The organism is Stenotrophomonas nitritireducens (assembly GCF_001431425.1).
GTDB classification, from domain to species: domain Bacteria; phylum Pseudomonadota; class Gammaproteobacteria; order Xanthomonadales; family Xanthomonadaceae; genus Stenotrophomonas; species Stenotrophomonas nitritireducens.
In genome coordinates this window covers 1-207976 of the sequence record NZ_LDJG01000006.1, presented here as the reverse complement: position 1 = coordinate 207976, position 207976 = coordinate 1, and the positions used below count along the sequence as shown (strand labels likewise).

186 protein-coding genes and 5 tRNA genes are annotated in these 207976 nt (G+C 68.6%); 63 read left to right on the top strand and 128 right to left on the bottom strand.

Going from position 1 to position 207976, the window contains the following annotated elements:
• The 3 genes from typA to ABB22_RS05845 all read left to right on the top strand — a co-directional run.
• Window positions 1-1788 (top strand): translational GTPase TypA (gene typA / locus ABB22_RS05855; protein WP_057505102.1); only part of this gene is annotated, 1788 nt, incomplete at its 5' end.
• A gap of 5 nt (window positions 1789-1793) precedes the next feature.
• The gene (locus ABB22_RS05850; RefSeq protein WP_055767532.1) at window positions 1794-2276 is read left to right on the top strand and encodes a DUF2127 domain-containing protein; all 483 of its coding nucleotides are present in this window, start codon (window positions 1794-1796) and stop codon (window positions 2274-2276) included.
• Window positions 2277-2450: 174 nt separating this feature from the next.
• On the top strand, window positions 2451-4040 hold the full coding sequence (locus ABB22_RS05845; RefSeq protein WP_055768480.1) for an amidase: 1590 nt from the start codon (window positions 2451-2453) through the stop codon (window positions 4038-4040).
• A 75-nt stretch (window positions 4041-4115) separates the two neighbouring features.
• Here ABB22_RS05845 and ABB22_RS05840 read toward each other — a convergent pair whose 3' ends face one another.
• The 49 genes from ABB22_RS05840 to ABB22_RS05600 all read right to left on the bottom strand — a co-directional run bounded on the left by ABB22_RS05840 (window position 4116) and on the right by ABB22_RS05600 (window position 45521).
• On the bottom strand, window positions 4116-5495 hold the full coding sequence (locus tag ABB22_RS05840) for a class II 3-deoxy-7-phosphoheptulonate synthase (RefSeq protein WP_055767528.1): 1380 nt from the start codon (window positions 5493-5495) through the stop codon (window positions 4116-4118).
• 45 nt (window positions 5496-5540) lie between these two features.
• Window positions 5541-6056 carry a disulfide bond formation protein B gene (locus ABB22_RS05835; RefSeq protein ID WP_055767525.1) on the bottom strand — a complete coding sequence of 172 codons (516 nt, stop codon included), beginning with the start codon at window positions 6054-6056 and terminating at the stop codon, window positions 5541-5543.
• Window positions 6057-6385: 329 nt separating this feature from the next.
• Window positions 6386-6772 carry a 50S ribosomal protein L17 gene (rplQ, locus tag ABB22_RS05830; protein ID WP_055767523.1) on the bottom strand — a complete coding sequence of 129 codons (387 nt, stop codon included), beginning with the start codon at window positions 6770-6772 and terminating at the stop codon, window positions 6386-6388.
• A gap of 263 nt (window positions 6773-7035) precedes the next feature.
• Window positions 7036-8034, bottom strand: coding sequence for a DNA-directed RNA polymerase subunit alpha (locus ABB22_RS05825; protein WP_054663357.1), 999 nt, complete (start codon window positions 8032-8034; stop codon window positions 7036-7038).
• A gap of 55 nt (window positions 8035-8089) precedes the next feature.
• Complete coding sequence (rpsD, locus tag ABB22_RS05820; protein WP_054663355.1) at window positions 8090-8719, bottom strand: 30S ribosomal protein S4; 630 nt, start codon at window positions 8717-8719, stop codon at window positions 8090-8092.
• A gap of 15 nt (window positions 8720-8734) precedes the next feature.
• On the bottom strand, window positions 8735-9127 hold the full coding sequence (gene rpsK / locus ABB22_RS05815) for a 30S ribosomal protein S11 (RefSeq protein WP_054663352.1): 393 nt from the start codon (window positions 9125-9127) through the stop codon (window positions 8735-8737).
• A gap of 13 nt (window positions 9128-9140) precedes the next feature.
• Window positions 9141-9497, bottom strand: coding sequence for a 30S ribosomal protein S13 (gene rpsM / locus ABB22_RS05810; protein WP_055767520.1), 357 nt, complete (start codon window positions 9495-9497; stop codon window positions 9141-9143).
• Between the two features lie 348 nt (window positions 9498-9845).
• Entirely contained in the window at window positions 9846-11201 is a 1356-nt protein-coding gene (secY, locus tag ABB22_RS05805) for a preprotein translocase subunit SecY (RefSeq protein WP_055767517.1), read from the bottom strand.
• A 7-nt stretch (window positions 11202-11208) separates the two neighbouring features.
• Window positions 11209-11652 (bottom strand): 50S ribosomal protein L15, encoded by a 444-nt coding sequence (rplO, locus tag ABB22_RS05800; RefSeq protein ID WP_055767516.1) that lies wholly within the window; start codon window positions 11650-11652, stop codon window positions 11209-11211.
• Window positions 11653-11658: 6 nt separating this feature from the next.
• On the bottom strand, window positions 11659-11850 hold the full coding sequence (gene rpmD / locus ABB22_RS05795) for a 50S ribosomal protein L30 (protein ID WP_004145412.1): 192 nt from the start codon (window positions 11848-11850) through the stop codon (window positions 11659-11661).
• Window positions 11843-12385 carry a 30S ribosomal protein S5 gene (gene rpsE, locus ABB22_RS05790; RefSeq protein WP_055767513.1) on the bottom strand — a complete coding sequence of 181 codons (543 nt, stop codon included), beginning with the start codon at window positions 12383-12385 and terminating at the stop codon, window positions 11843-11845. The genes rpmD and rpsE overlap by 8 nt, the downstream gene beginning before the upstream one ends.
• A 159-nt stretch (window positions 12386-12544) precedes the next feature.
• Complete coding sequence (gene rplR / locus ABB22_RS05785) at window positions 12545-12898, bottom strand: 50S ribosomal protein L18 (protein WP_055767510.1); 354 nt, start codon at window positions 12896-12898, stop codon at window positions 12545-12547.
• An 83-nt stretch (window positions 12899-12981) separates the two neighbouring features.
• The gene (rplF, locus tag ABB22_RS05780) at window positions 12982-13509 is read right to left on the bottom strand and encodes a 50S ribosomal protein L6 (RefSeq protein ID WP_055767507.1); all 528 of its coding nucleotides are present in this window, start codon (window positions 13507-13509) and stop codon (window positions 12982-12984) included.
• A gap of 17 nt (window positions 13510-13526) precedes the next feature.
• A complete protein-coding gene (gene rpsH / locus ABB22_RS05775; protein ID WP_055767504.1) occupies window positions 13527-13925 on the bottom strand; it encodes a 30S ribosomal protein S8 in 399 nt (132 codons plus the stop codon).
• Window positions 13926-14140: 215 nt separating this feature from the next.
• On the bottom strand, window positions 14141-14446 hold the full coding sequence (gene rpsN, locus ABB22_RS05770) for a 30S ribosomal protein S14 (protein ID WP_054663332.1): 306 nt from the start codon (window positions 14444-14446) through the stop codon (window positions 14141-14143).
• Between the two features lie 18 nt (window positions 14447-14464).
• Entirely contained in the window at window positions 14465-15007 is a 543-nt protein-coding gene (gene rplE, locus ABB22_RS05765; protein WP_054663329.1) for a 50S ribosomal protein L5, read from the bottom strand.
• A gap of 11 nt (window positions 15008-15018) precedes the next feature.
• A complete protein-coding gene (rplX, locus tag ABB22_RS05760; protein WP_055767501.1) occupies window positions 15019-15336 on the bottom strand; it encodes a 50S ribosomal protein L24 in 318 nt (105 codons plus the stop codon).
• Between the two features lie 16 nt (window positions 15337-15352).
• On the bottom strand, window positions 15353-15721 hold the full coding sequence (gene rplN, locus ABB22_RS05755; protein WP_003479595.1) for a 50S ribosomal protein L14: 369 nt from the start codon (window positions 15719-15721) through the stop codon (window positions 15353-15355).
• Between the two features lie 12 nt (window positions 15722-15733).
• Entirely contained in the window at window positions 15734-16003 is a 270-nt protein-coding gene (gene rpsQ / locus ABB22_RS05750; RefSeq protein WP_055767498.1) for a 30S ribosomal protein S17, read from the bottom strand.
• A gap of 11 nt (window positions 16004-16014) precedes the next feature.
• Window positions 16015-16200, bottom strand: a complete 186-nt coding sequence (rpmC, locus tag ABB22_RS05745; RefSeq protein ID WP_055767495.1) for a 50S ribosomal protein L29 — start codon at window positions 16198-16200, stop codon at window positions 16015-16017.
• A complete protein-coding gene (rplP, locus tag ABB22_RS05740) occupies window positions 16200-16613 on the bottom strand; it encodes a 50S ribosomal protein L16 (protein ID WP_055767492.1) in 414 nt (137 codons plus the stop codon). Before rplP ends, rpmC begins: the two co-directional genes overlap by 1 nt.
• A gap of 5 nt (window positions 16614-16618) precedes the next feature.
• On the bottom strand, window positions 16619-17353 hold the full coding sequence (gene rpsC, locus ABB22_RS05735; protein ID WP_054663315.1) for a 30S ribosomal protein S3: 735 nt from the start codon (window positions 17351-17353) through the stop codon (window positions 16619-16621).
• 2 nt (window positions 17354-17355) lie between these two features.
• Window positions 17356-17691, bottom strand: a complete 336-nt coding sequence (gene rplV / locus ABB22_RS05730; protein ID WP_054668596.1) for a 50S ribosomal protein L22 — start codon at window positions 17689-17691, stop codon at window positions 17356-17358.
• 12 nt (window positions 17692-17703) lie between these two features.
• Window positions 17704-17973: a 30S ribosomal protein S19 gene (rpsS, locus tag ABB22_RS05725; RefSeq protein ID WP_055767489.1), complete on the bottom strand. Its 270-nt coding sequence runs from the start codon at window positions 17971-17973 to the stop codon at window positions 17704-17706.
• Window positions 17974-17979: 6 nt separating this feature from the next.
• Entirely contained in the window at window positions 17980-18807 is an 828-nt protein-coding gene (gene rplB, locus ABB22_RS05720; RefSeq protein ID WP_055767486.1) for a 50S ribosomal protein L2, read from the bottom strand.
• Window positions 18808-18817: 10 nt separating this feature from the next.
• Window positions 18818-19117, bottom strand: a complete 300-nt coding sequence (rplW, locus tag ABB22_RS05715; protein ID WP_054663307.1) for a 50S ribosomal protein L23 — start codon at window positions 19115-19117, stop codon at window positions 18818-18820.
• A complete protein-coding gene (gene rplD, locus ABB22_RS05710; protein WP_055768477.1) occupies window positions 19114-19719 on the bottom strand; it encodes a 50S ribosomal protein L4 in 606 nt (201 codons plus the stop codon). The genes rplW and rplD overlap by 4 nt, the downstream gene beginning before the upstream one ends.
• Before the next feature lie 12 nt (window positions 19720-19731).
• Window positions 19732-20382 (bottom strand): 50S ribosomal protein L3, encoded by a 651-nt coding sequence (gene rplC, locus ABB22_RS05705; protein ID WP_055767485.1) that lies wholly within the window; start codon window positions 20380-20382, stop codon window positions 19732-19734.
• A gap of 11 nt (window positions 20383-20393) precedes the next feature.
• Entirely contained in the window at window positions 20394-20705 is a 312-nt protein-coding gene (rpsJ, locus tag ABB22_RS05700; protein ID WP_005408208.1) for a 30S ribosomal protein S10, read from the bottom strand.
• Between the two features lie 399 nt (window positions 20706-21104).
• A complete protein-coding gene (locus tag ABB22_RS05695) occupies window positions 21105-23840 on the bottom strand; it encodes a M14 family metallopeptidase (protein ID WP_055767483.1) in 2736 nt (911 codons plus the stop codon).
• 528 nt (window positions 23841-24368) lie between these two features.
• Complete coding sequence (gene tuf / locus ABB22_RS05690) at window positions 24369-25559, bottom strand: elongation factor Tu (RefSeq protein WP_057505101.1); 1191 nt, start codon at window positions 25557-25559, stop codon at window positions 24369-24371.
• A gap of 52 nt (window positions 25560-25611) precedes the next feature.
• Window positions 25612-27753, bottom strand: a complete 2142-nt coding sequence (gene fusA, locus ABB22_RS05685) for an elongation factor G (RefSeq protein ID WP_055767477.1) — start codon at window positions 27751-27753, stop codon at window positions 25612-25614.
• A 139-nt stretch (window positions 27754-27892) separates the two neighbouring features.
• Complete coding sequence (gene rpsG / locus ABB22_RS05680) at window positions 27893-28360, bottom strand: 30S ribosomal protein S7 (protein ID WP_055767474.1); 468 nt, start codon at window positions 28358-28360, stop codon at window positions 27893-27895.
• A 12-nt stretch (window positions 28361-28372) separates the two neighbouring features.
• Window positions 28373-28747 carry a 30S ribosomal protein S12 gene (rpsL, locus tag ABB22_RS05675; RefSeq protein ID WP_004145320.1) on the bottom strand — a complete coding sequence of 125 codons (375 nt, stop codon included), beginning with the start codon at window positions 28745-28747 and terminating at the stop codon, window positions 28373-28375.
• Between the two features lie 258 nt (window positions 28748-29005).
• Window positions 29006-33232, bottom strand: coding sequence for a DNA-directed RNA polymerase subunit beta' (gene rpoC / locus ABB22_RS05670; RefSeq protein WP_055767470.1), 4227 nt, complete (start codon window positions 33230-33232; stop codon window positions 29006-29008).
• 90 nt (window positions 33233-33322) lie between these two features.
• Window positions 33323-37516: a DNA-directed RNA polymerase subunit beta gene (gene rpoB / locus ABB22_RS05665; protein WP_057505106.1), complete on the bottom strand. Its 4194-nt coding sequence runs from the start codon at window positions 37514-37516 to the stop codon at window positions 33323-33325.
• A gap of 309 nt (window positions 37517-37825) precedes the next feature.
• Window positions 37826-38191 carry a 50S ribosomal protein L7/L12 gene (rplL, locus tag ABB22_RS05660; protein WP_055767464.1) on the bottom strand — a complete coding sequence of 122 codons (366 nt, stop codon included), beginning with the start codon at window positions 38189-38191 and terminating at the stop codon, window positions 37826-37828.
• A gap of 64 nt (window positions 38192-38255) precedes the next feature.
• Window positions 38256-38789 carry a 50S ribosomal protein L10 gene (gene rplJ, locus ABB22_RS05655; RefSeq protein ID WP_055767461.1) on the bottom strand — a complete coding sequence of 178 codons (534 nt, stop codon included), beginning with the start codon at window positions 38787-38789 and terminating at the stop codon, window positions 38256-38258.
• A 383-nt stretch (window positions 38790-39172) separates the two neighbouring features.
• The gene (gene rplA, locus ABB22_RS05650) at window positions 39173-39871 is read right to left on the bottom strand and encodes a 50S ribosomal protein L1 (RefSeq protein ID WP_055767459.1); all 699 of its coding nucleotides are present in this window, start codon (window positions 39869-39871) and stop codon (window positions 39173-39175) included.
• Window positions 39872-39875: 4 nt separating this feature from the next.
• On the bottom strand, window positions 39876-40304 hold the full coding sequence (gene rplK / locus ABB22_RS05645) for a 50S ribosomal protein L11 (RefSeq protein ID WP_055767456.1): 429 nt from the start codon (window positions 40302-40304) through the stop codon (window positions 39876-39878).
• 201 nt (window positions 40305-40505) lie between these two features.
• Window positions 40506-41066, bottom strand: coding sequence for a transcription termination/antitermination protein NusG (gene nusG, locus ABB22_RS05640; protein ID WP_055767453.1), 561 nt, complete (start codon window positions 41064-41066; stop codon window positions 40506-40508).
• Window positions 41067-41076: 10 nt separating this feature from the next.
• Window positions 41077-41484 (bottom strand): preprotein translocase subunit SecE, encoded by a 408-nt coding sequence (gene secE, locus ABB22_RS05635; protein ID WP_055767450.1) that lies wholly within the window; start codon window positions 41482-41484, stop codon window positions 41077-41079.
• A 47-nt stretch (window positions 41485-41531) separates the two neighbouring features.
• Window positions 41532-41607, bottom strand: a tRNA-Trp gene (locus ABB22_RS05630).
• 107 nt (window positions 41608-41714) lie between these two features.
• Window positions 41715-42905 carry an elongation factor Tu gene (tuf, locus tag ABB22_RS05625; protein WP_057505099.1) on the bottom strand — a complete coding sequence of 397 codons (1191 nt, stop codon included), beginning with the start codon at window positions 42903-42905 and terminating at the stop codon, window positions 41715-41717.
• A 47-nt stretch (window positions 42906-42952) separates the two neighbouring features.
• A tRNA-Thr gene (locus tag ABB22_RS05620) sits at window positions 42953-43028 on the bottom strand.
• 37 nt (window positions 43029-43065) lie between these two features.
• A tRNA-Gly gene (locus tag ABB22_RS05615) sits at window positions 43066-43139 on the bottom strand.
• A 27-nt stretch (window positions 43140-43166) separates the two neighbouring features.
• A tRNA-Tyr gene (locus tag ABB22_RS05610) sits at window positions 43167-43252 on the bottom strand.
• A 136-nt stretch (window positions 43253-43388) separates the two neighbouring features.
• The gene (locus tag ABB22_RS05605) at window positions 43389-44408 is read right to left on the bottom strand and encodes an isoaspartyl peptidase/L-asparaginase family protein (protein ID WP_055771961.1); all 1020 of its coding nucleotides are present in this window, start codon (window positions 44406-44408) and stop codon (window positions 43389-43391) included.
• 147 nt (window positions 44409-44555) lie between these two features.
• The gene (locus ABB22_RS05600; protein WP_235504347.1) at window positions 44556-45521 is read right to left on the bottom strand and encodes a cyanophycinase; all 966 of its coding nucleotides are present in this window, start codon (window positions 45519-45521) and stop codon (window positions 44556-44558) included.
• Between the two features lie 239 nt (window positions 45522-45760).
• Between ABB22_RS05600 and ABB22_RS05595 the strand changes: the two genes are divergently transcribed.
• Window positions 45761-48553, top strand: a complete 2793-nt coding sequence (locus tag ABB22_RS05595; RefSeq protein WP_055771964.1) for a TonB-dependent receptor plug domain-containing protein — start codon at window positions 45761-45763, stop codon at window positions 48551-48553.
• Between the two features lie 286 nt (window positions 48554-48839).
• Here ABB22_RS05595 and ychF read toward each other — a convergent pair whose 3' ends face one another.
• The 8 genes from ychF to ABB22_RS05555 form a co-directional block, all read right to left on the bottom strand.
• Window positions 48840-49931 (bottom strand): redox-regulated ATPase YchF, encoded by a 1092-nt coding sequence (gene ychF, locus ABB22_RS05590; protein WP_055771967.1) that lies wholly within the window; start codon window positions 49929-49931, stop codon window positions 48840-48842.
• A gap of 76 nt (window positions 49932-50007) precedes the next feature.
• Window positions 50008-50589, bottom strand: coding sequence for an aminoacyl-tRNA hydrolase (gene pth / locus ABB22_RS05585; RefSeq protein ID WP_055771968.1), 582 nt, complete (start codon window positions 50587-50589; stop codon window positions 50008-50010).
• A 51-nt stretch (window positions 50590-50640) separates the two neighbouring features.
• Window positions 50641-51243 carry a 50S ribosomal protein L25/general stress protein Ctc gene (locus tag ABB22_RS05580; RefSeq protein WP_055771971.1) on the bottom strand — a complete coding sequence of 201 codons (603 nt, stop codon included), beginning with the start codon at window positions 51241-51243 and terminating at the stop codon, window positions 50641-50643.
• Window positions 51244-51350: 107 nt separating this feature from the next.
• Entirely contained in the window at window positions 51351-52310 is a 960-nt protein-coding gene (locus ABB22_RS05575) for a ribose-phosphate diphosphokinase (RefSeq protein ID WP_055771974.1), read from the bottom strand.
• 124 nt (window positions 52311-52434) lie between these two features.
• Window positions 52435-52511: transfer RNA gene (locus ABB22_RS05570), tRNA-Gln, on the bottom strand.
• 11 nt (window positions 52512-52522) lie between these two features.
• On the bottom strand, window positions 52523-53395 hold the full coding sequence (ispE, locus tag ABB22_RS05565) for a 4-(cytidine 5'-diphospho)-2-C-methyl-D-erythritol kinase (RefSeq protein ID WP_055771980.1): 873 nt from the start codon (window positions 53393-53395) through the stop codon (window positions 52523-52525).
• Window positions 53392-54018, bottom strand: a complete 627-nt coding sequence (gene lolB, locus ABB22_RS05560; RefSeq protein ID WP_235504340.1) for a lipoprotein insertase outer membrane protein LolB — start codon at window positions 54016-54018, stop codon at window positions 53392-53394. The genes ispE and lolB overlap by 4 nt, the downstream gene beginning before the upstream one ends.
• A gap of 20 nt (window positions 54019-54038) precedes the next feature.
• Window positions 54039-55727, bottom strand: coding sequence for a tetratricopeptide repeat protein (locus ABB22_RS05555; protein ID WP_055771988.1), 1689 nt, complete (start codon window positions 55725-55727; stop codon window positions 54039-54041).
• A 68-nt stretch (window positions 55728-55795) separates the two neighbouring features.
• Between ABB22_RS05555 and hemA the strand changes: the two genes are divergently transcribed.
• The 3 genes from hemA to ABB22_RS05540 all read left to right on the top strand — a co-directional run bounded on the left by hemA (window position 55796) and on the right by ABB22_RS05540 (window position 59952).
• Entirely contained in the window at window positions 55796-57079 is a 1284-nt protein-coding gene (hemA, locus tag ABB22_RS05550) for a glutamyl-tRNA reductase (protein WP_055771991.1), read from the top strand.
• The gene (gene prfA, locus ABB22_RS05545) at window positions 57057-58142 is read left to right on the top strand and encodes a peptide chain release factor 1 (protein WP_055771994.1); all 1086 of its coding nucleotides are present in this window, start codon (window positions 57057-57059) and stop codon (window positions 58140-58142) included. The genes hemA and prfA overlap by 23 nt, the downstream gene beginning before the upstream one ends.
• 109 nt (window positions 58143-58251) lie before the next feature.
• Complete coding sequence (locus ABB22_RS05540) at window positions 58252-59952, top strand: O-linked N-acetylglucosamine transferase, SPINDLY family protein (RefSeq protein ID WP_055771997.1); 1701 nt, start codon at window positions 58252-58254, stop codon at window positions 59950-59952.
• A gap of 33 nt (window positions 59953-59985) precedes the next feature.
• On the opposite strand, the gene ABB22_RS05535 is transcribed toward ABB22_RS05540, so the two are convergent.
• From ABB22_RS05535 to ABB22_RS05525, 3 genes are read right to left on the bottom strand one after another with little or no spacing between them, the layout of a single operon-like run.
• Complete coding sequence (locus ABB22_RS05535; RefSeq protein WP_055772000.1) at window positions 59986-60234, bottom strand: hypothetical protein; 249 nt, start codon at window positions 60232-60234, stop codon at window positions 59986-59988.
• Window positions 60231-61580 (bottom strand): hypothetical protein, encoded by a 1350-nt coding sequence (locus tag ABB22_RS05530; protein WP_055772003.1) that lies wholly within the window; start codon window positions 61578-61580, stop codon window positions 60231-60233. The genes ABB22_RS05535 and ABB22_RS05530 overlap by 4 nt, the downstream gene beginning before the upstream one ends.
• Window positions 61581-61601: 21 nt before the next feature.
• Window positions 61602-62753 carry an SPFH domain-containing protein gene (locus tag ABB22_RS05525; protein ID WP_055772007.1) on the bottom strand — a complete coding sequence of 384 codons (1152 nt, stop codon included), beginning with the start codon at window positions 62751-62753 and terminating at the stop codon, window positions 61602-61604.
• 160 nt (window positions 62754-62913) lie between these two features.
• Here ABB22_RS05525 and ppk2 point away from each other — a divergent pair, with 160 nt between their 5' ends.
• Window positions 62914-63693 carry a polyphosphate kinase 2 gene (gene ppk2, locus ABB22_RS05520; RefSeq protein ID WP_055772010.1) on the top strand — a complete coding sequence of 260 codons (780 nt, stop codon included), beginning with the start codon at window positions 62914-62916 and terminating at the stop codon, window positions 63691-63693.
• A gap of 230 nt (window positions 63694-63923) precedes the next feature.
• Here ppk2 and ABB22_RS05515 read toward each other — a convergent pair whose 3' ends face one another.
• Both ABB22_RS05515 and ABB22_RS05510 read right to left on the bottom strand, forming a co-directional pair.
• The gene (locus tag ABB22_RS05515) at window positions 63924-64487 is read right to left on the bottom strand and encodes a TlpA family protein disulfide reductase (RefSeq protein ID WP_055772013.1); all 564 of its coding nucleotides are present in this window, start codon (window positions 64485-64487) and stop codon (window positions 63924-63926) included.
• A complete protein-coding gene (locus ABB22_RS05510) occupies window positions 64484-65758 on the bottom strand; it encodes a YihY family inner membrane protein (RefSeq protein ID WP_055772016.1) in 1275 nt (424 codons plus the stop codon). The genes ABB22_RS05515 and ABB22_RS05510 overlap by 4 nt, the downstream gene beginning before the upstream one ends.
• Before the next feature lie 77 nt (window positions 65759-65835).
• Between ABB22_RS05510 and wrbA the strand changes: the two genes are divergently transcribed.
• From wrbA to ybaK, 4 genes are all read left to right on the top strand, one after another.
• Window positions 65836-66429: an NAD(P)H:quinone oxidoreductase gene (wrbA, locus tag ABB22_RS05505; protein WP_055772018.1), complete on the top strand. Its 594-nt coding sequence runs from the start codon at window positions 65836-65838 to the stop codon at window positions 66427-66429.
• Entirely contained in the window at window positions 66426-66770 is a 345-nt protein-coding gene (locus tag ABB22_RS05500; protein ID WP_055772019.1) for a DUF2069 domain-containing protein, read from the top strand. Before wrbA ends, ABB22_RS05500 begins: the two co-directional genes overlap by 4 nt.
• A gap of 107 nt (window positions 66771-66877) precedes the next feature.
• Window positions 66878-67363: an asparaginase domain-containing protein gene (locus ABB22_RS05495; protein ID WP_055772617.1), complete on the top strand. Its 486-nt coding sequence runs from the start codon at window positions 66878-66880 to the stop codon at window positions 67361-67363.
• On the top strand, window positions 67364-67837 hold the full coding sequence (ybaK, locus tag ABB22_RS05490; RefSeq protein WP_055772021.1) for a Cys-tRNA(Pro) deacylase: 474 nt from the start codon (window positions 67364-67366) through the stop codon (window positions 67835-67837).
• A 96-nt stretch (window positions 67838-67933) separates the two neighbouring features.
• On the opposite strand, the gene ABB22_RS05485 is transcribed toward ybaK, so the two are convergent.
• A complete protein-coding gene (locus tag ABB22_RS05485) occupies window positions 67934-69031 on the bottom strand; it encodes a branched-chain amino acid aminotransferase (protein WP_055772023.1) in 1098 nt (365 codons plus the stop codon).
• 66 nt (window positions 69032-69097) lie between these two features.
• The gene (gene sufT, locus ABB22_RS05480) at window positions 69098-69649 is read right to left on the bottom strand and encodes a putative Fe-S cluster assembly protein SufT (RefSeq protein WP_055772025.1); all 552 of its coding nucleotides are present in this window, start codon (window positions 69647-69649) and stop codon (window positions 69098-69100) included.
• A 107-nt stretch (window positions 69650-69756) separates the two neighbouring features.
• Between sufT and ABB22_RS05475 the strand changes: the two genes are divergently transcribed.
• A complete protein-coding gene (locus ABB22_RS05475) occupies window positions 69757-70179 on the top strand; it encodes a hypothetical protein (RefSeq protein WP_055772029.1) in 423 nt (140 codons plus the stop codon).
• A 6-nt stretch (window positions 70180-70185) separates the two neighbouring features.
• On the opposite strand, the gene ABB22_RS05470 is transcribed toward ABB22_RS05475, so the two are convergent.
• Genes ABB22_RS05470 through ABB22_RS05455 form a run of 4 tightly spaced genes read right to left on the bottom strand, consistent with a single transcriptional unit; the run spans window position 70186 to window position 73152 of the window.
• Window positions 70186-70866, bottom strand: coding sequence for a DUF4410 domain-containing protein (locus ABB22_RS05470; RefSeq protein WP_161809349.1), 681 nt, complete (start codon window positions 70864-70866; stop codon window positions 70186-70188).
• A 56-nt stretch (window positions 70867-70922) separates the two neighbouring features.
• Window positions 70923-72362, bottom strand: coding sequence for an NAD(P)(+) transhydrogenase (Re/Si-specific) subunit beta (locus ABB22_RS05465; RefSeq protein WP_055772033.1), 1440 nt, complete (start codon window positions 72360-72362; stop codon window positions 70923-70925).
• A complete protein-coding gene (locus tag ABB22_RS05460) occupies window positions 72359-72853 on the bottom strand; it encodes a hypothetical protein (RefSeq protein ID WP_055772036.1) in 495 nt (164 codons plus the stop codon). Before ABB22_RS05460 ends, ABB22_RS05465 begins: the two co-directional genes overlap by 4 nt.
• Complete coding sequence (locus ABB22_RS05455) at window positions 72850-73152, bottom strand: NAD(P) transhydrogenase subunit alpha part 2 (protein ID WP_055772039.1); 303 nt, start codon at window positions 73150-73152, stop codon at window positions 72850-72852. The genes ABB22_RS05460 and ABB22_RS05455 overlap by 4 nt, the downstream gene beginning before the upstream one ends.
• A 134-nt stretch (window positions 73153-73286) precedes the next feature.
• On the opposite strand from ABB22_RS05455, the gene ABB22_RS05450 reads away from it, so the two are divergent.
• From ABB22_RS05450 to ABB22_RS05440, 3 genes are read left to right on the top strand one after another with little or no spacing between them, the layout of a single operon-like run.
• Window positions 73287-73829, top strand: coding sequence for an RNA polymerase sigma factor (locus tag ABB22_RS05450; RefSeq protein WP_055772620.1), 543 nt, complete (start codon window positions 73287-73289; stop codon window positions 73827-73829).
• A complete protein-coding gene (locus tag ABB22_RS05445) occupies window positions 73826-74182 on the top strand; it encodes a hypothetical protein (RefSeq protein ID WP_055772042.1) in 357 nt (118 codons plus the stop codon). Before ABB22_RS05450 ends, ABB22_RS05445 begins: the two co-directional genes overlap by 4 nt.
• A gap of 5 nt (window positions 74183-74187) precedes the next feature.
• Window positions 74188-74610: a DUF3106 domain-containing protein gene (locus tag ABB22_RS05440; RefSeq protein WP_055772047.1), complete on the top strand. Its 423-nt coding sequence runs from the start codon at window positions 74188-74190 to the stop codon at window positions 74608-74610.
• An 86-nt stretch (window positions 74611-74696) separates the two neighbouring features.
• Here the strand turns inward: ABB22_RS05440 and ABB22_RS05435 are convergent, their stop codons facing one another.
• From ABB22_RS05435 to ABB22_RS05420, 4 genes are read right to left on the bottom strand one after another with little or no spacing between them, the layout of a single operon-like run.
• Entirely contained in the window at window positions 74697-75023 is a 327-nt protein-coding gene (locus tag ABB22_RS05435) for a GRAM domain-containing protein (protein ID WP_082443780.1), read from the bottom strand.
• A gap of 41 nt (window positions 75024-75064) precedes the next feature.
• The gene (locus tag ABB22_RS05430) at window positions 75065-75490 is read right to left on the bottom strand and encodes a hypothetical protein (RefSeq protein ID WP_055772052.1); all 426 of its coding nucleotides are present in this window, start codon (window positions 75488-75490) and stop codon (window positions 75065-75067) included.
• Entirely contained in the window at window positions 75487-76590 is a 1104-nt protein-coding gene (locus tag ABB22_RS05425; protein WP_055772055.1) for an NAD(P) transhydrogenase subunit alpha, read from the bottom strand. Before ABB22_RS05425 ends, ABB22_RS05430 begins: the two co-directional genes overlap by 4 nt.
• A 57-nt stretch (window positions 76591-76647) precedes the next feature.
• Window positions 76648-78966 carry a DUF1631 domain-containing protein gene (locus ABB22_RS05420; RefSeq protein ID WP_057505097.1) on the bottom strand — a complete coding sequence of 773 codons (2319 nt, stop codon included), beginning with the start codon at window positions 78964-78966 and terminating at the stop codon, window positions 76648-76650.
• Window positions 78967-79278: 312 nt separating this feature from the next.
• Between ABB22_RS05420 and ABB22_RS18710 the strand changes: the two genes are divergently transcribed.
• Genes ABB22_RS18710 through ABB22_RS05400 form a run of 4 tightly spaced genes read left to right on the top strand, consistent with a single transcriptional unit; the run spans window position 79279 to window position 82152 of the window.
• A complete protein-coding gene (locus tag ABB22_RS18710; protein WP_055772061.1) occupies window positions 79279-79854 on the top strand; it encodes a nitroreductase family protein in 576 nt (191 codons plus the stop codon).
• Entirely contained in the window at window positions 79842-80789 is a 948-nt protein-coding gene (locus tag ABB22_RS05410) for a 5'-3' exonuclease (protein WP_235504348.1), read from the top strand. Before ABB22_RS18710 ends, ABB22_RS05410 begins: the two co-directional genes overlap by 13 nt.
• Window positions 80786-81337: an NUDIX hydrolase gene (locus ABB22_RS05405; RefSeq protein ID WP_055772066.1), complete on the top strand. Its 552-nt coding sequence runs from the start codon at window positions 80786-80788 to the stop codon at window positions 81335-81337. Before ABB22_RS05410 ends, ABB22_RS05405 begins: the two co-directional genes overlap by 4 nt.
• Window positions 81334-82152: an N-formylglutamate amidohydrolase gene (locus ABB22_RS05400; protein WP_055772069.1), complete on the top strand. Its 819-nt coding sequence runs from the start codon at window positions 81334-81336 to the stop codon at window positions 82150-82152. Before ABB22_RS05405 ends, ABB22_RS05400 begins: the two co-directional genes overlap by 4 nt.
• 228 nt (window positions 82153-82380) lie before the next feature.
• Here the strand turns inward: ABB22_RS05400 and pip are convergent, their stop codons facing one another.
• The 4 genes from pip to ABB22_RS05380 all read right to left on the bottom strand — a co-directional run bounded on the left by pip (window position 82381) and on the right by ABB22_RS05380 (window position 90764).
• Complete coding sequence (gene pip, locus ABB22_RS05395; RefSeq protein WP_055772073.1) at window positions 82381-83322, bottom strand: prolyl aminopeptidase; 942 nt, start codon at window positions 83320-83322, stop codon at window positions 82381-82383.
• Window positions 83323-83403: 81 nt separating this feature from the next.
• Window positions 83404-86367: a ligand-binding sensor domain-containing diguanylate cyclase gene (locus ABB22_RS05390; protein ID WP_235504342.1), complete on the bottom strand. Its 2964-nt coding sequence runs from the start codon at window positions 86365-86367 to the stop codon at window positions 83404-83406.
• Window positions 86368-86483: 116 nt separating this feature from the next.
• The gene (locus ABB22_RS05385) at window positions 86484-89645 is read right to left on the bottom strand and encodes an efflux RND transporter permease subunit (protein WP_055772077.1); all 3162 of its coding nucleotides are present in this window, start codon (window positions 89643-89645) and stop codon (window positions 86484-86486) included.
• Between the two features lie 3 nt (window positions 89646-89648).
• Window positions 89649-90764, bottom strand: a complete 1116-nt coding sequence (locus ABB22_RS05380) for an efflux RND transporter periplasmic adaptor subunit (protein WP_055772079.1) — start codon at window positions 90762-90764, stop codon at window positions 89649-89651.
• Window positions 90765-90869: 105 nt separating this feature from the next.
• Here ABB22_RS05380 and ABB22_RS05375 point away from each other — a divergent pair, with 105 nt between their 5' ends.
• The 3 genes from ABB22_RS05375 to ABB22_RS05365 all read left to right on the top strand — a co-directional run bounded on the left by ABB22_RS05375 (window position 90870) and on the right by ABB22_RS05365 (window position 93696).
• Window positions 90870-91535, top strand: a complete 666-nt coding sequence (locus ABB22_RS05375) for a TetR/AcrR family transcriptional regulator (RefSeq protein ID WP_055772082.1) — start codon at window positions 90870-90872, stop codon at window positions 91533-91535.
• A 130-nt stretch (window positions 91536-91665) separates the two neighbouring features.
• The gene (locus tag ABB22_RS05370; RefSeq protein WP_055772085.1) at window positions 91666-92313 is read left to right on the top strand and encodes a protein-L-isoaspartate O-methyltransferase family protein; all 648 of its coding nucleotides are present in this window, start codon (window positions 91666-91668) and stop codon (window positions 92311-92313) included.
• Between the two features lie 24 nt (window positions 92314-92337).
• Window positions 92338-93696, top strand: coding sequence for a TolC family outer membrane protein (locus ABB22_RS05365; protein WP_055772088.1), 1359 nt, complete (start codon window positions 92338-92340; stop codon window positions 93694-93696).
• 458 nt (window positions 93697-94154) lie between these two features.
• On the opposite strand, the gene waaA is transcribed toward ABB22_RS05365, so the two are convergent.
• On the bottom strand, window positions 94155-95450 hold the full coding sequence (gene waaA / locus ABB22_RS05360; RefSeq protein ID WP_055772095.1) for a lipid IV(A) 3-deoxy-D-manno-octulosonic acid transferase: 1296 nt from the start codon (window positions 95448-95450) through the stop codon (window positions 94155-94157).
• Between the two features lie 119 nt (window positions 95451-95569).
• On the opposite strand from waaA, the gene ABB22_RS05355 reads away from it, so the two are divergent.
• Window positions 95570-96496: an LpxL/LpxP family Kdo(2)-lipid IV(A) lauroyl/palmitoleoyl acyltransferase gene (locus tag ABB22_RS05355; protein WP_055772097.1), complete on the top strand. Its 927-nt coding sequence runs from the start codon at window positions 95570-95572 to the stop codon at window positions 96494-96496.
• Here the strand turns inward: ABB22_RS05355 and ABB22_RS05350 are convergent.
• Genes ABB22_RS05350 through ABB22_RS05340 form a run of 3 tightly spaced genes read right to left on the bottom strand, consistent with a single transcriptional unit; the run spans window position 96481 to window position 99123 of the window.
• On the bottom strand, window positions 96481-97824 hold the full coding sequence (locus tag ABB22_RS05350) for an O-antigen ligase family protein (protein ID WP_055772099.1): 1344 nt from the start codon (window positions 97822-97824) through the stop codon (window positions 96481-96483). The two genes, ABB22_RS05355 and ABB22_RS05350, sit on opposite strands and share 16 nt — an antisense overlap.
• Window positions 97805-98917 (bottom strand): glycosyltransferase family 4 protein, encoded by a 1113-nt coding sequence (locus ABB22_RS05345; protein WP_055772102.1) that lies wholly within the window; start codon window positions 98915-98917, stop codon window positions 97805-97807. The genes ABB22_RS05350 and ABB22_RS05345 overlap by 20 nt, the downstream gene beginning before the upstream one ends.
• A gap of 8 nt (window positions 98918-98925) precedes the next feature.
• Complete coding sequence (locus tag ABB22_RS05340) at window positions 98926-99123, bottom strand: zinc-finger domain-containing protein (protein ID WP_055772105.1); 198 nt, start codon at window positions 99121-99123, stop codon at window positions 98926-98928.
• Between the two features lie 173 nt (window positions 99124-99296).
• On the opposite strand from ABB22_RS05340, the gene ABB22_RS05335 reads away from it, so the two are divergent.
• On the top strand, window positions 99297-100904 hold the full coding sequence (locus ABB22_RS05335) for an N-acyl-D-amino-acid deacylase family protein (protein ID WP_200911404.1): 1608 nt from the start codon (window positions 99297-99299) through the stop codon (window positions 100902-100904).
• Between the two features lie 237 nt (window positions 100905-101141).
• A complete protein-coding gene (locus tag ABB22_RS05330; protein ID WP_055772109.1) occupies window positions 101142-104222 on the top strand; it encodes a TonB-dependent receptor domain-containing protein in 3081 nt (1026 codons plus the stop codon).
• A 166-nt stretch (window positions 104223-104388) separates the two neighbouring features.
• Here the strand turns inward: ABB22_RS05330 and ABB22_RS18890 are convergent, their stop codons facing one another.
• The 3 genes from ABB22_RS18890 to ABB22_RS05320 all read right to left on the bottom strand — a co-directional run bounded on the left by ABB22_RS18890 (window position 104389) and on the right by ABB22_RS05320 (window position 105929).
• Entirely contained in the window at window positions 104389-104523 is a 135-nt protein-coding gene (locus ABB22_RS18890; protein WP_268768318.1) for a hypothetical protein, read from the bottom strand.
• A gap of 298 nt (window positions 104524-104821) precedes the next feature.
• On the bottom strand, window positions 104822-105394 hold the full coding sequence (locus tag ABB22_RS05325) for an acyl-homoserine-lactone synthase (protein ID WP_055772111.1): 573 nt from the start codon (window positions 105392-105394) through the stop codon (window positions 104822-104824).
• Window positions 105395-105557: 163 nt separating this feature from the next.
• Entirely contained in the window at window positions 105558-105929 is a 372-nt protein-coding gene (locus ABB22_RS05320; protein ID WP_055772113.1) for a DUF4902 domain-containing protein, read from the bottom strand.
• A gap of 147 nt (window positions 105930-106076) precedes the next feature.
• Between ABB22_RS05320 and ABB22_RS05315 the strand changes: the two genes are divergently transcribed.
• Window positions 106077-106796 (top strand): LuxR family transcriptional regulator, encoded by a 720-nt coding sequence (locus ABB22_RS05315; RefSeq protein ID WP_055772116.1) that lies wholly within the window; start codon window positions 106077-106079, stop codon window positions 106794-106796.
• 97 nt (window positions 106797-106893) lie between these two features.
• On the opposite strand, the gene ABB22_RS05310 is transcribed toward ABB22_RS05315, so the two are convergent.
• The gene (locus ABB22_RS05310) at window positions 106894-109185 is read right to left on the bottom strand and encodes an NADP-dependent malic enzyme (RefSeq protein WP_055772119.1); all 2292 of its coding nucleotides are present in this window, start codon (window positions 109183-109185) and stop codon (window positions 106894-106896) included.
• A gap of 208 nt (window positions 109186-109393) precedes the next feature.
• Between ABB22_RS05310 and ABB22_RS05305 the strand changes: the two genes are divergently transcribed.
• From ABB22_RS05305 to gltS, 6 genes are all read left to right on the top strand, one after another.
• A complete protein-coding gene (locus ABB22_RS05305; RefSeq protein WP_057505095.1) occupies window positions 109394-110659 on the top strand; it encodes an amino acid deaminase in 1266 nt (421 codons plus the stop codon).
• Between the two features lie 24 nt (window positions 110660-110683).
• Entirely contained in the window at window positions 110684-112039 is a 1356-nt protein-coding gene (locus ABB22_RS05300; protein ID WP_057505094.1) for a GntT/GntP/DsdX family permease, read from the top strand.
• 16 nt (window positions 112040-112055) lie between these two features.
• Window positions 112056-112919, top strand: a complete 864-nt coding sequence (locus tag ABB22_RS05295; RefSeq protein WP_057505093.1) for a MurR/RpiR family transcriptional regulator — start codon at window positions 112056-112058, stop codon at window positions 112917-112919.
• A gap of 3 nt (window positions 112920-112922) precedes the next feature.
• Window positions 112923-114347, top strand: coding sequence for an N-acyl-D-amino-acid deacylase family protein (locus tag ABB22_RS05290; RefSeq protein ID WP_057505092.1), 1425 nt, complete (start codon window positions 112923-112925; stop codon window positions 114345-114347).
• 187 nt (window positions 114348-114534) lie between these two features.
• Window positions 114535-114930 (top strand): RidA family protein, encoded by a 396-nt coding sequence (locus ABB22_RS05285; RefSeq protein ID WP_055772130.1) that lies wholly within the window; start codon window positions 114535-114537, stop codon window positions 114928-114930.
• Window positions 114931-115384: 454 nt separating this feature from the next.
• On the top strand, window positions 115385-116596 hold the full coding sequence (gltS, locus tag ABB22_RS05280; protein ID WP_057505091.1) for a sodium/glutamate symporter: 1212 nt from the start codon (window positions 115385-115387) through the stop codon (window positions 116594-116596).
• A gap of 444 nt (window positions 116597-117040) precedes the next feature.
• On the opposite strand, the gene ggt is transcribed toward gltS, so the two are convergent.
• A complete protein-coding gene (ggt, locus tag ABB22_RS05275) occupies window positions 117041-118777 on the bottom strand; it encodes a gamma-glutamyltransferase (protein ID WP_055772135.1) in 1737 nt (578 codons plus the stop codon).
• 279 nt (window positions 118778-119056) lie between these two features.
• On the opposite strand from ggt, the gene ABB22_RS05270 reads away from it, so the two are divergent.
• The 3 genes from ABB22_RS05270 to ABB22_RS05260 are packed head-to-tail and all read left to right on the top strand — an operon-like array spanning window position 119057 to window position 123043.
• Window positions 119057-120862 (top strand): gamma-glutamyltransferase family protein, encoded by a 1806-nt coding sequence (locus tag ABB22_RS05270; RefSeq protein WP_082443755.1) that lies wholly within the window; start codon window positions 119057-119059, stop codon window positions 120860-120862.
• Window positions 120849-122087, top strand: a complete 1239-nt coding sequence (locus ABB22_RS05265) for an FAD-dependent oxidoreductase (RefSeq protein ID WP_055772138.1) — start codon at window positions 120849-120851, stop codon at window positions 122085-122087. Before ABB22_RS05270 ends, ABB22_RS05265 begins: the two co-directional genes overlap by 14 nt.
• Before the next feature lie 53 nt (window positions 122088-122140).
• Window positions 122141-123043, top strand: a complete 903-nt coding sequence (locus ABB22_RS05260) for a LysR family transcriptional regulator (protein WP_055772141.1) — start codon at window positions 122141-122143, stop codon at window positions 123041-123043.
• Window positions 123044-123174: 131 nt separating this feature from the next.
• Here ABB22_RS05260 and alr read toward each other — a convergent pair whose 3' ends face one another.
• The 5 genes from alr to rsgA all read right to left on the bottom strand — a co-directional run bounded on the left by alr (window position 123175) and on the right by rsgA (window position 131442).
• Window positions 123175-124419, bottom strand: a complete 1245-nt coding sequence (alr, locus tag ABB22_RS05255; RefSeq protein ID WP_055772143.1) for an alanine racemase — start codon at window positions 124417-124419, stop codon at window positions 123175-123177.
• Window positions 124420-124465: 46 nt separating this feature from the next.
• Window positions 124466-127336, bottom strand: a complete 2871-nt coding sequence (locus ABB22_RS05250) for a TonB-dependent receptor domain-containing protein (protein ID WP_055772146.1) — start codon at window positions 127334-127336, stop codon at window positions 124466-124468.
• Window positions 127337-127399: 63 nt separating this feature from the next.
• Window positions 127400-128422: a serine hydrolase domain-containing protein gene (locus ABB22_RS05245; RefSeq protein ID WP_152984050.1), complete on the bottom strand. Its 1023-nt coding sequence runs from the start codon at window positions 128420-128422 to the stop codon at window positions 127400-127402.
• 540 nt (window positions 128423-128962) lie between these two features.
• Window positions 128963-130210, bottom strand: a complete 1248-nt coding sequence (locus ABB22_RS05240; RefSeq protein WP_055772149.1) for a flavohemoglobin expression-modulating QEGLA motif protein — start codon at window positions 130208-130210, stop codon at window positions 128963-128965.
• Window positions 130211-130344: 134 nt separating this feature from the next.
• The gene (rsgA, locus tag ABB22_RS05235; RefSeq protein ID WP_055772151.1) at window positions 130345-131442 is read right to left on the bottom strand and encodes a ribosome small subunit-dependent GTPase A; all 1098 of its coding nucleotides are present in this window, start codon (window positions 131440-131442) and stop codon (window positions 130345-130347) included.
• Between the two features lie 129 nt (window positions 131443-131571).
• Between rsgA and ABB22_RS05230 the strand changes: the two genes are divergently transcribed.
• The 4 genes from ABB22_RS05230 (at window position 131572) to ABB22_RS05215 (ending at window position 134606) form a co-directional block, all read left to right on the top strand.
• Window positions 131572-132843, top strand: a complete 1272-nt coding sequence (locus tag ABB22_RS05230; protein ID WP_055772153.1) for a pyridoxal phosphate-dependent aminotransferase — start codon at window positions 131572-131574, stop codon at window positions 132841-132843.
• A 36-nt stretch (window positions 132844-132879) separates the two neighbouring features.
• Window positions 132880-133503, top strand: coding sequence for an SGNH/GDSL hydrolase family protein (locus ABB22_RS05225; protein WP_200911410.1), 624 nt, complete (start codon window positions 132880-132882; stop codon window positions 133501-133503).
• Between the two features lie 23 nt (window positions 133504-133526).
• Entirely contained in the window at window positions 133527-134198 is a 672-nt protein-coding gene (locus ABB22_RS05220) for a class I SAM-dependent methyltransferase (protein ID WP_055772159.1), read from the top strand.
• 78 nt (window positions 134199-134276) lie between these two features.
• A complete protein-coding gene (locus ABB22_RS05215) occupies window positions 134277-134606 on the top strand; it encodes a DUF6172 family protein (RefSeq protein ID WP_055772161.1) in 330 nt (109 codons plus the stop codon).
• A gap of 485 nt (window positions 134607-135091) precedes the next feature.
• On the opposite strand, the gene ABB22_RS05210 is transcribed toward ABB22_RS05215, so the two are convergent.
• On the bottom strand, window positions 135092-136345 hold the full coding sequence (locus ABB22_RS05210; RefSeq protein ID WP_055772164.1) for a DEAD/DEAH box helicase: 1254 nt from the start codon (window positions 136343-136345) through the stop codon (window positions 135092-135094).
• A 34-nt stretch (window positions 136346-136379) separates the two neighbouring features.
• A complete protein-coding gene (locus ABB22_RS05205; protein ID WP_200911405.1) occupies window positions 136380-137174 on the bottom strand; it encodes a polysaccharide deacetylase family protein in 795 nt (264 codons plus the stop codon).
• A 46-nt stretch (window positions 137175-137220) separates the two neighbouring features.
• On the opposite strand from ABB22_RS05205, the gene grxD reads away from it, so the two are divergent.
• The gene (gene grxD / locus ABB22_RS05200; RefSeq protein WP_057505090.1) at window positions 137221-138147 is read left to right on the top strand and encodes a Grx4 family monothiol glutaredoxin; all 927 of its coding nucleotides are present in this window, start codon (window positions 137221-137223) and stop codon (window positions 138145-138147) included.
• Between the two features lie 167 nt (window positions 138148-138314).
• Here the strand turns inward: grxD and ABB22_RS05195 are convergent, their stop codons facing one another.
• Window positions 138315-138854 carry a DUF924 family protein gene (locus ABB22_RS05195; protein WP_055772174.1) on the bottom strand — a complete coding sequence of 180 codons (540 nt, stop codon included), beginning with the start codon at window positions 138852-138854 and terminating at the stop codon, window positions 138315-138317.
• A 232-nt stretch (window positions 138855-139086) separates the two neighbouring features.
• Between ABB22_RS05195 and ABB22_RS05190 the strand changes: the two genes are divergently transcribed.
• The 5 genes from ABB22_RS05190 to ABB22_RS05170 all read left to right on the top strand — a co-directional run bounded on the left by ABB22_RS05190 (window position 139087) and on the right by ABB22_RS05170 (window position 144063).
• Window positions 139087-140496 carry an amidohydrolase gene (locus ABB22_RS05190; RefSeq protein WP_055772176.1) on the top strand — a complete coding sequence of 470 codons (1410 nt, stop codon included), beginning with the start codon at window positions 139087-139089 and terminating at the stop codon, window positions 140494-140496.
• Window positions 140493-141764 (top strand): amidohydrolase family protein, encoded by a 1272-nt coding sequence (locus ABB22_RS05185; RefSeq protein ID WP_055772181.1) that lies wholly within the window; start codon window positions 140493-140495, stop codon window positions 141762-141764. Before ABB22_RS05190 ends, ABB22_RS05185 begins: the two co-directional genes overlap by 4 nt.
• Before the next feature lie 122 nt (window positions 141765-141886).
• Complete coding sequence (locus ABB22_RS05180) at window positions 141887-142831, top strand: DegV family protein (protein WP_055772184.1); 945 nt, start codon at window positions 141887-141889, stop codon at window positions 142829-142831.
• 69 nt (window positions 142832-142900) lie between these two features.
• Window positions 142901-143239: a hypothetical protein gene (locus tag ABB22_RS05175; RefSeq protein WP_055772187.1), complete on the top strand. Its 339-nt coding sequence runs from the start codon at window positions 142901-142903 to the stop codon at window positions 143237-143239.
• Window positions 143240-143385: 146 nt separating this feature from the next.
• Entirely contained in the window at window positions 143386-144063 is a 678-nt protein-coding gene (locus ABB22_RS05170) for a Dph6-related ATP pyrophosphatase (protein WP_057505089.1), read from the top strand.
• 78 nt (window positions 144064-144141) lie between these two features.
• Here ABB22_RS05170 and ABB22_RS05165 read toward each other — a convergent pair whose 3' ends face one another.
• The 8 genes from ABB22_RS05165 to ABB22_RS05130 form a co-directional block, all read right to left on the bottom strand.
• A complete protein-coding gene (locus ABB22_RS05165) occupies window positions 144142-145596 on the bottom strand; it encodes a GGDEF domain-containing protein (RefSeq protein WP_082592149.1) in 1455 nt (484 codons plus the stop codon).
• Between the two features lie 97 nt (window positions 145597-145693).
• Window positions 145694-146524, bottom strand: a complete 831-nt coding sequence (gene fghA / locus ABB22_RS05160; protein WP_057505105.1) for an S-formylglutathione hydrolase — start codon at window positions 146522-146524, stop codon at window positions 145694-145696.
• A gap of 7 nt (window positions 146525-146531) precedes the next feature.
• The gene (locus ABB22_RS05155) at window positions 146532-146870 is read right to left on the bottom strand and encodes a DUF3658 domain-containing protein (protein ID WP_057505088.1); all 339 of its coding nucleotides are present in this window, start codon (window positions 146868-146870) and stop codon (window positions 146532-146534) included.
• 1 nt (window position 146871) lies between these two features.
• Window positions 146872-147981: an S-(hydroxymethyl)glutathione dehydrogenase/class III alcohol dehydrogenase gene (locus ABB22_RS05150; RefSeq protein WP_055772198.1), complete on the bottom strand. Its 1110-nt coding sequence runs from the start codon at window positions 147979-147981 to the stop codon at window positions 146872-146874.
• Between the two features lie 141 nt (window positions 147982-148122).
• Window positions 148123-148398, bottom strand: coding sequence for a formaldehyde-responsive transcriptional repressor FrmR (frmR, locus tag ABB22_RS05145; protein ID WP_055772201.1), 276 nt, complete (start codon window positions 148396-148398; stop codon window positions 148123-148125).
• A 516-nt stretch (window positions 148399-148914) separates the two neighbouring features.
• Window positions 148915-149157 carry a hypothetical protein gene (locus ABB22_RS05140; protein ID WP_057505087.1) on the bottom strand — a complete coding sequence of 81 codons (243 nt, stop codon included), beginning with the start codon at window positions 149155-149157 and terminating at the stop codon, window positions 148915-148917.
• A gap of 152 nt (window positions 149158-149309) precedes the next feature.
• Window positions 149310-149945 (bottom strand): glutathione S-transferase family protein, encoded by a 636-nt coding sequence (locus ABB22_RS05135; RefSeq protein ID WP_057505086.1) that lies wholly within the window; start codon window positions 149943-149945, stop codon window positions 149310-149312.
• 53 nt (window positions 149946-149998) lie between these two features.
• Window positions 149999-151417, bottom strand: coding sequence for a glutamate--cysteine ligase (locus tag ABB22_RS05130; protein WP_333783565.1), 1419 nt, complete (start codon window positions 151415-151417; stop codon window positions 149999-150001).
• Window positions 151418-151705: 288 nt separating this feature from the next.
• Between ABB22_RS05130 and ABB22_RS05125 the strand changes: the two genes are divergently transcribed.
• Window positions 151706-152410: a VIT1/CCC1 transporter family protein gene (locus ABB22_RS05125; protein WP_057505084.1), complete on the top strand. Its 705-nt coding sequence runs from the start codon at window positions 151706-151708 to the stop codon at window positions 152408-152410.
• Between the two features lie 378 nt (window positions 152411-152788).
• On the opposite strand, the gene yihA is transcribed toward ABB22_RS05125, so the two are convergent.
• Complete coding sequence (yihA, locus tag ABB22_RS05120; RefSeq protein ID WP_057505083.1) at window positions 152789-153415, bottom strand: ribosome biogenesis GTP-binding protein YihA/YsxC; 627 nt, start codon at window positions 153413-153415, stop codon at window positions 152789-152791.
• A 125-nt stretch (window positions 153416-153540) separates the two neighbouring features.
• Here yihA and ABB22_RS05115 point away from each other — a divergent pair, with 125 nt between their 5' ends.
• The 4 genes from ABB22_RS05115 to ABB22_RS05100 all read left to right on the top strand — a co-directional run bounded on the left by ABB22_RS05115 (window position 153541) and on the right by ABB22_RS05100 (window position 156824).
• Window positions 153541-154326, top strand: coding sequence for a c-type cytochrome (locus ABB22_RS05115; RefSeq protein WP_055772216.1), 786 nt, complete (start codon window positions 153541-153543; stop codon window positions 154324-154326).
• An 89-nt stretch (window positions 154327-154415) separates the two neighbouring features.
• On the top strand, window positions 154416-155063 hold the full coding sequence (locus ABB22_RS05110) for a thiol:disulfide interchange protein DsbA/DsbL (RefSeq protein WP_057505082.1): 648 nt from the start codon (window positions 154416-154418) through the stop codon (window positions 155061-155063).
• Between the two features lie 119 nt (window positions 155064-155182).
• A complete protein-coding gene (locus ABB22_RS05105; RefSeq protein ID WP_057505081.1) occupies window positions 155183-156016 on the top strand; it encodes a thiol:disulfide interchange protein DsbA/DsbL in 834 nt (277 codons plus the stop codon).
• A 70-nt stretch (window positions 156017-156086) separates the two neighbouring features.
• Complete coding sequence (locus tag ABB22_RS05100) at window positions 156087-156824, top strand: endonuclease/exonuclease/phosphatase family protein (RefSeq protein ID WP_200911411.1); 738 nt, start codon at window positions 156087-156089, stop codon at window positions 156822-156824.
• Between the two features lie 94 nt (window positions 156825-156918).
• Here the strand turns inward: ABB22_RS05100 and ABB22_RS05095 are convergent, their stop codons facing one another.
• Together ABB22_RS05095 and ABB22_RS05090 are read right to left on the bottom strand one after the other, a co-directional pair.
• Window positions 156919-157797, bottom strand: coding sequence for an EamA family transporter (locus tag ABB22_RS05095; RefSeq protein WP_057505080.1), 879 nt, complete (start codon window positions 157795-157797; stop codon window positions 156919-156921).
• A gap of 132 nt (window positions 157798-157929) precedes the next feature.
• Entirely contained in the window at window positions 157930-158337 is a 408-nt protein-coding gene (locus ABB22_RS05090) for an ExbD/TolR family protein (protein WP_057505079.1), read from the bottom strand.
• A gap of 185 nt (window positions 158338-158522) precedes the next feature.
• Here ABB22_RS05090 and ABB22_RS05085 point away from each other — a divergent pair, with 185 nt between their 5' ends.
• Together ABB22_RS05085 and ABB22_RS05080 are read left to right on the top strand one after the other, a co-directional pair.
• Window positions 158523-160469, top strand: coding sequence for a transglycosylase SLT domain-containing protein (locus tag ABB22_RS05085; RefSeq protein ID WP_057505078.1), 1947 nt, complete (start codon window positions 158523-158525; stop codon window positions 160467-160469).
• A 109-nt stretch (window positions 160470-160578) separates the two neighbouring features.
• Window positions 160579-161805 (top strand): multifunctional CCA addition/repair protein, encoded by a 1227-nt coding sequence (locus tag ABB22_RS05080; protein ID WP_057505104.1) that lies wholly within the window; start codon window positions 160579-160581, stop codon window positions 161803-161805.
• A gap of 10 nt (window positions 161806-161815) precedes the next feature.
• On the opposite strand, the gene ABB22_RS05075 is transcribed toward ABB22_RS05080, so the two are convergent.
• The 6 genes from ABB22_RS05075 to ABB22_RS05050 form a co-directional block, all read right to left on the bottom strand.
• On the bottom strand, window positions 161816-162898 hold the full coding sequence (locus ABB22_RS05075) for a S41 family peptidase (protein ID WP_152984044.1): 1083 nt from the start codon (window positions 162896-162898) through the stop codon (window positions 161816-161818).
• A gap of 66 nt (window positions 162899-162964) precedes the next feature.
• Complete coding sequence (locus ABB22_RS05070; protein WP_057505076.1) at window positions 162965-164053, bottom strand: acyltransferase family protein; 1089 nt, start codon at window positions 164051-164053, stop codon at window positions 162965-162967.
• A 568-nt stretch (window positions 164054-164621) separates the two neighbouring features.
• Window positions 164622-165761, bottom strand: a complete 1140-nt coding sequence (nagA, locus tag ABB22_RS05065; RefSeq protein WP_057505075.1) for an N-acetylglucosamine-6-phosphate deacetylase — start codon at window positions 165759-165761, stop codon at window positions 164622-164624.
• Window positions 165762-166011: 250 nt separating this feature from the next.
• On the bottom strand, window positions 166012-167037 hold the full coding sequence (locus ABB22_RS05060) for an SIS domain-containing protein (protein WP_057505074.1): 1026 nt from the start codon (window positions 167035-167037) through the stop codon (window positions 166012-166014).
• A 4-nt stretch (window positions 167038-167041) separates the two neighbouring features.
• The gene (locus tag ABB22_RS05055) at window positions 167042-168118 is read right to left on the bottom strand and encodes a LacI family DNA-binding transcriptional regulator (protein WP_055772642.1); all 1077 of its coding nucleotides are present in this window, start codon (window positions 168116-168118) and stop codon (window positions 167042-167044) included.
• A 43-nt stretch (window positions 168119-168161) separates the two neighbouring features.
• On the bottom strand, window positions 168162-169445 hold the full coding sequence (locus ABB22_RS05050) for a sugar MFS transporter (RefSeq protein ID WP_057505073.1): 1284 nt from the start codon (window positions 169443-169445) through the stop codon (window positions 168162-168164).
• Window positions 169446-169813: 368 nt separating this feature from the next.
• On the opposite strand from ABB22_RS05050, the gene ABB22_RS05045 reads away from it, so the two are divergent.
• From ABB22_RS05045 to ABB22_RS05035, 3 genes are all read left to right on the top strand, one after another.
• Entirely contained in the window at window positions 169814-170836 is a 1023-nt protein-coding gene (locus tag ABB22_RS05045; protein ID WP_244481330.1) for a glucokinase family protein, read from the top strand.
• 91 nt (window positions 170837-170927) lie between these two features.
• Complete coding sequence (locus tag ABB22_RS05040; protein WP_055772252.1) at window positions 170928-173600, top strand: TonB-dependent receptor; 2673 nt, start codon at window positions 170928-170930, stop codon at window positions 173598-173600.
• 168 nt (window positions 173601-173768) lie between these two features.
• Window positions 173769-176078, top strand: a complete 2310-nt coding sequence (locus ABB22_RS05035) for a family 20 glycosylhydrolase (protein WP_055772255.1) — start codon at window positions 173769-173771, stop codon at window positions 176076-176078.
• Window positions 176079-176206: 128 nt separating this feature from the next.
• On the opposite strand, the gene ABB22_RS18385 is transcribed toward ABB22_RS05035, so the two are convergent.
• Window positions 176207-176362, bottom strand: coding sequence for a hypothetical protein (locus ABB22_RS18385; RefSeq protein ID WP_161809347.1), 156 nt, complete (start codon window positions 176360-176362; stop codon window positions 176207-176209).
• Window positions 176363-176425: 63 nt separating this feature from the next.
• Between ABB22_RS18385 and ABB22_RS05030 the strand changes: the two genes are divergently transcribed.
• The 4 genes from ABB22_RS05030 (at window position 176426) to ABB22_RS05015 (ending at window position 184769) form a co-directional block, all read left to right on the top strand.
• On the top strand, window positions 176426-177448 hold the full coding sequence (locus ABB22_RS05030; RefSeq protein ID WP_057505072.1) for a glucokinase family protein: 1023 nt from the start codon (window positions 176426-176428) through the stop codon (window positions 177446-177448).
• A 115-nt stretch (window positions 177449-177563) separates the two neighbouring features.
• Window positions 177564-180440 carry a TonB-dependent receptor gene (locus ABB22_RS05025; RefSeq protein ID WP_055772261.1) on the top strand — a complete coding sequence of 959 codons (2877 nt, stop codon included), beginning with the start codon at window positions 177564-177566 and terminating at the stop codon, window positions 180438-180440.
• A 466-nt stretch (window positions 180441-180906) separates the two neighbouring features.
• Window positions 180907-182340, top strand: coding sequence for an outer membrane protein assembly factor BamB family protein (locus ABB22_RS05020; RefSeq protein ID WP_055772265.1), 1434 nt, complete (start codon window positions 180907-180909; stop codon window positions 182338-182340).
• Window positions 182341-182414: 74 nt separating this feature from the next.
• Complete coding sequence (locus ABB22_RS05015) at window positions 182415-184769, top strand: beta-N-acetylhexosaminidase (RefSeq protein ID WP_055772268.1); 2355 nt, start codon at window positions 182415-182417, stop codon at window positions 184767-184769.
• A 219-nt stretch (window positions 184770-184988) separates the two neighbouring features.
• Here ABB22_RS05015 and ABB22_RS05010 read toward each other — a convergent pair whose 3' ends face one another.
• Window positions 184989-186224, bottom strand: coding sequence for an exo-beta-N-acetylmuramidase NamZ family protein (locus ABB22_RS05010; protein WP_055772270.1), 1236 nt, complete (start codon window positions 186222-186224; stop codon window positions 184989-184991).
• 101 nt (window positions 186225-186325) lie between these two features.
• Between ABB22_RS05010 and ABB22_RS05005 the strand changes: the two genes are divergently transcribed.
• On the top strand, window positions 186326-188626 hold the full coding sequence (locus ABB22_RS05005) for a beta-N-acetylhexosaminidase (protein WP_055772273.1): 2301 nt from the start codon (window positions 186326-186328) through the stop codon (window positions 188624-188626).
• 650 nt (window positions 188627-189276) lie between these two features.
• On the opposite strand, the gene ABB22_RS05000 is transcribed toward ABB22_RS05005, so the two are convergent.
• Both ABB22_RS05000 and ABB22_RS04995 read right to left on the bottom strand, forming a co-directional pair.
• The gene (locus ABB22_RS05000) at window positions 189277-189690 is read right to left on the bottom strand and encodes a VanZ family protein (RefSeq protein WP_152984043.1); all 414 of its coding nucleotides are present in this window, start codon (window positions 189688-189690) and stop codon (window positions 189277-189279) included.
• Window positions 189687-190871, bottom strand: coding sequence for a class I SAM-dependent methyltransferase (locus ABB22_RS04995; protein ID WP_055772279.1), 1185 nt, complete (start codon window positions 190869-190871; stop codon window positions 189687-189689). The genes ABB22_RS05000 and ABB22_RS04995 overlap by 4 nt, the downstream gene beginning before the upstream one ends.
• Window positions 190872-190925: 54 nt before the next feature.
• On the opposite strand from ABB22_RS04995, the gene ABB22_RS04990 reads away from it, so the two are divergent.
• On the top strand, window positions 190926-191663 hold the full coding sequence (locus tag ABB22_RS04990) for a pteridine reductase (protein WP_055772281.1): 738 nt from the start codon (window positions 190926-190928) through the stop codon (window positions 191661-191663).
• A gap of 202 nt (window positions 191664-191865) precedes the next feature.
• On the opposite strand, the gene folK is transcribed toward ABB22_RS04990, so the two are convergent.
• From folK to ABB22_RS04925, 13 genes are all read right to left on the bottom strand, one after another.
• Window positions 191866-192354 (bottom strand): 2-amino-4-hydroxy-6-hydroxymethyldihydropteridine diphosphokinase, encoded by a 489-nt coding sequence (folK, locus tag ABB22_RS04985; protein WP_055772284.1) that lies wholly within the window; start codon window positions 192352-192354, stop codon window positions 191866-191868.
• 178 nt (window positions 192355-192532) lie between these two features.
• Window positions 192533-194053, bottom strand: coding sequence for an ATP-binding response regulator (locus ABB22_RS04980; RefSeq protein WP_055772287.1), 1521 nt, complete (start codon window positions 194051-194053; stop codon window positions 192533-192535).
• 6 nt (window positions 194054-194059) lie between these two features.
• Window positions 194060-194500, bottom strand: coding sequence for a response regulator (locus ABB22_RS04975; protein WP_055772291.1), 441 nt, complete (start codon window positions 194498-194500; stop codon window positions 194060-194062).
• Between the two features lie 11 nt (window positions 194501-194511).
• Window positions 194512-196317 (bottom strand): sensor histidine kinase, encoded by a 1806-nt coding sequence (locus ABB22_RS04970; RefSeq protein ID WP_055772294.1) that lies wholly within the window; start codon window positions 196315-196317, stop codon window positions 194512-194514.
• 193 nt (window positions 196318-196510) lie between these two features.
• On the bottom strand, window positions 196511-196858 hold the full coding sequence (locus ABB22_RS04965; protein ID WP_055772299.1) for a BON domain-containing protein: 348 nt from the start codon (window positions 196856-196858) through the stop codon (window positions 196511-196513).
• Window positions 196859-196877: 19 nt separating this feature from the next.
• Window positions 196878-197792: a phosphogluconate dehydrogenase (NAD(+)-dependent, decarboxylating) gene (gene gnd, locus ABB22_RS04960; RefSeq protein ID WP_055772302.1), complete on the bottom strand. Its 915-nt coding sequence runs from the start codon at window positions 197790-197792 to the stop codon at window positions 196878-196880.
• Window positions 197777-198964, bottom strand: coding sequence for a hypothetical protein (locus tag ABB22_RS04955; protein WP_055772648.1), 1188 nt, complete (start codon window positions 198962-198964; stop codon window positions 197777-197779). Before ABB22_RS04955 ends, gnd begins: the two co-directional genes overlap by 16 nt.
• Before the next feature lie 95 nt (window positions 198965-199059).
• Complete coding sequence (locus ABB22_RS04950; protein ID WP_055772305.1) at window positions 199060-199608, bottom strand: DUF2242 domain-containing protein; 549 nt, start codon at window positions 199606-199608, stop codon at window positions 199060-199062.
• 110 nt (window positions 199609-199718) lie between these two features.
• On the bottom strand, window positions 199719-201893 hold the full coding sequence (locus tag ABB22_RS04945) for a carboxy terminal-processing peptidase (protein ID WP_055772308.1): 2175 nt from the start codon (window positions 201891-201893) through the stop codon (window positions 199719-199721).
• A 415-nt stretch (window positions 201894-202308) separates the two neighbouring features.
• Window positions 202309-203316 carry a lipoyl synthase gene (gene lipA / locus ABB22_RS04940; RefSeq protein ID WP_057505071.1) on the bottom strand — a complete coding sequence of 336 codons (1008 nt, stop codon included), beginning with the start codon at window positions 203314-203316 and terminating at the stop codon, window positions 202309-202311.
• Window positions 203317-203331: 15 nt separating this feature from the next.
• On the bottom strand, window positions 203332-204033 hold the full coding sequence (gene lipB / locus ABB22_RS04935) for a lipoyl(octanoyl) transferase LipB (protein WP_055772314.1): 702 nt from the start codon (window positions 204031-204033) through the stop codon (window positions 203332-203334).
• Window positions 204021-204299: a YbeD family protein gene (locus ABB22_RS04930; RefSeq protein WP_055772652.1), complete on the bottom strand. Its 279-nt coding sequence runs from the start codon at window positions 204297-204299 to the stop codon at window positions 204021-204023. The genes lipB and ABB22_RS04930 overlap by 13 nt, the downstream gene beginning before the upstream one ends.
• A 167-nt stretch (window positions 204300-204466) precedes the next feature.
• A complete protein-coding gene (locus ABB22_RS04925) occupies window positions 204467-205444 on the bottom strand; it encodes a CsgG/HfaB family protein (RefSeq protein WP_055772317.1) in 978 nt (325 codons plus the stop codon).
• Between the two features lie 279 nt (window positions 205445-205723).
• On the opposite strand from ABB22_RS04925, the gene ABB22_RS04920 reads away from it, so the two are divergent.
• Window positions 205724-206782, top strand: a complete 1059-nt coding sequence (locus tag ABB22_RS04920) for a lipid A deacylase LpxR family protein (RefSeq protein WP_057505070.1) — start codon at window positions 205724-205726, stop codon at window positions 206780-206782.
• 106 nt (window positions 206783-206888) lie between these two features.
• Here the strand turns inward: ABB22_RS04920 and ABB22_RS04915 are convergent.
• Window positions 206889-207976, bottom strand: a 1088-nt coding sequence (locus tag ABB22_RS04915; RefSeq protein ID WP_057505069.1) for a D-alanyl-D-alanine carboxypeptidase family protein, incomplete at its 5' end; no start/stop codon positions are given.

The following is a 207976-nucleotide window of genomic DNA, read 5'->3' as shown; positions in this document are numbered from 1 at the left end:
GTCGACCATGGCAAGACCACCCTGGTTGACTGCCTGCTCAAGAATTCCGACACGCTGGGCGAGCGCACGGTGCTCGCCGAGCGCGTCATGGACAGCAACGACCAGGAAAAGGAACGCGGCATCACCATCCTGGCCAAGAACACGGCCATCAAGTGGAATGGCAACCGCATCAACATCGTCGACACCCCCGGACACGCCGACTTCGGCGGCGAGGTGGAGCGCGTGCTGTCGATGGTCGACTCGGTGCTGATCCTCGTCGACGCGATGGACGGCCCGATGCCGCAGACCCGCTTCGTCACCCAGAAGGCCTTCGCGATGGGCTTCAAGCCGATCGTCGTGGTCAACAAGGTGGATCGCCCGGGCGCGCGTCCGGAGTGGGTGATCGACCAGGTGTTCGACCTGTTCGACAAGCTCGGCGCCACCAACGAGCAGCTGGATTTCCCGATCGTCTATGCCTCGGGCCTGAACGGCTACGCCGGCCTGGAAGACACCGTGCGCTCGGGCGACATGACCCCGCTGTTCGAAGCGATCATGAAGTACGTGCCGGTGCCGGACGTGGATCCGGAAGGCCCGTTCCAGATGCGCGTCAGCCAGCTGGACTACAACAATTTCGTCGGCGTGATCGGCATCGGCCGCGTGCAGCGCGGCAAGGTCAAGAAGAACCAGCCGGTCATCGTGATCGACCGCGAAGGCAAGAAGCGCCAGGGCAAGGTCCTGCAGGTGCTGGGCTTCATGGGCCTGGAACGCATCGAGGTCGAGGAAGCCCAGGCCGGCGACATCATCGCCATCTCCGGCATCCAGGAACTGACCATCTCCGACACCGTCTGCGCGCTGGACACCCCGGAGGCGCTGCCGGCCCTGACCGTGGACGAACCGACCATCTCGATGACCTTCCAGGTCAACAACTCGCCGTTCGCCGGCAACAAGGACCTGTCCGGCGGCAAGTTCCTGACCAGCCGCCAGCTGAAGGAACGCCTGGAGCGCGAGACCGTGCACAACGTGGCGCTGAAGGTCGAGCTGCTCGAAGACGCCGACAAGTTCCTGGTCTCCGGCCGTGGCGAGCTGCACCTGTCGGTGCTGATCGAAACCATGCGCCGTGAAGGCTACGAGCTGGCCGTGTCGCGCCCGGAAGTGATCATCAAGGAAATCGACGGCCAGCTGATGGAGCCGATCGAACAGCTGGTGGTGGACATCGAAGAGCAGCACCAGGGCGGCGTGATGGAAAAGCTGGGCACCCGCAAGGCGCTGCTGGAAGGCATGGAGCCGGACGGCAAGGGCCGCGTGCGCCTGGACTTCAAGATCCCGGCGCGTGGCCTGATCGGCTTCCAGAACGAGTTCAAGACCCTGACCCAGGGTTCGGGCCTGCTGTTCCACGTGTTCGACCACTACGGTCCGAAGGAACAGGGCGCCATCGCCAAGCGCCTGAACGGCGTGATGATCGCCAATGCCCCGGGCGCCACCCCGGCCTACTCGCTGGGCCCGCTGCAGGAACGCGGCAAGCTGTTCGCCGCCGAAGGCGACAACGTGTACGAAGGCCAGCTGATCGGCATCCACTCCAAGGACAACGACCTGACCGTCAACGCGATCAAGACCAAGCCGCTGACCAACATGCGCGCTTCGGGCAAGGACGATGCGATCCAGCTGACCCCGGCCATCAAGTTCTCGCTGGAACAGGCCCTGGACTTCATCGATGACGACGAGCTGGTGGAAATCACGCCGAAGGAAATCCGCCTGCGCAAGAAGTTCCTGACCGAAAGCGACCGCAAGCGCGCCTCCCGCGCCGGCTGATCGACTTGTCCGCGCGCAAGCCCTACAACCCGGATCCGCATGCGCATCCGGGACTTGCCGCCATCGCACTGCTGGAAGCGGTCAAGGCCGTGCTGGCCTTCCTCGCCGCCGCGGGCCTGGAGATCTCCGGGCCCGCTCCCCTGCGCAACATCGTCAATACGCTGATCCGCCGCGTCGGTGCCGATCCGGAGCACGGCTCGTTCTCCACGCTGCTGGACATGATCACGCCCGACACCGTGCACGTCGGCGCCATCGCCCTGGTCGCCTACGGCCTGCTGCGCTCGCTGGAAGCCTGGGGCCTGTGGCGCGCCAAGGCCTGGGCTTCGTGGCTGGGCTGCATTTCCGCGGCGTTGTACCTGCCGCTGGACATCTACGCCATCGTCCGCCATCCCGGCTGGGCCTCGTGGCTGCTGCTGGCCGTCAACATCCTCGTGGTCTGGGTGCTGGCCAGGGACATCGGCAAACGCCGGCCGCCGGCCGCGCGCTGAAGATCGATCCCCCGGGGAGCCTTGCGGCGGGGACAGGTTCGCGCGCGACCTCTCCTTGCCGGTCTGCGCCAGACATCGCACTGAACCGCACGCGGCGGCACTCCGGCCATGGATGCCGGCATGGCCCCGGGCGTGGGTTTGCCAAGGCTGGCCCGGCCCGATAGCCTGCGCGGCATGCGGCCCATCCCGAAGCATTCCCGACTGCTCCTGCCCATGCTGGCGGCAATGCTGTGCTGCGCCTGCCAGCGGACCTCCAGCGCCACCCCGGCAGGCGAACCGCCGTTCCCCTACCAGGAAGCCGGCATCGCCGAGCTGCAGGCGCGGATCACCGCTGGCGAGCTCGACAGCGTCACCCTCACCGACGCCTACCTGCGCCGCATCGCCCTGCTCGACCGCGCAGGCCCGGCGCTGCGCTCGGTGATCGAGATCAATCCCGCCGCGCGCCGTGAAGCCGCCCAGCGCGACGCCGAACGCCGCGCCGGCCGTATCCGCGGCCCGCTGCACGGCATGCCGATCCTGCTCAAGGACAACATCGGCGCCACGCCCATGCACAACACCGCCGGTTCGCTGGCGCTGAAAACGTTCCGCCCACGGCGCGACGCCTTCCTGGTGCAGCGCCTGCGCGAGGCCGGCGCGGTGATCCTGGGCAAGACCAACCTGAGCGAATGGGCCAATTTCCGCTCCACCGGCTCGACCTCGGGCTGGAGCGCGCTGGGCGGCCAGACCCGCAACCCGTATGCGCTGGACCGCAACCCCTGTGGTTCCAGTTCGGGCAGCGCCGTGGCCGTCGCCGCCAACCTGGCCGTGGCTGCCATCGGTACCGAAACCGACGGCAGCATCGTCTGCCCGGCAGCCGTCACCGGCATCGTCGGACTCAAGCCGACCGTGGGCCTGGTCAGTCGCGATGGCATCATCCCGATTTCCTTCAGCCAGGACACCGCCGGACCGATGGCGCGCAGCGTTGCCGATGCCGCGCTGCTGCTGGCAGCCATGGCCGGCCGCGACGAATCCGACCCGGCTACCGCGACGATGCCCGGGCGGGCCGTATACGACTACGGTGCACGCCTGCGCCCTGACGCCCTGCACGGCGCGCGCATCGGCGTGCTGCGCAACGCGCTTGCCGAGCGCGCGGAGATCAAACCGCTGCTGGACCAGGCAGTGGCGGCGATGCGTGCCGCCGGCGCCACGGTCATCGACACCGCCCTGCCCAGCGAGGACGGCTGGGAAAAGGACGAGCAGACGGTTCTGTTGTACGAATTCAAGAACGGGCTGAACCGCTATTTCCAGCAATGGCGCACCCCGGTGGCTTCGCTCGGCGCCCTGATCGCCTTCAACGATGCCCACGCATCGCAGGAGCTGCACCTCTTCGGCCAGGAACTGCTGCTGCAGGCCGAACAGGCCGGCTCGCTCAACGATCCGATCTATATCGCCGCACGCGGCAACGCCCGCCGCCTCGCCGGCGCCGAGGGCATCGACGCCACGCTGCGCGCGGACCGGCTCGATGCGTTGATCGCCCCCACCACCGGCGCGGCCTGGCGCACGACGCCGGGCAAGGGCGACGACTACCCTGGCGGCAGCTACGGCGCCGCCGCCGTGGCCGGCTACCCCAGCCTGAGCGTGCCCATGGGCCACGCCAATGGCCTGCCGCTTGGGTTGCTGTTCATGGGCCCCGCATGGAGCGAACCGCGCCTGCTGGAACTGGGGCACGCCTACGAACAACTGACCCGGGCACGCAGGCCGCCGGCGTTCGCACCCACGCCGTAGGGGCGGCTCCGCAGGGCCGCGCCATCGCCGCGACACCCTTCATCCGCAAGACCACGGTCGCGCGCAGAACGCCGCCTATGCGTCGACGCTACCCTGCTTGCGCACGATCGCCATGGCGATCTCCAGCGACTGCTCGTAGTTCAGGCGCGGATCCACGCTCGAGCGATAGGCCCGCTCCAGGTCCACCTCGGTGAGCTCGCGCGCGCCCCCGGTGCACTCGGTGACGTCCTCGCCGGTCAGTTCCAGGTGCACGCCGCCCAGGCGCGTGCCCGCCGCCGCATGCAGGTCGAAGGACAACTCCACCTCACGGCGGATATTGTCGAAGCGACGGGTCTTGTAGCCGTTGCTGGTGCTCTCGGTATTGCCGTGCATCGCGTCGCACACCCACAGCACGCGCCGGCCGTCGCGCCTCACCGCATCGAGCAGCGGCGGCAGCTTGTCCGCGATCTGCGCCGCGCCCATGCGATGGATGAAGCTCAACCGGCCCGGCTCGTCGTCGGGATTGAGCGTATCGATCAGGCGCAGCAGCTGATCCGGCTGCACCGATGGCCCCACCTTGATCGCGATCGGGTTGCGCACCCCGCGCAGGTACTCCACGTGCGCTCCATCCAGTGCCGCGGTGCGCATGCCGATCCACGGATAGTGCGTGCTCAGGTTGAACCAGCCATGCTGGCGCGGTACCTGCCGGGTCAGCGCCTGCTCGTAGGGCAGCAGCAGCGCCTCGTGGGAGGTGTAGAAATCGACCCGGTTGAGGTTGTGCACCTGCGCGCCGGACAGCGTCTCCATGAACCGCACCGCATCGCCGATGGCGCCGACCATCTTCTGGTATTCCGCCGCCAGCGGCGAACAGCCCATCCAGCTCAGGTTCCAGTACTCGGGGTGGTGCAGGTCGGCGAAGCCGCCATCGATCAGCGCGCGCACGAAATTCATCGTCAGCGCCGAACGCGAATGGGCGACGATCATGCGCTGCGGATCGGGCACGCGCGCGGCCTCGGTGAACTCCGGCGCATTGATCACGTCTCCGCGATAGCTGGGCAGGGTCACCCCGTCGCGGGTCTCGGTGTCGGCCGAGCGCGGCTTTGCATACTGCCCGGCGAAGCGCCCGACCCGTATCACCGGCCTGCGCAGTCCGTGCACCAGCACCAGGCTCATCTGCAGCAGCACCTTGAGCCGGTTGGAAATCGTGGCGGACTCGCAGTCGGCGAAATTCTCGGCGCAGTCGCCACCCTGCAGCAGGAAGCGCTTGCCCTCCTGCGCCTCGGCCAGCTGCTGCTTGAGCGCGAGGATCTCCCACGAGGTCACCAACGGGGGCAGCTGGCGCAGCTGCGCCAGCGCCGCTTCCAGCGCCTGCGGATCGGGATAGGTCGGCATCTGCAGCGCAGGCCGCCCACGCCAGCTGTCCGGCGCCCAGTTCGATGCGGAGGCGGCCGGGGACAAGGAGTGGGACAGGTTCATGCGCTTACCGTTGCGATGCGTGGGAGGAATCAGAGAATCGGGGAATCAGAACAGGCGCGTCCTGCGCGTGCGCAGCCCGGCATGCAGGGCCCAGGCGCCAAGCAGCGCGAACCACACCAAGCTCCACATCGGCATGCTCAGGCCGAGGAACGTCCAGTCGATGTTGCCGCAGTCGCCCGTGCCGGTAAGCACGGTACGGAACACCTCGAACGGCCCCATGGTCTCGCTGAGGAAGCTCAACGGCGGACCACAGCTGCTGCCCAGCTCCTTCGGCAGCAACTGCACGTAGACGTGACGCCCGGCGATGCCGGCGCCCACCGCCGCGGCGATGAACGCGAATACGCCATAGAGGCTGCGACCGCCGCGCGACGCGGGCCCGTGCAGCGCGCCCAGCAGGAACACCAGGCCCAGCGCGGCGAAGGCGATGCGCTGGAAAATACACAGCGGACAGGGCTCCAGCCCCATCTTCAACTGCATCCAGATGGCGAACGCCAGAAGGCCCGCGCAGGCCAGGAAGCCCAGCAGGCACTGCGCGCGGAAACTCCACCGCAAAGGATTCATCACGTCGTTCCGGATCAATGATCGGGCAAGCGTAACAGGCCGGCCGCCGCAGGACAGCATCGCCACGCATGATGATCCCGCATGAGCGCACGTCCGGCCTTGTCCAGCGCAAAGTTGCGGGGGAAGCGCCCTGGCCGGCGAAAAGCCATCCCACCGCCGGCCGCTGCCTGCTCGCATCCGGCCATCGACACAGCATGCGGCATCCTCTGTCGGCCAACCGCTCCAGCCATGCACGAGCGCATTCGACGGGATCCCGCATTCTCCAAAAGCAGAAAGCCCGGCCAGGGCCGGGCTTTCTGTTTCAGGCGTGATTGCAGCGGAAGGCGCGATTACTCGGCCACTTCCTCGGCAACGGCAGCCGGACGGTCCACCAGCTCGACGTAGGCCATCGGCGCATTGTCGCCGGCGCGGAAGCCGCACTTCAGCAGGCGCAGGTAGCCGCCCGGACGGGTAGCGTAGCGCGGGCCCAGGATGGTGAACAGGTTGCCGACGGCTTCCTTGTCACGCAGGCGGGCGAACGCCAGACGGCGGTTGGCGACGGAGTCGACCTTGGCCAGGGTGATCAGCGGCTCGGCGACGCGGCGCAGTTCCTTGGCCTTCGGCAGGGTGGTCTTGATCAGCTCGTGCTTGAACAGCGAGGCGGCCATGTTCTTGAACATCGCTTCGCGGTGGGCGCTGGTGCGGTTGAACTTGCGGCCCGACTTCTGGTGGCGCATGGGTCTATTCCTTGGTCAATGATGGGTCGTTGGACGTCGTTGTCGCCATCCTGGCGTTGCTGCTTGGACTGCGGATGGTCCTGGCCGCCCCTTCCGTGGACGACCGGCGCAGCGGCGTTGCAGCCGTCAGCGCGGGTGTTGCAGTTGCAAGGTAAAGCGGGAGCCACGGCTCGCGCCGCGTCTGCTCCCCGCCCGGCACAGCGCGCCGGGTTGTTCGCCAACGCCAGCCGTTGCCTGCAAGGCAACGGCTGGGCAGCTTTTACTTACCCCAGCATGCCGTGGGCGGAGACGCCGGCCGGCGGCCAGTTCTCCAGCTTCATGCCGAGCGACAGGCCACGCTGGGCCAGCACTTCCTTGATCTCGGTCAGCGACTTCTTGCCGAGGTTCGGGGTCTTGAGCAGCTCGACTTCGGTCTTCTGGATCAGATCGCCGATGTAGTAGATGCTCTCGGCCTTCAGGCAGTTCGCCGAACGCACGGTCAGCTCCAGATCGTCGATCGGGCGCAGCAGCACCGGATCCACGCCGTTGTTGGCCGGCTTGGCCGCACCGCGGTCGCGGTGGGTGAAGTCACCGAACACCGACAGCTGATCGCTGAGGATGTCGGCCGCAGTGCGGACGGCTTCCTCGGCATCGATCGTGCCATTGGTTTCGATATCGATGACCAGCTTGTCCAGGTCGGTGCGCTGCTCGACGCGGGCCGCTTCCACGGCATAGGCGACGCGGCGGACCGGCGAGAACGAGGCGTCCAGGACCAGACGGCCGATGGCGCGGGTTTCTTCGTCCGGACGACGACGCGACGCCGCCGGCTGGTAGCCGAAGCCACGCTCGACCTTCAGGCGCATGTTGATCGCCGTGTCCTTGGTCAGGTTGCAGATGATCTGCTCGCCGTTGAGGACTTCGACGTTGTGGTCGACCTTGATGTCTGCGGCAGTCACCACACCCGGACCCTGCTTGGACAGGGAGATGGTGGCGCTGTCGCCGGAATGCATGCGGATGGCCACGTCCTTCAGGTTGAGCAGGACTTCGAGCACGTCCTCCTGCAGCCCTTCGACCGTGGTGTACTCATGCAGCACGCCGTCGATCTCGACTTCCGTGATGGCGAAGCCCGGGATGGACGACAGCAGCACGCGACGCAGGGCATTGCCCAGCGTATGCCCGTAACCCCGCTCCAAGGGCTCGATGACGACCTTGGCGCGGGTGTCGGTAAGGCGTTCGATCTGCGGACCGCGAGGACGCAGAACCTGGTTGGCGGTAACCGTCATGTTGCGGGTTCTCCTAGTGAACCCCCGGCCGTCGCCGGGGGTTCTCCAATGTGAATTACTTCGAGTACAGCTCGACGATCAGCGCTTCGTTGATGTCCGCCGGCAGGTCGGCGCGATCCGGAACGGCCTTGAACACGCCGCTGAACTTCTTCGAATCGACTTCAACCCACGACGGGCTCAGGTCATGCTGTTCGGCGATGGTCAGGGCTTCCTGCACGCGCAGTTGCTTGGCAGCCTTTTCCGACAGGGCGATCGCGTCGCCGGCCTTGACCTGGTACGAAGCCAGGTTGACCGACTTGCCGTTCACGGTGACGCCGCGGTGCGAGACCAGCTGGCGGGCAGCCGGACGGGTCACGGCGAAGCCCATGCGGTAGACGACGTTGTCCAGGCGGGTTTCCAGCAGCTGCAGCAGGTTCTCGCCGGTGTTGCCCTTCTTGGTCGAGGCCTTCTTGTAGTAGTTGCGGAACTGGCGCTCCAGCAGGCCGTAGATGCGCTTGACCTTCTGCTTTTCACGCAGCTGGGTGGCGTAGTCGGACAGCTTGCCCTTGCGGGCGGTAGCGCCGTGCTGGCCGGGCTTCTGCTCCAGCTTGCACTTGGAGTCCAGCGCACGGGCCGGGCTCTTCAGCGACAGGTCGGCGCCTTCGCGACGGGCGAGCTTACAGGTAGGACCGATATAACGAGCCATTTCTTATCGCTCCCTTTAGACGCGACGCTTCTTCGGCGGACGGCACCCGTTGTGCGGGATAGGCGTCACGTCGATGATGTTGGTGATCTTGTAGCCGACGTTGTTCAGCGAACGCACGGCCGACTCACGGCCCGGACCCGGACCCTTGATGCGGACTTCCAGCGACTTCACGCCGTAGTCCAGCGCGGCCTTGCCGGCCTTTTCGGCGGCGACCTGCGCGGCGAACGGAGTCGACTTGCGCGAACCGCGGAAGCCGGCACCACCGGAGGTCGCCCAGGACAGTGCATTGCCCTGGCGGTCGGTGATGGTAACGATGGTGTTGTTGAAAGAAGCGTGGACGTGGGCGACGCCATCGGTGATGACGCGCTTGATCTTCTTCTTGGTCTTAGCAGCAGCGGGCTTAGCCATTTTCTAGGGTCCCTTACTTCTTAAGCGCCTTGCGCGGACCCTTGCGGGTGCGGGCGTTGGTCTTGGTGCGCTGACCACGCAGCGGCAGGCCGCGACGGTGACGCAGGCCGCGGTAGCAGCCCAGGTCCATCAGGCGCTTGATGGCGATGCCGACTTCACGACGCAGGTCGCCTTCGACGATGTACTTGCCCACTTCCAGGCGCAGACGGTCGATTTCCGGCTCCGACAGATCGCGGATCTTGGTGGTCGAAGCAACGGCTGCGGCTTCGCAGACCTTCTTCGAGCGGGTACGGCCGATGCCGTAAATGCTTTGCAACCCGACCCAGACGTGCTTCTGGGCTGGCAGGTTGACGCCTGCAATACGCGCCATGACGCGGTTCTCCAGCTGAGTGATGGCCGAATGCGCACCGCGTGGCGCGCCATTCCGGCAGGATGGATCAAAAAAGTGAACTAGCGATTCTAACAAGGCCTCGGTTTGCTTGGAAGTCCGTGGAACACAAAGTTCCATGGACCCGGCGTGGGGAGTGTGCCCATGCTCCGGCGCCGGATGTGCCTGGCAGGGAGATTTCTCTCCAAGCCGCCCGCGCTACTCCCGCGCGGAACAACCACATCACACCCCCACCCGAGACCGCTGCGGGGGCCGCCCTTCTGTCTTGAAGACCTGCCCCGGGAACCAGGGCAATCTTCGCGCTATGAAGCGGAAAGTATAGCGGGAGAATCAGCCGCGCGCAAAACCGCCGCGGTTGCCGCCCTTCAGGTTCGCCTTCTTCAGCAGGCTCTCGTACTGGTGCGACATCAGGTGCGCCTGCACCTGGGCGATGAAGTCCATCACCACCACCACCACGATCAGCAGCGAGGTGCCGCCGAAGTAGAACGAGGCATTCAGCTGCGTGCGCATCAGTTCCGGCAGCAGGCAGACGATCACCAGGTACAGCGAGCCGGCTGCCGTCAGGCGGGTCAGCACGGCGTCGATGTATTCGGCCGTGGCCTTGCCCGGACGGATGCCTGGGATCAGCGCGCCCGACTTCTTCAGGTTGTCTGCGGTTTCCTGCGAATTGAACACCAGCGCGGTATAGAAGAACGCGAAACCGGTGATCAGCGCGGCGAACACGATCATGTGCAGCGGCTCGCCCGGACCCAGTGCGTTGGCCACTTTCTGCAGCCAGGTCGCCGAGCTAGCCTGGCCGGACCACATCGCCAGCGTGGCCGGGAAGGCCAGGATGCTGGAGGCGAAGATGGCCGGGATCACGCCGGACATGTTCAGCTTCAGCGGCAGGAACGAGGTCTGGTTCATGTAGGCATTACGGCCACCCTGGCGGCGGGCGTAATTGACCGTGATGCGGCGCTGGCCGCGCTCGACGAACACCACGAAATAGGTGAACGCCAGCACCACGATGACGATCAGCAGCAGCGAGATGAAGCTCATGTTGCCGTCGCGGTAGGCCTCCAGCGTGTGGATGACCGCGGCCGGCAGGCCGGCGACAATGCCGGCGAAGATGATCAGCGAGACACCGTTGCCGATGCCGCGCTCGGTCACCTGCTCGCCGACCCACATCAGGAAGATGGTGCCGGCGGTCAGCGCGACCACGGCGGTGAGCACGAAGCCCATGCCCGGCGCGTAGACGACCGGCGCACCGCCCGGCGACAGCTGGTTCTGCAGCGCCAGGGCGATCGAACCGCCCTGCACGATGGCCAGCAGCACCGCGCCGATGCGCGAATACTGGGTGATCTTGCGGCGGCCCGACTCGCCTTCCTTCTGCATCGCCTTGAGCGCGGGGAAGATATGGACCGCCAGCTGCATCACGATCGATGCCGAGATGTACGGCATCACGTTCAGCGCGAAAATACTGAAACGGTGCAGGGCGCCGCCCGAGAACATGTTGAACATGTCCACGATACCGCCGCCCTGCGCCTGCATCAGCGCAAGCATGGCATCGGGATTGACGCCCGGCACCGGCACGTAGCAGCCGATGCGATAGACGAGCAATGCCCCGACTACGAACAGAAGACGCTGGCGAAGTTCAGTGAACTTGCCCATTCCGCCCGCGAGGTTACCGATGCCAGCTTGCGCCATGTTCCAGTTACTCCTGTACGCTGCCGCCGGCAGCTTCGATCGCAGCCTTGGCGCCGGCGGTAGCCGCCACACCCTTCAGGGTGAACGCCTTGGTCAGCTCGCCCTTGAGGACGATCTTGGCCTTCTTGGCGGTCGTCGGGACCAGCTTCGCGGCGCGCAGCGCAGCGAAATCGATCTCGCCGGCTTCCAGGCGGTCCAGGTGGTAGGACAACACTTCAGCGGTGTCCTTGGCCATCTTGGAACGGAAGCCGATCTTCGGCAGACGGCGCTGCATCGGGGTCTGGCCGCCTTCGAAGCCAGCCTTGATCTTGCCGCCACCCTTGCGGGCGAACGAACCCTTGTGGCCGCGACCGGCGGTCTTGCCCAGGCCCGAGCCGATACCGCGGCCGACGCGGGTGCGCTCGGTGCGGGCGCCCGGTGCCGGGCTCAGTTCATTGAGACGCAGAGTCATGATCGATTACTCCTCAACCTTGACGAGGTAGTGAACGGTATTGATCAGGCCGCGAACCTGCGGGCTGTCCTTCAGTTCACGCACATCGTTGAGCTTGTTCAGACCCAGCGCACGCACCGACAGGCGATGACGCGACTGGGCTCCACGCAGGCCGCGCACCAGGCGCACCTTCACGGTCTTGTTGGACTCATTAGCCATGGTTGAGTTCCTCCACCTTCTTGCCGCGCTTGGCCGCGATGCGCGCCGGCGACTGCATGCCAGCCAGGCCCTTCACGGTGGCACGCACCAGGTTGATCGGGTTGCGCGAGCCGGTGGCCTTGGCCAGCACGTTCTTCACGCCGACCGCTTCCAGCACGGCACGCATGGCGCCGCCGGCGATCACGCCGGTACCTTCCGAAGCCGGCTGCATGAACACGCGGGCCGCGCCGTGGCCGTCCTTGACGGTGTGCCACAAGGTGCCGTTGTGCAGGTCAACACTGACCAGGTTCTTGCGGGCCTGTTCCATCGACTTCTGGATGGCGACCGGCACTTCGCGCGCCTTGCCATAGCCGAAACCGACCTTGCCTTCGCCGTCGCCGACCACGGTCAGGGCGGTAAAGGTGAACTGGCGACCGCCCTTGACGGTCTTGCTGACGCGGTTGACCGCGACCAGCTTCTCGATCATGCCGTCGTCGATCTTCTCTTCGCGGTTACGGTCGCGATCGCGACCCCGCTGCTGACGCTCTTCTGCCATGTTGATTCCTTGGTTGTTGGGTATGTACGGCTCGAGGCCGCTTATGGTTGTGGAGTGATGCGTTGTTCCGGTGGACCGCTGCAGAAGAGCGGCGCCGTCCGGCCTCATTCAGGCCGGCGAGCAGGCGGGCAGGAGCGCGAACGCCCCTGCCCTTGTGCCTTAGAACTGCAGACCGGCCTCGCGCGCGGCATCCGCCAGGGCCTTGATGCGGCCGTGGTAGCGGTAGCCCGAACGATCGAAGGCGACCTTTTCGATGCCGGCGGCCTTGGCGCGCTCGGCAACGATGCGGCCAACCTTGGCGGCGGCGTCGGCGTTCTTGCCGTTCTTCAGGCCGTCCTTGACGTCGGCCTGGGTGGTGTTGGCGGCAGCCAGCACCTTCGAGCCGTCGGCGGTGAAGACCTGCGCGTACAGGTGCTGGCCGGTACGCAGCACCGACAGGCGCGGCACGCCCAGGGTACGGATGTGCGAACGGGTCGACTTGGCGCGACGCAGGCGAGCGATGTTCTTGTTCATGATCTTTATCCTCGAAAGCTGAAAGCTGTGCTTTTCCCGAAAAGTCCGCACACGGATGCGCAGACTTTTGCGAAGGATCCGCCTTAGGCCTTCTTGGCTTCCTTGCGAATGATGTTCTCACCGGCGTACTTCACACCCTTGCCCTTGTAGGGCTCCGGCGGACGATAGCCACGGATCTTGGCAGCGACTTCGCCGACCACCTGCTTGTCCGCCCCCTGCACGACGATTTCCGTCTGCGTCGGGGTGGCCAGGGTGATGCCTTCCGGCGCCACGAACACGACGGGGTGCGAGAAGCCCAGCGACAGGTTCAGGTCCTTGCCCTGCATGGCAGCGCGGTAACCCACGCCGACCAGCTCCAGCTTCTTCTCGAAGCCTTCGGACACGCCATGGACCATGTTGGCCAGGATCGAACGCACGGTGCCGGTCAGCGCGTCGAAGGAGATGTCCTTCGGATTCAGCGTGACGACGCCATTGTCGATGGTGATTTCAACGCCAGCGGACTTGTTCAGCGACAGGGTGCCCTTCGGGCCCTTCACGCTCACGGATTCCGACTGGATGTTCAGCTCAACGCCCTTGGGCAGGTTGATCGGCTTCTTGGCTACGCGGGACATGTTCTACTCCTTCTCGCTTAGGCCACGAAGCACAGGACTTCACCGCCGACGCCCTGCTGGCGCGCCTGCGCATCGGTCATGATGCCCTTGGAGGTGGAAATGATGGCGATGCCCAGGCCGTTGAGGACCTTCGGCAGCTCGCTCTTGCCGCGGTACTGGCGCAGGCCCGAACGCGAGAAGCGCTTCAGGGTCGCGATGACCGGCTTGCCTTCGAAATACTTCAGGACGATTTCCAGCTCGGCCTTGTTGTTTTCCAGCTGGTTGACGCGCAGGTCGGTGATGTAACCCTCGTCCTTCAGGACCTGGGCAATCGCCACCTTGATCTTGGACGACGGCGCTTTCACCGTCTGCTTGCCAACCGCGGCCGCATTCTTGATGCGGACCAGCAGGTCGGCGATGGGATCAGTCATGCTCATGTAGATACCTTTGAGTGCACCGATATCCGCTTTCGCGAAAATCTCGAGTTTTCCCGGGATGGGCCGGGGCCCCTACCAACGTCACCCACACTTTCGAGCGGGCAAGACGCGGGAGTATACGACAAAAAGTCCGACTTGCGTCGGACTCCCTGTATTGCCGGCGGGTTGCCCTTCCGGCCCGCCGGCCGGGCCTTGCGGCCCGGCACGGAGGTTTCTTACCAGCTGGCCTTGCGCAGGCCCGGCACGTCGCCACGCATGGTGGCTTCGCGCAGCTTGTTGCGGCCCAGGCCGAACTTGCGGTACACGCCACGCGGACGGCCCGACAGTTCGCAGCGGTTGCGCTGGCGGGACGGCGACGAATCGCGCGGCAGCTTGGACAGCTTGGCCGCGGCTTCGATCTTCTCTTCGTAGCTCGCGTCCACCGAGGACACGATCTTCTTCAGAGCCGCACGCTTGTCGGCGTACTTCTTGGCCAGCTTTTCCCGCTTGATGTCGCGGTTGACCATGGAGGTCTTTGCCATTTCGGTTTCCTCGACGGATCAGTTACGGAACGGGAACTTGAACGCTGCCAGCAGCGCCTTCGCTTCCGCATCGGTCTTGGCGGTGGTGGTGATGGCGATATCCATGCCGCGGATCGCATCGACGGCGTCGAAGTCGATTTCCGGGAAGATGATCTGTTCCTTCACGCCCATGTTGTAGTTGCCGCGACCGTCGAACGAACGACCCGACACGCCGCGGAAGTCACGCACGCGCGGCAGCGAGATGTTGATCAGGCGATCCAGGAATTCGAACATGGTGTTGCGGCGCAGGGTGACCTTGCAACCGATCGGCCAGCCATCGCGGATCTTGAACGAAGCCACCGAGACGCGCGACTTGGTGACCACCGGCTTCTGGCCGGTGATCTTGGTCATGTCGGCCACGGCGTTCTCGAGCACCTTCTTGTTGGTCGCGGCTTCGCCGACGCCCATGTTGACGGTGATCTTGACCAGCTTCGGCACTTCCATCGGATTGGTGTAGCCGAACTGCTTCATCAGCGCCGGCACCACTTCTTCCTTGTAGATTTTTTCGAGACGGGAAGTCATCAGCTCATTCCTCAGGCGTCAATCGCCTCACCGCTGGAGCGGAACACACGCAGTTTGCGTCCATCCTCCAGCACCTTGAAGCCAACGCGATCGCCCTTGCCCGAAGCCGGGTTGAGGACATTGACGTTGGAGATATGGATCGAAGCTTCACGCTCGACCACGCCGCCGGCAACACCTGCCTGCGGGTTCGGCTTGGTGTGGCGCTTGACGATGTTCACGTTGGCGACGACCACGCGGTCGCCGTCGACGCGGACGACTTCGCCCTGCTTGCCCTTGTCCTTGCCGGTGTTGACGACGACCTGGTCGCCCTTCTTGATACGGTTAGCCATGATTATCTCCTGTCGCTCACAGCACTTCGGGAGCGAGCGAGACGATCTTCATGAACTTCTCGGAACGAAGTTCACGGGTCACCGGCCCGAAGATGCGGGTGCCGATCGGCTCCTGCTTGTTGTTCAGCAGGACGGCGGCGTTGCCGTCGAAACGGATCAGCGAACCGTCGGCGCGACGCACACCCTTGCGGGTACGCACCACGACGGCGTCGTAGACTTCGCCCTTCTTGACCTTGCCGCGCGGGATCGCGTCCTTCACGGTGACCTTGATGATGTCGCCGATGTGGGCATAACGGCGCTTCGAGCCGCCCAACACCTTGATGCACATCACTTCCTTGGCACCGGAGTTGTCAGCGACGTCGAGGTAGCTCTGCATCTGGATCATGATTCAGGCTCCTTATTTCGCTGCGCGGGTGATGATTTCCACCACCCGCCAGTTCTTGGTCTTGGACAGCGGCGCAATCTCGGTCACACGCACGAAATCACCTTCGTTGCAGGTGTTCTCGGCGTCGTGAGCGTGCAGCTTGGTCGAGCGCTTGATGTACTTGCCGTACAGGGCGTGCTTGACCTGGCGCTCCACCAACACAGTGACCGTCTTGTCCATCTTGTTGCTGACGACACGGCCTTCGACCGTGCGCAGCGTCTTGCTTTCAGTATTTTCGCTCATCGCAGCCATCCTTACTTCGTGCTGCCGATCAGGTGCTTGACGCGAGCGATCTCGCGGCGCACCCGGCGGGTTTCGTGGGTCTTCGGCAGCTGGCCGGTGGCGGCCTGCATGCGGAGCGAGAACTGCTCCTTGCGCAGGTCGACCAGGTGGGCCTTCAGTTCGTCAGCCGACTTCTCGCGGAGTTGTTTGATGTCCATCAGCGCACCGTCCGGGTCACGAAAGTGGTGGTGACCGAGAGCTTGGCCGACGCCAGGCGGAACGCCTCGCGTGCGATTTCCTCGGAAACACCCTCGATTTCATAGATCATGCGGCCCGGCTGGATCTGGGCGACCCAGTACTCCACGCCGCCCTTACCGGCACCCATTCGGACTTCGATGGGCTTCTTGGTGATGGGCTTGTCCGGGAAAACGCGGATCCACATCTTGCCGCCACGCTTGACGTAACGGCTGATCGAACGACGGGCCGCTTCGATCTGGCGCGCGGTCAGCTGGCCGTGAGCGGTGGCCTTCAGGCCGTACTCACCGAAGCTGACGGCATTGGCGCTCCAGCTCAGGCCGTCGTTGCGGCCCTTGAACATCTTGCGGTATTTGGTTCGCTTGGGTTGCAACATTGCCGTTACCTCGCTTCACGAGCCGGGCGCGACGGACGGTCGGCACGGTCGCCACGATCGTTGCGATCGCTGCGCGGGCTGTCGTCCTGCTTTTCCTGGCCAACCTGGGAGAAATCGAAGACTTCGCCCTTGTAGATCCAGACCTTGATGCCGATGATGCCGTAGGTGGTGCTGGCCTCAGCGAAACCGTAGTCGATGTCGGCGCGCAGGGTGTGCAGCGGCACGCGGCCTTCGCGGTACCACTCGGAACGGGCGATTTCAGCGCCGTTCAAGCGGCCAGCCACGTTGACCTTGATGCCCAGGGCACCCAGGCGCATCGCGTTGCCGACCGCACGCTTCATCGCGCGGCGGAACATGATGCGACGCTCCAGCTGCTGCGCGATCGACTCGGCGACCAGCTGCGCGTCCAGCTCCGGCTTGCGCACTTCGGTGACGTTGATGTGCGCCGGGACGCCCATCACTTCGCTCACTTCCTTGCGCAGCTTCTCGATGTCCTCACCACGCTTGCCGATCACCACGCCCGGACGGGCGGTGTGGATCGTCACGCGCGCGGTCTTGGCCGGACGCTCGATCAGGATCTTGGAGATACCGGCCTGCGCCAGCTTCTTGCGAAGCATCTCGCGGACCTTCAGGTCGGCCGCCAGGTAGCTGGCGAACTCGGCCTTGTTGGCGTACCACTTGGAGTTCCAGTCCTTGGCGATGCCCAGGCGGATACCAATCGGATGTACTTTGTGACCCATCGTTATTTGCCCTCGCCCACGACCACGGTGATGTGGCTGGTGCGCTTGAGAATGCGCGTGCCGCGGCCCTTGGCGCGGGCCATGAAGCGCTTCAGGCTCGGACCTTCATCAACCATGATGGTCTTGACCTTCAGCTCATCGACGTCGGCGCCCTGGTTGTTCTCGGCGTTGGCGATAGCCGACTCCACCACCTTCTTGATGAGGGCGGCAGCCTTCTTGTCCGAGAACTTCAGCAGGTTGACCGCACGCTCGGCCGGAAGACCGCGCACCTGGTCAGCGACCAGACGGGCCTTCTGCGGGGAGATGCGCGCGGTGCGCAGGATTGCTTTCGCTTCCATCGTCATCTCTCCTTACTTGCCCGACTTCTTGTCAGCACCGTGACCCTTGAAGGTCCGGGTGATGGCGAATTCGCCGAGCTTGTGACCGACCATGTTCTCGTTGACGAGAACCGGAACGTGGTTCTTGCCGTTATGCACGGCGATGGTGACGCCTACCATTTCCGGCAGGATCATCGAACGGCGCGACCAGGTCTTGATCGGCTTCTTGCTGCCCGCGGCGGCCTCCACCTTCTTGACGAGGTGGTGATCGACGAACGGGCCCTTCTTGAGTGAACGTGCCATGGTCGATTAGCCCCTACGATCGCGGACGATGAACTGCTGGGTGCGCTTGTTATGGCGCGTCTTGTAGCCCTTGGTCGGGACACCCCACGGGGTGACCGGATGCGGGTTACCCTGGCCGGCCTTGGCCTCACCACCACCGTGCGGATGGTCCACCGGGTTCATGGCGGCGCCGCGGACGGTCGGCTTGACACCACGCCAGCGTGCAGCACCGGCCTTGCCGAGCTTCTGCAGGTTGTGCTCGTCGTTGCCGACTTCACCGATGGTGGCGCGGCACTCGACCGGCACCTTGCGCATTTCACCCGAGCGCAGGCGCAGGGTGGCGTAGATGCCTTCACGGGCGACCAGCTGCACGCCGGCGCCAGCGGCGCGGGCGATCTGCGCACCCTTGCCCGGCTTCAGCTCGATGCCGTGGATGGTGGTACCGACCGGGATGTTGCGCAGCGGCAGGGTGTTGCCGGTCTTGATCGGCGCATGCGCGCCGGAGATGACCTGGTCACCCGCCTTCAGGCCCTTCGGGGCGATGATGTAGCGGCGCTCACCGTCGACGTAGCACAGCAGGGCGATGTGGGCGGTGCGGTTCGGATCGTATTCGATGCGTTCCACGCGCGCCGGAATGCCTTCCTTGTTGCGCTTGAAGTCGATGATGCGGTAGTGCTGCTTGTGGCCGCCACCCATATGACGGGTGGTGATGCGGCCATGGTGGTTGCGACCACCGGACTTGCTCTGCGGCTCCAGCAACGCGGCGTGCGGCGCGCCCTTGTGCAGATCGGGCGTGACCACGCGCAGGGCCGAACGGCGGCCTGCGGAGGTGGGCTTGAATTTCATCAATGGCATGGGATGTACCTCAGGCCTTGGCCGTTACATCGATGGACTGGCCATCGGCCAGGCGCACGTACGCCTTGCGCCAATCGCCGCGACGGCCAGCGCGGTTACGGAAGGACTTGCTCTTGCCCTTGACGTTGACCACGTTGACGGCCTCGACCTTGACGTCGAACAGCTGCTCGACCGCGGCCTTCACATCGGCCTTGGTTGCTTCGTTCGAGACTTCGAAGACGTACTGGTTGGAGAGTTCCTGCAGGCGCGCGGTCTTTTCGGAGACTCGCGGAGCGCGCAGCACGCTGAAGATTTTTTCGTTGCTGCTCATGCCAGCCACTCCTCGACCTTCTTGACCGCATCGGCGGTGATGACGACCGTGTCGGCAGCGACCAGAGCGACCGGATCCAGACCCTGGACGTCACGCACCTGCACGTAGGGCAGATTGCGGGCCGACAGGTACAGGTGCTCGGAAGCCTCTTCGGTGACGATCAGCGGACGCTTGCCCACTTCCAGGCCAGCCAGCTTGCCGATCAGACCCTTGGTGCTGGTCGCTTCCACGTCGAAGGACTCGACGATGGTCAGGCGGCCCTGGCGGTTCAGCTCGGACAGGATGGCGCACATGGCGGCGCGATACTGCTTGCGGTTGACCTTCTGCTCGAAGCTGCGCGGCTTGGCCGCGAAGGTGACGCCACCGCCGACGAAGATCGGAGCGGTCAGGGCACCGTGACGAGCGCCACCACCCTTCTGCTTCTTCGACTTCTTGGTGGTGCCAGCCACTTCAGAGCGCGTCTTCTGTGCCTTGGTACCGGCGCGAGCGGCGTTGCGGTAGGCAACGACGACCTGGTGAACCAGATCTTCGCTGAAATCGCGGCCGAACACGGCTTCGGAGACCGAGACCTTGTTGTTGCTACCCGTGATAACGAGTTCCATCGTCATCTCTCCTTATGCCTTGCTCGCCGGACGCACGATCACGTCGCCACCGGCAGCACCCGGAACGGCACCACGGACGGCAATCAGACCACGCTCGACGTCGACCTTGACCACTTCCAGGTTCTGCGTGCTCTGCTGCACGGCACCCATGTGGCCGGCCATCTTCTTGCCCGGGAAAACGCGACCCGGGGTCTGGCGCTGGCCCAACGAACCCGGCGCGCGATGCGACAGCGAGTTACCGTGGGTGGCGTCGCCCATGGTGAAGTTGTAGCGCTTGATGGTGCCCTGGAAGCCCTTGCCCTTGGTGACACCCTGGACGTCGACGATCTGGCCGACTTCGAAGATGTCCGCCTTGACTTCGCCACCGACGGCGTAATCGCCGATCTGGGCGTCCTCGACGCGGAATTCCCACAGGCCACGACCGGCTTCGACCTTGGCCTTGGCGAAGTGGCCGGCTTCCGGCTTGTTCACCAGGGCGGCGCGACGGGCGCCGACGGTCACCTGCACGGCGCTGTAGCCGTCGGTTTCGACGGTCTTGATCTGCGCGATGCGGTTCGGGGTGGCTTCGATCAGGGTCACCGGGATGGACAGGCCATCTTCAGTGAAAACGCGGCTCATGCCGGCCTTGCGGCCCACGAAGCCCAACGAATACTTCTTCGTCATGGTCGTAGTCCTCAGGTCAGCTTGATCTGAACGTCGACGCCGGCAGCCAGTTCGAGCTTCATCAGCGCGTCCACGGTCTTGTCGTTGGGGTCGACGATGTCGAGCACGCGCTTGTGCGTGCGGGTTTCGTACTGGTCACGCGCGTCCTTGTCGACGTGCGGGGAAACCAGAACGGTGTAACGTTCGATCTTGGTCGGCAGCGGGATCGGGCCACGCACTTGCGCGCCGGTCCGCTTGGCCGTTTCAACGATCTCGCTGGCCGAGCGGTCGATCAAACGATGATCGAACGCCTTCAGCCGAATCCGGATCTTTTGGTCCGCCATGACGGTGTTCCTATAGGTCTAAAGAGCGACAGGCCCGGCCTCTTGTGTACCGGACCCCATGAATGCGCGGCCATGCCACCCGGCCGTCGCGCGAATCCCTTCAAAACAGCAAGGCGGCCCGGTTTCCCGGCCCGCCCAGACACAAACAAACGCGCAGAAAGCGCCCCGAACCTTCCGGAGCGACCCACGCGACCTGTCCTTAGTCTGGCGAATACGAAGCGCGTCCTGCCCTTCATTTCGCTGGTTGCGGAGCCCATGCAAGCATGAGTCCCGCGAGTGGTCGTGCATTCTGTCAGCATTCCCGGGGCTTTGCAAGCCCCCGGCACTCCGTCCCTCTTGCGCTTCAGCTGCCGGCCATGCTTGGACGGGCGGACGCTTCCGCGCGCCCGTCTAGACCCCTCATTCCGCGGTGGCGCCGGCCTGCAGCAGGCTGTTGAACAGCAGCTTGAACGAACCGTGGGTCTGCGAGCGGAAGGTGATGTCCGTCCCGAAGAAGGTCAGGCGCCCGGCACCGACGTCGGCCTCGGCGGCCAGCACCCCGCCCTGCAGGTGCTCCTGGCCCCAGGCCCAGCCGCTGCGCAGCGGCGTGGCCGAGTCGAAGCGCAGCAGCGGGCGGATGTCGCCGCGGCCAGCAGGAAGATCGAACACCGGGGCATTGTCCCAGCGACCGTCGGAGAAGTACACGTCCAGGCGCTGCGGCAACCCCCAGTTGAGCGGGCGCGACTTGTCCACCGCCACCTGCAGCACGCTGCCGGGAATGTAGTACTCGCGCTGGTTGAGCGCACGGGACTGGCCGTCCGCCCCCTTGCCCAGCAGATGGCTGCGCAGCGGCAGGCCGAGCTGCAGCGCCAGCCCGCTGGAGGAACCGGTGGCGACGACATGGCCGCCGGCCTGCAGGAAGCAGCGCAGCGCAGCGACCGCCGGCTCGCCGTCCAGCTCGCCCAGCATCGGGCGGAACTCGGCCGGAATGGTGGCCGGGTCTGGCGAGGCCGGTGCACGCCCGGCCTTGCCTTCGATCGCAAGCTCCCCGGGCAGCGGCAGCGCGCCACTGGGCAGGATCAGCACGTCGAACCGGCTGCGCAGGTCACCATCGAGGATCTGCTGCGGATAGACCACTTCATAGTCGAAGCCGAAGTTTTCCAGGACCAGCCGCGTCCAGCCGGAGACCATGGAGCCGCCATAGTGGTCCCACAGCGCGATACGCGGCGCCTTCATCGGCTCGCCACCCTTGACGCTACGGCCAGCGACGGTCGCCACCACACCGGTGCCACGCAAGGCCCCGGCCATGGTCGACGCCGATGCGGATGGCACGAAGAAGGCGCCATCGCGGTCATGCAGGCGCCGCACCGGCACGCCGGCCTTGAGCAACCGGTTGACCGCGATCACGCTGTTGTTGGCTCGCGCATCGAGCAGGTAGCCGGTGGCCGAGGCGGGCACCGGCACGTCAGCCGGCACCTGCAGTTGCCCTGCCGGCAGCGCCTCGAACGGGCCATCGAACCCTTCCAGCACGCGATCGAACGCCACGCCCATCTGGAAGGCCAGCGTCCAGCCGGCCGAGTCGTAGGGCGCGATCGGCGGGCCGCCGGCGTACTCGAAGTCATGCGGATGGTCCTGCGGCTCGAACATGTCCAGCACGTGCGGCCGGAACGCCTGGTCGGCCTTGACCACGAACGAGCCGGCCGGATACCTGCGGCCGGCCACGGCGAACGGCCGGGTCGCACGCTCCACCTCGACCCCCGCCAGCTGCAGCGCATTGACGAAGGCGGTCGCGGTCGGGAAATCCGCCTGGTCGGCCGGGATGATATAGCCGCGCGGATCGCGCTGCTCCGGGCGCCGCAGCAGGGCGCTCACCTGCCCCGCATCCAGCTCCGCCGCCGGCTTGCCGTCCTTGCCTGCGTCGGCGCGGGCCTTGGCCAGGACGCTCGGACTGGCCGTCCAGGTATCGCGGCTGCCGCGCTCGATGGAATTGCGGCCCATGCGGTAGATGTTCCACAGCAGCTGCTCGCGGTTGCGCGAGGCATAGTCCAGCAACGCCCAGTTGGCGGTCAGGCTGTAGTCGATGGACTGGCGGAAATGCCAGGTCTGCGCCGGCACCGGCGCCGGCAGGTTGCTGTCGGGCAGCTGCCGGTCCGGCAGGAACGGGATCTGCATCGGCGTCGGGTTGCCGGTGATTTCGGTCAGCACGCCGAGCATGTTGTGGAAGTACGGCATGGTGCGCAGGCCGCCGTTCCACCAGGTGGAATACACGCTGCCGCCCTTGGATACCGCACCCGGCTTGTTCTCCTGCAGGAAGCGCAGGTTCATCGTCGAGCCGAGCGATTCCAGCCCGACCGGGATCATCGCGTCGATGTTGTAGTTGTACGGATCGCGGTACGGCGGGATCACGATGACCGTGCCCTTGGGCGAGGTCTGGTGGTGGTTGTAGACGATCTGCGGGTACCAGCGCGTGTACATCGCCAGGTTGAGGTTGCGCGTTTCCTGCAGCGCGGCCATGTAGAAGTCGCGGTTGTTGTCGTGGCCGGCGTACTTCTGGTACAGGCGCGGCGGCTTGTCGAGCACGCGCCTGGCCGGCACCGGCTCGCGCATGTACCAGTCCGAATACAGCTCCTGCCCGTCCGGATTGGCATGGACCAGCAGCACGATCGTGTCGTTGAGGATGCGCCGGGTCTCCGCGTCGTCGCGGCTGGCCAGCTGCCACACGGTCTCGATCAGCTGGTGCGCGCCGACGGTCTCGTTGGCATGCAGGCCGCCGTCGATCCACACCACCGCCTTGCCCTGCTCCGCCAGCCCGCGCGCGACGGCCTCGTCATCGCGCGCCCGCGCCAGGCGCTCGGAGATGCCGCGGTACTCGTCCAGTTTTGCCAGGTTGGCTGGCGAGGAGGCGACCAGCATCAGCTGCGGGCGCCCTTCCGAGGTCCTGCCCAGCTCAACGAGCCGGAACCGGTCGGAGCCGGCGGCGACCTTGCGGAAATACGCCTCGGTCTGGGTATAGGTGGCGAGCATGTAATCCTCGCCGATGGTGAAGCCGAAGTGCTCCTTAGGCGCCGGTGCCGCCGCCTGCGCCACTGCGGCGATCGCCGCCAGCGCTACTGCCAGCGCCACCCTGCGCCGCCGTTGTCCCGAACCTCGCAACATCCCGTTTTCTCCTGGTCTCTATCTTGTTGGCGGCCGCAACCGCGGCACGCACCTTAAGCACCCCCGCCACCGGTTTCACGTAGCAAAGGTCACGACGGCAGCACAGCCCATTGATACAAGAGCGGAACAGCGGGCATTTTCCGCCACCTGCGGATGCGGGAAGCCATGGCGCATCGCGCCCGGTGACGCCAGGCCGCACTGGCTGGACCCGGCCGGAAAGGCCTCAGCGAGGCGCAGCCCTGCTTTACGGAAAGCGGATCACGGCGGCCTTGTAGCGCCGGGCAACACCCGGCGGGGCCTGGCCAGAAAGGCTCCAGCGGGGCGTTGCCCCGCTCTACAGAACGTGGATCACGGCGGCTTTGTAGCGCCGGGCAACGCCCGGCGGGCCTGGCCAGGAAGGCTTCAGCCGGGCGTTGTCCCGCTCCACGGGAACGCAGGGGATGCTTTCCCCTGGCTGGCGGAGTCACAAAAAAGGGCGGCCCGGAGGCCGCCCTTCTTTCACGCTCCCCGCGGACGGGGAAGACGCGCTTACTTGGTGATCTTGGCAACCACGCCGGCGCCGACGGTACGGCCGCCTTCGCGGATCGCAAAGCGCAGGCCTTCGTCCATCGCCACCGGGTTGATCAGCGTGACCGACATCTTCACGTTGTCGCCCGGCATCACCATCTCGACGCCCTCCGGCAGCTCGCAAGCGCCGGTGATGTCGGTGGTACGGAAGTAGAACTGCGGACGGTAGCCCTTGAAGAACGGGGTGTGACGGCCGCCCTCGTCCTTCGACAGCACGTACACTTCGGCGTCGAACTGGGTGTGCGGGGTGATCGAACCCGGCTTGGACAGAACCTGGCCGCGCTCCACGTCGTCACGCTTGGTGCCGCGCAGCAGCAGGCCCGCGTTGTCGCCCGCCTGGCCCTGGTCCAGCAGCTTGCGGAACATTTCCACGCCGGTCACGGTGGTCTTCTGGGTCGGGCGGATGCCGACGATTTCGATTTCGTCGCCCACCTTGATGATGCCGCGCTCGATACGACCGGTCACCACGGTGCCGCGGCCCGAGATCGAGAACACGTCTTCCACCGGCATCAGGAACGGCTTGTCGACGTCACGCTCCGGGGTCGGGATCCAGCTGTCCAGCGCATCGACCAGCTTCAGGATCGCCGGCACGCCGATGTCGCTCTGGTCGCCTTCCAGCGCCAAGCGGGCCGAACCCGAGATGATCGGGGTGTCGTCGCCCGGGAAGTCGTACTTGCTCAGCAGCTCGCGCACTTCCATTTCCACCAGCTCGAGCAGCTCGGCGTCGTCCACCATGTCGGCCTTGTTCAGGAACACGACGATGTACGGCACGCCGACCTGGCGCGACAGCAGGATGTGCTCGCGGGTCTGCGGCATCGGGCCGTCAGCGGCCGAGCACACCAGGATCGCGCCGTCCATCTGCGCGGCACCGGTGATCATGTTCTTGACGTAGTCGGCGTGGCCCGGGCAGTCGACGTGCGCGTAGTGGCGGCTCGGGGACTCGTACTCGACGTGCGAGGTGGAGATCGTGATGCCGCGCGCCTTCTCTTCCGGCGCCTTGTCGATGGCGTCGTAAGCGTGGAACTCGCCACCGAAACGCTCGGCGCCGACCTTGGTCAGTGCGGCGGTCAGCGTGGTCTTGCCATGGTCGACGTGGCCGATGGTGCCGACGTTGACGTGCGGCTTGGTGCGCTCAAACTTGCTCTTGGACATTTTGCGATTCCTTGATTAGCTCAAAATTTTTGGGAAGGACCCGAGCCGGGGCTCAGGCCTTCTTGATGACGGTGTCGGCGATGTTGTTCGGCGCCGGCTCGTAATGGTCGAACTCCATCGTGAAGGTCGCGCGACCCTGGGTCTGCGAACGCAACGCGGTGGCGTAGCCGAACATCTCGCCCAGCGGGATCATCGCATTGATGATGCTGGCCGAGCCATCACCGGTGGTGCCCGAGCCCTGCAGCACGCCGCGACGACGACTCACGTCGCCCATCACGTCGCCCTGGTAGTCCTCCGGGGTGACGATCTCGACCTTCATGATCGGCTCCAGCAGCACCGGCTTGGCCTTGGCGAAGCCCTGCTTGAAGGCCATCGACGAAGCCAGCTTGAACGCCATTTCCGACGAGTCGACGTCGTGGTACGAGCCGAACACCAGCTTGACCTTCACGTCCACCACCGGGAAGCCGGCCAGCGGGCCACTGGTGATGGTCTCGCGCAGGCCCTTTTCCACGGAAGGAATGAATTCCTTCGGGATCACGCCGCCGGTGATTTCGTTCAGGAACAGGAAATCGTCCTTGATCAGCGGAGCGATCTTCGGATCGGCGCGGTCTTCGGCGGTGATCGGCGACAGCTCGATCACGACGTGACCGTACTGGCCCTTACCACCGGACTGCTTGGCGTGCTTGTAGTCCGACTTCACGTCCGCGGCCTGGATGGTCTCGCGGTAGGCCACCTGCGGCTTGCCGACGTTCGCCTCGACGCTGAACTCGCGCTTCAGGCGGTCGACGATGATGTCCAGGTGCAGCTCGCCCATGCCCGAGATGATCGTCTGGCCCGACTCTTCGTCGGTCTTGACGCGGAACGACGGATCTTCCTGCGCCAGGCGGCCCAGGGCCATGCCCATCTTTTCCTGGTCGGACTTGGTCTTCGGCTCGACGGCCATCGAGATCACCGGCTCCGGGAACGCCATGCGCTCCAGGATGATCGGCGCTTCCGGCGCGCACAGGGTATCGCCGGTGGAGGTGTCCTTCAGGCCCACCGCCGCGGCGATGTCACCGGCCAGAACTTCCTTGATTTCCTCGCGGTTGTTCGAGTGCATCTGCAGGATGCGACCGATGCGCTCCTTCTTGCCCTTGACCGAGTTCAGCACGGTGTCGCCACCGCTCAGGGTGCCCGAGTAGACGCGGAAGAAGGTCAGCGCGCCGACGAACGGGTCGGTGATGATCTTGAACGCCAGCGACGAGAACGGGGCCTTGTCGTCGGAATGACGGCTCAGCTCCTTGGTTTCGTCGTCAACGTCCACGCCCTTCACGTCCGGCACGTCCACCGGCGACGGCAGCAGCTGGATCACGCCGTCGAGCATGGCCTGCACGCCCTTGTTCTTGAACGCCGAGCCGCAGTACATCGGCACGATCTCGGTCGCCAGCGTACGGACGCGCAGCGCTTCGATGATCTCGGCCTCGGCCAGCTCTTCGCCGCCCAGGTACTTTTCCATCAGCTCTTCGCTGGCTTCGGCAGCCGTCTCGATCATGAAGGTGCGCGCCTCTTCGGCTGCGTCCTTCATGTCGGCCGGCACTTCGCCGTACTCGAACTTCATGCCCTGCGAGGCTTCATCCCACTGGATGGCCTTCATCTTGAGCAGGTCGACAACGCCCTTGAAGTTCTCTTCGGCGCCGATCGGCAGCTGCATCGGCACGGCGACGGCGCCGAGCTTGGCGCGCAGCTGGTCACGGACCTTCAGGAAGTTCGCGCCGGTACGGTCCATCTTGTTGACGAACGCGATGCGCGGCACGTGGTACTTGTTGGCCTGGCGCCACACGGTTTCCGACTGCGGCTGCACGCCACCCACGGCGCACAGCACGAACACCGCACCGTCGAGCACGCGCAGCGAGCGCTCCACTTCGATGGTGAAGTCGACGTGCCCGGGGGTGTCGATGATGTTGAAGCGGTGCTCCGGCAGGGACTTGTCCATGCCCTTCCAGAACGCGGTGGTGGCAGCGGACTGGATCGTGATGCCACGCTCCTGTTCCTGCTCCATCCAGTCCATGGTGGCGGAGCCATCGTGCGTTTCGCCCAGCTTGTGGTTCTTGCCGGTGTAGAACAGGATGCGCTCGGACGTGGTGGTCTTGCCGGCATCGATGTGGGCCATGATGCCGAAGTTGCGGTAACGCTCGATGGGAGTGGAACGGGCCACGGGGAGCCTCTCAGATTTTTCGGATTTCGGAATGGCCGAATGCCGCCTTTCGGCGGCCTTCGGGTTGGCGCGGCGATTCTGTCACCGCGAGGTGACACCCAGATGGTGTCACCGGCCTGTATTCACAAGGCCTTCAAACTCACCAGCGGTAGTGCGCGAACGCCTTGTTCGCTTCCGCCATGCGGTGGGTTTCTTCACGCTTCTTGATGGCGCCGCCACGGTTTTCCGAGGCGTCCAGCAGTTCGGCGGCCAGCTTGCGCGGCATCGAGTTCTCGCCACGCTTGCGCGCCGATTCGATCAGCCAGCGCATCGCCAGGGCCATCTTGCGCGAGGCACGCACTTCGACCGGCACCTGGTAGGTGGCGCCGCCGACGCGGCGGGACTTCACTTCGACGGCCGGAGCCACGTTGTCCAGCGCCTTCTGCACCAGCTCGACGGCATTCGGATTCTTCTCGCCGATCACGTCCATGGCGCCATAGACGATCTTTTCAGCGATCGACTTCTTGCCGCTCAGCATCACCATGTTGATGAAGCGGGCGATGGTTTCGCTTCCGTGCTTCGGATCGGGCAGGACGGAACGCTGCGGGGTATTACCTTTACGCGACATAGTGCTCTCTCCTTAGGCCTTCGGACGCTTGGCGCCGTACTTGGAACGGGCCTGGCGACGCTTGGCGACGCCGGCGGCGTCGAGCGAGCCACGAACGGTGTGGTAACGCACACCCGGCAGGTCCTTGACGCGACCGCCGCGGATCAGGACCACGGAGTGCTCCTGCAGGTTGTGGCCTTCACCACCGATGTAGGAAATCACTTCTTCCTGGTTGGTCAGGCGGACCTTGGCAACCTTGCGCAGAGCCGAGTTCGGCTTCTTCGGAGTGGTGGTGTAGACACGGGTGCAGACGCCACGGCGCTGCGGGCACTTGTCGAGCGCCGGCGAGGCACTCTTGTAGGTGGTCGCTTGCCGCGGCTTGCGGACCAGCTGGTTGATCGTCGCCATCAGTAGGTTCTTCTGATTGGGGCCGTAAAAACGGCCAAGGATGCGGAAAATGTAAAGCAGGCCCAAAATTCAGGCCTGCCGAGACAGACGATTGTAGCAACCCCTCCAGAACGCGGTCAAATGCGTCCTGTCAAGGCCAGCCCTGATCCCGGGCCGTTACAGGGGGGCCTCCATGTACCCCGTTCAGGTTGAACCGCCGGCCCGCGGACGGACCGGCAATTCTTCAAAGCGCCCGGCCAGACGATGGCCGGACCTACCTCATTCCTCGCCGCCTGCAGCCTGTTCAGCTTCAGTCGACGCGACCTCCGACTCGACCACCGCGGCCGTACCGGCCAGGGTCTCGATCTCCGACTCGGTCAGGCCGGAGGCGCCGCGACGGCGCTTGGTATGGTACGCAAGGCCGGTACCCGCCGGAATCAGGCGGCCGACGATCACGTTTTCCTTCAGGCCGCGCAGGTTGTCGGCGGTGCCGCGCACGGCCGCCTCGGTCAGCACGCGGGTGGTTTCCTGGAACGACGCCGCCGAGATGAACGACTCGGTCGCCAGCGAAGCCTTGGTGATGCCCAGCAGCACCGGCTCGAAGCGGGCCGGCAGCTCGTTGCGGGACGCCAGCCTGGCGTTTTCCTCGATCACGCGCTGGCGCTCGGCCTGCTCACCATTGAGGAACTTGCTGCCGCCCTGGTCGATGATCTCGACCTTGCGCAGCATCTGGCGCGAGATCACTTCGATGTGCTTGTCGTTGATCTTCACGCCCTGCAGGCGGTACACGTCCTGGATTTCCTTGACCAGGTAGCGCGCCAGTTCCTCCACGCCCTTCAGGCGCAGGATGTCCTGCGGGCTCGGCTCGCCGTCCACCACGGTTTCACCGCGGGTCACGTGCTCGCCTTCGAACACGATGATCTGGCGGTACTTCGGGATCAGCTCTTCGTGCTCGGAACCATCGGTGTCCTTGATGATCAGGCGCTGCTTGCCCTTGGTGTCCTTGCCGAAGCTGATGATGCCCGAACGCTCGGCCAGGATCGCTGGATCCTTCGGCTTGCGCGCTTCGAACAGGTCGGCCACGCGCGGCAGACCACCGGTGATGTCGCGGGTCTTCGACGCTTCCTGCGGGATCTTGGCGACCACGTCGCCCACGCCCACCGGGGCGCCGTCCTGCAGGTTGACGATCGAGCGCGGCGGCAGCAGGTACTGCGCCGGCAGGTCGGTGCCCGGGATGGTCAGGTCGTTGCCCTTGCCATCGACGATGCGGACCAGCGGACGCAGATCCTTGGCCTGCGAGCCACGACGCTTCGGATCGGTGATTTCGCGCGACGCCAGGCCGGTCAGCTCATCGGTCTTCTCGATGACGGTGATGCCGTCGACGAAGTCGATGAAGCGGATGAAACCGGCCACTTCGGACACGATCGGGTGGTTATGCGGATCCCAGTTGGCCACGGTCTGGCCAGCCTTGATCTCGGCGCCGTCCTTGACGGTGATGGTGGCACCGTACGGCAGCTTGTAGCGCTCGCGCTCGCGGCCGTGGGCATCGAGCACCGACACTTCGCCCGAACGCGACACCGCCACCAGCGAACCGTTGGCGTGGTCGACGTGCTTGAGGTTGTTGAACTTGACCGAACCGGTGGTCTTGACGGTGATGTTGTCCACCGCCGCCGCACGCGATGCCGCACCACCGATGTGGAACGTACGCATGGTCAGCTGGGTACCCGGCTCGCCGATCGACTGCGCGGCGATGACGCCGACCGCTTCGCCGATGTTGACGATGTGGCCACGGGCCAGGTCGCGGCCGTAGCAGCGGCCGCAGACGCCGAAGGCCGATTCGCAGGTGATGGTCGAACGCACCTTGATCGACTGCACGCCGGCTTCTTCCAGCTTGTTCACCCACTGCTCGTCGAGCAGCGTGTTGCGGGTGACGATCGGATCCTCGTCGTTGCCCGGCAGGAACACGTCCTCGGCCACGACGCGGCCCAGCACGCGGTCCTTCAACGGCTCGACCACGTCGCCGCCTTCCACGATCGGGGTCATGGTCAGGCCTTCGACGGTGCCGCAGTCGACTTCGGTGATCACCACGTCCTGCGCCACGTCGACCAGGCGGCGGGTCAGGTAACCCGAGTTCGCCGTCTTCAGCGCGGTATCGGCCAGACCCTTACGGGCACCGTGGGTGGAGTTGAAGTACTCCTGCACGTTCAGGCCTTCGCGGAAGTTCGCCTTGATGGGCGTCTCGATGATCGAGCCGTCCGGGCGGGCCATCAGGCCGCGCATGCCGGCCAGCTGGCGGATCTGCGCCTGGCTACCACGGGCGCCGGAGTCGGCCATGATGTACAGCGAGTTCATCGACTTCTGGTCGACGGTCTTGCCTTCGGCGTCCTCGACCTTCTCGGTACCGATGGTTTCCATCATCGCCTTGGCGATGCGCTCGTTGGTGCGCGACCAGATGTCGACCACCTTGTTGTAGCGCTCGCCGGCGGTGACCAGGCCCGACTGGTACTGCTCCTGGATTTCCAGCACTTCCTGCTCGGCTTCGCCCAGGATGCCCTTCTTCTCGTCCGGGATCAGCATGTCGTCGATGCCGATCGACACGCCGGCGCGAGTCGCGTAAGCGTAGCCGGTGTACATCAGCTTGTCGGCGAACACCACGGTGTCCTTCAGGCCCAGCAGACGGTAGCTCTGGTTGATCAGGCGCGAGATGTTCTTCTTGGTCATCTCGGTGTTGCACAGCTCGAACGGCAGGCCCTCGGGCATGATCTCGCTCAGCAGCGCACGGCCGACGGTCGTGTCCTGGATCGAGGCCTTGCTGACCTTGTTGCCCTGTTCGTCGCGCTCGACCTGGGTGATGCGCACCTTGACCCGGGCGTGCAGCTCGACCACGCGGTTGTCGTAGGCGCGCTTCACTTCGTTGGTGTTGGCGAACACCATGCCCTCGCCCTTCTTGTTGATCAGGGCACGGCTGAGGTAGTACAGGCCCAACACCACGTCCTGCGACGGCACGATGATCGGCTCGCCGTTGGCCGGCGACAGGATGTTGTTGGTGGACATCATCAGCGCGCGCGCTTCCAGCTGGGCTTCCAGCGAGAGCGGCACGTGGACGGCCATCTGGTCACCGTCGAAGTCGGCGTTGAACGCGGTGCAGACCAGCGGGTGCAGCTGGATGGCCTTGCCCTCGATCAGCAGCGGCTCGAACGCCTGGATGCCGAGGCGGTGCAGGGTCGGCGCGCGGTTCAGCAGCACCGGATGCTCGCGGATGACTTCTTCCAGGATGTCCCAGACTTCGCCTTCCTCGCGCTCGACCAGCTTCTTGGCGGCCTTGATGGTGGTGGCCAGGCCACGACGCTGCAGCTTGGCGAAGACGAACGGCTTGAACAGCTCCAGCGCCATCTTCTTCGGCAGGCCGCACTGGTGCAGCTTCAGGTACGGACCGACGGTGATCACCGAACGGCCGGAGTAGTCGACGCGCTTGCCGAGCAGGTTCTGGCGGAAGCGACCCTGCTTGCCCTTGATCATGTCGGCCAGCGACTTGAGCGGGCGCTTGTTGGTGCCGGTGATGGCACGGCCGCGACGGCCGTTGTCCAGCAGGGCGTCAACCGATTCCTGCAGCATGCGCTTTTCGTTGCGCACGATGATGTCCGGAGCATTGAGCTCCAGCAGGCGGCGCAGGCGGTTGTTGCGGTTGATGACGCGGCGGTACAGATCGTTCAGGTCGGAGGTCGCGAAGCGGCCACCGTCCAGCGGCACCAGCGGGCGCAGGTCCGGCGGCAGCACCGGCAGCACGGTCATAACCATCCACTCCGGGCGGTTGCCCGACTCGAGGAAGGCTTCGACCAGCTTGATGCGCTTGGTCAGGCGCTTGAGCTTGGTTTCCGAACCGGTGGAGGCGATTTCCTCGCGCAGCTTCACCATTTCGGCCTGCAGGTCGATGGTGCGCAGCAGTTCGTACACGGCTTCGGCGCCCATGGCGGCGTCGAAGTCGTCGCCGTGCTCCTGGCGCGCCTGCAGGTACTGTTCTTCGGTCAGCAGCTGGCGGCGCTCCAGGGCGGTCAGGCCCGGCTCGGTCACCACGTAGGCTTCGAAGTACAGCACGCGCTCGATGTCGCGCAGGGTCATGTCCAGCATCAGGCCGATGCGCGACGGCAGCGACTTGAGGAACCAGATGTGGGCGACCGGCGAAGCCAGGTCGATGTGGCCCATGCGCTCGCGGCGCACCTTGGCCAGGGTCACTTCGGTGCCGCACTTCTCGCACACGACGCCGCGGTGCTTCATGCGCTTGTACTTGCCGCACAGGCACTCGTAGTCCTTCACCGGGCCGAAGATGGCGGCGCAGAACAGGCCGTCGCGTTCCGGCTTGAAGGTGCGGTAATTGATGGTTTCCGGCTTCTTCACCTCGCCGAAGGACCAGGAGCGGATCAGGTCCGGCGAAGCCAGGCCGATCTTGATCGCGTCGAAGTCCAGCGTCTGGCGCTGCTGGTTGAAGAGATTGAGCAGGTCTTTCATGGTGTTCTCCGAAAGGAGGAATGCTGTGTCGATGGGCTGTCAGGGCGCTGCCGGCGGCGCCGCCGCATCACTGCGGCGGCGCCTGCGCGATCAGTTGTCTTCCAGTTCCATGTTGATGGCCAGGGAGCGGATTTCCTTCACCAGCACGTTGAAGGATTCCGGCATGCCCGCGACCATCTCGTGCTCGCCGTCGACGATGTTCTTGTACATCTGGTTGCGGCCCTGCACGTCGTCGGACTTCACCGTCAGCATTTCCTGCAGGGTGTAGGCCGCGCCGTAGGCTTCCAGCGCCCAGACTTCCATCTCACCGAAGCGCTGGCCGCCGAACTGCGCCTTGCCGCCCAGCGGCTGCTGGGTGACGAGCGAGTACGGGCCGGTCGAACGGGCGTGCATCTTGTCGTCGACCAGGTGGTTCAGCTTCAGGTAGTGCATGTAGCCGACGGTGGTCTTGCGGTCGAACGCCTCGCCGGTGCGGCCGTCGTACAGCTGCATCTGCGTCTTGCTGCCGTTGAAGCCCAGCTGCTCGGTGTCCTTGTCGCCGTCCGGGTACGCCAGGTTCAGCATCTCGCGGATCTCGTCCTCGTGCGCGCCGTCGAACACCGGGGTGGCCATCGGCACGCCGTCGGTCAGGTTCTTGGCCAGCGCCACCAGCTGTTCATCGCTGAACTGCGACAGGTCGACGCGATCGCCGGCCAGCTTGGTGTCGTGGTTGTAGATCTTGCCGAGGAACTCGCGCAGCTCGTTCACCGCACGCTGCTGCTCCAGCATCTTCTGGATGCGCTTGCCCAGGCCCTTGGCGGCCCAGCCCAGGTGCACCTCGAGGATCTGGCCGATGTTCATACGCGACGGCACGCCCAGCGGATTCAGGCAGATGTCCACCGAAGTACCGTCGGCCATGTACGGCATGTCCTCGACCGGCACCACGTTGGAGACCACGCCCTTGTTGCCGTGACGGCCGGCCATCTTGTCGCCCGGCTGGATGCGGCGCTTCACGGCCAGGAACACCTTGACCATCTTCAGCACGCCCGGAGCGAGGTCGTCGCCCTGGGTGATCTTGCCGCGCTTGTCGGCGAAGCGACGCTCGAATTCCTTCTCGTGCGCCTGGATCTGCTTCTGCGCGCGCTCGATGGCTTCGGAGGCGTCCTCGTCCTTCATGCGCAGGGTGAACCAGTCGGCCTTCTTCAGGCCGTCGAGGAGGGCGTCGCTGATGGTGTCGCCCTTCTTCAGGCCGGCACCGCCGTTGGCCACCTTGCCGACGATCTGCGAGCGCAGGCGCGCGTAGATCGCCGCTTCCAGGATGCGGAACTGGTCGTCGAAGTCCTTCTTGACGCGCTTGATCTCGTTCTCTTCGATCTGGCGCGCGCGCTTGTCCTTCTCGATGCCGTCGCGGGTGAAGACCTGCACGTCGATGACGGTGCCGTCCATGCCCGGCGGAACGCGCAGCGAGCTGTCCTTAACGTCCGAAGCCTTCTCGCCGAAGATCGCGCGCAGCAGCTTCTCTTCCGGGGTCAGCTGGCTTTCGCCCTTCGGCGTGACCTTGCCGACCAGGATGTCGCCGGCGCGGACTTCCGCACCGATGTACACCACGCCGCTCTCGTCCAGGCGGTTCAGCGCCTGCTCGGAGACGTTCGGGATGTCGGCGGAGATTTCCTCCGGCCCCAGCTTGGTGTCGCGCGCGACGCAGGTCAGCTCTTCGATGTGGATCGTGGTGTAGCGATCCTCTTCCACCACGCGCTCGGAGAGCAGGATGGAGTCTTCGAAGTTGTAGCCGTTCCACGGCATGAACGCGATCAGCATGTTCTGGCCCAGTGCCAGTTCACCGATGTCGGTGGACGGGCCGTCGGCCAGCACGTCGCCGCGCGCGATCACGTCACCCACGTTCACCAGTGGACGCTGGTTGATGCAGGTGTTCTGGTTCGAACGGGTGTACTTGATCAGGTTGTAGATGTCGACGCCGGCGTCGGCGGCATCGGTGATCTCGTTCTCGTTGACCTTGACCACGATGCGGCCAGCGTCGATCTGCACGATGTCACCGCCGCGACGGGCGTTCACGGTCACGCCCGAGTCGCGCGCCACGGCACGCTCGATGCCGGTACCCACCAGCGGCTTCTGCGCGCGCAGGGTCGGCACGGCCTGGCGCTGCATGTTCGCGCCCATCAGCGCGCGGTTGGCGTCGTCGTGCTCCAGGAACGGCACCAGCGCCGCGGCGACCGACACGGTCTGCATCGGCGAGACGTCCATGAAGTGCACTTCCGCCGGCGGCTTCAGCAGCGACTCGCCCTGGTAGCGGCACGGTACGAACTGCTCGGTGAGCATGTTCTTGGCATCGGTCAGGGCGTTGGCCTGGGCGATGACGTACTCGTTCTCCTCGATCGCCGACAGGTACTCGACGTCGTCGGTGACCTTGCCGTCCACGACCTTGCGGTACGGGGTCTCGAGGAAACCGTACTGGTTGGTGCGGGCGAACACGGCCAGCGAGTTGATCAGGCCGATGTTCGGGCCTTCCGGGGTTTCGATGGTGCAGACGCGGCCGTAATGGGTCGGGTGCACGTCGCGCACTTCGAAGCCGGCGCGCTCGCGGGTCAGGCCGCCCGGGCCCAGCGCCGAGACGCGACGCTTGTGCGTCACTTCCGACAGCGGGTTGTTCTGGTCCATGAACTGCGACAGCTGCGAGGAGCCGAAGAACTCCTTGATCGCAGCGGCCACCGGCTTGGCGTTGATCAGCTCCTGCGGGGTCAGGCCCTCGGACTCGGCCATCGACAGGCGCTCCTTGACCGCGCGCTCGACACGGACCAGGCCGACGCGGAACACGTTCTCGGCCATTTCGCCGACCGAACGCACGCGACGGTTGCCCAGGTGGTCGATGTCATCGACCACGCCGCGACCGTTGCGGATCTCGGTCAGGACCTTGATCACGTCCAGGATGTCCGAACCCTCGCCATGCGCGGCGACCAGGCGCTTGGACTCCTCGTCGTTGCGCTCGCCGAAGTACTTCTGGTCGTACAGCACGGCCTCGCCGGTGACTTCCTTGCGGCCGACACGGCGGTTGAACTTCATGCGGCCGACCGTCGACAGGTCGTAGCGCTCGAAGGTGAAGAACAGGTTGTGGAACAGGTTCTGCGCGGCGTCCTTGGTCGGCGGCTCACCCGGGCGCATCATGCGGTAGATCTCGACCAGGGCCTCGAGCTGGGTCTTGGTCGGGTCGATGCGCAGGGTGTTGGACAGGTACGGACCGCGGTCCAGGTCGTTCACCCACAGGGTGCCGACCGCGTCCACGCCAGCCTTGCGGAAGTTCTGCAACTGCTCGTCGGTGATCTCGTCGTTGGCCTGGGCCAGCAGCTCGCCGGTGTTGGCGTCGACGACGTCGTGCGACAGGATGCGGCCGACCAGGTAGTCGTCCGGCACGGCCAGCGCGGCGATGCCCGAGGCCTGCAGCTGCTTGACGTGGCGCGCGGTGATGCGCTTGCCGGCTTCCACGATGACCTTGTCGCCATCAGCCAGGTCGAAGCCCAGGGTTTCGCCACGCAGGCGCTCGGCCACCAGCTCCAGCTGCACACCCTCGCCTTCCGGCAGGATGTGGAAGGTGTTGATGTCGAAGAACTCGTTGAGCATTTCTTCGTTGTTGTAGCCGAGCGCGCGCAGCAGGATCGACACCGGCAGCTTGCGGCGGCGGTCGATACGGGTGAACAGCGCATCCTTCGGGTCGAACTCGAAGTCCAGCCAGGAGCCGCGGTAGGGGATGATGCGGGCGCTGTACAGCAGCTTGCCCGAGCTGTGGGTCTTGCCGCGGTCGTGGTCGAAGAACACGCCCGGCGAACGGTGCAGCTGCGACACGATGACGCGCTCGGTACCGTTGACGATGAAGGTGCCGTTGTCGGTCATCAGCGGGATCTCGCCGAGGTAGACCTCCTGCTCCTTCACGTACTTGATCGCCTTGGTGGACGATTCCTTGTCGTAGATGACCAGGCGCACGGTCACGCGCAGCGGCGCGCCGTAGCTCATGCCACGCTGGCGGCACTCGCGCTCGTCGAACACCGGCTCGCCCAGCTTGTAGCCCACGTACTCCAGGGCGGCATTGCCGCTGTAGCTGGAGATCGGGAACACCGACTTCAGCGCGGCGTGCAGGCCGTGGTCGGAGCGCTTGGCCGGATCAACGTTTTCCTGCAGGAACTCGCGGTACGAGTCGACCTGGATGGCCAGCAGGAACGGCACCTCGAGGATCGAGCGCTGCTTGCCGAAATCCTTGCGGATGCGCTTTTTTTCGGTGTACGAATAGGACGTCATGGGATCTTCCACCTTGTTGTGCAGGCCGTGCGTCCACGACCCGGAAGGGAACTTTTAAATTGTCAGTTGGAAGTCGCTGGTATTGCCGGCACCAGCACGCCTTCTCCCGCTACTTCCAACTGCCAACTCGTCTGCCTGCCGCCCTGTCCGCCGCGCGATGCGCTGGCCGGCAGGGGTTGGAACGCAGCCCGTGTTGGGCTTGTCACCACACCGGGCAGGGCCCGGCTCTACAACGACCAAAGGCCGGGGGCTTTAGGCCCCCAGCCTTGGCTGCATCGCCGTGATTCGATGGCGACGCAAGGGAACTGCTTACTTCAGCTCGACGGTGGCGCCGGCGGCTTCCAGTTCCTTCTTGAACTTCTCGGCGTCTTCCTTCGAAGCGCCTTCCTTCACGACGCCACCGGCCTCGGCCAGATCCTTCGCTTCCTTCAGGCCCAGGCCGGTGATGGCGCGGACGGCCTTGATGACCTCGACCTTCTTGGCGCCGGCATCCTTCAGGATGACGTTGAACTCGGTCTGCTCTTCAACAACAGCAGCCGGACCGGCAACGGCAACGGCAACCGGAGCAGCGGCGGACACGCCGAACTTCTCTTCGATGGCCTTGACCAGCTCCATCACTTCCATCAGGGACTTTTCGGCGATTGCGTCGACGATCTGATCGTTGGTAAGGGACATTTTGATTACCTTTTGAAAATATTCTGGATTTGAGGTTCCGAAAGGAACCACGGAAACGTCGAACTCAGGCGGTTTCAGCGGCCGGCTCGGCAGCTTCGACAGCCGCCCCACCGTTCTGCTTCTCACCAACAGCCTTGACGGCGCGCGCGAACATGGTGACCGGCTCGGTCAGGACGCGGGCCAGCATGGCCAGGGCCTGATCACGGGTCGGCAGCGATGCCAGCACGTCGACGTGGCTCGCCGGGTAGACTTCGCCACCCACGGCCACGATCTTCGCCTGCAGCTTGTCATTGCCCTTGGCGGCATCCTTGATCAGGCGACCGGCAGCGCCGGGCTCCTCGAGCGAAAACGCATACAGCAGCGGACCGACCATCTGGTCCTTAGCGACTGCGAAATCGGTGCCTTCGACGGCGCGCGCGGCCAGCGTGTTCTTGACAACTTTCAAGAAAACACCGGTTTCGCGGGCCTGCTTGCGCATCGCGGTCATCTGGGCGACCGTGGTGCCAGCGTATTCGGCTGCGATCAAGGAGTGGGCCTTGGCGGCGACGTCTGCCAGTTCGGCGACTACTTCTTGCTTCTGGGACAGATTGAGAGCCATTGCACTCCTCCAATTGAACTCCGCTTACGGCTCCTGCCGTTTGCGGTCCTGTGCGGCATCCGTCCTGGACGCCGGGAGCATCGGGGTGACGCTCCGGTGGTGGCCATTCCAGACCTGGAGTGTGCCGACCCGGGAATCCCAGACCTGCGTGAACCAGAAAACTCCAGAAGGGCGGCACCATCTACGCAGGGTGATTCCCGGGGAATCGATTAAGCGATCCCGCTATGCCGGCGGCGACTCCTTGCCAGATCGAGCTTCCCTGCCCGTCGCCGGTATGCGCTGACCGCGCCTGCGGTCTTTGACGGCTACCGGGCCGGACAGGCCGGCTCGGCGCCTTCAAAATGACGGACACGACACCAGGGTGCCGTGTCCGCTTGAAACAATTACTTCAGGGTCAGCGACGACTGGTCGACGGTGACGCCCGGGCCCATCGTCGAGCTGACCGAAACCTTCTGCAGGTAGGTGCCCTTCGAGGTGGCCGGCTTGGCCTTGATCAGGTCCAGCAGCAGCGCCTGCAGGTTCGACTGCAGCGCGGCGTTGTCGAAGCTGGCCTTGCCGATGGTGCAGTGGATGATGCCGGCCTTGTCGGTGCGGTAACGGACCTGGCCCGACTTGGCGTTCTTCACGGCTTCGCCCGGGTTCGGGGAAACGGTGCCGACCTTCGGGTTCGGCATCAGGCCGCGCGGGCCCAGCACGGTACCCAGCTTGCCGACGACGCGCATGGCGTCCGGGGTCGCGATGACGACGTCGTAGTTCAGATCGCCGGCCTGCATCTTCTCGGCCAGGTCGTCCATGCCGACGGCTTCGGCGCCAGCGGCCAGGGCTTCGTCAGCCTTGGCACCGGCCGGGGCGAACACGGCGACGCGGACCGACTTGCCGGTACCGGCCGGCAGCACGGTCGAACCGCGCACCTGCTGGTCGGACTTCTTCGCATCCACGCCCAGGCGCACGGCCACGTCGATCGACTCGACGAACTTGGCCTTGGCAACGGTCTTCAGGATGTTGATCGCGTCCTCGAAGGCATAGGTCTTGCCCGGGACGACGGCGGCCTTGATGGCCTTCTCACGCTTGGTCTGTGCCATCAGATTAACCCTCCACCACAAGGCCCATGGAACGGGCCGAGCCCGCGATCGTACGCACGGCGGCGTCCAGGTCGGCAGCCGTCAGATCCGGCTCCTTCGCCTTGCAGATTTCTTCCAGCTGCTTGCGGGTGACCTTGCCCACCTTGTCGGTGTTCGGGCGCTTGGAGCCCGAGGTGATGCCCGCCGCCTTCTTGAGCAGCACGGTGGCCGGGGTGCTCTTGGTGATGAAGGTGAAGGTACGGTCCGAGTAGGCCGTGATGATCACCGGCACCGGCAGACCCGGCTCCAGCTTCTGCGTGGCGGCGTTGAAGGCCTTGCAGAATTCCATGATGTTCAGGCCGCGCTGACCCAGCGCAGGACCGACCGGCGGCGAGGGGTTGGCCTGACCGGCCTTCACCTGCAGCTTGATGTAACCGACAACTTTCTTTGCCATTTGAGTGCTCTCCGGGTGCTAGCGCCTTGCGACAACAGGCTCCCCATCGGACCGGGAATCACGCGTCCCGGCATCGCGTTTTGAAATCCTGGAATCGCGCCAAAGGCCACCTCTCGGCAGCCTTTGGTTTCAGCCCCTCGCAGGGAGCCGGCAATTCTAGCAGTTTTTTCAGCGCCAACCTGAACAGGTTGGCGGCAGAAATCAGACCGCCTTCTCGACCTGGCCGAACTCGAGCTCGACCGGGGTGGCGCGACCGAAGATCAGCACCGAAACGCGCAGGCGGCTCTTCTCGTAGTTGACTTCCTCGACCACGCCGTTGAAATCGTTGAACGGGCCTTCGGTGACGCGGACCATCTGGCCCGGCTCGAACAGCACCTTCGGACGCGGCTTCTCGACGCCCTCCTGGACACGATCCAGGATGGCGGCAGCTTCGTCGTCGCGGATCGGCAGCGGACGGTCGGCGGTACCACCAATGAAACCCATCACCTTCGGGGTTTCCTTGACCAGGTGCCAGCTTTCGTTGTCGATGCGCGGAATGCCGGCTTCCTCGTGGGTCTCGATCTGGACCAGCACGTAACCCGGGAAGAACTTGCGCTCGGAACGGCGCTTCTGGCCGGAACGCATTTCCACCACTTCCTCGGTCGGAACCAGGACGTCGCCGAAACGCTCCTCCATGCCCTCGCGGGCGATGCGGTCACGCAGGGCCTGGGCCACCGACTTCTCGAAGCCCGAATAGGCGTGGACGACGTACCAACGTTTCACTGTTATCTCCTCAACGCCCCAGGAACCACTGGGTCAACTTCTGGATCGCGAAGTCGAAACCACCCAGCAGCAGGCTCAGCACGATCACGACCACGATCACCACCCAGGTCATGCGGATGGCTTCCTGGCGGGTCGGCCACACGACCTTGCGCAGTTCGAAACGGGATTCGGAAAGGAATTCGCGGACCTGATGGCCCTTGGCGCTGAACATGAACAACGCGCCACCGGCAACCAGGCCGACGATCACGGCCAGCGCACGCAACTGACCCGCCCACGCGCCCAGCTGAGCCGAGCGCACCGGAGTGGAGAACCAGAACCAGACGAACAAGCCCGCTAGCACCAGCAGGGCGGCGCCGACGTACTTGACCATATCGCCACCGGAAGCGGCGCTCTTGGAATGCTCGATCTTGCTGTTCATCCGACTCTTGCTGCGGGCGCGACCAAGGTCACTGGATAGGTGGCAAGTGGCACGCCAGGAGGGACTCGAACCCCCAACCTGCGGTTTTGGAGACCGCTGCTCTGCCAATTGAGCTACTGGCGTATGACTTGGCTTGTTTCACGTCCCTTAGACGGCGAAGGCGGACCGAGGTTCCCGGCCCGCCATTCGCGTACCAGCGGCAGACTCAACTACCGCCGGGTACTGCAGGCTTACTTGACGATCTTGGCAACCACGCCGGCGCCGACGGTACGGCCGCCTTCGCGGATCGCGAAGCGCAGGCCTTCGTCCATCGCCACCGGGTTGATCAGCGTGACCGACATCTTCACGTTGTCGCCCGGCATCACCATCTCGACGCCCTCCGGCAGCTGCACGGCGCCGGTGATGTCGGTGGTACGGAAGTAGAACTGCGGACGGTAGCCCTTGAAGAACGGGGTGTGGCGGCCGCCCTCGTCCTTCGACAGCACATACACTTCGGCTTCGAACTCGGTGTGCGGGGTGATCGAACCCGGCTTGGCCAGAACCTGGCCGCGCTCCACGTCGTCACGCTTGGTGCCACGCAGCAGCAGGCCCGCGTTGTCGCCCGCCTGGCCCTGGTCCAGCAGCTTGCGGAACATTTCCACGCCGGTCACGGTGGTCTTCTGGGTCGGACGGATACCGACGATCTCGATTTCCTCGCCCACCTTGATCACGCCGCGCTCGATACGGCCGGTCACCACGGTGCCGCGGCCCGAGATCGAGAACACGTCTTCCACCGGCATCAGGAACGGCTTGTCGACGTCACGCTCCGGGGTCGGGATCCAGCTGTCCAGCGCGTCGACCAGCTTCAGGATCGCCGGCACGCCGATGTCGCTCTGGTCGCCTTCCAGCGCCAGACGGGCCGAACCCGAAATGATCGGGGTGTCGTCGCCCGGGAAGTCGTACTTGCTCAGCAGCTCGCGCACTTCCATTTCCACCAGCTCGAGCAGCTCGGCGTCGTCCACCATGTCGGCCTTGTTCAGGAACACGACGATGTACGGCACGCCGACCTGGCGCGACAGCAGGATGTGCTCGCGGGTCTGCGGCATCGGGCCGTCAGCGGCCGAGCACACCAGGATCGCGCCATCCATCTGCGCGGCACCGGTGATCATGTTCTTGACGTAGTCGGCGTGGCCCGGGCAGTCGACGTGCGCGTAGTGGCGGCTGTCGGATTCGTACTCGACGTGCGCGGTCGAGATCGTGATGCCGCGCGCCTTTTCTTCCGGCGCAGCGTCGATCGAGGAGTAGTCCTTGAACTCACCGCCAAAGCGCTCGGCACCGATCTTGGTCAGCGCGGCGGTCAGCGTGGTCTTGCCATGGTCGACGTGGCCGATGGTGCCGACGTTGACGTGCGGCTTGGTACGTTCGAACTTACCCTTGGACATGGCGGCTTCTTCTCGGTAACAGGTTGGTTATGGCGCTTTGAGCAAGATGGTGCTCACGAAAGGAATCGAACCTTCGACCTCCTCCTTACCAAGGAGGTGCTCTACCGACTGAGCTACGTGAGCGAGTTTTGTATTATGGCATGTTTTCAATTTCGTTCAATGGAGCGGGAGACGGGAATCGAACCCGCACCATCAGCTTGGAAGGCTGAGGTTCTACCATTGAACTACTCCCGCACCGGGAACAACGCCACAACATGAAACTGGTGGAGGGAGGTGGATTCGAACCACCGAAGGCGTAAGCCAGCAGATTTACAGTCTGCCCCCGTTGGCCGCTTGGGTATCCCTCCGCTCCACCCCTTTTTGATGACCTTGGCCTAACCGGTCAGGGGTGGGAGAGCCCGCTATTCTGGTGATGACGCATGATGCTGTCAACAGAAATTTTCACATTCCGCGAAAATTCCACTCCCCGCCTCCGCCGCGCCTTCACTCGCCCGGCATCTTCAGCTTTTCGTCCGCGAAGATGGCCACGTGCGGCACGCCATCGACACCGATCCAGCCGCGGTACATGCCCTCGGTATTGAAAGGCGTGGCCGCCTTGCCGTCGGCCGCCAGCACGATCGCCCCGCCGTCGCCGCCAAGCTCCGGCAGGCGCTTGACGATGACCTCCTCGCCGGCCTGCGCCGGGGTTTCGCCGAGGTACTTCATGCGCGAGCAGATTTCGTGGGCCGCGGCCAGGCGGATGTAGAACTCGCCCCAGCCGGTGCCGGACACCGCGCAGTTGTCGCTGGCATAGGTGCCGGCGCCGATGATCGGCGAATCACCCACGCGCCCGTAGCGCTTGTTGGTCATGCCGCCAGTGGAAGTACCCGCGGCCAGCTTGCCCTGCGCATCCAGCGCCACCGCGCCGACGGTACCGAAGTGCTTGGCAGTCTCCAGGTCGGCGTGCGCCTGGCCGGCCGCCTCTTCCTTCAAGGCGCGCTGCAGCTGCTGCCAGCGCTTCTCGGTGCGGAAATACGAAGGATCCACCTGCTCGATCTTCTGTTCGGCGGCGAACATCTCCGCGCCCTGCCCGATCATCATCACGTGCGGCGAATGCTCCATCACCGCCCTGGCCAGCAGGATCGGGTTCTTGATCGTGTGCACGCCGGCCACGGCGCCGGCGCGCAGCGTGGCGCCATCCATCAGCGAGGCATCGAGCTCGTTCTTGCCGTCATGGGTGAAGACCGCACCGCGCCCCGCATTGAAGGTCGGATCGTTCTCCAGCACGGTGATCGCGGCGGTCACGGCGTCCATCGCAGGCTTGCCGGCAGCAAGCGCCTCGTGCCCCTTGCGCAGGGCGGCTTCCAGCGCCGCGCGCGCGGCACGCACCTCTTCCGGATTGAGATCCTGGCGCTCCACGCCGGCTCCGCCATGGATCACGAGCAGGGGCGAGGCGGGCGCCGCCACCGCCGCCGCGGAAGACAACGACGCCAGGCCCAGCAATACCGCGGAAGTCAGCTTCATGTTTCTTCACTCTGGAAAGGTGCCCGATTCTAGGCACGCCATCGCCGATCTGAACAGACGCTGCCGGTGCGGACGCGCGCGGCAACGCCACTGAAACGCAGAAAGGGGCCGAAGCCCCTTCCCTGCCTGCGATCAGCCGCCGTCAGATCAATCCGGCTGCAGCTCCAGCTCGCCGTCCACCACGCTGGCCACGGCGGTGAATGCCGGATTGTCGACCGTGAAGCCAGCAAGGTGCAGGCGGCTGCCCGCCCCCACCCCGGTCACCGGAATGGAACTGAACTCCAGCGATTCGCCGCTGCTCAGGCGGTCGGCGGTGCGGTGCGGCATCACCAGCCAGGCATAGCCGTCGTCGAGCGAATAGACGCGGCCACGGCCATCCGCCTCCACGCACAGCGCGGTGTCCTCGTCCACGCCGATGCCGACGATGTCGTCCTGGCCTTTTTCCTGCGCGGCGCGCGCGACGAACACGATCAGCCGGCCGAGCCGCTCGCGCTTGGCGAAGTGGGTGTCGGTAACGACATTGGAGAGATAGGGCATGGTCAGGAAATCCTGGTCCATCGTGACCTTGCTGCCCATCGGATCGCTCAACGCGGCCGGCGAATTGACGCTCCCGCCATCCAGGGCGCCATAGCTGTAGCCGCCCAGGATCGCCAGGCCGGCGCTGGTACCACCGATCGGCTTGCCCGCGGCGACGTGCTCGTTGAGGACCTGGTTCAACTCCGTCCCCTTCCAGAAACGGATGTAGCGGGACTGGTCGCCGCCGGCGATGAAGATCGCATCCGCACCCCGCACCACCCGCAGCACGGCCGGATCGTCGGCCGCCTTGCGGCTGTCGAACACCAGGGTCTGCACCGACGTGACACCGCCGATGTCGTAATACAGCTCGTTCTGCAGATTGTCGTCGCCGGAGGCGCGCAGGATCACCACGCGGCCGTTGCCGGCACGCTCGACCCACCAATGGAAGGCTTCGGGAACCCAGTCGCCGCCGCCCATCAGCATCATCGCCGCCTGGGTCTGGCCGGGACGCTGGGCATCGGGATTCCCCACTTCGTAATAGCGGTAGCCCGGATCCGACAGCCCCCTGCCGCCCGCGGCGACCGCGCCGCCCGCCATGCCGAGCGCCACCAGCACCAGGGCCAACCGCCCGCATCGGGAAACCATCCGCTTCATACCGCTCTCCAGGACAACATGTAATCGCTTCCATGCCGTAATGCCAGACTTTCCGGCAGTGGTCAAGCGTGTAAAAAAGGTGTTAGATGATCGCGCCCCCATTCACGTTTTATCCGGGGCTCCCGGCGCTCACGCGGGCCGGCCAGACACTTTCCGGAACACTTTCAGCAGAGACCTGATTCATGCGCAGACACGCAATGGTGTGTTCGATCCAGTTGGCCCTGCTTGGCATGGCCGCCCCCGCAATGGCCTTGGCCCAGAACACCGACAACGATCAAACCAAGCAACTGGATACCGTACAGGTCACCGGCTCGCGCATCCCGCGCGCGCAGGTGGAGGGCCCGGCGCCGGTCACGGTGGTCAACGCCGAGCAGATCAAGGCGGCCGGCTTCACCAGCGTGCCGGATGTGCTGCGCTCCCTCAGCCAGAACAACGGCTACACCCAGGGCCAGCAGAACACCACCGGCGCCCAGTCGACCCCTGGTGCACAGGCTGTCGACCTGCGCGGCCTCGGCCCGAACCACACCCTGGTGCTGATCAACGGCCGCCGCATCGCCGACTTCCCGCTGCCACTCAACGGCAAGAGCAACTTCACCGACATCGGCAACATCCCGCTGGGGATGATCGACCGCATCGAAGTGCTGACCGGCAGCGCCTCGGCCGTCTATGGCTCGGACGCGATGGCGGGCGTGATCAACTTCATCCTCAAGAAGTCCACCGACGGCACCACCATCGACTACCGCTATGGCGACACCAGCCGCGGCGGCGGCGAGTCCCACGACCTGACCCTGACCACCGGCTTCGAACAGGGCAATTTCAGCGGCATCGTCGGCGTGGAGCTGATGGACAAGCACCCGGTGTGGGGCACCCAGCGCAAGGTGCAGGATTCCACGCTCGACGGCCCGACCTCACGCAGCCGCTTGCCGACCCTGGTCGCCCGCCGCTATGACGTCGATGAGGACGTCGCGCTCGATCCGGAAGGCGACTGCTCCGCACTGGCGGGCCTGAACAGCGGCACCACCCACCTGGCCCTGGACCGCTACGGCGAGCCCTACTGCGGCAGCGAGCGGATCACCGCCCAGCGCACCATCAACAACGAGCGCAAGGGCGCCACCGCCTATGGCTCGTTCGAGTATCGCTTCGACGACAACCTGTCCTGGTTCGCCGACGTCCAGCTCGGCCGCCAGGAAGTCAAGCTGATGACCGGCAACGGCACCAGCTCCTACCCCAGCGACAACATGGGCTGGGAGTTCCACGACCCGGCCTCGACCGACAACAACGACAAGGTGTTCTACAACGCCGGCACCGGGCACTATGAAATCTGGAGGCGCCAGTTCGGCCCCGAGGAAGTCGGCGGCCTGAAGAACCGCATGAACACCACCACGCAGAAGACGCTGGCGGTGACCACGGGCCTGAAGGGCATGCTCGGCGACAACTGGAACTGGGAAGGCGCCTACAACCACTCCCAGTACAAGGCCGACGTGAAGATGCCGCGCATCAAGGCCGACGCAGCCAACCGCCTGTTCCTGGGCGAGCGGCTGGGCTACGACGACGATGGTTATGCGATCTACAACCCGGATCCGGCGCGCCTGTTCAAGCCGCTGACGCCGGCCGAGTTCGCCTCCATCGCGGCGATGTCCTCCTTCCATCCCGAAGCCAAGAACGACAACGTCAGCTTCACCGCCGACACCCCGGCGCTGTTCTCGCTGCCGACCGGCGACGTCGGCTTTGCCGGCGTGGTCGAGTACGGCCGCCAGTCCTATGCGATCCATCCCGACCCGCTGGCGCTGACCGCCGACGCCTACTACGGCCCGCAGTACGGCGACGGCAGCGGCAGCCGCAACCGCTGGAGCGCCGCCGGCGAGCTGCGTGTGCCGGTGGTCTCCAACCTGCAGGCCAGCCTGGCCGGCCGCTACGACCGCTACAGCTTCGGCAACAGGCATCCCGGCAAGTTCACCTACAGCGCCGGCCTGGAATGGCGTCCGCTCGATACCCTGCTGGTGCGCAGCTCCTACGGCACGGGCTTCCGCGCGCCGGACATGCACTACCTGTTCGCCGACGACGACTACTACCGCAAGACTTCGACGGACTATTACCACTGCCGCCAGGACGAGCCGGGCTTCAGCAACGGCGAGTGCTGGGACGAAGGCGACTGGGACACCAATACGCTCGATGTCTATTCCGGCAACAGGAACCTGGACGTGGAGACCAGCAAGTCGTTCACGGCAGGCTTCGTGTGGTCGCCCATCGCCAACTTCGACCTGGCGGTGGATTACTACAAGATCAAGGTGATGAACCAGGTGCAGTCGCAGGACCGCGAAATCCTGCGCATCACCGAAGCCAACTGCCGCCTCGGCAAGACCGACACCGGTGCGACCGTCGATCCCACCTCGCCGACCTGCGTGGACGCGATGGCACGGGTGATCCGCAACAGCAACGGCGACATCACCAGCGTCCACTTCGCGCCGATCAACATCGCCCGCGAGGAGACCTCCGGCATCGACGTGGCCGCGAACTACCGCCTGCAGACCGCGGCGGCCGGCAACTTCAGCTTCACCGGTACCTATACCTGGGCCCATCGCCATACCCGCCAGCAGTACCCGGGCGACCCGACCGAGGACATGCTGTCGGTGAGCTTCAGCGATACCACCCTGCCGCGGGTCAAGTCCAACCTGGGCGTGACCTGGGACAAGGGTGAGTGGGGCGCCAGCCTGTTCGGCGATTACCTGGGCCGCGTCGCCAACTACGACAACGACGCCTGGACCGAAGCCACCTGGCGCTTCAATGCCGGTGCGCGCTACGACATCAACGACCACCTGCGGGTGTCGCTGTCGGTCAACAACCTGTTCGACAAGATGCCGCCGCGCGACGCGACCTGGGCCGCGTACCCGTACTACAACACCTCGTGGTTCGATGCGATCGGCCGCAGCTACTTCGTGCAGGTCACCTGGAAACTGGGCGGCAAGCCGCTGTAAGACGCGGATCGTTCACAGCTGCAACAACAGGGCCCGCGATGCGGGCCCTGTTGTTTCCGGAGGACCGGCTGGATCCATCGATGCCACCCGACACCTCCCCCGTGATTCTCCACAGCACATGTGCAGAAGGCAGGGAAAAGCCTGTGGAAAACTCCCGCGCACGGCGGCGCCGCAAAGGCTCCGCCTGGGCTGTCGAATTTTTGGCCAGCCACGGCGTGGCGGCGCCCGCCAGATACGCAAAGGCCCCGCATTGCGGGGCCTCGCGTTTCCAGCATCGCGCCGGGAATCAGACGTTGAAGCGGAAGTGCAGCACGTCGCCTTCCTTGACGATGTAGTCCTTGCCTTCCAGGCGCAGGCGGCCGGCTTCCTTGGCGCCCTGCTCGCCCTTGAGGTTGATGAAGTCGTCGTAGCCGATGGTCTCGGCGCGGATGAAGCCGCGCTCGAAGTCGGTATGGATCACGCCCGCTGCCTGCGGCGCGGTGGAACCGGCGCGCAGCTGCCACGCACGGACCTCCTTCACGCCCGCGGTGAAGTAGGTCTGCAGGCCCAGCAGCTTGTAGCCGGCGCGGATCACCCGGTTCAGGCCGGGCTCGTCGAGGCCGAGGTCCTTGAGGAACTCGTCACGATCGGCGTCCTCCAGCTGCGACAGCTCTTCCTCGATCGCCGCGCACACCGGCACCACTTCGGCGCCCTCGGCTTCGGCGCGGGCGCGCACCGCATCCAGGTGCGGATTGTTCTCGAAGCCGTCCTCGGCGACGTTGGCGATGTACATCAGCGGCTTGAGCGTGATCAGGAACATGTCGCGGATCAGCGCCTTCTCCTCCGCGTCGAGGCCGGCCGAACGCGCCGAGCGCCCCTGGTCGAGCGCCGCGGCAAGCTTCTCCAGCACCGGCTTGCGCGCCAGCGCGTCCTTGTCGTTGGCCTTGGCCGCGCGGTTGGCGCGGTCCAGCGCCTTCAGCACGGATTCGAGGTCGGCCAATGCCAGTTCGGTATCGATGGTCTCGATGTCGGCGATCGGATCGACCTTGTTGGCGACGTGGATGACGTTGCCGTCCTCGAAGCAGCGCACGACGTGGGCGACGGCATCGGTCTCGCGGATGTGGGCCAGGAACTTGTTGCCCAGGCCCTCGCCCTTGGAGGCGCCAGCAACCAGGCCGGCGATGTCGACGAATTCCATCGTGGTCGGGATCACCCGCTCCGGCTTGACGATCGCGGCCAGCGCCTCGAGCCGCGGATCGGGCACGGGCACGATGCCGGTGTTCGGCTCGATCGTGCAGAACGGGAAATTGGCCGCGGCGATACCCGCCTTGGTCAGCGCATTGAACAGGGTCGACTTGCCGACGTTGGGCAGGCCGACGATGCCGCATTTGATACCCATGCAACAAACTCCACGATTCGGGATTCCGGCCTGCGCTCTCCGGCGGCGTCGCCGCGCGCGAAAGCGCAGGCCGCAATCACGGTTTGCCCGTGTGCAGCCGCTTCATGGCCTCGTTGAAATCGCCGTCCACCGCCAACGGCATCACGTCGATGGCGTCGTCGATGGCGCGCGCGATCAGCACGTCGTCGTCCTTCGACGGACGGCCCAGCACCCACGGCACCACGCGATCCTTGTGGCCGGGATGGCCGATGCCGATGCGCAGCCGATGGAACCTGCCATGCCCGAGCAGGCGGATGGTGTCGCGCAGGCCGTTCTGGCCGCCGTGGCCGCCGTCGAACTTCAGCCGCGCCGTACCCGGCGGCAGGTCCAGTTCGTCATGCGCGAGCAGGGTCTGTTCCGGTTCGATCTTCCAGAACCGCTGCGCGGCGGTGACCGACTTGCCGGACAGGTTCATGAAGGTGGCCGGCTTGAGCAGCCATACCGGCTGGCCGCCGATATCGGCCTTGGCCACTTCGCCGAAAAGCTTGCCTTCCAGCGCCCACCGCGCGCCCGCCCGCTCGGCCAGGGCCTCAACGAAATGAAACCCGGCATTGTGCCGGGTCCGGGCGTGTTCGGTTCCGGGATTGCCCAGACCGACGATCAGTCGCAAGCCAGTCATGCGTCCACCGTTGGCTGCGTCCGCCCGGGAAGGGCGGACGCAACCGGCCGATTACTCGGCGGCTTCTTCGCCGGCGGTCGGTGCCTTGGCGATGACGACGGCATCGTCGTGGTCCTTGCCCAGCTTCAGCGCCGGGATTTCCACGCCCGCCGGCAGCTTCAGCTGCGACAGGTAGATGATGTCGCCGGCGGTCAGGGCGGCCAGGTCGACTTCGATCGACTGCGGCAGGTCCTTCGGCAGGCAGGCGATGTGCACTTCCTTCAGCTCGTGGGTGACCAGCACGTCGGCGGTCTTGCCGGCCGGGGAGATCTCCTCGTTGATGAAGTGCAGCGGCACGGAGACGTTCAGCACTTCGTTCTCGTTCACGCGCTGGAAGTCCAGGTGCATGACCAGCTGCTTGTAGGGGTGGCGCTGCATGTCGCGCAGGAGCACCTTGTAGAGGGTGCCGTCGAGGTTCAGGTCGATGATCGAGGAATAGAACCACTCGTTCTGCTGGGCCAGCCAGATTTCGTTGTGGTTGAACTCGACCATCGCCGGCTCGCGGTCACCGCCGTAGACGATGCCCGGGACGACACCGGCGTGACGCAGGCGGCGGCTCGCACCCTTGCCCTGCACGTCGCGACGGGCGACCTTGATTTCGTGGGACTTTGCCATTGTTGACTACTCTTGGTTGTTGCACCGCAGGCGGTGCGTGGTGAAGACATTCCCGCGACCAGGAATGCCGTTGTCGGCCCCGGCGACATGCCGGGAACCGGGGTTCATCAATCCACGTACATCGAGCTGACCGACTCGCCGAAGGCGATGCGGCGCATCGTCTCGGCCAGCATCTCGGCCACGCTGATCTGGCGGATCTTGGTGCAGACACGGGCCACGTCGGACAACGGGATCGTGTCGGTCACCACCAGCTCGTCGAGCTGGGAGTTGTTCAGGTTGTCCACCGCCGGGCCCGAGAGCACGGCATGGGTGCAGTACGCGGCGACCTTCACCGCGCCGCGCGCCTTCAGCGCGGCGGCGGCGGCGCACAGGGTGCCGGCAGTGTCGACGATGTCGTCGACCATCACGCAGGTCTTGCCGTCGACGTCGCCGATGATGTTCATCACCGTGGCCACGTTGGCGCGCGGACGGCGCTTGTCGATGATCGCAAGGTCCGCGTCGTCCAGGCGCTTGGCCACCGCGCGGGCGCGCACCACGCCGCCGACGTCCGGGCTGACCACGATCAGGTTGTCGGTGCCGTAAGCGCGCCAGATGTCGGCCAGCAGCAGCGGCGAGGCGTATACGTTGTCCACGGGCATGTCGAAGAAGCCTTGGATCTGGTCGGCGTGCAGGTCGACCGTGAGGATCTGGTCGGTGTGCACGGCCGAGAACATCTTGGCGGCGACCTTGGCGGTGATCGGCACGCGCGAGGAACGCATGCGGCGATCCTGGCGGGCGTAGCCGAAGTACGGCACCACCGCGGTGACGGACGCGGCGCTCGCGCGCTTGAGCGCGTCGATGATCACCAGCAGTTCCATCAGGTTCTCCGCGCTCGGCGCGCAGGTCGGCTGCACCACGAACACGTCCTGCTTGCGCACGTTCTCCTGGATCTCGACCTGCACCTCGCCGTCGGAGAACTTGGAGACCAGCGCCTTGCCCGGCTGCACGCCCAGCTCCTTGCAGATGCTCTGCGCAAGGTGTTTGTTGGCGTTGCCGGAAAAAACCAGCAGGTTCTGGGCGTCTTGCATGTCGGCTTTCTCGGGCGGCGGCGAAAGAGCGGGGGGATGTGTCACGCAAAACCCGGCCAGCGCCGGGCTTTTCCTTCAATTCCCGCACGGGTGAAGCGCGGGCTCGCGAGAAGACTCGCGTGAGTGGCAGGGGCGGTAGGATTCGAACCTACGAATGCCAGGATCAAAACCTGGTGCCTTGGGCCTCTTGGCGACGCCCCTGCATCAATCCATCACTGCATCGCTTCCAGTGCCTCGAGCAGTGGCGAGCGCGCGGCGCCGGCAACTACCCGGGCCCGCAGCTGGTCCGGCAATTCCGCCAGGGCATGCTCTGCGGCAGCGCGCGTGGCGAACTCGACGAAACAACCGCTTCCCGACCCCGTGAGCCGCGCCCGGCCGACGCGCGAAAGCGCCTGGAACACCGCTTCTACGGCGGGTTCCCGGCATCGCAGCACCGGTTCGAACGCATTTCCGAGGATGGTCCCGGAAGCGAAGTCCGCTATTTTCGCGGGCGCGGCATCCCGCGTCAAATCCGGGGAGCGGAACAGCTCGGCGGTAGGCACGTGCACCCCTGGATCCACCAGCAGATACCAGGCCGGCGGCAGGTCCAGCGGCACCAGCCGTTCGCCCACACCCTCGGCCCAGGCGTTGCGCCCGCGCAAGAACACCGGCACGTCGGCGCCCAGACGCAGGCCCAGCGCCGCCAATGCATCCTCGTCCAGGCCGGTTTTCCACAACGCATTCAACGCGACCAGAACGGTCGCCGCGTCGGACGAGCCGCCACCGAAGCCACCACCGGCGGGGATGCGCTTGTCTACGCAGATATCAACCCCTTCGGCGCAATTGGATGCATCTTTAAGCGATTTAGCAGCACGAACCACCAGGTCGTCGGCTTCGGCCACCCCGGGAACGGAGGGCCCTTCGCGGCGCACCTGGCCGTCCGCGCGCAGGCGCAGGCCGATGCGGTCGCCCCAGTCCAGCAGGCGGAACACGGTCTGCAGCTCGTGATAGCCGTCCGGGCGCCGGCCGGTGATGTGCAGGAACAGGTTCAGCTTGGCCGGCGCCGGCCAGTACGACCAGCCGGCCGCGTCCACGACGGTGTTCATGGCCCGCCCATGCTCCATTCATCGACGATCAGCCGCACCTTGGCGTCACCGTTGACCGCCTCGATGCGGCGCGGCAGGGCCGGACGGCCCTCGACCGGCGGGTACCAGTCCAGATAGTCGATCCGCCACCCGCCCTGCTCCAGGACCCGCGGCAATCCTTCGATGTCGTAGCCCTGGTAGGCCGGTGCGATCGCCCCCGAGGCGGGCATGCCGCGCACCCACGCGGCCAGCTGTTCGACCGGAATGTCCCAGCCGGTGGCCTGCAGCAGCAGTTGCCCGGCATCCGTGCCACTGCGCGGCCCGCCTTCCAGCCCATCCAGCCGCACCGGCTGCCCGCCCCCCCCGCTCAGCTGCCAGCTCTGCCGCGTCACCGGCGCCGCCAGGCCGACCTGGTAGGCCTCGCCCTGCTGCTGCCAGTCGATGCGGCCATTGCCGCCATTGCGGCCCTTGCTGATCGCGACCCGGCCCTGGAACGACCACGCCGGCAAGGTATCCAGCACCGCCAGCCGCGCCGTTTCGAGGGCCGGCTCCGAGGTCGTATGCACCTGCACGGCCGGCGGCGCCTGCCGGGTCGCCATGGAACCGCAGCCCGCCAGCGTGCCGGCCAGGAACAGCGCCGCCATCCATCGCCACACCATCGCCGTCATACGCCAAGCGCCTCGATCGCGCGCTGCAGCGCGCGGTTGTCCGGCTCCAGCTTGCGGGCCTCGTCGAAGAAGCGCCGCGCCTCGTCCTTCTGCCCGAGCACCCACAGCACCTCGCCGACATGCGCGGCGACCTCCGGATCCTTGTTCAGGCTCCAGGCGCGGCGCAGCTGCACCAGCGCCTCTTCGTTGCGCCCCAGCCGGTACAGCACCCAGCCATAGCTGTCGACGATGGCCGCGTTGTCCGGCTCGGCCACGCGCGCGCGGTCGATCAGTTCCAGCGCCTCCTGGTAGCGCCGCGTACGGTCGGCCAGGGTGTAGCCCAGCGCATTGAGCGCGGCCACGTTCTCCGGCTCGGCGACCAGGATCTTGCGCAGGTCGGCCTCGGCGCGCGGGATGTCGTCGCGCCGCTCCCAGGCCAGCGCGCGCGCATAGAGCAGCGCGCTGTCGTCCGGGTAGGCGGCCAGGCCGCGGGTCAGGATGCCGACCTCGGCATCGTCGCGCTCGTCGCGCTGCTGCAGTTCGGCTTCCAGCAGGTAGGCGTCGCGGCGCACGTCGTCGTCCACCGAGGCGTCAGCCTGGATGGCATGGACCTCGTCGGCCGCCTGCGCCTTCTCGCCCAGTTCGTGCAGGGCATTGACCGCCCGCAGCCGCGCCTCGCTGCGCTGCGGGCCGCCGGGCACGCCGTGGTACCAGTCCACCGCCTCGCGGTAGCGCTTGAGGTACTCGGCGATCCGCCCAAGCAGCAGGCGCTGGTCCGGGTCGGGCTTGCCGGCCTTGGCCGAGATGTCCTGGTACAGCGCCAGCAGTCCCGCGTCGTCCTTCTGCTTGGCCAGCAGCGAGGCGCGCATGCCCCAGGTCTGCACGGTCTGCTCGCCGATGGAGAGCACCCGCCCGGCCGCGCCCGGTTCGCCGAACGCGTCGTAGGCGAAGGCCAGCGCGTTGCGCAGTTCCTCGTCGCCCGCGGCCTTGGGCTCGATGTCCTTCAACAGCGCCAGCGCCTCGTCCTTCTTGCCGGCCTGGTTGAGCTGGCTGGCATGCAGCAGGGCTACCCTCGGTTCGTCGGGAAAGCGCCTGACCACCTCGCCGACCATGCGCCGCGCCAGTTCCGGGCGCTCCATGCGCAACGCCAGGCGGCCGAACTCCTGCCAGGCTTCCAGATCGTCGGGAATCGCGCCGGCATCGACCAGTTCATCCAGCACCTTCGCCGGCGCCGCCGGATCGCGGCCACCGGTAGCCAGGGCCAGTACCGCGTAACGCCAGGCCTGCGGCTCGCGCGAGCGCAGCACCGCCAGCAGCTCCTTGCGCGCCAGCCGGGTATCGCCCTGGCGCAGCGCCAGCGAGGCGCGGGTGCCGCGCACGGCCAGCGAGCCGGGATCGCGCTGCGCCCACAGCCCCAGGGCCTCGGTCGCGCTGGCCTCGTCGTCGGCCAGCATCGCGATGCGGGTGGCCCGCTCGGCCAGCCCGGCATCGCCGGCGCCTTCGCGCGCGGCCTGCAGATACCAGTGCGCGGCATCGGCCAGCTTGCCCGCCTGCAGCGAGAACTCCCCGGCCAGCACCGGCGTCAGCGATGCGGCCGGCGCCCGCTGCGCCAACTGCGGCGAGGCCGCCAGCAGGGGCGCCGACGACAGGAAGAGCAGCAGGACGCTGCATGTGCGATTCAGCCGGGTTCGTCTGGAAATGGGCATCTGCGGCAATCGGGCCGTAAAATGGCGGCCATCAACAGCCAGCAGCTTATCGCAAGCAACTGAACAGAATGACCCTGTGGGTGCTCGGACTGAACCATCAGACCGCGCCGGTGGAACTGCGCGAACGCGCGGCCTTCGGCGGCGACGCGCTGTCGCGCGCGATGGCATCGCTGCGCCAGTCGCCGCAACTGGCCGAGGCCGTGCTGCTGTCCACCTGCAACCGCACCGAACTGTACGCCGTGGCCGAGGACGGCCAGCATCTTTCCCGTTGGCTGGAAAGCCATGCCGGCGACCTGCAGGGTTACCTGTACGAGCACCGCGACGACGACGCCGTGCGCCACCTGTTCCGCGTCGCCACCGGCCTGGATTCGATGGTGCTGGGCGAACCGCAGATCCTGGGCCAGGTGAAGGACGCCTGGTCGCTGGCGCATGACAGCGGCGCGATCGGCAACCACCTCGACCGGCTGTTCCAGCAGACCTTCTCGGTGGCCAAGCGCGCGCGCACCGACACCCGCGTCGGCGCCAATCCGGTATCCGTGGCTTCGACCGCGGTGCGGCTGGCGCAGGATTCGTTCGCGCGGCTGGACGATTCCACCGTGCTGCTGGTCGGCGCCGGCGAGACCATCGAACTGGCCGCCAGGCACCTGGGCGAAGCGCGGGTGAAGCGGCTGCTGATCGCCAACCGCACCCTCGCCCACGCGCAGGAACTGGCCAGCCGCCACGGCGGCGTGGCGCTGCCGCTGACCGAACTGGAACGCCACCTGGCCGAGGCCGACGTGGTGTTCTCGGCCACCGCCGCGCGCGAGCCGGTGATCCTGCAGCGGCAGGTCGCCGCCGCGCTGCGCGCGCGCCGGCACAAGCCGATGCTGCTGTTCGACCTGGCGGTGCCGCGCGACATCGAGGCCGGCGTGGGCGAACTGGCCGACGCCTACCTCTACACGGTCGACGACATGGAGCGCGCCGTGGAGGAAAACCGCCGCAGCCGCCGCGAGGCCGCCGCCGAGGCCGAGACCATCATCGACCTTCAGGTCTCCCGCTACATGGAGAACCTGCGCGCCACCCACCTGCAGGCGCCGCTCAAGCAGCTGCGCGCATTCGGCGAGGCCACCCGCGCCGAACTGCTGGAGAAGGCCCGCCAGCAGCTGGCCAACGGCAAGACCGCCGACGAGGTGCTCGAACAGCTCGCCCACGGCCTGACCAACCGCCTGCTGCACCCGCCTACCGCCGCGCTGCGGCAGGCCGCGCTGGAAGGCGACGCCGACCTGACCCGAGCCGCCGAGCGCCTGTTCCCGGCGGTGCCGGGCTACCACCACCCGATTGCAAGAACCGATGACGCCGACCCTGCGCCGTAAGCTGCTGGCCCTGGCCGAGCGCCGCGAAGAACTGGAACGCCTGCTTGCCGACCCGGAGGTGGTCGCCGACAACACGCGCTTCCGCGACCATTCGCGCGAATTCGCCCAGCTCGAACCGGTCGCCGCCGCGCTGGCCGCCGAAACCCGCGCCCGCGACGACCTGGCCTCGGCCGAGGCGATGCGCGCCGACCCGGAGCTGCGCGAACTGGCCGAAGAGGAAATCGCCGCGGGGCAGGCGCGTCTGCTGGCGCTGGACGAGGAACTGGCCCTGCTGCTGGTGCCCAAGGACCCGCGCGACGAGGGCAACCTGTTCCTGGAAGTGCGCGCCGGCACCGGCGGCGACGAAGCCGCGATCTTCGCCGGCGACCTGTTCCGCATGTATGCGCGCTATGCCGAGCGCCAGGGCTGGAAGGTCGAGATCGAATCGGACAACCCCGGCGAGCACGGCGGCTACAAGGAAGTGGTGGCGCGCGTGGTCGGCCGCGGCGCATACTCGAAGCTGAAGTTCGAGTCCGGCACCCACCGCGTGCAGCGCGTGCCGGCCACCGAGTCGCAGGGCCGCATCCATACCTCGGCCGCCACCGTGGCGATCATCCCCGAGGCCGATGACGTGGAAGACATCGCCATCAACCCGGCCGACCTGAAGGTGGACACCTTCCGTTCCTCCGGCGCCGGCGGCCAGCACGTCAACAAGACCGAATCGGCCATCCGCATCACCCACGTGCCGACCGGCGTGGTGGTCGAATGCCAGACCGAGCGCAGCCAGCACGCCAACCGCGACAAGGCGATGAAGCGGCTGAAGGCACAGCTGCTCGACGCCGAGCGCAGCAGGCAGGCCGCGGCGCAGGCCGAATCGCGGCGCCTGCAGGTCGGCAGCGGCGACCGCAGCCAGCGCATCCGCACCTACAACTTCCCGCAGGGCCGCATCACCGACCACCGCGTCGAGGGCCTGACCCTGTACGACCTGCCCAACATCATCGAGGGCGACCTGGACGCCCTGGTCGGCCGCCTGCTGCACGAGCACCAGGTGGACGAACTGGCACGGCTGTCCGAAGGCAGCTGAGCCGCGCCCATCGCCATGCGCGCCGCCGGCATCGGCACGGTGGTGCGCGGAACGGGCGCGGGAATGGCCGCAGAATCAGGCATACCGCAGCGAAGGGTCACGCCACAGCATGAACAGCCCCCACGACGAACTCCGGCAGCTGCGCATCGCGGTGCAGCGCCAGCCTGCCGACTTCATCGCCTGGGTGATGCTGGCCGACGCCGAGCTGGGCGCGGGCGACTTGCCCGCTGGCGAACACGCCGCGCAGCGCGCGCTGCAGCTGCGCCACGATCATCCCGAAGCGCTGGCGCGGCTGGGACGCGCGCGCTGGATGCAGGGCCGCCACGAGGAGGCCGCCAACCTGCTGCGCCACGCCTCGCGGCAGGTGCCGCAGCATCCTGGCATCGCGCTGTGGCTGGGCCATGCGCTGGAAGATGCGGGGCAGCCCGAGGCGGCCGCCGATGCCTACCGCCGCGCCCACGCGCTGATGCCGGAAGAGGCCTACATGGCGGCGCAGCGGTTGAACTGGCAACGGCGGCTGTGCGACTGGCGCGGGCTGGAGGCGTTGTCGCGGCAGGTCCGCGACGCGGTGGCGCAGAGCAACCCGGCGGTGGAGCCGTTCGCCTTCCTCAGCGAGGATGCCAGCGCCGCCGAGCAGCTGGCATGCGCCCGCCAGCGCGCGCAGGTGATTGCCGGTTCCACGCCGCCGCTGCCGCCGGCGCAACCGCGCATGGAAGGCCCGCTGCGGGCGGGTTTCCTCTCCAACGGTTTCGGCGCGCACCCCACCGGGCTGCTGACGGTGGCGCTGTTCGAGCAGCTGCGCGCCCATGCCGGACTGCAGGTGCACCTGTTCGCGCTCAACCGCGACGACGGCAGCCGCATCCGCCAGCGCCTGCACGCGGCGGCGCATGCGCTGCACGAGGTCGATGGCATGCCGCATGCGGCCATCGCCGGGCGCATCCGCGCCGCCGGCATCGACGTGCTGTTCGACCTGCGCGGCTGGGGCGGCGGCGGCACGCCGGAAGTGCTGGCGATGCGGCCGGCGCCGGTGCAGGTCAACTGGCTGGCCTATCCCGGCACCTCCGGCGCGCCGTGGATCGACTTCGTGCTGGCCGACGGCTTCGTGCTGCCGCCGGCGCTGGAACCGGGGTTCAGCGAGAAGGTGCTGCGCCTGCCGCGCGCATTCCAGCCCTCAGACAACACCCGCGTGGTCGAGCAGCCGCCCGCGCGCCGCGAATGCGGCCTGCCCGAACGTGGCCAGGGCGGCAACGGCATGGTGTTCTGCTGCTTCAACAACAGCTACAAGCTCAACCCGCGCAGCGTCGCGCGCCTGCTGGAAGTGCTGCGCGGCGTACCCGGCAGCGTGCTGTGGCTGCTCTCCGGGCCGGGGCTGGCCGATGAGCGGCTGCGCGAGGTCGCGCGCCTGCAGGGCATCGAGCCGTCGCGGCTGGTGTTCATGCCCAAGCTGCCGCACCCCCAGTACCTGGCGCGCTATCGGCACGCCGACCTGTTCCTCGACACCCATCCCTACAACGCCCACACCACCGCCTCGGATGCGCTGTGGGCCGGTTGCCCGGTGCTGACCACGCCCGGCCGGACCTTCGCCGCGCGCGTGGCCGGCAGCCTCAACCATCATCTCGGGCTGGACGACATGAACGTCGCCGACGATGCGGCCTTCATCGCCACCGCGGTCCGGCTGGGCAATGACCCGGCGGCACTGGCCGCGCTCCGCCGGCGGCTGGCCGAAGCCCGCGACACAAGCAGCCTGTTCGACATGGCCGGCTTCGCGGGCGATTTCGCCGCCCTGCTGAAGGACCTGCAACGCCCGTAGGTGCGGGGCTTGCCCCGCACCTACGGGTTACAGCTACCGCAGCCGTTTCACCCGCTGCCGGTAGTCGCCCACGTTGTCGCCGTCGATGCGGCGCTGCTGCGTGCCTCTTGTCTCGCCGACCTGCGTGTCCGAGCCGGTCACCGGCTTGGCCTCGATGGCGGTATCGCGCTCGAAGGCATGCGATTTGTCGGTATTGCGGTAGTACCGGTACAGCGCCCAGTACAGCGCGGTCGCGCCGGCCGGGCCTGCGGCCAGCAACCATAGTCCACTGTCGTCGCTCATGTCGTCGCCACCAGGAATGCAATTGCCAGAGCCTCGACGACGGTACCGGTGGCCAGGGCGGCCAGCAGCAGCTTCCACTGCTGTACGGGCACGCTGCCCATGGTAGCGCCGGTACGGCCGTTGACCGCGATGTAGTGCAGCATGCCGCCGTTGCTGCCGGGCTGGTGGTAGGAATACAGCCATACCGGCAGGTACATCGACACCCAGCGGGTGCCATGGACATCCAGCTGCTCCTGCTCCCAGCGCACACCGCGGTCGTAGCGGCGCACCGAACGCTCCACCTGCGAACGCGCGATGGACAGCAGCTGGTCCTCCAGCCGCGGACGCAGTTTCTCGACGTCGAGATTGCGCTTCTCCGAGGTGAAGCCGGACAGGTAGGAGGCGTTCCATTTCAGCGCGTTCTTGGTGTCGAACGGCAGGATGGCGTTGATGATGTTGTTGGTATTGGCGCGCGTGTCCAGGTTGCCACGCTCGGTGGACGACTCCAGCGGCAGGTCGTCGACGGTGAAATCCACCTGCCGTTCCACCTGGTACACGTCCGCGTCGTAATAGGTCTGCCTGTTCTTCTCGGTACCGCGGGTGTACTCGCGCGTCTTGATCTCGCCCTTGCCGGCCACCGCCGCGCTGACATTGCTGTCCACGATCATGTACGGCAGGTAGACGCCGACCACGTTCTCGGGCGTGAACTGTTCCTTGAACGCCTTGAGCGCGAACATGCGGCGCTTGTCCACGAACTGGCGGATGCGCGCGACCGCATCTTCCTTCCGGATGTGGAACGGCAGCACCGCATCGGGCACCGCGCCATTGGCGACCTGTTCGTTGACGCCGAACACATGGCGGCACCAGTGGCAGCGCGCGGTCATCGCGCTTTCGGTATTGACCGTGACCTCGGCGCCGCAGCCGCTGCACTTGAAGGTCATCAGCGCGGAGGCAGCGGCGTCGATGTCGCGCGCGCCGGAGGCGATGACCGTGCCCTGCAACTGGTCGATGCCCTCGCCGAGCCCGAATTCCTCCTCCACCCGCGCGCCATCCCATTCATGGCGGCAGTACAGGCACACCAGCATGTCGGTTCCGGCACGTGGGCGGATATCGGTGGCGCCGCATTTCGGACAGCGGTTGAGGCCGTCCTTCAGCTCGGTGGCCGAGGTGTCGATGGCAACCGGATCGGGCGCCTCGACTTCGTCGCGGATGGCCTTGGGCAGGTTCGCGGTATCCAGCGGGAAAGTGCCGGGCAGCGGCGGGACATCCCGCGGCGACCCCGGCCCGTCCAGCGCCGCCGCCGGCAGGGGCGGCGGCGGAGGGACGGACCCGGGCAGCGGCGGCGGACCGTTTCGGGGATCGGACATGTTCGTCGTGCGTCCTGCCGGTTACAGGCCCAGCGCCTTGGCTTTCAGCGCGTCGTAGTCGCCCTGGGTGATCAGGCCCAGGTCCAGCATTTCCTTGGCCTTCTTCAGCTTGGCCACCGGGTCGTCCGCGGCGGGAGCGGCCGGCGCCACCGGCTGCTGCAATCCGGCCATGCCACCCATCATCCCGGAGGCCATGCCGATCCCCATCATGCCGGCCGCGCCGCCGTTCTCGCCGGCGGCCTGCATGCCCGCGGCCACGCTGGCCTGCAGGTTGGAATTGCCGCGCGCGCCGGACAGCGCATCGGCGCGCTGCACCGTCTTCAGCAGCTCGCGGGTGTTGGCGTCGTACTCGATGGAGACGATGGCGGTCTTGACGATGGCCAGGCCGCGGTCGGACTGCCACTGATAGGCCTGCTCGACCGCCGCCGACAGGCTCTGTGCGAAGCCGATCGAGTCCTGCTGCAGTTTGGTGATGCGGTTGCCCTTGGCCGGATCGTTCGTATACAGGCTGAAGGCCGGGGCCAGCGAGCCGACCACTTCGTTGAACAGCTGGCTGGCGGCGGCGTTGTCCAGGTCGGTGAAGTCGAACACCTGGCCCGGGCGCAGGTAGCTGGCCGGCACGAAGTTCTTCACGAACAGGATCGGGTCGACGATCTTCAGCGTGTACGAGCCGCGCGTGACCGCGCCGACCTGGGTATTGAGGAAGCCGTCGTCCCAGTAGATCTCGGACTGGGTGCCGAAGCGGTTGTCCGGCAGCTCCTTCAGCGAGACGAAGAACGCCGCCTGCTGCGCGCCCGGCTGGCCGCCGAACTTGAAGCGCTCCCAGCTCTGCCTGATGAAGGTGCTGACCAGGCCGTCACCGGCGAAGATCGACTGCGAGTTCGGGTCGTCCGAACGCCACTCGTAGCCGCCCGGCTCGGCGACGAAGCCGGTGATCGCGCCGTCCTGGAACAGCAGCAGGCCGTAGCCTTCCGGCACCACGATCTTCGAGCCGTTGGTGATGATGTTGGACGAGCCGCCGGTGTTGGAGCCGCGCCCGGCATTGGTGCCGCGCGGCACCGCGGCGAACAGCGCCGCCGTCGCCGGCAGGCCGTCCGGCACCGTGAAGAAGTCCTTCCACTGGTCGGCGAGCACGCCGCCGATCGCACCCTTTGCTGCCTGGACAAGCCCCATCGCACTGCTCCTGATCCATTGCCGGGCACCACGCCCGGCGCATCGGCAAAACTACATGAAAACCGGTGACCGAGACATCACCGCGCACGCAGGCCGGCCTGCCGCGACAGCACCCGCACGGCCACTGCGCTAGGCTCGCGCTTCCAGACAGGGAACCGCCATGGGCAAGCTGAAGCGCAAGGAATACGAAAGGCTGCTGGAACCGATGCAGCTGGAACTGGCCGCGATGGCGCGCTGGGTCCAGCATTCGGGCCAGCGCCTGCTGGTGCTGTTCGAGGGCCGCGACACCGCCGGCAAGGGCGGCGCGATCCAGGACGTGGCCCGGCACCTGAACCCCCGCCAGTGCCGCGTCGTCGCCCTGCCCAAGCCGACCGACCGCGAGAGCACGCAGTGGTATTTCCAGCGCCACGTCGCCCACCTGCCCGCGGCAGGCGAGATCGTGCTGATGGACCGCAGCTGGTACAACCGCGCCGGCGTGGAAAAGGTCATGGGCTATTGCACCGATGCCCAGTACCGGGCCTTCCTCGAGCAGGCGCCCGTGTTCGAACGGCTGCTGGTCGACGACGGCATCCTGCTGTTCAAGTACTGGCTGTGCGTGGACCAGGAACAGCAGGAAAAGCGCTTCGCCGAGCGTCGCGACAACCCGCTCAAGGGCTGGAAGCTGTCGCCGGTGGACCTGAAATCGCGCCTGGAGTATGCCGCCTATACCCATGCCCGCGAGGCCATGCTCGAAGCCACCCACAGCCGCCATGCACCATGGACGCTGGTGGACTTCAACGACCAGAAGCGCGGCCGCCTGACCCTGATCCGCGATCTGCTCGACCGCCTGCCGGAAACACGCGTGGATGAGGCGCTGATCGACCTGCCGCCCCTGCCGGGAAAGCCCAGGAAAGAGAAATACGGCCAGGTCAAGCCGCTGCCGCCCTATCCGGCCGGCTGAACGTAAAAATTCCCACCCGGCGCCACGGGACCATCGCACCAGCGCCTTTGTAGAGCGGGCCAACGCCCCGCCGGGGTATTACCGGGAAAGCCCCGCCGGGCGTTGCCCGGCGCTACAGCCCCCGGCCATCTTGTAGAGCGGGGCAACGCCCCGCTGGAGCATCACCGGGAAAACCCCGCCACGCGCCGCAACAGCACCTCGTTACGCAGGACGCCGGGGGCATCGCCCGCTCAGGCCACCTTGCCGCCGGCCTCGGCGATGGCCTGCTCGATCTTCTGCGCATCGACCGGGCCGAGGAACTGCCGGGCGACCTTGCCATCGGGCGCGATCAGGTAAGTCATCGGCAGGCCGCGCGGCGTAGCGAAATCGGCCGGCGGGTTGTAGGGATCGAGAATCGCGATGGGATACGCCACCGGGTGTTTCTCCAGAAACGCTCCCATCTCGTCCGGCTCGATGTCCTCGTAGGCCAGACCGACCACCTCGATATTGCCGCGCATCGCATGCAGCGCCGACAGTTCGGGCATCTCCTGCAGGCAAGGCCCGCACCAGGTCGCCCAGAAGTTGACCACCACCCACTTGCCGCGCTGGCCGGCCAGATCGAAATCCTTGCCGTCCACGGTCTTGACCCGCAGCAGCGGCATGTCCGCGGTCTTCTCCACCACGCCCGCCGCAGCCTCGGCCGGCGCGGTCGTCGCCGGCGGCTCGGCAGCTGCTGCGGGCACCTCGGCAGCAGGCTGTTTGCAGCCGGCCAGTGCCAGCACCAACAGGGCGAAGGGAAGCAATCGGATGGTCATGGTTCGTCTCCGGTAATGGCATAGATGTCGTCCACGCGGCGCTTGAGCAGCTCGCGCAGCGGCACCCGCAGTTCGTCCAGCGCGCGGCAGGCCGCCTGGCCCAGCGCGTCCTCGCGGAACGGCAGGTATTCCTCGGCGATCGGAATGCGCAGCTGCGAGCTTTCGTACAGCTCGCGCAGGGTGATGCGCTCCAGGTCGCGGGCCAGCAGCCATTGCCCGCGCTCGTCGCGGCGCAGCAGGTTGATGGCCTCCATCTGGCACAGCAGCTCCTGCAGCAGCGAATCGGTGAGCATCGGCTCCAGCGCCAGCAGTTCCTCCTCGTCCAGGCCGCGGCCATGCTCGCGCGCCTCGCGGAAGCGTCCGATCAGGCGCAGCAGGCCATACAGTTCGCAGCCCTGCGGCAGGCGCAGCGCGACCGGCTGGTAGCGGAACGCGGCGATGGATGAGGCCAGCGAGGCGCCAAGCAGCACCGACACCCAGCCCAGGTAGATCCACAGCAGCAGGATCGGCACGAAGGCCACCGTGCCGTAGAGCTTCTGGTAGGACTGGAAGCTGCCCAGGTACAGGCTCATGCCCCACTTCACCAGTTCCAGCATCACCACCGCCAGCAGCGCGCCGGGGACGGCATGGCGCCACTTCACGATGTGGTGCGGCACCACCCGGTAGACCAGCATCACGCAGGCGAACTCGATCAGCACCGGCGCCAGGCTCAGCGCCAGGTCGGCCAGCCAGCGGCCTTCCACGGTGCCGAACAGCGGCAGCGCGAACACCTTGGCCGACACCGCCAGCGAAGCGGCAGCCAACATCGCGCCCAGGGTCAGCACGGTCCAGTACACCAGGAAGCGGGTCAGCCGTGGCCGCGCCGACGCCACCCGCCAGATCCGGTTGAAGATCTGCTCGATGCTGTTGAGGGTGATCAGCAGCGAGGCCACCAGCGCGATGAAGCCGGCCGCGGTGAGCTGACCGACGCTGGCCGAGAACTGCCGCAGGTAGCCTTCGGCGGCGCGCGCGGCCGAGGGCACGAAGTTGGAGAACACGTAGTCGCTGAGCGCCTCGCTCCAGCGGTCGAACATGGGGAACGCCGACAGCACGCCGAACACCACGATCGCCAGCGGCACCAGCGCGAACACGGTGGTATAGGCCAGCGCGCCGGCGGCCTCGAACAGGCGGTCGTCGAGGAAACGGTGCCACAGGAAGCGGGCGAAACTGGCCCGGCGCCCGCGGTCACGGACCCGTTCCATCCATAGATTGAGCGAATCCAGGGGTTCCATGCGGCAAGGGTACCCGATGCAAAGCGCGGCCCGCATCGCCGATACTGCCGCTCCCTGCGTGATGAGTGGATGGTGCGATGGCGGAAATCCTGGTGCTGTATTACAGCCGTGGCGGCTCGGTGGCGCGGCTGGCCCGGCAGATCGCCCGCGGCATCGGCGAGGTACCCGGCATGAGCGCGCGCCTGCGCACGGTGCCGCCGGTGGCCGCGGTCACCCAGACCAGCGCCCCGCCGGTCCCGGAAGACGGCGCTCCCTATGTCGAGATCGCCGACCTGGCCGAATGCGACGGCATCCTGCTCGGCAGCCCGACCCGCTTCGGCAACATGGCCGCGCCGGTCAAGCATTTCCTCGACGGCCTCGGCGCCGAGTGGGTCAACGGCACCCTGTCCGGCAAGCCGGCCGGCGTATTCACCTCGACCGCGTCGATGCACGGCGGCCAGGAATCGACCCTGCTGTCGATGCAGCTGCCGCTGCTGCACCATGGCTGCCTGATCGTCGGCATTCCCTTCACCGAACCGGCCTTGAGCCACACCACCGGCGGCGGCACGCCCTACGGCGCCAGCCATGTGGCCGGCGCGCAGGACGACCCGCAGCCCAGCGACGACGAGGCCCACCTGGCGCGCGTGCTGGGCCGCCGCGTGGCCGACATCGCCCGGAGGCTGGCGCGATGAACGCAGCGACGACGCGGCGCCCGACCCTGCTGCTGGCGCTGATCGCGCTGGCCGCCCTCTACACCTGGTGGTTCCTCGACGACAAGCACTGGCTGGCCACCCAGCTGGTATTCACCGGGCCGCCGCTGCTGCTGGCCGTCGCCCTGCGCCTGGGCTGGCGGCTGGCGCCGTTCTGGTCCGGCGTGTGCGCGCTGGGCTGGTTCAGCCATGGCGTGATGAGCGCCTGGAGCCACCCGGAAACGGCGCGGCTGGCCTGGGTGGAAATCCTGCTGTCGCTGCTGGTGATCGGCCTGGCCAGCCTGCCGGGCCTGCGCGCGCGGTTCGGCAAGAAGCGGCCGTAGGTGCGCAAGGATTCCATACGGAATCCCACGCGGGGCGAGCCCCGCCCCTACGGCGCCGGCGGCGCGGCTTATCATTCGCACCATTACCGTTTGGATTCACCGCAATGATGGAAGACCTCCTGATCGTCACCACCGGCGGCACGATCGACAAGATCTATTTCGACGACAAGTCCGACTACCAGATCGGCGACCCGCAGATCGGCATGATCCTGCGCGAGCTGGGCGTGACCTTCCGCTTCAACGTGATCCCGATCCTGCGCAAGGATTCGCTGCACATCACCGACGAGGACCGCGAACTGATCCGCGCGACCATCGCCGCGCAGCCCACGCGCCACGTGCTGGTCACCCACGGCACCGATTCGATGGTCGCCACCGGCAAGGTGCTCAAGACCATCCCCGGCAAGACCATCGTGATGACCGGCGCGCTCAGCCCGGCGCGTTTCCGCGGCTCGGACGCCGAGTTCAACATCGGCTGCGCGATCGGCGCGGTGCAGTCGCTGCCCGAGGGCGTCTACATCGCCATGAACGGGCGCGTGTGGAATCCGGACAAGGTGCGCAAGAACGTCGAGGCCAACCGCTTCGAGTCGCTCTGAATGGCCAAGGGCACCCGCGCCACCGCCGCGCTGGACAAGGCCGGGATCGCCCACGGCCTGCACGCCTACGACTATTCGGCCGAGGTGGACAGCAAGGGCCTGGCCGCGGCGCAGGCGCTGGGCATCGACCCGGCGCGGATGTTCAAGACGCTGATGGCGTGGGTGGACAAGCAGCCCGTGATCGCGGTGATCCCGTCCGACCAGCGGCTGTCGCTGAAGAAGCTTGCCGCCGCCTGCGCCGGCAAGCATGCGCAGATGATGGAGATTGCCGAGGCCGAACGCCGCAGCGGCTACAAGGTTGGCGGCATCAGCCCGTTCGCGCAGCAGCGCCCGGCCGCGGTGCTGTTTGCCGGCGCGGCGCAGGAACACGGGCGCATCTGGATCAACGCCGGCCAGCGCGGCCTGCTGCTGGACATCGCCCCGGCCGATGCATTGCGCTTCCTGCAGGCGCGTTGCGCGGATATGTGCGAGTAGGCCGGAGCGACGCTCCGCCTCCCTGCAGGAAAGCAGCGATCCAAAAGCAGAAGCCCCGCATCATGCGGGGCTTCCTGTACGGATAATGGCGCGGACTCAGCCGTCCAGGCGCACCAGCCAACCGTGGCGGTCCGGCAGGCGGCCGTACTGGATGTCGGTCAGCTCCTTGCGCAGCGACATGGTCACCTCGCCGGCCGGCGCGGACAGATCGCCCACCTCGAAGCCTTCACCCTTGAGCTGGCCGATCGGGGTGATGACCGCGGCGGTGCCGCAGGCGAACACCTCGGTGATCTGGCCCGAGGCCACGCCCTGCTTCCACTCGTCGATGGTGACCTTGCGCTCTTCCACGGTCATGCCGCGGTCGCGCGCCAGCTGCAGGATGGATTCGCGGGTGATGCCTTCCAGGATCGAGCCCGACAGCGCCGGGGTGACGAGCTTGTTTTCCTTGCCGTAGACCAGGAACACGTTCATGCCGCCCAGTTCCTCCAGGTACTTGCCCTCGACCGGGTCGAGGAACAGCACCTGCGAGCAGCCCTGCGCCTGCGCCTGCTGCTGCGGCAGCAACGAAGCGGCGTAGTTGCCGCCGCACTTGGCCGCACCGGTGCCACCCTTGGCCGCGCGCGCGTAATCGGTGGACAGCCAGATCGCCACCGGCGCCACGCCCTTGGCGAAGTACGGGCCGGCCGGGCTGGCGATCACGTAGTAGCTGGCCTTGTGCGCGCCGCGCACGCCGAGGAAGGCCTCGTCGCCGATCATGAACGGACGGAAGTACAGGCTGGCCTCGTCGGCATCGGACACCCAGTCCTTGTCCACGGCGATCATCTGCTTCAGCGACTCGACGAAGATCTCCACCGGCAGCTGCGGCAGCGCCAGGCGCGCGGCCGAGCGCTGCAGGCGGCGGCCGTTGGCGTCCGGGCGGAAGGTCCACACCGAACCGTCGGCGTGGCGGTAGGCCTTGATGCCCTCGAAGATCTCCTGGCCGTAGTGCAGCACGGCAGCGGCCGGATCCAGCGCGATCGGGCCGTACGGCATCACCGCCGCGTCATGCCAGCCGGTGTCCTTGTCCCAGCGCACGGCCACCATGTGGTCGGTGAAGTGCAGGCCGAACCCCGGCTTCTCCAGGATCTTGGCGCGCTCTTCGGCGCTGCGCGGGTGGTCCGAACGGGTGACGTGGAAGCTCAGAGACTGGGACACCGGATGTTTCCTTCCAGATTGCGGATGTTGAAGCCGGCCCGCATGCGGTCCGGCGCGTTGGACACCTTACAGCATGCCCGTTTCGAGCCGTGCGGCCTCGGACATCATGTGCTTGCCCCACGGCGGGTCGAACACCAGTTCGACGTCGGCTTCGGCCACGGTCGGAATCATTTCCAGCTTGCTGCGCACGTCGTCGACCAGGATTTCGCCCATGCCGCAGCCGGGCGCGGTCAGGGTCATCTTGACGTCGACCTCGCGCTTGCCGTCATCCAGGTGCTTGATGTCGACGTCGTAGATGAGCCCGAGATCGACGATGTTGAACGGGATCTCCGGGTCGAAGCAGGTGCGCAGTTGCTCCCAGACCAGCTTTTCAACATCGTCGTCACCGGCGCCTTCGGGCAGCTCCAGCCCCGGCGGCGGCTCCTTGCCGATGGCGTCGCCGTCCTTGCCGGCGATGCGGAACAGGTTGCCTTCGACGAACACGGTATAGCTGCCACCCAGTGCCTGGGTGATATAGCCGTAGCTGCCGGCCGGCAGGGTCACGCTGTCGCCCTGCGGCACCATCACGGCCGGGCAATCGCGTTCGAAATGGACGGGTTCGCTGCTGCGGGAATACATGTGGATCGATATGGGGACGCGGACGCTACCCGCAAGAAGGCCATTTTAGCCGACTGGGCGGGCCGGCCGCTGAAGGGCTATGCTGCGTGACCTTTCCGGGAATCCCCATGTCTCCTGCCCCACCGCCGGCCAGCCGCACCCAGCACTGGCTCTGGCCCCTGCTGTTGCTGCTGGGAAGCGTCACCCTGGCCATCGCCTGGCTGATGGTCGCCCTGGCCACCGGCTCGCAGGCCGGCTGGATGGCGATCGCCGCCGCCGCGGAAGCGGCATGGATGCTGCGCCTGGGCACTCTGCCGGGCGGCAGGCCCAGGATCACCGTGGCGATGCTGGCGACGCTGCTGATCGCGCTGGCCGCCAACTGGGGCATCGCGGCCGCTTATATCGGCGGCCCGATGGGCTTGGCGCCATGGGAATCGGCGCTGCGGCTGGGCCCGCACCTGGCCTGGACCCTGATCGGCCTGGCCAATGGCACCGCCGAAATCCTCTGGCTGCTGGCCGGGCTCGTGGCCGCGTGGTGGCTGGCGCGCTGAACCGGCTCAGCGCGAAGAGGGCAAGGAACGTTTCAGGAACACAGCGACCTTCTCGCCGAAGTCGTCCAGCCCCTTGTCGTCGTTGCCGCCGACCCAGCCTCCCACCTTGCGGTCGGTAACGTCGCCCTCGGCCAGCAGCGCTCCGTCGGACTTGCGCACCGCGCGCGCCGTGACCGAGAACTTCTGCGCCCCCGCGCCAAACCCGACGAAATAGCGCAACGCCTGGTTGCCCTTCTTGAAATCGATGATGTGGCCGGTCAGCAAAATCGTGCGTTGCGGATCCGGGCAACCCACCCCGTGGCCCACTAGCGCCGCTCGCATTCCCGGAATCCTGTCGGGGATGTTGCCGGCCACGCTGCGCTGGATATCGGCCAGCTTTTCCGCGGGAATCATGGCGGCCCGGGCTTCCTGCTTGCTGCTGATCAGCCCTTGGTTGACCTCGAACAGGGCCACTTCGACGCAATCGAAAACCGCCACCGACAGCGGCACGGACGCCTGCGCTGTGGGAGCGGCGCCGTCCGTGGATGCCGGCGCGGGCGAGGGCGCATCCGCCGATGACGCCGGAGACCCCTGCGTCCCGGCCTCCTGCCCGCCATCGGCGCGGTTCTGCGCCCACCAGCCTCCATCGGACTGTGCGGCGGCCCCGCCTCCACACAGCATCAACAACCCGCAGCACGCCACGCGCATGGAACACTTTCGCATATCCCTTCCCCTGTTGGACCGGCCGTCGCCGCGACGCCGGTTCAGTGCCCGCCGTCCAGCGCCTTCAACTCGCTGACCAGCGCGCCCGCCGCCTCGGCGCCATCGCCGTACAACATGCGTGTGTTGTCGGCGTAGAACAGCGCGTTCTCGATGCCGGCGAAGCCGGTGCCCTTGCCGCGCTTGATCACGATGGTGTTTTTCGAATTCACCACGTCCAGGATCGGCATGCCGTAGATCGGACTTGACGGGTCGGTCTTGGCCACCGGGTTGACCACGTCGTTGGCGCCGATCACCAGCGACACATCGGTGGTGGCGAACTCGGGGTTGATGTCGTCCATGTCGGCGATCAGGTCGTAGGGCACGCCGGCCTCGGCCAGCAGTACGTTCATGTGCCCGGGCATGCGCCCGGCGACCGGGTGGATGGCGAACTTCACCTTCACCCCGCGTTCGATCAGGCGCTGCGCCAGCTCCCAGATCTTGTGCTGGGCCTGCGCCACCGCCATGCCATAGCCGGGCACGATCACCACCCGCTCGGCGAAGGCCATCATCGCCGCCACGTCGGCGGCCTCGATGGGTTTCTGGCTGCCACTGATTTCCGCCGCGCCCTGCCCGCCGCCACCGAAGTTGGAGAACAGCACGCCGCTGATCGGCCGGTTCATCGCCTTGGCCATCAGCCGGGTCAGCAGGATGCCGGCCGCGCCGACCATCATGCCGGCGATGATCAAGGCCTCGTTGCCGAGCACGTAGCCCTCGAAGGCCACCGCCAGGCCGGTGAAGGCGTTGTACAGCGAGATCACCACCGGCATGTCGGCGCCGCCGATGGGCAGGGTCATCAGCACGCCCAGCGCCAGCGCCGCCACGAAGAAGGCGATGATCGCCACCGGCTGCAGGCTGAGCGCCGCCCATGCGCCCAGCGCCACCATCGCCACGGCGACCAGCAGGTTGAACGCCTGCTGCCCGGGGAAGGTGACGCGCTTGTCCAGGCGGCCGTCGAGCTTGGCCCAGGCAATGATCGAACCGGACAGCGATACCGCGCCGATGGCCGAGCCGATGATCGCCAGCGCCAGCACGGTGGCCGAGGGCTGCCGCGCGGCGAGCGCGGCGATGGCCTCCACGCTCCAGTGGCTGGTGTCGCGGCCGGCCACATCGGCGAAGCGCAGCAGCTCCACCGCGCCGATGGCCGCGGCCGAACCGCCGCCCATGCCGTTGTACAGCGCCACCATCTGCGGCATGTCGGTGATGGCGACCTTCTTGGCCGACACCCACGCCAGGCCGGTGCCCAGCACCAGCGCCACAAGGATCAGCGCGAGGTTGTGCAGGCCCGGCAGGAAGAACGTGGCCACGGTGGCGAGCAGCATGCCCACTCCCGCCCAGTGGATGCCGCTGCGCGCGGTCCTGGGCGAGGCCATGCGCTGCAGGCCCAGCAGGAACAGCGTGGCGGCCACCAGGTAGCTCGCACTCACCAGCATCGTCATGCTCATGCTTCGGCCTCCGCAGCCGTCCTGTACCGCGCGCTTGCGCGCCTGTCGAGGCGATGGTGCTCGCGCATCTCGATCGCCGTCTTCAACAACCCGATCATGCCCAGCCCGAAGGCCACCAGCCCCAATGACATCTGGGACAACGTGGCCGAGTCGGCCAGCGCCGCGCCCAGCAGGCCCAGCACGATCGGCAGCAACGCCTGCACGCTCAACAGCCAGAGCATCCAGCGGCCCTTGCGCGGGTCTTCCCAGACCTTCCTGGACATCCTGTTCTGGGTCCTGGCCGGGTCCTGCAGCGAGGACATGCCCACGCCGACGCCCGCATACAGCAGCGCGCTGTTGTAGGCGTCGAGCATGCCGTCCATGCCATTGAACAGCGGCCGTGCGGCGTAGCCAAAGGCCACCAGCAGCGCCGGATACTGCAGGTAGCTGAGCCACTGGAACACCTGCCGCACCTCGACGCGGGACGCATGCGACGATGCCGCCCCGGTCATTTGCCCTTCCCTTCGGGCTTCTTCGAGCTCTTGAACATTTCCAGCATGCGCTCGGTTACGACGTAGCCGCCGGCGGCGTTGCCCGCGCCCAGGGCGACGGCGATGAAGCCGATGGCCTTCTCCAGCGTGGTGTCGGCATGGCCGAGCACCACCATCGCACCGATCAGGACGATGCCGTGGATGAAGTTGGAACCGGACATCAACGGCGTGTGCAGGATCACCGGCACCCGCGAGATGATCACGTGGCCGGCGATCGCCGCCAGCATGAAGATGTACAACGCCACGAACCCGTCGCTCATTGCTGCCCTCTCCGAGGCCGGAACTGCCCGTCGCGCATCATAACCATGCGATGAACGCCGGCGCGACCGTTGCCATGTCAACCCATCCGCCCGTCGGGCGTTATCCCTTCCAGGACCGACCGGAACGCTACCCTGTGCTGGTGACCAGCCCCCCCCTGACGCCCGCTGCCGCCCCCGCCTCGCTGGAAGCCTTCCTGGCCGGCGTCGGGCCGCGCGCGTTCCGCTTCGCCGAGGCCGGCCTGCGCCAGCGCGACGACGCCCTGGACGCGGTGCAGGACGCGATGGAACGCATGCTCGGCTATCGCGACCAGCCGGCCGTGGAGTGGACACCGCTGTTCTGGAGCATCCTGCGCCGGCGCATCATCGACCTGCAGCGCCGGCGCGGTTTCCGGCTGAAATTCTGGGCGCCGGCACAGGACGAGGACGGCCCCATCGACTGGGCCGACGACAGCCCCGGCCCGGCCCAGCAGCACGAGCAGCGCGAGGACTACGCGCGGCTGGTGCAGGCGCTGCGGCAGCTGCCGGCGCGCCAGCGCGAGGCGTTCAGCCTGCGCGTGCTGCAGGAACTGGACGTGGCGACCACGGCGCGGATCATGGGCTGCTCGGAAGGTTCGGTGAAAACCCATCTGTCGCGCGCGCGCGACGCATTGCAGAAACAACTGGAGGCCACGCGGTGAACCGCCCGCCCACATCCCGGCACGACGATTTCGAGCGCTCGCTGCGGCAGCTGCAACAGCATGCCGAAGGCGCGGTTTCCCCGGCCACGCTGGCGCGCCTGCGCCAGGCGCGGCAACAGGCAACGGCCGGCGCGGATGCCTCGCCATGGCGCCGCCGCGGCTGGTGGCTGGCCACCGCCTGTTCGGCGGTACTGGCCGTCACCGTGGCGGTGCAGTTCAACCGCACGCCACCGACGCTGCCCCCCAGCGTGGCGGCAGATGCCGGCGACGACCCGTCCGATGACACGCTGTTGTTCGACGAAAGCCCCGAGCTGTACCTGTGGCTGGGTTCGGACGCCCTGGCGATGGAGTGAGAACCATGAATACCCGACTTTCCCTGCTGTCGCTGGCGCTGCTGCTGGCCTGCGCCGCTCCGGCATTCGCCCAGCAGCAGCCCCTGCCCGAATGGGACCAGCTGACCCCGGCCCAGCGCGAAACCCTTATCGCACCGATGCGCGACCGCTGGAACGCTTCGCCCGAGCAGCGCCAGCGCATGTACGACCATGCCCGCGGCTGGCAGCAGATGACGCCGGAGCAGCACATGCAGGCGCGACGCGGCATGCACCGGTTCGAGAACATGTCGCCGCAGCAGCAACGCGAAGCCCGCGCCCTGTTCGAGAAGATGCGCGACATGGACAAGGCCCAGCGCGAACAGCTGCGCGAGCAGTGGCGGAAGATGACACCCGAGCAGCGCCGGCAGTGGACGGAGGCAAATCCGCCGCCGCCCCGCCCGCAGCGCTGAGACAACGCCTGCGCCGCCTGCTGGCGCGTAACCAGGCATTGGCGGCAGCGCCCCTTCGATGACCGGCCGTTACCGGCCGCGAGGGCTCAACCGCCCGCGCCCGTCAGCTTTGCCCCTATCACGGCCGCCCACGCATCGCGATCGTGCACGACGAAGTGGTATTGGCCACCATCGGCCGTGGATACTGCCAGCGAGGTCGGGAACAGCGGGATCATGCCGAGGAACTTCGTCCAGCACGGGTGCGTGCCGCGCACCTGCGACAAAGGGATGTCGGTCACCCCCGTCTGCACATTGAACGCATGCGAGTGGAACGACAGCCGCCGGTCGGTCAGGTACAACCTGCCCCCCACCGCCTCGATGCCACGCTGCAGGTTGGCCGCACCCTCGCGCAACAGCGTTTCACCCGGTTGCATTTCAATCGCCATGCCGGCCTCCCGTTCGCGATCATTCCTGCTCATTCACTCGCCCGGGGCGGCAGCCGCTTCACCCCGGACACCGATTCGGCATATAGCAGGACGCGGTTGTCCAGACAACATTGCGGCCGCGCCTCGGGCCGCCACTCGAACACGCCCGAAGCCGTGGCCGCCGCCCGCCGCGCCCGCAACACATCACGCGTGCCGAACAGCTCTTCCAGAATCACGGAGGGGCCTGCCAGCGTAATGATCCGCACATGCGAATCATCACAGTCATACAGATAGGCACCATGGTGCATGGCCGTCGCGGCACAGGCCGGCACCCGCACATGCCTGCCCGCATATTTTTCCGGGTTTTCGGCCAAGTGCCGGTACGCAACCCGTAGCGGCTCGTCGGCGAAGGCTGGCCCACTACCCAAGCCGCTTGCCGCCAACCACGCGACGACAACCCCAGCATGCAACTTCATACCGGCGGGATTTCTCCGGCGGCCGGGCGCTCCGGCCACACCGTCTTCGCCAGCAGTTCGTCGTTCCAGTCGAAGGCGAGCGTGCCGTCCTTGAGGAACAGCGAGACGAAGTTGAGCACGTTGCGCGCGTACATCTCGCTGGCATGGATGGCACCCATGCTGGCCAGGTCGAGCGGTCCGGCCACGGTCACGCCATTCACGTCGATGGTTTCGCCGGGCCGCGTCGCCTCGCAGTTGCCGCCGGTCTCGGCGGCTAGGTCGACGACCACGCTGCCCGGGCGCATGCCGGCGACCATCGCCGCGGTGACAATCTTCGGCGCCGGGCGGCCGGGCACGGCGGCGGTGCAGATCACCACGTCCACGCCCTTCAGGTGCTCGGCCAGGCGCCGCTGCTGCTCGGCGCGTTCGGCGTCGGTGAGCTGGCGCGCATAGCCGCCCTCACCGGCGGCGCTGACGCCCAGGTCCAGGAACTTGCCGCCCAGCGACTCGATCTGCTCGCGGGTTTCCGGGCGCACGTCGAAACCTTCCACCTGCGCGCCCAGGCGCTTGGCGGTGGCGACGGCCTGCAGGCCGGCCACGCCGGCGCCGACCACCAGTACTTTCGACGGGCGGATGGTACCGGCGGCCGTGGTCAGCATCGGGAAGAAGCGCGGGGTCAGCTGCGCGGCGATCAGGGTGGCCTTGTAGCCGGCCATGCCGGCCTGCGAACTGAGCACGTCCATGGCCTGCGCGCGGGTGGTGCGCGGCAGCCGCTCCAGCGGGAAGGTCACCAGCTGCCGCGCCTGCAGGGCCGCGGTACGCGCGGCGTCGGCCTGCGGATGCAGGGTGCCGACCAGCACCGCGCCGGGCTTGAGCTGGCCGATCAGCGGCGGCGGCGGCGCCTGCACGCACAGCACCAGGTCGGCGCCGTCCACGGCATCGTCGATCTGCGCGCCGACGTCGCGGTAGGCCTGGTCGGTGAACCCGGCGGCAAGGCCGGCACCGGCCTGCACCTGCACCTTCGCCCCGGCCGCCAGCAGCTTCTTCACCGTCTCCGGCGTGGCCGAAACGCGCCGTTCGCCCGCCGCGGCTTCCTTCAACACCCGTACCTCAACGGCCATGCCCGTCCCCGATGCGCAGTGGAATACGCACCGGATCGTAGCAAAGCGGGTCGGGTTTCAGTGCACCGTGGGCGTCTGCGGATCGAGCCGGTCGATCACGCCCTGCATGGCGCTGTCGAACGCACCGTCGTCCATGTGCGGGCGCAGGCGGCCGAGCCGCTCCATCACCACCAGCTCCTCCGGCGAGGCCACGCAGAAACGGATGCCGCGGCGGTTGACGAACAGCAGGCGCGAGGAAATCGGGCTCACCCAGGACAGCTTACCGGCCTGCACCTTGCCGTCCTTGTCGATGAAGTCCAGCCAGGTGCCGATGTCCATGGCGCGGAAGCGGGCCGCATCGACATGGTCGACGCTTTCCGCGCGCGCCTCGCTGCCCAGGTCCAGCGCCGCCGATTCCTGGGCGGGCGGCGTGGGCAGGCTGACCTGCGGCAGTTCGGGCAGCGCGCGTTCCAGTTCAGGGCGCGCCTCGGCGATGGCCTGCAGCGTGTCGTGCAGCGCATCGACCGCGCCGACGCTGCCTTCGCCATGCAGGCCGACGCTGGCGAACACCTTGCGCAGGCCCGGCTGGATGGACTGCAGCCATGGCTTGCCGACCACATGCCGGCGCGCCTCGGCCACTTCCTCCAGCAGCACGTCGGCCAGCGCCAGCGTTTCGCCGACGGACTCGCCCTCGTCGCCTTCGCGCAGCAGGCTCATGGTCAGGTGATGGTTCCAGGGCTGGCGCAGGAAACCTTCGATCGCCGCCGGCAGCGGCGCGCCCTGCAGCCGGCGCTCCAGTTCGGCCTGGGCGCGCAGGCGCGCCATTTCCAGCTTCTCCTGGCCGCGCTGGGTCTCGGTGGCGCGGCGTTCGGCGATCTCGATGCGGCGCCGATGCTGGGCGAGGAAGTCGCGGAATTCTTCTTCCAGGGTCAGGAAGATCGCCAGGTTCTCGTTGAACTCGGCGATCAGCCGGTCGATGATTTCCTCGACCTTGCCCATCAGCGCGCGCTCGGCCTGGCTTTCGCCGGCGTTGCCTTCGCAGGCCTCGGCCAGCGAGTTGAGCAGGCGCCGCGCCGGATGGGTCTTCTGCACGAACATGCGCCGGTCCAGCAGCGCGACCTTGACGAAGGGCACCACCAGCCGGCCGATCAGTTCGCGCGAGCGGCCTTCCAGTTCACGCTCGTCCAGCATCACGTCGAACAGCATGCCGACCAGGTCGATGGCGTCCTCGTCCTGCGGGTCCAGCCGCGCCTGTCCCGGATCGACACCGAGGCGGGTAGCGCCGGAAATCACTTCGTTCTTGAGCCGCTGCGCCAGCGACTCGTTCTGGTCGCCCACCGCCGCGCGCAGGGTCGCCGTCGGCGTGGCCTGGAGCAGCGAGAGCACCGACATCATTTCGTGCTGGCTCAGCGGCCGCTGCTGGCCGACCGCCACCTGCGCGGCGGCGGTGGCGTCCTCGCGCACATGACGGGTCTGCGCCAGCAGTTCATGCAGCGCCTCCAGGATCATGTTCTGGCCGCCCGGCGACGGCTCGCCTTCATAGCCGCCGTGACCAGCGTGGCTGCCGGCCTGCAGTTCGCTGCGGTGCCGGGCCCAGCGCTCGGTGAAACGGCGCGCCCAGGCCGGGGCATGCTGCGGATCGGAAAAGTCCTCCTCCTCGCCATGCGCCAGGCCGGCCTCGGCTGCGGCCGCCCGCGCGGGACGCGGCGCCGCAGCCGGACGCTGCGGCTGCGGCTGCGAGATACCCGGCATCACTCCGGCCTGCGCCAGACGCTCGTCCACCTCGCGGTAGATGCGCCCCACCTGCGCGGCGAATTCCCGCTCGCACAGCTTGATCAGTACCAGGCGGACCTCGGCGGCCAGGTCGCACACGCCGAAAGCCTCGTGCACCGCCACGCCGATGTGCTCGGGGCCGATCGGGTTGGTGTCGATCTCCAGCGTTTCCACGCCGCTGATCCAGGCCAGGCGGCGGTCCAGCCGCGCCAGCACCTGCTTCCACTCGCGCAGCACCACTGCGGCGAAGTTGCGCACCGCCAGCCGCGACTCCAGTTCGTGCTCGGACACCAGGCTCAGCCCGGCATCTCCTTGCCCGGTCTGGGCCAGCGCGGCCTCTGCCGACAGCGGAGCGGCGGCCTCAAGCGACGCCCAGGCCTGCCGCAGGTGGCTGGCGAAGCGCGCGGCGATGTCCTCGCGGCGCCGGCGCAGTTCGCGCATGCCGTCAAGGAAGACCAGCTGCGACGCGCCCGCGGTTTCGGCACGGTCGAACAGGGCGTCGTCGAATCCGGCCAGCATCCGGGTGAAGGTGGCCGACAAGGCCGGCAACGCGATTTCGCGCGACAGCGCCAGCAGGTCCGGATTATGGCCAGGGCGCTCTGGAGGATGCGGCTGGGACATCATGCGCAGTGGCTCCGCACCTTCGCAGGCGCTGCTCCTCTCGGGATCGGATGGAAGAAAGCGGACAGCCCCCCGGTTTCCGCCCACGCATGGTAGGGGGATAAGCTGAACAGGGCCAGTGATGCAGTCCGCACTTTGTACCTCGCCGCCGGCAACCCGGCATGTCGCGCCATGCTAAGGGTACCGGGGTGAATTGGCGAGAAATCCGCCAGGGAGCGCCCTCGACGGACTGCTCAGATCCGGCGCCGCCCGCGGCCGGCGGGCACCCGCACCCCGGTGTCTATAATCCACGGCCATCTTCCTCGCGTAAGCACCATGTCCGATTCCTGCTTCCTGCAAGCGCTGGGCCAACGCCGCTCGGTCCCTTCCCTGCAACTGGGCGAGCCGGCGCCGGACGAGGCGACCCTGCTGCGCATGCTGTCCGCCGCGGTGCGGGTGCCCGACCACGGCAAGCTGGTGCCGTTCCGTTTCCTCCGCCTGCAGGGCGAGGCCCGCCATGCGCTGGGCGAATACCTGGCCAGGCGCAGCCGCGAGCGCACTCCCGACGCCTCGCCGGCGGTGGTCGAGAAGGACCGCCAGCGTTTTTCGCACGCGCCGCTGATCCTGACGGTGATCGCGCGCCTGCAGGACAACCCCAAGGTTCCCGAGCAGGAGCAGCTGCTGACCGCCGGCTGCGTGTGCTTCGCCCTGCTGCAGGCTGCGCAGGGCTTCGGCTTCGGCGCGCAGTGGCTGACCGCCTGGATGGCCTACGACGACGGGGTGGCCCGCCACCTGGGGCTGACCGGCAACGAGCGCATCGTCGGCTTCATCCATATCGGCACGCCGAAACTGCAGGTACCCGAACGCGAGCGCCCGGACCCGGCCGGCCTGCTGGAGGACTGGCGGCCGTGACGGACACGGCGGCGGGCCGGCCGCTCTACCTGGTCGATGCCAGCCTGTACGTGTTCCGCGCCTGGCACTCGATGCCCGACAGCTTCCAGGACGCGCAGGGCTGGCCGACCAATGCCGTGCACGGCTTCGCCCGCTTCCTGCTGGAACTGCTCGAACGCGAGCGCCCGGCGCACATCGCCGTCGCCTTCGACGAAGCGCTGGACAGCTGCTTCCGCCACCGCATCTATCCCGCCTACAAGGCCAACCGCGAGCCCGCGCCGGAAGCGCTGCGCCGCCAGTTCGCGCACTGCAAGGCGCTGTGCGCCGCACTGGGCCTGGACGTACTGGCCGACCGCGATTACGAGGCCGACGACCTGATCGGCAGCGCGCTGCATGCAGGCCGCGACCACGCCCTGCGCGGGGTGATCGTCTCGGCCGACAAGGACCTGTCGCAGCTGCTGCTGGAGCACGACGAACAGTGGGACTACGCCCGCAACCAGCGCTGGGGCGCGGCCGGGGTCAAGGCGCGCCACGGCGTGCACGCGCACCAGATCGCCGACTACCTGGCGCTGTGCGGCGACGCGGTGGACAACATTCCCGGCGTCAGCGGCATCGGCGCCAAGTCGGCGGCGGTGCTGCTGTCCCACTTCGGCAGCCTCGACGCGCTGCTGGAGCGGATCGATGAAATCCCGTTCCTGCGCCTGCGCGGCGCCGCGCAGATGGCGGCGCGCCTGCGCGAACAGCGCGAACTGGCGCTGCTGTTCCGGCAGCTGACCACCATCGCCCTCGATGCGCCGCTGGCGCCGGCCACGCCCGGCTTCACCCGCGGCGCGGCCGACCCCGACATGCTCGACGGCCTGTGCGGATCGCTGCGCTTCGGCCCCCTGACCCGGCGCCGGCTGCTGGCCGCCGCGGGGCTGGAAACCGCTCCCCCTTCCGCCAACGAGTCCGCATGAACCACGACCCCGCTTCCGAACCCCGCGTCGTCTACGAAGGCAAATACCAGCGCATGGTCGTACGCGGCACCTGGGAATACAGCGAGCGCACCCACGCCGGCGGGCTGGCCGCGATCATCATCGCCGTCACTCCCGACGACGAGGTGCTGTTCGTCGAGCAGTTCCGCGTGCCGTTGCAGGCGCGCACGATCGAGATGCCGGCCGGACTGGTCGGCGACATCACCGCCGGCGAGTCGATCGAGGCCTCGGCGATCCGCGAGCTGGAAGAGGAAACCGGCTGGACCGCCGACCACGCCGACGTGCTGATGATCGGCCCGACCTCGTCCGGCGCCAGCAGCGAGAAGATCGCCTTCGTGCGCGCCACCGGCCTGCGCCGGGTCGGCGAAGGCGGCGGCGACGACAGCGAGGACATCACCGTGCACCACGTCCCGCGCAACCGCGCCGCAGCGTGGCTGGTGGAGAAGATGGGCCAGGGCTTCGAACTGGACGCCAAGCTCTGGGCCGGGTTGTGGATGATCGAGCACCACCTGGACGGCCGCCCGCGATGAGCCGCCTCGACAGCCCCGCCGACCTGCTGGCCGCACCGCTGCTCGGCGCCCAGGACCCGCCGCCGTTCACCGTGCACAACCCACAGGGCGGCTCGCCCTTCCTGCTGCTCGCCGATCACGCCGGGCAGCGCGTTCCGGCAGCACTGGGCGACCTCGGCCTGGCACAGGCGGAACGGGACCGGCACATCGGCTGGGACATCGGCATCGCCGGCACCACCCGGGCGCTGGCGCGGCGGCTGGATGCCTTCGCGATCGAGCAGACCTATTCGCGACTGGTGATCGACTGCAACCGGCCATTGGCCTCGCCGACCCTGATGCCCGGAACCAGCGATGGCACCGTCATCCCCGGCAACGCAGGGTTGAGCGGGTTGCAGCGGCAGCAGCGCATCGACGCCATCCATGCGCCCTATCACGCGCGCATCGCCGCCGAGCTGGACCACCGCCGCGATACCGGCAGGCCGACGCTGCTGGTGATGATGCACAGCTTCACCCCGGCGATGAACGGCGATGCGCGCCCGTGGCACGCAGGCGTTCTGTACCACCGCGATGCGCGTTTCGCCCATGCGCTGCTGCAGGCGCTGCGCGACGAAGGCGACCTGGTGGTCGGCGACAACCAGCCGTATTCAGTGAGCAGCACCAGCGACTATGCGGTGCCGGTGCATGGCGAAGGCCGCGGGCTGGTGCACGTGGAACTGGAGATCCGCCAGGACCTGATCGCCGACACCACCGGCCAGCAGGCCTGGGCGGAACGGCTGGAGCGGGTTTTCCGCGCCTTGCAGCCGGCGTTGCTGGCGCAGGCCGCCCTGCAGGCGTAACTGCGGCATAGGGCTTTCCCGGCCGGACTAGCCGGGGAAAGTCCCAGCGGGGCGTTGCCCCGCTCTACGGGAAACCCGCTTTGCAGCGCCGGGCAGCGCCCGGCGGGAACTATCCGGGAAAAGCCCCAGCGGGGCGTTGCCCCGCTCTACGGGAAACCCGCTTTGAAGCGCCGGGCAGCGCCCGGCGGAAACTGCCCGGGGAAAGCTCCAGCGGGGCGTTGCCCCGCTCTACGCGAAGCTGTCGGTGGCGCGCACCAGCGCATCCACGTTCTCGGCCTCGAACGCGGAATGGCCCGAAGCCGGGGTGATGTGCAGCTGCGCCTTGGTCCATACCTTGTGCAGGTCCCAGGCGTTGGCCAGCGGGCACACCACGTCATAGCGGCCATGCACGATCACGCCGGGGATGTCGGCGATCCGGTGCGCGTCGCGCAGCAGCTGGTCCTCGACCTCGAAGAAGCCGCCGTTGACGAAGTAGTGGTTCTCGATGCGGGCGAAGGCCAGCGCGAACTGCGGGTCTTCATGGCTGTTGATGAAGTCGTCGTCCACGTGCAGGAAGCTGGTGGCGCCTTCCCAGACGCTCCAGGCCTTGGCCGCGGCCAGGCGCGTGGCTTCGTCGTCGCTGGTCAGGCGGCGGTGGAACGCCGAGATCAGGTCGTGCCGCTCCACCGGTGGAATCGCGTTGACGTAGTGGTCCCAGGCATCGGGGAACAGGCGGCTGGCGCCTTCCTGGTAGAACCATTCCAGCTCCCAGCGGCGCAGCATGAAGATGCCGCGCAGGACCAGCTCGGTCACCCGCTGCGGATGGGTCTGCGCATAGGCCAGCGCCAGGGTCGAGCCCCAGCTGCCGCCGAACACCTGCCAGCGATCGAGCTGGAGGTGGCCGCGCAGCTTCTCGATGTCGGCCACCAGGTCCCAGGTGGTGTTGTCCACCAGATCGGCGTGCGGCGTGGAACGGCCCGAGCCGCGCTGGTCGAACAGGATGATCCGGTACTTGGCCGGGTCGTGGAACTGGCGCATTTTCTCCGTGCAGCCGCCGCCGGGGCCGCCATGCAGCATCACCACCGGCTTGCCGTCGGGGTTGCCGCACTGTTCGTAGTACAGCGTGTGACGCTCGTCGACCTTGAGCGTACCGGTGTCGTAGGGCGTGATGGCGGGATAAAGCGTGCGCATGCGCGGACTCACTGGCTTGGAGAACCCCCGATTGTAGAGCCGGGCATCGCCCCGCTGGGGTTTTAACGGGCAGGCCCGCCGCTACAGGCCGCAGACCCGGTTGCGGCCCTCGCGCTTGGCGCGGTACAGCTGGCGGTCGGCGGCGGCCAGCAGGGTGCGCGGGGATTCCTGCCCCGGGCCGCATTCGGCCACGCCGATGCTGGCGGTGACCACCAGCCCCGGTGCGATCTCGTCCATGCGCTGCCGGGCCAGCGCCAGGCGCAGCGCCTGCAGCCGCTCCAGCGCCTGTTCCAGGGTGACGCCGCGGAGCACCGCCAGGAATTCCTCGCCGCCATGCCGCGATACGAACTGGTCGCCATCCAGCTGCAGGCGCAGCAGTTCGGCCACCTCGCGCAGCACCCGGTCGCCACTGTGGTGGCCATGGCGGTCGTTGATCTGCTTGAAATGGTCGATGTCGATCAGTGCCACGCACAGCGGCTCGCCGCGATCGCCGGCGCGTTCCAGTGCCTGGCGCAGGTGGAGTTCGGCCGCGCGGCGGTTCGGCAGGCCGGTCAGCACGTCGTGCGTGGCCTGGTGTTCCAGCTGCTGCAGCAGCCGGTCGCGCTCGATGCCGGCCAGTTCCAGTGCGCGGTTCTTGTCGCTCAGTTCTTCGGTACGCGCGGCGATCACCCGGCCGAGCCGCCGTTGGCTGCGCCGGTAACTGGCGGTGCGCAGCCAGAACCCCAGCACCACGGCGGCCGCCAGGGCCAGGCCGGCCAGCACGCGCGAGGAGGTGCGCTTCCACAGCGGCGGCACCACGTCCAGTTCCATCACCGCCGTGCCGACTTCGGCCTGCCGCGACCAGTCCAGCGGCAGCGCCATCGCCTGCACTTCCAGGCGGTGGTGGCCGGGCGTCAGGTTGGTATAGACCGCCTCGGTACCGGCCCCGGCTTCCACCCAGTCGCCATCGAAGCCATGCAGGCGGTAGCGGTAACGGATCTTGTCCGGCGCGCGGAAGCTCAGCGCGGTGTAGTCCACCGCGAGGCGGCGGGCGCCCGGCTCCAGCCGGAGGCGATCGGCCAGGGTCTGCTGTACGCCGTCCACCGACACGCTCTCGAATACCACCGGCGGCGCCTTGCCGTCGTAGCGGCCCGCGATCCGCGGGTCGATCAGGCCCAGCCCGGCCGAGGTCGGGAACGCCAGCGCGCCATTGCTGGCGCGCCAGCCGGCCGGCATCGAGGCGCCGTTGCCCTGGCTGCCCGGCATGCCATCGCTGTGGTCGATCACATGCACGGCCAACTGCCGCCGCGTACCGGCATCGATCTGGTCCAGTTCCTTGCGGGCGATGCGGAACACGCCGATGTTGCTGGGCAGCCACAGGTTCCCGGCCTGGTCGTCGATGATGCGGAACAGCTTGTCGCGCGGCAGCCCGTGGCGGTGGTCGTAGACGCGGAAGCCGCCCTCGCGCATGCGCAGCAGGCCGCGGTCGCTGGCGATCCACAGGTCGCCGCCCGGGTCGCGCAGGAAATCGAACACGTACTGCGCGGGAATGTCGTCCTCGGCGTTCCAGGTCCGCAGCGTGCCATCAGGTCGCAGCGCGGCCATGCCGCCGGTGGTGCCGATCCACAGCGTCCCGTCGCCGTCGCGATACAGCGCATGGACCACCGCGGTGGGCTGTCCCCTGCTGTCCAGCCGCAGCTGCAGCTGGCCGTTCCGGTAGTGGCTCAGGCCGTGGGTACCGCCGATCCACAGGCCGCCGTCGGGGTCGGCGAGCAGGGCGCGCACGATGGGTTCGCCATGGCTGCCGAGCCGGATCCGCTCCTGCACCCTGCCCTGCGCGTCCAGCCGGAACACCCCCTTGTCGTAGGTGCCCGCCCACAGCATGTCGTCGCGCCAGGCCAGCGCCAGCACCGACGGATCGCGGCCGCCACCATCGCCCAGCCGCACCGGATGCATGCGCTGCTGGTGCCAGCGGTCCAGACCGTCGGCGTGGCCGATCCACAGCGTGCGGTCCTCGCTCTGCAGGACCACGCGGACGTAATCGCTGCCCAGTCCGTCCTTGCGGGTGAAGCCGACCGCGGCGACTTCCGCCACGCGGTGCAGGCCATCGGTGCTGCCGCTCCAGATCAGGCCCTCGCGATCGGCGAGCAGGGCCGGGCTCACCGGCCCGGTGATGGTCAGGCGCTCGTCGCCATCGCCGGCATGCCGCAGCAGGTCGCCGCTGGACAGGCTCATCCAGATCGCGCCGACCGCGTCGCGCAGGACCGCCTCCACCCGCCGGCCGGCCTGCAGGTGCTCGACCTTGCCGCCGGCATCGCGCCAGTACACACCATCGTCGGTCGCCAGCAGCCAGCCGTCGGCGCCGTCGCCGGCGATGCCGCGCACGGCATTCGTGCCCGCCCAGTCGGCGGCCCAGGGCAGGGCGCGGCCGCCCTGCAACCGGTAGGCGCCGGTATCGGCAGCCACCAGGAGGGCGCCATCGCCACTGCGTGCCAGCGCATTGATCCGCACGCCGGGCAGGCCGGCGTCGGCCCCCACGTCGTGGACGCGGCCATGGACGTCCATGCGCAGCAGGCGATTGGCCGAGGCGATCCAGAGGCCGCCGTCGGTGTCGCGCAACAGCGCCGAGACCGGAAGGCGGCGGGCGGCGGGTTCGCCCAGGTGCTGCCAGCGCCCATGGTGATAGCGGAACACGCCATCGGCCGCGGTGCCGAACAGGACGCCGCCATCGGCCTCGGCAAGGATGCAGAACACGCCCGACAGCTCTGCGCCCGGCGTGTTCTGGCGGTCGAAAACGGTGAAATGGCGCCCGTTGAAGCGGACCACGCCTTCCCAGGTTCCGGCCCAGATGAAGCCATCGCGGTCCTGCGCCAGCGCATGCACCAGGTTGTGCGGCAGGCCATCGGCCATGGTCCAGTCGCTGACCATGTAATGGCGGCCGTCCGCGGCCCGCGCCGCCGGCAGCAGGATCAGGCAGGCGAGCACCAGGGCCATGCACCAGCACGGCACCGGCCGGGCCGCGCCGCGGAACCCCCTGCCCCAGGCGATCTCGATACTACGGGCCAACAGAACCGTCCCCCTTCGCGGCTTGGCGCGGCGGGCCACGGAAGCCCGCCGCGCGACGCCAATCTACCACCGCGAAGGTGCGCGCATCCGCCGGCAAGCGACGGCGGATGCGCCGTTCAGCTTGCCGCCTCGTCCGGCCGCACCCGGAACCAGGCCGCATACAGCGCCGGCAGGAACACCAGGGTCAGCACCGTACCGACGATCAGTCCGCCCATGATCGAGATCGCCATCGAGCCATAGAACGCGCTGCGCGAGAGCGGGATCATCGCCAGCACCGCGGCCAGCGCGGTCAGCACGATCGGGCGGAAGCGGCGCACGGTGGCATCGATGATGGCGTGCCAGCGGTCGTGGCCGGCGTCGATGTCCTGCTGGATCTGGTCCACCAGGATCACCGAGTTGCGCATGATCATGCCCGCCAGCGCGATGGTGCCCAGCAGCGCCACGAAGCCGAACGGCACGCGGAAGATCAGCAGGAACAGGGTCGCGCCGATGATGCCCAGGGGCGCCGTGACCAGCACCATCGCCGCGCGCGAGAAGCTGCGCAGCTGCAGCATCAGCAGGGTCACCACCACGATCAGGAACAGCGGCATGCCGGCCTTGATCGAGTTCTGTCCGCGCGCCGAATCTTCCACCGTGCCGCCGACCTCCAGCAGGTAGCCGTCCGGCAGGGCGGCGCGGATGCCGTCCAGGGCCGGCAGGATCTGCCCGGTGACCTCCGGCGGCAGCAGGCCGTCGGCGATGTCCGCGCGCACGGTGACGGTGGGCAGGCGGTTGCGGTGCCAGATGATGCCGTCCTCGAACACGTACTCAAGCCGTGCCACCTGCGACAACGGCACCGCGGTGCCGCCGGGCGTGGGAATGGCCAGGCTGGCGAGCAGGTCGAGCTGCGCGCGCTCCTCGTCCGGGCCGCGCAGCAGCATGCCGATCTGGCGGTTGCCTTCGCGGTAGGTGCTCACCTGCATGCCCGACAGCGAGCTGCCCAGGAAGTGCGCGATCTGCGCGCTGCTCACGCCCAGCGCGCGGGCGCGGTCCTGGTCCACCACCAGCCGCACCACCTTGCTCGGCTCGGACCAGTTGAGGTTGACGTTGGCCACATGCGGGTTCTGCCGCACCTTGTCGGCCACCTGCCGCGCGATGGCCTGCACCCGGTCGATATGCTCGCCGGACACGCGGAACTGCACCGGATAGCCCACCGGCGGGCCGTTCTCCAGCCGGGTCACGCGCAGCTGCACGTCGTTGAACCGCGGCACCACCTCCTTCAGCAGCCAGTCGCGCACTTCCTCGCGCGCATGGATGTCCTGCGCCAGCACCACGAACTGGGCGAAGTTGGTCGCCGGCAGCTGCTGGTCCAGCGGCAGGTAGAAACGCGGCGAACCGCTGCCCACGTAGCCGACATAGTTGGCGATGCCTTCGCGCTGTTTGAGCAGCTCTTCCAGCTTGTGCGCCTGCGCCTGGGTCGCGGTCAGCGAGGCGCCTTCGGCCAGTTCGATGTCCACCATCAGTTCCGGCCGGGTCGAGTCCGGGAAGAACTGCTGCGGCACGAAGCGGAACATCGCCAGCGAGAACACGAACAGGCCGATGGTGGCGAAGATCACCAGCCAGCGGCGGCGCAGGCAGGCGTCGAGGAACGTCCGGAAGCGCTGGTAGAACGCGCTCTTGTACGGGTCGTGGTCGTGCGCCAGCTGCTTCGGCCGCACCAGGTTGGCGAGCGCGGGATTGCGGTCGGCCCAGCGCAGGCGCAGCGCATGCCAGCGCCCGGCGAGGCTGCCCGGCCTGGGGGCCGTGGGGTTGTGCAGGTCCGGCAGCATCTTGTCGCCCAGGTACGGGATGAACAGCACCGCGGCGATCCACGACACCACCAGGGCGATGGTCACCACCTGGAACAGCGAGCGGGTGTACTCGCCGGTGCTCGAGGCGGCGGTGGCGATCGGCAGGAAGCCGGCGGCGGTGATCAGCGTGCCGGTCAGCATCGGGAACGCGGTCGACTCCCAGGCGAAGCTGGCCGCACGCAGGCGGTCGTAGCCCTGCTCCATCTTGGTGGCCATCATTTCCACCGCGATGATCGCATCGTCCACCAGCAGTCCCAGTGCCAGCACCAGCGCGCCCAGCGAGATCTTGTGCAGGCCGATGTCGAACTGGTGCATGACGAAGAAGGTCATCGCCAGCACCAGCGGGATCGACACCGCCACCACCAGCCCGGTACGCCAGCCCAGCGAGAAGAAGCTCACCAGCAGCACGATCACCACCGCCTCGGTCAGCACCTTGACGAATTCGCCCACCGAGTCCTCCACCGCATGCGGCTGGTCGGACACCTTGCGCAGCTCCATGCCGGCCGGCAGCGTCTTCTGCAGCCGCGCGAACTCATCGTCCAGGGCCTTGCCGAGCTTGAGGATGTCGCCGCCGTCCTTCATCGCCACGGCGATGCCGATGGCGTCCTCGCCCATGAAGCGCATCTTCGGCGAGGCCGGATCGGCGAAGCCGCGCTTGACCTGGGCGATGTCGCCCAGGCGCACGGTGCGGTCGCCGGCGCGGATCGGGAACGCGGCGATGTCCTCGACCGACTGGAACTGGCCGGTCACCCGCAGCTGCACGCGGTCGCTGGCGGTCTCGAACCAGCTGGCGGGCGTGATCGCGTTCTGGTCGGCCAGCGCCTGCTGCACCTGCTGCAGCGACACCCCCAGCGTGGCCAGCTTGGTGTTGGACAGCTCGATCCACACCTTCTCGTCCTGCAGGCCGAGCAGGTCGACCTTGCCCACGTCGGCCACGCGCTGCAGCTCCAGCTGGATGCGGTCGGCGTAGTCGCGCATCAGCGCGTAGTCGAAGCCCTTGCCGGTCAGCGCGTAGATGTTGCCGAAGGTGTCGCCGAACTCGTCGTTGAAGAACGGCCCGACCACCTCGGCCGGCAACTGCGAGCGGATGTCGCCGACCTTCTTGCGCACCTGGTAGAACAGCTCCGGCACGTCCTTCGACCGCATCGAATCGCGCGCCATGAAGATCACCTGCGACTCACCCGGCCGCGAGTACGACTGGATGAACTCGAACTGCCCGGTGTTCATCAGCGCCTTCTCGATCGGCTCGGTCACCTGCCGCGAGACCTGCTCGGCGGTGGCGCCGGGCCAGGCGGTCTGCACGACCATCGCCTTGAACGTGAACGGAGGATCTTCGGACTGGCCGAGGTGCTTGTAGGACCAGGCGCCGATGACCGCCAGCGCGATCATCATGAACAGCACCAGCGGGCGGTTGCCCAGCGCCCATTCGGAGAGATTGAAGCGGCGCACGGGTCAGTCCCCCTGCTTCGCGGCAGCCTGCATCACCGGCTTGTTGCCACGATCCACGGCCGTCACCGGCTGGCCTTCGCGCAGCAGGTGGCCGCCGGCGGCGACCACCCAGTCGTCGGCCTTCAGGCCCGACAGCACCGGGACGCTCTGCGCGCCGTAGGCGCCGAGCGTCACCTCGCGCAGGTGCAGCGTGCCCTTGCCCGGGTCCACCACCCACACCCCCGCCTGCTGCTGCGTCCTGCCCGGCTGCACCGCCGCCAGCGGCACGTTCAACGCGCCGCCCTTGGCATGGGCGACGTAGACCCGCGCGCTCTGCCCCAGTTCCACCGCATCCAGCGCTTCGGCCGCCAGGCTCACGCGCGTGGCATAGGTGCGCGCCTGCGCGTCGGCGGCCGGCGCGATCTCGCGGATGGTGCCGGGCCAGCGCTTGCCGGGGCGGTTCCACAGCTCCACTTCCACCGCCTGGCCCACCTCGAAATCGCGGATGCCGCTTTCCGGCAGGGCGATGGCGACCTCGCGGGCGCCGTCGGCGGCCAGCGTATAGATGGTCTGCCCGGCGGCGACGACCTGCCCGGCCTCGGCCTGGCGGCTGGCGATCACGCCATCGACAGGCGCGCGCAGCTGCGCATAGCCGGCCTGGTTGCGGGCCACGTCCAGGTTGGACCGGGCCGCATCGGCCTGGCCCTGCGCCGCCTTCAGCGCGGCGGTCTGCGCGTCCAGCGCCGAACGGCTGACCAGCTGCTGCCCGGCCAGCGCGGCATAGCGCTTCTGCTCGTCGCGCGCGCGCACCAGATCGGCTTCGGCAGCGGCGTACTGCGCCTGTGCCGCGCGCGCCTGCAATGCGTAGTCGGCCACGTCCAGCTCGGCCAGCAACTGGCCCCGCTTCACCCGCTGGCCTGCATCGACCTCGCGCCGCAGCAGGTTGCCCCCCACCCGGAACGCCAGCGCCGCTTCCTCGCGCGCCCGCACTTCGCCCGGGTAGGCGGTGATGGCATCGCCGCTTCCCTGGGGGTGGACGACCAGGACAGGTACGGCATGTGCGGGGGCGGGCTCGGTCTTGCCGCAGGCGGCCAGCAGGGCCAACAACAGGGAACCGCCAATCCATCGAGCAGTATTCATGGGTGAGGATCGCAGGGATGAGGAAGGGGGATGGCGGCGTTCACCGCCATTACTGAACGACGCGGTATAGTATAAATACAAAACCAATTGGTCTAGTATTCGCGCATGTCTTCGCACCAGCCCTCCCACACCCCCGGCAAGCCCGCCCCGCGCGGCGCCGGTCCCGGCCGCCCCAAGGACCTGGGCAAGCGCGCCGCGATCCTGGAAACGGCCAAGGAAATGTTCATCGAACTGGGTTTCAACGGCGTGAGCATGGACGGCATCGCCGCCGGCGCGGGCGTTTCCAAGCTCACCGTCTACAGCCATTTCGGCGACAAGGAGACCCTGTTCTCCGAGGCGATCCAGGCCAAGTGCGTGGAAATGATGCCCGACGAACTGTTCGTGACCGACAGCGAAGGCCCGCTGCGCGACCAGCTGCGCGGGATCGGGCACGCGTTCTTCGCCCTGATCAGCAGCGACGCGGCCATCGCCACCCAGCGCATGATGATGACGCCGGAGACCGACGACCGGATCCGCCGGATGTTCTGGCAGGCCGGCCCCCAGCGCACCGAGATGGCGCTGTCCGAATTCCTCGGCGCGCGCGTGGCGCGCGGCGAACTGGCCATCGGCGACCTGCACCTGGCCGCACGCCAGTTCTTCTGCCTGATCAAGGGCGAACTGCACGCGCACATGATGTGCGGGCTGTGCCCGGCCCCGGAACAGCGCGACGCCGACGCCCACATCGCCACCACGGTCGATTTCTTCATCCGTGCGTATGCGCCCCGCCCGTAACCTGAACGAACCGGAGGTCGTGATGACTTCCGGCACTGCGGACCTGCCGCGGGCACGGCGATGCTTGCCCCGCACTGCCCGCGCCAACCGGTAAAATGGCCGGCCCACTGCGCCGGATTGACGAGAAACCATGACGATCGATTACTCCCACGCCCGCGAAATGATGGTCGAGCAGCAGGTACGTCCCTGGGACGTGCTGGACCTGCGCGTGCTGGACGTCCTGGCGCGGTTGCCGCGCGAAGCCTTCGTGGCCGAGCTGCACAAGGCGCTGGCCTATGCCGACATCGAACTGCCGCTGGGCCATGGCCAGAAGATGATGAAGCCGGTCGTCGAAGGCCGCATGCTGCAGGCGCTGGACCTGCAGCCGGGCGACGAAGTGCTGGAAATCGGCACCGGCAGCGGCTTCATCAGCGCCTGCCTGGGCGAACTGGCCCGTGAAGTGCTCAGCCTGGAAATCCAGCCGGAGCTGGCCGAGCGCGCCCGCCAGAACCTGGACGCCGCCAGGCTCGGCTCCAACGTGCGCATCGAGATCGCCGACGCCCTGCAATGGCAGACCCAGCGTCATTTCGACGCCATCTGCATCACCGGGGCGGTGGATACCGTGCCGGCGCACATCCTGAAGTGGCTGCGCCCGGGCGGTCGCCTGTTCGTCATCCAGGGCCGCTCGCCGGTGATGGAAGCGGTGCTGATCAAGGCCGACGGCAGCGTGCAGTCCCTGTTCGAAACCGACATCGACTATCTGCAGGGTGCCGCGCCGGCCCCGCAGTTCCACCTCTGATCCGCTACATCCAAGGAAGCCGCAATGATCCGCCGATCCCTCGCCCTTGCGCTGGCTGTCGCCCTCTCGCCGCTGGCGGCCAACGCCGCCGACCTGCTGCAGGTCTACGAAATGGCCCGCAACGGCGATCCGCAGCTGGCCTCCGCAGAATCCAACCGGCTGTACACCAAGGAAGGCCAGGTGCAGGCCCGCGCCAACCTGCTGCCGTCGCTGAACGGCCAGGCCACGCTGAACCGCGCCCGCACCTCGCAGGACGGCGTCAGCGGCTCTACCACCGCCACGTCGCGCCGCTACAGCATCGGCGGTGAGCAGACCCTGTTCAACTGGACCCAGTTCGCCAACCTGCGCGCCCAGCGCGAGATCAGCAAGGCGGCCGACTTCGACCTCGAATCGGCCAACGACGACCTGATCGTGCGTACCGCGACCACCTATTTCAACGTGCTGGTGGCGATCGAATCGCTCAGCGCCGCGCAGACCAACGAGGCGGCCGCCAAGAAGCAGTTCGACTACGCGGACAAGCGCCTGGAAGTGGGCCTGGCGCCGATCACCGACGTGCACGAAGCCCGCGCCCAGTACGACCAGGCGCGCGCCAACACCATCCTCGCCCGCAATACCCTGGCCGACGCCTACCAGGCGCTGACCGAACTGACCGGCCAGCCGGTGCAGGGCCTGCGCAGCCTGCCGGAAGATTTCCGTCCGGAACTGCCGGCCAACCGCGGCGACGTCGACAGGCTGGTGGCCGATGCGATCACCCAGAACCCGGCGCTGAAGGCGCAGGAACTGAAGGTCAACGCCGCCGAATCCAGCGTCTCGGCCGCCCGCGGCGGTCACTACCCGACCCTGTCGCTGGGCGGCAGCTGGGGCAAGAGCGCCAGTTGGGGCGACAGCGTCGGCGCGTCGTCTTCCGGACCGGATACGACCACCAACTCGATCGGCCTGACCCTGAACGTGCCGATCTTCGCCGGCGGCGCCACCCAGTCCTATGTGCGCCAGGCCCTGGCCCAGCGCGACATGGCCCAGGACGGCTACGAGCAGCAGAAGCGCGCGCTGGACCGCAATACCCGCAACGCCTACCAGGCGGTGGTGGCCGGCATCAGCGAAGTGGAAGCGCGCCGCCTGGCCGTGGTGTCCGCGCAGAGCGCCTATGACGCCTCGCAGGTCGGCCTGGAGGTCGGTACCCGTACCGTGCTGGACGTGGTGCAGAACCAGCGCACCCTGTTCCAGACCAAGCTCGACTACGCGCAGGCCCGCTACAACTTCCTGCTCAGCCGCCTGCAGCTCAGCCAGGCCATCGGCGGGCTGGACGTGGCCGAGGTGCAGGACGTCAACCGCCTGCTGACCCAGGATGCGGAAGCCCAGCTGGCACCGGGCAGCATGCAGTAATTCCCGCCGATCACCGCGTGGAAACGGAAAGGCGGGCTCCGGCCCGCCTTTTTCGTGTCCGTCGGGAAAGCCCCAGCGGGGCGCTGCCACGCTCTACGGGACGGCCGAGCATCGTGGCTTTGTAGCGCCGGGCAACGCCCGGCGAGGCTTGACCGGGAAGGCCCCAGCGGGGCGGTGCCCCGCTCTACGGGACGGCCGAGCGTCGTGGCTTTGTAGCGCCGGGCAACGCCCGGCGAGGCTTGACCGGGAAGGCCCCAGCGGGGCGGTGCCCCGCTCTACGGGACGGCCGAGCGTCGCCGCTTTGTAGCGCCGGGCAACGCCCGGCGAGGCTTGACCCGGGAAGACCCCAGCGGGGCGGTGCCCCGCTCTACGGGACGGCCGAGCGTCGCGGTTTTGTAGCGCCGGGCAACGCCCGGCGGGGCTTGGCCGGGAAGGCCCCAGCGGGGCGGTTCCCCGCTCTAGTCCAGTGCGGGCAGGCTCGGCCCGATCAGCTCCAGCGTCCGCTCCAGGGCCCCGCGACCGTTGGCCACCAGCTCGGCGCCCGCCTCGACCATCTTCCGGCGTGCCGATACGTCGCCCAGCAGGTGCAGCAGCTCGTCGCCAAGCTGGTCGACGTCATCGCAGATGCTCAACGCCCCGGCTTCGCTCATGCGCCGCGAGATCTCGGCGAAGTTGTGCAGGTGCGGGCCGGTGATCACCGCCGTGCCCATCGCCGCGGGTTCCAGCAGGTTGTGCCCGCCGATGGCCTGCAGGCTGCCGCCGACGAAGGCCACCTGCGCGCAGGCGAAGAACGGCATCAGCTCGCCCAGCGTGTTGATCACGAACCCCTGCGTGTCGGCGCCCGGCCAGCGCTCGGCGCTGCGCGTGGAAACGCGCCAGCCCCGCGCCTGCACCGAGGCCTCGACCTTGCCGAACCGTTCCGGATGCCGTGGCGCCCACAGCAGCAGGGCGTCGGGATACCGTTCCAGTACGCGCGCATGCAGGTCGATGACCGCCTGTTCTTCGCCTTCGTGCGTGCTGGCGGCGATCCAGGTCACGCGTCCGGCCGGCACATGTGCGTGAAAGGCGGCGAGCAGCGGCGTCGGGTCGGGAGGACGGATGTCGAACTTCAGGTTGCCCAGCGCGCAGACCTGCTCTTCCCGGGCGCCCAGCACGACGAAACGGCGCGCGTCCTCGCGCGACTGCGCGGCCACGCAGGTCACCGTGCGCAGCGCGCGCCCGACCAGCGGCCGCAGCAGGCGGTAGCCCTTCAGCGACCGTGCCGACAGCCGCGCATTGAGGATGTACACCGGAATCCGACGGTCGCGGCAGCCGAACAGCAGGTTCGGCCACAGTTCGGTTTCCAGGATCAGCGCCAGGCTCGGGTGGAAATGGTCGAGGAAGCGGCCGGCGCTGCCGGGCACGTCGTACGGCAGGTAGACGTGGTCCACCGCGTCGCCCCACAGCGCGCGTACGCGCTGCGAGCCGGTCGGGGTGATGGTGGTGATGACCCAGCGGATGTCCGGCCGCTGCCGGCGCAGCGCATCCACCACCGGCGCGGCGGCGTTGACCTCGCCCACCGACACCGCATGCAGCCAGACGCAGGGCCGGCGGCCGCTTTCCGGATAGGACGCATAGCGTTCGTCCCAGCGCTTGAAGTACTCGCGCACCCGGAAGCCACGCCAGACCAGGTGATAGACGGTGATGGGCAGCAGCAGGTACAGCAGGGCCGAATACAGGCCCCGCAGCAGCAGTTCGACGGGATCCTTGCGCATGCGGCGAGGATACCTAGGAGCGGGGAACTAGTGGATAGGAGCGAGGGCATGCGGCCACGTCCCACTCGCCTTCACCAGTTGCGGGTTCCCATCCACCGGTTCCAAATTAGAATCCCCCCATGTCCGACACCCCCACCACCGCCACCCGCCCATCGCCGTGGCAACCCCGCCATTGGCCGACATTCGCCTGGCTGGCGCTGGCCATGCTGGGCGCGCGCCTGCCCTGGCTGCTGCAACGTGCGATCGGCCGCGGCATCGGCTGGCTCGCGCTGCACCTGGCCGGTTCCCGCCGGCATGCCGCCGAAGTGAACATCCGCCTGTGCTTCACCGAACAGGACGAGGCCTGGCGCCGGCAACTGCTGCGCGACAGCTTCGACGCGCTGGGCGTGGGCATCTTCGAATTCGCGCGGGCATGGTGGGGCGGCATCGATGCCATCCGCCCGCGGGTGGAGATCGAAGGGCTGGAGCACCTGCGCGCACTGCAGGCGGAAGGGCGCGGCGTGCTGCTGGTATCCGGGCACTTCATGACCCTGGAGATGTGCGGGCGCCTGCTGTGCGACCACGTGCCGCTGGCCGGCATGTACCGCCGCTACCGCAACCCGGTGATGGAATGGGCGGTCAAGCACGGCCGCCTGCGCTACGCCAGCGCGATGTTCGCCAACGAGGACATCCGCGCCACGGTGCGCCACCTGAAGAAGGGGGGCCTGCTGTGGTACGCGCCCGACCAGGACATGCGCGGCAAGGATTCGGTGTTCGTGCCGTTCTTCGGCATGCCCGCCTCCACCATCACCGCGACCCACCAGTTCGCGCGCCTCACCGGCTGCGCCGTAGTGCCTTTTTTCCATCGCCGTGAGGGCGGGCGCTACCTGCTGAAGATCGCCCCGCCGCTGCCGGCCTTTCCCACCGACGACGCGGTCGCCGATACCGCGCGCGTCAACGCCGCCATCGAGGAGATGGTGCGCGAGGCGCCAGCCCAGTACCTGTGGATCCACCGCCGCTTCAAGCGGCAGCCGGAAGGGCGCAGTCGCTTCTACGAACGCGGCTGAGCGCTTTCCTGCGGCGGTGCCGGGTTTGCCAGCAGCGCGCCGGCGAACAGCGCGGCCAGCAGCAGGGTCGCGCCGCCCCAGAACGCCGAGTAGAACGCCAGGTGGGTGTTGAACGGGAACACCGTCACCGCCAGCGCCAGCGTCGCCGGCCGCGCGCGCGCGCGCGCCTCCTCGTCCGCATAGCGCCACGCGCGCCAGGCCATGGCCGCGCCGGCCAGCCACAGCAGCAGGCCCAGCATGCCGGTCTCGGCCAGGATTTCGAGCACCAGCTGATGCGCGTGCAGGGCCGGCCCGGCGCCCCACGCCGCGTACTGCCCGGGTGCCGGATCGCATTGCGGATAGGCGTTGCGGAATTCGCGCGCGCCCACGCCGTTGAACGGATGCGCGCGCACCATGCACAGTGCCGCGGACCAGATCTGGCCGCGCCCGGACAGGGCCGCATCCACGCCGGCCGCATCGCCGGCCAGCGCCAGCGTGGTGCGCGCCACGCGCTCGCGCACCTGCGTGGAGAGCCCCGCCAGCGCCACCGCGCCGAGGACGGCGGACAACAGCAGCAGCGCCATGCCCTTCCTGCCAAGCAGGCGCCAGCCCGAGAACAGCACCACCAGCGCATAGGTGATCCAGGACGCGCGCGAACCGGCGAGCACGATCACCACGCCGGTCGGCACCGCCGCCAACAGCCAGCCCCAGCGTCCCCAGCGTGCGGCGGCGGCGAACAGCAGGAACGGAGTGAGGCTGGCGAGCACCTGGCCGAACTTCAGGTTGCACGGCCCGAACACGCCGCTGAGCCGGTCGGCCAGGGCCGCCTGCCCGGCGCTACACAGGCCGTGTCCGTTGATCAGCCACTTGAGCTGGTCCATCGACCAGAACAGCGGACTGGTGCACAGCGCCGCCTGCGCCAGCGCATCCACGACCCACAGCGCAACGACGACGCCCAGCCCGGTGAAGGTGACGCGGCGCCGCGCCCCGGTCGCCACCGCGATGGCGACCAGCCACATGAAAGGCAGATGGCGCAGCCCGGCCGCCACCCGGCCCCATGCCCGGGCCGGGTCGTCCGCATCCAGCGCGGAAACCACCTGCGGCAGCCAGTAGGCCAGGAACAGCGTGCTGGTCAGCGCCCACGCCGGCACGCTGAGCAGCGCGGCGCCACCGGCCCGGAAGCGCAGGTGCAGCAGGCGGAGCACCGTCGCCAATGCGCCCAGCCCCAGCACCGCCTCGGCGATGCCCGGCGCCGGCCACAGCGCGACGAAGGCGATCACCCACGCCGGCGCCCACTTCCCCGGGAGCGCTGAAGACGGCGGGAGGGGTTCAACCGGCAAGTTCGCCATAGGTATCCAGCGTCGCGCGCTGCATGGCCCGCAAGGTGAAAGGAATCCGCCGCGGCAGCGACGGCGGTTGCCGCAGCAGTTCGGTGGCGCGCGCCGCCAATGCCGGCGCATCGCCCCTGGGCACCGCGCCGCTGGGCTGCAGTTCGGCCAGCAGTTCGCCCACGCCGCCGTGATCCCACCCCAGTACCGGGCGGCCCACGGCCAGCGCTTCCAGCACGGTGCGGCCGAACGCCTCGGGCTTGTCCGACAATTGCAGCACCAGATCGCTGGCCGCGTAGGCCTGCGCGATCTTCGCCGTCGGTTCGGTGATGGCGACCGCGTCGGCGATGCCCAGCGCCGCGGCCTGCTGTTCGAGTTCGCGCACGTAGGCCTCGCGCCCGGGTTCGCGCGCGCCGGGCATCCACAACCGCGCCGGCATGCCCTGCCTGCGCAGGGTCGACAACAGGCGCAGCGCGTGCGGGTGCCCCTTGAGGCGGGTACCGCGGCCGGGCAGCAGCAGCAGCGGTCCGTCGCCGGCCAGCGCCGGATGCGCGCCCTCCACCGCCAGCCGCGGGCGACGATCGGTGGGCGCCACGTGCGGGAACTGTGCCAGGTCCACGCCGCGCGGGATCACCCGCAGGCGCTGCGGATCGGTGGCCGGGTAATGCGCGAGCAGGTAGTCGCGCACGGTCCTGGATACGCAGATCACCCGCTCGCCGCTGGCCATGATGGCGCTGTAGCGGCCGGGCGAGTTCAGCCCGTGCATGGTCGTGACCCAGTGCGGGCGCCGCTCCCGTGGCAGGCCGCGCAGCGCATGCCAGCCCAGCCAGGCCGGCAGCCGCGAACGCGCGTGCACGATGTCGGCGCCGGTTTCGGCGAACAGCCGCCGCAGCGACACCACGTGGCGCAGGGTCAGCAGCGACTTGCGGCCGATGTCCAGCGCCAGATGCTCGGCCCCGCTCGCCAGCAGCGGCTGGACCAGGCGGCCGCCGGCGGAGACCACGATGGCGCGGTGCCCGGCCTCCACCAGCGCCTGGGCGATCTCCAGCGTCGAGCGCTCCACGCCGCCGGAGTGCAGCGCCGGCAGCAGCTGCACCACGGTCAGGCGGCGCATGCGGGCGTTCAGTCGACCAGCACGAACACCGCGCCGCAGTACGGGCAGGCGGCTTCGCCGTTGGGCTCGTTCTCGATCGGCAGGTAGACCCGCGGATGCGAATTCCACAGCGCCATTTCCGGCGTCGGGCAGCTCAACGGCAGGTCGGCACGGTGCACGTTGTAGCGCTTCTGCGCGTTAGCGGGCGCGGCGGCGGTATGGCTCATGGCGTCATTCACACAGGAAAACCGGGACCGGCCAATTCTAGCAGCGCCGGGCAGAAGCATGAGCCCGGCCGGGCATAACCGGACGCCATGCCCGTCGCCACTTTTTTCAATGGCCCGGGCGGCGATGCGCTCCTATGGTGGCCCGGCATCCATCGCGCCGTCCGGGAGTCGCCGTGCCGCCCATCGTCCGTCTTGCCGCCGCCATCGCCGTGCTGTCGTTCTGCCCGTCCGGGTGGTCGGCGGCTCTGCCGCCGGCAGACCTGGTGATCGCCGGCGGGCAGATCCACGATGGCGGCGGCGGCCCCGCCGTCATCGGCGATGTCGTCATCGTCGGCGACCGGATCATCGCGGTCGGGCCGGGAGCGGGCAGGCGTCATGCGGCCGCGCGCACCATCGATGCCACCGGCAGGATCGTCGCGCCCGGCTTCATCGATCCGCATACCCATCCCTATACCTACATCCGCTCGGACGATCCGGGCGTGCGCCGCAACGCGCCGTGGCAATACCAGGGCGTGACCACCATCGCCCATGGCGTGGATGGCGGCGGCACGCCGGAAGTCGCCCGCGAAAGCGAGGAATTCGCGCGCGCCGGCGTCGGCACCAACCTCGTACCCTACGTGGGTTTCAGCCCGGTGCGGCGCGCCGTGCTCGGCCACGCAGCGCGCGCGCCGACCCCCGCCGAACTGCAGCGCATGCGCGACCTGGTGGCGCAGGGCATGTGCGAGGGCGCGGTCGGCTTTTCCACCGGCCTGTTCTACGCGCCGCAGAGTTTCGCCGGTCGCGACGAAGTGGTGGCGCTGGCGCGCGAGGCGGCGATCCGCGGCGGGCTGTACGACACGCACCAGCGCGACGAGTCGTCCTACGACATCGGCCTGCTCGCCTCCACGCGCGAAGCCCTGTCGATCGGCCGCGACGCGGGGCTGCCGGTGCACATCGCGCACCTGAAGGCACTGGGCAACGATGTGCATGGCATGGCGCCGGCGCTGGTGGAACTGGTGGAGCAGGCACGCGCGCAGGGACAGCGGGTCACCGCCGACCAGTACCCGTGGCTGGCATCGGGCACCGGCATCACCGCCGCACTGCTGCCGCGCTGGGCCGTGGACGGCGGCAACAGCGCGCTCAGGGAGCGATTGCAGGATCCCGCGCAGCGCGAACGCATCCGCGTCGCGATGCGCGAGAACCTGCAACGCCGCGGCGGCGCGGAAGCATTGCTGCTCATCTCCGCCGACCAGCAGTGGACCGGCAGGACGCTGGACGCAATGGCCGGCGAATGGAGGCTCGATCCGATCGACGCGGCCCTGCGCATCATCGAACATGGCATCCAGCACCCGGACCAGAACAGCGGTTCGGTGGCCTCGTTCAACATGGACGAGGACGATGTGCAGCTGCTGATGCGCCAGCCCTGGATGGCGACCAGTTCCGACGGCAACGATGGGCATCCCCGGCAGTACGCCAGCTTTCCATTGAAATACCAGCGTTACGTGCGCGAACTCGGCGTATTGAGCACCGGGCAGTTCATCCACCGCTCCACCGCACTGACCGCGCGCATCCTCGGCCTGGAGAAACGCGGCGAACTGCAGCCGGGCTTCTTCGCCGACGTGGTGGTGTTCGATCCGGAACGTTTCATGCCGCACGCCGACTACCTGCATCCGCGCGAACTGTCTTCCGGCGTCGCCCTGCTGCTGGTCAACGGCCGCATCGCCATCGAGGACGACGTACAGACCGACGCGCTCGCCGGCCGCGTGCTGCGGCATTCGCCACCACCGGGCACCTGTCCCTGATCGCGCTCGCGGCGGCGATGCAGCGTCCGCCGCCCTGCACCGCATTTCAATCCGGATGTTCCGTGCGTGCGATGCGCGCTTGCCGCATCGCCTCTGCATTCATGCGCATGCGCGCAATAGCCGCAAGCTATGCCCGACCGACGGAACGGAACGGAACGGAAAGTCTGTGCGCATGCATCCGTGGCTACCATCCGGGCATGCGGATGTCTTCCGCGTCCAAGCAAGGGGAAACGCACGATGAAGCAGCAACCGGCACTTTCCATCCTGAGCCTCATGCTCGCATCGGCCATCGCCATGGACGCGACGGCCGCGCAGGAACAGACGCCACCGCCAGAGACCGGCAACGATCCGCAGCAGCCCAAGGCCACCACGCTCGACGGCGTGGTGGTGGTCGGCAGCCGCTTCGCCGGCAACAGCCAGACCGGCATGCTGCCGGTCAACACCATTTCCGAGGAAGACATCCAGGCCACAGGCGCGGTATCCGGCGAAGACCTGCTGCAGAGCCTGCCGCAGGTGGGCGACATGATGTTCGACAACACCGACACCGCGTCCAACCTCAACGCCGCGCGCGGCGACGTGGGCTCGGTCAACCTGCGCAACCTCGGCACCGGCAACACGCTGCTGCTGGTCAACGGCCGGCGCATGGTCAACCACCCGGGCACCCAGACCGAGAACTACGTGCCGCGGCAGACCGCCAACATCAACGCCATCCCGCTGTATGGCGTGAAGCGCATGGAAACGCTGCTGGGCGGCGCCTCCGCGCTGTATGGCTCCGATGCCGTGGCCGGCGTGATGAACGTGGTGATGGACACGCATTTCCAGGGCCTGAAGATCCAGGGCCAGTACGGCGGTTCGGAAGGCACGGACTTCCGCCAGGGCAACATCAACTTCAAGGCCGGGCACTGGTTCAACGACGGCCGCACGCGCGTCACCGTGCTCGGCGGGCACACCTACCGCAGCGTGATGGAAGCGTCCGAACGCGACTACTCGGCCAACCAGGACCACATGGACTTCATGGTCGGCACGCCGTGGGAAGGCATGTCCGCCTTCGACGACCGCACCACCTCCAGTGCCTGGGGCGTGTTCCAGGCCGTCAATGGCCGCCAGGTCAAGCAGAACGGCAAGAACATCACCAACAGCAGCGGCAGCTTCCACATCGAGCCCATCGCCAACGGCTGCGTCACCGCGCTCAACGCAGATGTCTGCATCCAGACCGGCGCGCAGAGCACCGCCATCGACCGGCCGCTGCGCTTCAACGCCAACTCGCAGCGCTACCTGATGGGCGGACTGGACCGCAACAACCTGTTCGGCACCCTCGAACACGACATCGACGACAACTTCGTCGCCTTCGGCGAACTGAACTATTACCAGTCCCGGTACGAAGGCATGCGCGAACAGGCCGCCTCGCTCGCCGCCGCGCCGATCATCGTGCCCGCGTCCAACTACTGGAACCCGTTCGGCGCGAAGTACCTGGCCGACGGCTCGCTCAATCCCAACCGTCTGCCCGGCCTGAACGTCGCCGACGAAGGCGTGGACCTGCGCATCAGCAACTACCGCGCCACCGAGACCACGCGCCCGTACACGGTCGACGACGACTCCTACCGGGTCATGGGCGGCGTGCGCGGCATGCTTGCCGGCTTCGACTGGGAGAGCGCCGTGCTGTACTCGCGCGCCACCACCCTGGACACCCAGCACGGTTCGATCAGCAACACCCTGTTCGCGCAGGCGCTGGCGCGCAACGACGCCAGTGCCTACAACCCGTTCGGCGGCGGCAACCTGCAGGACTGGTCGGCGCCGAGCAATGCGCCCAACGACCCGGCCACCATCGCCGGCTTCCTGGTGCCGGTGAAGCGCCGCGCCACCGCCTCGCTGTTCCAGGTGGACACGCGCTTCACCCGCGAACAGCTGTTCGCCCTGCCCGCCGGCGACGTGGGCCTGTCCTTCGGCGCGGAGTGGCGGCGCGAGACGCTGGCCGACGCGCGCGACGACCGCATGAACGGCACTCTTACCTACACCAATCCACTGACCGGCGACATCACCTCCGACGTGCTCGGCGCCAGCCCGGCCGGCAATACCAGCGGTGACCGCAACGTGGCCTCGGCCTATGTCGAGTTCGCCGTGCCGCTGGTGAAGCCGGAAATGGGAATCCCGCTGGTCCGCTCGCTGGACCTGCAAATCGCCGGGCGCTGGGAGCACTATTCCGACTTCGGCAATGTCTCCAATCCGAAGGTCGCGCTGGCCTGGGACGTGTTCGACGGCTTCATGCTGCGCGGCAACTGGTCCACCAGCTTCCTGGCCCCCAACATCCTGCAGATGTATTCCGACGGCACGGTGGTCAGCAACAGCCGGCTCGACTACTACCAGTGCGAGGCCGATATGCGTGCCGGGCGCATCGCCAGCTTCAGCCAGTGCGGCAAGTCGTACAGCACGCAGGCGGTGCGCGAGGGCAACCTCGACCTGAAGCCGGAAACCTCCGAGGCGTGGTCGGCAGGCATGGTGTTCCAGCCCCGCTTCCTGCCGCGCACGGCAGGACAGTTCACCTTCACCATGGACTACTGGTCCATCAAGCAGGAGGACATGATCGCCGTCACCGGCGAGCAGACCCATCTGGCGCTGGACTACCTGCTGCGCATGCAGGGCTCGTACAACCCCAACGTCCTGCGCGAGGCGCCCGACGACGCCAAGCGAGAGAATTTCGCCGGGACCGGGCTGGAAGCAGTCGGCAACGTGCTGCAGGTACGCGACCAGTACACCAACCGCCTGCCGCGCCTGACCCGCGGCATCGACTTCGGCCTGTCCTGGCGGCTGCGTACCGACCGGCTCGGCACCTTCAACGCCAGCCTCGATGCAAGCCGGCTGATCGAACAGACGCAGATGCCCTCCGACCTGGAAGACATGGTCGACCAGGCGCAGCAGTCCGGCCTGATCGACAAGGGCTTCACCATCCGCAGCGCCGGCAGCCTGCTCGGCATCAACGGCACGCCGGAATGGCGCGCCTCGTTCAATGCCAGCTGGCGTTACCGCGACTGGAGCGTGGGTACCTTCGTGCGCCGCGTCGGCGCCTTCGATTCAAGCGATGCGCAGCTGGCCGACGGCACCCTGTACCGGATCCCGTCCTGGACTACGACCAACCTGTGGCTGGAACACCGCTTCGGCAAGCACGGCAACCTGCTGGACAACAGCAGCGTGCGCCTGACCGTGCGCAACGTCGCCGACCGCGATCCGCCGCTGTCCGGTCGCAGCCTGGGCTTCTACTCCTCGCTGCACAATGCGCTGGGCCGCGGCTATTACCTGACCCTGACCAAGTCCTTCGACTGAGCGGATACGGGCATCGCGTCCCGACGCCACGCATCGGCGGACACGCCGTCCGCGATGATCGCGTGGTCCCGGACACGCAGACGCCGGAACCGGTAAGCCGGTTCCGGCGATGCGGAGTTCCACGCCCAGCAGCGGTCCGGAGCAGCGGACGCCGGGGCTTGCCGATTCAGGACAGGATGCCCAGCAGCCCACCCACGCCGATGCCGACGACGGTACCGACAAAGAGACCTGCCAGGAACTGCAGCCGCAGCGGATCGGAGACGCCGTGCCTGCCGTCGTGGTCCGAACTCTTCTTGAACATGCCTCGTCTCCCGATATGAACAGAACACGGAGGGGCGCGACGACCGCGCGCGAAAGCGGGACCCCTTCCCGCCGCCAACCTCCCTGTTCCCTCCGTATGGCGTTCCCCGCCGATCGAGAGACGTCCCCTTTCCTGCCTCTCGAAGGCTCTCCGGCCTCACAGGGAATTTCACCCGAGATGCCCCTCTTTCCGTAACTGTCAGGATTGACAGGTTTTTCCCTGCTTTTCCGATATCAGTGACGTCAAAGCCTCCGTGCCATCGAAAAGCGGGTCGAAAAGCCGCTCCTGGCGCCTTCCGCTACTCCCGGGCCGGACGCCCGGCCAGTTCGATCCAGCAGGCGAAGGTGGGATGGCCTTCGATCATCACCGGCGGCGCGGCGCGGTGGACGTGGAAGCCGGTCCGGCGCAGCAACCGCTCCATCGCCAGCGGCGAGACCGTGATGAGCCGTTTCCCGCCACGGCTTTCCACGTAATCAGCCGCCAGCTGCAGGATATCCACCGCCAACGCGGACGGCCGCAACGCGGAAATGCGGGCGCGCGCGCCGCGCAGGTCCATCACCGCGAAGCGCGACAGTTCCCACACTTCTTCCGAGCAGGGCGGCGGCAGGCCGTTCATCAGTTCCGGGAACATCTCGCCCAGCAGGTACGGGCCGGTGGTCGGCAGCAGGCGTGCATAACCGACGATGTCGTGCTGTTCGTCGCGGACGATCACGTGCACCGTTTCCGGCTGGTCGAACCGGTCGCGCTCGATTCCCGGCGGCGTGTCCATCTGCCAGCCCAGCGTTTCGATGAAGACCCGGTAGCGGTACTGGCCCAGCGCCTGGTTGAGCAGCGGCGACAGATTGTTCGCACTGGCAAGGATGAATTCCATGACGCATTCCCCTGTTCCTGATGGATGGGAAACGAGTCTTGCAATGCAGCACAGGCCTGATAACTGTCAGAATTGACAGGTCGCCGGGCGCCCCGGAACGGGACCGCATGTCCTCCATACGACGCCCGCACGAACCGGATGGAGGCCGCATCCGGACCGGGTGTCAGCGGAAACCGATGGCGTCCAGTACCACCGGCTTCCATTCCAGCGCCTCGACCAGCCGCTGCAGGCAGCGAGCCGTGTACTCCGGCCCGATGTCCCTGCCCTGTCCATCCACCAGCATCACGTTGCTGCGCGGAGCGTCGCGGCAGGCAGCGGACACCGGGCGGGCCAGGGTATCGATATGCCAGTCCCAGCCCACCGAGACCGCCGGCGCGGAAGCGGTGGCCCATTCGGTATAGCCGCAGATGGCCGAGTGGACCGCCCCCATCGCACCGGTGCGCTCCTCCTCGTCCAGCCCCGACACCAGGTGCACGAGCCGGATCTGGCCCAGCGCACCGCGCGGAAGGCGGATGTAACCATCGTCGTCAATCATTATCATGCGTCTTTGGCGGTGCAGGCCGCGGCGGTGCACCGCGCAGGGCGGTCGGGTTGCCCAATCTAGATGCCCTGCGCATGCGCTGGAAACTGTCAGTGCTGACAGTACCGCCGGACCGGGATCACGATTTCGTCGAGGGCGGAAATGGAAGCGTGGCGGGAAGACCAACTCAATGCGCTGCTGGCGCCCGGCGGGCAGGACGACCTGTTCGGCACGGTCGCCGGGCTGGTGCGCGCGCTGGGCTTCGAACACTGCGCCTATGGCATGCGCGCGCCGCTGCCGCTGGCGCAGCCGGAGATCGTGATGCTCAACGATTACCCGGAAGCCTGGCAGAAGCGCTACCAGGACAACGCCTACCTGCAGGTCGATCCCACGGTCCGCCAGGGCGCGGCATCGCTCGATCCCTTCGCCTGGTCGAACTCCGACGATCCGCTCGATCCGGCCGCCGCGTTCTGGGAGGACGCGCGCCTGCACGACATCACCTGCGGCGTATCGCTGCCGGCGCTGGCGGCCAACAGCGTGCGCGGCATGCTGACGGTGACCCGCGGCGGCGAAAGGCTGGACGCGCAGGAACTGCGGGCCCGGTGGCCGCAGCTGCTCTGGCTGGGCCAGGTCGCCCATCACGGGCTGGCGCGGGAAATGCTCACGCGCTGGCGCTCGACCTCCCGCGAAGCCATGAGCGAGCGCGAGATCGAAATCCTGCGCTGGGTCGCCGAAGGCCATACCAACCGCCAGATCGCCGCCCGCCTCAACATCACCGAGCGCACGGTCAACTTCCACCTGAACAATGCCATGGCCAAGCTCGAGGTCGGCAACCGCACGGCCGCGGCGGTACGCGCGGTGGTGCTGGGCATCCTCGCCTGATCCACGCCACCGGCCGGCAAGGCGGCGCAGCGGCGACCTGCGGATACGACAAGGCCGGCATCCGCCGGCCCGGTCGTGGTCACTCCGCGGGCAGCGCTCAGCCGCCGCGTTCGGCTTCCATCTGCTTGCGGATCTGCGCATCGACCGCGGCGATGGCGGTCATGTTGAGGATGCGGCGGGCGCTGGCGCTGCTGGTAAGGATGTGCACCGGCTTGGACGTGCCCATCAGGATCGGACCGATCGCCACGCCGTCGGTGAACACGCGCACCAGGTTGTAGGCGATGTTGGCCGCTTCCAGGTTGGGCAGCACGAACAGGTTGGCGCGGCCCTTGAGCGTGCTGTTGGGCAGCAGTTTCTCGCGCAGCGCCTCGTCCCAGGCGGTGTCGCCCTGCATCTCGCCGTCCACGTTCAGGCGCGGGTTGCGCTTGAGCAGCTGCTCGCGCACCTGGCGCATCTTCAGCGCGTCCTTGGAGTCGTGGCTGCCGAAATTGGAATGCGACAGCAGCGCCACCTTCGGCTCGATGCCGAACAGCTTCATGCGGTAGGCCGCCTGCAGCGTGGACTCCACGATCTGCTCCACGCTCGGGTCTTCCTGCACGTGGGTATCGACGAAGAAGAACACGCCCTGCGAGTTGATCACGCCGGTCATCGCCGAGGTCGAACTCACCCGCGGCTCCAGCGGGATCACGCTGCGCACGTAGCCGAGCTTCTTGTGGAAGCGGCCGACCACGCCGCTGAGCATGGCGTCGGCCTCGCCGCGCGCCACCATCACCGCGGCGATCAGGGTCGGGCGCGAGCGCAGCAGGTTCTTGGCCGCGGCCACGGTCACGCCGCGGCGCCCAGTCAGGCCGTGGTAGTACTGCCAGTAGTCGTTGAAGCGCGGATCGTCGTTGATGTTGGTGATCTCGAAATCCACGCCCGGCTTCATGCGCAGGCCCAGGCGCTCGATGCGCGACTCGATCACGTCCGGGCGGCCGATCAGGATCGGGAAGGCCACGCCCTCGTCGATCACGTTCTGCACCGCGCGCAGCACCACTTCCTCCTCGCCTTCGGCATAGACCACGCGCTGCTTGTCGGTGCGCGCCTGGTCGTGCACCGGCTTCATCAGCAGGCTGGTGCGATACACGAACTGCGCCAGCTTCTCCCGGTAGGCCGCCATGTCGGCGATCGGGCGCGTCGCCACGCCCGAATCCATCGCCGCCTGGGCCACGGCCGAGGACAGCTCCACCAGCAGGCGGCGGTCGAACGGGCGCGGGATCAGGTAGTCGCGGCCGAAGCTCGGCGTTTCACCGCCATAGGCGGCGCCCAGATCGGAGGCCTCCTTGCGCGCGAGCGCGGCGATGGCGCGTACGCAGGCGACTTTCATTTCCTCGTTGATGCCGGTGGCGCCGACGTCCAGCGCGCCGCGGAACAGGTAGGGGAAGCACAGCGCGTTGTTGACCTGGTTCGGGTAGTCCGAACGGCCGGTGCCGATGATCGCGTCCGGGCGCGCGGCGCGCGCCAGCTCCGGCATGATCTCCGGGGTCGGGTTGGCCAGGGCGAAGATCACCGGGTCCGGCGCCATGGTCTTGACCATCTCGGCGGTGAGGATGCCCGGGGCCGACAGGCCCAGGAAGATGTCCGCGCCCTCGACGATCTCGGCCAGGGTGCGCTTGTCGGTGTCGCGCGCATAGCGCGCCTTCTCCGGGTCCAGCCCCTCGCGCCCGGCGTAGATCACGCCGTCGCGGTCGAAGGCCAGCACGTTCTCCGGCCTGACGCCGAGTTCCACCAGCATGTTCACGCAGGAAATGCCGGCCGCGCCCATGCCGGTGGTGGCGACCTTGACCTCGCCGATCTTCTTGCCGGTGATGTCCAGCGCGTTGAGGATGGCCGCGCCGACGATGATCGCGGTGCCGTGCTGGTCGTCGTGGAACACCGGGATGTTCATGCGCTCGCGCAGCTTGCGCTCGACCACGAAGCATTCCGGCGCCTTGATGTCCTCCAGGTTGATGCCGCCGAAGGTCGGCTCCAGCGAGGCGATGATGTCGACCAGCTTGTCCGGGTCGTTCTCGTCCACCTCGATGTCGAACACGTCGATGCCGGCGAACTTCTGGAACAGCACGCCCTTGCCTTCCATGACCGGCTTGCCGGCCAGCGGACCGATGTTGCCCAGGCCCAGCACCGCGGTGCCGTTGGAGATCACCGCCACCAGGTTGCCGCGCGCGGTCAGCTCGCTGGCCGCGGCCGGATCGGCCACGATCGCTTCGCAGGCATACGCCACGCCCGGCGAGTACGCCAGCGACAGGTCGCGCTGGGTGAGCATCGGCTTGGTGGCGGCGACCCGGATCTTCCCCGGCGGCGACATGCGGTGGTAGTCGAGGGCGGCCTGCTTGAAATCTTCTTTGGACATCGACGGGACTTGCTGTGGCTGAATGCCCGATTCTAGCGACTCAACGACGACATGGACCGTTTCATCGGGGACTGTATTCAGGACAGCGCTCCCGATTCGCCATGCTGCTTCGCAACAATATACGAAAATATTTTTCATGAGAGCAGTTATCTGCTACATAGACACCTCTCCAGCGGGAAGAACGGCGGCCACATGAAAGTAATCCGGCATGGATAAAAAACTATTTCACAACGCACCGGCCACGCTCAGGGGCAAGGGCCTCGGTGCCGGCGACAGTGCGTTGCCGATGGACGCCGGCCACCAGGGCTGGTCCATCCTGCGCGAACAGGTGAGCCTGCCCGCCGCCGTCCTGCTGCGTTCGGCGCTGCTGCACAACCTGGAATGGATGCGCCGCTTCGTCGCCGCCTACGGCGTGCAGCTGGCGCCGCACGGCAAGACCACGATGAGCCCTGAGCTGTTCCGCCTGCAGCTCGACGCCGGCGCCTGGGGCATCACCGTGGCCACCGCGCCGCAGGCGCGCGAGGCGTGGCTGGCCGGCGCGCGCCGCATCCTGATCGCCAACCAGCTGGTCGGCCCGGCCAACATGGCCATCGTCGCCGACCTGCTGGACGCCGGCGGCGCCGAGGTGTTCTGCCTGGTGGACTCGGCCGACAACGTCGACGCGCTGGGCAGCGGGTTCGACGCGCGCGGGCTGCGCCTGGACGTGCTGCTGGAGATCGGCGTCACTGGCGGCCGCACAGGAGTGCGCGACGACGCGCAGGCGCAGGCGGTGGTCGAAGCCGTGGCACGCTGGCCGCGGGCGCTGCGACTGGCCGGCGTGGAAACGTATGAAGGCGTGGTGGCGGACGAAGCCGGCGTGCGCGCGGTCCTGCGCCGCAGCGTGGAAACCTTCCAGCGCCTGCGCGACGGCCGCGCCTTCGGCCGCATGCCGGCACTGCTGTCCGGCGCCGGCTCGGCCTGGTTCGACGTGGTCGCCGAGGAATTCGCTGCCTTGTCCGGCGACGCCGCGGCCGAGATCGTGCTGCGCCCGGGCTGCTACCTCACCCATGACGTCGGCGCCTACCGCCAGGCCGCCACCCGCATCCATGCCAGCAATCCGGTCGCCCGGCAGATGGGCCAAAGCCTGCAGCCCGCGTTACGGCTCTGGGCCTACGTGCAGTCGCGGCCGGAGCCGGACAAGGCCATCGTCGGGCTCGGCAAGCGCGATGCCGCCTTCGATGCCGGCTTCCCGGTGCCGGCGCTGCACTACCGGCCCGGCGATGCGGCGCCCGGCGATGCCGCCGCGCACTGGCAGGTCACCGCGATGATGGACCAGCACGCCTTCCTGCAGGTGCGCGCCGACGACGACCTGCGCGTGGGCGACATGCTGTGCTTCGACATTTCGCACCCGTGCCTGACCTTTGACAAGTGGCGCCACCTGCTGGTGGTCGACGACGACCACATCGTGGTCGATGCCGTCACCACGCAGTTCTGACCCGCCTGCCCCGGACCGGTACGCATGAGCCATGGACACCTGCTGCTGATCTACGCCGTGCTGGCGATCCTCGCGCTGATCGTGCTGATCGCCCGCTACCGGCTCAACCCCTTCATCAGCGTCACCGTCGTCTCGGTCGGGCTGGCGCTGCTGGCCGGCATGCCGGCACCGGAAATCCTGCCCGCCTACGAACAGGGCGTGGGCAAGACGCTGGGCCATATCGCGCTGATCGTGGCGCTGGGCACCATGCTCGGCAAGATGATGGCCGAGTCCGGCGGCGCCGAGCGCATCGCGCGCACGCTGATCGCGCGCTTCGGTACGAAGAACGTGCACTGGGCGATGATGCTGATCGCCTTCTGCATCGGCCTGCCGATCTTCTTCGAGGTCGGTTTCGTGCTGCTGGTCCCGATCGCGCTCAACGTCGCCCGCCGCACCGGCGTGCCGCTGCTGCTGGTCGGCCTGCCGATGGTGGCCGGGCTGTCGGTGGTGCACGGGCTGGTGCCGCCACACCCGGCGGCGATGCTGGCCGTGCATGCCTACGGCGCCGATGTCGGCCGCACCGTGTTCTACGCGCTGCTGGTGGGCCTGCCGACCGCCGCGCTGGCCGGCCCGCTGTTCGCCCGGGTGGTCGCGCCGCGGGTGAAGCTGCCGGCGCGCAACCCGATGGAGGCCGCGCTGCTGGACGAGGGCCACGGCCGCATCCCCGACGACCAGCTGCCCGGCTTCGGCATCACCATCGCCACCCTGCTGCTGCCGGTGGCGCTGATGCTGCTGGGCGGCTGGGCCGACCAGATCGCCGCGCCAGGCTCGCCGCTCAACCACGGCCTGCGCTTCATCGGCCACTCGGTCGTCGCGCTGCTGCTGGCCACGCTGCTGAGCTTCGTCACGCTGGGCCTGCTGCGCGGTTTCAACCGCGAGCAGATCCTGAAGTTCTCGCAGGAATGCCTGGCACCGACCGCCGCCATCACCCTGCTGGTCGGCGCCGGCGGCGGCCTCAACGGCATCCTCGTGCATACCGGCGTGGCCAGCCAGATCATCGACCTGTCCCGCCAGTTCGACCTGTCGCCGCTGCTGATGGGCTGGACCATGGCCGCGCTGATGCGCATCGCCACCGGCTCGGCGACGGTGGCGATGACCACCGCCTCGGGCATCGTCGCGCCCATCGCCGCCGCCCTGGGCTACCCGCACCCGGAACTGCTGGTGCTGGCCACCGGCGCCGGCTCGGTGGTGCTGTCGCACGTCAATGACGGCGGCTTCTGGCTGGTGAAGGAATACTTCAACATGTCCGTAGCCCAGACCTTCAAGACCTGGACCGTGCTGGAAACCCTCATCTCCGTCACCGCGCTCGCGCTGGTGGCGGCCCTCGCCGCCGTGCTCTGAACCGAAGATCCCCACCATGTTCGACATCGTCTACGAACTGCGCCAGCGGCTGCACGAATTCAGCCCGGTCGAGGTCCGCATCGCCAACACCATCCTCGCCGACGTCGATGCCGCCGCCCAGTACGGGGTGACCGAGCTGGCCGAGCGCGCCGAGGTCAGCGCCGCGGCGATCTCGCGCTTCGCCAAGACCCTGGGCTGCGAGCACGTACGCGAGCTGCGCGCGCGGCTGGCGTCGGCAAGCGCGGTCGGCAAGCGCTTCCTGGAACAGCAGAACGCGCCGCCGGTGTCGGCGCTGTTCGCGCAGATCTGCGACGACATCCAGGCCTGCCTGCGCCACAACCTGGCCAACCTGCAGGAAGATGTGGTGCAGCAGCTGGCCGACGCGGTCTGCCAGGCGCGGCGCATCCACGTGTTCGGCATCGGCGGCTGCTCGACGGTGTTCTCGCAGGAACTGCAGAACCGCCTGATGCGCTTCGGCCTGCCGATCACCGCCTGCAGCGACGCGGTGGTGATGAAGATGACCGCCGCCATCCTCGGCCCGCAGGACCTGGTGCTGGCGCTTTCGGTCAGCGGCATCACCCCGGAAGTCACCTCGGCGGTGGAGATCGCGCGCACCTACGGCGCGCGCGTGGGCGCCATCACCCGCGCCGGCACGCCGCTGGCCGGGCTGAGCGACTGGCTGCTGCCGATCAGCATCGAGGAAACCGATTTCGTGTTCAAACCCTCCGCCTCGCGCTACGCGATGATGCTGGCCATCGACGTGCTGGCCACCACCACCGCGCTCAACGGCGCCGGCGACAACCACGAGCACCTGCGCCGCATCAAGCTGGCGCTGGACCGCTACCGCGGTGGCGACTCGCGCCTGCCGCTGGGCGACTGACCGATGCACGACGTATTGATCCGCGATGCGCTGGTGCTCGACGGCGGCGACCGGCCCGGCAGTCACGGCGACGTGGCGCTGCGCGATGGCCGCATCGTCGAGGTCGGCGCAGTGGCCGGCAGCGCGCGGCAGGTGATCGACGCCGGCGGCCGCGCGCTGGCGCCGGGCTTCATCGACGTGCACACCCATGACGATCTGGAAGTGCTGCGCAACCCGGACATGGCCAGCAAGCTGTCGCAGGGCGTGACCACGGTGGTGGTCGGCAACTGCGGCATCAGCGCCAGCCCGGTACGCATCCGCGGCGAAGTGCCGGACCCGATGAACCTGCTCGGCGAAGCCGGCGATTTCCGCTTCGCCGATTTCGCCAGCTACCGGCAGGCGGTGGAAGCCGCGCGGCCGGCGGTGAACGTGGCCGCGCTGGTCGGCCATACCGCGCTGCGCCAGAACCACATGGACCGGCTGGACCGCGCCGCAACCGCCGCGGAGATCGCGGCCATGCGCGTGCAGCTGCGCGCGAGCATGGCGCAGGGCGCGCTGGGCCTGAGCAGCGGGCTGGCCTATGGCTCGGCGTTCCACGCGCCGTCCAGCGAAGTGGCGGAACTGGCGGCGGAACTGCCGCCCGGCGGGTTGTACGCGACGCACCTGCGCGATGAATTCGGCGGCATCCTCGAGGCGATGGAGGAGGCCTTCGATGCGGCGCGCGCGCCGCGGGCCGCGGTGCGCGTCTCGCACCTGAAGTGCGCCGGCATCGACAACTGGGGCCGCAGCCGCGAAGTGCTGCACAGCCTCGACGCCGCATCGGCCGGGCAGGACGTCGCCTGCGACTGCTATCCCTACGCCGCCAGCGCCTCCACCCTGGACCTGAAGCAGGTCACCGATGCCTACGACATCCTGATCACCTGGTCCGGGCCGGAGCCGTCGCAGGGCGGGCGCCTGCTGGCCGACATCGCCGCCGACTGGGGCATCCCGCTGATGGCCGCCGCCGTCCGCCTGCAGCCGGCCGGCGCGGTCTACCACTGCATGAACGAGGCCGACGTGCGCCGCATCCTGGCGCATCCGCTGACCATGATCGGTTCGGACGGCCTGCCACGCGATCCGCGCCCGCATCCACGCCTGTGGGGCACCTTCCCGCGCGTGCTCGGCCATTACGCGCGCGACGAAGCGCTGTTCCCGCTGCATACCGCCGTGCACAAGATGACCGGCCTGCCCGCCTCGCGCTTCGCGCTGGGCGCGCGCGGCGTCATCCGCGTGGGCGGGTGCGCCGACCTGGTGCTGTTCGATCCGGCGCGCGTGCGCGATACCGCCAGCTTCCACGATCCGGTGCGCGCGGCCGAGGGCATCGACGCGGTGTGGGTCAACGGGCAACTGGCCTACGACGGCACGGAAGTGGTCGCGCGGCCGGGGCGGTTCATCGCGCCGGGCCACTGATTCCCTTCTCCCTGCCGGCGGCAAACCGGCAGGATCGCCGGGTTGCTCGGCCAAGCCGCACGGAAGGCGCGGCACAGGTATGCGCCGGTACGCCGAAGGGCCAGATGAGACTTCGTCCGTACCCTCGCCCCGCCCCGCCCCGCGGAGAGAGGGCTCTGGTTACTGCAAATCAAGTCAGGAGAATCTCATGAGCGACATCAAACGTTACGGCGCCGAAGGCGGCGTAGGCCAGGGCAGGCAGCACATGCCGTTTTCGCGCGCGGTCGAGGCCGATGGCTGGCTGCATGTCTCCGGCCAGGTGCCGATGCGCGACGGCGAACTGGTCGGCGGCACCGTGACCGAGCAGGCGCACGTGGCCATCGGCAACGTGCTGGCGATCCTCGCCGAGGCCGGCTACGGCCCCGAACACGTGGTCCGCTGCGGCGTATGGCTGGACGACGCACGCGATTTCTACGCGTTCAACACCGTGTTCAGGCATTACTTCGGCGAACACCCGCCGGCGCGCGCCTGCGTGGAGAACCGCATGGTCGTGGACTGCAAGGTGGAAGTGGACTGCGTCGCCTGGAAGCGCCCGCAGCGCTGAATCCACGCCTGCCAATCCCTGCACCGGCGCCGCCGGGCAGGGACATCCGCGGCTGCCGCGCATAACGGCCGGCTATGCCGCCGCGATCTTTTTCGACTGGCGCCACGCCCCGTTCCATGGCTATGGTGGATGCCGCCGTCCCGCCCCACGCATCGTGTTGCGGCGCGGCAGACCGGCCCGCTCGCCATGGAGACACGCCATGCCTGCCTGCTTGCGCCCACGCCGGCCGCAGCCATCCCACCTGCCCCGACTGGCGGAAAACCCGCCGTCGGGCATCGAACCGTCTGCCATCCGTCATGCGGACGGGCCGGCTCCCGCCGGACTGCCCGTGGCTCCGTCCCCTCCCCCGTGCCGCGGAGCCACATTCCCCGGGCAGTTCTCCCCCCGGCGGTGCCGGCCCTCCGCCGCCCCCGCCCACGACACCTGCATTGGCAGGGCACGAGGTACTGATTAGATGATCCAACTTGATGCCGTACAGACGATCGCCTTCGGCGGCCTGACCCTGTTCGCCGGCTACGCGCTGTGCCGCGCGATCCCGGTGCTGCGCCGTTACAACCTGCCCGAACCGGTCGTCGGCGGCCTGCTGGTGGCCCTGCTGGTATGGGCCGCGCACGCGCGCGGCACCACCCTGTTCGAACTGGACACCAGCCTCAAGGTGCCGTTGATGGTGGCCTTCTTCACCACGCTGGGCATCAACGCCAGCCTGCGCCTGCTGCGCATCAGCGGCCGCCAGGTGATGGTCTTCCTGCTGCTGGCCAGCATCTTCGCGGTGGTGCAGAACCTGGTCGGCATCAGCGTGGCGTGGATGTTCGACCTGCACCCGATGTTCGGCGTGCTCGCCGGTTCGGCCACCCTCACCGGCGGCCCGGCCACCGGCATGGCCTTCGCGCCGCTGTTCGAGAAGGCCGGCCTGCAGGGCGCCGAGACCCTGGCGATCACCGCGGCGATGGCCGGCATCATCTGCGGCGGCGTGGTCGGCGGGCCGGCCATCACCGTGCTGATGCGCCGCTTCCGCATCAGCGGTCCGGCCGGCAACGGCGCCAGGGCCGATGGCGCCGCCGAGGCCGACGAGAGCGTGCACGTTCACTTCCCCAGCGAGTCGGCGCGCGAGTTCGACGCGCTCAAGAGCATCGTCGTGCTGCTGATGGCGATGTGGCTGGGCGCCTGGGTCAGCCAGGGCTTCGCGGGCCTGGGCCTGACCCTGCCGTCCTACATCGGCGCGATGCTGGTGGGCGCGGTGGTGCGCAACATCGACGACTACACCGGCCTGATCAGGCTGTCGGTGCCGACCACCGACCTGATCGGCAACATCTGCCTGGCGCTGTTCCTGGCGGTGGCGCTGATGGACCTGAAGCTGTGGGAGCTGGCCGGCATGGGCCTGCCGCTGGTGGTCAACCTGGTCATCCAGGTGGCGCTGGTGGCGCTGTTCGCGGTGCCGATCTACTACGTGATGGGCCGCGACTACGACGCGGCGGTGATGGGCGGCGGTTTCATCGGCTTCATGCTCGGCACCACCGCCAACGCCATGGCGGTGATGCGCCGGCTGGTGCAGCGCTACGGCGTGGCGCCGCGCGCGTTCCTGGTGGCGCCGCTGGTGGGCGCGTTCTTCATCGACTTCGTCAACGCGCTGATCATCACCGGCTTCCTCAACTTCTGGCCGCACTGACGCGGCCGGGAGCGGCGTTCGAGCAGTTGTGCGCAGGGCCGCCGCGATGGCGGCCCTGCTGTTTCCGGGAGTGCGCTGGAGCGTTGCTCCCGCAGCCCGCTGTTCCTGCGGGAATACGCCGCCGGTCGCAATGCCGCCAGCGGGATGAAGCGCATGTGGGTGCCGGAGGCGGAAACCGGCTTCGGGACGGGCCTGGGAGGCCGATGCAGGGACACCGCGGTGCGCCGCCGGAAGTCATGGCCGGAACGCATCGCCGCGTCCCCGGCCGGGACGCGGCCAGCGACATCGCCCTGTCCGGAACCGGGCTGACGCGCGGGCCGTTCCCGCCTTCGCCCGGTCCCTGCCGCCTGTGGCGGGGCGTTTCCGGCCCAGGGCCCGCAAGGCGGGCCCTGCCATACCTGCCCCGCAGAAAAGGGCTTTCCGAGGCTCAGGCCATGCGCGCGGTCACTGCGCGGCGGAACCGGCGCCGGGCCGGCGCGGATCGGCAGCGCCCTGCGCGCCGCCGTCATCGCCCACCATCAGCGTCTGCGTGCTGCCGATGGTCTCGTCGCTTTCGATGCGGTGGCCCAGGCCGCGCAGCAGGCGCAGCGTGTCGGGGCTGAAGCCCGGTTCGATCTGCAGCATGCCGCTGCCCATGTCCTGGTGGATGCGCGGCCGGTGGGTGGCCTCGGCGATGTTCATGCCGAAATCGACCACGTCCACGATCGTCTGCATCACCGTACCGGGGATGGTGTTGCCGCCGGGGCTGCCGGTGACCAGCCACACCTTGCCGTCGCGCAGCACCATGGTCGGCGACATGCTCGATACCGGGCGGCGCCCGGGCAGCAGCGCGTTGGCGACCACCCGCCCCGGCTCCGCGCGCGCGGCCAGCTGTGCGCGCAGCGAGAAGTTGCCGATCAGGTTGCCGAGCAGGAAGCCGGTGCCTTCGGCCATCACCCCGGCGCCGAAGTCCGAGCCCAGGGTGAAGGTGTTGCTGACCGCGTTGCCGTCGGCGTCGACCACCGAGAAATGCGTGGTCTGCGGGCTTTCGTAAGGCATGGGATCGCCCGCCGCCAGCGTGGTGGCGTCGAGCGCGCGGTCGGGCGAGAACAGCTTCCAGCGCGCGTCGGCATAGGCCTTGCATACCAGCCCGCGTACCGGCGCGGAGACGAAGGCCGGGTCGCCGGCATGGCGCGCGCGGTCGGCCCAGGCCAGCTTGATCGCCTCGGCCATGGCGTGCAGCGCCGCCGCCGAGCCGGGGCCCTGCGCGGCCAGGTCCTCGTGTTCGAGCAGGTTGAGCATTTCCAGCACGCTGGCGCCGCCGCCGCTGGACGGCGGCATGGTCACCACCTCGCGGCCGCGGTAGGTGCTGCGCAGCGGCTCGCGTTCGATGGCGCGGTAGCCGGCCAGGTCCTCGCTGCCGATCAGGCCCCCATGGCGCTGCATCGCCGCCACCAGCCGCTGCGCGATCGGCCCGCGGTAGAACGCGTCCTCGCCGTCGCGCGCGATCAGCCGCAGCGACCACGCCAGGTCGGCCTGGCGCAGGCGTTCGCCCGCGCGCAGCGCGCTGCCGTCGGCGTGCAGGAACACGCCGGCGCCGGCCGGGCTGCGCGCCAGCCGCTGGCGGCCCCAGTCCAGGGCGAAGGCTTCGTCGCGGCTGAGCACCACGCCCTTGTCGGCCAGTTCGATCGCCGGCTGCAGCAGACGCGCCCACGGCAGGCGCCCGTGCTGGCGATGCGCCAGCGCCAGCCCGGCCACGGTGCCGGGCACGCCGGCGGCCTTCCAGCCGGCGGTCTCGCCGTCGATGCGGCCGTCGGCGCCGATGAAGCGCTCCAGCGTGGCCGCCGCCGGCGCCATCGAGCGGTAGTCGATGGCGACGCTGCGGTTCTCGCCGGCCAGGTGCAGCAGCATGTAGCCGTCGCCGCCGATGTTGCCCGCGCGCGGCAGCAGTACCGCCAGCGCGAAGGCGGTGGCCACCGCCGCGTCCACCGCGTTGCCGCCGTCGCGCAGCACCTGCGCGCCGATCTCGCTGGCGCGCTGGTTCTGGCTGACCACCATGCCGCCGTCGCCGTGGTCGGGTTTCTGGATCGCCTGGTAGTTGAGCAGTTCGCGCGCGCCGGCCGGCGGCGCCAGCGCCAGCAGCGCGCACAGCAGCAGCGCCATGCCACGGCCCGGGAGGGAAACGAGGGTTCGCAGGGTCATGCCTTTCTCCGGTTTGCGGTTTGCGGGCGCAATGCCGGCCGTCGTCCGCCCGCGACGGTGCCGATGGCGACGGCCGCACTGGCCCATCTGGAAGCATGGCCGGCGATGGCGCGACTGTCGCCCATATTTCATGGCCCACGGTATAGCTCGCGCGCATGGAAGCGCCGCTCCGCGGCCGCGCGCCGGGGGGCAAGACCACGGCATTCCATAGCTGCGGGTTAACACCTGCACCGCGATTGTGATCCCTGCTCCGCTACGGCCGGCGGTAATCTGCCGGCCATGCCGAAGCCCGTCCGCTACACGCCCTCCCCCACGGTCGGTGCGCCCGCCATTCCGGCGCGCGGGCTCCGCGCTGCCGGCTTCGTGCTGCTGTGCCTGTCGCTCGCGCTGGCCGGCTGCGGCACCGCACCGGATGCGCGCGCGCCGGCAGCGGTCTCGGCCGGCAAGGCCTCGCCGGCCATCGTCGTCGCCGCGCATCCGCTGGCCGTACGGGCCGGCGCCGAAGTGCTCGAGCGCGGCGGCAGCGCGATGGACGCGGCCATGGCGGTGCAGCTGATGCTCGGCCTGGTGGAACCGCAGAGCTCGGGCATCGGCGGCGGCACGGTGCTGCTGGCCTACGACGCGCGCAGCGGCGAGGTCAGCGGTTACATCGGCCGCGAGCAGGCGCCGGCGACGGCCGCTCCGGGCTGGTTCGACGACGCCGGCGGGCAGCCGCTGCCGCGCGCCGAGGCGATGCTCTCCGGCCGCGCCACCGGCGTGCCGGGCACCCTGGCCACCTTCGCCCTGGCGCTGCACGAGCACGGCCGGCTGCCGTGGGCACGGCTGTTCGACGGCACCATCGCCACCGCCGAGCGGGGGTTCGCCATCACCCCGCGACTGGAACGGCACATCCACGGCCATTTCCCGCAGGCGGCGACCGCCGACGTGCGCCGCTTCTTCGACGACGGCCGCGGCGGCCTGCTGCGCGCCGGCGACACGCTGCGCAATCCCGCCTACGCCGCCACGCTGCGCACCCTGGCCGCCGACGGCGCCGGGGCGTTCTACCGCGGCGCGCTGGCCCGGGCCATCGTTGCCCGCACCGCCGATGCGCCGCGTCCGGGAACGATGACGCTCGACGACCTCGCCGGCTACCGCGCCGAGAAGGTCGCGCCGCTGTGCAGGCCGCTGCGCGGCTACCGGCTGTGCTCGCTGCCGCCGCCGGCCAGCGGCGTCGGCGTGCTGCAGCTGATGGCGCTGCTGGACGGCACCGACATCGGCCGCCGCGACGCCGCCGATCCGCAGGCGTGGCTGCTGTTCGCCGAGGCCAGCCGGCTGATGTACGCCGACCGCGACCACTATGTCGGCGATCCGCGCTTCATCGATGTCCCGGTCGAGGGCCTGCTGGCGCCGGACTACGTGGACGCGCGCCGCGCCCTGATCGGCGCGCGCGCCGCACCACAACCGCCGCGGCCCGGCGTGCCCGCCGGCGCGCCCGCCATCGCCGCCGATGCCACCGACGAACCGGGCGGCACCAGCCATTTCGTGGTGGTGGACGACGACGGCAATGCCGTCTCGGTGACCACCACCGTCGAATCGTTCTTCGGCTCCGGGCGCATGGTCGGCGGCTTCTTCCTCAACAACCAGCTCACCGATTTCGCCTGGGACCGCAAGGACGGCCGTCCGGGGATGGCCAACGCCATCGCCGGCGGCAAGCGCCCGCGCTCGTCGATGTCGCCGCTGCTGATGCTCGACGGCGACGGCCGCCTGGCCGGTGCGCTGGGTTCGCCCGGCGGCTCGGCCATCCCCGCCTACATCGGCAAGACCCTGACCGGACTGCTCTACTGGCACCTGCCGCTGGACCAGGCGGTGGCGCTGCCCAACCTGGTCGCGCGCGGCGATCGCTTCGACGGCGAGGCCGACCGTTTCCCCGCGCCCGTGCGCGCGGCGCTGCGCGAGCGTGGCGTGGACATCCGCGCCGGTGCCGGCGAGGATTCCGGCCTGCATGGCGTGTTCCTGCGCGATGGACGCTGGGAATGGGCCGCCGACCCGCGCCGCGACGGTACCGCCGACTTCCCCGCCCACCGGACCCCCGATGCTTCCCGTTGAACCCCACGGCGAACCCGCCGGCGCCGATCTCGTCGTCCTCGGCGCCGGCGTCGTCGGCCTCGCCACCGCCTACGCCGCCGCGCGCCGCGGCCTGTCCGTGCTGCTGCTCGACCGCGCCGATGGCCCGGTGCAGGGCACGTCCTTCGCCAACGGCGCGCAGCTCAGCTACGCCTATACCGACGCCATGGCCGGCCCTTCCACCTGGAAACAGCTGCCGGCGATGCTGCTCGGCCGCAACGGCCCGTTCCGCACGCGCTGGTCGGCCGACCCCGATTTCTGGCGCTGGGGCCTGGCCTTCCTGCGCCAGACCGGCGCCGCGCGCCTGCGTACCAACACGCTGGCGACGCTGGAACTGGCGCTGGAATCGCGCACCGCGCTGCACGCGCTGCTGCAGCGCCATCCCATCGCCTTCGACCATGCGGTGTCCGGCAAGCTGCACGTCTACCACGATGCCGCCGCCCTGCAGGGCGCCGCCGCGATGATCGCGCTCAAGCAGCCGTTCGGCGTCGAACAGCACCTGCTCGACGCACGCCAGGCCATCGCCACCGAACCGGCGCTGGCCGCCATGCCCGGCATCGCCGGCGCGGTGCATTCGCCGCAGGAAGAAGCCGGCGATCCGTTCCTGTTCGGCACCGGCCTGCTGGATGTGCTGCAGCGGCACTACGGCGCGCAGGCGCGCTTCGGCTTCGACGTACAGCACGTGGTGCGGCAGGGCGACGGCTGGCGCCTGCAGCCGCGCGCCGGCGCGGCGGTGCAGGCGCGGCGGCTGGTGGTGTGCAACGGCATCGACGGCGCCGCGCTGCTGCGTCCGCTGGGCGTGCGCGTGCCGTTGATGGCGATCAAGGGCTATTCGTTCACCGCACCCTGCGGCGTGCGGGCACCGGCGGCGAGCATCACCGACACCTCGCGCAAGCTGGTGTTCTGCCGCCTCGGCGAGCGCATGCGCGTGGCCGGATTGGCCGACCTCAACCATTGGGATCCGCACCCGGACCCGGAGCGCATGGCGCAGCTGGTCGCGATGGCGCGCGCCTCGATGCCCGAAGCGGTGGATTACGACAACATCGAAAACCGCTGGGCCGGCCTGCGCCCGGTCACCCCCTGGTCCTCGCCCGAGATCCACGCCGTCGCCGACGGCCTGGTGTGCAACCTCGGCCATGGCATGCTCGGCTGGACGCTGGCGATGGGCAGCGGCGAGCGCGCCGTGGCCCTGGCGATGGCGCGGTGACGCCCGCGCCGCGGCCGGTCGCCGGCGACGCCCGCATCGACTAGGATCGGGTCATGCGTCTGCGCCAGATAGAAGTATTCCACGCGGTCTACACCACCGGCTCGATCAGTGCCGCGGCCCGTTCGCTGCACGTGTCGCAGCCGTCGGTCAGCAAGGTCCTGCACCACACGCAATACCAGCTCGGTTTCGAGCTGTTCAAGCTGGTGCGCGGGCGCCTGGTCGCCACCGACGAGGCGCACGCGCTGTTCGTCGAGATCAAGGACATCTACGACCGCCTGCTGTCGCTGCAAAAGACGGTCGGCAACATCCGCGACATCGGTGGCGGCCATATCCGCCTGGCGGTAGTGCCTTCGCTCGGCCAGCACGTGGTGCCGGCGGCGATCACCGCCTACCGGCGCCAGCACCCGGAAGTCACCTTCGACGTGCAGACCCTGCACCACGGCGACCTGTTCCAGGCGCTGTACGAGCGCGAATGCGACATCGCCATCGCCTACAACCCCCCGCAGCACCCGCGCATGCAGCGCCGCGTGCTCGGGCAGGGCCAGCTGATGCTGTTGTTCGACACCGCGCAATGGCCCGATCCGCCGGCGGCGATTCCGCTGCGCTGGCTGCAGGACCGCGACATGGTCGGGCTGGCCAGCAGCGGCCCCATCGGCGACCTGTTCACCGGCGAGCTCAAGCGCCAGGGCGTGAGCATGCGCGAGGTCGTGTCCAACCAGACCTATTCGCTGGCCGCGGCCCTGACCCGCTGCGGCGCCGGCATGAGCGTGCTGGACGAGTTCACCGCCTGCGCCAACGCCGGCGGCGCGCTGCTCGCGCGCCCGCTGGAGCCTGAGATCGGCTTCCGCGTTGAATGCGTGTACCTGGAAGACCGGCCGCCGTCCAAGGCCGCCACCGAGTTCGTCCGCCAGTTCCAGCGCAGCCTGGCCGAAACGCGCGGCATGCCAGCCCCGTAGGAGCGGCTTCAGCCGCGAAGGGGCTCTACCAATGAACGCAACGATTTCCTTCCAGGTTCGAAAGACCACGAACCGTAGGCCCATGCGGTCCATGCCGCATGCAGAAAGCCCCATCGCGGCTGAAGCCGCTCCTACGATGGCCTGCTGGGGAATTTCGGGTTCAGCGCGCCCCACGTGCTGTACTGGTCGGCCAGGATCACGCCGGTCCAGTCCTCGATCTCGGCCTGGGTGATCTGCTCGCCGCCCTGGCGGCCGAACAGCACCACTTCGTCGCCGGCGCGCACGCCGGGGATGTCGGTCACGTCCACCATGGTGGTGTTCATGGTGACCCTGCCCAGCACCGGTGCGCGCCGGCCGCCGACCAGCACGCTGCCCTTGTTGGAATAGGCGCGGCGGTAGCCGTCGGAATAGCCGACCGGAAGATTGGCCAGCAGCGAATCGCGGCGCAGGGTGAAGGTGCGGTCGTAGCTCACCGTGTCGCCGGCCGGGAAGGCCTGCACCGCCGCGACCGTCGTCTTGAACGCGGCCACGTGCGCGAATGGCGGCTTGGGCGTGCCGCCGTAGCCGTACAGCGCGCCGCCCGGCCGCACCATGTCCAGGTTGGCCTCGGGAACATGCTGCAGGGCGAATGAATTGGCCGCGTGCAGCTGCACATCGCCGCGCCGCAGCGCGGTGTGGGCGAACAGCCAGTCGGCCTGCTGCTGGAACGCACGCACGCCGGCCAGCACGTCGGCCGGGTCTTCGCCCGGGAAGTGGGTCATCAGGCCGACCACGCGCAGGCCGTCGGTGCCGACCAGCGCCACCGCGTCGCTCCGCCCCTGCTGCGTGGCCAGTTCCAGCCCGTTGCGGCTCATGCCGGCCGAGTTCAGGGCCAGGTGCACCGGCAGCGGCCGGCGACGACGCACGGCAAGCGCGGCCATCGCCTGCGCCACCGCGAGATTGCCGGCCAGTTCCTCGACCCGGTACGGCAGCGCCGCCTCGATTTCATCCAGCGTCGCCGCGCGCACGCGCAGCACGCGGCCCTTGTAGCCGCAGGCGCGCGCCATGCGCGCTTCCTCGGTGCTGGCGATGCCGATGCAGGGCACGCCCGCGGCGATGATGCGCGGCATCACCAGCTCGATGCCGGTGCCGTAGGCGTCGGCCTTCAGCACCGCGCACAGCTGCGCCGCGCCCGCCAGCGCGCGCACGCGCTGCAGGTTGGCGTCGAACACCTCCAGGTCGATCTCGAGCCAGGCATTGGGCGCGGCCATGCGCGCCTGGCCGGGCCGTCCCAGCAACGGCGCGCCACGTGCGTCGAGCGAGGCGGCCAGGGCCGTGCCCAAGGCCGCGGCGATGAAGCCGCGGCGGCCGGGAGATGCGATGCCCGTATCCGTCATGGTGCGTCCCGATGCCGCCGGTCGCCCGGCGGCGTTGTTGGCAGGATCAGTCGAAGCGGTACTCGACCTGCAGGTTGAACGAGCGGCCGCGCGGATCGGCCACGCGCGGTTCCCAGGCGGCGCCGGAGGCAAAATCGACCTGGTGCGCGGTGAACGGCGGATCGGTGTCGAGCAGGTTGCGCACCGCGAAGGTGAAGCGCGTGTTCTCCAGGCCCGTCCAGGTCAGGCTGTAGTTGTAGGTGATGTAGTCGTCGACGTCCGGGTTCCAGTTGGCCGGGGTGTAGAAACCGCCCTCGACGCTGACCGGCTCCTCGTCCTTGTAGCCGGAGCGGTAGACTTGGGTGAGCAGGTGCGCCCAGTCGCCCCGCGCCCAGCCGAAACCCAGCGTGTGCTTCCACTTCAGCGGCAGGTTGTAGAAGCGCACGTACTCGCCCACCTTGTTCTCGCCGTAGGGCTCGTTGGCCAGCGACTTCTCCTTGAAGGTGTCGATGTAGCTGCCGTTGAGGTTGACCTGCCAGCGGCCGCCGGCCAGTTCGCCGCTCAGGTTGGCGTCCAGCTCCACGCCGCGGGTCAGGGTGCCGCCGGAATTGATGTAGCGCTGGTCGATCGCGGTGACCTTGCCGCTGCTGTCGCGGATCCAGTTGTCCGGGAACAGCGCGTAGTTGGCGGTCAGCGTCGCCAGGTTGGGTACGCGGATGGTGTTGCTGCGCTCGATCTCCCACCAGTCCAGGCTCAGGTTGAAGTTGTCGGCGGGCGAGAACACGAAGCCGATGCTCTTCTGCTCGGACTCCTCCGGCTGCAGGTCGGTCTTGCCGCCGGTGACGATGACCGGCTGGATCAGGTCGCAGCCCGGTATCGACGAATTGACCGAACCGCCGGGGCAGCTGGCCGGGTCGACCAGGTCGCGGCCGAAGTAGTCCACGCGGTTGACGCCGGCGAACAGCTTGGTGAACTCGGGCACCTTGAAGCCGGTGCTGTAGGCGCCGCGGAACGCCAGCGATTGGATCGGCTGCCACTTGAACGAGTACTTCGGATTGGTGGTGCCGCCGAAGGTGTCGTAGCGGTCGTGGCGCACGGCCACCGTCACGTCCAGCGTGTCGATGATCGGCAGGTACATCTCCGCATAGACCGCCTTGACGTCGCGGTGCACCTTGGGCAGTTCGCTGGTCTCGTCGAACGGCGCCTGGTAGATGGTGTTGTAGTTCAGCGGCAGGCCGTCCAGCACCTGCACGCCGCCGAACTCGAACTCCTCGCGGCGCGCCTCCACGCCGGTCGCCAGCTGCGCCTCGCTGCCCCACAGGCTGAAGCCGAGCCCGCCGCTGAAGCTGGCATCCACCGTGGTGACGGTGGACTCGCCGCCGTACAGGTGCACGCCGCTGGCCGAAGCCGCCTGCAACGCGGCCATGCCCGCCGCGCTCTGCTGTTGGCCCGGCATCAGGAACGGATTGAGCAGGCCGCTGCCCAGCACGTCGCGCAGGCCGCTGGAGAAGTAGTAGCCGCCGCGCAGCACCGATTCGGCCTTGTTCGACGCGCGCGACACGCCCACGTCGTAGTCCCAGCTGCCGATGCTGCCTTCCAGCCCGGCCAGCAGGCGGTACGACTTGGTGGTGGTCTCGATCTGGCGCGGGCCGCAGGCCATGCAGCGCCAGCGGTACGGGATGGGGTTGCCGTAGGTCAGGTTGGCGGTGCCGAAGTAGGCGGCCAGCGCGTTGTAGACCTGGTCGTAGGTCTGCTTCGTGTTGCCGTTCAGCGGATACCAGGTGCCCGGGCCCATCACCGAGGTGAGCGATGCGCTGGAGGTGAGCTGCAGCGGTTCGTACTCACGCTCGGACTTCACCCGCGAGCCCATCGCCTCGGCGTAGAAGCGGTGGTTCTCGCCGATAAGGAACGTGGCCCGGCCGAGGAACTGCAGGCTGTCCTGCGGCTGCTGCAGCGCCTGCGCGGCCGGGTAGTCCCAGGCGCAGGCGTACTTGGAACTGCCGCTGTCCCACAGCCGGTAGTCGTACGGACCCATCGCCGGGCCGCCGTTCTCGCAGCCGGCGCCACCCGGCAGGTTGAGGATGTTGACGTAGTTCTGCTTGCTGCCGCCGTCCGGGTCGATGAGCGAGCCGTTGATGATGCCGCCGGTGGCGTTGGTCACCGTGGCGAACGGCGTGCCGCGCGTGTCCGGCGACACCCCACGGTCGGGCTGGAAGCTGTTGGCGAAATCGCGCTGATGGCTGCGCAGGAATTCGCTGCGCCGCCAGTTGACCGTGCCCCATACGTTCCAGCGGTCGGTATCGAGGTCGCCGACGCCGCCGAGCAGGCTGTAGTTGTAGATGTTGCCGCCGCCATGCTGGGTCGCGTCGAAGCCGGCATTGACGCTGATGCCCTGGTAGTCGGTGCGGGTGATGAAGTTGATCACGCCGCCGATGGCGTCGGTGCCGTACATGGCCGAGGCGCCGTCGCGCAGCACTTCCACGCGGTCGATCGCCGCGAACGGGATCGAGTTCAGGTCCACCGCCTGGCCGCGCAGGCCGTGGGTGGCGACGCGGCGGCCGTTGAGCAGCACCAGGGTGGCATCGCTGCCCTGCCCGCGCAGGTTGGCACCGGACACGCCGGCGGTGCCGCGCAGCTCGCCCAGGTCCATGTCCACCGACGCCGACACCATGCCGTCGGCGCCGTTGCCGGCGATGTTGAGGAAGGACAGCAGCTGCTCGGCCGAGGTGATGCCCTGCGCCTCGATCTCCGCCTTCTGCACGATGGTGACCGGCAGCGCGGCCTCCACGTCCGCGCGCTTGATGCGCGAGCCGGTGACGTTGACCTTGTCCAGCGTGGTGGCCGCCGGGGCGGCGTCCTGCGCCACGGCCGGCACGGCCATGGCCGCCAGTACCGCGGCACAGAGGAAATTCAATCGAAGGTCTGGCTGGCTACGCATGATCTCTCCAGGGGACAGGGGGACGGACAACCGGCAGATACGGCAGTGGAACGGGCGATGCGGTCAGCGCCGCCCGGGTGGAATCTCGTCGAGGAACAGGGCGCCGATCGCCAGCGCGGTTTCATACGGCGTCGGGTCGTTGCGGTTGCTCAGCAGCACCACGGTCAGGCGTCGCTCCGGCCAGCGCACCAGGCTGTTGCGGAACCCGATGCTCTCGCCGTTGTGCCATTGCCGGCCGTCGGCGACGCGCCAGCCGAAGCCGTACCAGGTCGCTTCCGGCTCGCTGGCGACCTGCACCTGCCTGCCGAGCGCCTGCGCGCGCGTGGCATCGTCGAACAGGCGGCCGTCGTACCAGGCCGCATCCCAGCGGGCCAGATCCTCGATGTTGGAATAGATGCCGCCATCGCCCAGCACCGCGCTGTAGATGTTCTGGTCGGTACGCTCCCAGCCCTGCCCCGCCTGGCTGTAGCCCCAGGCGCGGTGCGGCACGTCGGCGCCCCCGGCAACGTAGGCCAGCGTGTCGCGCATGCCCAGCGGAGCGAAGATGCGGGTGCGCAGGAAAGCCGGGAAATCCATACCCGAGGCGCGCTCGACCACCAGCGCCAGCAGCGCGTAGCCGCTGTTGCTGTAGCGGTAGAGGCTGCCGGGCGCGAAGTACAGCCGGTCCTCGCGTTCCAGCAGCGCCAGCACGCCGGCATCGCGGATCTGTCCCTGCCAGGACGCGCCCATCAGGTCCTCGTAATCGAGTACGCCGGAGGTATGCGCGAGCAGATGACGCAGGGTGATGGCGTCGGCCACCGGCGGCAGGGAGGGCAGCCAGCGCTTGACCGGGTCGTCGATGGACAGCGCGCCATCCTGGGCCAGCAGCAGGACGGCCGCGGCGGTGAACTGCTTGCTCACCGAAGCCAGCCGGTAATTGGTGTCCGCGCCGGCGGCGACGCCGTTCTCCAGATCGGCGCGCCCGTAGCCGCGCCGCACCAGCGCCCTGCCGTCCTTCAGCACCAGCAGCGAGGCGCCGGGGACATCGCCGTCGTAGCGCTGCATCAACCGGTCGATCGCGGCCTGGCGTGCGGCATCGTCGGCCATCGCCACGCCGGTCGACACCAGCAACCCGAGCAGCAGCAAGGCCCGCCACACCCCGGAACTCGACTGCAGGCAAAACCGTGTGCGCATGCGTCCCCCGGACGAAGAAGGCAGGAATGATGGAATGTCGCCGACGACGGGCCGACGGACCGGAACCCCGGCTCGTCCGCCTTCCGCACTCCCTGCGTCTGCGCCGGCCCCCCGGCCCGGCGTCCCCTCCGCACCGCCCGTCGCGACTTCACCTTGGCGCTTTCACCCCCGCAGCGTCAACGCCACCGGCGATACCTGCGGGCGCCCATCGCCCCTGCCCGCCGCGCATGGCGCACATGCACGCGGACGCTGCCCAGGAGGAACTGCGATCCGGCGGAAATACCCATCGAATCCATGGCTTGGCAATCGCGATGGCCGCATGCGCGACCCGGGTCGCCAGCGCCTGTCCGCACGCGCGGACAGACCCACCCATAACCCATGGCTTTGGTTCACCCAATCAATGCGAGGGATGGACCGTTGCATCCGCAACCAGACGCACCGCTGCCGGTCGCGCTAGTCGGCGATGCGGTCCATGCGGATGCGGTTGGCGAACAACGAGAACGCCAGGGTGCCAGCCAGGCGGTTGGCGCGCTGCAACCACGGCGGCAGCCAGCGCGGCGGCGCCAGCACGCCGCTCTCGAACAGCGGCGCCAGCGCCTGCGCGTCGTCCAGCGTCATCTTGCCGGCGAACAGCCAGTGGCAGTAACGCAGCTTCTCGTCGCGCAGCATCTGCCGGAAGAAGGTGTGCACCGAAACCAGCCCGCGCAGGTACACCGTGTCCTTGTTGAAGGCGCCGCCGCCGGATACCGGCACCCCGCGGAACACGCGCTGGGCCGAGGCGAAGCTCTCCTCCGCGGTCTGCCCGGCATCGCGGAAGTAGCCGAACACCTCGATGAAATCGGCGCCGTCGCCGGCCATCGCGATCGCCTCGATGCGCAGGCTGATGCGCTTCAGGCGTTGGATGTCGATGCTGCCGGTGATCTGCTCGGCGAACGTCGCCAGGCCTTCCTGGGTGGCGGTGATGCGCGGCGAGGACAGCGCCAGGCTCGGCAGCACCGCCTGCCGGCGGCCGTTGAGCGCGGTCAGCGAATGCACCAGCGCCTCGTGGTGGAACAGCTGCGCGCGGTCGTACAGGCTGAAACAGGCGCCGCTGCGCAGGCGGATCTGGGTGGCGCCGGCGGCGGCCTTGGCGATCAGCTCCGGGTCCAGGACCACGTTGATCACGCGCGATTCGAAAAAATCGTCCAGGTCGTTCTGCAGCTGCAGCTGCAGCGCGACGGCCGAGACCGGCACCTGTTCCTCTGGCGCCAGCAGTTCGTGGTCCAGCTCGTTGGCGATCTGGATGAAATGCCGCGCCGCCTCGCGCGCGGTCGGGCCATGGCCGGGCATCGGCTGCCCCGGCGTACCGAACAGCTGCGCCGACAGGACGTCCACCTCGCGCGTGCCCAGCGCTCCGAGCAGGCGCGCGGCCAGGTCCCAGCTCTCGACCGAATCGCGCAGGTAGCGGCCCAGCGGATGCGACGGGTCGGCGGCCGTGGCGATCGCCGCCAGTTCGCGCCGCGCCTGGCTGAAATCGTGCTTCGGGTACGCCACCTGCGGCAGCACCGGATTGCCGCGCGCCACGCTGTCGAGGAACGGCGCCTGCGTCGATGCCGGCCAGCTGGTCAGGGTCAGCAGGCGGATGCCGCGCACCGCCGCGACCAGCCGCGCATCGAGCGCGGCGTGGTGGGCGATGGCCGGATCGGAGGGAAGGTCTGTCATGCCCGCACGATATCGCACCCTGCAGGCGCAGACCCCAGGTATGCGGCGGGGCTTCCCTGCCTGCCCTCCGCAGTGGATGCACGGGCTGTCGCAGAGGGATCTGCGCAGGTCCCGTCGCGCACCGGAGTGCGCTCCTACCGCCGCTTCGGTTTCCCCGCCGGCCGCCACTGCGCGCCGCGACTGCCGCTCCGGCGCTCGGTGGCCTGCTCGGCCTGGCGCTGCGCCAGCTTGGCCGCGGCCGCGGCCACTTCCTCGCGCAGCTTGAGGTAGTTCAGCAGGCGGCTTTCGTCGATCTGCCCGCGCTCGATGGCCGCGCGCACCGCGCAGCCCGGCTCGTGCTGGTGCGAGCAGTCGCGGAAGCGGCACTGCTCGGTCAGCGCCTCGATGTCGGCGAAACCGCCTTCGGCGAGGGTTTCCTCGCCGGTGGGCTTGAGTTCGCGCATGCCCGGCGTGTCGATCAGGCAGGCGCCGCTGGGCAGCGGCAGCAGCGCGCGGTGCGTGGTGGTGTGGCGGCCGCGCGAATCGCTGCCGCGCACCGCGCCGGTCTTCATGCGGTCCTCGCCCAGCAGCGTGTTGGTCAGGGTGGACTTGCCGGCGCCGGAGGAACCGACCAGCACCACGGTGCGGCCCGGCCCCAGCCATGGCGCCAGCGCGGCGACGCTGGCCGGATCCTTGCCGTTGATCGCCAGCAGCGGGATGTCCTGCGCGGACAGGTCTTCCAGCACCGCCAGCGCATCGGCGCCGTACTCGGTCTGGTCGGCCTTGGTCAGCACCACCACCGGCGCCGCGCCGCCGCTGCCGGCCAGCATCAGGTAACGCTCGATCCGGCGCGGATTGAAGTCCGCGTCCAGCCCGCAGACGATGAACACCGTGTCGATGTTGGCCGCGATCACCTGCTGGTGGTAATGCTCGCCGGCCGCGCCGCGCTTGATCGAAGTGCGCCGCGGCAGCAGCGCGACGATGCGCGCCTCCTCCAGCAGCACCCAGTCGCCTACCGCCGCGCGCTCATGGCTCGGGAAGCGCGGCCGCTGCCATTCCGGCAGCGACTCGGCCTTGAGCGCGGCATCCGGCGCGTCGGCCACCACGTAGCCGGAACGGTGCTGCTCGACCACCCGCGCCGGGCGCGCCTGCGGGTGCGCGGCGAAGGCGGCCTGCCACGCGGGCGCTTCGGGCGAGCCGGGCCAGGGCCAGCCGATATGGCCCAGCGCGGTGAAATCGATGGTGTCGGTCATCGGCCAATTCTAAGCGGCAAGGCGCTCACGGCCGGCCCCGCGGATGGATTTCCGTTCCGCCCGGAACCATTGCCCCGCAGCGCAGCAATTCCGCTACCATGCGGTTTCCCGCCCATGACGGCCCCACGCATGTCAAGCCCTGCCAAACCGCTGCCCACCCGCGAACGCCTGTCCGAAGTCCGCTACGAGATCCGTGGCGAGCTGGCCCGGCGAGCCCGCGAGCTGGAGGCCCAGGGCCGCAGGCTGATCAAGCTCAACATCGGCAACCCCGGCAATTTCGGGTTCCGCGCGCCCGAGCACCTGCAGCGCGCGATCGCCGACGACATGGGCCGCACCGATCCCTACACCCACCAGCAGGGCCTGCCGGTGGCGCGCGAGGCCATCGCCGAGGCCTATGCGCGGCGCGGCGCGCCCGACGCGCATGCCGACCGCGTATTCCTCGGCAACGGCGTGTCCGAGCTGATCGACCTGTCGCTGCGCGCCCTGCTCAACCCCGGCGACGAAGTGCTGGTGCCCTCGCCCGACTACCCGCTGTGGTCGGCGGCCACCATCCTCAACGACGGCCGCCCGGTCTATTACCGCTGCCGCCCCGAGAACGGCTTCCAGCCCGACCCGGTGGAGATCGAGACGCTGGTGTCCTCGCGCACCCGCGCCATCGTGCTGATCAACCCGAACAATCCCAGCGGCGCCAGCTACCCGCGCGAGCTGCTGGAGAAGATCGTCGCCGTCGCCCGCCGCCACAACCTGCTGCTGCTGGTGGACGAGATCTACGACCAGATCCTCTACGACGGCGCCAGCTTCCAGCCGGTCGCGCCGCTGGCCGGCGAGCATCCCTGCCTGACCTTCAGCGGCCTGAGCAAGGTGCACCGCGCCTGCGGCTGGCGCGTGGGCTGGATGCTGCTGTCCGGCGCCGCCGAACGGCTGGGCGAATTCCGCGCCGCGCTGGACCTGCTCAGCGCGCTGCGCCTGTGCGCCAACGTGCCCGGCCAGTACGCCATCGAGGCGGCGGTCAACGGCCCGGACACCATCTCCGCGCTGTGCGCGCCCGGCGGCCGCCTGTACGAGACCCGCCGCGCGGTGATCGAGGCCTGCGCCGCCAGCGAGCACCTGCAGCTGGTCGCGCCGGCCGGCGCGCTGTACGCCTTCCCGGCGGTGGTCGGGCCGGCCGCGCAGGGCTTCGACGACCACGAATTCGCGCTGGAGCTGATGAACGAGGAAGGCGTGCTGGTCGTGCCCGGCTCCAGCTTCAACGTGCCCTACCGCCACCACTTCCGCGTGACCCTGCTGCCCGAGGCCGGGACCATGCGCGAGGTGTTCGGGCGCATCGACCGGGTGCTGGCGCGCCGCGCCGAACGGGTGACCAAGGTCGTACCGCTGAAGACGCGCAGCGCCGTGGCCTGAGGCGCGTCGATGAGCGCGACCGGAACCATCACCACCATCGCCCCGCGCTATCTGGCGCTGGGCGACTCCTACACCATCGGCGAAGGCGTGCCCGCCGAAGGCACCTGGCCGTTCCAGCTGGCCGCGGCGCTGCGCGCGCGCGGCATCGCGCTGGACGACCCGCAGGTCATCGCCACCACCGGCTGGACCACCGACGAACTGGCCACCGCCATCGACATGGCCGCGCCGCAGGGGCCGTACGCACTGACGACCCTGCTGATCGGCGTCAACAACCAGTACCGCGGGCGGCCGCTGGCCGAGTACCGCCAGCAGTTCGAACAGCTGTTGCAGCGCGCCATCGCGCTGGCCGCCGAGGATCCGCGGCGGGTGCTGGTGCTCTCGATTCCCGACTGGGGCGTGACGCCCTACGCAGCCGCGCACGAGCGCGATGCCGCCGTGGTCGCGCGCGAGATCGACGACTTCAACGCCGCCGCCCGCGCCTGCTGCGGCGACTACGGCGTCGCCTTCGTCGACATCACACCTGCCAGCCGCGCGCACGGCGCCGAACCGGCGATGCTGGTGGACGACGGCCTGCACCCTTCCGCCGCGATGTACCGGCTGTGGATGGAACAGGCGCTGCCGGTGGCGGCGGACCTGCTGACGGACCTGCACGCCGCGTGACCAGGGCGCCCGGCATCGCGGCCATGCCGGCCCACGATGCCCGGGCCATCGCCCGCGCGTTCGCCCCGCGCCACCCCTGGGGCAACCGCTGGGACTACTGCTACGTGCTGTCCAAGCTGCGCAGCGATCCGCTCTATCCGGGCGTGCTCGATGCGCTGCGCGGCAGCCGGGCGCCGCTGCTGGACATGGGCTGCGGGCTGGGCCTGCTGGCGCACGCGCTGCGCCACGATGGACAGATGCAGCCCTACCAAGGCGTGGACAACGATGCGGCCAAGATCCGTCGCGCCGCCGGCGTCGCCGGCCGTGCCGGCCTGGCCGCCAGCGCTTTCGAGGTGATGGACCTGGCCGCCGCATTGCCCGCGCATCGCGGCAGCGTGGCGATCCTCGACGTCCTCCAGTACCTGCCGGCCGCCGCGCAGTCGGCACTGCTGCGGCGCGCCGCGGCCATGCTCGACGGCGACGGCCGGCTGGTGCTGCGCATGACCCTGGCCGACGGCAGCCGCCGCGGCCGCATCTCGCGCATCGGCGACCGCGCCGCCAACTGGATCGGCTGGATGCAGTTCCGCCCGCGCCACTATCCCGATGCCGATGCGTTGCAGGCGCAACTGCGGCAGGAGGGCCTGCAGGTCGACCTCTCCCCGCTGTACGGCAACACCCCGTTCAACAACTGGCTGCTGGTCGCCCGCCGCGCCTGAACCACGGCCGCGCCGTTTGCGCGGATAATCGCGCCATTCCCTGCCACCCGCCCGGGTCGGCGCCATGACGAGAACCCCGTGAGAAAAACCTACCGCCTCGACATCGAAGGCAAGCACCCCGACCGCCTGCTGGAAGCCAGCAAGCACGACATCCGCAAGTACATCAAGCGCGAGCGCGGCAAGGCCCTGCCGGCCGGCGCCGATTTCTGGGATTTCGACAGCAAGGCCGGCGTTGATGAAGCCAGCGCACAGGCCGTGCCGTTCCCCGAACTGATCCGCGCGGTGGACGCGCTGGTCGCCGCCGGCAACCGGCAGTTCTACGTGGAAGTGCTGCGCAAGCCCGGCAAGCGCACGCCGCGCCCGGCGGCGGAACCGACCATCGCGGCGGAAAGCGATTTCGAGGATTGATCCCCTGCGCCGGGCGACGCCCGGCGAGGCCTGCCCGGTAAAGCCCCAGCGGGGCGGTGCCCCGCTCTACAGGGCGGCGGGGCTCTGTAGCGCCGGGCGACGCCTGCCCGGTAATGCCCCAGCGGGGCGGTACCCCGCTCTACAAGGTGGCGATGGTCTGTAGCGCCGGGCGACGCCCGGCGAGGCCTGTCCGGCAATGCCACAGCGGGGCGGTGCCCCGCTCTACAGGGCGGCTGGGCTCTGTAGCGCCGGGCGACGCCCGGCGGGGCCTGCCCGGCAATGCCCCAGCGGGGCGGTGCCCCGCTCTACAGGGCGGCGGGGCTCTGTAGCGCCGGGCGACGCCCGGCGAGGCTTGCCCGGTAATGCCCCAGCGGGGCGGTGCCCTGCTCTACAAGGCGGCTGGGCTCTGTAGCGCCGGGTGACGCCCGGCGGGGCCTGTCCGGCAATGCCACAGCAGGGCGGTACGCTGCCCGGCGACGGGATTTTCAGGACGACTTTGCTCCTGCGGCGGCACGCAGCCGGTCCTTTTTGCTGGGCCGGCGCCCCTTGATGCCGCCGTTGCCATCGGCCACCGGCGATGCGGCCGGCGCCTCCTCCTGCGGCTCGAAACCCGGCACCACCTCCGGTTCCAGCCGCAGGCCATGGCGCCTGCAGATCAACCGCCAGTGCGCCAGCGCGGCGGCTTCGACGAAGCTCACCGCCAACCCGGCGGCACCGGCACGGCCGGTACGGCCGATGCGGTGCAGGTAGTCGGCCGGCGAACGCGGCAGTTCATGGTTCACCACCACCGGCAGGCCGGCAATATCGATGCCGCGCGCGGCCACGTCGGTCGCCACCAGCACCTGCAGCTCGCCGTCCTTGAACGCCTGCAGCGTGCGTACGCGCCGGCCCTGCGACAGGTCGCCATGCAGCGCCTGCACGGCGATGCCGCTACTGCGCAGTGCACCGGCCAGGCGGTCGCCCTCGCGGATGCTGCCGACGAACACCAGCACCTGCCGCCATTGCGGATCGTCCAGCAGCGACAGCAGCAGTTCGACACGGCGGCCGGCATCGACGCGCAGTGCGCGCTGCTCGATCTCCGGCCGTGCCTGCGCATCGACCTGCAGCCGCTGCGGCGCGCGCAGGCCGGCAGCGGCCAGCGCTTCGATCTGCTCCGGGAACGTGGCCGAGAACAGCGCCGTCTGCCGCTGCGCGGGCAGCTCGGCGAGGATCTGCCGCAGTTCCTCGCCGAAGCCCAGCTCCAGCAGCCGGTCGGCCTCGTCCAGCACCAGCAGCTGCACCTGCCGCAGCGACAGCGCGTTGTGCGCCAGCAGGTCGAGCAGGCGGCCGGGCGTGGCCACCACCACGTCGGCGCCGCCGCGCAGCGCCATCATCTGCGGATTGATCGACACGCCGCCCACCGCGCACACCACCCGCGGTTGCCGCGGCAGTTCCCGGCCCAGCGTGGCGAACACGTCGGCCACCTGCAGCGCCAGTTCGCGCGTGGGCACCAGCACCAGGTGCCGCAGCACGCGCGGCCTGCGCGGTGGCGCCATGAAAAAATGCTGCAATGCCGGCAGCACGTAGGCCGCGGTCTTGCCCGAGCCGGTCGGCGCCAGTGCCACCACGTCCTGCCCCTTCAGCAATACCGGCACCGCCTGCTGCTGGATCGGCGTGGGCGCACCGTAGCCGGCCTGCTGCAGCGCGCGCTGCAGCGCGGGCAACACGTAGGGAGACAGGCCGAGTCGGGAAAAAGGCATGTGCGGTTCCAGGGCCGCCGGCGGGGCGGCGAGTCTAAGCGGTTTCCGGCGGCAGGCGGGCGGGCAGTCCACGTGCCTGCAACTGGCGCAGCACCGATTCGATGATGGCCGGATTGTGGCCGTGCGCGGCGCCCTCGTGCAGCAGCACGATCGCGCCCGGCGCCAGATCGCGCGCGATGCGCGCGACCACCGCATCGGGCTGGCAGTCCACGCCATCGAAACCGCGCGCGCTCCAGCCCACCCGCGCCAGGCCATGCCGGCGCAGCGCGGCGGCGACGAACGGGTTGGTCATGCCGACCACCGAGCGGTACCAGCGTGGCGGCGTTCCGGCGATGGCCGACAGCGCCTGCTGGCAATGGCCGATCTCATCGGCCATCCGCCGCGGCCCGAGGCGCCAGAACCACGCCTGCGGATGCGACTGGCTGTGATTGCCGAGCCCATGCCCGCGCCGCAGCACCTCGCGCACCAGGTCCGGCCGCGCCGCCGCGCGCCCGCCGACCATGAAGAAGGTGGCGCGGGCGTCGTAGCGGTCGAGCAGGTCGAGGATCGCCAGGGTGTCGTCGGACGGACCATCGTCGATGGTCAGCCAGACCGCCGGCCCGGGCAGGCGCGACAGCACCGGCGCGTAGAAGCGGCTGTTGGGCAGGAATACCGGCACCACGAACAGCGCGTGGCTGGCCAGCAGCAGCGGCAGCCCGGCCTTCCAGCCCAGCCACCACCAGGCCAGCGCCACCAGCGCCTGCGACAGCAGCAGCCAGCTGATCCAGCGCCAGGGGTGGATCGGCGTGCGATGCAGGGTTCCCGTGGCGGTCATGTCCCATGATGCCATGCGGCGTAGAATTGGCCTTGTCTTCGACCAACCTCACGAGTTCACGATGTCCCTGGATCCCGCCCTGCGCGAACGCATCGAATCCATCCTCGGCGCCAACCGCGTCGTCCTGTTCATGAAGGGCCAGCCGGCCATGCCGCAGTGCGGCTTCTCGGCCAAGGCGGTCGGCGCGCTGCAGGACCTGGGCGTGGATTTCGCCCACGTCAACGTGCTGGCCGACGGGGAAATCCGCGAGGGCATCAAGGCCTATGGCGACTGGCCGACCATCCCGCAGCTGTACGTGGACGGCGAACTGGTCGGCGGCAGCGACATCGTGCTGCAGATGGCCAGCAGCGGCGAACTGAGCGCCCTGCTCGGCGTGGCGCCGCCGGACCGCACCCCGCCGTCCATCACCGTCACCCCGGCCGCGGTGGAAATGCTCAAGGGCGCACTGGCCGACGCCCCTGGCGCCGCGCTGCAGCTGAGCATCGACGCGCGCTTCCAGCCGAACTTCCAGCTGGCCCCGCTCGACGCCAACGCCATCGCCGCCGAATCCAACGGCCTGCGCGTGCAGTTCGACCCGGCCAGCGCGCGCCGCGCCAACGGCATCACCATCGACTGGGTGGACGACATCCGCGGCCAGGGCCTGGCCATCGACAATCCCAATGCGCCCAAGCCGGTGCAGGAACTGGACGTGCGCGGCGCCGACGACCAGCTGCGCGCCGGCACGCTGACCCTGGTGGACGTGCGCCCGGCCGACGAGCGCGCCATCGCCGCCATCAACGCGCCGTTCGAGACCTTCGACGGCGACAACCGCGCCCGCCTCGAAGCGCTGCCGAAGGACACCGCGCTGGCCTTCCTGTGCCACCGCGGCGGGCGCAGCGCGCAGGCTGCCGAGCAGTTCCGCGCGCTGGGCTTCACCCGCGTCCACAACGTCACCGGCGGCATCGACGCCTGGGCGCAGGACGTGGACAACAGCGTGCCGCGCTACTGATCGGACGGGCGCCACCGCAACAAATAGAACGCCGGCGAAAGCCGGCGTTCTGCATGTACGACCCCGTAGGAGCGACTTCAGTCGCGAAGGGGCTTCACCGGGAATGCCCCTTCGCGACTGAAGTCGCTCCTACGAAAGGCGACATGGGGACAACGCACGTCCCTCCCTCAACCGGCGAAACCGCCCTCGGCCAGGAAGTGCAGCTCATCCACCGTGGGAATCCGCCCCAGCACGGCGTTGCGGTGCGGGAAACGGCCGAAACGGCGGATGATGTCGCGGTGCAGCTCGGCGAAACGCAGGTATTCCAGGTCGCCGAGCACTTCGAACATCGCCACCGAGCGCTCCTGGTCCTGCGGGTCTTCCGAATGCTCGAACGGCAGGTAGATGAAGGCGCGCAGCTGCGGCGTCAGCTCGCGGTCCAGTCCTTCCTCGATGGTGCGCATGGCGTAGTGCCGCGCCAGCCCGTCGGTGGCGAAGGAATGCGCGGTGCCGCGGAAGCAGTTGCGCGGGAACTGGTCGAGCAGGATCTGCAGCGCCAGCGCGCCGTCGGCGCTGTGCAGCCATTCCTCGCAGCCGCGGCGCGCGGCCAGGTAATGCAGGTCCAGGAAACGCCGGCGGAACTCGTCGTCGAAGGCATCGTCGCGCGCGAACCATCGCCGCGGCCCAGCCGAACGCCAGAAGTCCACCACCGCCTGCACTGCTTCCATCACTCCGTTTCCTGATCGTTGGCCGCACGGAAGGCGACGCCAGCACGGAGGCCCCGCGCGCCGGTGCAGCTTAAGCGGCCGGGGCGCGTCTGGATACCATCGCCGCGGCGGCCGGCGGACGCCGCCGCCGGAAAAGCCGATCGCGCCTGCCTTGATGCCAATTCATGCACTTGGCAAAACCCGGGGCCACGGCTAGCGTGCGGGCACCATCCACGCCGCATATGGAGATCCCATGCGACATCGATTGCTGGCCGGGCTCGGCCTGGCCCTGGCCTGCGCGCATCCTTCGCCCGCACCGGCCGCCTCGCGCTTCATGCAGGACCCCTATCCCAGCACCTATCGGCCGGTCGCCTCGGCACCGGTGCTGATCAGCCACGCCACCGTGCTCGACGGTACCGGGCGCCGCCTGGAGGATGCCGACGTACTGCTGGCCGACGGCCGCGTGGTCGCGGTCGGCAACGCGCTGCAGGCGCCGGCCGGTGCGGTGCGCGTGGATGGTCGCGGCAAGTGGGTCACGCCCGGCATCATCGACGTGCATTCGCACCTGGGCGTATACCCCAGCCCCGGCGTGCAGGCGCATGGCGACGGCAACGAGATGACCGCGCCGGTGACCGCCAACGTCTGGGCCGAACATTCGGTGTGGCCGCAGGATCCCGGGTTCGCCGCGGCGCTGGCCGGCGGCGTGACCGCGATGCAGGTGCTGCCCGGCTCGGCCAACCTGGTCGGCGGTCGTGGCGTGACGCTGAAGAACCTGCCCGCCACCACCTACCAGGCGATGAAATTCCCCGACGCGCCCTGGGGCCTGAAGATGGCCTGCGGCGAGAATCCCAAGCGCGTCTACGGCGGCAAGGGCACCGCGCCGTCCACGCGCATGGGCAACGTCGCCGGCTATCGCGCGGCCTTCATCGACGCCAGCGAGTACATCGCCAAGAACACCGCTGCGCCGGTCAAGCGCAAACGCCGTTTCGGCGGCGGCGACAACGGCGACAGTGCCGGCGACAGCGGCGGCAAGCGCGACCTCAAGCTGGACACGCTGGCCGGCGCCATCCAGGGCGACATCCGCGTGCACATCCACTGCTACCGCGCCGACGAGATGGCGACCATGCTCGACCTGGCCAAGGAGTTCGGCTTCAAGGTCGCCGCCTTCCACCACGGCGTGGAAGCGTACAAGCTGGCCGACCGGCTGGCTGCCGAAGGCGTCTGCGGCGCGCTGTGGGCCGATTGGTGGGGCTTCAAGATGGAAGCCTTCGACGGCATCCAGGAGAACATCGCGCTGGTCGACCGACCGGCCAACAGCTGCGCCATCGTCCACTCCGATTCGCCCGAAGGCATCCAGCGCCTCAACCAGGAGGCGGCCAAGGTCATCGCCAACGCGCGCCGCGCCGGCATGGACGAGATCACGCCGGAACACGCGATCCGCTGGCTCACCGCCAACGCCGCGCGCGCGCTCGGCATCGAGGAACGCACCGGCACGCTGGAGCCGGGCAAGATGGCCGACGTGGTGGTGTGGAACGGCAATCCCTTCAGCTCCTATGCACTGGCCGAGAAGGTCTATGTCGATGGCTTCCAGGCCTACGACCGCGGTGACCGCAGGCAACAGCCGATGAGCGACTTCATGCTCGGCCAGGAGGCACAGCCATGAGCGCATCCCTCGTTTTCCTGCGCCGCGTGGCGCTGCTGGGCGCCATCGCGGCCCTGCCCGTCGTCGCCAGCGCCCAGGACGTGCTGGTCCGCAACGCCACCGTGCATACCGCCACCGCGCGCGGCACGCTCAATGCCAGCGACGTGCTGGTCCAGGGCGGCGTGATCCGCGCCATCGGCCCGGCGCTGGCCGCGCCGGCCGGCGTGGAGGTGATCGATGCCGGTGGACGCCCGCTGACCCCGGCGCTGTTCGGCGGCATCACCGACATCGGCGTGGAGGAAGTCTCCGGCGAAGCCTCGACCGTGGACAGCGCGGTGAAGCTGGAAGAACAGCCGCAGCGTCCCGAGTTCGACGTCACCCTCGCCTACAACCCCGATTCGGTGCTGATACCGGTCGCGCGCGTGGAAGGCATCGGCTTCACCGCGCTGGGCGCCAACAGCGGCGGCGGCTTCATCGCCGGCCAGGGCGGGGTCATGCGCCTGGACGGCAGCGCCGATCCGCTCGGTCCGCGCATGCTGTTCGTGCGCATGGGCGCGGCCGGCTCGGAACTGTCCGGCAGTTCGCGCGCCGCGCAGTGGATGCTGCTCGACCAGATGGTGGCCGAGGCCCGTGGCCGCATCGCCGCCGATTCGCCGCACGCGCTACTGACCCCGGCCGGGCGCGCCACCCTGGCCCGCTACCTCGCAGGCAACGGCCGCATCGTGGTGCGGGTGGATCGTGCCGCCGACATCCGCCAGCTGCTGCGCTGGGCCAAACGCGAACAGGTGCGCATCGCCATCGCCGGCGGTACCGAGGCCTGGCGCCTGGCCCCGCAGCTGGCCGAAGCCGCGGTGCCGGTGTTCGTCGATGCGCTGTCCAACCTGCCGGCCAGCTTCGACCAGATCGGCGCCACGCTGGAGAACGCGGCGCGGCTGCACGCGGCCGGCGTGCCGGTGGCCTTCAGCCAGGATGGCGACGCCTCGCACAACGCACGCAAGATCCGCCAGCTGGCCGGCAACGCGGTCGCCAACGGCCTGCCCTGGGAAGCGGCGCTGGCCGGCCTGACCCGGGTGCCGGCGCAGGCGCTGGGCGTGGCCGACCGCATCGGCAGCATCGCGGTGGGCCAGCAGGCCGACCTGGTGCTGTGGGAAGGCGACCCGCTGGACGTGGGCCACTACGCCGAGCGGATGTGGCTGGGCGGACGCGCGATGCCCATGCGCTCGCGCCAGACCGAACTGCGCGACCGCTACCTGCACGGCACGTCGACGCTGCCGGCGTACCGCCGCTGATGTCGCCACCCCGCCCCCCGGCGCCTGGTCGCCGGGGGGCGGGAGGGGCCGCGCGCCACCTGCCGCGGCGGCGGTTTTGGGTTAGTGTGACCGCAGGCACGCAACGCACCGGGGGTTGGATCATGCGCATCGGAATCGTCGTGGATTCGGCCTGCGACCTGCCGGCCGACTTCATCCGCGAACACAGGCTGATCCTGCTGCCGATCACCGTCCGGATCGGCGAGGCGGTGCTGGCCGACCACCGCGAGGAAGACGCCACCCTCAACTTCCTCGACACCCACGTCGCCGAACGCGGCGCCGAGGCGGAAACCATTCCCTTCAGCGTCAACCAGATCCGCGACCTGTTCCTGCAGCACCTGGTGATCGACTACGACCATGTGTTCTGCCTGACCATCACCAAGACCCGCAGTCCGATCCACGACAACGCGCTGCAGGCCAGCTTCGCCATCCTCAACGAGTACCGGCCGATCCGCCAGGCCGCCGGCCACAACTCGCCGTTCGCCCTGCGCGTGCTCGACACCCAGAACCTGTTCGCCGCGCAGGCGGTGACCGCGGTGGAGGCGGTGCGGCTGCGCGATGCCGGCGCCGGCGTGGCGCAGATGCGCGAGCGGCTGGAGGAACTGGCCGGCAACGTGCATGGCTACATGATCACCCGCGACCTGTACTACATGCGCGCCCGCGCGCGCCACAAGGGCGACCGCAGCGTCGGCCTGCTCACCGCCGCGCTGGGCAGCGCGCTGGACATCAAGCCGGTGCTGCACGGCTACCGCGGCGAGACCGCGCCGGTGGCCAAGATCAAGGGTTTCGACAACGCGGTGCAGCGGCTGTTCGGCTTCGTCGGCCAGCGCGTGGTGCATGGCCTGCTGACGCCGGTGGTGTGCGTGAGCTATGGCGGCCCGCTGGACGAACTGCGCGCCCTGCCCGGCTACGCTCCCCTGCGCGAGACCTGCCAGGCGCACGGCGTGGCCCTGCTCGAAAGCGTGATGAGCCTGACCGGCATGGTCAATGTCGGCAAGGGCGCGGTGACCGTGGGTTTTGCCGACGTCCCGCACGAATTCGAGAGCTGATCCGCGCCGGCGTGTACGCGGACGCGACGCCCGCCGCGCCACACTGCCCCCTCCCAAGGAGAACCCTGCATGCCCGTGCACTATTCGATCTCGTTGCCCGATCCTGCCGCCGCGCGCGGCAGCGATCCGCGCCTGTCCTTCACCGCCAATGGCGCCGACACGTTCGCCGATCAATTGCAGGAGGCGCTGCGCACGCCGGAATTGTTCGAACGCTGGCGCGCCACCCAGGAAGAGCCCGACGACGTCGACCCGCACTGGGGCGTGACCGATCCGGAAGCGACGGTAAGCGGCCGGCAGGCGGACCTGCGCATCGACCTGGTCGCCATCACCCGCATTCCCGGCGACGTCCTCAAGCAGCGCCTGCGCTGGCTGGCCGGCAGCCACTGGGAACTGCGCGACGTGCGCTGAGTACATGGCCGCGCAGCTTCATGGAAGCGGGCTTCGGCCGGTGACAGCGGCTTTATTGGCAACCGTTCGCCGGCCGCATCGCAGCCCCGTCCGCGAGCCGGCCCGCTCCCACGAGCGCGACAGGATCGTGGACAGGTTCTGAACAGATGACCCCCGTCCTGCTTTCCTGGAGCGGCGGCAAGGACGCCGCCTGGGCGCTGCACGCCCTGCGCCAGCGCGAAGACGTCCAGGTCGTCGCGCTGCTGAGCACCCCGACCGAAGGCCACGAGCGCTCCTCGATGCAGGGCGTCCGCAATGACGTGCTGCAGCTGCAGGCCGACGCCGCCGGGCTGCCACTGCTGCGCGCCTGGATACCGCAGGCCTGCGACAACGCCGGCTACCTGCAGCGCATGACCCAGGCACTGCAAACCGCGCGCCGGCGTTGGCCGGGGCTGCGCACGCTCGCCTTCGGCGACCTGCTGCTGGAAGACATCCGCCAATGGCGCCAGCGGCAGTACGCGGCGCTGGACTGGGACTGCCTGTTTCCCCTGTTCGGCCAGGACACCGCCGCGCTCGCGCGGGAGATGATCGATGCCGGCCTGCGCGCGCAGTTGTGCTGCGTGGACACGCAGGCGCTCGACGCCTCCTTCGCCGGCCGCGCCTTCGACCATGCCCTGCTCCGCGCCCTGCCCACCGGCGTCGACGCCTGCGGCGAGAACGGCGAATTCCACACCTGCGTCAGCGCCGGGCCGATGTTCCGCATGCCGCTGGACCTGCGCACGGGCGCGACGGTGCTGCGCGAGGCGCGCTACGCCTATACGGATTTCATGCCGGCGCAGGACTGATCATGCTGCCCGGCTGCCCCCCGCTTCCGCCAGGAGAGGGGGCCTGAACCGCGCAGGGCCGCGAGCGGCGGACCAGGTTCAATACATGCTGGAGGGCATGGGCGGGCCGATCCCCATGCCCTGCGCCGGCCCGGCTTCCACCCAGGTTTCCACGCGGTTGCGGCCGGCGCGCTTGGCCGCGTACAGCGCGGCGTCCGCGCCGGCCAGCAATGCTTCCGGCGGCTGCGGCTGCAATGCCCGCATGCCGGCCACGCCGACGCTGATGGTCACTGATTCCGGCAGTACCCCCGCTGGAATCGCCTGCACCGCCACGCGCAGGCGTTCGCCCAGCTCGTGCGCGCTTTCCGGGCACGTGGCCGGCGCCACCACCGCGAACTCCTCGCCACCGTAACGGGCCACCAGGTCGCCGCCGCGCGCCGCGGTGGCCTGCAGCATCGCCGCCACCTCGCGCAGGCAGCGGTCCCCCGCCGGATGGCCGTAGGTATCGTTGAACCGCTTGAAGTGGTCGATGTCGATCAGCAGCAGCGACAGCGCGCTCTCCTGACGGCAGGCGCGGCTCCATTCGGCCTGCAGCACGGCGTCGAACTGGCGGCGGTTGGCAACCCCGGTCAACCCATCAAGCCGCGCGAGCGCGTCCAGCGCCGCCTGCCGTTCCAGCAGCTCGATCTGCAGGAGCATGCTGCGCAGGCCGAAGCCCAGGATCGCCGCCACGAAGCCGGCCAGCGCCCAGTACCGTGCGTGATCCACCACCAGCGTGGCGACCACCAGCAGCAACAGCGGCAGGATCATTGGCCCGCCCGCCTGCACGGCATGCCGCAACCGCGGGCGCTCGCCGGCAGGTGCGGATTCGCGCGCGCGCAGCGCCAGCACCGCCAGCAGCAGGAAGGGCAGGTCGATCAGCAGGTCGGCGGGCAGGCCGAAGGGAATGTAGGCGGCGGCGTGGTTGATATAGCCGGCCACCACCAGATAGACCACCGCGTAGATCGCCAGCACGCGGAAGAACGCGCGCCGGCCGGGCAGATCCATGCTGGCCCAGCGCAGCAGCGCGAATGCCGCGATGCAGGCGTTCTGGATGTCGAACAGAAGGCGCAGGCCGTTCATGCCTGCATCGCCGGCATTGGCGTGGTAGCGGGTATGCAGGAAGAACAGCACGCCCAGCAGGGCCGCCAGCAGGGCGTCGATCAGGCTGATCGCCCAGCGCTCGCGCCGGGCGCGCGCCAGCACGAACACCAGCGGCACGCCGTAGGCCACGTAGAGCAGCAGGCTGATCTCCGGCGTGTCGTTGGCATCGCCCGCACGCACCGCATCGACCATGTTCATGGCCATGCCGCCCGCCCACAGCAGCATGGCCAGCGCAGTGGCCCGCCAGCCCGGCGCGGCCCGCTGCCGCCACCCTCGCCGCAGGCACGCGGCGGCGGCCAGCAACGGCGCGGCGATGAGGAAGCAGAACGACAGGACGGTCGCCGATGCCGGCAGCATTGCCAGCGCCAGGCCATGGCACAACACGAACAGGAGCGCCAACACGAGCGGCATGCGGTCCCCCTACCAACGCCGATGGCTGGACGATAGCAAAGGCGCGCGCATGGAAAGCGCGACGACCCGCGCGCTTTTCCACTCTGCCCGCGCCGGCTCAGGCCATGGCGCGGGCGTGGTGGGCGATGTGCTCGCCGATGAAACTGGCGATGAAGTAATAACTGTGGTCGTAGCCCGGCCGCAGCCGCAGCTGCAGCGGATGGCCGGCGGCCGCGCAGGCGTCGCGCAGCAGCTGCGGGCGCAGCTGGGTGTCGAGGAACTCGTCGGCCCCACCCTGCTCGACCAGCAACGGCAGGCGTTCGCCGGCATCGGCCACCAGCGCGGTGGCGTCGTATTGCCGCCATGCCTCCCGGTCCTGGCCGAGATAGGCGCAGAACGCCTTCTCGCCCCACGGCACCTGCGACGGCGCCACGATCGGCGAGAACGCCGACACGCTGCGGTAGCGGCCCGGGTTGCGCAATGCGATCAGCAGCGCGCCATGACCGCCCATCGAATGGCCGCTGATCGCGCGTGCGTCGCTGGCCGGGAAATGCGCCTCGACCAGCGCCGGCAGCTCGTCGACGATGTAGTCGTACATCCGGTAATGCGACGCCCACGGCTGCTGCGTGGCGTTGAGGTAGAACCCGGCGCCCTTGCCCAGGTCGTAGCCTTCCGCATCGGGCACGTCGTCGCCGCGCGGGCTGGTATCGGGCACGACCAGGATGATCCCGTGCTCGGCGGCGTAGCGCTGCGCGCCGGCCTTGGTGATGAAGTTCTGCTCGGTGCAGGTCAGGCCCGACAGCCAGTACAGCACCGGCAGCTTCGCCCCGCTTTCGGCCTGCGGCGGCAGGTAGACGGCGACGCTCATGTCGCAGCCCAGCACCTCCGAACGGTGCCGGTAGACATCCTGCCAGCCGCCGAAGCAGGCGCGATGTTCAAGGCGTTCCATCGTCATCTCAGTCGGCTCCCGATGCAGTCGAAAGACGGATCTCGCAGGTCTTCAACACTTCCAGGTCACCCTTCACTTCGATCCGCGAAGCGTGGGCCAGGGCGCGGATACGCGAAGCGTAATACGCCTCCGGAATATCCTCGTACTCGTCGGGCGCGGCGATCAACACACCTGCGGTAACGAAGCCCGCCTTCTTCCATGCCCGGTCCAGCGAGGACAGGATCAACCGATCGATCTTCACCAGATCGGGCTCCTGCAGCCGCTCGATCGCCTCGCGCGCTTCCTGGCTATCGTCCATGCCGGCCAGCGCGGCGGCCAATCCCTCTTTATCGAACATCGCATTCATCTCAGTAGTGGACCACCGAACGGATCGACTTGCCTTCATGCATCAGGTCGAAGGCTTCGTTGATCCGCTCCAGTTCCATGGTGTGGGTGACGAACGGCGCCAGCTCGATGTCGCCCTTCATCGCATCCTCGACCATGCCCGGCAGCTGGCTGCGGCCCTTCACGCCGCCGAAGGCGGTGCCCATCCACTTGCGACCGGTCACCAGCTGGAACGGGCGGGTGGAGATTTCCTGCCCCGCGCCGGCCACGCCGATGATCACGCTCTGGCCCCAGCCGCGGTGCGCGCATTCCAGCGCCGCGCGCATCACGTTGACGTTGCCGATGCACTCGAAGCTGTGGTCCACGCCCCAGCCGGTCATCTCCACGATCACCTGCTGGATCGGCTTGTCGTGATCCTTCGGGTTGACGCAGTCGGTGGCGCCGAACTGCCGGGCCAGCTCGAACTTGGACGGATTGGTGTCGATGGCGATGACGCGGCCGGCCTTGGCCTGGCGCGCGCCCTGGATCACCGCCAGGCCGATGCCGCCGAGGCCGAACACGGCCACGCTGTCGCCCTCCTGTACCTTGGCGGTGTTGTGCACGGCGCCGATGCCGGTGGTGACGCCGCAACCGAGCAGGCACACATGCTCCGGGTTCGCCTCCGGATTGACCTTGGCCAGCGAGACCTCGGCCACCACGGTGTATTCGGAGAACGTCGAGCAGCCCATGTAGTGGTAGATCGGCTCGCCGTTGTAGGAGAAGCGGCTGGTGCCGTCCGGCATCACGCCCTTGCCCTGGGTGGCGCGCACGGAAGTGCACAGGTTGGTCTTTCCGCTCTTGCAGAACAGGCACTGCCCGCACTCGGCGGTATACAGCGGGATGACATGGTCGCCCGGCTTCACCGAGGTCACGCCCTCGCCCACCTCGACCACGACGCCGGCGCCTTCATGGCCCAGCACGCACGGGAACAGGCCTTCCGGATCGTCGCCGGACAGGGTGAACGCGTCGGTATGGCAGACGCCGGTGTGGGTGATCTTCACCAGCACTTCGCCTGCCTTCGGCGGGGCGACGTCGATCTCGACGATCTGCAGCGGCTGGCCGGGACCGAAGGCGACGGCGGCACGTGATTTCATGGTGTTCTCCTGTAGCGGTTGTTCGATGGCGCGTGCATCGGCACGCACCGGTATTCGGGCAGGAGCGGCTTCCGTCGCGGCACGGCGTTCGCATCAGCCCCCTGCAGGCGGCGCGAAAGCCCGTCGCGGCTGGAGCCGCCCCTACTTGAGGTAGGAGCGGATCAGGCCGGACATCTCGGCCACGCGCGCGGCGCGCTGCGCGGCCGACTGCGCCGGCTGGCCGAATTCCTCGCGCAGGTGCGCCTCCATCACTTCGGACATCAGCCCGTTGACGGCGCCGCGGATGGCCGCGATCTGCTGCAGCACCGGGCCGCAGTCGGCGCCGGCTTCCAGCGCGCGCTCCAGCGCATCGCACTGCCCGCGGATGCGCCGCACCCGCGCCAGCACCTTCTTCTTTTCCTCGGGGGAATGCGGCACGCATCCGCTCCTATCCTGTACTGGGGGACAGTATATTGGAAAACCATCCGGCATCCAGCGGCGCGGGCGACGCCCCACCGGGTGGAGCCCGGCCCATGGCAGGAAAAACGTGAGGGGATCGCGCCTTCAGCGGTCGCGGCACGCCGGCAACGGCTCATCGCGCCGCGCCAGCAGCCCGGTCATCGGCAGGGGAACGGCACCGGAAGGGACGCCCCTCTCCCGCAGATGCCCTGCGGAGGCGCCCACCGGCATGTCGCTGCCGGCACCGAAGGGCGGCCGCATGGCGGGATGACCGGCAACCATCACCCCGGCCTTTCCAGGCTTCGCTGCACGGAAAGCATCAGACAGCGGCAGACCACGCACCCGTCCGATCCTGCGCGGCGCAGGATCGCACCGCGGGCGGCAGGCCCGTTTTCCAGCGGATGCATCAGGTCCGCATCGTCGAACCAGGACCTGGGGCCGGCACGCGTGGCGCCCGCGTGCCGGCCCCGGCCCGAGCCGTCGCGCCGCGGCGGCTCAGCCGCCGCAACCGCCGCAGCATTCCGAGGGCACGCGCTCGAGCTGCGCGGCGGAAATCGACAGGCCGCCGCGGCCCAGTGCCGGCAGCAGGCTGTGTTCGTCCAGCAGGGTCGAGATGCGCAGCACCCGGCTGAGCGGCTCGATGTCCAGCAGGACGGAAGGATCGGCGTCCTGCAGTGCGTCTTCCAGCACCTGCAGGTCCGGCTCGGTGCCGGACAGGGAAATCCTGAATTGCGTCATCGACATACTCCCGGGGCGAAGCACGCGACCGGTGGCCCGCCCCATGGCCGTCCCGGCGGCGGGCACCGTGCCCGCCCACCGGATACTGCGTGCCCGCGCCGCTGTCCGCCCTGACCGGGGTCAAGCCGCGGCGCGACAACCGCCGGCGATGTTCACTGCTGCGCAATGAGCGCGTCGTCCAGCGCGCTGGCGCGCTGCCATGCCGGGCGCGCGCGCAGGCGTGCGCCGTACTCGGCGAACGCCGGACGCTCGGGCAGGGTCCTGAACATCATGCCCCACAGCACCTGGCTGCCCAGGTAGACGTCGGCCGCGCTGAAACGCTCGCCCAGCAGCCACGGCGCGGCGCCGGCGACGGCCTGCTCCAGCGTGTCGACCATCTGCTCGAAACTGCCGTAGCCCACCATGCCCGCCTTCTCCGGTGGCGCCAGCAGGCCGAACGCCTTGGCGCTGGCTGCGGCCTCGACCGGACCGGCGGCGAAGAACAGCCAGCGGAAATAGCTGCCGCGCAGCGGATCGTCCAGCGCCGGCGCCAGCCCGGCCTGCGGGAACGCATCGGCCAGATAGCTGCAGATGGCCGCGGCCTCGGTGACCGCCACGCCGCGATGGACGATGGCCGGCACCTTGCCCATCGGGTTGATGGCCAGGTACGCCGGCGACTTCATGCTCTCGCCATAGCCCAGTACCTCGGTGCGGTACGGCTGGCCTGTTTCCTCCAGCATCCAGCGCACGATGCGGCCGCGCGACTGCGGGTGGGTGTAGAAGGCGATCTCGTCCGCCGTGCTGCCCATGCGCCTGTCTCCAGGAAAGGAGCCGGCAGTCTAGCAACGCGGGCGATGCCGCATCAGTAGGCGAACTCGCCGAACACCGGGTCCACGCTGCCGCCCCAGGCGCCGTGGAACAGGTCGAGCTTGCGCTCGGCGGCGGTCCTGCCAGAGTCGACGATCTCCTGCAGCACGTCGAGGAAGCGGGTCTCGTCCTGGCCGTCATGGTTGAGCGCGGCGCGGCGGCGCAGGCCTTCGCGCGAGATCTCCAGCGCGCGCCGCGCCAGGTCACGCACGCTGCCGCCACGGAACGGCAGGTTCATCGCGTGCCTGGGCACGCCGTCGCGCAGCACGTGGCGCTCGGCCAGGCTGAAATCCTTGACCAGGTCCCAGGCCGCGTCCAGCGCGGCATCGTCGTACAGCAGCCCCACCCAGAACGCCGGCAGCGCGCAGATGCGGCTCCATGGGCCGCTGTCGGCGCCGCGCATTTCCAGGTATTTTTTCAGCCGCACTTCCGGGAAGGCGGTGGTCATGTGGTCGGACCAGTCGCGCAGCGTCGGCAGCGCGCCCGGCAGCACGTCCAGCTCGCCGCGCATGAACCTGCGGAACGACTTGCCGCTGGCATCGTGATAGATGCCGTCGCGGTAGGAAAAGTACATCGGCACGTCGAGTAGGTAGTCGACATAGCGCTCGTAGCCGAAGCCCTCCTCGAACACGAAATCGAGCATGCCGGTGCGGTCGGCGTCGGTATCGGTCCAGATGTGCGAGCGGTAGCTGAGGTAGCCGTTCGGCTGCCCTTCCGTGAACGGCGAATCGGCGAACAGCGCGGTGGCGATCGGCTGCAGCGCCAGCGATACGCGGAACTTCTTCACCATGTCCGCTTCGCTGGCGTAATCGAGGTTGACCTGTACCGTGCAGGTACGGGTCATCATGTCCAGGCCGAGCGAACCGACCTTGGGCATGTAGCTCTTCATGATCTGGTAGCGCCCCTTGGGCATCCACGGCATGTCCGCGCGCGTCCACTTCGGCTGGAAGCCCATGCCGAGGAAACCGAGCTGCAGTTCGCCGGCCACCTGCGCCACTTCGTTGAGGTGGGTGCCGGTTTCCACGCAGGTCTGGTGGATGCTTTCCAGCGCGGCGCCGGACAGCTCCAGCTGACCGGCCGGCTCCAGCGTCACCGAGGCGCCGTCGCGCAGCAGGGCGATGGTGTTCCCGTTTTCCTGCACCGGCTCCCAGCCGAAACGGGTCAGCCCGGTCAGCAGCGCCTCGATGCCGCGCTCGCCTTCGAACGCCGGCGGGCGCAGGTCGTCCAGGCGGAATCCGAACTTCTCGTGTTCGGTGCCGATGCGCCACTGCACGCGCGGCTTCTCGCCTGAGGCGATCGCCTCCACCAGCTGCGAGCGGTCGGTAATGGGCGTATCGGCGACGTGGCTGGGGCTCGACAAGGGCTGGCTCGCAGTGTTCTGGCTGGGCGGAAAATGGGGGCCTGCCCCCGGCATCACAAGAACCGGCCCGCGGTCCGTCGCGCTCGTCCCTGCGCCCCGTCCGGGGCCGGCAATGCGCGTATCTCCATACGCTGCGCTTGCTCGGCTCCGCCACGGGCCACCGGCCCTCGCCCGCGATGGATCGCGAACCGCTTCCAAGCGCGCACTATATCGCGGCGCTTATTGCCGGCATGTCGCGGTGACGGTTTTCAGCATCCCACCGGCGGCGACTTGACCCTCGTTCGCAGCCGCAGCTGCGAGTCATTCCAGCCGCGGCGGGCGCGCCGCCCTACACTGGCCGGCATGAAACGATCCCCGCACAAGGAAGTCCATCGTTCCGAGCGCGTCGGCTGGCTGCGCGCGGCCGTGCTCGGCGCCAACGATGGCATCGTCTCCGTCGCAGGACTGGTGGTCGGCATCGCCGCGAGCGGCGCGCCGGCATCGACCGTATTGGCCACAGGGGTGGCCGGCACGGTCGCTGGCGCCATGTCGATGGCCGCGGGCGAATACGTGTCCGTGCAGTCGCAGGCCGATACCGAGCATGCCGATCTGGCGCTCGAACGCCGCGAACTGCACGAAGACCCGCATACCGAGCTGGAGGAACTGGCCGGCATCTACCGGCGGCGCGGGTTGTCGCCCGAGCTGGCGCACCAGGTGGCCGTGCAGCTCACCGCCCACGATGCGCTCGCCGCGCATGCGCGCGACGAACTGGGCATCACCGAGGAACTGCGCGCACGGCCATTGCAGGCCGCCGTGGCTTCGGCGGGCGCCTTCATCGCCGGTGCGACCCTGCCGGTGCTGACCGCACTGCTCGCCCCGCATGCGCACGTGGCGCAGATCACCACCGTTTCCACCCTGATCGGGCTGTGCATCACCGGCGCGATGGCCGCCCATGCCGGCGGCGCGCCGCGCCTGCGTGGCGCGCTGCGGGTGATGTTCTGGGGCGCGCTGGCGATGGCGGCGGCGGCGGCCATCGGCACCCTGTTCGATACCCACCTCGCCGACTGAAGGCGCGCCGGCCGACTGCCGACGCGCGGCGAGCTGGATGCCCCATCGGTCGCGGCCACAGGACTGTCGCCGGCCGTTGCCGCCCGCCGGCAGGATCCGGCCAGCGGAGCTGGGCTTACCGCAATCGCCTTGCCCGCTGTCGCGCAACGCCGTGGCGCCCCGCAACGCCTGCGACATTTCGTCGCAGGCGTTGCCGCGTCCGACGGCATCGCCACGCTGGAGCGCCCGGCCAGAAGCGTCGACCCGGGCGCCGGGCGGATTCCCGCCACTGACGGCCGATGCCAAAGGCCGAAGCACATATCGCCCCCAGATCAGGAGCAGACCGACCGGTCCAGCGTCCCGTCCGCATTCCTCTCCCGCATGCGGGAGCGCGACGGCTTACGCCCGGGTACCGTCCGCCGGCGGATTCAGTCCCAGCCAGCCGCCGATTACCGCGCGGGCCTCGTCCACGCCCTGCTTCGACTCGCCGGAGAAGGTCTGCACGCTCACCGAGTCGCCGAACGCATCGGCCAGCTCCTTGCGCACCTTCTGCAGGGTCTGCGCCTGCTGCCCGCGGCCGAGCTTGTCGGCCTTGGTCAGCAGCGCGTGCGCCGGCAGGCCGCGCTGCACCGCGTAGGTCAGCATCTGCCGGTCGTAGTCCTTGAGCGGATGGCGGATGTCCATCACCACCACCAGCCCCTTGAGCGCCTCGCGGGTGCGGAAATAGTTGTCGATGAAGGCCTGCCAGTGCGCCTGCAGTTCGTACGGCACCTTGGCGTAGCCATAGCCGGGCAGGTCGACGAGGTGGGCATCCGGAGTGACCTGGAAGAACACCAGTTGCTGGGTGCGGCCCGGGGTCTTGGAGACGCGGGCCAGCGCGTTCTGGCGGGTCAGCGCGTTGAGCGCGCTGGACTTGCCGGCATTGGAGCGACCGGCGAACGCCACTTCGGCGCCCTCGTCCGGCGGCAATTGCCGGGCATTGTGGGCGGAAAGCAGGTAGCGGGCGCGTTCTAGGAGCTGTGACATGGGCATAGGATCGCACGGAGCGGCCTCCCCTGCCGCTCCGTGCGTTGACCCTGCCATGAAACGGCATGGATAATCCGGTCGATGCCGCGCGGACCCGCCCGGCCCGTTCCACACGGAGCTTCTGCATGCGCCACGCTCGTGTCTTAGCCGTTTCCGCCCTTGCCATTCCGCTGATTGCCGTCGTCGCTTTCGCGCAGAGTTCGGTCACGCCCGTGCCCGACAACGCGCCGGTGCAGACCGCGCCGCTGGAAATCGACCTCAGCAAGACCCTGCCCGGCGACGCCGAAGCCGGCGAAGGCAAGGCGCAGACCTGCGCCGCCTGCCACGGCGCCGACGGCAATTCCGCCGTGGAGATGTATCCGCGGCTGGCCGGCCAGAGCGAGCGCTACATCGCCCGCCAGCTGGCGCTGATCGCCGGCGGCCAGCGCACAGAGGGCGCGGTCGCCGCCATGCTGCCGTTCGTGCAGGGCATGACCGCGCAGGACATGCGCGACATCGGCGCCTTCTTCGCCCGCCAGAAGGCCGGCGCCGGCGTCGCCGACGACATGGCCATCGCCGACGGCCCGTACGCCGGCATGAAGTTCTACGAGATCGGCCAGAAGCTGTACCGCAGCGGCGACGCCAGCCGCGAGATCCCGGCCTGCATGGCCTGCCACGGCCCGAGCGGCGCCGGCAACCCCGGCCCGGCCTACCCGCACATCGGCGGCCAGCACGCCGGCTACGTCGCCCAGCGCCTGCAGCACTACCAGGCTGGCCAGACCCACGAGACCGATCCGTCGCAGTTCCGGATCATGGCCCAGGTGGCGGGCAAGCTGACCGAGCAGGAAATCCAGGCGCTGTCCAGCTACGTGCAGGGCCTGCATGCACGGGCCGACGACGTGGCCGTGGCCTCGGCGCCCTCGCAGCCCTGATGGTGCCGGTCGCCACGGCGACGAAGGACCTTGTTCCCGGATACGCCGACCCCTGCGGTCGGCGTCTCTTTTTCGGTTGGAGACCCCCGATGCGACATTTCCCGCGACTGTTCCTCCTGCTGCTGGCCCTGCTGCCGCTGACGGCCTGCGCCGCCGACAGCGCCGCGCCGGTGGAAGGCCATGACTATGAGGCGATCGCCGAGCCCGGCCCGTTCGCGCCGCTGGCGGGGAAGATCGAGGTGGTCGAGGTGTTCGGCTATCCCTGCATCCACTGCGCCCATTTCGAGCCGCTGCTGGAAGTATGGGCGGCCAGGCTGCCGGCCGACGTGCGCTTCACCGCGGTGCCGGCCGCCTTCGGCGGCCATTGGGACGCCTACGCGCGCGCCTTCTATGCCGCCGAGCAGACCGGCGTGCTCAAGCGCAGCCACGCCGACGTGTTCAAGGCCCTGCACGAGCAGCGCAGCCTGCCGATGCAGAACGTATCGCCGCAGGAGTTGGCGACCTTCTATGCCGCCTACGGGGTGCAGCCGCAGCGCTACATCGATGCACTGCGCAGCGACCAGGTCGAGGAAAAGGTGAAGGCCGCGCGCGCCTTCGCCATGCGCGTCAAGGTTCCGGGCACGCCGGCGCTGATCGTCAACGGCAAGTACCTGGTCAAGGGCCGCAACTTCGAGGACCAGCTGCGCATCGCCAGTGCCCTGGTGGAACGCGAGCGCGCCGCCGCCCGGCGTCGCTGAATCCGTTCCGGAGCGTTCCGCGAACCGGTTCAGCCGCTGCCGCACATAATGTCATCATGCGCCCCGCGGTCGCCGCCGGCGGCCTGACGACCCGACGAATCCCCGCTGGAGATCCACCGATGAAGATCCGCTTCGTACTGGCCCTGACGGCCCTGCTTCCGCTCATGGTCGCCTGCAAGGCGCAGGACGGCTCCACCGACGCCATGGCGCCGGCCGCCGCCGGGCAGCCGGCTGCGGCGACTGAAGCCGCTCCCGCACCGGCCGCCGCCGAGGGCGAAAACGCCGCCGCGCCGCAGGCCCCGGCTGGCGATGAAGCCGCCGCCGAACCGGCCGCCGCCAACACGCCGGTGCCGGCGCAGGCCCGCCTGGTCGGCCCGGAGCCGGTCGCCGGCACCGACTACGTCGTCATCGAAGGCGGCCAGCCGATCCAGCCGGCGACCGGCAAGATCGAAGTGGCCGAGGTCTTCGGCTACGTCTGCCCGGCCTGCGCCCGCTTCCAGCCGCTGATCGGGCCGTGGAAGGCCGGCCTGCCGTCGGACGTCAACTTCGTCTACGTGCCGGCCATGTTCGGCAGCATGTGGGACGACTACGGCCGCGCCTTCTATGCCGCCGAGGCGCTGGGCGTGCAGGAGAAGACCCACGACGCGCTGTACTCGGCCATCCACATCGAACATACGCTCAAGGGCGAGCTGGGCCGCGACTCGGTCGAGGACATCGCCAACTTCTACGGCAAGTACGGCGTCAACCCGAAGACCTTCGCCGACACCATGGGCAGCTTCTCGGTGGTGGCGAAGACCAACCGCGCCAAGCAGTTCGCCCAGCGCAGCAAGATCGGCGGCACGCCGTCGCTGATCGTCGCCGGCAAGTACCTGGTCAAGGGCAAGGGCTACGAGGACATGCTGCGCATCGCCGACCACCTGATCGCACGCGAACGCGCCGCCAACGCCAAGTAAGGTATGAAGGGCCTCGTCGACGCGAGGCCCTTGTTCCATCGCCGTGAAATCCCCCACCCACACCCTGCGCTTGCTCACGGCCAACATCCAGGCCGGCTCCAGCACGCGCCGCTACAGCGATTACGTGACCCGCAGCTGGTCGCACGCGCTGCCGTCGGGCAGCAAGCGCTCCAGCCTGGACGCCATCGCCAGGCTGGCCAGCGGCCGCGATATCGTCGGCCTGCAGGAGGCCGACCCCGGCAGCCTGCGCTCGGGCTTCACCAACCAGACCCATTACCTGGCCCAGCGCGCCGGCTTCAACTACTGGAGCCACCAGCCGAACCGGCGCATGGGCGGCGTCGCCTCCAGCGCCAACGGCCTGCTCAGCCGGCTGGAACCGGTGGAAGTCCAGGATCACGCCCTGCCCGGCCGCATCGGCGGCCGTGGCGTGCTGCTGGCCCGCTTCGGCGACGGCCGCGAAGGCCTGGCGGTGGCCGTGGCCCACCTGTCGCTGGGCGTGGGTTCGCGCCTGTCGCAGCTGGACTTCATTGGCGACCTGCTGTCGGACTATCCCAACGCGGTGCTGATGGGCGATTTCAACTGCAAGGCCGAACGCCCGGAAATGCAGGTGCTCTACCGCAAGACGCGGCTGCAGCCCCCCGGCTGCCTGGTGCCGACTTTCCCAAGCTGGCGCCCGGAACGGGCCATCGACCACATCCTGATCAGCGACAGCCTGCGCACGCTCGAGACCGGCGCGGTCGCCGCCGCCCATTCGGACCATCTGGCGGTGGAAATGCAGGTCGAGGTCCCCGGCGACAGCCTGCGGTAGCGTCAGCGGCATATCCTTCGGTAGAACCTGGCAACGCCCGGCTGAAGCTTGCCCGGGAAAGCATCCAGCAAGGCCTGGCCTCGCCCTTACGGGTTCACGTCACCACGGCGGCCGCCGCCGGCGGCGGGCGGCGCGCGGTCGCCGCGCTGCCCACCGACGCCAGCACGGTGCAACCGATCGCGAGCCATTGCAGTCCGCTCAGCTGTTCGTGCAGCAGCAGCAGGGCCCACAACGCGGCCACCGCCGGCTCCATGCTGATCAGGATGCCGAACGTCTCCTTGGGCAGGCGCTTGAGCGCCATCATCTCCAGCGACATCGGGATCGCGCTGGAGACCACCGCCACCAGCAGGCCGGCCAGCAGGATCGACGGCTGCAGCAGCGCCACGCCGGCATGGGCGACCCCCACCGGCACCACCACCAGCGACGCGGCCACCAGTCCCAGCGACACCGTATGCCCGGCATGCAGGTGCCCGGCGCGCTTGCCGAACACGATGTACAGCGCCCAGCAGGCCGCCGCGCCGAGCGCATACAGCACCCCGGTCATGTCCAGCGCCGGACCGCCGCTCAACGGCAGCAACAGCAGCAGCCCGGCCACCGCGCAGCCGACCCAGACGAAATCGACCGGGCGCCGCGAGGACAGCATGGCCACGGTCAGCGGCCCGGTGAACTCGATGGCCACCGCGATGCCGAACGGGATCGTGCGCAGGGCCATGTAGAACAGCAGGTTCATCAGGCCCAGCGTCAGGCCATAGCGCAGGATCGTCGCGCCATCGGCGCGGCTGGTGTGCCAGCGCCACGGCCGCCACAGCGCCAGCAGGAAAAGCGCGGAAAAACCCACGCGCAGCGCGCTGGTGCCCTGCGCGCCGATCAACGGGAAAAGATGTTTGGCATAGGAAGTGCCGATGGCCAGCGACGTCACCGAGCCGAGCACCGCCAACACCGGCCACAGCGGCGCGAATCGGGAGGTCTGCATGCGCATAGTGTAGGGCGCCACGCCGTCGCGTAGCGCCTTTGTCGCGGCTTGCGGACAGCCCATGGCGCCGCTGCCCAGCCCCGATGGGCGTAGCGGGCCACCCGCGGCTGCGGGCGACCCGCGGCGGCGGCATTACTGCACGAAGGCGATGCGCTCCATGTGCGCGTTGTTGGCCGCCGCCAGCACCTTGGCCATGGTGTCGTACGCGGCGTCCGGGCTGGTGGCGATGCGCAGCTCCGGCAGGTTGCCGGCATGCAGCCGGGCCTGTTCCTGCAGGCGCGCCTGCAGCGCGGCGACCGGCAGCGCCTGTCCATTCCAGCTGAGCTGGTTGGCGGCATCCACCCGCAGCTCGATCGGCGGCGGCGGCTCGACGCGCGGCACCACGGTGGTCGTGCGTTGCGGCAGATCCACCGGGATCGGCCACGACACCAGCGGCGCGGTGACGATGAAGATGATCAGCAGCACCAGCATCACATCCACCAGCGGCGTGACATTGATGTCGGCGATCGGTCCGGAACTTCCTGCTGCACTGAATGCCATGGTCCGCTCCTTCGGCGGGGCGGCGCGCCCCATCGCCGACACTACGCCGCGGCCTGACCTGGCCGCCGGCTAGGCCCGCCGATGTTCAGCCGCGGTTTCGGAACGTGCCGGGGATGTCCGATGCGTTCATGCGCCGGCCGGCATCGCCGCGACGATGTTGACGGGGGCCCGGCTATGCTTTGCCGATGAAACGGAATACCTGCCTGCTGCCTTTCGCCGCGTCCCTGTTGCTGGCCTGTACCGGCACCGGCGCGCAGACCCTCGACGCCCAGCGCCCGGCCATGCGCATGGCCATCGACAACGCCGAGCGCGGCCAGTTCGACGCCGCCGCGAGCGCCAGCCTGCGCAGCCATCCGCTGTACGGCTGGCTCGAATACAGCGCCCTGCGCCGCGGCATCGATACGGTGGACACGCCGCAGGCGCTGGATTTCCTCAAGCGCTACCAGGGCCAGGCCGTGGCCGATGCGTTCCGCGCGGTCTGGCTGCCCGCGCTGGCGCGCCGCCAGGACTGGCCGGCCCTGCTCGCCAACTGGCAGCCCAGCAACGATCCGGGCCTGCAGTGCGCCGAACTCAACGCACGCCTGGCCACCGGCAAGGCCGATGCGAAGTGGACCGGCGATGCGCAGGCGTTGTGGCGCGGCAGCGGCAAGTCCCTGCCCGATGCCTGCGACCCGGTGTTCGCCGCCCTCGCCGACCGTGGCGGACTGACGCCGGCGCTGCGCTGGGAGCGCATCGATGCGGCCGCCGATGCGCAGCAGCCGGGCGTGATGCGCTCGGCGGCGCGCGGCCTGCCCGCCGCCGAGCTGGCGCAGGCCAACGCCTACGCCGCCTTCGTCGACAAGCCCGACGCGCGCGCACTGGACTGGCCGAAGACCGAGCGCAGCCGCCGCATCGCCACCGACGGGCTGGAGAAACTGGCCCGGACCGATCCCGACGCCACCGAACGCCAGCTGCCGCAGTACGCGCAGGCGCTGGGCCTGAGCGATGCGCAGCAGGCCCAGGTGCGCTACCAGATCGCGTTGTGGACGGTGGCCTCCTACCTGCCCGATTCGGCGCGGCGGCTGGCGGCGGTGCCGGCGTCGGCCTATGACGAACGCCTGCACGAATGGCGCGCGCGCGAGGCGATGGCGCGCGGCGACTGGCCTTCGGCGTTGGCCGCGATCCGCGCGATGCCCGCCGCCCAGCGCGGCGATTCGCGCTGGCGCTGGTTCGAGGCGCGGCTGCTGGAGAAGACCGGCAAGGCGGCCGAGGCCATGCCGCTCTACCGCGCCGTCGCCGGCGAGCCGACCTTCCATGGCTTCCTCGCCGCCGACAAGCTGCAGCAGCCCTATGCGCTCTGCCCCTGGGACCCGGGCGACAGCGCGCAGGCGCGCGCGGCGGTGGCGCGCGATCCGGCGCTGGTGCGGGCGCTGGAGCTGTTCCGCATCGACCGCGCCGCCTGGGCCGCGCGCGAATGGGCCGACGCGCTGTCGCGGTTCGACGACACCCAGCGCCGCCTGGCGGTCGAAGTGGCCGGCGAAGGCGGCTGGTTCGACCGCGCGGTGTTCGGCCTGAAGGGGGCGCAGGAAATGCGCCTGTACGCACTGCGCTTCCCGCTGTACCACGACGACACCATCCGCCGCGAAGCCGCGCGCAACGCCCTGGACCCGGCCTGGATCGCCGCCGAGATCCGCGCCGAAAGCACCTTCAACCCGAACGCACGCTCGCCCGCCAACGCCATGGGCCTGATGCAGGTATTGCCCGCCACCGGCGCCGGCGTCGCCAAGCGCATCGGCCTGAGCGGCTATGGCGGCGCGGCCAGCCTGTACGACCCGGACACCAACATCGCCATCGGCAGCGCCTACCTGCGGCAGCTGCTGGACAAGTACAACGGCCTGCCCTACGTGACCATCGCTGCCTACAACGCAGGGCCCACGCCGACCGCGCGCTGGCAGTCGCAGCGCCCGGGCTTCGATCCGGATTTCTGGATCGAGACCATCAGCTACAAGGAGACCCGCGAGTACGTCGCCCGCGTACTCGCCTTCAGCGTGATCTACGACTGGCGCCTCAACGGCAAGGCGGTGCCGCTGGGCGACCGCATCGCCGGCCGCGTCGGACCGCCATCGCGCGGCTTCGCCTGCCCGGCACCGTAGGCACGCGCAGAGGCAACGCACCCGGCAGCGCCCAGCGGGCGCCGTCTGGCACGGCCGGGAGGCCGTGCGCGGTTTTGCCATCATGGCGTTTCCACGCATGATGTCGCGCATGAAGATCTATCTCGTCGGCGGCGCGGTCCGCGATTCCCTGCTGGGGCTGGAAGCGGGCGACCGCGACTGGGTGGTGGTCGGCGCCACCCAGCAGGAAATGGAAGCGCAGGGGTTCAAGGCCGTGGGGCGCGACTTCCCGGTATTCCTGCATCCGCGTACCGGCGAGGAACACGCACTGGCGCGCACCGAGCGCAAGAGCGGGCGCGGCTACCGCGGCTTCGTGGTCGACGCCGATCCTTCGGTGACGCTGGAACAGGACCTGCAGCGCCGCGATTTCACCCTCAACGCCATCGCCCGCGACGAGGAAAGCGGCGACCTGGTCGATCCATGGGGCGGCATGCGCGACATCCAGGCGCGCGTGCTGCGCCACGTCGGCCCGGCCTTCGTCGAAGACCCGTTGCGGGTGCTGCGCGCGGCGCGGTTCATGGCGCGCTTCGCGCCGCTGGGCTTCACCCTCGCCCCGGAAACCGCCGACCTGATGCGGCGGATCGCCGCCAGCGGCGAACTGGGGGCGCTGGTGCCCGAACGCATCTGGCAGGAACTGCGCAAGGCGCTGCGCTCGCCGCGGCCTTCGGCGTTCCTGCGCACCCTGCACGACACCGGCGCGCTGGCGTCGATCCTGCCGGAGGTGGAGGCGCTGTACGGCGTGCCGCAGCGCGCCGAATTCCACCCGGAAGTGGATACCGGCGTGCACCAGGAGATGGTCAGCGACATGGCCGCGCGGCTGGCGCCGGGCGACGACCTGGTCGGCTTCGCCGCGCTCACCCATGACCTGGGCAAGGCGCTCACCCCGGCCGACCAGCTGCCGCGCCACGTCATGCACGAACAGCGCGGCCTGAAGCCGCTGGCGGCGCTGTGCGAACGCCTGAAGATACCCGCCGACCACCGCCAGCTGGCCGAGGCGGTGTGCCGCGAACACCTCAACGTGCACCGCATCGACGAACTGCGCGATGCCACCGTGCTGGAACTCATCCAGCGCTGCGATGGCTTCCGCCGCCCCGAACGCATCGCGCAGATGGCACTGGCCTGCGAATGCGACAAGCGCGGCCGGCTCGGCTTCGAGGACAGCGACTATCCACAGCGCGCCACGCTGCAGCGCCTGCATGCCGCGGCGCTGGCGATCAACGCGCGCGACCTCGCCGCCGCGGGCCTGAGCGGTCCGGCGGTGGGCGAGGCGGTGAAGAAGGCACGGATCGAAGCGATCGGCGCGGCACGCCGGGCATAGGAAAACCGGGTCAGGGTGCCCTTTTCCACGGGAGCCGCGCACCCGGCCCCGCTTTTTCCGTCGGTTTCCCGCTACAGGCCGGTTGCGCCAGCAGCCACTCCTGCGCCCGCCGCATCGCTTCGGCGCGCTGCGCCGCGATGACATCGGGAACGATGCGGCTGCCGTCGCCGATGCCGTTGCGGTCCTTCATCACCGTGCCGGTCAGCAGCAGGGTGCTGCCATCGACCAGCGTCACCAGCGAATTTCCCGTGGAATAGCCCATGGTCGGCGTGCCGAAACTGCGGCTGCGCGGGCGTCCGCGCAGCGCCAGCACGATGGCCTCGCCGGAACTGGCGGTGCGGCCGGACTGGAGCACCGCGACCGGCGCGTCCGGCCTGCGCAGGCGGCGGGTCGCATCGTCCGCCGCCAGCAGCGGCATATCGCCCACCCACACCGCGCCCTCCCGGTAACGCCAGGGTTGCAGCGCGGCAACGTCGAAAAAATGCCCGACCACATCCGGCCCATCGGCGTCGCCACGCAGTAACGGACCGACGCCCAGCAGCATCGGCCACATATTGCCGCCGGTGTTGTCGCCCAGGTCCACGATCCAGCCGCAGCGGCTGCCGTCGTCCTGGCGCCAGAGGATGTCCTGCAGGCGTTGCGCCTCTTGGCGCTCGGCGGCCCGCTGCCGAGCGCGCGGGAGACCGGGGTCGGACAGGTAGGGAGCAACGCTGATCAGACCGAGTCGGGCGTCGATCGGGTGAGCCTGCGGTCCTTCGGTGGCAGCGGCAGCCGGAGTCATGCCCGAACCCGCTGCCCGCTTCCGGTATCCCTCGCGCACCTCTTCGGCCGACATCCACCTGCCATGGCCGGCGGTCGCGCGGTTGATGGAATCGGACAGCAGCCTGCGTTGCCGGTCCGGATCGTCGCTGGCGGCAAGATCGCGGCGCAGCGCCGCCCAGTCGACCCGGTCGCGATACAGCGCCTTGTGCTCCAGAAGGCCCAGCATCTGTTCCCGCGCCGGCAACGACGGCACCGGGGTCGCCGCGGCCGGCAGGGCCAGCATCGCCGCCAGCGTGACCCACGCCATCACACCGTTCTGCTTCCTGCGCATCGTGGTTTCCATCCCATGGATCGGATCGACGCAGGATAGGACCAATCCCTTGCCCTGCATGCGCTTCTAGATCTTCAGATAGATCCGCCGCCGGTCCAGCCACCACACCGGCAGCCACCATACCGCGACGAAAGCGACGGCCATCGCCAGCGAAGCGGCTTCGGCGCCGGCCAGCGGAGTGATCCAGCGGTCGAACACGTTGGCGTACAGCCAGCCCCAGCTGCCGGTACCGAGCATCGCCAGCACCATCACCCCGGAACCGGCGTAGGCGGTGATCGCGTTGGCGCCGAAGCGCCTGCCCAGCGGCGGCCACTGCACGCGGTCGATAAGCAGGTGCGCCAGCCACAGCGCCGCCAGCGCCCAGCCCGCCGTCCACAGCACGTAGGACGGCGTCCACAGGTTCTTGTTGAGTGGTTGCCACATGGCCCACAGCGCGCCCAGCGCCAACAGCACGGCGGCGGCCAGCAGCAGGCGCGCGGGGCGACTGCTGCGCAGTAGTGCGCTGGCACGCAGGCCGATCAGGGTCGAGGCCAGCGCGCCCAATGTGGAAAGCAGTCCTTCGGGATCGTGCCCCAGCCCGGTGGCGGCGTCGTACTTGTAGGCCATGTCGCCGAACAGGACGGTGTCCACGCGACTGGGCAGGTTGTGCCAGGGCTCCAGCGTGCCGCCGGCCGCCAGCAGCGCCGCGTATCCGCCCAGCAACAGCAGCAGGCAGGCACGCTGCGCGTTCGTGCGCAGCCAGATCGCCATCGTGCCGACGACGGCGAAGCACACGCCGATGCGCTGCAGCACGCCCAGCGGTCGGTAATGCGCCAGGTCCAGCCACCACCACGCCAGCAGGTGCAGCAGCATGCCCAGGCCGACGATGCGCAGCGCGCGTACCAATACGGTGCGGGTCAAGGCGGCGCGGTCGGCGCCGTGTTCGACGCGCGGCACCACGCCGAGTCCGATCGATACACCGACGATCACCAGGAAGAACGGGAACACCAGGTCGGTGGGCGTGCAGCCGTTCCACTCCGCATGTTCCAGCGGCGCATACACATGGCTCCAGGTGCCCGGGTTGTTGACCAGCAGCATGGCCGCCACGGTGATGCCGCGCAGCGCATCGACCGAGGCGTAGCGGGTGGGTGATTGGCTGGATTGGGAACTGGTCATCGAGGGTGTCCCGTGAAATCAGGTGTCGGAGGCCGGCAGACACTGCATTGAGAAACGATCGACCCGCCCTTCGGTCTGTTGAAAACACCACCGCCTTTGCCGGAACCACCGACAGAGGCAGGCTGTTGCTGTTGCTGTTGCTGTTGCTGTTGCTGTTGCTCGTGATCTTGTACTTGCCAGGTTCCCTTCCGCAGCGCCGGAGCCGACGGACAAGACCCCGCAAGGGGCGACGTGCTGGGATGTCTCGTCGAAAAATCCCGGCGGCGGAGTGGACCAACGGCATGTCAGTGCCGTGGCGCGAAGGCAGGGGTGCTTGACCCGCCATCCGGTTGTTGAAAAACACTTCCTTTGGTTACCTCCTCCTTGCGCGAACAAAGCGAAGTAACCCGCTCACGCGAAGCGGGAGCGAAAGCCTTTGCCGTTGCCCCGGGGCCGATCAAAACGGGGCTTCACCCGTACCCTCCTCACGCTCCGCGCCCCGGCCCACGCCAGCGGCGTGGGCGCTCGAAGGCACGCGCGCCAGTGGCGCGCAGACCGTGCCTTCTCGCCCCAACGGGAAGGCGCTGCATCACTCCCGCTGACCCGCGATCCAGGTGGCCTGCACCTGCAGCGCTTCATCCAGCAACACGAAATCGGCCTGGTAACCGGGCGCGATATGGCCATACCGGTCATCCACGCGCAGGAATCGCGCGGGATAGGTCGACGCCATCCGCGCCGCCTCGGCCAACGGCAGCCCCAGCAGGCTGACCGTATTGCGCACGGCGGTGGCCATGTCCAGCGCCGAGCCGGCCAGCGAACCGGCGGCGTTGCGCACCACGCCATCGACGGCGGTGATGACCTCGCCATACAGCTCGAACGAGGGATCGTCCGCACCGACCATCGGCATCGCGTCGGTCACCAGCAGCACCTTGCCGCGCGGCTTGGCCGCCAGCGCCACCCGCAGGCTGGCCGGATGCACGTGCACGCCATCGACGATCACCCCGCACCAACTGTGCGGATCCTCGAGCGCGGCGCCGACCACACCAGGCTCGCGCCCCTGCAGCGGCGTCATCGCGTTGTACAGGTGGGTGAAACCGCTGATGCCGGCGTCCAGCCCGGCGCGGGTTTCCTCGTAGCTGCCCGCGGTGTGCCCGGCGCAGACGATGGCGCCGTTGCCGACCATCGCCTTGATGGTCTCCACGGGCACCCGTTCGGGCGCCAGCGTGATCAGGGTGACGCCGTTGTCCAGCGAGGTCGCCATCGCCACCTCGTCCGGTCCCGGCACGCGGAACTTGCCCGCGTCGTGCGTGCCCTTGCGTGCCGGCGCGATGTACGGCCCTTCCAGGTGGATGCCGAGAATGCCAGGCACGCCCTCGGCGATGGCCTGGCGCACCGCGGCGATGGCTTCGGCCATCACCGCCGCATCGTCGCTGATCAGGGTCGGCATCATGCCGGTGGTGCCGAAGCGGCGGTGCCCGCGCATCATCGCGCGCAGGGCGGCCACGTCCGGCGTGTTGTTGAGCAGCGCGCCGCCGCCGCCATTGACCTGCACGTCGATGAAGCCCGGCAGCAGCCAGCCGCCGCCGAGATCATGGCGCGGCACGCCGGCCGGCAGCGAAGCCTCGGGCAGCACCGCGGCCACCCTGCCCTCCTGCACCAGCACGGCATGGCCGGAGTGGAAGTCGTCGTTGCCCAGGACACGGGCGTTGGTCAATGCGTAGCTGGTCATCTTTTCGTTTCCAGATTCCGGCCCCGGGAGGGGGGGGGGACAAGCAGGCTCCCGCGCACGGGGAGTGGTCGCGGGGAGGAGGCGCAGCGACGCCTGGCTGCATTCGACCGCAGGCGGCTCCGGACCGGCCCTCCTCCTTGTGCTCCAGGGCGCCTGCATCCTGCATCCGTGCGCTTCTTCCTCCAGGCGGCTTCGCCGTGCGACCCGACAGTCCCCGTCGGGCCGTCTCCCCGCGGGAGAAGGAAAACCGTCAGACCGTTTCGGTCACCTTGTTCAGATGCGGCGGCAGGTCCGGATTATGGCCCCGGCGCAGCGCCAGCGCGTTGATCGCGCGGTAGAAGCTCTGCACGGTCAGCAGCGGCGCGCACAGCGGGTGCGGTGCCGACGCGACCGGCAGGTTGCCGCCCTCGCCGGCCAGCCACACGCGCGCGCCGCGCGCGCCGAACTCGTCGGCCAGGGCACGGGTGCCGGCGCCGGTCTCGTCGGGCTGGGCGAAGGCCAACACCGGGAAATCCTCGCCCACCAGCGCCATCGGCCCGTGCTTGACCTCGGCCGAGCTGTAGCCCTCGGCGTGCAGGCCGCAGGTTTCCTTGAACTTGAGCGCCGCTTCCTGCGCCGCGGCCAGGCCCGGGCCGCGGCCGACGACGAACAGGTTGTGCGCATCGACCAGCCCGTCGGTCAGCGGCGTCCAGTCACACTGCCAGGCCTGGGTCAGGGCGGCGGGCAGGGCGTCGAGCGCGGCGATCAGGGTCTGGTCGTCGCTCCAGTACGCGCACAGCTGCAGGATCGCGGCCAGCGAGGCGAGGTAGCTCTTGGTCGCGGCCACGCTGCGCTCGGCGCCTGCGCCGAGCGGGATCACCGTGTCGGCCAGCTGTGCGAGCGGCGAATCTTCGACGTTGACCAGCGCGACCACGCGCGCGCCGGCGGCCCTGGCCGCCTCGGCGTTGCGCAGCAGGTCCGGGCTCTTGCCCGACTGCGAGATCACCAGGTACAGGGCGTCCTGCAGCTTCTGCCTTGCTTCGTAGACCGAGCCCACCGACGGCGACGCCGAAGCGGTCACCAGGCCCAGCCGCGTCTCGAACAGATACTTGGCATAGGTGGCGGCGTGATCGGAACTGCCGCGCGCGCAGGTCACCACGAACGGCGGCGGATTCTGCCGCAGGTCCGCGGCCAATGCCTGCACCACGTCCCGGTTGCGGGCGAACTGAGCGGCGATCACGGAGGCGCTGGAAGCGGCCTCGTTGAACATCAGGGTTTCGGTTTCGCTGGGCAACATGGCTCTACTCGGAAAGATCGGGGGAAATGGAAGGCGGCCGCAGCGGCTGCTGGCGCAGCGGCGCGGTGGAGCCGCGCACCACCAGCTGCGGCACGAAGCCCTGGTTCTGCAGCTGCACCGGGTTGTCCTCATAGGCGTCGGTGCGCAGCTGGCTGATCAACAGGCGCGCGGCATGGCGGGCGATGTCGCCGGTGGCCTGCTTGGCGGTGGTCAGCGCCGGCCACGACTGGCGCGAGAACGGGCTGTCCTCGAAACCGGCGATGGACAGGTCGTAAGGCACGTTCAGCCCGGCCGAATTGGCCGCGGCCAGCACGCCGGCGGCGATCTCGTCGTTGGAGCCGAAAATCGCGGTCGGCGGTTCGCGCAGCGCCAGCAGGCGGCGCGCGCCACGGAAGCCGTCGTCGAAGGTGTAATCGCCCGGGATGACGAGGTGCTTGTCCAGGCTGATGCCGTAATCCTTGAGCGCCGCCTCGTAGCCGGCGTAGCGCTCGCCGCTGGAACGGTGCTCGGGCCCGCCCCACAGGAAACCGATGCGCTGGTGGCCGAGCTGGATCAGGTGTTCGGTGATCTCGTAGGCGGCATCGCGGTCGTCCACGAACACGCAGGCGCCGTCGGCCGGGTCCTCGGTGGCGGCGATGATGCGCACCGTCTTGATGCCGCGCGCGTTGAGCGCCGCCACCAGTTCCGGGCGCTCGGACATCGGCGCGGTCAGCACCAGCCCGGCCAGGCGCGAACGCTGCACCCAGTCGGCCAGCTCTTCGGCCAGCATCGGCGAGGTCGAGTCGCAGGGATGGATCTGCAGCCCGAAACCGGTCTCGCGGCAGGCCGACAGCACGCCGTTCTGCACGCCGATGATGTGGTAGGGATTCGGGTTGTCGTAGACCAGCCCGATCACGAAGGTGGTGTTGCTGCGCAGGTTGCGCGCGGACGGATCCGGTTCGTAGTCCAGTTCGGCCACCGCGCGCAGCACGCGCGCGCGGGTGGCCTGCATCACCGAAGGCTCGTTGTTGATGACCCGCGACACCGTCTTGAGCGAGACCTTTGCCCGCTCGGCGACGTCCTTGATGGTGGGTCTGCGCATGACGGTTTCCTGCCTGGACTGATTGTCCGCCATGATGCTCGATTCAGCCGCCATGCGCGCGGCCCGCACGCTGCCCACTGACAGCGAAATACAGGATGTACAGGTAGCACGGCACCATCAGCGCGGCGAACACCAGCTGGAAATCGAAGTGCTGCTTGAGTACCGCGAACGCCTGCGGAATGATCGCGCCGCCGGCGATGCCCATCACCAGCAGGGCCGAGCCGGTCTGGGTGAAGCGGCCCAGGCCGCGGATCGCCAGCGGGAAGATCGCCGGCCACATCATCGCGTTGGCAAAGCCCAGCGCGGCCACGAAGCCCACCGAGACATAGCCGTGGGTGACGTAGGCGCCCAGGCTGAACAGAACGCCGAGCACCGCCGACACCGCCAGCCAGCGCTCCTGCGAGATGAAGCGCGGGATCAGCACCAGCCCGACCAGGTAGCCGACCAGCATCGCCGTCAGCGTGTAGGAAGTGAACAGCTTGGTCTGGTCCAGCGGCAGGTCGAAGCCATGGCCATAGGTGCCAATGGCGTCGCCGGCCATCACCTCCACGCCGACATAGACGAACAGGCACAGCACGCCCAGCCACAGGTGCGGGAACTGGAAGACGCTGCGCTTTTCCGACACGCCACCCGCGACCCCTGCATTGGCCTCGGCCGCGCGCACTTCCGGCAGCGGCGAGAACAGCACGCCCACCGCCACCAGCAGCAGGACGCCGGCGATGACCATGTACGGCGTGTGGATCTTGGCGGCGAAATCGTTGAGCAGCTGGGTCCTGGTCGCCGCATCGGCCACCTTCACCTGTGCGTCCAGATCGCCGATGCCGTGCAGCACCAGCGAGCCGATCACGATCGGCGCGAGGATGCCGGCGACCTTGTTGCAGATGCCCATCAGCGCGATGCGCTGGGCCGCGCCCTCGATCGGGCCGAGGATGGAAATGTACGGGTTGACCGCCGTCTGCAGCAGCGCCATGCCGCCGCCGATCACGAACAGGCCGCCCAGCGCGCCGGCAAACCAGCGTTGCGTCGCGAACTGGCCGAACAGCATGGCGCCCACCGCCATCACTGCCAGGCTCAGCGCAAGGCCCTTCTTCATGCCGGTGCGGTTGAGGATCACCGAGGCCGGCAGGGCCAGGAAGAAATAGGACAGGTAGAACACCATCAGCACCAGGAACGCCGACACCTCGCTGACCTCGAAGGCCAGCTTGACGAAGGTGATGAGCGGCCCGTTGATCCAGGTACAGAAGCCGAGGATGAAGAACAGGCCGCCGACGATGGCGATCGAGGACGCCATGCCGGTGCGCGGCGTGGAAGCGGGAACAGCGGACATTGGCAAGGCTCCTGCAGCTGCGAGAGGGACGGCTCACGCCGACCGGTGGTAACTGGGAACAACGTTGTCACATTTATGGTTTGGCGCCGATGGGTTTGTCAACAACGCGTGTACGCACGCATCGGCCCGGCCGCGGACCATGGATGCAGCGGAGCCATGCCGCTCAATGCCTTTGCCCTGCAAACGCAGGACTCCCCGGCGACCTGCTTTCGAATGCAACAAAACCTCGATGACCCTCGGCGCGCAAAATGTCGCTGCGGCGCAACATCGAAAGTTTCAATTATTCGTTGACATCGTTGTCAGAACGATTACAGACTCGGCCCCCGATGGCGCCTGATGGGCGCTCCCCAACGCCATAGGGAAACCGAGTGACCGCTGCCGCCCCCACACTGCAGACCTTCCCGCTCGACAGTGCGTCGCGGCCGTTCCTCGCCGCCGATGTCGGCGGCACGCATGTGCGCGTCGGCCTGATCCGCGCCGGCAATGGCGAAGGCCTGGCGATCGAGATCCTGTCCTACCGCAAGTACCGCTGCGCGGATCATCCGAGCCTGAGCGCGATCCTGTCCGACTTCGCCAGCCACAACCCGCCGGTGGAGCACTGCGTCATCGCCACCGCCGGCTACGCGCTGGCCGACGGCAGCGTGATCTCGGCCAACCTGCCCTGGCCGCTGTCGGCCAACCGCATCCGCGACGACCTCGGCTTCCAGGCCGTGCACCTGGTCAACGACTTCGAAGCCGTCGCCCACGCCGCCGCCCACATCGACGGCAGCCAGGTCCTCCAGCTCACCGGTCCGGCCGAAGCGCCGCGCGGCCCCACCCTCGTCGTCGGACCCGGCACCGGCCTGGGCGCCGCGGTCTGGATTCCCGTCGGCGACCGCTCGGTCGTGCTCGCCACCGAAGCCGGCCAGGCCTCGCTGGCCGCCAGCACCGAGCTGGAAATGGCCGTGCTGCAGCAGATGCTGCGCAACCGCAGCCATGTCTCCATCGAACACGGCGCGCTGTCCGGCCCCGGCCTGCTCAACCTCTACAACGCCCTGTGCGCCGTGCGCGGCACCGCGCCCGTCCACGCCACCCCCGATGCCGTCAGCGCCGCCGCCTGCGACGCCAGCGACCCGCTCGCGGTCGAGACGCTGCAGCTGTTCTGCGGAATCCTCGGCTCCACCATCGGCGACATGGCCCTGCTCTACGGCGTGCAGGGCGGCATCTATCTGGCCGGCGGCATCCTGCCCAAGCTCGGCCAGTTCCTCATCGGCAGCACCTTCGTCGAACGCTTCCTCAACAAGGGACCGATGGCGAAGGCGCTGCAGCGCATTCCCGTGAAGCTGGTCGAGCACGGGCAACTGGGTGTCATCGGTGCAGCCAGTTGGTATCTGGAAAAGTTGGCCAAGTAAGCCTCGCAGCATAAGCAACAGATGCACCAGCAAGACCAGAAGTAAAGCGGCACGCCAGTGCCTTTCATTTACGATGTTGAGGAGAGACAACATGCATCGCAAGACCCTGCTTTCGGCAGCCATCGCCGGCTGCCTCGCCTTCAGCGCCCATGCGCAGGAAGCGCAACCCAAGGCGACCGACCTGGACACCGTCACCGTCACCGGCATCCGCGGCTCGATGGAGAAGTCGCTGGACACCAAGCGCGAGGCCAATGCCCGCCTTGAAGTCGTCACCGCCGAGGACATCGGCAAGCTGCCGGCGCACAACGTCGCCGATACCCTGCAGCGCCTGCCCGGCGTGAACATCAGCTCGTCCTCCGCCAGCGAAGGCGGCTTCGACGAAGCCGACCGCGTCAGCCTGCGCGGCACCAGCCCGAGCCTGACCCAGACCCTGATCAACGGCCACAGCGTCGGCTCGGCCGACTGGTTCGTGCTCAGCCAGGGCAGCAACGTCGGCCGCAGCGTCAGCTATACCCTGCTGCCGTCGGAACTGGTGCGCTCGGTGGAAGTGAGCAAGTCCTCGCAGGCCAAGCTGCAGGACGGCGGCACCACCGGCACCGTCAACATCATCACCCGCAAGCCGCTCGAGTTCGCCAAGCCGATCACCGCCGAAGCCTCCATCGGCGCGGTCCGCGCGGACCAGGCCGAGGCGACCGACCCGCAGCTGTCGGGCCTGTTCAACTACAAGAACGACGACGGCACCTTCGGCGTGATGGTGCAGGCGTTCAAGCAGAAGCGTCATCTGCGCCGCGAAGCGGAAGAACTGCCGTCCGGCTTCTTCCAGCTCGGCCGCAATTCCGATGGCACGATCAACGCGCTCGGCCAGTCCAACCCGGACCTGGTCGATGTCTGGGCCCCCAGCCTGCTGGGCTCGACCCTGTTCGAACAGATCCGCGACCGCAAGGGCGGCCTGGTGTCGCTGCAGTTCAAGCCGGCCGACAATCTGACGCTGGGGCTGGAAGGCTTCACCTCGAAGATGCAGGCCAACAACTACAACCGCAACTTCATGCTGTGGGGCGGCAACTTCGCCAACAGCCAGGCGCCCGACGCCGGCTATACGGTCAAGGACGGCGTGCTGACCGACGCCAAGTACGCCGGCAAGGCCGGTACCGACTACGCGGTCTACGACATGATCTACCGCGAAGCCACCGCCAAGAGCAGCTATGTCACGCTGGACGCCGACTGGCAGGTCAACGACAACCTGAGCGCCAAGTTCCAGGCCGGCTCGACCAAGGGCACCGGCTCTACCCCGCGCCAGTTCATCGCCGAAGTGACCCTGGCAAATGGCGGCGGTGCCAGCTGGAATACCCACGGCATCGGCTCGCCGGTGGACTGGAGCGTCGGCGGCGACATCACGCCGGCAGGCGTGACCAGCTTCGGCACCTGGGGCAACCAGCAGGTCACCGCCGAAGACAAGGAGAAGTGGTTCACCGCCGACTTCAGCCAGTACTTCAACGACAGCGCCCTGAGCTCCATCGACTTCGGCGCCCGCTACGCCGACCACAAGCGCGAAGCCCTGTCGCCGGAAGGCGCCACGCCGGGCGATATCTGGAGCGCGCTCAAGAGCGGCGCCACCGCCAGCTATCCGGGCGGCTTCGCCAGCGGCATCGGCGGCAATTTCCCGCGCAACCTGTGGTACTTCACCCCGAGCGCACTGAAGGACGCCATCCTCGCCAACTCCACCTGGCTGTCGAACAACGACGGTCCGAGCGGCCGCCACAACTACGGCGGCGAATGGAAGGTGCAGGAGAAGAACTTCGGCGCCTACGTGCAGGCCAACTTCGTCGGCGATCGCTGGAGCGCCAACGTCGGCCTGCGCTACGTCAACGTCGACCAGGACATCAATACCTACCTGGCGGTTTCCGATCCGGCCAACATCGATGTCAGCAGCCAGTTCGGTTCCTGGAAGGCACTGTCGTACAACAACAAGCACAGCCGCCTGCTGCCGAGCGCCAACCTGAAGTTCGACCTGGCCGACGACCTGGTGTTCCGCTTCGCCGCCTCGCAGACCCAGACCCTGCCGGATTACTCGGCGCTGGGTGCCTCGTCGTGGGGTTCGGACCTGAGCCGTACCGGCGGCGGCGGCAACCCGCGCCTGAAGCCGGTGCTGTCCAGCAACTTCGACGCCAACCTGGAGTGGTACTTCATGCCGCGCGGCCTGCTGTCCGTCGGCGTGTTCGCGATGAACCTGAAGGACTACGTGGGCTTCGACACCGAGACCCAGATGCTGTTCAGCGAGCTGACCAACAAGCTGGAAGCCTACAAGGTCGCGATGCCGATCAATGTCGACGGCAAGGTCAGCGGCATGGAAGTGGCGTACGAGCAGCCGATCGGCGACAACTTCGGCGTCAATGCCAACTACACCTATGTGGACGGCAAGTCTTCGTTCACCTGGGCCAACGGCAGCAACAGCCTGCAGGGCACCTCGAAGAACACCTACAACGTGGGCGCCTACTTCGAGAACGACACGTTCGGCGCGCGCCTGAGCTACACCTACCGCTCGTCGTTCCTGATCGGCCTGCAGGGCGCGGTTCCGTACTACCAGGATGATTTCGGCACCCTGTCGGCCTCGCTGAGCTACAAGGCGACCGACTGGCTGAGCATCAGCCTGGATGCGCTGAACCTCAACAACCCGACGTTCAAGTACTACCAGAGCGCCTCCATTCCGACCGCGTTCTACGAGAATGGCCGCCAGTACTACATCAACTTCCACGTGAAGTACTGATACGCCGGCAGGCAGCATCGCCGGAAGCGTGATACGCCGGGCCTGGGTCATTCCGGGCCCGGCGTTTTTGTAGCGCCGGGCGACGCCCGGCGAGCGACAGGACAGGCGGGATGGCCGACCGGGCCGTCCCGGCATTTCATAGAAGAACCCGAACAGGAGCTCCGCCCCATGACGAAGTCCCTCCGCATGCGCCACCGCGCAACCTGGCTCGGCAGCTGCATGCTGCTTGGCATCGCCGCATCGCAGGCGCACGCGATGGAGGCCGCGTCCCCGCCGTCGTTGATCCCGCTGCCCTCCAGTTACCACGCCACCGGCGGCAAGGAGTTCGTGCTCGGGCGCGCCGCGCAGGTCGGCGGCAACGACGAGGCGGCACGCCGCGCCGCCGCCCAGTTCGTATGGCTGCTGGCGCAGAACGGCGGCCCGACCCTGGCCGTGGCCGAAAACGCCGGCAAGGCGCAGATCCGTTTCCGTCTCGATCCGTCGGCCCTCAATACCGCCGAGGGCTACCGGCTCAAGGTGTCCAATACCGGCATCGAGGTGAGCGCCGGCGACGACGTGGGCCTGTTCTACGGCGCGGTCACCGCCGCGCAGCTGCTCACCGGCGACAATCCCGGCCGCGTCGCGGCCGCGGACATCGACGACACGCCGCGCTTCCGCTGGCGCGGGCTGATGCTGGATTCGGCGCGTCACTTCCAGAGCATGGACGAGATCAGGAAGCTGCTCGACGCCATGGCCCAGCACAAGCTCAACACCTTCCACTGGCACCTCACCGACGACCAGGGCTGGCGCATGGAGATCAAGCGCTACCCGAAACTGACCGAGGTGGGCAGCTGCCGCGTACCGCTGGGCGATGCCGGCCGCGACCCGGCCACCGGCAAGGCGCGCAGCTACTGCGGCTACTACACGCAGGAACAGATCCGCGAGATCGTGGCCTATGCGGCGCAGCGCCACATCCAGGTGATCCCGGAAATCGACGTGCCCGGGCATGCCACTGCCGCCATCGTCGCCTATCCCGAACTGGGCGCCACCGACAAGCCGCTGGTCATCGACAACCAGTGGGGCGTGTTCCCCAACCTGTTCAACACCGAGGAAAGCACCCTGCGGTTCCTGGAGAACGTGCTGCTGGAAGTGATCGACATGTTCCCGGCGCGCTATGTGCACGTCGGCGGCGACGAGGCGGTCAAGGACCAGTGGATCGCCTCGGCCCGCGTACAGGCGCACATGCGCGAGGTGGGCGCCAAGGATGAGATGGAAATGCAGAGCCACATCATCAAGCGCCTGGAAACCTTCCTCGAACAGCACGACCGGCGCCTGATCGGCTGGGACGAGATCCTCGAGGGCGGGCTGCCGCCGGAAGCCACGGTGATGTCCTGGCGCGGCACCGAGGGCGGCCTGAAGGCCGCCAGCGAGGGCCACGACGTGGTGATGACCCCGGTCACCCACATGTACATGGACTACCTGCAGACCGGTTCGCCGGACGAGCCGCCGGGCCGCCCGACCACCATCGAGCTGAAGAAGGCCTACGAGTTCGAGCCGGTGCCCGCGGAGCTGGCCGCCGACAAGCGCCAGCACATCCTCGGCCTGCAGGCCAACATGTTCACCGAGCACACCCGCAACGACCGCAACCTGGAGCACAACCTGTTCCCGCGCCTGGCCGCCGTCGCCGAGACCGGCTGGAGCCCGCAGGAAAAGCGCGATTTCGGCGGCTTCCTGCAGCGCCTGCCGCGCCAGCTGCAGCGCTACCGGGCGATGGGCATCCGGTATGCGCAGACGCCGTTCCAGGTGGACATGCACGACAAGGGCGACCGTGCCGCCGGCACCGCCACCGTCACGCTGGACAATCCGCTCGGCTATGCCGTGCACTACACGCTGGACGGCAGCGAGGCGACCGCCGCGTCGCCGCGCTACACGCAGCCGCTGCAGGTCGGGCTGCCGACCCAGGTCCGCGCCGCGGCGTTCTTCGAGGGCAAGCCGTTGGCCGCGGCAAACCGCTTCGCCATCACCGCCGATTCGCTGCTCGTCCGCGACGACACCCGGCTCGACCTCTGCCCCGGCGACGGCAAGCTGCTGCTGCGCCTGGAAGACGACGGCCCGGCCGATGGCGACCGCGCGATCTTCAACGTCAACATCTTCAGCCCATGCTGGCTGTGGCAGGACGCCGACCTCACCGGCGTGAGCGCGGTGAAGGTCCGCGCCGGGCGCATTCCCTACAACTTCCAGCTGGCCCACGACGAGCCCAGCCGCAAGTTCGTTCCCGCACGCACCGCGCATGGCGAACTGGAGATCCTGGCCGACTGCAAGGGCACGCCGCTGGTCTCGCTGCCGCTGCCGGCCGCACCCGGTGCCGATGGCTTCATTGAACTCGAAGCGCCGCTCCCGGCCACCGCGGCGCATGCCGATCTCTGCATCCGCTTCACCGGAGACACCCGGCCGGACCTGTGGACGCTGGACTGGATAAAACTGGAAACCGCTCGCTGAGCACGACACAGAGGCCACCGGAAACGGTGGCCTCTGTCTTCATGGGCAACGCCGCCGCCTCGGGCTGCCCCCGCAGGTCAGCCCGAGGCGGTGCCGGGCACTTGCCGCGCCGAGAGTGCGAAAAAATTTCACGACAACCCCTGATCGACCACGGTTTTCCCCCGCCCTTCGTCGCAAGTTTCGTTTGAAATAAATTTTTCCATTGCAATCATTGGGTTATTTTCAATTTCGGCACGAGTAGCGATATGAAAATTTTTTGCAAAGCAGCTTGACATCGTTGTCACGCACCACCGAAACTCCGGATGCCGCAGATCCCCGGGGATCTGCAGACACCCAGGGGAAATCGCGTGGTCGCCAGTTTCAGTCCAGCCCATGACCTGACCATCGCCGCGTCGGCCACGCCGCTCATCGCGGCCGACGTCGGCGGCACCCATGTGCGGGTGGGGCTGGTGCGTGCCGTAGCGGGTCCGGTGCCGGACATCCACGTGCTCGCCTATCGCAGGTATCGCTGCGCCGACCACGCCGACCTCGGCCAGATCCTCGCCGACTTCCGCAGCCATGCCCCGGGCGCGCGCGAATGCGTCATCGCCAGTGCCGGCTATGCGCTGGCCGACGGCAGCGTGATCTCGGCCAACCTGCCCTGGCCGCTGTCGGCCAACCGCATCCGCGACGACCTCGGCTTCCAGGCCGTGCACCTGGTCAACGACTTCGAAGCCGTCGCCCACGCCGCCGCCCACATCGACGGCAGCCAGGTCCTCCAGCTCACCGGTCCGGCCGAAGCGCCGCGCGGCCCCACCCTCGTCGTCGGACCCGGCACCGGCCTGGGCGCCGCGGTCTGGATTCCCGTCGGCGACCGCTCGGTCGTGCTCGCCACCGAAGCCGGCCAGGCCTCGCTGGCCGCCAGCACCGAGCTGGAAATGGCCGTGCTGCAGCAGATGCTGCGCAACCGCAGCCACGTCTCCATCGAACACGGCGCGCTGTCCGGCCCCGGCCTGCTCAACCTCTACAACGCCCTGTGCGCCGTGCGCGGCACCGCGCCCGTCCACGCCACCCCCGATGCGGTCAGCGCCGCCGCCTGCGACGCCAGCGACCCGCTCGCGGTCGAGACGCTGCAGCTGTTCTGCGGAATCCTCGGCTCCACCATCGGCGACATGGCCCTGCTCTACGGCGTGCAGGGCGGCATCTATCTGGCCGGCGGCATCCTGCCCAAGCTCGGCCAGTTCCTCATCGGCAGCACCTTCGTCGAACGCTTCCTCAACAAGGGACCGATGGCGAAGGCGCTGCAGCGCATTCCCGTGAAGCTGGTCGAGCACGGGCAACTGGGTGTCATCGGCGCAGCCAGTTGGTATCTGCAGCACCGCAGCACCTGATCACGCTCCCACCCACGCAGCAACGCACACCGCCGCACGGGCATGCGCCCGCGCACCAGCCACCTACAGAAACCGCGGTTCAACCCACAATCCGCCAATGATGAGGAGAGACATCATGAGGTACCGCAAGTCCGTACTGTCCGCCGCCATCGTCACCTGCCTGAGCTTCTCCGCGCACGCGCAGGACGCCGGCAAGGAAACGACCGACCTCGACCGCGTCGTGGTCACCGGCATCCGCGCCAGCCTGCAGCAGTCGCTTGAAACCAAGCGCAACGCCGACGCCATCGTCGACGTCATCACCGCAGAGGACGTGGGCAAGTTCCCGGCCACCAACGTCGCCGAGGCCATCACCATCATTCCCGGCGTGACCATCGACAAGGCTTTCGGCCAGGGCGAGAAGGTCAGCATCCTCGGCACCGATCCGGCGCTGAACCGCACCATGCTCAATGGCCAGACCGTGGCCTCGGCCGACTGGTTCATCACCGACCAGCCGGGCCGCACCTTCAACTACTCGCTGCTGGCGCCGCAACTGGTCAGCAAGGTCGAAGTCTACAAGTCGCCGGAAGCGTGGCTGGACGAAGGCTCGGTCGGCGGCACCGTCAACATCTCCACCCGCAAGCCACTGGACCTGGAAGGCACCACCGTCTCCGGCTCGGTGGGCTACCTCTACAACGACCGCATCGAGAGCGGCGACCCGTCGGTTTCGGCCATGTTCGGCTGGAAGAACCAAGCCAACACCTTCGGCGTGATCATCTCCGGCCAGCGCTCGGATGAAAGCATCCGCCGCGAGGGCATCGAGTCCTACGGCACGGTAACCGGCGACCACTACATCAACAGCCGCGACGGCGCGCCGAACTCGATCACCAGCACCAGCGACGACTGGTCCACCGGCGAGGCCGTCACCATGCCGCCGAGCTGCGTGGGCAGCTGCGCCACCACCCTGCTGGCCAACCCGAACGCGGTCGCACCGAATTCGATCAGCGCCCATTACTTCGAGCAGAAGCGCGAGCGCGACACCCTGTCGCTGGCCCTGCAGTTCAAGCCGCACGAGAAGCTGGACATCGAGTTCAACCTGCTCGACGTCAAGGCCGGCTACGACAACATCAGCCATGCCATGTTCGCCTTCAACGGCAACACCTGGAACTCGCTGGGCAACCTGACCGACCTGACCGTCGATGGCGGCGTCATCACCAAGGCCAAGTTCCGCAATGCGCTGACCGTGTATGACCTGATCAACCGCCAGGCCACCGTCGATACCGACTCCTACGACGTGAAGTTCAAGTGGACCGACGAGCGCTGGTTCGCCTCGGCCCATGCCGGCTACTCCAAGGCCACCGGCGGCACCGGCCGCCAGGTGTTCGGCGAGTTCCTCAACAAGGCCAACTACAGCTACGACCTGACCGGCAAGGTACCGAAGCTGTACTTCGACGGTTACCAGAGCGACGCCATCCAGGACGTGGCCAGGCACTTCGCCCCGGCCAACCCGGGCAGCCCGTTCAACGACCCGAACGCCTACAAGCTCGACCGCGGCGAGCCCTGCACCCAGTTCTCCTGGGGCTGCGGCTGGCATGCCGACCCGGCGACCAAGGACAACTGGAAATCGGGCTGGGGCGGCAACATCGTCACCAAGCCGACCCGCGACGAAGAGAAGTACGCGCAGGTCGACTTCGGCATCCAGCTGGAATCGCCGATCTACCAGCTGCGTTTCGGCGCCAAGCGCCGCGAACACGAAACCTCGCAGTCGATGGCCGGTGTGACCCTGGCCTCGATCAAGGGCTATGGCGACGTCAGCGCCGAAAAGTTCGACCCCAAGCAGCTGCCGGACAACTATCTCTCCGGCTTCGGTGACGTGGGCGACCTCAACAGCCGCTTCATGATCGACGGCTGGAAGCTGGCCGACTACATCCTCAGCGGCGATTGGCTGGCCCCGTGGCAGACCATGCGCGCCCCGAGCACTTTCTACGATCCCTCGTTCGTGGCCAACACGTGGAACGTGACCGAAGACGTGACGGCGGCCTACCTGCAGGCCGATTTCAGTGTCGACCGGCTGCGCGGCAACTTCGGCGTACGCTTGGTGCGCACCGAGTCCGACAGCACCAGCTGGCAGTGCATCGGCAAGCCCAGCTGCGTCGCCAACGAAGCCAACAACTACGTCCACAGCTACCAGCTGGCCACCACCTCGAAGAAGTACAACGACGTGCTGCCGAACGTGAACGTGGTCTATGACCTGAGCGACAGCGTGGTGCTGCGTGGTTCGGCGGCCAAGGTGATCTCGCGCCCGAACTACGGCGACATGTCCACCTATCTGTGGCTGGGCGACCAGACCCGCACCGGTGGCGGCGGCAACCCGGACCTGAACCCGTACGAATCCACCAACCTGGACTTCTCGGCCGAATGGTACTTCTCCGAGAACGCCATCCTGGCCGGCACCCTGTTCCACAAGAAGGTGGACAACTACATCCTGGTCAGCACCCAGAAGGAGATCCACTTCAACCAGGCCGACCAGCGCGACACCGAGTTCGATGTCTCGCGCCCGAACAACGCCGGCAGCGCCACCATCAAGGGCTTCTCCGCGGCGTACCAGCAGACCTTCGGAGCGGGCCTGGGCCTGCTGGCCAACTGGACCTACGCCGAAGCCAAGGCCGACAACGGCGACTTCCTGCCCTACAACTCCAAGAACCAGCTGAATTTCAGCCCGTTCTACGAGAGCGAGCGCCTCAGCGCCCGCGTGACCTACTCGTGGCGCTCGAAGTACTACACCAACGTCGACCGCGGCAATTACCTGGTCACCGATGACTACGATTCGCTGGATGCGAGCGTCAACTTCAAGATCACCGACAACCTGACCCTTGGCCTGGATGGCATGAACCTGCTGGACAGCGAATACCGCTCCTACGCGGAAGTTCCGGGTGTGGCCAACACCGAAAAGCTGGTGCGCGGCCTGTACCGCACCGGCCGCCGCTACATGGCCACGCTGCGCTTCCAGTTCTGATCCGGCTCGGCTGAAACCCCACGTTCCACGTTGTTTTTCTCCTCCAACGGGCCTGGCAATCCAGGCCCGCTTTTTTTCCGGCGTCGGTATCGCCAACGCGGAGCGGCAACCATCAGGGCATGGAATGGCCCATCCGCTGCACCTGCTGGAGCGGCAAGCGCTGCATCGCATCGCGGCGTTTCGCCTTCTGGTCCGGCAGGCAATACCGTAGTGGCCGACGGAGCGGCAAGACCGGCCCGTCATGACCTGCGGTTCTTCCCCGCAGGCATCAGGCAAGACGCAGGGAAGGCGATGCGGCCTGCCGCGGCAGGTCGCCCGTACCGGACAGAGGACCACAACCATCATGACAACGCGCGTACCACCCCGAGACCGGCCAGCCCGCGCCCCGCACGCAGAAGCTCGGTGCTGGCTGTTCGCCTGGGCGCTGGCCTGCTCCACCACGGCCGCCGCGCAGGAAACCACCGGTATGGCCGGCTACTGGTCCGGCCATACGGGCAGCGGGCGCGAGCGCGTGGCCGTCGGCCTGGAACTGCAGCCCGATGGCGGAGGCGGCCTGTCAGTCAGGCTGGACCTGCCCATCGCGCACATGCAGTCCATGGCGATGGGCAGCGCGCGGATCGAGGACGGCATCCTGCGCCTGCCCGGCCTGCACCTGGCACTGGCGCGGAAGGCGGGACGCCTGACCGGCACCCTGCTGGATCCGGCCGGTAGCGCCGACCTGAGGCAGGCGGGGCCACGCCCGCCCGCCATGCCGTCGATCGCGGCCACCGACGCGCCCGCGCTGCCGGGGCCGCTCTGGGCGGTACGCCTGTCCGGCCAGGTGTTCGCCGCGCCGGTCGTTGATGCAGGCATCGCCTACGTCGGTACCACCGGCGGCATCTTCGAGGCGGTGGACGTGCGCGATGGCCATCGCGCCTGGAGCGTGCCGCTGGGCTTTCCCGTGTTCGCCAGCGCCGCCGTCGACGGCGACGCGGTCTACGTGGCCAGCGACGCCTTCCTGCATCGCCTGGACAGGGCGGACGGCCGCGAGGTCTGGCGCTACCCGCTGGCAACCGAGCCGGCGGAGCGCGTGCTGCCGCACCCGGGCAGCGCGCACTGGGACGGACAGGCGCCGCGACCGCTGGTGCTGGGCGCCACCCTCTACATCGGCAGCGCCGATGGCGGCCTGCATGCGGTCGATGCCGAAAGCGGCCGCCGGCTGTGGCGCTTCGTCGCACCCGGCCGCATCCGCCACGGTGCAGCGGCCGACGCCAGCCACATCTACGCGGTCAGTGAGCCGGGCAGCGTGCATGCCCTGGACCCGCGCACCGGCGAGCAGCGGTGGCGCCATCCCTTGTCCGGCCAGCCCGGCGCGGCGCCGGTGGTCCATGAAGGCCGCGTCTATGCCAGCGACCGCGGCGCGCTGCTGCACGCGCTCGACGCGGGCGACGGCCACCGCCTGTGGCTGCTTCCATTCTGGACCTCGTGGGTGGAATCGGCGCCGATCATCGTGGACGGCACGCTCTACATCGGCTCGTCCGACCTGAAGCGGATCAGCGCCATCGACGCAGGCAGCGGCAAGGTGCGCTGGCGAAGCGAAGTGGCCGGCTGGAGCTGGGGAACGCCACTGCCCGCCGGCCGCCACCTGTTCGTCGCCACCGCCGCCGGCGCGCCGTATTTCCAGCCGCTGCAGGCGGAACTGGCCATGCTCGACCGCGCGGACGGGCGGGTCGTCGCGCGCATCGCACTGCCGGCCGGCGAGGGCTTCATCTGGGGCGTGGCCGGCGATCTGGCACGCAGCGGCGACACCCTGGTCGCGGCGACCATCGGCGGCACGTTGATGGGCTTCGCCCTGCCCAACGCGACCACACCGCAAGCGGGTGCCGACGACCCTCCTTCCCCGCCCCTCTCCCTGCGCTGAGCCACATCCTTCCACCCCGTACCGCTGCGCCCCTGGCCGCACCCGCGTCCAGGCTTCATCCAAGAGGACACGCGATGATCCGATACCGCACCACCACCGCCGCGCTCGCAAGCGCCCTGTTCGTTGTCCTGGGCGGCACCACCGCCTGTGTCGCAACCAACGACGCAGCCACTCCGGCGGCGCAGGCGCAGCCGGTGCAGGTGGAAAGCGCGACGATCATCCCGCGCCCGCAATCGATGCAGCCGGCTGCCGGCACCTTTCTTGTCGCTGCCGGCACCACCGTGCGCGCGCAGGGCGAAGCCGCGGCGCGCGTCGCCGCGCAGTTCACCGGACTGCTCGGCCGGACCACGCCGCTGGCGCTGGCCACCGATGCGGGCAAGGCGGAAGATGGCATCGTGTTCCGCCTGACGCCGGCAGGCGCGGGCGCTTCGCCTGAAGCGTACGCGCTGGACATCTCGCCCACCGGCATCGTGGTCGAAGCGGCCAGCGAGCATGGCCTGTTCAATGGCGCGATGTCGCTGTGGCAGCTGCTCGCCGGGCAACAGGCCGCGGCGGTCTCGCTGCCGGCGATGCGCATCGAGGATGCGCCGCGCTTCGCCTGGCGCGGGCTGATGCTCGATTCGGCGCGCCACTTCTGGAGCGTGGAGCAGATCAAGGTACTGCTCGATGCGATGGCCACGCAGAAGCTCAACACGTTCCACTGGCACCTGACCGACGACCAGGGCTGGCGCATCGAGATCAAGCGCTACCCGAAGCTCACCGAAGTCGGCGGTTGCCGCGTGCCGCAGGGCGATGCCGGCCGCAAGGCCGACGGCACGCCCAACCTGTACTGCGGCCACTACACGCAGGAACAGATCCGCGACGTGGTGGCCTATGCCGCCGCCCGCCATATCACCATCGTTCCGGAGATCGACGTGCCCGGCCACGCGCAGGCGGCGGTGGCGGCCTATCCGGAGCACGGCGTGGTCGACGGCCCGACCGAGCCGTCGCACAACTGGGGCGTCAATCCCTACCTGTTCAATCCGCGCGAGGAGACGCTGCAGTTCCTGGAAGGCGTCCTGGCCGAAGTGATCGACCTGTTCCCCGGCCCCTATGTCCATATTGGCGGCGACGAAGCGGTGAAATACCAATGGCAGGCCTCGCCCGCGGTGCAGGCGCATATCCGCGCGCTTGGACTGAAGGACGAGGAGGCGCTGCAGTCGCACATGCTCAAGCGGCTGGAGAAATTCCTGGAGGAGCACGACCGCAAGCTGATCGGATGGGACGAGATCATCGAGGGCGGCCTGCCGCCACAGGCCACGGTGATGTCCTGGCGCGGCATCGAGGGCGGCATCGAAGCTGCCACGCACGGCCATGACGTGGTGATGGCGCCGGGCAACACGCTGTACCTGGACTTCCTGCAGACCAACCTGCCGGACGAGCCGCCGGGCCGGCCGAAATTCACCTCGATGCAGAAGATCTACGCCTTCGATCCGGTACCCGGACAACTGCAGCCCGAGCAGCGCCGGCATGTGATCGGCGTGCAGGCCAACATGTGGACCGAGCACACCCGCACCTGGGAGCGCCTGCAGCACAACCTGTTCCCGCGCATGGCCGCGCTGGCCGAAATCGCGTGGACGCCGCTGCAGCGCAAGGACTACGACGATTTCCTAAAGCGCCTGCCGGCGCAGCTGCAGCGCTACAGGGCGCTGGACATCGCCTACGGCCAGACCGCGCTGTCGGTGGCGATGCAGCGCCACGACGACCGCGCCGGCAACCGCGTGGATGTCGAACTCTCCAACCCGCTGGGCTATGGCGACATCCGCTACACCACCGATGGCAGCGCGCCGACGGCACGCTCGCCCGCCTACGCCGCGCCGCTGGCGTTGCAGGTACCCACGTACCTGGAGGCCGCCGTCTTCTTCGACGGCAAGCCGCTGGCCGACAAGGCCAGCCGGTGGACCCTGGACGCCGCTTCGCTGCTCACCCGCAACGACAAGACGCTGGCGCAGTGCCCGCAGGGCGGCCGCCTGCTGCTGCGGCTGGAGGACGACAATCCCACCGACGGCCCGCGCGAGAATTTCGACGTGACCATCTTCAATCCGTGCTGGTTGTGGGAAGGCGCGCAGTTGCAGGACGTGGCCTCGATCCAGGTACGTGCCGGACGCATTCCGTACAACTTCGGTCTGCTGCGCGAGGAGGAAGCCAAGCGCGGCTTCCGCAAGGCGGTGGCGGCGCATGGCGAGTTCGAGGTCCGCGACGGCTGCGAAGGGCCGGTACTGGCTTCGGTGCCGTTGCCGGAAGCAGCCGATGCCGATGGCTTCATCACCCTGGACGCACCGCTGCACTCCGGTGCCAACGCGACCGCCAACCTGTGCATGACCTTCAGCGGCGATACGCGGCCGACGATGTGGGTGCTGAAGCAGGTGGCGCTGCGCACGGGAGACTGATCGGCGCCTCCCTCCGGCAGCGCCGGACCATGCGCGATGAGGATTGGCTGGCAAGGCCGCAGCCGGGCGGTGCCCCGCTCTACACGAGCGATGCTGCACTGCCGCCGGGATTTGCGGCGCCACGCAGTGCGCTGTAGGGATTGGCTGGCAAGGCTACGGCGGGGCGATGCCCCGCTCTACCGGTGGGATGCCAGAAAGGGCGGGGGCCGCGCCCCCGCATCACGGATACAGCAGATAGCGCGCGCGCACCGCCTCGAAGCGGCGCAACTCCGGTTGCCAGCGCTGCTGCATCGCATCGAGCGTGTCGCCGCGCTCGATCGCCTGGCGCAGCCAGGCATTGCCGGCCAGCTTGTCGAAGAAGCCAGGCGTGGCACCCGGCGCATCGGACTGGAAGCGGAACGCATCCGGATACAGGTCATGCAGCGTCTTGACCACCGCCAGCCCCGTGCGGAACGGCAGGAAGGCTTCGCGGTCGGTGACATGGACCTGCACGCCGCCGCAGGCCTTGCCTTCGTGCTTGGAGAAACTGGGAGTGAACGCTGTCGGCCGGAAGCGCACGCCCGGCAGGTCGAGCGCGTTGAGCGCATCGGCCAATCGCCGCGCATCGACGAAGGGCGCACCGAGGGTCTCGAACGGCCGCGTGGTGCCGCGTCCCTCGGAAATATTGGTGCCTTCCAGCAGCGCAGTGCCCAGGTAGACCAGCGCGGTGTCGCGCGTGGGCATGTTCGGCGACGGCGGCACCCACGGCATCGCCCCGCCCGGCTCGGCGTCGCCGCGCTGCCAGCCGCGCATCGGTACCACGCTCAGTTCGGCGCCGATGCCGAACTCGCCGTTGAACAGGCGCGCCAGCTCGCCGATGGTCATGCCGTGGCGCACCGGAATCGGGAACATGCCGATGAACGAGGACTGCGCCGGTTCCAGCACCGGGCCCTCCACCTTGAGTCCGCCGACCGGATTGGGGCGGTCCAGCACCCATACCGGGATGCCGTCGCGCCGGGCTGCGCGCAGCACGTTGGCCAGCGTGTAGGGATAGGTGTAGAAGCGCGCGCCGACATCCTGGATGTCGAACAGCAGCAGGTCGATGCCGCGCAGCATCTCCGGCGTCGGTTCGCGGTGCTCGCCGTAGAGACTGTGCACCGGCAGTCCGGTAGCCGCATCGCGCGAGGAATCCACGTGCCCGCCGGCCTGCACGTCGCCGCGCACGCCATGCTCGGGGCCGAACAGCGCCACCAGCTGGATATCCCGGCGTGCGGCCAGCAGGTCGATGTCGCTGCGCAGCGCGCGGTCCACGCCGGTCATGTTGGTGACCAGGCCGATGCGCTTGCCCTTGAGCTCGCTGGCGTGCTCGTTCAACAGCACTTCGATGCCGGGCTCGGGACCCGCGCCGCGTACTTCGACGGCACGCGCTGGCATCGCCGATGCCAGCAACAGGCCGCACAGGAAAAGGTTTCTCATGTATCCATGCATGCGCGTATCCGCAGTGTGGGAGGCGATGGGCAACGATAGCCGATCATCGGATAATCCGGCCTCTGGCCTTCGCCCAATCGGAACCCGTGATGCGTCGATTCGTGTGGCTGTCCTTCTGCCTGCTGGCATTCTGCAACCAGGCCCACGCCGGCGAAAACGCCATCGTCCCGTCGCTGATCCCGCAACCGGCCACGATGCAGGTCGATGCGGACGCGGCCGCCCTCCATGTGGATGCCCGCACTCCGCTGCACGCCGCCGGCGATGCAGCGAAGCGCGTGGCAGGCCAGTTGAACGCCTTCCTCACCAAGGCCGGACGCACGCCATTGCCCATCGCTGTACGCAGCAAAGGCGCGCATGGCATCCAGCTCGATATCGACGCGGACAGCGGCATTCCCGCCGAAGGCTACGCGCTCACCGTCAACGCGGACGGCATCGCGATCCGCGCCAGCGACGAAGCCGGCCTGTTCCATGGCGCGGTGACCCTGTGGCAGCTGCTCACCCAGGGCGAAGGCCCGCGCGTGACGCTGCCGGCGATGCGCATCGAGGACGCGCCGCGCTTTCCCTGGCGCGGCTACATGCTCGACTCGGCGCGGCATTTCCAGACGCCGGCGCAGGTGAAGCAGCTGCTCGACACCATGGCGCTGCACAAGCTCAACACGTTCCACTGGCATCTGACCGACGACCAGGGCTGGCGCATCGAGATCAAGCGTTACCCGCGGTTGACGCAGATCGGCGGCTGCCGCATCCCCGCCGGCGATGCCGGCATCGATCCGGCCAGCGGCAGGTCCGCGCCGTACTGCGGCTGGTATTCGCAGGACGACATCCGCGACATCGTCGCCCACGCCACCGCGCTGCACATCACCGTGGTGCCGGAAATCGACATGCCCGGCCACGCCACCGCCGCCATCGCCGCCTATCCGGCGCTGGGCACCGAAGGCCGGCAGATTCCGGTCTCGGCACACCGCGGCATCCACGCCAACCTGTTCAACGTCGACGACGCCACGTTCGACTTCCTCGATGGCGTGTTCGCCGAAGTCGCGCAGCTGTTCCCCGGCCCCTACATCCACGTTGGCGGCGACGAGGCCATCAAGACGCAGTGGCAGGCATCGCCGCGGGTGCAGGCCAGGATGCGCGAGCTCGGGCTGGCCGACGAGGCCGCGCTGCAGAGCTGGTTCATCCACCGGCTGGAAACCCTCGTGCATGCGCACGACAAACGCCTGATCGGCTGGGACGAGATCCTCGACGGCGGGCTGGCGCCCGATGCCACGGTGATGTCCTGGCGCGGCATCGACGGCGGCATCGCCGCGGCGCGCCAGGGCCACGACGTGGTGATGTCGCCCAATGCCGACCTGTACCTGGACTACCTGCAGACCGACTCGCCGGACGAGCCCGGCGGCCGTCCGCGGCCGAAGCTGATTCCGATGGAGAAGTTCTACCGCTTCGAGCCGGTGCCCGAGGCGCTGGACGCGGCCCAGCGCCGCCACATCCTCGGCCTGCAGGCGAACATGTGGACCACCGACGACGTGCGTTTTTCCGCGGTCGAGCACAACACCTTCCCGCGCCTGCTGGCGGTGGCCGAGACCGGCTGGACGCCGCAGGCCAGCAAGGACTACGCCAGCTTCCTGCAACGCCTGCCGGCCTGGAACCGGCGCTACGAGGCGCTGCGCGTCGGTCATGCGCGCACGCCGTTCCGCGTGCTGCTGGAAGACGCACCCGCCGGCAACGACAAGGCGACGCTGCGCCTTTCCAATCCGCTCGGCTACCCGGTGCGCTACACCCTCGATGGCAGCGAACCGACGGCGCGCTCGCCGCTCTATGCCGCGCCCATCGAAGCCACGCTGCCGGTGCAGCTGCGCACCGCCGCCTTCGCCGGCGGCACCGCGCTGCAACCCGCGGACCGCTTCGACGTGACCGCGACCAGCCTGCGCAGCCGCGGCAACGCGCAACTGCAGCCGTGCATCGCCGAAGGCCCGGTCCTGCGCATGCAGGACGACACGGCGCAGGCCGACGGCCTGCGCGCCCTGTTCAACGTTGCCTTCATGCAACCGTGCTGGCGCTGGGAACAGGCGCCCATGGCCGGCGCCGGCAGCATCGAAGTGCGCGCCGGCCGCCTGCCCTACATCATCGACCAGAGCGAGGAGGAGAACGCGCGCCGCCGCTTCCTGCCGGCGCGCAGCGCGCACGGCGAACTCGACATCCGCGCCGGCTCCTGCGACGGCGAGATCATCGCCACCGCGCCGCTGCCGGCACGCCCCGACGCCGACGGCTTCGTCACCCTGCGCGCACCGCTGCTGCGCCACTCGGATGCCACCGAAGCGCTGTGCATCCGCTTCAGCGGTGACTTCCGCCCCGACATGTGGGTGGTGAAGCAGGTGACGCTGCAACCGTAGAGCGGGGCACCGCCCCGCTGAAGCGTCACCGGCCAAGCCAGCCGGGCGCTGCCCGACGCTACAGAGCCACAGCCCCATCACCTTGTAGAGCGAGGCAACGCCCCGCTGAAGCGTCACCGGCCAAGCCAGCCGGGCGCTGCCCGGCGCTACAGAGCCACAGCCCAATCACCTTGTAGAGGGAGCAACGCCCCGCTGAAGCGTCACCGGCCAAGCCAGCCGGGCGCTGCCCGGCGCTACAGAGCCACAGCCCCATCACCTTGTAGAGCAGGGCAACGCCCCGCTGAAGCATCACCGGCCAAACCAGCCGGGCGCTGCCCGGCGCTACAGAGCCACAGCCCCATCACCTTGTAGAGCGGGGCAACGCCCCGCTGAAGCGTCACCGGCCAAGCCCGCCGGGCGCTGCCCGCCGCTACAGAGCCACAGCCCCATTGCCTTGTAGAGCGGGGCAACGCCCCGCTGGGGCATCACCGGCCAAGCCAGCCGGGCGCTGCCCGGCGCTACGGAGCCACACCCCCATCGCCCTGTAGAGCGGGGCAACGCCCCGCTGAAGCATCACCGGCCAAGCCCGCCGCTACAGAGCCACAGCCCCATCACCTTGTAGAGCGGGGCAACGCCCCGCTGGGGCATCACCGGCCAAGCCCCGCCCGGCGCTACAGGGCGCCGCGTACCGGATGTGCGGGCTGCAGCCGCAGCAGCAGATCGCGCAGCGGGGTGAACGCCGTCGCCAGGCCCACGGCCACGCCGACGGTGTTGGCCAGCGCGTCGAACGGATCGGCACTGCGGGTGTCGGTCAAGGCGCCCTGCGCGAATTCGATGCACACGCCCATCGCCACCAGCCCCAGGCCGACGGCCGGCAGCGCGCGGCCGCGGCGGAACAGCTGCACCGCACTGGCCGACAGCAGGAAGTAGGCGATGAAGTGCTCGGCCTTGTCGCCATTCTCCGGCAGCGGCGGCAATGGTGGCGGCGGGATCAGGCACACCACGATCACGCCCAGTACCGCCAGCGCCCACAGGCCGATCCAGAACGGCAGGTGGCGCAGTGGCTTGAACAGCGGGCAGCTCACAGGCGCCAGGTTAGGTCGCCCATCGCGAATGCCGCCGATAGGTCCACGTCGCGGCTGAAGCCCATCACCTGGAAGCGCTCGCCCATCTCGGTGGGCAGGGTCAGGCGCTTCAACTGTTCGCGCAGGCGCACACGCCCGATTTCATCGGTATTCGCGTCCCCTGCCTCCAGCAGGCCGGTGATGCCATTGCAGAACAGGAAGCCGGCCTGGTGGCAGTAGCCGGCCAGGTCGAAGCCGGCGCCGGTGCCGGCCTCGGCCAGTGCGGTGAAGTCCACCGAGGCGGTGATGTCCTGCAGGCCAGGCCACAGATGGACATCGTTGTGCACGCGGTGGCGATAGAACGCGCGCAGGGTGCCGTCGCGGCGGTCGTCCTGGTAGAACTCGGCGCGGGAGTAGCCGTAATCGACGAACAGCATCGCGCCGCGGCGCAGGCCGCCAGCCACCGCCTGGATCCAGTACGGCAGCTGCGGCAGCAGTTCGGAGCGGTAGCCATCGCTGAAAGGACGTTCCAGGTAGCGCTCCACGTGACGCACCGCCGCCGACAACAGCATGTCCGCCGGCTGCGCGCCGCGCACGAAGCGGCCCTGCCCGTCGAGTTCGACGGTTTCCTCGTAGATTTCCCCTTCGCTGGCGAGGAAGCGCGGCGTGGGCAGCGCGTCGATCACCTCGTTGGCGAACAGCACGCCATCCCATTCGTCATCGAACGGGCGGTCCAGCCATTCCACACGGGCGAACAGCGCCGGGTCGAGCGCGTCCTGCAGGCGCTGGCGCTGGCGCTGGCGCAGGTCGGCGCTGGGCTCGAGGATGGCGTATCGCGCCGGCAATGCGTCCAGCTCGGCAAGGCGCCCGAGCGCAGCCTCGGCGAACGCACCGCTGCCGCCGCCCAGTTCCAGCACGCGCGCCTGCGGCCCGATCTCGCGCAGTACGGGCGCCAGCGCGTTGGCGGTGGCCGCGGCGAACAGCGTGCCCATTTCAGGTGCGGTGACGAAGTCGCCGGCGGCGCCGAACTTGCTGGCGCCGGCGCTGTAATACCCCCAGCCCGGCGCATACAGCACCAGTTCCATGAACCGCGAGAACGGCATCGCGCCGCCCTGGGCGAGGATCTCCGCGCGCAGGTGCGCGGCCAGCTGCTCGCTGTGGGCCAGCGCGTCGGATTCGGGCAGGGGCAGGTCGGAATGCATGGGACGGCGGTTTGCGGGGACAATGCACAGGATAGCCGAGCGAGGAAAACGCAGATGACGGATCCGCAACGGGTGGCCCTGGTGACTGGCAGCGCGCGCCGCATCGGTGCGGTCATCGCCCGCCACCTGCACGGCCATGGCTACCGGCTGGCCCTGCATGCGCACCAGTCGGGCGAGGAATTGCAGGCGCTGGCCTTCGACCTGGAAAGCGAGCGCCCCGGCAGCGTGCTGGCGGTACAGGCCGACCTGCGCGACGCGCAGGCGCTGGCGGAGCTGGTCGAGGAGGTGGTGGCGCATTTCGGCCGGCTCGACGCGCTGGTCAACAATGCTTCCAATTTCTTCCCCACGCCGTTCGGGCAGGTGCAGGTGGAACAGTGGGACGAGCTGTTCGCGGTCAACGCACGCGCGCCGTTCTTCCTGGCCCAGGCCGCCGCCCCGCACCTGCGCCGGCAGCGCGGCGCCATCGTCAACCTGACCGACCTGCACGCGACCCAGCCGCTGCGCGATCACCCGGCCTATTCGGCGGCGAAGGCCGCGCTGGAGATGACCACCCGCTCGCTGGCGCTGGAACTGGCGCCGCACGTGCGGGTGAACGCCGTGGCACCCGGCGCGATCCTGTGGCCGGAACAGGGCAAGAGCGAGGCGGCCAAGCAGGCGCTGATGGAGCGCACGCCGATGGCGCGCACCGGCACGCCGCACGAGATCGCCGCAGCGGTGCGCTGGCTGCTCGACGACGCCGGCTACATCACCGGGCAGACGCTGCGGCTGGACGGTGGGCGCACGCTGACCTGAACGTTGGCCGCCGGCGTCGTGCCGATGTCCGGCCGGGTTTTACCGGGAAGGCCCCAGCGGGGCTGTGCCCCGCTCTACCGGGAAATCGACTGCTGCGGCGTTGTAGCGCCGGGCAACGCCCGGCCGGGCTTCACCGGAGGGCTCCAGCGGGGCTCTGCCCCGCTCTACACGAAGGCGGTCGCGCCGCCGCCTTGGCGGCGGGTCAGTCCGCCAGTTCGACGGTATCGAATGCGTCGCCGTGCTGCGGATGCGCCTGCCACATCTGCCGCAGGCTCAGGCCGCGGACCGGGTCGATGAAATCCGGCGCGATGTCGGCCAACGGCTTGAGCACGAAGGCGTGCTTCAGTTCGGGCCGAGGAATGCGCAGGTGGCCGGGGCCTTCCACCACCAGGTCGCCGTAGTACACGACGTCGATGTCCAGGGTACGGTCGCTGAAACGCGGCCCGCTGCGGTCGCGCCCGTGCGCGTCCTCGACCGCGTGCAGCCAGTCGTCCAGTTCCGCCAGCGGCAGGCCGGTATCCAGCATCACCGCGTTGTTGAGGAAATCCGGGCCGTCGAAGCCCACCGCCGGCGTGCGGTAGGCCGGGGAAACGGCGATCCGGCCGAAGCGCTCGCGCAATACCCGTACCGCCGCCTGCAGATGGTGTTGCGGGTGCAGGTTGCTGCCCAGGCTCAGTAGCACGGTCGTCATCGGCTTCGGCTTGTCGCGGCGGCTCGCCGCGTCGGATTGGGGACGCACATGATAGGGCTTCGGGCCAGGAACCAGTGGAGAGAAACCAGCAACCAGGCAGGGCGGAAGCAGGAACGCGAACTCGCGGCTGTTGCCTGCGCTGCTCGTTCGCGGCTTCCCTACGCGGGCTCCTGGCGTCTCACCCCGTGCCCAGCGCGTCGGCCACGGCGCGGAACACACGCTGCATTTCCAGCGGGCGCGGCAGCACGTGCACGCTGATCCCCGATGGCGCCAGGCCATCGGCAAACGCCTCGTCGCCGTTCTCCTCCAGCACGATGGCCGGACCGCGGTAACCCATGTCCTGCATCTCGGTCAGCAGCTGCCCGGCGGACAACAGCGGGATGCCGCTGTCCACCAGCACCACGTCCGGCATCCCCGCTTCCTGCAGGTGGCGCATCGCCGCGGCGCCATCGGCCGCCAGCCGCAGGCGGTAGCCCTGGCTGGCCAGCGCGTTGCCCAGCAGCGACAGGCGCGTGGCCTCGTCGTCCACCACCAGTATCCGCCGGCCCCGGCCGGCCGGCGTCGCCGGCATCGCACCGTCCTTGCGCTCTCCCGCCGCGGCATGCAGCGGCAGCAGCAGGTCGAAGCGCGTGCCCTCGCCCGGCCGGCTGGAAACCGCGATGCTTCCGTCCAGGCTTTCCACGATGCGCTTGCACGACACCAGCCCCAGCCCGGTCCCGCCGGCCTTGGTGGTGAAGAACGGGCTGAACAGCCGTTTCACGGTCGCCTCGTCCATGCCGACGCCTTCATCCTGCACACGGATGCGCAGGCGCTCGCCATCGGCGCCGGCAGCGCGCTCGGCCAGCAGGCTCAGGCGCCCGCCATCGGGCATGGCCTGGATCGCGTTCAACGCCAGGTTGAGCAGTACCTGCTGCAGTTCGGTGTAGTTGCCTTCCACCGCCATGCGGTCGTCGCGCACCTCCAGGTGCAGGTCGACGTTGCCCGGCAGGCTGCTCTTGAGCAGCATTCCCACCGCCTGGAACAGGCGCTGCAGGACGATGCGCTCGCTGGGCAGGCGCGAGCCGCGCACGAAGGACAGCATCGACTCGACCATTTCGTGGCCGCGCCGCCCGCATTCGGCGATCACGTCGGCCAGCCGCACCACCTTTGGGTCGTCGCTGCGGTCGCGGATCAGGTCCGGCACGATCAGCAGCGGCTGCAGGATGTTGCGCAGGTCGTGGCTGAGGCCCGCGGCCAGCAGGGCCAGGCTTTCCAGCCGCTGCGCGCGCATCAGCTCGTCCTCGACCCGCAGCCGCTCCATCTCGCGCCGCGCCTCGCGGATGGCGCGCGCCACCGCCGAGGGCAGGCGCGCCGGCTGGTGCTTGATGATGTAGTCGTTGGCGCCCTCGTGCAGCGCCTGCACCGCGGTCTCCTCGCCCATCGTCCCGGAGACGAAGATGAAGGGCACCTGCGGGTGCAGTTCGCGCAGGATGCGCAACGCCTGGTAGCCGGAGAAGCCCGGCATGCTCAGGTCGGAAAGCACGATGTCCGGCGTCCACCGCGCCAGCAGCGCGCGCATCTCCGCCTCGCTGTCGAGCCGTTCGAAGCTGCCTTCCAGCCCGGCCTCGAGCATCTGGTCGCACAGCAGTTCCGCGTCCTCGGCCGAGTCCTCGACCAGCAGGATGCGCAGCGGACCCAACGGTGTCCCTTTGTTGGGCATGGCGGCTTACTCCAGCTCCGGGGCCTGGTTGATGACCGCCCAGAAGGTGCCAAGCGTCTTGACCGCGTTGAAGAACTGGTCGACGTCCACCGGCTTGACCACGTAGGCGTTGACGCCCAGGTCCCAGCTGCGCGCCAGGTCGCTCTCTTCGCGCGAGGAGGACAGGATCACCACCGGCAGGCGCTTGAGCTCGTCTTCGGCGCGGATACGCTGCAGCACTTCCAGCCCGTCCATGCGCGGCATCTTGATGTCCAGCAGCAGCACCGCCGGCAGGCCTTCTTCGCGGTTGGCGTAGACGCCGCGGCGCATCAGGAAATCCAGCGCTTCCACGCCGTCCTCCACGTGCACGATGGGATTGGCCAGGCGCGCGTCGCGCAGCGCGTCGATCGCCATTTCGGCGTCGGCGGGGCTGTCTTCGGCGATGAGGATGGTACGGAGCGGACTCATGCGGGTGGACCTCAGCTGTGCGCGTCGGGCGCAGGGGGTGGAAGGATGAAATGGAAGGTGGCGCCCTGGTCGACCTGGGCCTCGGCCCAGATGCGGCCGCCATGGCGGGTGAGCACGCGGCGCACGCTGGCCAAGCCAATGCCCGTGCCCGGATAGTCGCTGGCCTTGTGCAGCCGCTGGAACACGCCGAACAATTTGCCGGCGTACTGCATGTCGAAGCCGGTGCCGTTGTCGCGCACGCTGAACTGCTGGCTGCCGTCGGGCAGCTGCTGCGCGGACACGTCGATGACGGCATGTTCGCGCCCGGCGGTGTACTTCACCGCGTTGCCGAGCAGGTTCAGCCACACCTGGCGCATCATGTTCTCGTCGGCCACCAGCACCGGCAGCGGGCCGACGTTCCAGTGGACGTCACGCACCGCGGCGTCCGCGCCGGTCTCGGCGCGCAGGTTGGAATCCAGCAGCGCGCGGGTGTCGGCGACCAGCGACTGCATGTCAACCGCCTGCAGGCGCATCGCGCCGCGGCCCAGGCGCGAATAGACCAGCAGGTCGTCGATCAGCGCGGCCATGCGCCGCGCCGAGTCGCCGATCACCTGCAGGTAGTGGCGCGATTTCTCGTCCGCGCCCTCGCCCAGGTGCCGCGCCAGCTTGTCGGAGAACCCGGCCACGTGGCGCAGCGGAGCGCGCAGGTCGTGCGAGACCGAATAGCTGAACGCCTCCAGCTCGCGGTTCACCTCGGCCATCTGTTCGACCTTACCTTCCAGCTGCCGGTTCAGTTCCTCCACGCGCAGCTGCACGGCGCGCTGCAGGGTGACGTCGCTGACCGTCATCAACACCACTTCGTCGTCGCTGTCGGGCAGCGGCATGCGCCGGGCATTGACCAGCATGATGCGCACCAGGCCGTCGACGCTGCGCTGTTCATGCTCGTAGTCCCACAGCTCGCGGCCGCGCAGCAGCACGTCGGCCAGGCGCTGGCGGACGATGTCGTCAGCCCAGGCGCCGTCGCCGATGGACTGCAGCGGCTGGCCGTTGGCATCGTCGTCCTCCACGCCATAGAGCTCGGCGAAGGCGGCGTTGTGCAGGACGATGCGCTGCTCGCCATCGAGCAGCACGATCGGCTCGCGCACGGTCTGCAGCACCGAACTGGCGCGGGCGCTGGCCTGCAGCATGCGTTGTTCCGCGCGCGTGCGGCGGCCGATCTGCCGCTTCAGCAGCCACAGCACCAGGCCCAGCAGCAGCAGCTGCGCCGCCAGCGTGCTCCAGGTCACGATCGTCGACAGGCGCTGCTGCTTGTGCGCGGCGGCGATGCGCCGGGCCAGCAGCTCGTCCTCGTGCTTCTGCAGCTCGATCGCGATCTCGCGCACCGGATAGCTGAACGTCATCTCCTCGATCAGCTCGCGCTGGCGCAGCGATTCCGGAGTGACCGCGATCTCCTTGGCCAGCGCCATGCGCCGCTCCAGCATGGAACTGACGCGCCCGATCCGCACCAGCTGCTCGGGACTGTCGCTGACCAGCCCGGACAGTTCATGGAGCGTGTCGGCGACATGGTCGGCGCGCCGCAGGCGTTGCCGCAGCGCGTCCGATTCCACTCCCTTGGACAGGGTCAGCGCGGCCGACTCCACGTCGCGGATGTCGGCCTGCAGGATGTACAGCCGCGCGCTCACCGCCTGGGTATGCGCCACCCAGTTGGCGGCATTGACGCTGTCGCGCGAAATCTGCAGCAGCAGCAGCGAAGGCACCACGACGATCAGCAGCGCGGCCAGTCCCAGGCCGGCGAAACGCCAGCGGTCCCAGCCCTCGTCGGTGAATCGATAGGCCATCCTCATTCCTTGCCTGGGGCCGGCCCGAAGACCGGGATGAACGTAAACAGGTTCCCGGCGACACATGGCCGTCCGCGTGCATCGCCGCGGGCGCGGTTCCCCCGGGTCCGGAGCCGGCCGGGTGCATGCGAACCGGCGCGCAAGCATTGCATGATTCGCCAGCGGAGTGAACGCGGCAGCACGGCTGCGGCCGTCACGGATGCGGCGCGATCGCGCCGGTCTGCAGCGCCTGCGCGTCCACGCCGCGCACGCCCTTGACCCGGCCCGCCAGTTCCACGACCTGGTCGTACGTGATCCGGCTGTCGACCGCCCCTTCCAGGGTGACGATGCCCTCCGTGGTGCTTACGCGCACGTCGGCGTTGCCGTCGCGCTGCAGCGGCACCAGCGCCGCGCGGATCCGCGTGGTGATCCACGCATCGCCCATCTGCCCCGGGACCGGCGCCTGCGGCGGCGCGGGCGGCTCCTGCGCCTGCAGCGGCGACGCGGCCGACAGGCCCCACAGCCATCCGCCGCAAAGCACCCATGATCGCGCGGCCTTCATCGCCCGGCTCCGGCGGCCGTCATTCGCCATCGTTGGCCGCCTTCACCGCATGTCCGCCGAAGCCGCTGCGCATCTGCGCCAGCATCCGGTCGGCGAAGGAATTGGATTCGCGCGAGCGCAGGCGCTCGAGCAGCGACAGCGTGATCACCGGTGCCGGCACATCCAGCTCGATCGCCTCGCTGACCGTCCAGCGGCCCTCGCCGGAATCCTGCACGTAGGGCGCGATGCCTTCCAGCTGCGGATTGCGCCGCAGCGCGTCGGCACCGAGGTCGAGCAGCCACGAGCGCACCACGCTGCCGTGGCGCCATACCTCGGCCACCTGCGCCAGGTCCAGCGCGAACTCCTGCTTCTTCTGCATCAGCGCGAAGCCTTCGGCGTAGGCCTGCATCATTCCGTACTCGATGCCGTTGTGGACCATCTTGCAGAAATGCCCGGCACCGGTCGGCCCGACGTGCGCCCAGCCGCGATCCGCGGCAGGCGCCAGCGCCTCCAGCGCCGGCCGCAGCCGCGCCATCGCCTCCTCCTCGCCGCCCAGCATCAGGCAATAACCTTCCTGCAGGCCCCAGACGCCGCCACTGGTTCCGCAGTCGATGAACGCCACCTGCGCCTGCCGGCAGCGCTGGGCGCGCCGCAGCGAATCGCGGTACCAGGAGTTGCCGCCGTCCACGACCAGGTCGCCGGGCGACAACAGCGGCAGCAGCTGTTCCAGCAGCGGATCGACCGCGCCGGCCGGCACCATCAGCCACAGCGTGCGCGGTGCGGGCAACGCCTGCACCAGCGCTTCCAGCGTCGCCGCCGTGGCCACGCCGGTGGCGGCCAGCCGCTCGCGCGCTTCCTGCCCGGGGTCGAAGCCGGTCACGGCGATGCCGCCAAGGTGCAGGCGCTGCGCCATGTTGGCGCCCATGCGCCCCAGCCCGATCATGCCCAGTTCCATGTTCCACCTCGTTGGTCGATGTAAGCGGTTCGCGCCGCGCAGTCGCGCAGCTGCGCCTGCAGCCAGCGCCGGAACAGCGTGGTGTGCAGATTGTGCAGGGCCAGGTCGATGCTGTACGGCGTGCGCGGGTTGCGGTCGAGCAGGCGCGCGACGTGGTAGCCCAGCGGCCTGACGCCCTTGGGATGCACGTAGAGCATCATGCCGCGATAGACCGGGTCGGCGAGCAGCGCATCCATCTGCGCCAGCAGCGGCCGCTGCGCTTCGGGCAGGGCGTCGCGCAGCGCCGGATCGCGCTCGTGCAGCAGCCGCTCGAAGTAACGCCCGTGGTGGACCGGCATCTGCCGCGACAGTTCCCACAGGCGCCGGTTGAGAGCGTCGTAATGGGCGAGGCCGCCGTGCCGCGCCAGCGCCTCGGCGGCCTCCGCGCTCACGTCGACGATGACGAAGTTCTCGGCCTGGTTGTTGATGTCGTCCAGATGCCGCTTGTCGAATACATGCTCGATGAAACCGGGCACGCCCATGAAGGCCTGCCGTCCCAGGCGCGAGGTGCGCACCGCCTTGCCATCGGCGAAGAATTCGCCCGCGTTCGCGCCAAGCAGGATGCTGGGCGTGCCGTGCAGGGTGAGGAAGGTGCCGATCGACAGTTCGCCCGGCGCGAACTCCCGGTCGAAGCCGGCGTCGCCGTACAGCTCGCGCTGCGTCGCCAGCTGCGCGACCTGGCGGCCGACGCCGCACTCCGAACGCACCTGACCGCTGTAGAACGCTTCCAGCGCGACGGCATTGGAGGCGACCGGCGCGTAACCGCGACCGAAACTGCGGAAGCGCTGCCAGCCCTGCGCGCGCGCACCGCGCGGGCCGAAGCCGATCCAGCCCAGCTGCAACGCGGAGAAGCGGTAGCCACGGTTGTCCTGCAGGCGCGCGACGGCACGGCGGGTCGCCTCGCCCAACTGGAACGCATAGGCGCACAGGGTCGCCGGATCATCGAGCAGGTCGCGATAGACGCGCTCGCGCTGGGCGTTGTCGTAGCTGCGTGGCAGCAGCGCACGCAGATCGCCCCGCTGCCGGGCAGCGTCCAGCGACGCGCGGCGGCAGGGTTCGCCGCCATGGATCACCGGCGCGGCAATCCCGGCGTCATGCAGCTGCCAGCCCAGCCGCTGCAACAAGGGCAGCATGCATGCCGCGCTGTCCGCCGCCGGTGCCGGCGGCGCAACGCCCAGCAGCGCGAACGCGCACCCCGTCAGCCAGGCCGGGACACGGCAGGCGCGCGTCACCGCGCGGCATCTCCGGGCGCTGCCGCCGACGGGGCCAGGTACTGCCGCAGGCGCTCGAAGAAATTCCGGTAGAACACCGGGTCCTGCACCGTGCTGCTGGCCACCCGCACCAGCGAATCGTCATTGCTGCCGAACGGCAGCGACACCGAGCCCAGCGCGCCGACACCGACGCTGGCCGAGGTCGGCGACTTCTTCAGCGCATAGCGGTCCTGCACCGCGCTGGCGAACACCTGCGCGCCGCTGTTGCCATGCGCCGCGCAGGAGACGCGCAGCACCAGCTGCTCGTGCAGTTCTTCCTTCGGCTGGAAATTCTTGTTGGCCTCGACGCTGTCCGCGCCGGCGCGGGTGATCGCATAGCCCTGCCCCAGCAGCGCGCGGCGTGCGGCCTCGCAGGCCTGTGCCGGGGTAGCGTCGACATCGCGCGTATAGGTGTCGCCGGAATCGAACGACTCGCGCACCAGGGGATTGTCGGCGGCGCGGCCGCCGCAGCCGGCCACGAGGGCGCAGGCCAGGGCCAGCGATACACGGTAAGCATGCCTGTACATGGCACCTCCACGATCGGCAAGGCAGACAGCATAACGCCGCCAACGTGGAGCCACGCTGACGGCGCCATGCCCTGCAGGAACGCCGTTCCACCGGCGCCCGGAACCCGTTCTCAATCAGCCCAGCGACCAGGACCGGTGGACTGCGGCAGCACCTGCGCCGACAGCGGGCGGTCCTTCTCCAGCAGGTTCACCGCGTCGGACAGGATCGAGGCCGATTCCTTGAGCAGCGGATCGGGGCGCTTCTCGGCGGCCTTCTCGCGCGCGGCATCCTTGACGATGTCGCGCTCGCTGCCGGTCAGGCCGTCGTCGTTGCCGTCGTCGGCCAGCGGGTCCAGCGGCAGGCCCAGTTCCTTGCGGATTTCCTGGCGTTGCTTGCGCTGCATGTCCTGCTTGTCGCGTTCGGCGCGGCGCTCTGCCTCGTTGAGCGAGACGTACTTCTTCGCCGCTTCCGTACGGAACTGCTGCACATCCTCCTCCCACCACTTGAACTCGCGGTCGCTCTGGATGCGCGCGGCATGCCGCGTCTCCAGCCGGGGCAGGATCGGCGCGAAATTGCCGTACTGGGTGTGCGGCACCGCGGCGATGCGTGTCCACGGCAGCGCGTTGTCGTAGGTGCTCTCGCCGAATTCGCTGGCATCCACGCTGGCCGGGAACGCCAGGTCGGGCACCACGCCCTTGTGCTGGGTGGACGAGCCGCTGACGCGGAAGAACTGGGCGATGGTCAGCTTGACCTGGCCGAAGCGTTCCTTCTCGCTGGCCGGCCAGCGGTCCAGCGGCACCACGTTCTGCACGGTGCCCTTGCCGAAGGTGGTCTCGCCGATCACCAGGCCGCGGCCATAGTCCTGGATGGCGCCGGCGAAGATCTCCGAGGCCGAGGCCGAGCCGCGGTTGATCAGCACCGCCAGCGGGCCGTCCCAGGCCACCGCCGGATTGCGGTCGCTGTTGACGGTGACGCGGCCGCCGGATTCGCGCACCTGCACCACGGGGCCCTGCTCGATGAACAGGCCGGTCAGTTCGATCGCCTCGTCCAGCGAACCGCCGCCGTTGTTGCGCAGGTCCAGCACCACGCCGTCGAGCTTGTCGGCCTTGAACCCGGCCAGCAGGCGCGACACGTCGCGGGTGGCCGAGGCGTAGTCGGCGGCGTTGCGGCGGCGGCCCTCGAAATCCTGGTAGAAGGTCGGCAGCTTGACGATGCCGATGCGGCGCTCGGGTTCGCCGCCGGCGCCCGGGATGGTCATGGTCTCGCCCTTGGCGGCCTGCTCGGCCAGGCGCACCTTCTGCCGGGTCAGGGTCACCATGCGGTGCTTGCCGTCCACGCCTTCGGCGGCCGGGATGAATTCCAGCCGCACCTGGGTGTCCTTGGCGCCGCGGATCTTGGCCACCACGTCGTCGATGCGCCAGCCGATCACGTCCTCGACCTGGCCGGACCGGCCCTGGCCCACGCCGACGATGCGGTCGCCCGGCTTGAGCGTGCCGTCCACCGAGGCCGGACCGCCGGCGATGATCTCGCGGATCACCACGACGTCATCCTGGCGCTGCAGCTGCGCGCCGATGCCCTCCAGCGACAGCGACATGGCCTGGTTGAAGTTCTCGGCCGTGCGCGGGGTGAAGTAATCGGTGTGCGGATCGACCGCACGGGTATAGGCGTTCATGAAGAACGAGAACACGTCCTCGCCCTTCACTTCGTTGACCGACTTGAGCAGGGTGGCGTAGCGCTTGTCCAGGGTCTTGCGGATGTCCGCCGCCGGCTTGCCGGCCAGCCGCAGCCGCAGCCAGTCGTTCTTCACCGACTTGCGCCACAGCTCGTCCAGTTCGGCGCCGGTCGCCCACGGCACGTCCTTGCGGTCGTAGTCGAAGCGCTCGCTGGTGGTGAAGTCCGGCTCCTGCTTCAGCAGGCGCCGCGCATAGCCCACGCGCTCGGCCACGCGCTGGCGGTAGACAGCGAACACCTGGAAGGCCGGGTCCAGCTCGCCGGTGCGGATCGCCGTGCCGGTCCGCTCGGCCAGCGGCGCGAAGCGGTCCACGTCCTCGCGGGTGAAGAACTGCTTGCCGCTGTCCAGCGACTCCAGGTAGCGCTTGAACACGTCCTGCGAGGTCGCCGCGTCCAGCGGGCGCGGGCGGTAGGCGTAGCGGCTGTCGGACAGCAGTCCGTAGACGAGCTTGGAGGTGGTCGCCTGGTCGACCGTCGCGGTGGACGGCAGCGCGGTGGTGTCGGCGCGCGCCAGCAGCGCGGCCGGCGCGGTCAGCGCGAAAGCCAGCAGGAAAGCGGGAACTCGGTAGTTCATCAAAGTACTCGTGGCACCAGGCGATGGAGTGAGACTGCGGATGGCTTGGACAACGGGACAGTGCCGGAAGTTGCGGTACTTGTCATCCGCATGTCCTGCAGGCTAAAGCGGCGGCGGTAGCGGGATGTGAATGCCACCCAAGCGGCACCGTCGCCGATGGCGACCTGCCATCGGCCGGGAATTCCGCATAGCGGAATCCGGCGCTCCAGATATTCATGCAGATGCGGGCCGCGGCCTGCACTAGCGTGCCGCCTCTCGAGGAAAGCCCCATGACCAGGAGGCGCGCCGAGGGCGCGTCGTGCGGGCAGTGCGGGACGCGACCGCGCCGCCACGCAGCCACTGCTGCCGCGCGCCTCTCCGGCGTCCGCCAGAGGCCGCGAACCGCAGGGCCGCAGCGCGCAGCGATGGGGTCGCCTCAACCGATCCCGGCGCCGGCGGCCTGCCGGTCGGCGTGGTAGGACGAGCGCACCATCGGGCCGGATGCCACGTGGTGGAAGCCCAGTTCGTAGCCGTAGTCCTCCAGCGCCTTGTATTCCTCCGGCGTCCAGTAGCGCAGCACCGGGTGGTGGTGCGGCGTGGGCTGCAGGTACTGGCCGATGGTGACCATTTCCACGTCGTGCGCGCGCAGGTCGCGCAGGGTGGCCTGCACCTGTTCCAGGGTCTCGCCGAGGCCGAGCATGATGCCGCTCTTGGTCGGGATCGCCGGGTGCTGCGCCTTGAATTTCTGCAGCAGGGTCAGCGACCACTGGTAGTCCGCGCCCGGGCGCACGTTGCGGTACAGGTCCGGCACGGTCTCGATGTTGTGGTTGAACACATCCGGCGGGCTGACCGCGAGGATTTCCAGCGCGCGCTCCATGCGGCCCTTGCCGCGGAAATCCGGGGTCAGGATCTCGATGCGGGTGCCGGGGCTGAACTCGCGGATGGCGCTGATGCAGTCGACGAAATGGCCGGCGCCGCCGTCGCGCAGGTCGTCGCGGTCGACGCTGGTGACCACCACGTACTTCAGGCCCATGTCCTTGACCGTCTGCGCCAGGTGCAGCGGTTCGGCGGCGTCCGGCAGCTTGGGCCGGCCGTGGGCGACGTCGCAGAACGAGCAGCGGCGGGTGCAGACCTCGCCCAGGATCATGAATGTCGCGGTGCCATGGCCGAAGCATTCATGGATGTTCGGGCAGCTGGCTTCCTCGCATACCGTCACCAGGCGGTTCTCGCGCAGTTTGGCCTTGAGCTGCTGCACCGCATTGCCGGAGGGGATGCGTACGCGGATCCACGACGGCTTGCGCAGCACCGGCGCGTCGGCGAACTGCACCGGCGAGCGGTTGATCTTGTCGCCACCGAGCTGTTTGGCGCCGGCCTGCAGCGGCGCGGACGGGGTGTCGCCCTGCAGGACCTGCAGGGGAATGGAGCGGCTGGTGGATTCGGTCATGGCGTTCCGGCGGCGTCAGGGCCGCATGGTCAGGTCGGGCAATCCGGGATCGTCGCGCAGGTCCAGGCCGAACTGCCGGGCCAGGTGGGACAGCAGCACCGGCTTGACCGCCTCGATGCCCGAAGGACCGCCCAAGTCTAGCACCGAGGTCACCTGCATCCCGGCATAACCGCAGGGATTGATGCGGTGGAACGGCTCCAGGTCGAGGCCGACGTTGAAGGCCAGCCCGTGGAAACTGCAGCCGCGGCGCACGCGGATGCCGAGCGCGGCGATCTTGGCGCCGCCGACATAGACGCCCGGCGCGCCCTCCAGGCGCTCGGCGACGATGTTCCATTCGTCCAGCGTGTCGATGATGGCCTGCTCGATGCGGCATACATAGTCGCGCACGCCGATGCCGAGCCGGCGCAGCTCCAGCAGCGGGTAGACCACGATCTGGCCGGGGCCGTGATAGGTCACCTGGCCGCCGCGATCCACGTGCAGCACGGGGATGTCGCCCGGCGCCAGCACGTGCTCGTCCTTGCCGGCCTGGCCCAGGGTGAACACCGGATCGTGCTCGACCACCCACACTTCGTCGGTGGTGGCCTCGTCGCGGGCGTCGGTGAAGCGCTGCATCGCGTGCCAGACCGGCTCGTAGGCCTGGCGGCCGAGGTCGCGCAGCGTCGCCGGGCGGGCCTTGGCACGCACGGCGTCGGCAGGGCAGGCGCCTACAGCGTCCACTTCACTTCCGGATGGTTGCGCAGGGCTTCATGCGCAGCGTCGTACTGCTCGCGGCTGTCGGCCTTGAAGGCGATGCGCACGGACACGTACTTGCCGTTGGACGAATGCTTCCAGCTGATGCGCTCGTTGAGCACATCCACGCCAGCCTGCAGCAGCAGCCGCGGCAGCTCGTTTTCCAGCCCGATATTGGCCGCGCCCATGGCGCTCAACTCGAAGGTGCCGGGGAACTGGAAGCCGTGTTCGGGGTTGTCGGACTTGATTTCCATGCCCGCCATTATCGGGGCGGGAGCCGTCAAACCCAAGGTCCGGAACGGCAGAAGGGCCGCTGCGGGCGGCCCTTCCACGGAAAGCTGCGTTGCCGGCGCCGGATCCGTGCCGGCCAACCCGGCCGGCACCTGCACCTGGCGTACCGGCCATGGCCGGCACGACGCTCTTACTTGGACAGCTCCAGCAGGGTGGAGGAGACCCAGCCCTTGTTGCCCAGTTCGTCCTCGACCTCCCACATCACGCCCTCCTTGTTGCCGGTCGGGTACAGCATCATGCCCGGGTCCAGCGAACGCACCGGCGCACCGGTGCCCTTGGCGTTGGCCAGCAGGCGACCGGCACGGGTCACCGTCACCGCCTGCTGGGCATTGGCCGCCGAGGCGTTCTCCGGCAGGCCGCCGAGCTGGGCGACGATGTCGGTATAAGCCTGCAGGTAGGCCATGGTGATGACCTGGCCGATCTCGGTATTGGCATAGCCGCCCACGCCGGCGGCGCCGAAGCCGCTGCCGCCGAACAGGCCGCCGCTGGCGCCGAAGCCGACGTCGCTCTTGCGCGCCGAGCCTTCAGAGATCGCGACCTGCTCGGAGGAGCGCACGTCGGTCACGGTCAGCACCACGTCGGCGGTCTTGCTGCGGAAGTTCAGGCCACCGACGATCGCGCCGGCCTTGCCGCCGATCAGGCCGCCCAGCAGGCCGCCGATGGCGTTGCCGCCGGCATTGCTGTTCTGCGAGACCAGGTCCGGGATCATCACGTAGTCGGCGGCCTTGATCTGGCCCTTGCCGACGTTGGAACGGCCGCGCAGGTCGCCGCTGGCGGCCAGTTCACGCTCGAACTGCCCGGCGGCCATGCCGGCACCGCGGTCCACCAGGGTGAAGCAGCGCGAGCGGTTGACGAACACCTTGATCAGCCGCGACGGCGCCGGCAGCTGCTGGCCGGTCCACCAGTTGGTGGCATCTTCCGGCTCGATGACCGAGATGGTGCCGATCGGACGCTGGCACACCGGGATCTGGGCGGTAGCCTGCTTGCGCTGTTCCTGCGCCTGGGTACCGGTGTTCTTGAACGAGGCCTGCGCCGGCTGGCTGGAAAGGACCGCGGCAACGCCGACGGTCAGCGCGGCCGCGATCAACGGCGAAAAGACAGTACGCATAGGTTGTGTATTCCCCATTAACCTGCGCCGCTCGGGGGCGCGTTCCTTTGGTCTGAAAACCCGGCGACAGGGTCCTGGTCCTTGCAGGCAGCCAGTCTGGCAAGCGCGGAGTGGTCGGCGGCGATGCTACCGCAGGGCCATGACGGTTTCCAACCCGCGCCCGTCACGGTTTCCGGCGCGGCCCGCGATGCTGCAACGATGTGATCCGCCGGCCCGCGCTGCGCCGGAGCAGGCCCCGCCGTTAAGCTGCGCGCACCCCCACGACCCGGATCCGAGTGGATGGACATCCGCCCCTGGCTGCCCCTGGCGCTGGCACTGACGCTCACCGGCACCCCCGCGCAGGCCGCGGCCAGGCAGCCGGACACCTGCGGCGGCAGCGCACTGCGCGACCATCCGCCCGCGGTCAATTTCCGCGTGGACAACGACCTGTTCGGCGGCCATCACCAGGACCAGGGCTATACCAACGGCGCGATGCTGACCTTCGTCTCGCCCAACCTGGTCGACTACACCGACGACCCCTGCCTGCCGGCGCCGGCGCGCTGGATCAACCGCCACCTGGAACGGCTGCAGCCGGGCGGATTCGACCAGCAGAACATGATCTTCAGCGTCGGCCAGGGCTTGTTCACGCCGACCGACAGCACCCGTGCCGACCTGGTCGAGGACGACCGCCCCTACGCCGGCGTGCTGCTGGCCAACTTCGGCTACAACGCGCGCATCGGCGACCGCCTGCGCACCACCCAGCTGGCGGTGGGGATGGTCGGCCCGTCCGCGCAGGGAAAGCAGGTGCAGGACGCCGTGCACAGCGTGCTGCACGACGAGAAGTTCAGGGGCTGGAAGAACCAGCTGCACGACGAGCCGGTATTCCGCCTGTTGCAGGAACGCATGCGGCGCTGGCCGGCGAACAATGCGGCAGGCTGGGGCTGGGACGCCATCAGCCACTGGGGCGGAGCGGTCGGCAATCTGGCGACCTACGCAAATGGCGGCGGCGAAGTCCGCTTCGGCTGGCAGCTGCCGGACGACTTCGGCAGCTCGCCGATGCGCCCGGCCGGCGAGAACACCGCACCGACCCGCGGCGCCCGTCTCCCAGGCTGGTCCGGACACCTGTTCGCGACCACCGACGCACGCTGGGTGCTGCGCGACATCACCCTGGACGGCAATACCTTCCGCCGCGGCCACAGCGTGGACAAGCGCGCGCTCGTCGGCGACATCGGCTACGGCGTGGCGCTGATGCGCGGCAAGTGGAAATTCGCGCTGGCCCGCTACCACCGCAGCCGCGAGTTCGAGGGACAGAAGGAGCGGCCGGTGTTCGGCAGCTTCACCATCAGCCGCACGCTGTGACCGGCGAGGCCCGTCGCGACTTTCTCGGCGCCGTCGCGGTTACCGGACGGCGGACGGCACTGCCATGAAAAAAGCCGGCTTGCGCCGGCTTTTTTCATCTATCGGGTCAGGACTTCCACCACATCATGAAGGCGTCCCACAGGCGCTTGAAGAAGCCGCCCTCCTCCACTGCCTGCACCGCCACCAGCGGCGCCTCGGCAATGATCTTGCCGTCCAGCGCCACCTTGACCGTGCCGATCTGCTGGCCGGCGGCGATCGGTGCGATGAGCTGCTTGGGCACGTCCATGCTGGGCTTGAGATCGGCATAGCGGCCGCGCGGCACGCTGACCAGCATCGGCTGCGCCACGCCCAGCTGCACCTCGTTGGCGGCACCCTTCCACACATGCTGCGTGGTCACGGCCTTGCCGACCTCATAGAGACGGTGCGTCTCGAAGAAACGGAAGCCCCAGTTCAACAGCGCCAGGCTGTCGTTGGCGCGCTGCTTCTCCGAGGCCCCACCCATCAGCACCGCGATCAGGCGCTGGTCGCCGCGCTGGGCCGAACTCAGCAGGCAGTACCCGGCCGCCGACGTATGCCCGGTCTTGATGCCGTCCACGCTCGGGTCCCGCCACAGCAGCAGGTTGCGGTTGGGCTGGGTGATGTTGCCTACGGTGAATTCCTTGATCTTGTTGTAGGCATAGGTTTCCGGGTAATCGCGCACGAATGCCCGGCCCAGCAGCGCCAGGTCGTAGGCGCTGGACTGGTGGCCGTCGGCGGTCAGGCCGTGCGCGTTGACGAAGTGCGAGTCCTTCATGCCGATCCTGGCGGCATAGCTGTTCATCAGCTCGGCGAACACTTCCTGGCTGCCGGCGGCGTGCTCGGCCAGGGCGATGGCGGCATCGTTGCCCGACTGGATCGCCATGCCCTTTTCCATGTCTTCCAGGCGCGCGGTCTGGTTGACCGGGAACCCGCTGTAGCTGCCGTCGGTACCGGCGCCGCCCTCGCGCCAGGCGCGCTCGCTCATCATCACCTGGTCGTCGGGCTTGATCTTGCCGTTCTTGGTCTCGGCGGCCAGCACGTAGGAAGTCATCACCTTGGTGATGCTGGCCGGCGGCAGCGGCATGTGGATGTTCTCGCCGGCCAGCACCTGTCCGGAGGCGTAGTCCATCAACACCCACGCGCTGGACGTGGACGGCGCCGGCGCCGTCCACGTCC

Bases quoted from the DNA above. Each gene is read 5' to 3' on its own strand.
- ABB22_RS05845 (WP_055768480.1), top strand. From the start codon at position 2,451: ATGCGGCCCATCCCGAAGCATTCCCGACTGCTCCTGCCCATGCTGGCG.
- ABB22_RS05840 (WP_055767528.1), bottom strand. From the start codon at position 5,495: ATGAACCTGTCCCACTCCTTGTCCCCGGCCGCCTCCGCATCGAACTGG.
- ABB22_RS05835 (WP_055767525.1), bottom strand. From the start codon at position 6,056: ATGAATCCTTTGCGGTGGAGTTTCCGCGCGCAGTGCCTGCTGGGCTTC.
- rplQ (WP_055767523.1), bottom strand. From the start codon at position 6,772: ATGCGCCACCAGAAGTCGGGCCGCAAGTTCAACCGCACCAGCGCCCAC.
- ABB22_RS05825 (WP_054663357.1), bottom strand. From the start codon at position 8,034: ATGACGGTTACCGCCAACCAGGTTCTGCGTCCTCGCGGTCCGCAGATC.
- rpsD (WP_054663355.1), bottom strand. From the start codon at position 8,719: ATGGCTCGTTATATCGGTCCTACCTGTAAGCTCGCCCGTCGCGAAGGC.
- rpsK (WP_054663352.1), bottom strand. From the start codon at position 9,127: ATGGCTAAGCCCGCTGCTGCTAAGACCAAGAAGAAGATCAAGCGCGTC.
- rpsM (WP_055767520.1), bottom strand. From the start codon at position 9,497: ATGGCGCGTATTGCAGGCGTCAACCTGCCAGCCCAGAAGCACGTCTGG.
- secY (WP_055767517.1), bottom strand. From the start codon at position 11,201: ATGGCGCAAGCTGGCATCGGTAACCTCGCGGGCGGAATGGGCAAGTTC.
- rplO (WP_055767516.1), bottom strand. From the start codon at position 11,652: ATGACTCTGCGTCTCAATGAACTGAGCCCGGCACCGGGCGCCCGCACC.
- rpmD (WP_004145412.1), bottom strand. From the start codon at position 11,850: ATGGCTAATGAGTCCAACAAGACCGTGAAGGTGCGCCTGGTGCGCGGC.
- rpsE (WP_055767513.1), bottom strand. From the start codon at position 12,385: ATGGCAGAAGAGCGTCAGCAGCGGGGTCGCGATCGCGACCGTAACCGC.
- rplR (WP_055767510.1), bottom strand. From the start codon at position 12,898: ATGAACAAGAACATCGCTCGCCTGCGTCGCGCCAAGTCGACCCGTTCG.
- rplF (WP_055767507.1), bottom strand. From the start codon at position 13,509: ATGTCCCGCGTAGCCAAGAAGCCGATCAACCTGCCCAAGGGCGTTGAG.
- rpsH (WP_055767504.1), bottom strand. From the start codon at position 13,925: ATGAGCATGACTGATCCCATCGCCGACCTGCTGGTCCGCATCAAGAAT.
- rpsN (WP_054663332.1), bottom strand. From the start codon at position 14,446: ATGGCAAAGACCTCCATGGTCAACCGCGACATCAAGCGGGAAAAGCTG.
- rplE (WP_054663329.1), bottom strand. From the start codon at position 15,007: ATGACTTCCCGTCTCGAAAAAATCTACAAGGAAGAAGTGGTGCCGGCG.
- rplX (WP_055767501.1), bottom strand. From the start codon at position 15,336: ATGGCTAACCGTATCAAGAAGGGCGACCAGGTCGTCGTCAACACCGGC.
- rplN (WP_003479595.1), bottom strand. From the start codon at position 15,721: ATGATCCAGATGCAGAGCTACCTCGACGTCGCTGACAACTCCGGTGCC.
- rpsQ (WP_055767498.1), bottom strand. From the start codon at position 16,003: ATGAGCGAAAATACTGAAAGCAAGACGCTGCGCACGGTCGAAGGCCGT.
- rpmC (WP_055767495.1), bottom strand. From the start codon at position 16,200: ATGGACATCAAACAACTCCGCGAGAAGTCGGCTGACGAACTGAAGGCC.
- rplP (WP_055767492.1), bottom strand. From the start codon at position 16,613: ATGTTGCAACCCAAGCGAACCAAATACCGCAAGATGTTCAAGGGCCGC.
- rpsC (WP_054663315.1), bottom strand. From the start codon at position 17,353: ATGGGTCACAAAGTACATCCGATTGGTATCCGCCTGGGCATCGCCAAG.
- rplV (WP_054668596.1), bottom strand. From the start codon at position 17,691: ATGGAAGCGAAAGCAATCCTGCGCACCGCGCGCATCTCCCCGCAGAAG.
- rpsS (WP_055767489.1), bottom strand. From the start codon at position 17,973: ATGGCACGTTCACTCAAGAAGGGCCCGTTCGTCGATCACCACCTCGTC.
- rplB (WP_055767486.1), bottom strand. From the start codon at position 18,807: ATGCCATTGATGAAATTCAAGCCCACCTCCGCAGGCCGCCGTTCGGCC.
- rplW (WP_054663307.1), bottom strand. From the start codon at position 19,117: ATGAGCAGCAACGAAAAAATCTTCAGCGTGCTGCGCGCTCCGCGAGTC.
- rplD (WP_055768477.1), bottom strand. From the start codon at position 19,719: ATGGAACTCGTTATCACGGGTAGCAACAACAAGGTCTCGGTCTCCGAA.
- rplC (WP_055767485.1), bottom strand. From the start codon at position 20,382: ATGACGAAGAAGTATTCGTTGGGCTTCGTGGGCCGCAAGGCCGGCATG.
- rpsJ (WP_005408208.1), bottom strand. From the start codon at position 20,705: ATGGCGGACCAAAAGATCCGGATTCGGCTGAAGGCGTTCGATCATCGT.
- ABB22_RS05695 (WP_055767483.1), bottom strand. From the start codon at position 23,840: ATGTTGCGAGGTTCGGGACAACGGCGGCGCAGGGTGGCGCTGGCAGTA.
- tuf (WP_057505101.1), bottom strand. From the start codon at position 25,559: ATGTCCAAGAGCAAGTTTGAGCGCACCAAGCCGCACGTCAACGTCGGC.
- rpsG (WP_055767474.1), bottom strand. From the start codon at position 28,360: ATGTCGCGTAAAGGTAATACCCCGCAGCGTTCCGTCCTGCCCGATCCG.
- rpsL (WP_004145320.1), bottom strand. From the start codon at position 28,747: ATGGCGACGATCAACCAGCTGGTCCGCAAGCCGCGGCAAGCGACCACC.
- rpoC (WP_055767470.1), bottom strand. From the start codon at position 33,232: ATGAAAGACCTGCTCAATCTCTTCAACCAGCAGCGCCAGACGCTGGAC.
- rpoB (WP_057505106.1), bottom strand. From the start codon at position 37,516: ATGACGTCCTATTCGTACACCGAAAAAAAGCGCATCCGCAAGGATTTC.
- rplL (WP_055767464.1), bottom strand. From the start codon at position 38,191: ATGTCCCTTACCAACGATCAGATCGTCGACGCAATCGCCGAAAAGTCC.
- rplJ (WP_055767461.1), bottom strand. From the start codon at position 38,789: ATGGCTCTCAATCTGTCCCAGAAGCAAGAAGTAGTCGCCGAACTGGCA.
- rplA (WP_055767459.1), bottom strand. From the start codon at position 39,871: ATGGCACAGACCAAGCGTGAGAAGGCCATCAAGGCCGCCGTCGTCCCG.
- rplK (WP_055767456.1), bottom strand. From the start codon at position 40,304: ATGGCAAAGAAAGTTGTCGGTTACATCAAGCTGCAGGTGAAGGCCGGT.
- secE (WP_055767450.1), bottom strand. From the start codon at position 41,484: ATGAACAGCAAGATCGAGCATTCCAAGAGCGCCGCTTCCGGTGGCGAT.
- tuf (WP_057505099.1), bottom strand. From the start codon at position 42,905: ATGTCCAAGGGTAAGTTCGAACGTACCAAGCCGCACGTCAACGTCGGC.
- ABB22_RS05605 (WP_055771961.1), bottom strand. From the start codon at position 44,408: ATGAAGCTGACTTCCGCGGTATTGCTGGGCCTGGCGTCGTTGTCTTCC.
- ABB22_RS05600 (WP_235504347.1), bottom strand. From the start codon at position 45,521: ATGGCGGGCGGCGCGGTCGCCGCGGGCGGCAGGGGGCTGTCGGATCCG.
- ABB22_RS05595 (WP_055771964.1), top strand. From the start codon at position 45,761: ATGCGCAGACACGCAATGGTGTGTTCGATCCAGTTGGCCCTGCTTGGC.
- ychF (WP_055771967.1), bottom strand. From the start codon at position 49,931: ATGGGTATCAAATGCGGCATCGTCGGCCTGCCCAACGTCGGCAAGTCG.
- pth (WP_055771968.1), bottom strand. From the start codon at position 50,589: ATGACTGGCTTGCGACTGATCGTCGGTCTGGGCAATCCCGGAACCGAA.
- ABB22_RS05580 (WP_055771971.1), bottom strand. From the start codon at position 51,243: ATGGCAAAGTCCCACGAAATCAAGGTCGCCCGTCGCGACGTGCAGGGC.
- ABB22_RS05575 (WP_055771974.1), bottom strand. From the start codon at position 52,310: ATGCAAGACGCCCAGAACCTGCTGGTTTTTTCCGGCAACGCCAACAAA.
- ispE (WP_055771980.1), bottom strand. From the start codon at position 53,395: ATGAACACCGTCGTGGACGCGGCCGGCTGGTCGTACTGGCCGGCGCCG.
- lolB (WP_235504340.1), bottom strand. From the start codon at position 54,018: ATGGCGGCGCTGTTCCTGGCCGGCACGCTGGCGGGCTGCGGTTCCATG.
- ABB22_RS05555 (WP_055771988.1), bottom strand. From the start codon at position 55,727: ATGCCCATTTCCAGACGAACCCGGCTGAATCGCACATGCAGCGTCCTG.
- hemA (WP_055771991.1), top strand. From the start codon at position 55,796: ATGACCCTGTGGGTGCTCGGACTGAACCATCAGACCGCGCCGGTGGAA.
- prfA (WP_055771994.1), top strand. From the start codon at position 57,057: ATGACGCCGACCCTGCGCCGTAAGCTGCTGGCCCTGGCCGAGCGCCGC.
- ABB22_RS05540 (WP_055771997.1), top strand. From the start codon at position 58,252: ATGAACAGCCCCCACGACGAACTCCGGCAGCTGCGCATCGCGGTGCAG.
- ABB22_RS05535 (WP_055772000.1), bottom strand. From the start codon at position 60,234: ATGAGCGACGACAGTGGACTATGGTTGCTGGCCGCAGGCCCGGCCGGC.
- ABB22_RS05530 (WP_055772003.1), bottom strand. From the start codon at position 61,580: ATGTCCGATCCCCGAAACGGTCCGCCGCCGCTGCCCGGGTCCGTCCCT.
- ABB22_RS05525 (WP_055772007.1), bottom strand. From the start codon at position 62,753: ATGGGGCTTGTCCAGGCAGCAAAGGGTGCGATCGGCGGCGTGCTCGCC.
- ppk2 (WP_055772010.1), top strand. From the start codon at position 62,914: ATGGGCAAGCTGAAGCGCAAGGAATACGAAAGGCTGCTGGAACCGATG.
- ABB22_RS05515 (WP_055772013.1), bottom strand. From the start codon at position 64,487: ATGACCATCCGATTGCTTCCCTTCGCCCTGTTGGTGCTGGCACTGGCC.
- ABB22_RS05510 (WP_055772016.1), bottom strand. From the start codon at position 65,758: ATGGAACCCCTGGATTCGCTCAATCTATGGATGGAACGGGTCCGTGAC.
- wrbA (WP_055772018.1), top strand. From the start codon at position 65,836: ATGGCGGAAATCCTGGTGCTGTATTACAGCCGTGGCGGCTCGGTGGCG.
- ABB22_RS05500 (WP_055772019.1), top strand. From the start codon at position 66,426: ATGAACGCAGCGACGACGCGGCGCCCGACCCTGCTGCTGGCGCTGATC.
- ABB22_RS05495 (WP_055772617.1), top strand. From the start codon at position 66,878: ATGGAAGACCTCCTGATCGTCACCACCGGCGGCACGATCGACAAGATC.
- ybaK (WP_055772021.1), top strand. From the start codon at position 67,364: ATGGCCAAGGGCACCCGCGCCACCGCCGCGCTGGACAAGGCCGGGATC.
- sufT (WP_055772025.1), bottom strand. From the start codon at position 69,649: ATGTATTCCCGCAGCAGCGAACCCGTCCATTTCGAACGCGATTGCCCG.
- ABB22_RS05475 (WP_055772029.1), top strand. From the start codon at position 69,757: ATGTCTCCTGCCCCACCGCCGGCCAGCCGCACCCAGCACTGGCTCTGG.
- ABB22_RS05470 (WP_161809349.1), bottom strand. From the start codon at position 70,866: ATGCGCGTGGCGTGCTGCGGGTTGTTGATGCTGTGTGGAGGCGGGGCC.
- ABB22_RS05465 (WP_055772033.1), bottom strand. From the start codon at position 72,362: ATGAGCATGACGATGCTGGTGAGTGCGAGCTACCTGGTGGCCGCCACG.
- ABB22_RS05460 (WP_055772036.1), bottom strand. From the start codon at position 72,853: ATGACCGGGGCGGCATCGTCGCATGCGTCCCGCGTCGAGGTGCGGCAG.
- ABB22_RS05455 (WP_055772039.1), bottom strand. From the start codon at position 73,152: ATGAGCGACGGGTTCGTGGCGTTGTACATCTTCATGCTGGCGGCGATC.
- ABB22_RS05440 (WP_055772047.1), top strand. From the start codon at position 74,188: ATGAATACCCGACTTTCCCTGCTGTCGCTGGCGCTGCTGCTGGCCTGC.
- ABB22_RS05435 (WP_082443780.1), bottom strand. From the start codon at position 75,023: ATGCAACCGGGTGAAACGCTGTTGCGCGAGGGTGCGGCCAACCTGCAG.
- ABB22_RS05430 (WP_055772052.1), bottom strand. From the start codon at position 75,490: ATGAAGTTGCATGCTGGGGTTGTCGTCGCGTGGTTGGCGGCAAGCGGC.
- ABB22_RS05425 (WP_055772055.1), bottom strand. From the start codon at position 76,590: ATGGCCGTTGAGGTACGGGTGTTGAAGGAAGCCGCGGCGGGCGAACGG.
- ABB22_RS05420 (WP_057505097.1), bottom strand. From the start codon at position 78,966: ATGATGTCCCAGCCGCATCCTCCAGAGCGCCCTGGCCATAATCCGGAC.
- ABB22_RS18710 (WP_055772061.1), top strand. From the start codon at position 79,279: ATGTCCGATTCCTGCTTCCTGCAAGCGCTGGGCCAACGCCGCTCGGTC.
- ABB22_RS05405 (WP_055772066.1), top strand. From the start codon at position 80,786: ATGAACCACGACCCCGCTTCCGAACCCCGCGTCGTCTACGAAGGCAAA.
- ABB22_RS05400 (WP_055772069.1), top strand. From the start codon at position 81,334: ATGAGCCGCCTCGACAGCCCCGCCGACCTGCTGGCCGCACCGCTGCTC.
- pip (WP_055772073.1), bottom strand. From the start codon at position 83,322: ATGCGCACGCTTTATCCCGCCATCACGCCCTACGACACCGGTACGCTC.
- ABB22_RS05380 (WP_055772079.1), bottom strand. From the start codon at position 90,764: ATGAATACTGCTCGATGGATTGGCGGTTCCCTGTTGTTGGCCCTGCTG.
- ABB22_RS05375 (WP_055772082.1), top strand. From the start codon at position 90,870: ATGTCTTCGCACCAGCCCTCCCACACCCCCGGCAAGCCCGCCCCGCGC.
- ABB22_RS05370 (WP_055772085.1), top strand. From the start codon at position 91,666: ATGACGATCGATTACTCCCACGCCCGCGAAATGATGGTCGAGCAGCAG.
- ABB22_RS05365 (WP_055772088.1), top strand. From the start codon at position 92,338: ATGATCCGCCGATCCCTCGCCCTTGCGCTGGCTGTCGCCCTCTCGCCG.
- waaA (WP_055772095.1), bottom strand. From the start codon at position 95,450: ATGCGCAAGGATCCCGTCGAACTGCTGCTGCGGGGCCTGTATTCGGCC.
- ABB22_RS05355 (WP_055772097.1), top strand. From the start codon at position 95,570: ATGTCCGACACCCCCACCACCGCCACCCGCCCATCGCCGTGGCAACCC.
- ABB22_RS05350 (WP_055772099.1), bottom strand. From the start codon at position 97,824: ATGGCGAACTTGCCGGTTGAACCCCTCCCGCCGTCTTCAGCGCTCCCG.
- ABB22_RS05345 (WP_055772102.1), bottom strand. From the start codon at position 98,917: ATGCGCCGCCTGACCGTGGTGCAGCTGCTGCCGGCGCTGCACTCCGGC.
- ABB22_RS05340 (WP_055772105.1), bottom strand. From the start codon at position 99,123: ATGAGCCATACCGCCGCCGCGCCCGCTAACGCGCAGAAGCGCTACAAC.
- ABB22_RS05330 (WP_055772109.1), top strand. From the start codon at position 101,142: ATGAAGCAGCAACCGGCACTTTCCATCCTGAGCCTCATGCTCGCATCG.
- ABB22_RS18890 (WP_268768318.1), bottom strand. From the start codon at position 104,523: ATGTTCAAGAAGAGTTCGGACCACGACGGCAGGCACGGCGTCTCCGAT.
- ABB22_RS05325 (WP_055772111.1), bottom strand. From the start codon at position 105,394: ATGGAATTCATCCTTGCCAGTGCGAACAATCTGTCGCCGCTGCTCAAC.
- ABB22_RS05320 (WP_055772113.1), bottom strand. From the start codon at position 105,929: ATGATTGACGACGATGGTTACATCCGCCTTCCGCGCGGTGCGCTGGGC.
- ABB22_RS05315 (WP_055772116.1), top strand. From the start codon at position 106,077: ATGGAAGCGTGGCGGGAAGACCAACTCAATGCGCTGCTGGCGCCCGGC.
- ABB22_RS05310 (WP_055772119.1), bottom strand. From the start codon at position 109,185: ATGTCCAAAGAAGATTTCAAGCAGGCCGCCCTCGACTACCACCGCATG.
- ABB22_RS05305 (WP_057505095.1), top strand. From the start codon at position 109,394: ATGGATAAAAAACTATTTCACAACGCACCGGCCACGCTCAGGGGCAAG.
- ABB22_RS05300 (WP_057505094.1), top strand. From the start codon at position 110,684: ATGAGCCATGGACACCTGCTGCTGATCTACGCCGTGCTGGCGATCCTC.
- ABB22_RS05295 (WP_057505093.1), top strand. From the start codon at position 112,056: ATGTTCGACATCGTCTACGAACTGCGCCAGCGGCTGCACGAATTCAGC.
- ABB22_RS05290 (WP_057505092.1), top strand. From the start codon at position 112,923: ATGCACGACGTATTGATCCGCGATGCGCTGGTGCTCGACGGCGGCGAC.
- ABB22_RS05285 (WP_055772130.1), top strand. From the start codon at position 114,535: ATGAGCGACATCAAACGTTACGGCGCCGAAGGCGGCGTAGGCCAGGGC.
- gltS (WP_057505091.1), top strand. From the start codon at position 115,385: ATGATCCAACTTGATGCCGTACAGACGATCGCCTTCGGCGGCCTGACC.
- ggt (WP_055772135.1), bottom strand. From the start codon at position 118,777: ATGACCCTGCGAACCCTCGTTTCCCTCCCGGGCCGTGGCATGGCGCTG.
- ABB22_RS05270 (WP_082443755.1), top strand. From the start codon at position 119,057: ATGCCGAAGCCCGTCCGCTACACGCCCTCCCCCACGGTCGGTGCGCCC.
- ABB22_RS05265 (WP_055772138.1), top strand. From the start codon at position 120,849: ATGCTTCCCGTTGAACCCCACGGCGAACCCGCCGGCGCCGATCTCGTC.
- ABB22_RS05260 (WP_055772141.1), top strand. From the start codon at position 122,141: ATGCGTCTGCGCCAGATAGAAGTATTCCACGCGGTCTACACCACCGGC.
- alr (WP_055772143.1), bottom strand. From the start codon at position 124,419: ATGACGGATACGGGCATCGCATCTCCCGGCCGCCGCGGCTTCATCGCC.
- ABB22_RS05250 (WP_055772146.1), bottom strand. From the start codon at position 127,336: ATGCGTAGCCAGCCAGACCTTCGATTGAATTTCCTCTGTGCCGCGGTA.
- ABB22_RS05245 (WP_152984050.1), bottom strand. From the start codon at position 128,422: ATGGCCGACGATGCCGCACGCCAGGCCGCGATCGACCGGTTGATGCAG.
- ABB22_RS05240 (WP_055772149.1), bottom strand. From the start codon at position 130,210: ATGACAGACCTTCCCTCCGATCCGGCCATCGCCCACCACGCCGCGCTC.
- rsgA (WP_055772151.1), bottom strand. From the start codon at position 131,442: ATGACCGACACCATCGATTTCACCGCGCTGGGCCATATCGGCTGGCCC.
- ABB22_RS05230 (WP_055772153.1), top strand. From the start codon at position 131,572: ATGTCAAGCCCTGCCAAACCGCTGCCCACCCGCGAACGCCTGTCCGAA.
- ABB22_RS05220 (WP_055772159.1), top strand. From the start codon at position 133,527: ATGCCGGCCCACGATGCCCGGGCCATCGCCCGCGCGTTCGCCCCGCGC.
- ABB22_RS05210 (WP_055772164.1), bottom strand. From the start codon at position 136,345: ATGCCTTTTTCCCGACTCGGCCTGTCTCCCTACGTGTTGCCCGCGCTG.
- ABB22_RS05205 (WP_200911405.1), bottom strand. From the start codon at position 137,174: ATGGCATCATGGGACATGACCGCCACGGGAACCCTGCATCGCACGCCG.
- grxD (WP_057505090.1), top strand. From the start codon at position 137,221: ATGTCCCTGGATCCCGCCCTGCGCGAACGCATCGAATCCATCCTCGGC.
- ABB22_RS05195 (WP_055772174.1), bottom strand. From the start codon at position 138,854: ATGGAAGCAGTGCAGGCGGTGGTGGACTTCTGGCGTTCGGCTGGGCCG.
- ABB22_RS05190 (WP_055772176.1), top strand. From the start codon at position 139,087: ATGCGACATCGATTGCTGGCCGGGCTCGGCCTGGCCCTGGCCTGCGCG.
- ABB22_RS05185 (WP_055772181.1), top strand. From the start codon at position 140,493: ATGAGCGCATCCCTCGTTTTCCTGCGCCGCGTGGCGCTGCTGGGCGCC.
- ABB22_RS05180 (WP_055772184.1), top strand. From the start codon at position 141,887: ATGCGCATCGGAATCGTCGTGGATTCGGCCTGCGACCTGCCGGCCGAC.
- ABB22_RS05175 (WP_055772187.1), top strand. From the start codon at position 142,901: ATGCCCGTGCACTATTCGATCTCGTTGCCCGATCCTGCCGCCGCGCGC.
- ABB22_RS05170 (WP_057505089.1), top strand. From the start codon at position 143,386: ATGACCCCCGTCCTGCTTTCCTGGAGCGGCGGCAAGGACGCCGCCTGG.
- ABB22_RS05165 (WP_082592149.1), bottom strand. From the start codon at position 145,596: ATGCCGCTCGTGTTGGCGCTCCTGTTCGTGTTGTGCCATGGCCTGGCG.
- fghA (WP_057505105.1), bottom strand. From the start codon at position 146,524: ATGGAACGCCTTGAACATCGCGCCTGCTTCGGCGGCTGGCAGGATGTC.
- ABB22_RS05155 (WP_057505088.1), bottom strand. From the start codon at position 146,870: ATGAATGCGATGTTCGATAAAGAGGGATTGGCCGCCGCGCTGGCCGGC.
- ABB22_RS05150 (WP_055772198.1), bottom strand. From the start codon at position 147,981: ATGAAATCACGTGCCGCCGTCGCCTTCGGTCCCGGCCAGCCGCTGCAG.
- ABB22_RS05140 (WP_057505087.1), bottom strand. From the start codon at position 149,157: ATGACGCAATTCAGGATTTCCCTGTCCGGCACCGAGCCGGACCTGCAG.
- ABB22_RS05135 (WP_057505086.1), bottom strand. From the start codon at position 149,945: ATGGGCAGCACGGCGGACGAGATCGCCTTCTACACCCACCCGCAGTCG.
- ABB22_RS05130 (WP_333783565.1), bottom strand. From the start codon at position 151,417: ATGCCGGGGGCAGGCCCCCATTTTCCGCCCAGCCAGAACACTGCGAGC.
- ABB22_RS05125 (WP_057505084.1), top strand. From the start codon at position 151,706: ATGAAACGATCCCCGCACAAGGAAGTCCATCGTTCCGAGCGCGTCGGC.
- yihA (WP_057505083.1), bottom strand. From the start codon at position 153,415: ATGTCACAGCTCCTAGAACGCGCCCGCTACCTGCTTTCCGCCCACAAT.
- ABB22_RS05115 (WP_055772216.1), top strand. From the start codon at position 153,541: ATGCGCCACGCTCGTGTCTTAGCCGTTTCCGCCCTTGCCATTCCGCTG.
- ABB22_RS05110 (WP_057505082.1), top strand. From the start codon at position 154,416: ATGCGACATTTCCCGCGACTGTTCCTCCTGCTGCTGGCCCTGCTGCCG.
- ABB22_RS05105 (WP_057505081.1), top strand. From the start codon at position 155,183: ATGAAGATCCGCTTCGTACTGGCCCTGACGGCCCTGCTTCCGCTCATG.
- ABB22_RS05095 (WP_057505080.1), bottom strand. From the start codon at position 157,797: ATGCAGACCTCCCGATTCGCGCCGCTGTGGCCGGTGTTGGCGGTGCTC.
- ABB22_RS05090 (WP_057505079.1), bottom strand. From the start codon at position 158,337: ATGGCATTCAGTGCAGCAGGAAGTTCCGGACCGATCGCCGACATCAAT.
- ABB22_RS05085 (WP_057505078.1), top strand. From the start codon at position 158,523: ATGAAACGGAATACCTGCCTGCTGCCTTTCGCCGCGTCCCTGTTGCTG.
- ABB22_RS05080 (WP_057505104.1), top strand. From the start codon at position 160,579: ATGAAGATCTATCTCGTCGGCGGCGCGGTCCGCGATTCCCTGCTGGGG.
- ABB22_RS05075 (WP_152984044.1), bottom strand. From the start codon at position 162,898: ATGCGCAGGAAGCAGAACGGTGTGATGGCGTGGGTCACGCTGGCGGCG.
- ABB22_RS05070 (WP_057505076.1), bottom strand. From the start codon at position 164,053: ATGACCAGTTCCCAATCCAGCCAATCACCCACCCGCTACGCCTCGGTC.
- nagA (WP_057505075.1), bottom strand. From the start codon at position 165,761: ATGACCAGCTACGCATTGACCAACGCCCGTGTCCTGGGCAACGACGAC.
- ABB22_RS05060 (WP_057505074.1), bottom strand. From the start codon at position 167,037: ATGTTGCCCAGCGAAACCGAAACCCTGATGTTCAACGAGGCCGCTTCC.
- ABB22_RS05055 (WP_055772642.1), bottom strand. From the start codon at position 168,118: ATGCGCAGACCCACCATCAAGGACGTCGCCGAGCGGGCAAAGGTCTCG.
- ABB22_RS05050 (WP_057505073.1), bottom strand. From the start codon at position 169,445: ATGTCCGCTGTTCCCGCTTCCACGCCGCGCACCGGCATGGCGTCCTCG.
- ABB22_RS05040 (WP_055772252.1), top strand. From the start codon at position 170,928: ATGCATCGCAAGACCCTGCTTTCGGCAGCCATCGCCGGCTGCCTCGCC.
- ABB22_RS05035 (WP_055772255.1), top strand. From the start codon at position 173,769: ATGACGAAGTCCCTCCGCATGCGCCACCGCGCAACCTGGCTCGGCAGC.
- ABB22_RS05025 (WP_055772261.1), top strand. From the start codon at position 177,564: ATGAGGTACCGCAAGTCCGTACTGTCCGCCGCCATCGTCACCTGCCTG.
- ABB22_RS05020 (WP_055772265.1), top strand. From the start codon at position 180,907: ATGGCCGGCTACTGGTCCGGCCATACGGGCAGCGGGCGCGAGCGCGTG.
- ABB22_RS05015 (WP_055772268.1), top strand. From the start codon at position 182,415: ATGATCCGATACCGCACCACCACCGCCGCGCTCGCAAGCGCCCTGTTC.
- ABB22_RS05010 (WP_055772270.1), bottom strand. From the start codon at position 186,224: ATGAGAAACCTTTTCCTGTGCGGCCTGTTGCTGGCATCGGCGATGCCA.
- ABB22_RS05005 (WP_055772273.1), top strand. From the start codon at position 186,326: ATGCGTCGATTCGTGTGGCTGTCCTTCTGCCTGCTGGCATTCTGCAAC.
- ABB22_RS04995 (WP_055772279.1), bottom strand. From the start codon at position 190,871: ATGCATTCCGACCTGCCCCTGCCCGAATCCGACGCGCTGGCCCACAGC.
- ABB22_RS04990 (WP_055772281.1), top strand. From the start codon at position 190,926: ATGACGGATCCGCAACGGGTGGCCCTGGTGACTGGCAGCGCGCGCCGC.
- folK (WP_055772284.1), bottom strand. From the start codon at position 192,354: ATGACGACCGTGCTACTGAGCCTGGGCAGCAACCTGCACCCGCAACAC.
- ABB22_RS04980 (WP_055772287.1), bottom strand. From the start codon at position 194,053: ATGCCCAACAAAGGGACACCGTTGGGTCCGCTGCGCATCCTGCTGGTC.
- ABB22_RS04975 (WP_055772291.1), bottom strand. From the start codon at position 194,500: ATGAGTCCGCTCCGTACCATCCTCATCGCCGAAGACAGCCCCGCCGAC.
- ABB22_RS04970 (WP_055772294.1), bottom strand. From the start codon at position 196,317: ATGGCCTATCGATTCACCGACGAGGGCTGGGACCGCTGGCGTTTCGCC.
- ABB22_RS04965 (WP_055772299.1), bottom strand. From the start codon at position 196,858: ATGAAGGCCGCGCGATCATGGGTGCTTTGCGGCGGATGGCTGTGGGGC.
- gnd (WP_055772302.1), bottom strand. From the start codon at position 197,792: ATGGAACTGGGCATGATCGGGCTGGGGCGCATGGGCGCCAACATGGCG.
- ABB22_RS04955 (WP_055772648.1), bottom strand. From the start codon at position 198,964: ATGCTGCCCTTGTTGCAGCGGCTGGGCTGGCAGCTGCATGACGCCGGG.
- ABB22_RS04950 (WP_055772305.1), bottom strand. From the start codon at position 199,608: ATGTACAGGCATGCTTACCGTGTATCGCTGGCCCTGGCCTGCGCCCTC.
- ABB22_RS04945 (WP_055772308.1), bottom strand. From the start codon at position 201,893: ATGAACTACCGAGTTCCCGCTTTCCTGCTGGCTTTCGCGCTGACCGCG.
- lipA (WP_057505071.1), bottom strand. From the start codon at position 203,316: ATGACCGAATCCACCAGCCGCTCCATTCCCCTGCAGGTCCTGCAGGGC.
- ABB22_RS04930 (WP_055772652.1), bottom strand. From the start codon at position 204,299: ATGGAAATCAAGTCCGACAACCCCGAACACGGCTTCCAGTTCCCCGGC.
- ABB22_RS04925 (WP_055772317.1), bottom strand. From the start codon at position 205,444: ATGCGTACTGTCTTTTCGCCGTTGATCGCGGCCGCGCTGACCGTCGGC.
- ABB22_RS04920 (WP_057505070.1), top strand. From the start codon at position 205,724: ATGGACATCCGCCCCTGGCTGCCCCTGGCGCTGGCACTGACGCTCACC.